Origin of the sequence: Amycolatopsis sp. NPDC051045 (assembly GCF_040682955.1) — a bacterium.
GTDB lineage: Bacteria > Actinomycetota > Actinomycetes > Mycobacteriales > Pseudonocardiaceae > Amycolatopsis.
On sequence record NZ_JBFBCC010000014.1, the window covers coordinates 110,822 to 296,456 of the forward strand.

Annotated in this window: 175 protein-coding genes, 2 tRNA genes, 2 pseudogenes and 1 riboswitch (1 of these 180 only partly in view); of the genes and pseudogenes, 108 read left to right on the forward strand and 71 right to left on the reverse strand. The window is 71.4% G+C overall.

Annotation, left to right across the window (positions count from 1 at the left end; translation table 11 throughout):
- Positions 1–484, reverse strand: partial view of a helix-turn-helix domain-containing protein gene (locus AB0M80_RS29295; RefSeq protein ID WP_364571381.1) — the 5' portion only. 50 nt of this gene lie to the left of the window's left edge; only the first 484 of its 534 coding nucleotides appear in the window; the start codon lies at positions 482–484; the stop codon falls past the left edge of the window.
- A gap of 89 nt (positions 485–573) precedes the next feature.
- Here AB0M80_RS29295 and AB0M80_RS29300 point away from each other — a divergent pair, with 89 nt between their 5' ends.
- The 3 genes from AB0M80_RS29300 to AB0M80_RS29310 all read left to right on the forward strand — a co-directional run bounded on the left by AB0M80_RS29300 (position 574) and on the right by AB0M80_RS29310 (position 1,636).
- Positions 574–1,032 (forward strand): nuclear transport factor 2 family protein, encoded by a 459-nt coding sequence (locus AB0M80_RS29300; protein WP_360280128.1) that lies wholly within the window; start codon positions 574–576, stop codon positions 1,030–1,032.
- A 217-nt stretch (positions 1,033–1,249) separates the two neighbouring features.
- Positions 1,250–1,378, forward strand: a complete 129-nt coding sequence (locus AB0M80_RS29305; protein WP_364571383.1) for a hypothetical protein — start codon at positions 1,250–1,252, stop codon at positions 1,376–1,378.
- A gap of 129 nt (positions 1,379–1,507) precedes the next feature.
- Positions 1,508–1,636: a hypothetical protein gene (locus AB0M80_RS29310; protein ID WP_364571384.1), complete on the forward strand. Its 129-nt coding sequence runs from the start codon at positions 1,508–1,510 to the stop codon at positions 1,634–1,636.
- Positions 1,637–1,648: 12 nt separating this feature from the next.
- On the opposite strand, the gene AB0M80_RS29315 is transcribed toward AB0M80_RS29310, so the two are convergent.
- Positions 1,649–2,926 carry a glycosyltransferase family 4 protein gene (locus AB0M80_RS29315; protein ID WP_364571385.1) on the reverse strand — a complete coding sequence of 426 codons (1,278 nt, stop codon included), beginning with the start codon at positions 2,924–2,926 and terminating at the stop codon, positions 1,649–1,651.
- A gap of 125 nt (positions 2,927–3,051) precedes the next feature.
- Here AB0M80_RS29315 and AB0M80_RS29320 point away from each other — a divergent pair, with 125 nt between their 5' ends.
- Complete coding sequence (locus tag AB0M80_RS29320) at positions 3,052–4,815, forward strand: sugar-binding domain-containing protein (protein WP_364571386.1); 1,764 nt, start codon at positions 3,052–3,054, stop codon at positions 4,813–4,815.
- 73 nt (positions 4,816–4,888) lie between these two features.
- Here the strand turns inward: AB0M80_RS29320 and AB0M80_RS29325 are convergent, their stop codons facing one another.
- From AB0M80_RS29325 to AB0M80_RS29340, 4 genes are all read right to left on the reverse strand, one after another.
- Complete coding sequence (locus AB0M80_RS29325; protein WP_364571387.1) at positions 4,889–5,044, reverse strand: hypothetical protein; 156 nt, start codon at positions 5,042–5,044, stop codon at positions 4,889–4,891.
- 222 nt (positions 5,045–5,266) lie between these two features.
- Positions 5,267–5,755 (reverse strand): glutathione peroxidase, encoded by a 489-nt coding sequence (locus AB0M80_RS29330; protein ID WP_364571389.1) that lies wholly within the window; start codon positions 5,753–5,755, stop codon positions 5,267–5,269.
- A gap of 14 nt (positions 5,756–5,769) precedes the next feature.
- Complete coding sequence (locus AB0M80_RS29335; protein ID WP_364571391.1) at positions 5,770–7,275, reverse strand: glycoside hydrolase family 57 protein; 1,506 nt, start codon at positions 7,273–7,275, stop codon at positions 5,770–5,772.
- The gene (locus AB0M80_RS29340) at positions 7,272–8,045 is read right to left on the reverse strand and encodes a methyltransferase domain-containing protein (protein WP_364571393.1); all 774 of its coding nucleotides are present in this window, start codon (positions 8,043–8,045) and stop codon (positions 7,272–7,274) included. The genes AB0M80_RS29335 and AB0M80_RS29340 overlap by 4 nt, the downstream gene beginning before the upstream one ends.
- Before the next feature lie 53 nt (positions 8,046–8,098).
- Here AB0M80_RS29340 and AB0M80_RS29345 point away from each other — a divergent pair, with 53 nt between their 5' ends.
- A complete protein-coding gene (locus AB0M80_RS29345; protein WP_364571395.1) occupies positions 8,099–8,524 on the forward strand; it encodes a hypothetical protein in 426 nt (141 codons plus the stop codon).
- Here the strand turns inward: AB0M80_RS29345 and AB0M80_RS29350 are convergent.
- Entirely contained in the window at positions 8,502–9,347 is an 846-nt protein-coding gene (locus AB0M80_RS29350; RefSeq protein WP_364571397.1) for a DegV family protein, read from the reverse strand. The genes AB0M80_RS29345 and AB0M80_RS29350 overlap by 23 nt on opposite strands.
- 243 nt (positions 9,348–9,590) lie before the next feature.
- Here AB0M80_RS29350 and AB0M80_RS29355 point away from each other — a divergent pair, with 243 nt between their 5' ends.
- The 4 genes from AB0M80_RS29355 (at position 9,591) to AB0M80_RS29370 (ending at position 13,188) form a co-directional block, all read left to right on the forward strand.
- A complete protein-coding gene (locus tag AB0M80_RS29355) occupies positions 9,591–10,376 on the forward strand; it encodes an electron transfer flavoprotein subunit beta/FixA family protein (RefSeq protein WP_364571399.1) in 786 nt (261 codons plus the stop codon).
- 29 nt (positions 10,377–10,405) lie between these two features.
- Positions 10,406–11,365, forward strand: a complete 960-nt coding sequence (locus AB0M80_RS29360; protein WP_364571400.1) for an electron transfer flavoprotein subunit alpha/FixB family protein — start codon at positions 10,406–10,408, stop codon at positions 11,363–11,365.
- Between the two features lie 159 nt (positions 11,366–11,524).
- Positions 11,525–12,307, forward strand: a complete 783-nt coding sequence (locus AB0M80_RS29365; RefSeq protein WP_364571402.1) for a GNAT family N-acyltransferase — start codon at positions 11,525–11,527, stop codon at positions 12,305–12,307.
- Positions 12,304–13,188 carry a lysophospholipid acyltransferase family protein gene (locus AB0M80_RS29370; RefSeq protein WP_364571404.1) on the forward strand — a complete coding sequence of 295 codons (885 nt, stop codon included), beginning with the start codon at positions 12,304–12,306 and terminating at the stop codon, positions 13,186–13,188. Before AB0M80_RS29365 ends, AB0M80_RS29370 begins: the two co-directional genes overlap by 4 nt.
- Before the next feature lie 105 nt (positions 13,189–13,293).
- Here the strand turns inward: AB0M80_RS29370 and AB0M80_RS29375 are convergent, their stop codons facing one another.
- Positions 13,294–14,196: an NADP-dependent oxidoreductase gene (locus AB0M80_RS29375; protein WP_364571406.1), complete on the reverse strand. Its 903-nt coding sequence runs from the start codon at positions 14,194–14,196 to the stop codon at positions 13,294–13,296.
- A 154-nt stretch (positions 14,197–14,350) separates the two neighbouring features.
- Here AB0M80_RS29375 and AB0M80_RS29380 point away from each other — a divergent pair, with 154 nt between their 5' ends.
- From AB0M80_RS29380 to mnmA, 4 genes are all read left to right on the forward strand, one after another.
- Positions 14,351–15,634 (forward strand): LuxR C-terminal-related transcriptional regulator, encoded by a 1,284-nt coding sequence (locus AB0M80_RS29380; RefSeq protein ID WP_364571408.1) that lies wholly within the window; start codon positions 14,351–14,353, stop codon positions 15,632–15,634.
- A 44-nt stretch (positions 15,635–15,678) separates the two neighbouring features.
- Positions 15,679–17,046 (forward strand): MFS transporter, encoded by a 1,368-nt coding sequence (locus AB0M80_RS29385; RefSeq protein WP_364571410.1) that lies wholly within the window; start codon positions 15,679–15,681, stop codon positions 17,044–17,046.
- A gap of 64 nt (positions 17,047–17,110) precedes the next feature.
- Positions 17,111–18,307, forward strand: a complete 1,197-nt coding sequence (locus tag AB0M80_RS29390) for a cysteine desulfurase family protein (protein WP_364571412.1) — start codon at positions 17,111–17,113, stop codon at positions 18,305–18,307.
- A gap of 4 nt (positions 18,308–18,311) precedes the next feature.
- Complete coding sequence (gene mnmA, locus AB0M80_RS29395; RefSeq protein WP_364571414.1) at positions 18,312–19,403, forward strand: tRNA 2-thiouridine(34) synthase MnmA; 1,092 nt, start codon at positions 18,312–18,314, stop codon at positions 19,401–19,403.
- 7 nt (positions 19,404–19,410) lie between these two features.
- On the opposite strand, the gene AB0M80_RS29400 is transcribed toward mnmA, so the two are convergent.
- The 5 genes from AB0M80_RS29400 to AB0M80_RS29420 form a co-directional block, all read right to left on the reverse strand.
- A complete protein-coding gene (locus tag AB0M80_RS29400; protein ID WP_364571416.1) occupies positions 19,411–20,682 on the reverse strand; it encodes a DUF222 domain-containing protein in 1,272 nt (423 codons plus the stop codon).
- A 217-nt stretch (positions 20,683–20,899) separates the two neighbouring features.
- A complete protein-coding gene (locus AB0M80_RS29405; protein ID WP_364571418.1) occupies positions 20,900–21,352 on the reverse strand; it encodes a GNAT family N-acetyltransferase in 453 nt (150 codons plus the stop codon).
- A 10-nt stretch (positions 21,353–21,362) separates the two neighbouring features.
- Positions 21,363–21,764: a GNAT family N-acetyltransferase gene (locus AB0M80_RS29410; protein ID WP_364571420.1), complete on the reverse strand. Its 402-nt coding sequence runs from the start codon at positions 21,762–21,764 to the stop codon at positions 21,363–21,365.
- A gap of 82 nt (positions 21,765–21,846) precedes the next feature.
- Positions 21,847–22,890: an MBL fold metallo-hydrolase gene (locus AB0M80_RS29415; RefSeq protein WP_364571422.1), complete on the reverse strand. Its 1,044-nt coding sequence runs from the start codon at positions 22,888–22,890 to the stop codon at positions 21,847–21,849.
- A gap of 104 nt (positions 22,891–22,994) precedes the next feature.
- Complete coding sequence (locus AB0M80_RS29420; protein WP_364571424.1) at positions 22,995–23,819, reverse strand: phospholipid scramblase-related protein; 825 nt, start codon at positions 23,817–23,819, stop codon at positions 22,995–22,997.
- 121 nt (positions 23,820–23,940) lie between these two features.
- On the opposite strand from AB0M80_RS29420, the gene AB0M80_RS29425 reads away from it, so the two are divergent.
- From AB0M80_RS29425 to AB0M80_RS29440, 4 genes are all read left to right on the forward strand, one after another.
- Complete coding sequence (locus AB0M80_RS29425; protein WP_364571426.1) at positions 23,941–24,978, forward strand: methionine synthase; 1,038 nt, start codon at positions 23,941–23,943, stop codon at positions 24,976–24,978.
- An 83-nt stretch (positions 24,979–25,061) separates the two neighbouring features.
- Entirely contained in the window at positions 25,062–25,766 is a 705-nt protein-coding gene (locus tag AB0M80_RS29430) for a hypothetical protein (protein ID WP_364571428.1), read from the forward strand.
- Between the two features lie 11 nt (positions 25,767–25,777).
- The gene (gene ligA / locus AB0M80_RS29435; RefSeq protein ID WP_364571430.1) at positions 25,778–27,973 is read left to right on the forward strand and encodes an NAD-dependent DNA ligase LigA; all 2,196 of its coding nucleotides are present in this window, start codon (positions 25,778–25,780) and stop codon (positions 27,971–27,973) included.
- Positions 27,966–28,460 carry a GNAT family N-acetyltransferase gene (locus tag AB0M80_RS29440; protein ID WP_364571432.1) on the forward strand — a complete coding sequence of 165 codons (495 nt, stop codon included), beginning with the start codon at positions 27,966–27,968 and terminating at the stop codon, positions 28,458–28,460. The genes ligA and AB0M80_RS29440 overlap by 8 nt, the downstream gene beginning before the upstream one ends.
- 72 nt (positions 28,461–28,532) lie before the next feature.
- On the opposite strand, the gene AB0M80_RS29445 is transcribed toward AB0M80_RS29440, so the two are convergent.
- On the reverse strand, positions 28,533–29,186 hold the full coding sequence (locus AB0M80_RS29445) for an amino acid-binding protein (RefSeq protein ID WP_364571700.1): 654 nt from the start codon (positions 29,184–29,186) through the stop codon (positions 28,533–28,535).
- 236 nt (positions 29,187–29,422) lie between these two features.
- Here AB0M80_RS29445 and gatC point away from each other — a divergent pair, with 236 nt between their 5' ends.
- The 8 genes from gatC to AB0M80_RS29485 all read left to right on the forward strand — a co-directional run bounded on the left by gatC (position 29,423) and on the right by AB0M80_RS29485 (position 37,434).
- Positions 29,423–29,722: an Asp-tRNA(Asn)/Glu-tRNA(Gln) amidotransferase subunit GatC gene (gatC, locus tag AB0M80_RS29450; RefSeq protein WP_364571434.1), complete on the forward strand. Its 300-nt coding sequence runs from the start codon at positions 29,423–29,425 to the stop codon at positions 29,720–29,722.
- The gene (gene gatA / locus AB0M80_RS29455) at positions 29,719–31,236 is read left to right on the forward strand and encodes an Asp-tRNA(Asn)/Glu-tRNA(Gln) amidotransferase subunit GatA (protein WP_364571436.1); all 1,518 of its coding nucleotides are present in this window, start codon (positions 29,719–29,721) and stop codon (positions 31,234–31,236) included. Before gatC ends, gatA begins: the two co-directional genes overlap by 4 nt.
- Entirely contained in the window at positions 31,233–32,738 is a 1,506-nt protein-coding gene (gene gatB, locus AB0M80_RS29460) for an Asp-tRNA(Asn)/Glu-tRNA(Gln) amidotransferase subunit GatB (protein ID WP_364571438.1), read from the forward strand. Before gatA ends, gatB begins: the two co-directional genes overlap by 4 nt.
- A gap of 8 nt (positions 32,739–32,746) precedes the next feature.
- Entirely contained in the window at positions 32,747–33,277 is a 531-nt protein-coding gene (locus AB0M80_RS29465; protein ID WP_364571440.1) for a hypothetical protein, read from the forward strand.
- 258 nt (positions 33,278–33,535) lie between these two features.
- Entirely contained in the window at positions 33,536–34,636 is a 1,101-nt protein-coding gene (locus AB0M80_RS29470; protein WP_364571442.1) for a Gfo/Idh/MocA family oxidoreductase, read from the forward strand.
- Positions 34,633–35,550 carry a PmoA family protein gene (locus AB0M80_RS29475; protein ID WP_364571444.1) on the forward strand — a complete coding sequence of 306 codons (918 nt, stop codon included), beginning with the start codon at positions 34,633–34,635 and terminating at the stop codon, positions 35,548–35,550. Before AB0M80_RS29470 ends, AB0M80_RS29475 begins: the two co-directional genes overlap by 4 nt.
- A gap of 10 nt (positions 35,551–35,560) precedes the next feature.
- Positions 35,561–36,292 (forward strand): cupin domain-containing protein, encoded by a 732-nt coding sequence (locus AB0M80_RS29480; protein ID WP_364571446.1) that lies wholly within the window; start codon positions 35,561–35,563, stop codon positions 36,290–36,292.
- A complete protein-coding gene (locus tag AB0M80_RS29485) occupies positions 36,292–37,434 on the forward strand; it encodes a Gfo/Idh/MocA family oxidoreductase (RefSeq protein WP_364571448.1) in 1,143 nt (380 codons plus the stop codon). The genes AB0M80_RS29480 and AB0M80_RS29485 overlap by 1 nt, the downstream gene beginning before the upstream one ends.
- Positions 37,435–37,819: 385 nt before the next feature.
- On the opposite strand, the gene AB0M80_RS29490 is transcribed toward AB0M80_RS29485, so the two are convergent.
- The gene (locus AB0M80_RS29490) at positions 37,820–39,028 is read right to left on the reverse strand and encodes a PQQ-dependent sugar dehydrogenase (RefSeq protein ID WP_364571450.1); all 1,209 of its coding nucleotides are present in this window, start codon (positions 39,026–39,028) and stop codon (positions 37,820–37,822) included.
- Positions 39,029–39,093: 65 nt separating this feature from the next.
- Here AB0M80_RS29490 and AB0M80_RS29495 point away from each other — a divergent pair, with 65 nt between their 5' ends.
- Both AB0M80_RS29495 and AB0M80_RS29500 read left to right on the forward strand, forming a co-directional pair.
- Positions 39,094–40,002, forward strand: a complete 909-nt coding sequence (locus tag AB0M80_RS29495; RefSeq protein WP_364571452.1) for a 2-hydroxyacid dehydrogenase — start codon at positions 39,094–39,096, stop codon at positions 40,000–40,002.
- Positions 40,003–40,039: 37 nt separating this feature from the next.
- Positions 40,040–40,615: a DoxX family protein gene (locus AB0M80_RS29500; protein WP_364571454.1), complete on the forward strand. Its 576-nt coding sequence runs from the start codon at positions 40,040–40,042 to the stop codon at positions 40,613–40,615.
- Between the two features lie 199 nt (positions 40,616–40,814).
- Here the strand turns inward: AB0M80_RS29500 and ilvD are convergent, their stop codons facing one another.
- On the reverse strand, positions 40,815–42,659 hold the full coding sequence (ilvD, locus tag AB0M80_RS29505; RefSeq protein ID WP_364571456.1) for a dihydroxy-acid dehydratase: 1,845 nt from the start codon (positions 42,657–42,659) through the stop codon (positions 40,815–40,817).
- Between the two features lie 124 nt (positions 42,660–42,783).
- A complete protein-coding gene (locus tag AB0M80_RS29510) occupies positions 42,784–43,224 on the reverse strand; it encodes a PH domain-containing protein (protein WP_364571457.1) in 441 nt (146 codons plus the stop codon).
- Between the two features lie 335 nt (positions 43,225–43,559).
- On the opposite strand from AB0M80_RS29510, the gene AB0M80_RS29515 reads away from it, so the two are divergent.
- The 4 genes from AB0M80_RS29515 (at position 43,560) to AB0M80_RS29530 (ending at position 47,402) form a co-directional block, all read left to right on the forward strand.
- Positions 43,560–45,452, forward strand: coding sequence for an acetolactate synthase large subunit (locus AB0M80_RS29515; protein ID WP_364571459.1), 1,893 nt, complete (start codon positions 43,560–43,562; stop codon positions 45,450–45,452).
- Between the two features lies 1 nt (position 45,453).
- On the forward strand, positions 45,454–45,960 hold the full coding sequence (gene ilvN / locus AB0M80_RS29520; RefSeq protein ID WP_003080760.1) for an acetolactate synthase small subunit: 507 nt from the start codon (positions 45,454–45,456) through the stop codon (positions 45,958–45,960).
- A gap of 36 nt (positions 45,961–45,996) precedes the next feature.
- A complete protein-coding gene (gene ilvC, locus AB0M80_RS29525) occupies positions 45,997–47,010 on the forward strand; it encodes a ketol-acid reductoisomerase (protein WP_360267039.1) in 1,014 nt (337 codons plus the stop codon).
- Positions 47,011–47,120: 110 nt separating this feature from the next.
- Positions 47,121–47,402 (forward strand): DUF397 domain-containing protein, encoded by a 282-nt coding sequence (locus tag AB0M80_RS29530; RefSeq protein WP_013223584.1) that lies wholly within the window; start codon positions 47,121–47,123, stop codon positions 47,400–47,402.
- Here AB0M80_RS29530 and AB0M80_RS29535 read toward each other — a convergent pair.
- The 4 genes from AB0M80_RS29535 to AB0M80_RS29550 all read right to left on the reverse strand — a co-directional run bounded on the left by AB0M80_RS29535 (position 47,399) and on the right by AB0M80_RS29550 (position 51,667).
- Positions 47,399–48,277, reverse strand: a complete 879-nt coding sequence (locus AB0M80_RS29535; RefSeq protein WP_364571461.1) for a nuclear transport factor 2 family protein — start codon at positions 48,275–48,277, stop codon at positions 47,399–47,401. The genes AB0M80_RS29530 and AB0M80_RS29535 overlap by 4 nt on opposite strands.
- A gap of 69 nt (positions 48,278–48,346) precedes the next feature.
- Positions 48,347–49,687 carry an ankyrin repeat domain-containing protein gene (locus AB0M80_RS29540; RefSeq protein ID WP_364571463.1) on the reverse strand — a complete coding sequence of 447 codons (1,341 nt, stop codon included), beginning with the start codon at positions 49,685–49,687 and terminating at the stop codon, positions 48,347–48,349.
- Between the two features lie 259 nt (positions 49,688–49,946).
- Positions 49,947–50,771, reverse strand: a complete 825-nt coding sequence (locus AB0M80_RS29545) for a TIGR03620 family F420-dependent LLM class oxidoreductase (RefSeq protein WP_364571465.1) — start codon at positions 50,769–50,771, stop codon at positions 49,947–49,949.
- Entirely contained in the window at positions 50,768–51,667 is a 900-nt protein-coding gene (locus AB0M80_RS29550; RefSeq protein ID WP_364571467.1) for a TIGR03620 family F420-dependent LLM class oxidoreductase, read from the reverse strand. The genes AB0M80_RS29545 and AB0M80_RS29550 overlap by 4 nt, the downstream gene beginning before the upstream one ends.
- A gap of 90 nt (positions 51,668–51,757) precedes the next feature.
- Between AB0M80_RS29550 and AB0M80_RS29555 the strand changes: the two genes are divergently transcribed.
- The 6 genes from AB0M80_RS29555 (at position 51,758) to AB0M80_RS29580 (ending at position 61,569) form a co-directional block, all read left to right on the forward strand.
- Positions 51,758–52,321, forward strand: a complete 564-nt coding sequence (locus AB0M80_RS29555; RefSeq protein ID WP_364571469.1) for a helix-turn-helix domain-containing protein — start codon at positions 51,758–51,760, stop codon at positions 52,319–52,321.
- Between the two features lie 125 nt (positions 52,322–52,446).
- Positions 52,447–54,045 carry a phosphoglycerate dehydrogenase gene (gene serA / locus AB0M80_RS29560; protein ID WP_364571471.1) on the forward strand — a complete coding sequence of 533 codons (1,599 nt, stop codon included), beginning with the start codon at positions 52,447–52,449 and terminating at the stop codon, positions 54,043–54,045.
- A gap of 230 nt (positions 54,046–54,275) precedes the next feature.
- Positions 54,276–57,644 (forward strand): S8 family serine peptidase, encoded by a 3,369-nt coding sequence (locus tag AB0M80_RS29565; RefSeq protein ID WP_364571473.1) that lies wholly within the window; start codon positions 54,276–54,278, stop codon positions 57,642–57,644.
- A 227-nt stretch (positions 57,645–57,871) separates the two neighbouring features.
- Positions 57,872–58,909 carry a 3-isopropylmalate dehydrogenase gene (locus tag AB0M80_RS29570; protein ID WP_364571474.1) on the forward strand — a complete coding sequence of 346 codons (1,038 nt, stop codon included), beginning with the start codon at positions 57,872–57,874 and terminating at the stop codon, positions 58,907–58,909.
- Between the two features lie 256 nt (positions 58,910–59,165).
- Positions 59,166–60,770, forward strand: coding sequence for a citramalate synthase (gene cimA, locus AB0M80_RS29575; RefSeq protein ID WP_364571476.1), 1,605 nt, complete (start codon positions 59,166–59,168; stop codon positions 60,768–60,770).
- 31 nt (positions 60,771–60,801) lie between these two features.
- Positions 60,802–61,569 carry a fumarylacetoacetate hydrolase family protein gene (locus tag AB0M80_RS29580; protein WP_364571478.1) on the forward strand — a complete coding sequence of 256 codons (768 nt, stop codon included), beginning with the start codon at positions 60,802–60,804 and terminating at the stop codon, positions 61,567–61,569.
- Positions 61,570–61,587: 18 nt separating this feature from the next.
- Here the strand turns inward: AB0M80_RS29580 and AB0M80_RS29585 are convergent, their stop codons facing one another.
- Positions 61,588–62,823 carry an FAD-dependent oxidoreductase gene (locus AB0M80_RS29585; RefSeq protein WP_364571480.1) on the reverse strand — a complete coding sequence of 412 codons (1,236 nt, stop codon included), beginning with the start codon at positions 62,821–62,823 and terminating at the stop codon, positions 61,588–61,590.
- Positions 62,824–63,330: 507 nt separating this feature from the next.
- Between AB0M80_RS29585 and AB0M80_RS29590 the strand changes: the two genes are divergently transcribed.
- From AB0M80_RS29590 to AB0M80_RS29600, 3 genes are all read left to right on the forward strand, one after another.
- Positions 63,331–64,065 (forward strand): HAD family hydrolase, encoded by a 735-nt coding sequence (locus AB0M80_RS29590; protein ID WP_364571701.1) that lies wholly within the window; start codon positions 63,331–63,333, stop codon positions 64,063–64,065.
- 49 nt (positions 64,066–64,114) lie between these two features.
- Positions 64,115–64,186, forward strand: a tRNA-Gln gene (locus AB0M80_RS29595).
- A gap of 102 nt (positions 64,187–64,288) precedes the next feature.
- Positions 64,289–64,364: transfer RNA gene (locus AB0M80_RS29600), tRNA-Glu, on the forward strand.
- Between the two features lie 31 nt (positions 64,365–64,395).
- On the opposite strand, the gene AB0M80_RS29605 is transcribed toward AB0M80_RS29600, so the two are convergent.
- Positions 64,396–64,593: a hypothetical protein gene (locus tag AB0M80_RS29605; protein WP_364571482.1), complete on the reverse strand. Its 198-nt coding sequence runs from the start codon at positions 64,591–64,593 to the stop codon at positions 64,396–64,398.
- 43 nt (positions 64,594–64,636) lie between these two features.
- Here AB0M80_RS29605 and AB0M80_RS29610 point away from each other — a divergent pair, with 43 nt between their 5' ends.
- On the forward strand, positions 64,637–65,032 hold the full coding sequence (locus AB0M80_RS29610; RefSeq protein WP_364571484.1) for a VOC family protein: 396 nt from the start codon (positions 64,637–64,639) through the stop codon (positions 65,030–65,032).
- Between the two features lie 472 nt (positions 65,033–65,504).
- Complete coding sequence (locus AB0M80_RS29615; protein WP_364571486.1) at positions 65,505–66,197, forward strand: hypothetical protein; 693 nt, start codon at positions 65,505–65,507, stop codon at positions 66,195–66,197.
- 48 nt (positions 66,198–66,245) lie between these two features.
- Here the strand turns inward: AB0M80_RS29615 and AB0M80_RS29620 are convergent, their stop codons facing one another.
- Both AB0M80_RS29620 and AB0M80_RS29625 read right to left on the reverse strand, forming a co-directional pair.
- Positions 66,246–66,641 carry a DUF6292 family protein gene (locus tag AB0M80_RS29620; protein WP_364571487.1) on the reverse strand — a complete coding sequence of 132 codons (396 nt, stop codon included), beginning with the start codon at positions 66,639–66,641 and terminating at the stop codon, positions 66,246–66,248.
- 106 nt (positions 66,642–66,747) lie between these two features.
- On the reverse strand, positions 66,748–68,283 hold the full coding sequence (locus AB0M80_RS29625) for an alpha-L-arabinofuranosidase B (RefSeq protein ID WP_364571489.1): 1,536 nt from the start codon (positions 68,281–68,283) through the stop codon (positions 66,748–66,750).
- A gap of 476 nt (positions 68,284–68,759) precedes the next feature.
- Here AB0M80_RS29625 and AB0M80_RS29630 point away from each other — a divergent pair, with 476 nt between their 5' ends.
- From AB0M80_RS29630 to AB0M80_RS29640, 3 genes are read left to right on the forward strand one after another with little or no spacing between them, the layout of a single operon-like run.
- Complete coding sequence (locus tag AB0M80_RS29630; RefSeq protein ID WP_364571491.1) at positions 68,760–70,223, forward strand: hypothetical protein; 1,464 nt, start codon at positions 68,760–68,762, stop codon at positions 70,221–70,223.
- Positions 70,220–71,302 carry a hypothetical protein gene (locus AB0M80_RS29635; RefSeq protein ID WP_364571493.1) on the forward strand — a complete coding sequence of 361 codons (1,083 nt, stop codon included), beginning with the start codon at positions 70,220–70,222 and terminating at the stop codon, positions 71,300–71,302. Before AB0M80_RS29630 ends, AB0M80_RS29635 begins: the two co-directional genes overlap by 4 nt.
- Positions 71,303–71,330: 28 nt before the next feature.
- Positions 71,331–71,930 (forward strand): TetR/AcrR family transcriptional regulator, encoded by a 600-nt coding sequence (locus tag AB0M80_RS29640; RefSeq protein ID WP_364571495.1) that lies wholly within the window; start codon positions 71,331–71,333, stop codon positions 71,928–71,930.
- 224 nt (positions 71,931–72,154) lie between these two features.
- Here the strand turns inward: AB0M80_RS29640 and AB0M80_RS29645 are convergent, their stop codons facing one another.
- From AB0M80_RS29645 to AB0M80_RS29655, 3 genes are all read right to left on the reverse strand, one after another.
- Positions 72,155–72,568: an Lsr2 family protein gene (locus AB0M80_RS29645; protein ID WP_364571497.1), complete on the reverse strand. Its 414-nt coding sequence runs from the start codon at positions 72,566–72,568 to the stop codon at positions 72,155–72,157.
- A 245-nt stretch (positions 72,569–72,813) separates the two neighbouring features.
- A complete protein-coding gene (locus tag AB0M80_RS29650; RefSeq protein ID WP_364571499.1) occupies positions 72,814–73,008 on the reverse strand; it encodes a hypothetical protein in 195 nt (64 codons plus the stop codon).
- Between the two features lie 890 nt (positions 73,009–73,898).
- A complete protein-coding gene (locus AB0M80_RS29655) occupies positions 73,899–74,576 on the reverse strand; it encodes an HU family DNA-binding protein (protein WP_364571501.1) in 678 nt (225 codons plus the stop codon).
- A gap of 675 nt (positions 74,577–75,251) precedes the next feature.
- On the opposite strand from AB0M80_RS29655, the gene AB0M80_RS29660 reads away from it, so the two are divergent.
- From AB0M80_RS29660 to AB0M80_RS29675, 4 genes are read left to right on the forward strand one after another with little or no spacing between them, the layout of a single operon-like run.
- Entirely contained in the window at positions 75,252–77,003 is a 1,752-nt protein-coding gene (locus AB0M80_RS29660; protein ID WP_364571503.1) for an ATP-binding protein, read from the forward strand.
- 40 nt (positions 77,004–77,043) lie between these two features.
- Entirely contained in the window at positions 77,044–78,204 is a 1,161-nt protein-coding gene (locus tag AB0M80_RS29665) for an exonuclease SbcCD subunit D (protein WP_364571505.1), read from the forward strand.
- A gap of 1 nt (position 78,205) precedes the next feature.
- Positions 78,206–81,670: an SMC family ATPase gene (locus AB0M80_RS29670; RefSeq protein WP_364571507.1), complete on the forward strand. Its 3,465-nt coding sequence runs from the start codon at positions 78,206–78,208 to the stop codon at positions 81,668–81,670.
- Positions 81,667–82,644, forward strand: coding sequence for a hypothetical protein (locus AB0M80_RS29675; protein WP_364571509.1), 978 nt, complete (start codon positions 81,667–81,669; stop codon positions 82,642–82,644). The genes AB0M80_RS29670 and AB0M80_RS29675 overlap by 4 nt, the downstream gene beginning before the upstream one ends.
- Before the next feature lie 60 nt (positions 82,645–82,704).
- Here AB0M80_RS29675 and AB0M80_RS29680 read toward each other — a convergent pair whose 3' ends face one another.
- A complete protein-coding gene (locus AB0M80_RS29680) occupies positions 82,705–83,217 on the reverse strand; it encodes a hypothetical protein (protein ID WP_364571511.1) in 513 nt (170 codons plus the stop codon).
- Positions 83,218–83,381: 164 nt separating this feature from the next.
- Here AB0M80_RS29680 and AB0M80_RS29685 point away from each other — a divergent pair, with 164 nt between their 5' ends.
- The gene (locus AB0M80_RS29685) at positions 83,382–85,436 is read left to right on the forward strand and encodes a glycoside hydrolase family 3 C-terminal domain-containing protein (RefSeq protein ID WP_364571513.1); all 2,055 of its coding nucleotides are present in this window, start codon (positions 83,382–83,384) and stop codon (positions 85,434–85,436) included.
- A gap of 7 nt (positions 85,437–85,443) precedes the next feature.
- Here AB0M80_RS29685 and AB0M80_RS29690 read toward each other — a convergent pair whose 3' ends face one another.
- The 3 genes from AB0M80_RS29690 to AB0M80_RS29700 all read right to left on the reverse strand — a co-directional run bounded on the left by AB0M80_RS29690 (position 85,444) and on the right by AB0M80_RS29700 (position 87,147).
- Positions 85,444–86,022, reverse strand: a complete 579-nt coding sequence (locus AB0M80_RS29690; RefSeq protein ID WP_364571515.1) for a hypothetical protein — start codon at positions 86,020–86,022, stop codon at positions 85,444–85,446.
- 59 nt (positions 86,023–86,081) lie between these two features.
- Positions 86,082–86,336, reverse strand: coding sequence for a hypothetical protein (locus tag AB0M80_RS29695; protein WP_364571517.1), 255 nt, complete (start codon positions 86,334–86,336; stop codon positions 86,082–86,084).
- A 109-nt stretch (positions 86,337–86,445) separates the two neighbouring features.
- A complete protein-coding gene (locus tag AB0M80_RS29700; protein ID WP_004560682.1) occupies positions 86,446–87,147 on the reverse strand; it encodes an IclR family transcriptional regulator in 702 nt (233 codons plus the stop codon).
- A gap of 141 nt (positions 87,148–87,288) precedes the next feature.
- On the opposite strand from AB0M80_RS29700, the gene leuC reads away from it, so the two are divergent.
- From leuC to AB0M80_RS29720, 4 genes are all read left to right on the forward strand, one after another.
- Positions 87,289–88,722 (forward strand): 3-isopropylmalate dehydratase large subunit, encoded by a 1,434-nt coding sequence (gene leuC, locus AB0M80_RS29705; protein WP_364571519.1) that lies wholly within the window; start codon positions 87,289–87,291, stop codon positions 88,720–88,722.
- A 21-nt stretch (positions 88,723–88,743) separates the two neighbouring features.
- On the forward strand, positions 88,744–89,346 hold the full coding sequence (gene leuD, locus AB0M80_RS29710) for a 3-isopropylmalate dehydratase small subunit (protein ID WP_364571521.1): 603 nt from the start codon (positions 88,744–88,746) through the stop codon (positions 89,344–89,346).
- 239 nt (positions 89,347–89,585) lie between these two features.
- Positions 89,586–90,278, forward strand: coding sequence for an HU family DNA-binding protein (locus AB0M80_RS29715; RefSeq protein ID WP_364571523.1), 693 nt, complete (start codon positions 89,586–89,588; stop codon positions 90,276–90,278).
- Between the two features lie 636 nt (positions 90,279–90,914).
- Entirely contained in the window at positions 90,915–93,710 is a 2,796-nt protein-coding gene (locus AB0M80_RS29720; RefSeq protein ID WP_364571525.1) for a BTAD domain-containing putative transcriptional regulator, read from the forward strand.
- A gap of 101 nt (positions 93,711–93,811) precedes the next feature.
- Here AB0M80_RS29720 and AB0M80_RS29725 read toward each other — a convergent pair.
- From AB0M80_RS29725 to cofC, 4 genes and pseudogenes are all read right to left on the reverse strand, one after another.
- A pseudogene (locus AB0M80_RS29725) lies at positions 93,812–93,946 on the reverse strand (IS30 family transposase); the annotation flags it as partial.
- A gap of 177 nt (positions 93,947–94,123) precedes the next feature.
- Positions 94,124–95,077, reverse strand: a complete 954-nt coding sequence (locus AB0M80_RS29730) for an NUDIX hydrolase (protein ID WP_364571527.1) — start codon at positions 95,075–95,077, stop codon at positions 94,124–94,126.
- Complete coding sequence (locus AB0M80_RS29735) at positions 95,074–97,479, reverse strand: RNA degradosome polyphosphate kinase (protein ID WP_364571529.1); 2,406 nt, start codon at positions 97,477–97,479, stop codon at positions 95,074–95,076. The genes AB0M80_RS29730 and AB0M80_RS29735 overlap by 4 nt, the downstream gene beginning before the upstream one ends.
- Positions 97,480–97,534: 55 nt before the next feature.
- Positions 97,535–98,167 (reverse strand): 2-phospho-L-lactate guanylyltransferase, encoded by a 633-nt coding sequence (cofC, locus tag AB0M80_RS29740; RefSeq protein ID WP_364571531.1) that lies wholly within the window; start codon positions 98,165–98,167, stop codon positions 97,535–97,537.
- 515 nt (positions 98,168–98,682) lie between these two features.
- Here cofC and AB0M80_RS29745 point away from each other — a divergent pair.
- The 3 genes from AB0M80_RS29745 (at position 98,683) to AB0M80_RS29755 (ending at position 101,098) form a co-directional block, all read left to right on the forward strand.
- Complete coding sequence (locus tag AB0M80_RS29745) at positions 98,683–99,402, forward strand: lysophospholipid acyltransferase family protein (protein WP_364571533.1); 720 nt, start codon at positions 98,683–98,685, stop codon at positions 99,400–99,402.
- Positions 99,402–100,418 carry an NAD(P)H-dependent glycerol-3-phosphate dehydrogenase gene (locus AB0M80_RS29750; RefSeq protein ID WP_364571535.1) on the forward strand — a complete coding sequence of 339 codons (1,017 nt, stop codon included), beginning with the start codon at positions 99,402–99,404 and terminating at the stop codon, positions 100,416–100,418. Before AB0M80_RS29745 ends, AB0M80_RS29750 begins: the two co-directional genes overlap by 1 nt.
- Before the next feature lie 200 nt (positions 100,419–100,618).
- Positions 100,619–101,098: a cysteine dioxygenase family protein gene (locus tag AB0M80_RS29755; protein WP_364571537.1), complete on the forward strand. Its 480-nt coding sequence runs from the start codon at positions 100,619–100,621 to the stop codon at positions 101,096–101,098.
- A gap of 8 nt (positions 101,099–101,106) precedes the next feature.
- Here the strand turns inward: AB0M80_RS29755 and AB0M80_RS29760 are convergent, their stop codons facing one another.
- From AB0M80_RS29760 to AB0M80_RS29780, 5 genes are all read right to left on the reverse strand, one after another.
- Positions 101,107–102,084 (reverse strand): asparaginase, encoded by a 978-nt coding sequence (locus AB0M80_RS29760; RefSeq protein WP_364571539.1) that lies wholly within the window; start codon positions 102,082–102,084, stop codon positions 101,107–101,109.
- 72 nt (positions 102,085–102,156) lie between these two features.
- Positions 102,157–102,537 carry a VOC family protein gene (locus tag AB0M80_RS29765; RefSeq protein ID WP_364571540.1) on the reverse strand — a complete coding sequence of 127 codons (381 nt, stop codon included), beginning with the start codon at positions 102,535–102,537 and terminating at the stop codon, positions 102,157–102,159.
- 63 nt (positions 102,538–102,600) lie between these two features.
- Positions 102,601–103,341, reverse strand: a complete 741-nt coding sequence (locus tag AB0M80_RS29770) for an FAD:protein FMN transferase (RefSeq protein ID WP_364571542.1) — start codon at positions 103,339–103,341, stop codon at positions 102,601–102,603.
- On the reverse strand, positions 103,338–103,808 hold the full coding sequence (locus AB0M80_RS29775; protein ID WP_364571544.1) for an FMN-binding protein: 471 nt from the start codon (positions 103,806–103,808) through the stop codon (positions 103,338–103,340). The genes AB0M80_RS29770 and AB0M80_RS29775 overlap by 4 nt, the downstream gene beginning before the upstream one ends.
- Positions 103,809–103,817: 9 nt before the next feature.
- Positions 103,818–105,164 (reverse strand): ferredoxin reductase family protein, encoded by a 1,347-nt coding sequence (locus AB0M80_RS29780; protein ID WP_364571703.1) that lies wholly within the window; start codon positions 105,162–105,164, stop codon positions 103,818–103,820.
- A 147-nt stretch (positions 105,165–105,311) separates the two neighbouring features.
- On the opposite strand from AB0M80_RS29780, the gene AB0M80_RS29785 reads away from it, so the two are divergent.
- Positions 105,312–106,025 carry a response regulator transcription factor gene (locus AB0M80_RS29785; RefSeq protein WP_364571546.1) on the forward strand — a complete coding sequence of 238 codons (714 nt, stop codon included), beginning with the start codon at positions 105,312–105,314 and terminating at the stop codon, positions 106,023–106,025.
- Complete coding sequence (locus tag AB0M80_RS29790) at positions 106,022–107,443, forward strand: ATP-binding protein (RefSeq protein WP_364571548.1); 1,422 nt, start codon at positions 106,022–106,024, stop codon at positions 107,441–107,443. The genes AB0M80_RS29785 and AB0M80_RS29790 overlap by 4 nt, the downstream gene beginning before the upstream one ends.
- On the opposite strand, the gene AB0M80_RS29795 is transcribed toward AB0M80_RS29790, so the two are convergent.
- On the reverse strand, positions 107,415–108,071 hold the full coding sequence (locus AB0M80_RS29795) for a pyridoxamine 5'-phosphate oxidase family protein (RefSeq protein ID WP_364571550.1): 657 nt from the start codon (positions 108,069–108,071) through the stop codon (positions 107,415–107,417). The genes AB0M80_RS29790 and AB0M80_RS29795 overlap by 29 nt on opposite strands.
- A gap of 80 nt (positions 108,072–108,151) precedes the next feature.
- Here AB0M80_RS29795 and AB0M80_RS29800 point away from each other — a divergent pair, with 80 nt between their 5' ends.
- Together AB0M80_RS29800 and AB0M80_RS29805 are read left to right on the forward strand one after the other, a co-directional pair.
- The gene (locus AB0M80_RS29800) at positions 108,152–109,525 is read left to right on the forward strand and encodes a PLP-dependent aminotransferase family protein (RefSeq protein WP_364571552.1); all 1,374 of its coding nucleotides are present in this window, start codon (positions 108,152–108,154) and stop codon (positions 109,523–109,525) included.
- Between the two features lie 275 nt (positions 109,526–109,800).
- The gene (locus AB0M80_RS29805) at positions 109,801–110,895 is read left to right on the forward strand and encodes a D-alanine--D-alanine ligase family protein (RefSeq protein WP_364571554.1); all 1,095 of its coding nucleotides are present in this window, start codon (positions 109,801–109,803) and stop codon (positions 110,893–110,895) included.
- Here AB0M80_RS29805 and AB0M80_RS29810 read toward each other — a convergent pair.
- Together AB0M80_RS29810 and AB0M80_RS29815 are read right to left on the reverse strand one after the other, a co-directional pair.
- Entirely contained in the window at positions 110,892–111,431 is a 540-nt protein-coding gene (locus tag AB0M80_RS29810) for a DUF3515 domain-containing protein (protein ID WP_364571556.1), read from the reverse strand. The genes AB0M80_RS29805 and AB0M80_RS29810 overlap by 4 nt on opposite strands.
- Positions 111,432–111,450: 19 nt before the next feature.
- The gene (locus tag AB0M80_RS29815; protein ID WP_003091994.1) at positions 111,451–111,684 is read right to left on the reverse strand and encodes an Lrp/AsnC ligand binding domain-containing protein; all 234 of its coding nucleotides are present in this window, start codon (positions 111,682–111,684) and stop codon (positions 111,451–111,453) included.
- Positions 111,685–111,821: 137 nt separating this feature from the next.
- Between AB0M80_RS29815 and AB0M80_RS29820 the strand changes: the two genes are divergently transcribed.
- The gene (locus tag AB0M80_RS29820; RefSeq protein ID WP_364571558.1) at positions 111,822–112,778 is read left to right on the forward strand and encodes a thiamine-phosphate kinase; all 957 of its coding nucleotides are present in this window, start codon (positions 111,822–111,824) and stop codon (positions 112,776–112,778) included.
- A gap of 16 nt (positions 112,779–112,794) precedes the next feature.
- Positions 112,795–113,274 (forward strand): GNAT family N-acetyltransferase, encoded by a 480-nt coding sequence (locus tag AB0M80_RS29825; protein WP_364571560.1) that lies wholly within the window; start codon positions 112,795–112,797, stop codon positions 113,272–113,274.
- On the opposite strand, the gene AB0M80_RS29830 is transcribed toward AB0M80_RS29825, so the two are convergent.
- Entirely contained in the window at positions 113,261–114,475 is a 1,215-nt protein-coding gene (locus tag AB0M80_RS29830; protein WP_364571562.1) for a glycoside hydrolase family 27 protein, read from the reverse strand. The genes AB0M80_RS29825 and AB0M80_RS29830 overlap by 14 nt on opposite strands.
- 32 nt (positions 114,476–114,507) lie before the next feature.
- On the opposite strand from AB0M80_RS29830, the gene AB0M80_RS29835 reads away from it, so the two are divergent.
- Genes AB0M80_RS29835 through AB0M80_RS29845 form a run of 3 tightly spaced genes read left to right on the forward strand, consistent with a single transcriptional unit; the run spans position 114,508 to position 116,581 of the window.
- A complete protein-coding gene (locus AB0M80_RS29835; RefSeq protein WP_364571564.1) occupies positions 114,508–115,038 on the forward strand; it encodes a gamma carbonic anhydrase family protein in 531 nt (176 codons plus the stop codon).
- 30 nt (positions 115,039–115,068) lie between these two features.
- Positions 115,069–115,746: a uracil-DNA glycosylase gene (locus AB0M80_RS29840; protein WP_364571566.1), complete on the forward strand. Its 678-nt coding sequence runs from the start codon at positions 115,069–115,071 to the stop codon at positions 115,744–115,746.
- 58 nt (positions 115,747–115,804) lie between these two features.
- Complete coding sequence (locus AB0M80_RS29845; RefSeq protein WP_364571568.1) at positions 115,805–116,581, forward strand: alpha/beta hydrolase; 777 nt, start codon at positions 115,805–115,807, stop codon at positions 116,579–116,581.
- A 47-nt stretch (positions 116,582–116,628) separates the two neighbouring features.
- Here the strand turns inward: AB0M80_RS29845 and rpmB are convergent, their stop codons facing one another.
- On the reverse strand, positions 116,629–116,820 hold the full coding sequence (gene rpmB, locus AB0M80_RS29850) for a 50S ribosomal protein L28 (RefSeq protein WP_003091970.1): 192 nt from the start codon (positions 116,818–116,820) through the stop codon (positions 116,629–116,631).
- A gap of 144 nt (positions 116,821–116,964) precedes the next feature.
- Here rpmB and AB0M80_RS29855 point away from each other — a divergent pair, with 144 nt between their 5' ends.
- From AB0M80_RS29855 to AB0M80_RS29865, 3 genes are read left to right on the forward strand one after another with little or no spacing between them, the layout of a single operon-like run.
- Positions 116,965–118,545, forward strand: coding sequence for a DAK2 domain-containing protein (locus AB0M80_RS29855; protein ID WP_364571570.1), 1,581 nt, complete (start codon positions 116,965–116,967; stop codon positions 118,543–118,545).
- A gap of 3 nt (positions 118,546–118,548) precedes the next feature.
- Positions 118,549–120,702, forward strand: coding sequence for an ATP-dependent DNA helicase RecG (recG, locus tag AB0M80_RS29860; protein WP_364571572.1), 2,154 nt, complete (start codon positions 118,549–118,551; stop codon positions 120,700–120,702).
- 53 nt (positions 120,703–120,755) lie between these two features.
- The gene (locus tag AB0M80_RS29865; RefSeq protein WP_364571574.1) at positions 120,756–121,169 is read left to right on the forward strand and encodes a GNAT family N-acetyltransferase; all 414 of its coding nucleotides are present in this window, start codon (positions 120,756–120,758) and stop codon (positions 121,167–121,169) included.
- Here the strand turns inward: AB0M80_RS29865 and AB0M80_RS29870 are convergent.
- Entirely contained in the window at positions 121,129–121,764 is a 636-nt protein-coding gene (locus AB0M80_RS29870) for a TetR/AcrR family transcriptional regulator (RefSeq protein WP_364571576.1), read from the reverse strand. The genes AB0M80_RS29865 and AB0M80_RS29870 overlap by 41 nt on opposite strands.
- 31 nt (positions 121,765–121,795) lie before the next feature.
- Here AB0M80_RS29870 and AB0M80_RS29875 point away from each other — a divergent pair, with 31 nt between their 5' ends.
- The 5 genes from AB0M80_RS29875 (at position 121,796) to AB0M80_RS29895 (ending at position 130,578) form a co-directional block, all read left to right on the forward strand.
- Positions 121,796–122,935: an erythromycin esterase family protein gene (locus tag AB0M80_RS29875; RefSeq protein WP_364571578.1), complete on the forward strand. Its 1,140-nt coding sequence runs from the start codon at positions 121,796–121,798 to the stop codon at positions 122,933–122,935.
- Between the two features lie 47 nt (positions 122,936–122,982).
- Positions 122,983–125,322, forward strand: a complete 2,340-nt coding sequence (locus AB0M80_RS29880; protein WP_364571580.1) for a caspase family protein — start codon at positions 122,983–122,985, stop codon at positions 125,320–125,322.
- A 43-nt stretch (positions 125,323–125,365) separates the two neighbouring features.
- Entirely contained in the window at positions 125,366–126,262 is an 897-nt protein-coding gene (locus AB0M80_RS29885) for a S8 family peptidase (protein WP_364571705.1), read from the forward strand.
- 133 nt (positions 126,263–126,395) lie between these two features.
- On the forward strand, positions 126,396–129,773 hold the full coding sequence (locus AB0M80_RS29890) for a pyruvate carboxylase (protein WP_364571582.1): 3,378 nt from the start codon (positions 126,396–126,398) through the stop codon (positions 129,771–129,773).
- A gap of 16 nt (positions 129,774–129,789) precedes the next feature.
- On the forward strand, positions 129,790–130,578 hold the full coding sequence (locus AB0M80_RS29895) for an arginase family protein (RefSeq protein ID WP_364571583.1): 789 nt from the start codon (positions 129,790–129,792) through the stop codon (positions 130,576–130,578).
- Positions 130,579–130,583: 5 nt separating this feature from the next.
- Here AB0M80_RS29895 and AB0M80_RS29900 read toward each other — a convergent pair whose 3' ends face one another.
- Both AB0M80_RS29900 and AB0M80_RS29905 read right to left on the reverse strand, forming a co-directional pair.
- Complete coding sequence (locus tag AB0M80_RS29900) at positions 130,584–130,964, reverse strand: GntR family transcriptional regulator (protein ID WP_364571585.1); 381 nt, start codon at positions 130,962–130,964, stop codon at positions 130,584–130,586.
- On the reverse strand, positions 130,961–131,656 hold the full coding sequence (locus tag AB0M80_RS29905) for a hypothetical protein (RefSeq protein ID WP_364571587.1): 696 nt from the start codon (positions 131,654–131,656) through the stop codon (positions 130,961–130,963). Before AB0M80_RS29905 ends, AB0M80_RS29900 begins: the two co-directional genes overlap by 4 nt.
- A 308-nt stretch (positions 131,657–131,964) precedes the next feature.
- Between AB0M80_RS29905 and AB0M80_RS29910 the strand changes: the two genes are divergently transcribed.
- Positions 131,965–133,245, forward strand: coding sequence for a helix-turn-helix domain-containing protein (locus AB0M80_RS29910; protein ID WP_364571589.1), 1,281 nt, complete (start codon positions 131,965–131,967; stop codon positions 133,243–133,245).
- Between the two features lie 4 nt (positions 133,246–133,249).
- On the opposite strand, the gene AB0M80_RS29915 is transcribed toward AB0M80_RS29910, so the two are convergent.
- The 3 genes from AB0M80_RS29915 to AB0M80_RS29925 all read right to left on the reverse strand — a co-directional run bounded on the left by AB0M80_RS29915 (position 133,250) and on the right by AB0M80_RS29925 (position 134,888).
- The gene (locus tag AB0M80_RS29915; protein WP_364571591.1) at positions 133,250–134,197 is read right to left on the reverse strand and encodes an AbfB domain-containing protein; all 948 of its coding nucleotides are present in this window, start codon (positions 134,195–134,197) and stop codon (positions 133,250–133,252) included.
- A 12-nt stretch (positions 134,198–134,209) separates the two neighbouring features.
- Positions 134,210–134,488 (reverse strand): hypothetical protein, encoded by a 279-nt coding sequence (locus tag AB0M80_RS29920; RefSeq protein WP_364571593.1) that lies wholly within the window; start codon positions 134,486–134,488, stop codon positions 134,210–134,212.
- 160 nt (positions 134,489–134,648) lie between these two features.
- Positions 134,649–134,888 (reverse strand): hypothetical protein, encoded by a 240-nt coding sequence (locus tag AB0M80_RS29925; protein WP_364571711.1) that lies wholly within the window; start codon positions 134,886–134,888, stop codon positions 134,649–134,651.
- Here AB0M80_RS29925 and AB0M80_RS29930 point away from each other — a divergent pair.
- Genes AB0M80_RS29930 through AB0M80_RS29945 form a run of 4 tightly spaced genes read left to right on the forward strand, consistent with a single transcriptional unit; the run spans position 134,790 to position 137,185 of the window.
- Positions 134,790–135,074 (forward strand): polyprenyl synthetase family protein, encoded by a 285-nt coding sequence (locus AB0M80_RS29930; RefSeq protein WP_364571707.1) that lies wholly within the window; start codon positions 134,790–134,792, stop codon positions 135,072–135,074. The genes AB0M80_RS29925 and AB0M80_RS29930 overlap by 99 nt on opposite strands.
- Positions 134,965–135,324, forward strand: coding sequence for a hypothetical protein (locus tag AB0M80_RS29935; RefSeq protein WP_364571595.1), 360 nt, complete (start codon positions 134,965–134,967; stop codon positions 135,322–135,324). Before AB0M80_RS29930 ends, AB0M80_RS29935 begins: the two co-directional genes overlap by 110 nt.
- Positions 135,321–136,286, forward strand: a complete 966-nt coding sequence (locus AB0M80_RS29940) for a hypothetical protein (protein WP_364571597.1) — start codon at positions 135,321–135,323, stop codon at positions 136,284–136,286. Before AB0M80_RS29935 ends, AB0M80_RS29940 begins: the two co-directional genes overlap by 4 nt.
- A 14-nt stretch (positions 136,287–136,300) precedes the next feature.
- The gene (locus AB0M80_RS29945) at positions 136,301–137,185 is read left to right on the forward strand and encodes a hypothetical protein (protein WP_364571599.1); all 885 of its coding nucleotides are present in this window, start codon (positions 136,301–136,303) and stop codon (positions 137,183–137,185) included.
- A 21-nt stretch (positions 137,186–137,206) separates the two neighbouring features.
- Here the strand turns inward: AB0M80_RS29945 and AB0M80_RS29950 are convergent, their stop codons facing one another.
- Positions 137,207–138,637 (reverse strand): DUF6801 domain-containing protein, encoded by a 1,431-nt coding sequence (locus AB0M80_RS29950; RefSeq protein WP_364571600.1) that lies wholly within the window; start codon positions 138,635–138,637, stop codon positions 137,207–137,209.
- An 87-nt stretch (positions 138,638–138,724) separates the two neighbouring features.
- On the reverse strand, positions 138,725–139,348 hold the full coding sequence (locus tag AB0M80_RS29955; RefSeq protein WP_364571602.1) for a DUF6801 domain-containing protein: 624 nt from the start codon (positions 139,346–139,348) through the stop codon (positions 138,725–138,727).
- A 361-nt stretch (positions 139,349–139,709) separates the two neighbouring features.
- Between AB0M80_RS29955 and AB0M80_RS29960 the strand changes: the two genes are divergently transcribed.
- On the forward strand, positions 139,710–140,657 hold the full coding sequence (locus tag AB0M80_RS29960) for a hypothetical protein (protein WP_364571604.1): 948 nt from the start codon (positions 139,710–139,712) through the stop codon (positions 140,655–140,657).
- A gap of 55 nt (positions 140,658–140,712) precedes the next feature.
- Here the strand turns inward: AB0M80_RS29960 and AB0M80_RS29965 are convergent, their stop codons facing one another.
- The 13 genes from AB0M80_RS29965 to AB0M80_RS30025 form a co-directional block, all read right to left on the reverse strand.
- Positions 140,713–141,381: a hypothetical protein gene (locus AB0M80_RS29965; protein ID WP_364571605.1), complete on the reverse strand. Its 669-nt coding sequence runs from the start codon at positions 141,379–141,381 to the stop codon at positions 140,713–140,715.
- 41 nt (positions 141,382–141,422) lie between these two features.
- On the reverse strand, positions 141,423–142,070 hold the full coding sequence (locus AB0M80_RS29970; protein ID WP_364571607.1) for a hypothetical protein: 648 nt from the start codon (positions 142,068–142,070) through the stop codon (positions 141,423–141,425).
- Positions 142,067–142,582, reverse strand: a complete 516-nt coding sequence (locus AB0M80_RS29975) for a hypothetical protein (RefSeq protein WP_364571608.1) — start codon at positions 142,580–142,582, stop codon at positions 142,067–142,069. Before AB0M80_RS29975 ends, AB0M80_RS29970 begins: the two co-directional genes overlap by 4 nt.
- A complete protein-coding gene (locus AB0M80_RS29980; RefSeq protein ID WP_364571610.1) occupies positions 142,567–143,772 on the reverse strand; it encodes an MlaD family protein in 1,206 nt (401 codons plus the stop codon). The genes AB0M80_RS29975 and AB0M80_RS29980 overlap by 16 nt, the downstream gene beginning before the upstream one ends.
- Positions 143,772–144,863, reverse strand: a complete 1,092-nt coding sequence (locus AB0M80_RS29985; protein WP_364571612.1) for an MCE family protein — start codon at positions 144,861–144,863, stop codon at positions 143,772–143,774. The genes AB0M80_RS29980 and AB0M80_RS29985 overlap by 1 nt, the downstream gene beginning before the upstream one ends.
- Positions 144,860–145,879, reverse strand: a complete 1,020-nt coding sequence (locus AB0M80_RS29990) for an MCE family protein (RefSeq protein ID WP_364571614.1) — start codon at positions 145,877–145,879, stop codon at positions 144,860–144,862. The genes AB0M80_RS29985 and AB0M80_RS29990 overlap by 4 nt, the downstream gene beginning before the upstream one ends.
- Complete coding sequence (locus AB0M80_RS29995) at positions 145,876–146,868, reverse strand: MCE family protein (RefSeq protein WP_364571616.1); 993 nt, start codon at positions 146,866–146,868, stop codon at positions 145,876–145,878. The genes AB0M80_RS29990 and AB0M80_RS29995 overlap by 4 nt, the downstream gene beginning before the upstream one ends.
- Positions 146,865–147,872, reverse strand: a complete 1,008-nt coding sequence (locus AB0M80_RS30000; protein ID WP_364571618.1) for an MCE family protein — start codon at positions 147,870–147,872, stop codon at positions 146,865–146,867. Before AB0M80_RS30000 ends, AB0M80_RS29995 begins: the two co-directional genes overlap by 4 nt.
- Positions 147,869–149,143, reverse strand: a complete 1,275-nt coding sequence (locus tag AB0M80_RS30005; RefSeq protein ID WP_364571620.1) for an MCE family protein — start codon at positions 149,141–149,143, stop codon at positions 147,869–147,871. Before AB0M80_RS30005 ends, AB0M80_RS30000 begins: the two co-directional genes overlap by 4 nt.
- Complete coding sequence (locus AB0M80_RS30010; RefSeq protein ID WP_364571622.1) at positions 149,140–149,994, reverse strand: ABC transporter permease; 855 nt, start codon at positions 149,992–149,994, stop codon at positions 149,140–149,142. The genes AB0M80_RS30005 and AB0M80_RS30010 overlap by 4 nt, the downstream gene beginning before the upstream one ends.
- A 1-nt stretch (position 149,995) precedes the next feature.
- Entirely contained in the window at positions 149,996–150,790 is a 795-nt protein-coding gene (locus AB0M80_RS30015) for an ABC transporter permease (protein ID WP_364571624.1), read from the reverse strand.
- Between the two features lie 327 nt (positions 150,791–151,117).
- The gene (locus AB0M80_RS30020) at positions 151,118–152,095 is read right to left on the reverse strand and encodes an LLM class flavin-dependent oxidoreductase (protein WP_364571626.1); all 978 of its coding nucleotides are present in this window, start codon (positions 152,093–152,095) and stop codon (positions 151,118–151,120) included.
- Positions 152,096–152,121: 26 nt separating this feature from the next.
- Positions 152,122–153,516 carry an FAD-dependent monooxygenase gene (locus AB0M80_RS30025; protein WP_364571628.1) on the reverse strand — a complete coding sequence of 465 codons (1,395 nt, stop codon included), beginning with the start codon at positions 153,514–153,516 and terminating at the stop codon, positions 152,122–152,124.
- 57 nt (positions 153,517–153,573) lie between these two features.
- Here AB0M80_RS30025 and AB0M80_RS30030 point away from each other — a divergent pair, with 57 nt between their 5' ends.
- From AB0M80_RS30030 to AB0M80_RS30040, 3 genes are all read left to right on the forward strand, one after another.
- Positions 153,574–153,777 (forward strand): hypothetical protein, encoded by a 204-nt coding sequence (locus AB0M80_RS30030; protein ID WP_364571630.1) that lies wholly within the window; start codon positions 153,574–153,576, stop codon positions 153,775–153,777.
- A gap of 7 nt (positions 153,778–153,784) precedes the next feature.
- Positions 153,785–154,255: a Clp protease N-terminal domain-containing protein gene (locus AB0M80_RS30035; RefSeq protein ID WP_364571632.1), complete on the forward strand. Its 471-nt coding sequence runs from the start codon at positions 153,785–153,787 to the stop codon at positions 154,253–154,255.
- Between the two features lie 79 nt (positions 154,256–154,334).
- Entirely contained in the window at positions 154,335–158,120 is a 3,786-nt protein-coding gene (locus tag AB0M80_RS30040; protein ID WP_364571708.1) for a hypothetical protein, read from the forward strand.
- Positions 158,121–158,348: 228 nt separating this feature from the next.
- Here AB0M80_RS30040 and AB0M80_RS30045 read toward each other — a convergent pair whose 3' ends face one another.
- Complete coding sequence (locus AB0M80_RS30045) at positions 158,349–160,463, reverse strand: ATP-binding domain-containing protein (protein WP_364571634.1); 2,115 nt, start codon at positions 160,461–160,463, stop codon at positions 158,349–158,351.
- Positions 160,464–160,587: 124 nt separating this feature from the next.
- Here AB0M80_RS30045 and rsmD point away from each other — a divergent pair, with 124 nt between their 5' ends.
- The 12 genes from rsmD to AB0M80_RS30105 all read left to right on the forward strand — a co-directional run bounded on the left by rsmD (position 160,588) and on the right by AB0M80_RS30105 (position 169,834).
- Positions 160,588–161,148 (forward strand): 16S rRNA (guanine(966)-N(2))-methyltransferase RsmD, encoded by a 561-nt coding sequence (gene rsmD / locus AB0M80_RS30050; RefSeq protein ID WP_364571636.1) that lies wholly within the window; start codon positions 160,588–160,590, stop codon positions 161,146–161,148.
- Positions 161,149–161,191: 43 nt separating this feature from the next.
- Positions 161,192–161,677 (forward strand): pantetheine-phosphate adenylyltransferase, encoded by a 486-nt coding sequence (gene coaD, locus AB0M80_RS30055; protein ID WP_364571638.1) that lies wholly within the window; start codon positions 161,192–161,194, stop codon positions 161,675–161,677.
- 133 nt (positions 161,678–161,810) lie between these two features.
- The gene (locus tag AB0M80_RS30060; protein ID WP_364571640.1) at positions 161,811–162,509 is read left to right on the forward strand and encodes a ribonuclease domain-containing protein; all 699 of its coding nucleotides are present in this window, start codon (positions 161,811–161,813) and stop codon (positions 162,507–162,509) included.
- 120 nt (positions 162,510–162,629) lie between these two features.
- Positions 162,630–163,358 carry a DivIVA domain-containing protein gene (locus AB0M80_RS30065; protein ID WP_103343880.1) on the forward strand — a complete coding sequence of 243 codons (729 nt, stop codon included), beginning with the start codon at positions 162,630–162,632 and terminating at the stop codon, positions 163,356–163,358.
- A 76-nt stretch (positions 163,359–163,434) separates the two neighbouring features.
- Positions 163,435–164,037 carry a YceD family protein gene (locus tag AB0M80_RS30070; RefSeq protein ID WP_364571642.1) on the forward strand — a complete coding sequence of 201 codons (603 nt, stop codon included), beginning with the start codon at positions 163,435–163,437 and terminating at the stop codon, positions 164,035–164,037.
- A gap of 70 nt (positions 164,038–164,107) precedes the next feature.
- Entirely contained in the window at positions 164,108–164,290 is a 183-nt protein-coding gene (gene rpmF, locus AB0M80_RS30075) for a 50S ribosomal protein L32 (RefSeq protein ID WP_013223689.1), read from the forward strand.
- Between the two features lie 13 nt (positions 164,291–164,303).
- Complete coding sequence (gene rnc, locus AB0M80_RS30080; RefSeq protein ID WP_364571644.1) at positions 164,304–165,056, forward strand: ribonuclease III; 753 nt, start codon at positions 164,304–164,306, stop codon at positions 165,054–165,056.
- 88 nt (positions 165,057–165,144) lie between these two features.
- Positions 165,145–166,500: a polysaccharide lyase 6 family protein gene (locus AB0M80_RS30085; protein WP_364571646.1), complete on the forward strand. Its 1,356-nt coding sequence runs from the start codon at positions 165,145–165,147 to the stop codon at positions 166,498–166,500.
- Positions 166,501–166,543: 43 nt separating this feature from the next.
- On the forward strand, positions 166,544–167,401 hold the full coding sequence (gene mutM, locus AB0M80_RS30090) for a bifunctional DNA-formamidopyrimidine glycosylase/DNA-(apurinic or apyrimidinic site) lyase (protein WP_364571648.1): 858 nt from the start codon (positions 166,544–166,546) through the stop codon (positions 167,399–167,401).
- Between the two features lie 58 nt (positions 167,402–167,459).
- Complete coding sequence (locus tag AB0M80_RS30095) at positions 167,460–167,894, forward strand: XRE family transcriptional regulator (protein WP_364571650.1); 435 nt, start codon at positions 167,460–167,462, stop codon at positions 167,892–167,894.
- Between the two features lie 195 nt (positions 167,895–168,089).
- Positions 168,090–168,659, forward strand: coding sequence for a hypothetical protein (locus AB0M80_RS30100; RefSeq protein ID WP_364571652.1), 570 nt, complete (start codon positions 168,090–168,092; stop codon positions 168,657–168,659).
- Complete coding sequence (locus AB0M80_RS30105; protein ID WP_364571654.1) at positions 168,656–169,834, forward strand: MAB_1171c family putative transporter; 1,179 nt, start codon at positions 168,656–168,658, stop codon at positions 169,832–169,834. Before AB0M80_RS30100 ends, AB0M80_RS30105 begins: the two co-directional genes overlap by 4 nt.
- 111 nt (positions 169,835–169,945) lie before the next feature.
- Here AB0M80_RS30105 and AB0M80_RS30110 read toward each other — a convergent pair whose 3' ends face one another.
- Positions 169,946–170,848: an SMP-30/gluconolactonase/LRE family protein gene (locus AB0M80_RS30110; protein ID WP_364571656.1), complete on the reverse strand. Its 903-nt coding sequence runs from the start codon at positions 170,846–170,848 to the stop codon at positions 169,946–169,948.
- 61 nt (positions 170,849–170,909) lie between these two features.
- On the opposite strand from AB0M80_RS30110, the gene AB0M80_RS30115 reads away from it, so the two are divergent.
- The 3 genes from AB0M80_RS30115 (at position 170,910) to AB0M80_RS30125 (ending at position 173,001) form a co-directional block, all read left to right on the forward strand.
- Complete coding sequence (locus AB0M80_RS30115; protein WP_364571658.1) at positions 170,910–171,356, forward strand: Lrp/AsnC family transcriptional regulator; 447 nt, start codon at positions 170,910–170,912, stop codon at positions 171,354–171,356.
- An 86-nt stretch (positions 171,357–171,442) separates the two neighbouring features.
- On the forward strand, positions 171,443–171,766 hold the full coding sequence (locus tag AB0M80_RS30120; protein WP_364571660.1) for a PadR family transcriptional regulator: 324 nt from the start codon (positions 171,443–171,445) through the stop codon (positions 171,764–171,766).
- Complete coding sequence (locus AB0M80_RS30125) at positions 171,763–173,001, forward strand: hypothetical protein (protein ID WP_364571662.1); 1,239 nt, start codon at positions 171,763–171,765, stop codon at positions 172,999–173,001. Before AB0M80_RS30120 ends, AB0M80_RS30125 begins: the two co-directional genes overlap by 4 nt.
- Positions 173,002–173,085: 84 nt before the next feature.
- Here AB0M80_RS30125 and AB0M80_RS30130 read toward each other — a convergent pair whose 3' ends face one another.
- Complete coding sequence (locus tag AB0M80_RS30130; protein ID WP_364571664.1) at positions 173,086–173,610, reverse strand: general stress protein; 525 nt, start codon at positions 173,608–173,610, stop codon at positions 173,086–173,088.
- Between the two features lie 228 nt (positions 173,611–173,838).
- Between AB0M80_RS30130 and AB0M80_RS30135 the strand changes: the two genes are divergently transcribed.
- Genes AB0M80_RS30135 through AB0M80_RS30150 form a run of 4 tightly spaced genes read left to right on the forward strand, consistent with a single transcriptional unit; the run spans position 173,839 to position 178,011 of the window.
- Positions 173,839–175,185 (forward strand): glutamine synthetase family protein, encoded by a 1,347-nt coding sequence (locus tag AB0M80_RS30135; RefSeq protein WP_364571709.1) that lies wholly within the window; start codon positions 173,839–173,841, stop codon positions 175,183–175,185.
- Positions 175,166–175,879, forward strand: a complete 714-nt coding sequence (locus AB0M80_RS30140; protein ID WP_364571666.1) for a gamma-glutamyl-gamma-aminobutyrate hydrolase family protein — start codon at positions 175,166–175,168, stop codon at positions 175,877–175,879. Before AB0M80_RS30135 ends, AB0M80_RS30140 begins: the two co-directional genes overlap by 20 nt.
- On the forward strand, positions 175,880–177,244 hold the full coding sequence (locus tag AB0M80_RS30145; protein WP_364571668.1) for an aldehyde dehydrogenase family protein: 1,365 nt from the start codon (positions 175,880–175,882) through the stop codon (positions 177,242–177,244).
- Positions 177,244–178,011, forward strand: coding sequence for a 3-oxoacyl-ACP reductase (locus AB0M80_RS30150; RefSeq protein ID WP_364571670.1), 768 nt, complete (start codon positions 177,244–177,246; stop codon positions 178,009–178,011). Before AB0M80_RS30145 ends, AB0M80_RS30150 begins: the two co-directional genes overlap by 1 nt.
- On the opposite strand, the gene AB0M80_RS30155 is transcribed toward AB0M80_RS30150, so the two are convergent.
- Positions 178,008–178,205: a hypothetical protein gene (locus AB0M80_RS30155; RefSeq protein ID WP_364571672.1), complete on the reverse strand. Its 198-nt coding sequence runs from the start codon at positions 178,203–178,205 to the stop codon at positions 178,008–178,010. The genes AB0M80_RS30150 and AB0M80_RS30155 overlap by 4 nt on opposite strands.
- 72 nt (positions 178,206–178,277) lie before the next feature.
- Between AB0M80_RS30155 and AB0M80_RS30160 the strand changes: the two genes are divergently transcribed.
- The 6 genes and pseudogenes from AB0M80_RS30160 to AB0M80_RS30185 form a co-directional block, all read left to right on the forward strand.
- Positions 178,278–179,585, forward strand: a complete 1,308-nt coding sequence (locus tag AB0M80_RS30160; RefSeq protein ID WP_364571674.1) for a helix-turn-helix transcriptional regulator — start codon at positions 178,278–178,280, stop codon at positions 179,583–179,585.
- A gap of 96 nt (positions 179,586–179,681) precedes the next feature.
- A riboswitch (glycine riboswitch) is annotated at positions 179,682–179,775 on the forward strand.
- Positions 179,776–179,928: 153 nt separating this feature from the next.
- Positions 179,929–182,766, forward strand: coding sequence for an aminomethyl-transferring glycine dehydrogenase (gene gcvP, locus AB0M80_RS30165; RefSeq protein WP_364571710.1), 2,838 nt, complete (start codon positions 179,929–179,931; stop codon positions 182,764–182,766).
- A 2-nt stretch (positions 182,767–182,768) separates the two neighbouring features.
- Positions 182,769–183,860, forward strand: coding sequence for a glycine cleavage system aminomethyltransferase GcvT (gene gcvT, locus AB0M80_RS30170; protein WP_364571676.1), 1,092 nt, complete (start codon positions 182,769–182,771; stop codon positions 183,858–183,860).
- Between the two features lie 14 nt (positions 183,861–183,874).
- The gene (gene gcvH / locus AB0M80_RS30175) at positions 183,875–184,252 is read left to right on the forward strand and encodes a glycine cleavage system protein GcvH (protein ID WP_364571678.1); all 378 of its coding nucleotides are present in this window, start codon (positions 183,875–183,877) and stop codon (positions 184,250–184,252) included.
- A complete protein-coding gene (glyA, locus tag AB0M80_RS30180; RefSeq protein WP_364571680.1) occupies positions 184,252–185,526 on the forward strand; it encodes a serine hydroxymethyltransferase in 1,275 nt (424 codons plus the stop codon). The genes gcvH and glyA overlap by 1 nt, the downstream gene beginning before the upstream one ends.
- A pseudogene (locus AB0M80_RS30185) lies at positions 185,523–185,635 on the forward strand (lipoyl synthase); the annotation flags it as partial. The gene glyA and the pseudogene AB0M80_RS30185, both read left to right, overlap by 4 nt.

Genomic DNA, 185,635 nt, shown 5'->3' on the forward strand with positions numbered 1-185,635 from the left:
CCTCACACGGGTCACCGGTGATCGCGGCGAGCACCGTCGCGCCCTCCACGAGCGAGAACAGCTGGTCGGCGACGCGCGGATCGGGCACGAGGCCGTGTAGGTAGGCGCGGACCTCGTCCTTGTGCTTGCGGATCGCCGCGGCGATACCCGGCGCGGGCTCGCCGAACTCGCCGAAGGAGTTGATGAAGGCGCAGCCGCGGAAGCCCGGCTCGGTGAACCAGTTCTTCAGCCAGGCGAACACGGCCAGGGGGTCGTCGCCGCGGGCGTGGACGAAATCGCGCAACGATCCGCGCCAGCGTTCGTCCCGGCGAAGCAGGTACGCCTCGACCAGGTCGTTCTTCGCCGGAAAGCACTGGTAGAGCCGCTTGAGCGAGACGCCGGAGCGTTCGCGGACGGCGTCCATCCCGACCGCTTGCACGCCGTGGGCGTAGAAGAGGTCTTCGGCGGCCTCCAGCAGCCGGTCGGTCGCCTCCACGGAATCCATGTCACCTGCCCCTGGCGCTGAGAATGAACGTTCTCTAGTCTAGCGGGAGTAGCGGAGAACGCACGTTCTCCACGTCGGAAGGAGCAGTCATGACCCCGCGTCCACCGTTCCCGCCGTTCGACGAAGACACCGCCCGCCAGAAGGTCCAGGCCGCCGAAGACGCGTGGAACACCCGCGACCCGGAGCGGGTTTCGCTGGCGTACACGGAGGATTCGGTGTGGCGCAACCGCGACCGGCACGTCGTCGGACGGGCGCGGATCGTCGAGTTCCTCACCGAGAAGTGGGCGCGCGAACTGGACTACGCGTTGCGCAAGGAACTGTGGGGCTTTCGCGGCAACCGCATCGGCGTCCGGTTCCAGTACGAGTCCCGGACCGCCGAAGGGCAGTGGTTCCGCAGCTACGGCAACGAGCTGTGGGAGTTCAGCGACGAAGGCCTGATGCGTCGTCGCGAAGCGAGCATCAACGACGTCCCGATCGCCGAAGCCGACCGCCGCATTTTCGGCCCGCGGCCACAGTCGGAGCACGGCGTCCTGCTGCCGATCTTCTAGGCAGGACCTTCACCTGGCCGGCCAGGGGTTGCGCCACGGCACCCGACTGTGACGGTCCGCCCTGAGCGGAAGGCGGCCCGGCCGGCGGCCGCAGTGGTCAGGCTCAGGACATGACGACATCTGCGTTCGGCGGCGAAGTGAGCGAGTGCTACCAGCGGTTTCGCCGCGGCTATCCGTTCGCGACGCTGACCGTCGAGGAATTGGCGTTTTTTCGGCAATGAGTCCAGAGCAGCTGCCCGGCCCGGACGCGAGACCGGCGTTCACCGAGCGCGTCCGGGAGGTGGTCGCCCCGCACGGCCCGCTGCGGGAACGTGTCCGGGTCCGGCTGCTGACCGGAACCCGTTGAACCGGACGAACCGATCACGGAAGGCGAATACGTATCGCCCCCTGCTGTTCCGCTTATTGTTTCCCCGCGAGCCGGCGCGGATGCTCGCTGCGAGGCGCCGATCGCGCCGCCGGTCCCCGAGGAGTCCCCATGACCAGCAGGTTGAAAGCTGCCGTCGCCACCCTCTTCGTCGTGTTTTCGCTCGCGTTCGCCGTCGACGAGGTCACGGCCACGCCCGCCGCACCGCGGCCGGACTGTTTCCGGCCCTGCCGGTTCTGAACGGGCGGCTACCTACAGTTCCGGGATCTCGGCCGGGACCGGTTCGAAGGCGTTGCCGGTGGCGATCTTGGGCCGCGGCAGCTCGACCGGCTCGCCGGGTTTCGCCCGCCGGTAGACCTCGGCGGTCGCTTCGGCGATACGGCCCCAGTCGAAGTCCGCGGCCAGCCGGGCCTGCGCGGCCCGCGCGCGCTCGGCCGCGGCTTCCGCGTCGGAGAGCACCGTCGTCACCGCGTCGGCCAGCGCGGCGACGTCCCCGGGGTTGAACGCCAGGCCCGTCTCGCCGTGCACCACGACTTCGCCGAGCCCGCCGGCCGTCGACGCGACCAGCGGCGCCTTCGCCGCCGCGGCCTCCAGGGCGACGATGCCGAACGGCTCGTACCGGCTGGGCAGCACCACGGCGTCGGCCGCGGCCAGCGCCGCGCGCAGGTCGCGGTCGGACAGGTGCCCGACGAAGTCGACCGCGCGCCGCACCCGCAGCTTCCGTGACTGCTCGACGAGCTCGTCGAAGTGTCGTCCTTTTCCGGCAACGACCACGCGCGTGCCCGGGTGGCGGCGCCGGATGCGGGGGAGCGCGGCCAGCAGGTCCTGCACGCCCTTCTCCCACTCCAGTCGTCCGAAATAGAGCAACAGCGGCGCACCGGCCGGGCTGTAGACCTCGCGGGCGCGGGCGATCTCGTCCGCGGGCACCTGCCAGCCGCGTTCCTCGATGCCGTTGTGGATCACCGTGACGTCGGCCGCCTCCACCTCGAAGAGGTGCGCGACCTCGCGGCGCATCGCCTGCGAGCAGGTGATCAGCCCGTCGGCGCGGTTCGCCAGCCACCACTCGACCGAGTGAATCTGCTGGTTCAACGGGTGCGACAGCCAGCCGGAATGCCGCCCCGCCTCGGTCGCGTGGATCGTGCCGACCAGCGGCACCCGCGCCGCCTCGGTGATCGCGATGGCCGGATGGGCGACGAGCCAGTCGTGCGCGTGGACGACGTCGGGCTGCCAGGTGCGCAGGAGGTCCTGCGCGGCGCGGATCATGGCGTGCCCCATGGCCAGCGTCCAGGCGACGAGGTCGCGTTCGAACGTCACGTGCATCGGGTCCTCGGCGACCCGGATGACCCGCACGCCCTCGACGACGCGGTCGGTGCGCGGGTGCGTCCCGGCGTCGGTGCCCGCGGCGTGCCGGCACAGCACCACGACCTCGTGGCCCTGGCGGGCGAGGTGGCAAGCGAGCGCGTGGACGTGCCGGGCCAGGCCCCCGATGGCCACGGGCGGGTACTCCCAGGACAGCATCAGCACACGCATGGGCAGAGGTTACTCGCGAGTCGGAAGGGCTCGGCGCCGCCCGTGCCAGCCGACCGGCCAGTGCGGTCGCCGAATGTGGTTCGACTCACTGTCGAGCCCGGCGATCTCTGTCACCATCGGCCGGGATGACTTCACCTGAAGACACCGGCTGGCGTCGGCTCGACCCGCCCCTGGCCACCCCGTGGACCGGCGAGGCCGGTCCGGACCACGCCCTGCCGGAGTACCCGCGGCCCCAGCTGACCCGCCCTCGCTGGCTCAACCTCAACGGCGTCTGGGAGTACGCGGGCCGGCCGTTGTCGCCGGACGAACCACGGCCGTCCGGCTACGCCGAGCGCATCCTGGTCCCGTTCCCGCCCGAGTCGGCGTTGTCCGGAATCGGACGCCGCGACGAGGTCCTCTGGTACCGCCGCCTGGTCGAGATCCCGGACGACTGGCGCGGGCAGCGTGTCCTCCTGCACTTCGGCGCGGTCGACCAGACGGCGAAGGTGTGGGTCAACAACCAGCTCGTCGCGACGCACGAAGGCGGTTACACGGCGTTCAGCGCCGACATCACCGACGTCCTGCGCGCCTCGGGACCGCAGGAGCTGACCGTCCGGGCCGAAGACCGCACCGACATCGAGCCCTTCCCGGTCGGCAAGCAGCGCAACGCCCCCGGCGGGATCTGCTACACGGCGTCGTCGGGAATCTGGCAAACGGTGTGGCTGGAGCCAGTCCCCGAGACCCGTGTCGAGCGCCTGGAACTGACCCCGGACTTGACCGGGGTGACGGTGTTCCCGCAGGCCATCGGCGGCGCCGAGGTCGTGGTCGTGATTTCGGCCAATGACGGCGAGGTGGCGCGGGCGTCGGGCCCGGCCGGGACGTCGGTGCGCGTGGACGTTCCCGACCCGCACCTTTGGACCCCCGACGACCCGCACCTCTACCCGCTGCACGTCCGGCTGCTCGACCGGCATGGCGCGATTTTGGACGAAGTCGGCAGCTACACCGGCCTCCGGACGATCGGCCTGCTCCCCGACTCGCAAGGACGTCCGCGCATCGCGCTCAACGACCGGATCACCTTCCTGCACGGCCCGCTCGACCAGGGCTACTGGCCGGACGGCATCTCGACGGCGCCCACTGACGACGCCCTCCGGTTCGACCTCGAGAAGACGAAGGAGCTGGGTTTCAACTTCGTCCGCAAGCACGTCAAGGTGGAGCCGGCCCGCTGGTACTTCTGGGCCGACACGCTGGGCCTGGTCGTCTGGCAGGACATGCCGTCGCTGACCGTGTCGTTCGACGGCCCGCCCGGGGTCGCGCCGGATCCGGTCCGGCGGGCGCGGGAACGGTTCGAGGCGGAACTGACCGAAATGGTGACCCAGCTGCGCGCGGTCCCGTCGATCGTCGGCTGGGTCCCGTTCAACGAGGGCTGGGGCGAGTTCGACACGGCCCGTGTCGCGGAACTGGTCAAGACCCTCGACCCGACGCGGCTGGTGATCCCGAACAGCGGCGTCAACTGCTGCTTCTCCCGCCCGGACAGCGGCGCGGGCGACGTCTACGACGATCACACGTACGTGGGGCCCGGCGATCCGTCGGTCCGCGACGGCCGCGCGATCGTCGACGGCGAGTACGGCGGCCTTGGTCTGGTTGTGGACGACCACCGCTGGCCCGGCCCGCCGAACGCGTACGAAATGACCCCGACGCCGGAGCGGCTCACCGAGCGCTACGCCGAGGTGAGCGCCGCTCTCGAGCGGGTGGTCGCGGAACGCGGCTTGTCCGGGGCCGTCTACACCCAGACGACGGATGTCGAGAACGAGGTCAACGGCCTGCTCACGTACGACCGTCAAGTGGTCAAAGTGGACCCGTTGGTGGTGGCGAAGTGCGTGCGAGCAGTGATCGCGGCGGGCTCGTCGTGATTCCGACCACGGCCGGTTGACGTCGGGCGCCAGCCGGTCGCGGCGGGTGCGCGCCGGCCGCGGTGCGGTGTGGTCAGCATTCGGCAACTGCTCTGACCAGGCCGTCGCGGCCGTGGTCGAGCGCGGGCAGCAACACGCCGCGCAGCGCGGCCGAGTCCGTAACCTCGCCGGCCTCCACCCGCACCGGCCCCGGCGCCGCCGCGCGGACCGTTCGCCGGATTTCGGTCACGAGCCAAGCCCGGCTCCCGGCCGGCCCGCCCAGCACCACCAGGTCGGGTCGACGATCGTGCAGATCGCGGTCGCGGCCCGGCCGAGCGTCGCGCCCGAAGACTACGAAGTGCACTGGGCCGGCCGCGCGACGGTCGACGACCTCAACGTCGTCGGACGCGACCAGGTCGGCCTGTGATCGGCCGCCGCGCCGGGCCGGAAGGCCGGCGCGGCAGCGGCCGGCTCACGCCGGGAGCGCCGCCTCGATGGCCTTGATGACCGCCTCGTCTTCGGGTTCGGTGCGTGGCCGGAACCGCGCCAGGACTTCGCCGTCGGCGCCGATCAGGAACTTCTCGAAGTTCCACTGGACGTCGCCCGCCGCGCCCTCGGCGTCGGCGGTTTCGGTCAGCTCGGCGTAGAGCGGGTGCCGGCCCTCGCCGTTGACATCGATCTTCTCGAACAGCGGGAACGTGACGCCGTAGGTCGTCGAGCAGAACGTCTGGATCTCTTCCGCACTGCCCGGTTCCTGCCCGGCGAACTGGTTGCACGGGAAACCGACCACGGAGAAGCCCTGGCCGCCGAAGCGTTCCTGCAGCCGCTCGAGGCCGGAGTACTGCGGGGTCAGGCCGCACTTCGACGCGACGTTGACCACGAGCAACGCCTTCCCGGCGAACTCGCCCAGGGAGCTGTCCCGCCCGTCGAGGGTCTTGAGCGGAATTTCGTGGATTCCCATCCGGAGGGTCCCTTTCAGTCGTGCTTCAGCGCGCGGGCGTCGAGGTGCCCGAACGGTCCATCGTCGGCGCGGTAGGCGGCGGCGAGCTCCGCGGCCCGGGCGCGATCGCCGCGGCGCAGCAGCCCGGCCAGCGCGTCGAAGCGCTCGGTGTGCACCTGGGCGCGGCGCCGCGCGTAGTCCGCGGCGGAATCCTTCGTGACCATGAACGCCCAATCGCTTTCCAGCGCCAGCATCGCCTCGGCCACGGCTTGGTCGGCGACGGTGTCCCGCGCCGTCCGATCCAGGCCCCCGACCAGGTCGAGCAGCCGGTCCTGCAACGCCGCGTTGGCGGCGACCATGTCCTTCACCTGCTCGCCGTCCCAGACGCGCCAGTCCTTGCCCGACCCCCACGACGACGAGGGCAGGTCGATCGGCTCGCCGACGTGGCCGGCCTCCATCGCGCCCTTCAGCGTCGTCACTCGCACGCCGGCCTCGGGCAACGCGCGCAGCACGCCTTCCAGCCAGGCGGGTCCTTCGTGCCACCAGTGCCCGAACAGCTCCGTGTCGTAAGCGGCGACCACGAGTGCCTCACGCCCATGCTGCTTCTTCAGCGAACGCAGCCGTGCCACGACGGTCTCGACGAAGTCCTTGACGTGCGAACCCAGGACGTCCGCGGCGAGCGCCGGGTCGTACGGCGCCTTGTCCGGCGGCTCGACCGTCTTGCCGGTCACCCGCGACGCCTTGAGCCCGACCTCGTGCGCCCAGGTGTGGAAGTCGCGGTAGGCGGCGTGGCCGGGGTAGCCGGCTTTCGGCGACCAGACGCGGTAGGTGACCTCGAGGTCCCGGCCGAACGCGACGACGTCGGTGTCGCCGACCGGTCGCGCGGCCCAGGTCTCACCCCGCAGCGACGGGCCGTCGACCATGAACCGCCGCACGCCCGCGGCCGCGTAGTCGTTTTCCATACCAGGCGCGTAGCCGCACTCGGGCGCCCAAATCCCCTCGGGCCGCGTCCCGAGCCGCAGCGCCGTGTCGGCGAGACCGGCGTTCAACGCGAATTGCCGCACCCGCGGGTCGAGCAGCGGCTGGAAGGGGTGGGCCAGCGGCCCGCCGAGCAGCTCGATCGTCGAATTGTCGACCAGGGAACGCAGGACGGGGGAGAACCCGTGCCGCCACCGCGTGCCGAGTTCTTCGGCCGCGCGGACCGCGGTCCGGTGCTCGGCCGCGGCGAGCTCGCGCAGCAGCGGGTCGCCGCGCCACAGGGTCGCCGCGTGCTGCGCGCGCAGCTGCCAGTGGCCGAGCCAGTCGTGGAACGCGCGGATGCTGTAGGGATCGTCGAGCTGCGCGGCGAGCACCGGTGTCACGCCCAGCGTCAGCACGTCGCGGCGGCCCTCGTCGGCGAAGCGCTCCAGGAGTTCGACCATCGGCAGGTAGGAGTGCGCCCACGCCTGGTAGAGCCATTCCTCCCCGACCGGCCAGCTCCCGTGGTGCGGCAGCCACGGCAGGTGGCTGTGCACGACGAGGCAGAAGGTGCCCTCGCTCATCGGCGCACCGCCACGGCGATCAGGTCGAGGCTCGCGTCGAGGTCGTCGCCGTGGATGTCGAATCCCGTGGCCTCGATCGCGGCGACGTCGGCGAGCAGCGCCTCCGGCCACACGGCTTGCCCCGGCAGCTTGCCCATGACCACGTCGAGCTGGGCGTCGATGATCGAACCGCCGTACCGCTCGTCGAGTGCGCGGACGGCCTCGCCGTGGTGCAGTCCGTGCAGCGCTTCGACGTCGAAGCCGGCGTCGGTGAGCAGCTCGGCCAGTTCGGACGGCGCCAGCTCGCGGGTGTGGAACGGGTTCAGCGGCGTGTCGCTGTCCGGCGTGAAGGTCAGCCGGTTCGGCGTCGTGACCAGCAGTTTGCCGTTCGGCGACAACACCCGCCGGCACTCGGCGAGGAATCCGGCCTGGTCCCACAAGTGCTCGATGACCTGGAAATTCGCCACGACGTCGACCACGGCGTCCCGCAGCGGCAGGTACGCCAGGTTCGCCCGCGCGACGGCGACCTCGGGGTAGCGGCGGGCGACGTGCTCGGTGGTCGGCACGTCGTAGTCCAGCGCGAGCACCCGGCGGGCCGTGGTGGCGAGGAGCCCGGCGCCGTAGCCCTCGCCGCAGCCGGCTTCGAGCACCGTCGCGTCCGCGCAGTGGGGGAGCAGGGCTGCGTACGCCGCTTCGTGGCGACGGAACCAGTAGTTCTCCTCGGCAATGCCGGGCACGGTCCGCTCGCCGGTCAGGTGCAGCGCCTCGGCCCGGGTGGCTGGGGTGGTCACCTCCGCGACCCTAGCGGGTGTCACGTCCGGCACCGCCCTCTCGTTCCGTGGTCATGCAACGGACCATCACCCGCGTTCTGCTCGTCGTCTTCGGCCTTGTCGAAGTGCCCGTCGGCCTCTGGCCGCTGATCTCTCCGACCGGCTTCTACCAGGACTTTCCCGGCTTCCGCTCCGGCTGGGTGTCGATGGACGGACCGTTCAACGAGCACCTCCTGCGCGACTTCGGCGGGCTCAACCTCGGGCTCGCGGCCCTGCTGATCGGGGCCGCCGTGATCGGCACCACAGCGGTGGCGCGGCTCGCGGCTGTCTCGGCGCTGCTGTTCGGCGTCCCGCACTTCCTCTACCACCTCGGCCACGTCGGACACTTCGAGCGGATCGACCAGGTGCTCATCGTCGCGACGACCGGGCTGGGCGTGCTGCTGCCGCTCGCGCTCCTGCTGGTCCCGGGGCGGCGCGTCAGCCCACCGGTGACACCGTGATGCCGAGCGCGCCGGGGCCGAGGTGCGCGCCGATGACCGTGCTCGCCTCGACGACCATGCTCTCGACCATCGCCGGCACCCGGCGTTCGATCTGCCTGCCGATTTCCAGTTCGTGGTCGCTGGCGCCGAACCGGGTCACGGCGATGTCGGCGCGGAAACCGCCGGACTTCTTCACCGCGAGGTCCACCATCTTGGCCAGGGCCCGCCGCGTGCCGGGAACCCGCGCCAGCGGCGCGACCTCGCCGTCCTTGACCGTGAGCAGCGGCTTGATCGAGAACGCGTTGCCGAACATGGCCTGCGCGGCGCCGATCCGGCCACCCCGCCGCAGGTACTCGAGCGTGTCGACGTAGATGAACTCGGTGCTGGTGGTGCAGCGGCGTTCGGCGGCTTCGATGACACGGTCGGCGTCCGCGCCGGCCGCCGCCGCCCGGGCGGCGGACACGGCGGCGAAGCCGAGGCTCATGCCGGTGGTCCGGCTGTCCAGGACGTGCACCGGTATGCGGACCTGCTGGGCGGCTTCCCGGGCCGCGCGGACGGTGTCGGACATGCGACCGGAGAGGTGGATGCTGACGATGGCCGTCGCGCCGGAGGCCACCGCTTCCTGGTAGGCCCAGAAGAACGCCCCGGGATCCGGAGGCGCTGTGGTGATCACTTGCCCGCCTCTCATCGCGTCGATCACCTCGCCGCGGTCGAAGCGGTTTTCGTCGTCGAAGTGACCACCCAGGTTCAGCTGGATCTGGACGACTCCGATGGCCCAGCGGGAGGCGACGAGGTCGGGCAGGCAGGAGCTCGAGTCGGTGATGACGGCGATGCGCGCGGGCATGGTCGGGGAGGTTAATCGTTGTCGACCTACTGGTAGTAGGCCGCGGTTGGGCCAATCGGACGAACGGCAGTTCGGGCGGGGTAACCGGTCGACTAACGGGACGATCGTCCCACTAGATTGCGCATCCAGGTGAATGGCGTCACCTCGACGGGTCCTGGCGGCGGAATGGCCCTAATCTACCGGCCAGTAGAGCACTGACCCGTGGGCGTCCGCGGGCCACAACCGGGAGGTCGAAGCAGACCCATGACCAACATCGTTGTCCTGGTCAAGCAGGTACCGGACACCTACTCGGAGCGCAAGCTCAACGGGGCCGACCACACCCTTGACCGCGAATCCGCCGACGCCGTGCTCGACGAGATCAACGAGAAGGCCGTCGAAGAGGCGTTGAAGATCAAGGAAGCCGGTGAGGGCGAGGTCACCGTGATCTCGGTGGGCCCGACCCGCGCGACCGACGCCATCCGCAAGGCGCTGTCCATGGGCGCCGACAAGGCCATCCACGTCTCCGACGAGGCCCTGCACGGCTCCGACGCGATCGCCACCGCGAAGGTGATCGCCGCCGCGATCTCCAAGGTCGAGGGCTACGACCTCGTCATCGCCGGCAACGAGTCGTCCGACGGCCGCGGTGGCGCCGTTCCGGCGATCCTCGCCGAGCTGCTCGGCCTGCCGCAGGTCACCTACGTGCGCGAGCTGACCGTCGAGGGCACGACGATCAAGGCCACCCGCGAGACCGAGGACGGCCTGACCCGCCTCGAAGCGAACCTGCCCGCGATCGTGAGCGTCGGCGAAAAGATCAACGAGCCGCGCTACCCGTCGTTCAAGGGCATCATGGCCGCGAAGAAGAAGCCGGTCGAGACGTTCACCATCGCCGACCTGGGCATCGACGCGGGCGAGGTCGGCCTCGCCAACGCGTGGTCCACGGTGACCGAGTCCTCCCCGAAGCCGCCGCGCACCGCCGGCGAGAAGGTCGAGGACGAGGGCGACGGCGGCACCAAGGTCGCCGAGTACCTGGTCGGCCAGAAGCTCATCTGACAACGGCTCTTCGAGGAGGAAGTAGAACAATGGCTGAAGTACTCGTCCTCGTCGACCACGTCGACGGTGAGGTCAAGAAGGTCACGCTCGAGCTGCTGACCGCCGCCCGCGCGCTCGGGGAGCCGTCGGCCGTCGTCGTCGGCCCGACCGGCACCGCCGCCAAGGCGAAGCAGGCGCTGGCTTCGCACGGCGCCGCCAAGGTGTATGTCGCGGAAGGCGACGACGCCGCGAACTACCTGGTCACGCCCAAGGTGGACGTGCTCGCTGCCCTCGCGCAGCAGGCGTCCCCGGCTGCCGTGCTCGTCACCGCCAGCGGTGAGGGCAAGGAGGTGGCCGCCCGCCTGGCCGTGCGCCTGGGCTCCGGCCTGATCTACGACGCCGTGGGCGTCAACGGTGACGGCGTCATCGACCAGTCGATCTTCGGTGGCGCGTTTTCGGTGAAGTCCAAGTCCGCGAAGGGTGCGCCGGTCGTCTCCATCCGCCCGGGTGCGGTCGAGGCCGAGCCCGCCGAGGGCGCGGCGGCCGAGGAGACCGTCGAGCTCCCCGCCGTCGACGCGGCGAAGTCCACCCGCATCACCGGCGTCGAGCCGGTGACCGGCGGTGACCGGCCGGAGCTGACCGAGGCCTCGATCGTGGTCTCCGGTGGCCGCGGTGTCGGTTCGGCGGAGAAGTTCGACGTCGTCGAGAAGCTGGCCGACTCGCTCGGCGCGGCCGTCGGCGCGTCGCGTGCCGCGGTCGACTCCGGCTACTACCCGGCGCAGTTCCAGGTGGGCCAGACCGGCAAGACGGTCTCGCCGCAGCTGTACATCGCGCTCGGCATCTCCGGCGCGATCCAGCACCGCGCGGGCATGCAGACGTCGAAGACGATCATCGCCGTCAACAAGGACCCGGAGGCGCCGATCTTCGAGATCGCCGACTTCGGCATCGTCGGCGACCTGTTCAACGTCGCGCCGCAGCTGACCGAGGCGGTCGACAAGCGCAAGGGCTGATTCCAGCCACGTCGAAGGGCCTTCCGGACGTCCCGGAAGGCCCTTCGCGCATTTCCGGGACCTGAGAAGAGCCTGAGAACCCGCCATTAACTGAACGTGCACTGATCGGTCATCGGATCGCACTCTCCGCGGCTTCCTCCGCGCAGGTACACCTTGACCATGACGACGTCACAGCTCCTCGTCAGCACTGATCAGGCGGGTGCCGAGCGCCCCGCAGGCGCTCCCCGGTACTCCCTTCTCGTCGCGCACGCGAACGACGAAGTGGTCGCGGCGCAGAAACTGCGTCACCGGGTTTTCGCCGAGGAAATGGGTGCGCGCCTCCACTCCCCGCGGCCCGGTCTCGACATCGACGAGTTCGACGAGTTCTGCGACCACCTCGTGGTCCGCGACGACAACACCGGCGAGATCGTCGGCTGCTACCGGATGTTGCCGCCGGAGCGCGCCGCCCAGGCCGGGAAGCTGTACGCCGACAGCGAATTCGACCTGAGCGCGATCGACGACCTGCGACCGTCGCTGGTCGAAACCGGCCGGTCGTGCGTGCACCCGGACCACCGCAGCGGCGCCGTCGTCAGCCTGGTCTGGGCCGGGATCGCCCGCTACATGCTGCTTTCCGGCCACCGCTACCTCGCCGGTTGCGCCTCCGTCCCCCTGGTGGGCGACGGCTCCTTCGCCGCCGGCGTCTGGGACCTCCTGCGCACCAAGCACTACTCCGACGAGGCCACACGCGTCACGCCGTTGATCCCCTGGGACGTCTCGGGCATCGAACGCCCGGCGCGAGCCACGCTGCCGCCGCTGATCAAGGGCTATGTCCGCCTCGGCGCCAAGGCCTACGGGCCGCCCGCGCTGGACGCCGACTTCGGCGTCGCGGACTTCTTCGTCGTGCTGGACCTGCAGAACGTCGACGAGCGGTACCTGAAGTTCTTCCTCGGGGTGCAGGTATGAGCCACGCCTGGATGCCGTCCTCGCCGTGCGGCGACGGCTGCCTCACCGCCGACGACCCCGTGGTCGGCCTTTCACGCCGGGTTCTGCGCTTCGCGGCGGCGGTCTCGGTCGTTTTCGCGGCACTGCTGTCCGCGCCTTTGCTGCTGGTGACGCCAGGCCGCGAGCGCTTGCTCCGGCTGATCTTCCGCGGCGTGCTGCGGGCGTTCGGGGTCCGGCTGGACATCCGGGGCGGTGCCGACTTCCTCAGCGCGCCCGCCGGCCGTGGCGCCCTGGTGGTCAACAACCACATCTCGTGGCTGGACATCGTCGCGATCAACGCGCTGCGGCCGATGCGCGCGCTGGCGAAGAAGGAGATCGCGGGCTGGCCGGTGCTCGGCGGCCTCGTCCGCCGCGGCGGCAGCATCTTCCTCGACCGCGAGCGGCTGACGTCGCTGCCGGCCACGATGGCGACGCTGGCCGACGCGCTGCGGACGGGCGCGCTGGTGAGCGTCACCCCGGAGGGCACGACGTGGTGCGGCCGGGCCTCGGGCCGCTTCACCACGGCGACGTTCCAGGCGGCCATCGACGGCGGCGTCCCGGTGCGCCCGATCGCGTTGAGGTACCGCCTCGTCGACGGCCGCGAGACCAGCCGTCCGGCGTTCATCGGCCCGGAGTCGCTGATCGCGTCCCTGCGCCGGGTCGCGGCCCTGCGCGGGCTGGTGCTCGAAATCCACGTCTGCCCGGAGATCGCCCCTGGCCGCGCGGAGACCCGCCGCGAACTGGCCGCCCTCGCCGAGGCTGCGGTCCATTCCGCGCTGGGCACGGTGCAGATCCCGGCCCAGCAGCGGCGCCGGACCCCGCGCCGCCAGACGGTCCCCCTGGCTTCGCCTTCCGCGAAGTGATCCGGGCCCTGTCGCCGCGATCCGGCGGCAGGCCCGGGTCGGGGACTCGCCACCGTGGTCCGGTGGCAGGTCCCGTTCAGCCCTCGGTCGGCGCCGGTCCGGTCCTCAGCCGACGGCGATCGTCAGTTTTCCGCCAGGGTGCCCGCCCTCGCTCTCGACCTGCGCCGCGGCCGCCTCGGCGAGCGGGTAGCTCTTGCCCTGCGCGATGCTGACCCCGCGATCGGTCACCCAACCGGCGATCCCGTTGAGGACCTCACGGGTCTGCTCGCCCCCGCTGGAGAACGGGATCCCCAGCTCGAACGCGGCCGCATCGGCGATGGTGACGATCCGCTCCTTGGTGCCCCGCAGCTCGACGGACCCAGGCAGCACCCCGTGCCCGGCGGCGTCGAACACGGCGTCCACCGGTCCGGGCGCGGCCTCGCGAACCCGCTCCGGCCAGCCGTCGCCGTAGAGCACCGGAACGACGCCCAGCGACTTCAGGTCCTCGAGACTCCGGCTCCCGCCTGTGCCGATGACGGTGAGGCCCCGTGCGACGGCGACCTGAGCGGCGAACCGGCCGACGGTGCCGCTCGCGCCGTGGATCAGCAGCGTCTCGCCTTCACGGACGCCGAGCAGCCCAAGGACGCGAAGCGCCGTCTCCCCGGCGACCGGCAACGCCGCCGCGGCCGCCCACGAAAGGCTCGCCGGCTTCGGTGCGACCGTCTTCGCCAGCGCGTACTCGGCGTAGGCGCCGGTTTCCGACCAGCCGAACACCTCGTCGCCCACGGCGAAGGCCGCGCCCTCGCCGACGGCGTCGACGACCCCGGCGACCTCGAGGCCGGGGATGTGCGGGAAGGGGACCTGGAAGTTCTGCTGCATGGCGCCGTTGCGGATCTTCCAGTCGATCGGGTTGACCCCGGCGGCCCGGATGGCCAGCCGCACCTGCCCCGGGCCCGGCTCCGGCACCGGAACCTCGGACAGCTGCAGGACTTCCGGCCCGCCGTAGGCGGAGAAGGTGATCGCTTGCATGGTGTGTTCGCTCCTCGGTTCGTGACCTTCGGGTTCGAATGTCCTCCCCGAGAAGTCAACTCGCCCGCCGGACCCGCCGAACCGCCCGGACGAGCAGTGTTCACTAGCCGGACGAGCAGGTCGCCGGACCGCGGACGCGCCTACCTTGGGGACCATGGATGTTTCCCGGTCGGACCCGCGGCACGTGCTCGACGTCGTCGAGCGGCTGCTGTCGGCACCGCGGCCCCAGCTGCTCGGCCGGTTCTCCGCCGAGCTGGGAAAGCTGATCCCGCACCGCGCGGCCGCGATGCAGACGGGCGACTGTCCCCGCAGCCCGCTCAAGGTCATCGGCGACGAAGCGATCACCCGGACCGTGACGAGCGTCGAGCTGCAGCGGCTGGTCGACCGCAGCGAGCCGGGCAAAGCTCTGGTGATCGACGGCGTGCTGGGTGGCGTCGAGCGCCGCCTCGTCCTGCTCGCTGCGGCGCCGGCCGTCGGCCAAGGCGCTGTGCTCGCTGTGGTGCCGGAGGCCGCGGAGCCGCCGTCTGCGGAGCTCGAGCTGGCGGTCCGGCTGTGGGACATCGTCAGCGTCGACGCCGGCCGGCGGGCGACCGATCCGGGCCCGGACGTCGTGGCCAGCAGCCTGGCCGCAGCCTCCGCCCGCGCCCAGGCGATCACCGACCTCGGCCAGACGCATGCGGCGACTCTGGTCACGCTTCTGGCGGTGCTCCGCTCCGGACGGCTCTCCGACGTCGTCGCCCGCCGCACCGCCGTCGACCTCGCCGCCGACGCGCTGCTCGAGCTCAAAGGCGTCGTCGACCGCGACCAGGTCCTGTCCGCGGAGCAGACCGACACGGCGTTCGCCGTCCTCAAGACCCAGCTCGTCGACCTCGTACGGCACACGGACGTCGACGTCGACCTGGCCGACCCCGTCGGCGACGCGTCACTCCCGCAGGACATCGCCCACACGGCACGGACCCTGACCCGTGGTCTGGTGCTCGCCGCTTTGGACCGTTCCGCGACCACGCGTCTGCGGACGTCCTGGCGCGTGGACGGCTCGGTGCTACGGATCACGGTCCGCGACGATTGCCCCGAAGTCGCCGACGCACTCCCGCATCGAGGCCTGACCGAGCGGCTCACGGCCCTCGGCGGCCACTGGGAGGTCGACGCCGTGCCGGGCTGGGGCACGACGATCACCGCCGTTCTCCCGCTCGGCGTGGCCGACCCGCCGGAGCTGCGTCCGCTCGACCGGCTCAACCCGCGCGAACTGGAGGTGCTGACGGGCATCTCCCAAGGTCTGCGCAACCGGCAGATCGCCGGGCAACTCCAGCTCAGCGAGCACACGGTGAAGTTCCACGTCCGCAACATCCTCGACAAGCTGGACGTGAGTTCCCGCGGCGAGGCGGCCGCGCTGGCCCGCGACCTGCCGCTGGAACCAGTGGCGCACCGCTCCGCCTGAACCGCCTTGACCTCCAGCGGACTGGAGGTTGCACGCTGCTGATCATGGCCTCGACGAGCGACTCCGCACCCCGTCGCCGGAGTGTGCTCTGGAGCGCGGAACACCGGCTGACCACGATCGCGCTGCTGCTCGTGGTCACCTTGGTCGCGTTCGAGAGCATGGGCGTGGCGACGGCGATGCCCACCCTCGTCGCCGACCTCCACGGGTTGTCGCTCTATGCGTGGCCGTTCACGATCTTCCTGATTTCCAGCGTCGTCGCGACGGTGCTTTCGGGCCGGATCGGCGACCGCCGCGGCCCGGCGCCGGCACTGCTGGCAGGGCCTCTGCTGTTCGCAGCGGGTCTCGTCGTCGCGGGAACGGCGAGCGGAATGCCGCTGTTCCTCCTCGGCCGCGCGCTGCAGGGCTTCGGCTCGGGGCTGCTCCTGGTCTCGGTCTCGCTCCTGATCGCGCTGACGTTCAGCGACCACGAACGTCCGGTCATCTACGCCGCGAACGCCGCCGCCTGGGTCCTGCCGGCGGTCATCGGGCCTTCGGTGGCCGGGGTCGTGACGGTCAGCGTCGGCTGGCGGTGGGTCTTCCTCGGCCTGGTCCCGCTCGTGGCCGTCGGCGTCCTCATGCTGGTGGTGGTCGTCCGGCGCTTGCCCGCGCACGGACTGGCCATGGGCGGCCGGCAGGCGAGCGTTCCCCAGGCGATGATCGCCGCGCTGGGCGTCGCAGCGCTGACGTGGGCAGCCCAGCACCAGTCGCTCCTCGCCCTCGGCTACGGCACGGTCGGGCTCATCGCCTTGGGCTACGCCCTCCGGACGCTGCTGCCGGCCGGGACACTGACTTCCCGTCCCGGCTTGCCCACGGTCATCGCCTCCCGTGCCCTGATCGCCGGCGCGTACGCGGGGATGGAGGCGTACCTCCCGCTGACGATGAGCGCGGTCCACGGCTACAGCCCCACCCTCGCCGGCCTGCCACTCACGATCACGGCTTTGGGCTGGTCCGCGGCCTCGGCAGCGCAAGGCCGGTACCTCGGCTGGTCGAGGGAGGCATCGCTGCGCACCGGATTCTGGCTGGTCGCGGCCGGACTGGTCTGCTTCGGCCTGGTTTCGCAGCCATGGTTCCCCGGCTGGGTGGCGTTCGTGGCCTGCGCGATCGGTGGCGCCGGCATGGGGATCGCGATGCCCGCCATCTCCGTCTTGCTGCTCCGCTACTCACCCGAAGGTGAACGCGGATTCAACACCTCGGCGATGCAGCTCGCGGACTGGGTGGGCTCAGCACTGCTCATCGGCTTGGGTGGCGTGCTGCTTGGCGCGGTCGGCTCGGTTCTGGACCCGTCGCCGGCGATGGCGCTGCTCACAGTGGCCTTGGTGGCCCTCGCGATGGTGGGCGCCCGGCTGACCGGGCGATGGCCATCGAAGGTGTGACAGGCCACTTCGAGAGCCAGGGTGGGCTTCGTCACGCGCTGGAGCGGACTACCCTGATGGAGCGATGACCTATCTCGACCACGCGGCGACCACTCCGATGTTGCCCGACGCCATAGCGGCGATGACCGAGGCGCTGTCCACCGTGGGCAACGCCTCGGCGCTGCACTCTTCGGGCCGCCGGGCCCGCCGGATGGTCGAGGAAGCCCGCGAAACGCTCGCCGAGGCGCTGGGCGCCCGTCCATCCGAGGTGATCTTCACCGGCGGAGGCACCGAGAGCGACAACCTCGCGATCAAGGGCATCTACTGGGCCCGCTACGACGAGCAGAAGCAGCGTCGTCGCATCTTGTGCGGTGCCGCGGAACACCACGCCGTGCTCGACACAGTCGAATGGCTGGAAGCCCACAGCGGCGCCGAGGTCACTTTGCTCGACGTGGACAGCCAGGGCCGGGTTTCGCCTGACGTGCTCCGTGCAGCCATCGCCGCGGATCCCGAAACCGTGGCGCTGGCCACCGTGATGTGGGCGAACAACGAGGTCGGCACGATCAACCCGATCACCGAGCTGGCGGCAGTGTGCGCCGAGTTCGACATCCCGTTCCACACCGACGCGGTTCAGGCTGTCGGTGCCGCTCCGGTCGACTTCGCGGCCAGCGGCGCCGCTGCGCTCACCCTGACCGGACACAAGCTCGGTGGCCCGATCGGAGTGGGAGTACTTCTGCTTGGACGCGACGTGCCTTGTGTGCCCCTGCTGCACGGCGGAGGTCAGGAGCGCAATGTCCGCTCCGGGACCCTGGACGTCCCGGCGATCGTCGGTCTCGCAGCTGCTGTCCGCACCAGCGTCGCAACCCGGGCCGAGTACGCGAAGCGCGTTGAGGAACTCCGAGACGGGCTCATTGAGGCCGTCCAGCGCGAGGTACCCGACGCCGTCCTCAACGGCGGGAATGGCGAGAGGCTGCCCAGCCATGCCCACTTCACATTCCCCGGATGTGCCGGCGACAGCCTGCTGATGCTGCTCGACGCCAAGGGCATCGAGTGCTCGACGGGATCGGCGTGCACGGCAGGCGTCGCCCAGCCGAGCCACGTACTGCTCGCCATGGGGGCCGACCCGGCGGCGGCCCGCGGCTCCCTTCGTTTTTCCCTCGGCCACACATCCACCGCCGCGGACGTCGAGGCGGTGGCTGCCGAGATCGGCGGCGTTGTCATGCGCGCCCGACAGGCCGGCCTCGCCGGAATGCGCAAGCAGACTCAGAAGCAAGAGGTGTAAGGCAATGCGGGTTTTGGCCGCGATGAGCGGAGGAGTGGACTCGGCGGTCGCCGCGGCGCGCGCGGTCGACGCCGGGCACGACGTCGTCGGTGTGCACCTGGCACTGTCGGCCAAACCGGGAACTTTGCGGACCGGTTCGCGCGGGTGTTGCACGATCGAAGACTCGCACGACGCCCGGCGGGCCGCTGACATCCTCGGTATCCCCTTTTACATCTGGGACTTCGCCGAGCGCTTCACCGAAGAGGTCGTTGAGACCTTCGTCGGCGAATACGCCGCCGGGCGCACCCCGAATCCGTGTGTCACCTGCAACGAGAAGATCAAGTTCGAAGCGCTTCTCGAAAAGGCGATGGCGCTCGGATTCGACGCGGTTGCGACGGGCCACTACGCGCGCCTCTCCGTGGTGGACGGTGTGCCCGAGCTGCGCCGTAGTGCCGACAGCGGCAAGGACCAGTCGTACGTGCTCGCCTCGCTGACACCGGACCAGCTCAGCCACGCCATGTTCCCTCTGGGCGACTCCTGGAAGACCGACGTGCGGACCGAGGCGGAGCGACGAGGCCTGTCCGTCGCCAACAAGCCGGACAGCCACGACATCTGCTTCATCCCGGACGGCGACACCAAGAAGTTCCTGGAGAACCGGCTGGGTCAGCGTCCCGGCGAGCTCGTGGACGCGGAGACGGGTGCTGTCCTCGGCAGGCACACCGGAGTGCACGGGTTCACCGTCGGCCAGCGCAAGGGCCTCGGGATCGACGCTCCGGCGCCGGATGGCCGTCCTCGGTACGTCCTGTCGCTCGAACCGGTGTCCGGCTCCGTCAAGGTCGGCTCTGTGGCCGGGCTCGGCGTCACAGTGATCGAGGCCGACCGGGCCATCTGGCCCAGCGGCCGGCCTTTGACCGAACCCACCGAATGCGTGGTCCAGGTCCGGGCCCACGGAGGCATCGTGGACGCGGTCGCCGACGTGGATTCCGACACAATGACAGTGCACTTGCGGGAGCCGCTGCGCGGGGTCGCTCCGGGCCAGGTCGTCGTTCTCTACCGCCCTGACCCCGAAGGTGGGGACGTCGTCCTCGGCAGCGCGAAGATCTCCGGCACCCGCTGATCATCGGTCACTTCCGTGGCTTCTTCCGGAGTCGGTTCGCCCGCCGGCGACCCGGGTGCATCGACGGGGGCGTTGTCGAATGCACCTGCCCGGCCGGCGTCGCGACGTTCACGGTGCCGCCCGGCGTGACTTCGTAGTCCCAGCCAGGCTGTCCCTTCAGCTTGCGGTGTCGCGAGCAGAACGTGACCAGCTGATCTGCAGCTCCTTCGGCCTCGCCCTTCGCGCGAGTCCCTTCGATTCCGCAACTCTGCGCGGGACGCGTGCATCCGGGTTGCCGGCACTCCTGGTCGCGGACCCGGATGAACTCGTTCTGCTCGAGCGGGTAGCGCGTCGGAGACAGTTCGACCGCCTGACCGGTTCGTGGGTCGGTGAGCACCCGACGCAGCGTCGTGTCAGGCCCGCCGATGATGTGGCGAGCCAACGCAGCCGCGACAGGCCCGCGACCAGCCAATGTTGCCGGAGACTGGTTGAGCCCGAGGTAGGTGGCCACGTCGATGTGCAGGAACACCTCGGTGCGTGCGCTCGGCCCTCCAGTGCCGCTGAGCAGCAGATCGATGGCTACGTCCGCTCGGAGCTGATCCAGCGTTCGCGGCTCGTCGGTTGTCTTCAACGCCCGGGCGGCCTGGTCGACGCGGGCGTAGGCGGCGGTTGCCTTCTCGGTCGGTGCGTTGTTGACCGACAGGTGGGTCACGCCGGTGTCTTGGTGGTGCAGGCTGAGTCGCCGCTCGACGAGCTTTCGCTCGGTGCGGAGCTCTGCACCCTCGGGATCGGCCTGCGCGGCCGCGTAGGCCGCTGCCCGGCGGACCTGTGTGGCGTTCCGCCCTGGAACCCGATCCTCGAGCGTCGCGTCGACGACGCGTACGTGATCTCCCGACAGCCATGCCGTCGCATCAGTGACCTTCATGGCGCGATACAGGTCGAGCCGGCCGTCGTCCATGAGGTTGAGCATGCGGGGGAGGCGGGCGATCAGCGCGTTGGCCGCGGAAACGATGGCACTGGCGCGATGTTCCGTTATGGACAAGGCCAACGCGACTTCCGACGAGGCGCTGGACGCCCGTCTCCGGCGCACGCTCAGATCCGCGATCGCTCTTAGCTGGAGTGCTTGCAACTTCGAGATCTCGGCTTCGCTATCGCGGATCACGTCGACGACCTGTTCGTCTTTCATGTGCTGCAGGGTGTTCGGGTCAGCTCGGACTGAACGCAGCACGAACGGGAGTTCGTCGTCGCTCTGGGACGCAGTGGCAGGGACGAGCTTGCGGACTGGCTGGGAAGGTGTCATGAACCCGACCGTACGACGGCTCGCGGGGAAAGTCATCGAGATTCAGGGGAATGGGTGGCAAAAGGGAGCGAACGGTCCGTTCGCGCCCTTCGCGGCTTGACGGATCGCAATTGTTTCGGGATGGTTCGCGTGCGTAGGCGCCCGCGTCACGCTCATGGGAGGGTCAATGTCCGAAATAGACAGTCGTTGCTTTGATGTGCGTAGAGGGCTTTGCCGCTCAGAGCTTGAGCTTGAAACCCGTGTGGCTCGGCACGAATCCGAGGCGCTCGTAGAAGCGGTGCGCTTCCGTCCTGGAGGTGTCCGACGTGAGCTGTACCAGGGCGCACCCGCGCCGCCGCGACTCGTCGATCGCCCAGCGCATGAGCTCGGCGCCCAGTCCGGTGCCTCGATGGTCGGCGTGGATCCGCACGGCCTCGATCTGACCCCGAAGGGCACCGCGCCTGGCGAGGCCGGGGATGATCGTGAGCTGCAAGGTGCCGACCGGCGCGTCTCCGCAGGCGACGATCACCAGAAGCTGATGGGGATCCCCGTCGATCTCGTCGAAGGCACGCAGGTACGGCTCGAGGTCGCCGGGATCGTCCCGGCCGGCGCCGAGCTGATCGTCCGCCAGCATGCGCACGATCGCACCGATGTCCTCACGCCGTGCCCTGCGGATGGTGTATTCGGCCACGCCGCCAGTATCACAGGACTCGGGTGAAACCTTGGTAGCTGTACTCGAAACCGAAGCGTGCGTAGAAGTCTCGCAGGTCGCCGCGGTTGAGGCCCGAATCGAGGTGGACGCGCGTGCAGCCACGTCGGCGGGCTTCGTCGATGCCCCAGGTCAGGAGGGCGCTGGTCACCCCACGCCGAGCGGCGCGGATGCCCTCGAGCAGGCCACGGGGCGCGCCGTCCCAGGCGAGACCTCGAAGCACTGTCAGTTGTGCGGTGCCGGCGACGCCGTTGTCGTCCTCGGCCACGACCAGCGTGACGTGCGGAGTGTTCGTGAGTTCCCGGAGCGCGGCTGCCAGCGGTTCGCCCGGTGCGCCGAACAGGCGCACGAGCGCCTCGACGTCCGTCGCCCGGGCACGTCTGATGACATCCATTTCACCCAGTATGCAGGAGGCCGGACGACGGACATAACTGCAACGAGGCGGCTACCCGCAGTGCTGACCGCGTGCGGGGCCCTCACGTCACCGTGTAACGCCGAACCCCGTCGACAGCTTGGGCGTTCAGTTTGCCTTGTGACACCAGGAGGTCGAGGTGCGCCGCGGTTTCGAGGACCGCGAGCATCCGGTTGAAGGAGTCCATTTCGGACAGGTTGCGGTTGCGGCGGGTCCAGCCGATCCGGTGCGCGGCCTCGTACGCGCTGCTGGCGCCGGCCGCGATTTGCGAGGCTATCGTCTCAAGGCGTTGCCGATGGTGCTCCAGCAGTTCGTCGACTCGGGTGTGCACGCTTTCGGACACCGGGCCGTGCGCGGGAAGCATGCGGCGGTCCGGCATGGCGCGCACCAAGCGAAGCGAGTCGATGAAGTCGTTGAGCGGCAACTCGGCCGGCACGGGCTGGAACCCGATCGAGGGCGTGATGTGTGGAAGCACGTGGTCACCGGAGAACAACAGGTCGGCTGTGTCGTCGACGAAGACGACGTGCCCCGACGTGTGTCCCGGAGTGGCGACGACTTCGAATTCGCGCCCGGGCAGGATCGGCCGCGGACCCGGTGTCAGCCATTCGTCGGGCCCTTCCCAGAGGTCGGCTTCCGTGTGCCGGCGGTCCGTGCCGAACTCCCGGGCCAGCGCTTCCACGACTTCGCCGGCTCCGGCCTGGAACAGGAGATCGACCTGTGCCTCCATCGGCAGCCGGTCGGGATTGCCGGATGCTTTGAGCGACGGCTCTTCGTCCTGGCCGAGGGCGATCTTCGAGCCGAACTCACGGCGGAGGACCACAGCTTGCGAATAGTGGTCCCGATGCACGTGGGTCACGAGGAACTCGCTGACGTCGGCGAGTTCGGCTCCGATCCCGCCGAGGGCGGCCGCGAGCTGTTGCCGGGCCACGGTCAGCGCCCAGCCGGAGTCGACCAGGACCAGCTTCTTGCCGTCGGTGACCGCGTAGACGTTGACCGCGCGCAAAGCGTCGTTGGGCAGCGGCAACGGGATCCGGTAGACACCGGCCGAGACCTCGTAGATTCCGGCCTCGGTCCAGTTCCTGTCGCTGCTTTCCGGCAACGGTTCCACGGTGACCTCCGTCCCGGCGAGACTGCGGTGTCCCGGCCCTTCTTCACCCTGAGCCGTGCCGGGCTCGCTGTCCACCTGGCGGAGATGAGACGCCGGTCACTTGCTCAGTCGGTGTCCTGCTTCAGCGCGGTGTCGATCGTCAGGGCCGCGGCGACCACCATGCTGGCGAGGGGATCCGGCAGGGGGTGCGGGATCTCCACGACGTAGTTGTCGGCCGTGGTGAAGGCGGCTTTGAGGAACCCGCCCCAGGTCTTGGTCACCCGGGCGACCTCGGTGCCGGCGTGGTCGCGAATCGAGAAGTTCCAGGCGCGCCAGTTCTCCGCGAAGATCCCGCCGACCGAGCGGCCGTCAACGACGAAGCCGAACCGGATCTTGCCGAAGACGTTCTCCTGGACGATCTCGCCGATCGGGGTCTCGTCCGCCCTGGTGACGAGGAATCGGGACTTGAACACCTTCGCGGGCCGGGTCACCTTGAGCACGGTGCTGTGGTTCGCGTCGCGGACCTCGAACTTGTGGGTCAGGAACTGGTCGTAGTTGGTCAGGAGCCGGATCGCCTTCTTCAGCGTGCTCTGGCCCACCTCGACGACCCCGCCGAGCCGGTTGCCGTGCTGGTCGAAGACGCCGAACTCGTTGGCCATCTCGATCAGCTTGGCGCGCTGGTTGACCACCAGGACCGGCTCGGTGAACAGGGTCCCGCCCCCGCTGTGCACGCCGCCTCGGCCGCGTGTCGCGCGATTGACCTGGTTCTGGATCCGGGCCGGGTCGTGGGCGCGTTCGATGTCCAGTTCGATCGGCTCGGAATCGCTCGGTGGCGGGGACTGGTAGGCCGGCCGGGTGTCGGCGGTCCAGGACTGGCCGTCCCACCACCGGTGCAGACGGGGGTCCCGCGCGTCCGGGTACCAGCCTGGCTGCGGTGGCGAACTCGTCATGGCCGGTCAGCCTATCGCCGCGGGGCCGTCCATGGTGTCGCTCAACGGAAATGCGGTGAATGTCCGCATCCTGATGCCCCGGCCGGGGCCAGTAGTCGGGGGTCGACCAGAATCGGTGGTCGTGAGTGAGCGAATCTGGCCCAGCGGGGCCGCGACGGCGATCGGATCGATGCCGGGCGACGATCCCGTCGAAGCGGCGGCGGTCGTGTTCGGTGAGCTGCCCGACTTCCCGCATCTGCCCGAGTTGCCGGCCCGCGGCGTCGGGGCGGACATGCTCGGCCGGACCGCCGCGTTGCTGGTCGACCTGGCTGTCGAGGTCGTGCCGAGCGGCTACCGCGTCGCGTCCCGGCCCGGACACGAGCACCGGCGGGCCATCGACCTGCTGCGCTGGGATCTCGACGCCGTCCAAGAGGCGCGGGAGAAGGCCGGGGTCACGCCGCCGGTCTTCAAGGTCCAGCTGGCCGGGCCGTGGACGCTCGGCGCCGGGATCGAACTGTCCCGGGGCCATCGCGTGCTCACCGATCGCGGCGCCCTTCGGGACTTCACGTCGTCTCTGTTGGACGGCCTCGTCGAACACGTCGCGGAAGTGCAGGCCAGGACGGGCGCGCCGGTGGTGGTCCAGTTCGACGAACCGTCGTTGCCGGCGGTGCTGGCCGGCGACCTGTCGACGCCCTCCGGTTACGGGAACGTCTCGGCGGTGCCGGCGCCCGAGGCCCGTCAGCTGCTGACCACCGTGATCGACGGCGCCCGGCGCATCACCGGCCAGCCGGTCATCCTGCACTGCTGTGCCGAGAAACCGCCGCTGGGCTTGCTGCGTGAGGCCGGCGCGGACGCCCTCGCCTTCGACCTGATCGCCCTCGACGGTGCCTCTGCCGCGTTCCTCGACGAGATCGGCGAAGTGTGGGACGGCGGGGCAACGCTGTTTCTGGGCGCGGTCCCGACGACCTCTCCCGCGTCTCCGCTGAGCCTGAAGGACGTCGGAGAGCCGGCGTTCCGGCTGGCCGACCGGCTCGGCTTCAACCGCAGCGTCCTCGCCGAACGAGCCGTACCGACACCCGCCTGCGGTCTCGCCGGCACAACGCCGGAATGGATGCGACGGGCCCTCTCGATGACGCGAGACCTCGGCAAAGCCTTCGTGGAGCCGCCGGAAGGCTGGTGACGCAATCGGGCGACTCGCCGACGTCCGCGGCGGCCGGCAAGTAGCGTGTCGGATAGCCGACCGAACGAGGATCACCCGTAACCATGCGTCTGTTCCGCCGCAAGAGCGCCGCCGCCGATCCGCCCGACCCGCGCACCGCGTGGCCCGAGCAGCCCGTGCCGGAGAACCCGGCGGCCGCCGCGGAGGCGTTCTGGCACGGCTGGTTCGAGCTGCTCCCGATGGTCAGCGCGGCGCTGGGCGAGGGTGAGCCGCACCGGGTCGAGCATGAGCTCTGCCAGCTCGTCGAGGCCCTGCACCCGCGGTTGCACTTCTCGCTCGAGCGTGGTCGCCAGGCGATCTACGCGCTGGTCGTGACCGGCCAGGAAGATCCCGAAGTGCGGCCATTCACCGACGCGTGGCGGGCCGTCGCGCCGCCGGACGACGCGATCTGGGAATACCACGACTCGGTCCCGCCGGTGCCCGATCCCACCGAGGTGACGGTGAACCTCGGCGAGCACCGGATCGCTCTGGCCGAGGTCCGGGTCGTCGCTCAGGTCGACGACGACGAGCACGTGGTCGACGTCGCGGTCTTCCACCCCGGCTTCGGAGACCTCGACGAAGCCGCCCGGCAGACCATGACCTTCCTGCCCCTCGACGCCACACTGGGTGAACGGCTCGCCGCCGAACGGTTACGGCGCGTCGAGACCGCAGAGGTCGAGCCGACCGGCGCCATCACCCTTCTGGAGTTCCGTGAGCTGGTCCGCGGGCTGGGCAGCGGACCGGACGAAAATGTCGGTACCGCCAGCTAGGGTTACTACCCGTGAGCAGCACCGAACTTCCCCAGGACCAGGTTGCGGCGGTCGACGCCCCGGTGGCCGCGGAGGACGTCACCGACGTCCCGGCCGACGTTCGTGAGCGGTACAGTGCCCTCGCCGAGGAACTGCGCGACCACCAGTTCCGCTACTACGTCCTGGACTCGCCGATCATCTCCGACGGGCAGTTCGACGAGCTGCTGGGCGAACTGCAGCGGCTCGAGGAGGCGCACCCGGCGCTCGTCACACCGGATTCGCCGACCCAGCGGGTCGGAGGCACGTTCTCGACCGAGTTCACTGCGCACGACCACCTCGAGCGCATGCTCAGCCTGGACAACGTGTTCGACCACGACGAGTTCCTGGCGTGGGTGGAACGCGTCGAGAAGGAGGCCGGGCGCACCGAGTTCCTCGCCGAGCTGAAGATCGACGGCCTGGCCATCAACCTCCTGTACGAAAACGGCCACCTGACCCGGGCGCTCACGCGGGGTGACGGCCGGACCGGTGAGGACGTCACGCTCAACGTCCGCACACTCGACCAGGTACCACCGACGCTGACCGGCACCGACGAGTTCCCGGTGCCCGCCCTGGTCGAGGTGCGGGGCGAGGTCTACTTCCGCGTCGAGGACTTTCTCGAGCTGAACGCGAAGATGGTCGAAGCGGGCAAGCCGCCGTATGCGAATCCGCGCAACACCGCGGCCGGCTCGCTGCGGCAGAAGGATCCCAAGATCACTCGCGAGCGTCGGCTGCGGCTGATCTGCCACGGGCTCGGCAAGCGCGAGGGCTTCGAGCCGCAGCGCCAGTCGGAGGCGTATGACGCGCTGGCGGCGTGGGGCCTGCCGGTGTCGCCGCACAGCAAGGTCCTGACTTCGGCCGACGAGCTCACCGCGCACATCGCCTATTGGGGCGAGCACCGGCACGACGCCGAACACGAAATCGACGGCGTGGTCATCAAGGTCGACCAGGTGGTGTTGCAGCGGCGGTTGGGCACGACTTCGCGTGCGCCACGGTGGGCGATCGCGTACAAGTACCCGCCGGAAGAGGCGATCACGACGCTGCTGGACATCCAGGTCGGTGTCGGGCGGACCGGGCGGGTGACCCCGTTCGCGGTCACCGAGCCGGTCACGGTCGCCGGGTCGACCGTGGCCAGGGCCACCCTCCACAACCAGGAGGAGGTCAAGCGCAAGGGTGTGCTCATCGGCGACCGGATCGTCATCCGGAAGGCCGGGGACGTCATTCCCGAGGTCCTCGGGCCGGTGGTGGACGCGCGCACGGGCGACGAACGCGAGTTCGTCATGCCCACCCACTGCCCGGAATGCGGCACGGAGCTCGCCTACCAGAAGGAAGGCGACAAGGACATCCGCTGCCCGAACACCCGGTTCTGCCCCGCGCAACTGCGGGAGCGGCTCTTCCACCTAGCCGGGCGCGGCGCGTTCGACATCGAGGTCCTCGGGTACGAGGCGGCGGTCGCGCTGCTCGACGCGCGGGTGGTCGCCGACGAGGGCGACGTCTTCGACCTGAGCGAGGAGAGTCTCGCCGAGGTCGAGCTGTTCCGCACCAAGGCGGGCGAGCTGTCGGTGAACGCGCGGAAGCTGCTCGCCAACCTCGACGCGGCGAAGGACCGACCGCTGTGGAAGGTGCTGGTCGCCCTGTCTATCCGGCACGTCGGACCGACGGCGGCGCAGGCGCTGGCCCGTGAGTTCGGTTCGATCGAACGGATCGAGCAGGCCACCGAGGAGGAGCTCTCGGCGGTCGACGGCGTCGGCCCGACCATCGCCCACGCGACGCAGGAGTGGTTCGAGGTCGCTTGGCACCGCGAGATCGTCGAAAAATGGCGACGCGCCGGCGTGCGGATGGAAGAGGAGCGCGACGCGTCGATCCCGCGTCACCTCGAGGGCCTGTCGATCGTGGTCACGGGCTCGCTCGACGGCTTCTCCCGCGACGAGGCCAAGGAGGTCATCATGGCCCGCGGCGGCAAGGCCGCCGGGTCGGTCTCGAAGAAGACCGCGTTCGTCGTCGTCGGCGACTCGCCTGGTTCGAAGTACGACAAGGCCGTTCAGCTCAAGGTGCCGGTGCTCGACGAAGCCGGCTTCCGCGTCCTGCTGGAGCAGGGCCCCGAGGCAGCGCGGGAGGTGGCGCTGCCCACCGGCGATGAGACCGCCGAAGACGAGACCGCCGAAGACGAGACGGGGGGCACGAATGGGTGATGTCGAGATCCGGCCGCCGCGGCCGGAGGAGTACGCCGCGGCGGGCGAGGTCACGGTGCGGGCGTACGAAGCAGACGGTCACCTGGCCGACGACGTCGGCTATGACGCGAAGCTGCGTGACGTCGCGCGGCGGGCCGAGGAGGCCGAGGTCCTCGTCGCCGTGGACGGGGCGGGGCTGGTGGTCGGCACTGTGACCATCGTGCATCCGGGGTCTGAATACGCCGAGATCTCGCGTCCGGGCGAGCTGGAGTTCCGGATGCTCGCCGTGGCGCCGTCGGCGCGTGGCCGTGGCATCGGCGAAGCCTTGCTCAAGGCCGTGCTCGATCGCGCTCGCGCGCGGGGACTTCGCAGAGTCGTGCTGAGCAGCGGCGACCGGATGCACAGCGCGCATCGGCTCTACGAACGTCTCGGCTTCGCGCGTCTGGTCGAGCGGGACTGGCGGCCGTTCCCGCACGTCAACCTGATCGCTTATCAGCTGGACGTTTGACCTGGGCGTTGTCGGAAAAGGGGACGAACCCGCGCGGGTTCGTCCCTTTTCGACGACGTGACTGTCTTCGCGTCAGCCGTCGAGGACGACCGCGACGATGCCGGCGAGGTGGGCGAGCCGGGCGACCTCGGCGGCGCGGAAGTTCGGGCCGCCGGGCCGGGCGACGAGCAGCGCCTTGCCCGGTTTGCCGAGCGGGGTCGCGGCCAGCTCGGTGCCGAGCTCCTTCCACGTCTCCGGGATCCAGTCCTCTTCACTGTCGAGGACCGTCGCGCGCCCGAGCGGCAGCCAAGGCAGGTCGGTGATCGGTGTCTCCGGGGCCGCGCTGGACGAGGCCAGCCGGACCGCGCCGGTCTCGGCGTGTTCGACGATCATCGCCCAGCCGGCGCGCACGATCCGGGGAACGCCCTCGGCGAGGATGTCGAGGCCGGACTTCGGCTGCGCGGCGATCTCTTCGACGAGTTCGAGCTCGCGATGCGTGTCCAGGACACCCGCATAGGGACGGACCGCGTCCACTTCGACGCCCTCGACGCTCTCCGCCGCCGTGATCAGCGCGTCGGGCAAGCGGCCCGACGGGAGCTCGACCACCAGGTCGTCGACGGCGACTCCGCTGCCGCGTTCGACGACGTCCACGCTGAGGATGTCAGCGCCTACCGTGCCGAGCGCCGTGGCGACCGCGCCGAGGGTCCCCGGGCTGTCCGGAAGGAGGACCCGGATCAGGAACGACACCACGCGCCCCTCTCACCTCTGGCGTCCCAGCCTTGCCGTGGGACGCTCGATGCCGGTCGCCGATTGTGACAGACCCACCCGGCTTGCGGGACCTGCTGTCCGCCGGACGGGATGTGAGCGTCGCCGGACGGCAGCCGGCCTGCGCCGGGCGTAACCCAGTCGAGTCCGCCCACGCCGCCACCATAGACTTGCAGCTTCCGAGACAACCCGCACAGCACAACCCGGGAGTCACCCGCGTGCCCAACATTTCCCGAGACGAGGTCGCGCACCTCGCGAAGCTGGCCAGGCTGGCCGTGACCGACGACGAACTCGATGTCTTCGCCGGCCAGCTCGACCAGATCCTGGACTCGGTGGCCAAGGTGAGCGAGGTCGCCGCCGACAACGTGCCGCCCACGTCGCACGCCGTGCCGCTGACGAACGTCTTCCGACAGGACGTCGTCGTCCCCGGGCTCTCGCAGCAGCAGGCGCTGGCCAGTGCGCCGGCCGCCGAGGACGGACGTTTCCGGGTGCCGCGGATTCTGGGGGAAGAGCAGTGACCGAGCTCATCAAGCTGACCGCCGCAGAGCTGGCGGAAAAGATCCACTCGCGCGAGGTGTCCGCGGTCGAGGTCACGCAGGCCCACCTGGACCGGATCGCCGAGGTCGACGACCACATCCACGCGTTCCTGCACGTCGACACCGAGGGTGCGCTGGCCGCGGCCAAGGCCGTCGACGAGGGCATCGCCGACGGCCAGGCGCCCGCGTCGCCGCTGGCCGGTGTGCCGCTCGCGCTCAAGGACGTGCTGACCACCGAGGGCGTGCCGACGACCTGTGGTTCGAAAACGCTCGAAGGCTGGATTCCGCCGTACGACGCGACCGTGACGCGCAAGCTGCGTGAGGCCGGTGTCGTCATCCTCGGCAAGACCAACATGGACGAGTTCGCCATGGGGTCGTCGACCGAAAACTCCGCGTACGGCCCGACGCACAACCCGTGGGACCACGCCCGCATCCCGGGCGGGTCGGGCGGTGGCTCGTCGGCGTCGATCGCGGCCTTCGAGGCGGCCATCGCCATCGGCACCGACACCGGCGGTTCGATCCGGCAGCCCGGGTCCGTGACCGGCACCGTCGGGGTCAAGCCGACCTACGGCGGGGTGTCGCGGTACGGGCTCGTCGCGTTTTCGTCGTCGCTCGACCAGGCCGGCCCCTGCGCGCGGACGGTGCTCGACGCGGCGCTGCTGCACGAGGTCATCGCCGGGTACGACCCGCGGGACTCGACCTCCATCGACGCGCCGGTGCCGCCCGTCGTCGCCGCTGCGCGCCAGGGTGCGAACGGCGACCTGAAGGGCGTCAAGGTCGGCGTCGTCAAGGAGTTCGGCGGCGACGGCTACCAGCCCGGCGTGCTGCGGTCGTTCCAGGCCGCGGTCGAGCAGCTGCGCGCGCTCGGCGCCGAAGTGGTCGAGGTCTCTTGTCCGCATTTCGTCTACGCGCTGCCCGCGTACTACCTGATCGCGCCGAGCGAGTGCTCGTCGAACCTCGCGCGGTTCGACGCCATGCGCTACGGCCTGCGCGTCGCCGACGACGGCACGCACAGCGCCGAAGAGGTCATGTCGCTGACGCGGGAAAAGGGCTTCGGCGCCGAGGTCAAGCGGCGCATCATGCTGGGCACCTACGCGTTGTCTTCCGGCTACTACGACGCCTACTACGGCTCGGCGCAGAAGGTGCGCACGCTCATCACGCGTGACTTCGACGCCGCCTTCGAACAGGTCGATGTCCTCGTTTCGCCCACGACGCCGACCACGGCGTTCAAGATCGGCGAGCGCGTCGACGACCCGATGGCGATGTACCTCGCCGACCTGTGCACGATCCCGTCGAACCTCGCCGGCAACGCCGCCATGAGCGTGCCGAGCGGGCTGTCCGACGAGGACGGGTTGCCGGTCGGCCTGCAGATCATGGCCCCGGCGCTGGCCGACGACCGGCTCTACCGGGTCGGCGCCGCCTACGAGGCCGCCCGCGACGCCGCCGCCGGTGGCTCGCTCGTCCACAAGGTCCCGGAGCTGGGAGGAACGAAGTGACTGCCGTGGCCGAGTTGATGGACTACGCCGACGTCGTCGAGCGGTTCGATCCGGTGCTCGGGCTCGAGGTGCACGTCGAGCTGAACACGAACACCAAGATGTTCTGCGGCTGCCCGAACGAGTTCGGCGGCGAGCCGAACACGAAGGTCTGCCCGACCTGCCTCGGCCTGCCCGGGGCGCTGCCGGCCGTCAACGGCAAGGCCGTGGAGGGCGCGATCCGGATCGGTCTCGCGCTGAACTGCGAGATCGCCGAGTGGTGCCGGTTCGCCCGGAAGAACTACTTCTACCCGGACATGCCGAAGAACTTCCAGACGTCGCAGTACGACGAGCCGATCGCCTTCAACGGCTACCTCGACGTCACGCTCGACGACGGTGAGGTCGTGCGCGTGGAGATCGAGCGCGCGCACATGGAGGAGGACACCGGCAAGTCGCTGCACGTCGGCGGGGCCACCGGCCGGATCCACGGCGCCGAGCACTCGCTGCTCGACTACAACCGCGCCGGCGTGCCGCTGATCGAAATCGTGACGAAGCCGATCGAGGGCACCGGCTCGCGGGCGCCCGAGGTCGCGCGCGCCTACGTGTCGGCGTTGCGTGACCTGCTTCGCGCGCTCGACGTGTCCGACGTCCGGATGGACCAGGGCTCGCTGCGGTGCGACGCGAACGTTTCGCTGATGGCGAAGGACGCGACCGAGTTCGGTACCCGCACCGAGACGAAGAACGTCAACTCGCTGCGCAGCGTCGAGCGCGCTGTCCGCTACGAGATGACCCGGCAGGCGGCGATCCTCGCCGACGGCGGCACGATCAAGCAGGAGACGCGGCACTTCCAGGAGGCCGACGGCACTACGTCGCCCGGTCGGACGAAGGAAACCGCCGAGGACTACCGGTACTTCCCGGAGCCTGACCTGGTTCCGATCGCGCCGTCGCGCGAGTGGGTCGAGGAGCTGCGCGGCACGCTGCCGGAGATGCCGTCCGAGCGGCGGAAGCGGATCCAGCAGGAATGGTCGCTTTCCGACGAAGCCCTGCGTGACCTGCTGAACGTCGGTGCCGTCGACCTCGTCGCGGCCACGGTCGAAGCCGGCGCGTCGCCGGACGAGGCGCGCGGCTGGTGGGTCAACACCCTGGCTCAGGAGGCGAACGCCCGCGAGGTCGAGTTGGCCGATCTGGCGATCACGCCGAAGCAGGTGGCCGAGGTCATCGGGCTGGTTTCGTCCGGCGAACTGACGAACAAACTGGCCAAGGAGGTCGTCCAGGGTGTGCTCGCCGGTGAGGGCGAGCCGCGCGATGTCGTCGAGAAGCGCGGGCTGAAGGTCGTCTCGGACGACTCGGCTCTGCTCGCGGCGATCGACGAAGCCCTGGCGGCGCAGCCGGACGTCGCGGACAAGATCCGTGGCGGGAAGGTCGCCGCGGCGGGCGCGATCGTCGGCGCGGTCATGAAGGCGACCAAGGGGCAGGCCGATGCCAAGCGAGTCCGCGAGCTGATCATCGAGCGCGTCGGTTCCTGACCGTTTTCATGACACAGCCGTTCTCCGTCAAAAGCGTCACCTGGCGCGAGTGGCTCGGCCTGGCGGCCGGGCTGCTCGCGCTGGGTTCGACGTTCCTGCCGTGGACCACGCTGACCACGAGCAAACCGGACATCGAAGACATCCTTTCGCAGCTGCCGCACGGTGACGTCGTCCGCGACGCGTGGCACTCGAGCTTCTTCGCCTGGTGTCCGCCGCTGCCGTTGTTGCTGGCCGGGTTGGTCGTGGTCGTTTTCGGGCGAATCCAGAACCTGCGGGTCAGCGGCCTGCCGCACCTGTGGCTGGTGGTCGCCGCGGCGTCGGTGCTGCTGATGGCGCTGGGCTGGCTCACCCTGGACTGGGAGTTCGACGCCGATCAGCGCGGCATCTTCGAGGCGGCCGGAGTCGCCATCGGACCCGGTGTCGGCCGGTTCCTCGGACTGTTCGCCGCCCTGGTGTCCGGCGTTGCCGCTTTCCTGGACGCGCGGGCGATGCGCGCCGAAAGCCGGCAGCCGCGGAAGACTCGCAGCAAGAGCCGCTGATCTTCGCCGGCATCTTCCCCCGGCCCCTTCGGTAGGAGTCCTGCCGCTGGAGAATTTCCGACCGGGTGGCCGAGTCGTCCGACCGGTTGATCGCGCCCGTTGACAACGTTGACATTCTCGGTGCCCGTTGCGTGAGAAAGCGCTTTCTGGAACGGTCGGAGAGGCGTAGCTCAGCCGCGGAGATCGCCGCCCCTCTCGGGGAGGACGGGCGGCGCGGACCGGTGCTGCAGGGGCGCCGGAACGAGAGGGGAGGCCCGGTTGACCCAGGGAAAGCGCTTACGGGTCGCCGTCGTCGGAACCGGGGGCATTGCGGACAGCCACCGGGCCGCCTACCTGGCCCACCGTGACGACGTCGACATCGTGGCCGCCGCCGACGTCGACGAGGCCAGGGTCGCCGCGTTCTGCGCCCGGACCGACCACGCCCAGCCCTACCACGACCTCGACACCCTGCTCGCCGAGCAAGAGCCCGACCTCGTCTCGATCTGCACGCCGCCGAGCCTGCACGTCGAGCAGACCAAGCAGGCGCTCGAGAGCGGTGCCTGGGTCTGGTGTGAGAAGCCGCCGTGCCGGTCGCTCGCCGAATACGACGAGATGACCGTCGCCGAACGGGACGGTGGTCCCTACGTGTCCTTCGTCTACCAGCAGCGGTCCGGCTCGGCCGCCGCGCACTTCCGGGCCCTGCTCGCCGGCGGGGAACTCGGCCGTCCGCTCGTCGCGCACTGCCAGACCACCTGGTACCGCGATGCCGCCTATTACGCCGTGCCGTGGCGTGGGCGTTGGGAGACCGAGGGCGGCGGACCGGCCATGGGCCACGGCATCCACCAGATGGATCTGCTGCTCCACCTGCTCGGCGAGTGGGCCGAGGTGCGCGCGATGACCGCGCGGCTGGTGCACGACGTCGAGACCGAAGACGTCTCCACCGCGCTCGTCCGGTTCGAGTCGGGGGCGCTCGCGACCGTCGTCAACAGCGTCCTCTCGCCGGACGAGGTGAGCCGGATCCGGATCGACTGCGAGCACGCCACCGCGGAGCTCACCCACCTCTACGGGTACGGCGTCGAGAACTGGCACTACACCCCGGCCCCGGGCGTCGCCGGGGATGCCGCGGAGCGCTGGCGCACGCCGCCCGCCGACGTCGGCAGCTCGCACGCCGCCGCGTTCACGCCGGTCCTCGCCGCGTACCGGGCCGGACGGAGGCCACCGTGCAGCGGGGACGACGGACGGCAGGTGCTCGAGTTCGTCGCGGCGCTGTACAAGTCCGCGTCCACCGGGCTCGGCGTGCGCCGCGGGGAGATCGTGCCGGGTGACGCCTTCTACCGCTCCATGGCCGGCACCGGCACCCGGACCGGAGCACGCGGATGAGCGCGGCGATCACGGTGACCCACCGGCACGGCGAGCACGTCTCCGTCGAGGCCGGCGGGGTCCAGCTGATGTCCTATGTGTACAAACCGGACCCCGTGGCCTTCGAGTCGCGCAAGCCGTACGCCCACCCGCTGCGCACTCTCGGCGGCCGGCACGTCAGCGGATACCGGCCCGCCGACCACCGGTGGCACAAGGGCCTGCAGATGACGTCGAGCCACCTGTCCGGGCAAAACTTCTGGGGCGGCCACACCTACGTCCCCGGCCAGTGGTACCAGGACCTGCCCGACCGCATCGGCTCCATGCGGCACGACGAATTCGCCGGCTTCACCGTCGAACGTGCTCGGCTCAGCCTCACCGAACACCTCACCTGGGTCGCCAACGGCGGTGACGAGTGGGCGCGGGAGCGGCGCGACATCGTCGTCCACTCGGTCGAGCCGGCCGAAGGGGCCTGGGCGCTCGACTGGGGGATCGAGCTGACCAACATCCGCGACACCCCGCTCGTGTTCGGCAGCCCGACCACGGCCGGCCGCGAACTGGCCGGCTACACCGGCCTGCACTGGCGGGGGCCCCGGGACTTCGGCGGGGGCCGTGTCCTCGGGCCCGGCGACCTCGAGGGCGAGGCGATGATGGGCGTGCAGGCCCCGTGGCTCGCGTTCGTCGGCGAACACGACGACGTCGATGCGCATTCGACGCTCGTCTTCGCGCACTCGCCGGAAAACGACAAGGCGATCCACGAGTCGCACTGGTTCGTCCGTTCGCAGGAGACGCCCATGGTCGCCTTCTCGTGGGCGTTTTTCGAGGAATTCGCCCTGCCGCCGGGCGAGAGCTTCACCTACCGCTATCGGATCGTCGTCGCCGACGGGGCCTGGGACCGCGACCGGGTGACGCGGTACCTCGAGAGCCACGGATTCTGAGGGACACGACATGCACGAGTTCCCGCTACCGGGTGGCATCGGCGTCTCGCACCTGCGCGCCTACGACTGGGCGGCCGAGGACGGCGTCTGCGGTGGCAGCCCGCACCTCCACCTCGCCTGCACCGAGGCCTACGTCGTCACCGGCGGACGAGGCGCCGTCCAGACGCTGAGCATCGACGGCTACGTGGAGACGCCCCTGGAAGCCGGGGTGATCGCGTGGTTCGCGCCCGGCACCGTGCACCGGATGGTGCAGGACGACGGCCTGCGCGTCACGGTGCTCATGCAGAACAGCGGGCTGCCGGAGGCGGGGGACGCCGTGTTCACTTTCCCGCCCGACGTGCTCGCCGACGCGGCGGCCTACGCCCAGGCCGCGGCGTTGCCGAAAACCGACGACGCCGCGCGGCGCCGCCGTGACCTGGCCGTTCGCGGCTATCTGCCGCTGCGTGACGCCTTGCGGGACGGCGATCCCGGACCGCTCCGCGCGTTCCACCGTGCGGCCGTCGCGCTCGTCGCGCCGAAGGTCGCAGAGTGGGTACCGCGCTGGCGGGCCGGGGCCCTGCGGGCCGCCGAACTGACCGGCGCGCATCTCCAGGCGCTCGCCGACGGCGACGGGAGCCACCTCGACCGGTCCGGCCTCCGGGTCGCGACGCCGTCGAACCCGGACGGCTACGGCATGTGCGGACGCCGTGCCGAATACGACATCCCGTGGGACGGATCCCTCGACCAGGAAGGCTTGCAGTGATGAACCAGTCCAGCATCGGAGTGCTGCTCAACGGGGTGACCGGCCGGATGGGCTACCGGCAGCACCTGCTCCGGTCGGTCCTGGCCATCCGCGAACAGGGTGGCGTCACCCTGCCGGACGGCCGCCGCGTGCAGCTCGAACCGATCCTCGCCGGGCGCAACGCCGCGAAACTCAAGGACCTCGCCGATCGGCACGGCCTGACGGCGTGGACCACCGACGCCGACTCGGCGCTGTCCGACGTCCAGATCTACTTCGACGCGCAGCTGACGTCGGCGCGCGAGCCGTCGGTGCGGGCGGCGATCGCCGCGGGCAAGCACGTCTACGCCGAGAAGCCCCTTGCCGAATCGCTGCCGGCGGCGCTGGAGCTGGCCGGGCTCGCGCGGGACGCCGGGATCTGCCACGGCGTCGTGCACGACAAGCTGTTCCTGCCCGGGCTGCGGAAGCTGCGCCGGCTGGTCGACGGCGGGTTCTTCGGGCGGATCCTGTCGGTGCGGGGCGAGTTCGGCTACTGGGTGTTCGAGGGCGACTGGCAGGAGGCGCAGCGCCCGAGCTGGAACTACCGCGCCGAAGACGGCGGCGGGATCGTGCTCGACATGTTCTGCCACTGGAACTACGTGCTGGAGAACCTCTTCGGCCGCGTTTCGGCGGTGACGGCCAAGGCGGTGACGCACATCCCGCGCCGTTGGGACGAGCAGGGCGAGGCGTACGCGGCGACAGCGGACGACGCCGCGTACGGCATCTTCGAGCTGGAGTCGGGGGCGATCGCGCAGATCAACTCGTCGTGGTCCACGCGGGTGTTCCGCGACGAGCTGGTCGAGTTCCAGGTCGACGGCACCGAGGGCAGCGCGGTCGCCGGGCTGCGGCGCTGCCGCGTCCAGCACCGCTCGGCGACGCCGAAGCCCGTCTGGAACCCGGACCTGCCCGCGACCGAGCAGTTCCGCGACCAGTGGCAGGAAGTGCCGGACAACGCCGAGTTCGACAACGGCTTCAAGGCGCAGTGGGAGGAGTTCGTGCGGGACGTGGTCGCCGGGCGGCAACACCGGTACGACTTCTTCTCGGCCGCCCGGGGGTTGCAGCTCGCGGAGGCCGGGCTGGCCTCGTCGGCGGAGGGGCGCCGGGTGGAACTGAAGCCGCTGAGCTGACCCGGCCGCCGGACGAGGTGGGCGGCACCGGCCGTGCCCGGTGGGGGGTTGGGCACGGTCGGGTCGCGGACCGCCTACGGCAGCTACCGCGCGGCTGGCCGGACCGCGGTGGTTCCGGCGGGCGGCCGGGCTTGACCGTGCGGGCAGGGGCGGGTGGGGACGTGTCGTCGCGGCGACCAGGCTTGACTGTGCGCGCCGCACCGGAGTCGGGATGTGCTGCCGCGGTGGCCAGACTCGACCGTGCGGGTCGCGGCGGGGACGTGCCGCCGCCGAGGTCGCGGCTCAGCTGCGTGGGCCGCCGCGGGTTCCGAATCGGCACGCGACGGCTGACGAACTCGCCCGGATCACGGCCTGGTCGATAATCGGCGAGCGGCGAAACCCCAGCTCAGTCCTTGCCGTTGCCGCCGCCGGAGGTGGCTGGGGTGATCAGCACCACCCGGTCGTCGCTCGACACCGGGGTGCCGCCGTCCTTGTTGACCGTGCCCGCCACCGCCAGCTGCGGGTTGATCATGCTCATGCCCGCGAGCCGCCCGTATGTCACCGGTGGCTTGCCGGTCTTTCCGTCGAGGGTGACCGTCGGCTTGCCGCTGATCGCGCCCTCCGGGGTCACCGGCAGGCTCTGCAGGTTGCCGGCCAGGGACGTGCCGACCGAGAGCGAGCCGTTCGCGTCGACGAAGTCGGCGCAGCCCGCGACGCCCGGCTTCTCCGGCCACGTCCACGCCGGTGTCGTCAGCGGCCGGCCGGCCTGGACCCGGTAGAGGACGTCCTTGTCGGCGAGCCGGTCGGTGATCCAGACGCGACCACCGTCGGCGGATGCGCACACCCCGCCCGGGGCGTGCAGGCCGGTCGCCACCACCAGCGAGCCGTTCGGGTTGCCCGCCGCGGCCTTGCCCGACGTGTCGATGCGCAGCAGCTTCCCCGCGAGGGAGTTCGCGTCGGCCGCGGCGTTCGGGTTGCCCGCGTCGCCGGTCGCGACCAGCAGTGCGCCCCGGTTGTCGGTGCCGATCGTGCCGCGGTTGCCGGACGCGCCCTTCGGGATGCCGGTGAGCACCGGCTTCGGCGCCTGGCCCTTCGCGAACCGCACGACGCGGTTGTCGGTCGCCGTCGTGAGGTAGGCGAACACCAGCTGGTCCTCGACGTACGACGGCGAGAGCGCGAGCCCCGTCAGGCCGCCGTCGCCGGCCGCCTGGACGTCGAGCTTCGCGAAGTCCGTCGCGTCCTTGCCGCCGGTCACCAGCAGGACGCGGCCGCTCTTGCGCTCGCCGGCCAGCGCGCTCGGCGTGGAGCCGTCACCCGGCAGGCCGGCCACCGCGGCGACGGTGTCCAGGCACGTCGCGATCACCGACGGGTCGAAGTCCTTGCAGCCCTGCGGCGGCGGCACCGGCGTGACCGACTGGCCTGGCCGGGCCTGCTTGCCGTCGCTCCCGGAATCCGCGCCGGGGCCCTGGACCTCGGGCGGCGACTCGGGGCTCGGCACGGGGGCGGGGCTGAACGTCTGGCCCGCCGCGGTGTCGTCGAACCGCGCGCACCCGGCGGGCAGCAGGACGCCGCAGGCCAAGATCGCCAGCAGGGCCGAGCGGTACCGGGTGCGCATGATCCCCCAGCCTAGGGGCCGGTGCGTGAACCATGGGTGAGTACTCCTCGATTACGTTGGGGATCATGACGCTGACCGTGCTGGTGCCCGACGACGAGGGCATGACCGTGCTCGCCGAGGTCCCGCGGGTCCTGCCCGTGCGCTACCAGTGGGGCGAGCCGGTGCCGCCCGAGGCCGCGAAGGCCCAGGTCCTCATCCCCGGCAAGCACCCGCCGGGCGAGCAGCTGTGGCGCACGCTGCCGAACCTGAAGCTGATCCAGCTGCTGTCCGCCGGCGCCGAGGACTGGGTCGGCAAGGTGCCCGACGGCGTCCTGCTGTCCACCTGCCGCGGCGCGCACGGCGGGAGCACCGCCGAATGGGTGGTCGCCGCGCTGCTGTCGATTTACCGGAAATTGGACGTCTTCGCCACGGCGCAGCGCGCGGGGCGGTGGGAGCGGCAGACGGCCGACACACTGCAGGGCAAGCGGGTGCTCGTCGTCGGCGCCGGCGACCTCGGACAGCACCTGCAGCGCCGGCTCGAGCCGTTCGACGCGCGCTGCACGATGGTCGGGATGACCGCGCGGGAGGGCGTGCACGGCGTGCGCGAACTGCCCGGGCTGCTCGACCTGCACGACGCCGTGGTGCTGATGGTGCCGCTGACCTCCCGCACGCGGGGGATGGTCGACGCGGAGTTCCTGGCCCGGATGCGCGACGGCGCGGTGCTGGTCAACGTCTCCCGCGGCGCCGTCGTGGACACCGACGCCCTGGTCGCCGAATTGACCACGGGCCGGCTGCGGGCCGCCCTCGACGTCACCGACCCCGAGCCGCCGCCCGCCGGGCACCCGTTGTGGACGGTGCCGGGCCTGCTGCTGACCCCGCACGTCGGCGGGGCCGTGCGCGGGGTCCGTGGCCGTTCGTACGCCGTCGCGGCGGCGGAGATCGCCCGGTACGCCGGCGGGGAGCTGCCGGACAACCTCGTGCACGGGGAGTACTGAGCTCGCCAGGCTCGCGCCGATCCCCTAACCTTCGCGCGTGAGCAGTGGAGACGACGTTTCGCAGCAGCCCACCAGCCTCCTCTCGGGTGTGGAGGACAACGGGGCCGACGACGTCCCACGCCAGGGCGGGCTCGGTCTCGGCCTGCTCATCCTGCGGCTGGTGCTCGGCGTGACCATGGGCGCGCACGGCCTGCAGCACCTGTTCGGCCTGTTCGGCGGGCCGGGCATCGGCGGGTTCGCGCGGGTGCTGGAGACGTTCGGCTACCACAAGCAGACGACGCTGCTGTCGTGGATCACCGGCGTCACCGAGGTCGCCGGCGGCGTGCTGGTGATCGTCGGGCTGTTCACGCCGCTGGCGGCGGCGGGCCTGCTCGGGGTCGCCGCCAACGCCGTGTACGCGAAGTTCCACGGCGGGTTCTTCGAGGGCCAGGGGCAGGGTTTCGAGTTCGAGCTGCTGCTCGCGGCGGCGGCGCTGAGCCTGCTGTTCACCGGGGCCGGGCCGATCTCGCTGGAGCGGAACACCCCCTGGCGGAAGCGGCCGCTGCCGTTGGGGCTGGTGGCGCTGCTGCTGGCCGCGGCGGCCACGGTCGTGGTCATCGTTTTGACGCGCTGACGGCCGGGCCGCGGTTGTCCTGGCTGGGGACAACTCGGTGCGGGGCGGCCGGCCTGGGGACAACTCCGGTTCGCGGATCCGGAATTGTCGGTGGCTGCCGGTAACGTTGAAATCGGGGGTCCCCCTGGCGGCGGGGCTGCTTTGGGCACCGAAAAGGCCGCCCCGGGAGTGGGACGGCCTTCTCGGACTTCAGCCGGGTTTACTTGTTCACGTCGCGGACCGCGCCCGTGTCGGCCGAGGTGGCCATCCGGGCGTACGCGCGCAACGCCGCCGTCACCGGGCGCTGGCGGTCCTTCGGCTGCCACGGGCGCTCGGACGCCTCCATCTTCGCCCGCCGCTCGGCCAGCACCGCCTCGTCGACCAGCAGTTCCAGGCGCCGCTCGTGGATGTCCAGCAGGATGCGGTCGCCGTTCTCGACCAGGCCGATCAGGCCGCCCGCCGCCGCCTCCGGGGAGATGTGGCCGACCGAAATGCCCGACGAACCGCCCGAGAACCGGCCGTCCGTGATCAGGGCGCACTTCTTGCCCAGGCCCGAGCCCTTGAGGAACGCCGTGGGGTGCAGCATTTCCTGCATGCCGGGGCCACCTGCCGGGCCCTCGTAGCGGATCACCAGCACCTCGCCCGGCTGGATCTCCTTCTTGAGGATCGCCGACACGGCCTCCTCCTGGCTCTCCAGCACCCGCGCCGGGCCCTCGAAGTGCCACAGGTCCTCGTCGATGCCCGCGGCCTTGATCACCGCGCCGTTCTCCGCCAGGTTGCCGCGGAGGATCGCCAGGCCGCCGTCCTTCGTGTACGCGTGCTCGACGTCGCGGATGCAGCCGCCCGCCGCGTCGGTGTCCAGCGACGACCACCGGTTCGACGTCGAGAACGCCTGCGTCGTGCGGACTCCGCCCGGCGCCGCGTGGAACAGCTCCAAAGCCGTGTCGGACGGCGAAGCGGCCCGGATGTCCCAGGCGGACAGCCAAGAGTCGAGGTCGGGGGAGTGCACGGACCAGACGTCGGTGTTGAGCAGCCCGCCGCGGTACAGCTCGCCGAGGATCGCCGGGATGCCGCCGGCCCGGTGGACGTCCTCCATGTGGTAGTCGGAGTTCGGCGCCACCTTCGACAGGCACGGCACGCGGCGGCCGATCGCGTCGATGTCGGCGATCGTGAAGTCGACCTCGCCCTCCTGCGCGGCGGCGAGGACGTGCAGCACCGTGTTCGTCGAGCCGCCCATCGCCATGTCGAGCGCCATCGCGTTCTCGAACGCGGCCTTCGACGCGATCGAGCGCGGCAGAGCCGAAGCGTCGTCCTCCTCGTACCAGCGGCGGCACAGCTCGACGACGGTCCGCCCGGCTTCCTCGAACAGCGCGCGGCGCGCGGCGTGCGTCGCCAGCGTCGAGCCGTTGCCCGGCAGGGAGAGCCCCAGCGCCTCGGTGAGGCAGTTCATCGAGTTCGCGGTGAACATGCCGGAGCAGGAACCGCAGGTCGGGCAGGCCGAGCGCTCGACGATGTCCAGCCCGTCCTCGTCGACCTCGCTGCTGGCCGACGCGGCGATCGCCGTGATGAGGTCGGTCGGGGCCTGCGCGACACCGCCCACGACGACGGCCTTGCCGGCCTCCATCGGGCCGCCGGAGACGAACACGACCGGGATGTTCAGCCGCATCGCGGCGTTGAGCATGCCCGGGGTGATCTTGTCGCAGTTGGAGATGCACACCAGCGCGTCGGCCTGGTGCGCGTTGACCATGTACTCGACCGAGTCGGCGATGATCTCGCGCGAAGGCAGCGAGTACAGCATCCCGGAGTGGCCCATGGCGATGCCGTCGTCGACGGCGATGGTGTGGAATTCGCGCGCGACGCCGCCGGCTTCCTTGATCGCCTCGGCGACGATCTCGCCGAGGTCCTTGAGGTGCACGTGGCCGGGCACGAACTGGGTGTAGGAGTTGGCGATCGCCACGATCGGCTTGCCGAAGTCACTGTCGGTCATGCCGGTGGCGCGCCAGAGCGAGCGCGCGCCCGCCGCGTTGCGGCCGTGGGTGGTGGTCCGGGAACGGAGAGGCGGCACGAGAACTCCCAGGTCAAAGGGTGGCCGGCAAAACTGGTCCTACCAATTTACGCTGTCCGGCACAGCCAGTCCGTTGAGGGTGGGGACCGGGTCGCGCTGTCCAGCGCGCCTGGCCCGTCCGGGGTCACTCGCTGGGCGAAGTCCCCGGCTTGATGTCCTCGGCTTCGAGCACCCCGCTCGGGTCCGCGACGAGACCCTCGCTGACCAGCGACAGCACCGGCAGGTGCCGGGTCCGCACGGTCGGCAGCGACACCTTCGTGTCGTCCTTCAGCACCGCCTGCACGCGCGCCTTCTTGGTGATCGCGAGCCCCTTCAACGCCGACCACGGCACGTCCCGCTTGCCGAACATCGTGCGGATGGCGAGCCCTTCGCGGGTGGCGACGGTGCGGGTGCGGACCACGAACACCGCCAGTGCGATCGGGAAGAGGTAGAGCCACTGCAGGTACGGGATTTCCCCGAGCGCGATCGGTGTCACGCAGATCGTCAGGAGGGCGATCGCCATGAACGACGTGCGCGGGATGCGGAAGACGGCCTTCCGGCCTTCGTCCTGCTGTTTTTCGGCCACCGGGAAATGGTGCACCGCGGCGCGGACCGGCCCGGACCCGGGTCGCGCCGGCGTGACGCGCGCCGCTCACGAGTCCAGCATGCGGACACCTCATCCCGCAGAGTTGACACCCACGCGGCGTTCGGTCTAGCGTCATCGCCGTGACACCGCTGACCGGCCTCGTACTTCCCAAGCGCGTCGACGCTTAGGGAAGACTTTCCGCTGCGTCGACGCGCGAACCCTCGTGCGACCTTACGGTCGGCGAGGGTTTTTTGTTGCCCAAGGGAAGAGATTCCTGGCCCCACCGCACAAAACCGACCCGAACGAGTGACACCGAGACCCACGAGGCAGAACCGATGACCAGTGCTACGTCGCGCAGCGACGCGAAACCCGGGCCGACGCCCGGAACGCCCGGAGCACGTCCGAAGCCGGCGCCACCGGCGGGAACGCCGGTGCGCGTCACCGGCGCGCAGTCGCTCGTGCGCTCGCTCGAAGCGGTCGGCGCCGAGGTGGTCTTCGGAATTCCGGGCGGCACCATCCTGCCCGCCTACGACCCCCTGCTCGACTCGACGAAGGTCCGCCACATCCTGGTCCGCCACGAACAGGGCGCCGGCCACGCGGCCACCGGCTACGCGCAGGCCACCGGCAAGGTCGGCGTCTGCATGGCCACCTCGGGCCCGGGCGCGACCAACCTGGTCACCCCGCTCGCCGACGCGAACATGGACTCGGTCCCGGTCGTGGCCATCACCGGCCAGCAGTCCCGCGCGCTGATCGGCACCGACGCGTTCCAGGAAGCCGACATCTGCGGCATCACCATGCCGATCACCAAGCACAACTTCCTCGTCACGGACCCGGCGGACATCCCGCGGACCATCGCCGAGGCGTTCCACCTGGCGTCCACGGGCCGGCCCGGCCCGGTCCTGGTGGACATCCCCAAGGACGTGCTGCAGGAGATGACCTCGTTCTCCTGGCCGACCGAGCTGCGGCTGCCGGGCTACCGCCCCACGCTGCGCCCGCACGGCAAGCAGGTCCGCGAAGCCGCGAAGCTCATCGCCAAGTCGCGCCGGCCGGTGCTGTACGTCGGCGGCGGCGTGATCAAGGCCGAGGCGCACGAGCAGCTGAAGCAGCTCGCCGAGCTGACGAACATCCCCGTCGTCACCACGCTGATGGCGCGCGGCGCGTTCCCCGACTCGCACCCGCAGCACCTCGGCATGCCGGGTATGCACGGCACGGTCGCCGCGGTCGCCGCGATGCAGCGCGCCGACCTGCTGATCGCCCTCGGCGCCCGGTTCGACGACCGGGTCACCGGCCAGCTTTCGTCGTTCGCGCCGGACGCCGCGATCGTGCACGCCGACATCGACCCGGCCGAGATCTCCAAGAACCGCAAGGCCGACGTCCCGATCGTGGGCGACTGCAAGGAGATCCTCGGCGAGCTGATCACCGCCGTGAAGGTGGAGTTCGAGCACGGTGGCCAGCCCGACCTGACCGACTGGTGGACCCAGGCCGACGACTGGCGCAAGAACTACCCGGCCGGCTACGAGTGGCCGGACGACGGTTCGCTGTCGCCGCAGTACGTCATCGAGCGGATCGGGCAGCTCGTCGGCCCGGACGCGGTGTACGCCGCCGGCGTCGGGCAGCACCAGATGTGGGCCGCGCAGTTCGTCAAGTACGAGAACCCGCGCACCTGGATCAACTCCGGCGGCCTCGGCACCATGGGCTACGCGGTGCCCGCCGCGATGGGCGCGAAGTTCGGCGTCCCGGACAAGCAGGTGTGGGCGATCGACGGCGACGGCTGCTTCCAGATGACCAACCAGGAACTGGCCACCTGCGCCATCGAAGGCGCGCCGATCAAGGTCGCCGTCATCAACAACGGCAACCTGGGCATGGTCCGGCAGTGGCAGAACCTCTTCTACTCGGAGCGGTACTCCAACACCGACCTCGGGACGCACAAGCACCGCATCCCGGACTTCGTGCTGCTGGCCGAGGCGCTGGGGTGCGCCGGCCTGCGGTGCGAAACCCGCGAGGACGTCGACGCCACCATCCGCCGCGCGATGGAAATCAACGACCGCCCCGTCGTGATCGACTTCGTCGTGGGGAAGGATGCCCAGGTGTGGCCGATGGTCGCGGCCGGCACCGGCAACGACGAGATCATGGCGGTCCGGGGCATCCGGCCGCTGTTCGACGACGACGAGGTTTCGGTCGAGACGACCGAGGCCGCCGCGGAAGCCGCTGGGGAAGGTGAGCGCTGAGATGAGCGTCCACACGCTGAGTGTCCTGGTCGAGAACAAGCCGGGTGTGCTCGCGCGCGTCTCGGGCCTGTTCTCCCGGCGCGGTTTCAACATCGAGTCCCTCGCCGTCGGGCCCACGGAGAACCCCGAGGTGTCCCGCATGACGATCGTGGTCGCTGTCGAAGAGCTACCGCTCGAACAGGTGACCAAACAGCTCAACAAGCTGGTCAACGTGATCAAGATCGTCGAGCTGGAACAGTCGACCGCCGTGCAGCGCGAACTGCTGCTGGTCAAGGTCCGCGCCGACAACACGGTGCGCAGCCAGGTCCTCGAAACCGTCCAGCTCTTCCGTGCGAAGGTGGTGGACGTGTCCCCGGAGGCGCTCACCGTCGAGGCGACCGGGACGTCGGACAAGATCGGCGCGCTGCTGCGGATGCTGGAGCCCTATGGCATCCGCGAGCTGGTCCAGTCCGGCATGGTCGCGGTGGGTCGCGGCGCCCGTTCGATCACCGCCACCTCACCGCGTTAGAAACTTTGTAAGTCAGGAAAGGAAGCAGTAACCCCCATGGCAGTGGAAATCTTCTACGACGACGACGCCGACCTCTCGATCATCCAGGGGCGCAAGGTCGCTGTCATCGGCTACGGCAGCCAGGGCCACGCCCACTCGCTGAGCCTGCGCGACTCCGGCGTCGACGTCCGCATCGGCCTGCCCGAGGGGTCCAAGTCGCGGGCGAAGGCCGAGGAGCAGGGCCTGCGCGTGCTCACCCCGGCCGAGGCGTCGGCCGAGGCCGACCTGATCATGATCCTGGCGCCGGACACCAAGCAGCGCCACATCTACGAGCAGGACATCGCGCCGAACCTCAAGGACGGCGACGCCCTCTTCTTCGGGCACGGCTTCAACATCCGCTACGACCTGATCAAGCCGCCGTCCAACGTGGACGTCGCCATGGTCGCCCCCAAGGGCCCGGGCCACCTGGTCCGCCGCCAGTTCGTCGACGGCAAGGGCGTCCCGGCGCTCATCGCGGTCGAGCAGGACGCTTCCGGCAACGCCCAGGCGCTCGCCCTCTCCTACGCGGCGGCCATCGGCGGCGCGCGTGCGGGCGTCATCAAGACGACGTTCACCGAGGAGACCGAGACCGACCTCTTCGGCGAGCAGGCCGTGCTCTGCGGTGGCGCGTCCGCGCTGGTGCAGACCGGGTTCGAGGTGCTCACCGAGGCCGGCTACGCCCCGGAGATCGCCTACTTCGAGGTGCTGCACGAGCTGAAGCTGATCGTCGACCTCATGTACGAGGGCGGCATCGCGCGCCAGCGCTACTCGATCTCCGACACCGCCGAGTACGGCGACCTGACCCGCGGCCCGCGCGTCATCTCGCCGGCGGTCAAGGAAGAGATGAAGAAGATCCTCGGCGAGATCCAGGACGGCACGTTCGCCCGCGAATGGGTCGCCGAGGACGAGGCCGGCCGGCCGAACTTCACCAAGCTCGAGGAGCAGGGCAACCAGCACCCGATCGAGGCGACCGGCAAGAAGCTGCGCGACCTGATGTCGTGGGTGGACCGGCCGATCACCGAGACCGCCTGACCGTTTTCCGGCAACACAGTTCGGCAACACAGGTCCAGGACGCTGAAGGGGACGCCCGCGCCGGGCGTCCCCTTCAGTGCGTTCGGTGCCCGGGTCGTTACGCTGGTGACATGAGTGATCAGCCGGTCGACGACAAGGCGCACATCCGGCACCACCTGGACTTCACCAAAGCCGAGTGGATCCGGGCCGAGCCCGAAGGCGTCACCCTCGACGACTGCGTCGAGTACGCCTTCATCGAGCACACCGACGGCGTCACCTACACGGCGATGCGGCAGTCGGCGAAGCCGGACGGCGTGATCCTCGTCTTCACCCCGGGGGAGTGGGACGCGTTCGTCAAGGGCGTCCGGGACGGCGAGTTCGACCTGCCCGAGGACCTCGCCGCGGAGGCTTAGAGCTTCGCGGCCAGCTCGGGGATCTTGCCGAGTTCGCCGGCGATGCCGAGGTGGTCGCCGTAGTCGCGGGATTCGACGATCAGGCCGTCGCGGATCCGCATCGCGAAGATGGCCGCGATCCGGACCGGCCGCCCGCCGTAGCTGCCCTGGTAGGCGAACTCGGCGATCAGGACCTCGGGATCGGTGCCCTCGTGGGTGACCAGGTCGGTCGCTTCGAAGTCGACGCCCGTGGCGGCCATCCGGAAGTGCTCGCGCAGCTCCTCGCGCGTGCGGACGACGCTCGAACCCGGCAGGAACGGGTGCGTGACGTGCGTTTCTTCGGCGTACAGCTCGGCCAGTTCCTCCCCGCGCTTGTCGGACACGCCGTAGACGAGCCGCTCGAACACCCCGCGGCGGCTCGTCGGCTCGCTCGACGTCCGCTCCCGGACCGGCGAAAGCTCGCGTGGCGGCGCCTGTTCGTACGCCTTGACGAGCTGGTCGACACCGTCGCGGATCACGGCGAGCCGTAGGTAGTCGTGGTAGTCGCGGGAACTGACGATGAGGCCGTCGCGGATCCGCAGCACCTGGATGTTGGCCGTCGCGATGGTCCGGCCGGTGCTCACCGACTCGGCGTCGTAGTCGTACTCGGCGACGATCACCTCCGGGTCCGTGGTCTCGTGCACGATGACGTTCTTGCGCTTGAGCCGCAGCGACCCGGCGAGGGCGCCGGTGAACCGTTCGTGGACCGCCGCGCGGCCGGTGAGGCGCGTCGGTCGCGGCACGGCCTGCGGGTGTTCGACGACGGTGTCCTCGGCGTAGAGCGCGGAAAGCTCGTCGAACCGTCCTTCGCTGATGCCGTCGGACAGGGCGGCGAACACGTCGCGGGGTTTCGTCATGGATCCTCCCAGGGGGCAAAACGGAGTCTGTAGTCCGTCTTGAAGATACGGACTACAGACTCCGGTTGTCTACCGGGTTGCGCGCAGGAGGTCCCGCGCGGCCGGTTGCCCGCACACCTCCGCCCAGCGTTCCGGGGTGCTGTGGAAGATCTCGTCCCGGGCGTCGAGGTCGGCGCCGTTCTCCAGCAGAACCCGGACCGCGTCGAGGTGCCCGGACTGTGCGGCCAGGTGCAGGGCCGTGACGCCTTCGCCGTGGTTCGGGCCGCCGAACGTGCCCACGCGGTTCACGTCGGCGCCGAGGTCGAGCAGCGTCCGGATCGCGGCGACCCGCCCGGTCGCCGCCGCCCAGGCCAGGGCGGTACCGCGGTAGACGTCGGCGTCGAGGTCGGCGCCGCGCGCGACGAGCGTTTTCAGTGCCTCGACGCGGTTGTTGCGGGCCGCCCAGGCCAGGGCTTCGTTCTTGACTTCGGCGGGGTCGTCGCTCGGCTGCCAGGCCGGGAAGCCGCTGTGCGGGCGGTAGAACCCGCGGTGGCGCCCGGCGGCGGGGGCGAGGGTGCCCCCGGGGTCCAGGAGTTCGTCGAGCAGGCCCGCGTCGCCGAGACCGGCCGCGACGCGGAGGTTGCGGGGCGCCCGGCTGTGGGTGGCCAGCTTGTCCGCGGCTTCGCGGTGCCCCCAGAACAGCGTGACGACCAGGGGAGTGCCGCCGTCACCCCGCGCGGGGACGTCCACCGGCGCGCCGGCGTCGAGCAGCTGGTCGAGCAGGAGCGGCAGATTCTTGTACGCGGCTTGGTGCAGCGGCGTCCAGCCGTGGACGTTGCCGCGTGACGGATCCGCGCCGTGGTCGAGGAGGAGCCGGCTGAGCCGCTCGTCGCAGGTCGCGGTGGCCATGCCGAGCAGGTCGTTGCCGTTGGTGCCGCGGGCCGTGACGAGTCCGGGGAACTCCGTGAGGAGTGTTTCCAGCGTCCCGGGATCCCGGGCTTCGATCGCCCGGTACGCTCGCGCGAACGGCTCTCCACTGTCCACAAGAGACTCGACGTGCTCGCGGAGTGCTTTCCAGGATCCGAAACCGTGCTCGCGGGCGACGACCGCGCGGGCGCCGTCGCGGGTGAGCGGCTGTCCCCGGCGCTCGAACGGCTCGCGCGCACCGGGCGTCTCGTCTTCCGCGGAAGCGAGCAGGCCGAGCGCGCGTTCGGCGTAGTAGTGGACGTCCTGGTGGTAGGGGTGCTGCAGGGTTTCGCCGTGCTCGGTGACGCGCCGGACGTAGGCCTGCAGCTTCGGCCAGCTCGGGAACCCGTGGTCCCGCGCGATGCGGAACTGCGCTTCGGACAGCTTCACGGCTTCGGCGCGCGCGAGGTCCTTCGCGCGCTTGCGCAGCTGGTCCAGGCTGGGTTTCGCGGGCAGCCTACCCATGGTGCCTCCTTCCCTCGTCGCCCGTGGTCCGCCGGCACCGGGCAGGAAAGAAGGTGCGGAGCTGGTGGTGCGGTGCTGCAGGGGTGGGCTCGGCCCTTTCCGCGGACGGGGCGCGGCCCGCACCGCGCCCCGCCACCCTACCGCCGAACCCCGTGCTCGCGTGATTCCCGACGGAACTCGCGTGATTGAAGGCGGAACTCGCGAGTTCCGGCCCTGATCACGCGAAATACGGCCCTGATCACGCGAGTTACGGGTTACGTCACGGGAGGAGGTCCGCCAAGCGGCGGTAGGACTTCGCGGTGCGAGCCAGGACCTGGACGCAGACGTGGTCGGCGCCCGCGTCGAGGTGGGCCTGGATCCGGGCCGCGGCCGCCTGCTCGCCGGTCGCGACGAGGGCGTCGACCAGCCGGTCGCTGCCGCCGTCGGCCAGGTCGGCGTCGGTGAAGCCGAGGCGGCGCAGGTTCGCCTGGTGGTGCGGCGCCTGCCGGACGTACAGGTCCACGTGCTCCCGCGCCGCTTCGCGGGCGGCCTCCGGCGAAGCGTCCAGGATCACCGCTTGCTCGACGGCCAGGTACTTGCCCGGGCCGAGCCGCTCCCGGGCCACCGCCGTGTGCTCCGGCGGGACGAAGTACGGGTGCGCGCCGTCCGCTCGTTCGGCCGCCAGGGCGAGCGCCCGGGGACCGAGCGCCGCGATCAGCCGCCGGGGCCGCGGCGACGGCGGTGGCAGGGCGGGCAGCTCGGCCTCGTCCATCCCGGCCAGGTACTCGCGCATCGCCGGGATCGGCCGCGCGCCCGGGAAGTGACCGCCGAGGCCGGCGACGAACCGGCCCGGGTAGGCCTCGCCGAGCGCCCGGGTCGCCGCTTCCGCCGTGATCGGCGCCCGGCGGTCGAACCGCGCGATCCCGGTGGCCACGGTGAGCCGGGACGTCGCCGCCAGGATCAGCGCCGCCTGCGTGAACGCGTCCCGGCCGGCGTACTCGCCGAACCAGAGCGCGTCGAAGCCGAGTTCCTCCACCTCGGCGGCCGTCTCGCGGACCGCGCCGATCGGGGCGCCGTCGAAGAACCGCCAGATCCCGACGCTCATCGGACCACCGCCGGAGCCAGCTCGGCCAGGATGTCCACAGTGGATTCGAAGGAGGTCGCGGACGGCGTCAGCAGCACGTGGTCCGCGCCCGCGTCGAGCAGCTCGTCCAGGCGTTTCGCGATGGTCCCGGCGTCGCCCCACAGGACGAGGTCGTCGACGAACCGGTCGCTCGGGCCGTCGATGTCGGCCTCGGTGTAGCCGAGGCGTTTCCAGCCCGCGAGGTACGCCTTCACGTGGTGGGCCCGGGACAGCGCCACGCTGCGCCGGACACTCGCCCGGGCGTCCTCGCGGCTGCCGAGCAGCACGGTCTGCTGGGGGATCAGCAGCTTGTCCGGCCCGAGGATTTCGCGGGCGTAGGGCGTGTGCGAGACCGGCTGGGCGAACGGGTGCGCGCCGTCGGCGTGGTCGCGGGACAGTTCCAGCATCTTCGGCCCGACCGCGGCCAGCACGCGCGGAAACGCGACCGGGGCGGGGCTTTCCGCCGCGGCGGCGTCCATTTCCGCCAGGTAGGCGCGCATCCGGTCCACCGGCCGGTAGTCCTCGCCGTACTTCGCCGCCTGGAAGGCGTGCCCGATGCCGACGCCGAGCACGAACCGGCCGGGGTGGGCGTGGGCGAGGGTCGCCCCGCCCTTTTCGGCGGTCCGTCCCGGCCGCGACCAGACGTTCGCGATGCCGGTGCCGAGCACGACGTCCGGCACCGTGGCCAGCAGGTCGCCGAAGGCCGCGAACACCTCGCGGCCGCCCGGGCCTTCGCCGCTCCAGACCGAGCGGTAGCCGAGTCCGGCGAGCCGCCGGGTGGCCGCGCGCTCGACGTCCGGTGGTGGTTGCAGGGGCGCGCTCGGCAGCCAGGCGCCGATCGCGCCGAGCCGGGCCCGGGTGTCTGTCAACAGGGTCATCCTGAAAATTCCCTCCAGTAAGCTGAGGCTGCCTCCGCTTAATATACGGAGGCAGCCTCCGATTGGCTAGCGGGTAAGCTCGGCGGTGCGATGACCGACGTGAAACCGATGCGCGCGGACGCCCGCCGCAACTACGAGCGCCTCCTCGAAGAGGCTCAACGCGCGTTCGCCGAGCACGGCGTCGAGGCGTCCCTGGAGGACATCGCTCGCCGCGCCGGGGTCGGCATCGGCACGCTGTACCGGCACTTCCCGACCCGGGACGCGCTGCTCGAGACGCTCCTGCGCGCCCGGTTCGACGCCCAGGCCGAGCGGGCCCGCGAACTGCTCACCCATCCCGAGCCGCTGACCGCCCTGCAGTCCTGGCTCGCCGGGCTCGGGGACGCCACCGGCACCTTCCGCGGCCTGGTCGAGCTCACCGCCGACGCGCTGAACGACGAATCATCCCGGTTGTACGAGTCCTGCCACACGATGCGGGAGGCCGGTTCCCAGCTGGTGGAACGGGCCAAGCGCGAGGGCGAACTGCGCCAGGACGTCACGACGCAGGAACTGCTTCTGTTGCTGCACGCGGCATCCTGGGCGGGCGGGCACCTGCCGGGCGGGGGTGGCATGCCGCGGCTGCTGGCTCTTGTTTTCGAGGGATTGCGGGCGAGTTAACACCAGGAGACGCCACAGGTCAGGCCCGCGCGTTAAACTCCGGCTCGACCGGGGCACAACGACGTGCTGAGACCGTTTGTCGACACAGAGCGTCCTGGAAATGACCAGATAGTGGGAGCCGCATCGTGAGCAAGCCCAACAAGCCCGTCGTCCTCATCGCGGAGAAACTCGCCCCCTCCGTGCTGAGTGTTTTCGGTGACGAGGTGGAGGTCCGGCACGTCGACGGCACGGACCGGTCCGCGCTGCTCGAGGCGGTGAAGAGCGCCGACGCGCTCCTGGTCCGCTCCGCCACCCAGGTGAACGCCGAGGTCTTCGCGGCCACCACGCAGCTCAAGGTCGTCGCCCGCGCCGGTGTCGGCCTGGACAACGTCGAGGTGCCCGCGGCCACCGAGCGCGGCGTCCTGGTCGTCAACGCGCCGACGTCGAACATCGTCTCCGCCGCCGAGCACGCCGTCGCCCTGCTGCTGGCGGTCGCGCGCCGCGTCCCGGCCGCTGACCAGAGCCTCCGCGGCGGCGAGTGGAAGCGCAGCTCGTTCTCCGGCGTCGAGCTCCAGGGCAAGACCATCGGTGTCGTCGGCCTCGGCAAGATCGGCCAGCTGTTCGCGCAGCGCCTCGCCGCGTTCGACACCCACATCATCGCCTACGACCCCTACGTCTCCGCCGCGCGCGCCGCGCAGCTCGGGATCGAGCTCGTCACCCTCGACGAACTGCTCAGCCGCGCCGACGCGATCTCCATCCACCTGCCGAAGACGCCGGAGACCAAGGGCCTCATCGACGCCGAGGCGCTGAAGAAGACCAAGCCGGGCGTCATCATCGTCAACGCCGCCCGCGGCGGGCTCATCGTCGAGGAGGACCTGGCCGACGCGCTGCGCTCGGGCCACGTCGGCGGCGCCGGCGTCGACGTCTTCGTCACCGAGCCGACCACGTCCAGCCCGCTGTTCGAGCTGGAGAACGTCGTCGTGACGCCGCACCTGGGCGCCTCGACGGCCGAGGCCCAGGACCGTGCGGGCACCGACGTCGCGAAGTCGGTGCTGCTGGCCCTGCGCGGCGACTTCGTGCCGGACGCGGTGAACGTCTCCGGCGGCGGCGCGGTCGGCGAGCACGTCCGCCCGTACCTGTCGCTGACCCAGAAGCTCGGCCAGCTGCTCACCGCGCTGAACCCGACGGCGCCGGCGTCGGTGACCGTGCAGGTCAAGGGTGAGCTGACCAGCGAGGACACCAGCGTGCTGCAGCTGGCGGCGCTGCGTGGCGTGTTCACCGGCGTGGTCGAGGACCAGGTCACGTTCGTCAACGCGCCGCAGCTGGCGGAGAAGCTGGGCGTGCAGGTCGAGCTGGAGACCGAGCCGGAAAGCCCCAAGTTCCGCAGCCTGGTCACCGTGCGCGCGGTGCACGCCGACGGCGCGGTGCTGAGCGTGTCGGGTTCGGTCACCGGCAAGGACGAGGCCGAGAAGCTGGTCGAGGTCAACGGCCGCGGGTTCGACCTGCGCGCCGAGGGCACCGTGCTGCTGGTCGAGTACCCGGACCGCCCGGGCGTGATGGGCCGCGTCGGGACGCTGCTGGGCGAGGCGGGCATCAACATCGAGGCCGCGCAGATCAGCCAGACCACCGACGGCTCCGACGCGGTGATGCTGCTGCGCGTCGACCGCCACATCGACGCGCACCTGCTGGAGCCGATCGGGGCCTCGGTCGGCGCGCACACGATCCGTGCCGTCGATTTCAACTGACGTAACACTTTCGAGGGCCCCCTGTCACTCGGCAGGGGGCCTTCGTGCGCAATCACATTCACGTAACGGAGTACTTTGCCTACGGAAGTAGGTGTTTTGGGGCATTAGGTTCTCCCCGCGAGGTCGAACCACGCGCCGTCGAGGGCATGGTGCGGTGCCGCGCTTCACCGTCGGGGGTGTCAGGAGCGGCAGGCAGGTTCGGGTCCAGACCTCGAGTAAGGGGACGACCCATGAACAGATCCCGCCTACCCGCGCGCGCCACGACGGCGGCCTGCGCCGTCGTGCTGGCGGCCGCGCTCGGGGCGCCGGTCGCGAGCGCAGCCACGGTGCCCACTCAAGACGGGCCGCTCGCCGACGGCGTCGCACCGGCCAAGGTCGACGACGCGAAGCTGCAAGGCAAGCTGTCGCCGCGCCTGGGGGCCGCGCAGGGCCGGGTCACCGCGTTCGTCGAATTGGCCAAGAAGCCGGCTGTCGACGCGTTCACCGCCGCCCAGCCGCAAGGCAAGGACCAGGCCAAGCGGGCCGCCCGCGCCGCCAAGGCGGACACCGCCGCCGCGGTGGACTCCGTCCTCGGCCAGCTGCGCGCGGCCGACGCCAAGCCGCAGGCCGTCACCCAGACCGCCAACGCCGTTCCCGGCTTGGTCGTCACCGCCGACGCCGCGAAGCTGCGTGAGGTCGCGAAGCGGGCGGACGTCGTCGCGGTGCGCACGGTCGTGCCGAAGACCCGCACCAACGCCAGCGCCGAGCAGCTGACCAACACCCTCGCCGCGTGGCAGCAGACCGGCAAGTTCGGCGACGGCATCCGCGTCGGCGTCATCGACGACGGCATCGACTACACCCACGCCGACTTCGGCGGCCCCGGGACGCAGGCCGCCTACAAGAGCGTCGACAGCACGAAACCGACTCCGCTCTTCCCGAGCGCCAAGGTCGTCGGCGGCACCGACCTCGTCGGCGACGACTACGACGCCGCGACGGCCGGCAAGACCACCCCGAAGCCGGACCCCAACCCCCTCGCCTGCGGTGAGCACGGCACGCACGTGGCCGGCACCATCGGCGGCTTCGGCGTCACCGCCGACGGCAAGACCTTCACGGGCGACTACCGGAAGCTCGACGCCAAGAAGGTCGACGCGATGCAGATCGGCCCGGGCACGGCGCCGAAGTCGCTGCTGTACGCGATCAAGGTGTTCGGCTGCACGGGCTCGACGAACGTCACCTCGCAGGCGCTGGACTGGGCGCTCGACCCGGACGGCGACGGCGACTTCACCGACCACCTCGACATCGTCAACCTCTCGCTCGGTTCCGACTTCGGCGCGCCGGACGACCCGGACTCGCTGTTCGTGCGCAAGCTCGCCGCGAACAACGTGCTGCCGGTGATCTCCGCGGGCAACGGCGGCGACATCAACGACATCGCCGGGTCCCCCGGCAACACCCCCGAGGCGCTCACCGTCGCCAGCACGCGTGACGCGGGCATCCTGCGTGACGCCGCCGAGGTCAAGGCGCCTGCCGGCGTCGCGGGCAAGAAGACCGGGCAGTACAGCCAGAACTACACCGGCTACGACACCCTGGACGTGACTGCGCCGGTCGTGGCCCTCTCGCCGGCGAACGCAGCCGGCTGCGCGCCGTACTCCGCCGAGGACAAGGCGAAGGCGGCGGGCAAGTTCGTCTTCCTGGAGTGGGACGACAACGACTCGACCCGCGCCTGCGGTTCGGCCGCCCGCGCCGGCAACGCGCAGGCCGCCGGGGCGAAGGGTGCGCTCCTTTCGTCCACTTTGGAGCACTTCAGCGCGGGCATCGCGGGCAACGCGGCGATCCCGATGTTCCAGTTCACCGGGTCCGCGACGAAGACGCTGCGCGCGGCGCTGACCGCGGGCACGCTGCAGGTCCGGCTCTTCGGCGCCGGCCGTGCCTCGATCCAGACCTACGACAAGACGATCGTCGACACCCCGAGCTCGTTCACCTCGCGGGGCACCCGCGGCCCGGCGCTGAAGCCGGACGTCGCCGCGCCCGGTGACACGATCACCTCGGCGTTCCGCGGCAGCGGCAACGGCCGGACCGTGCTCTCCGGCACGTCGATGGCCGCCCCGCACACCGCGGGCATCACCGCACTGGTCCGCCAGTCCCACCCCGACTGGTCGGTCGAGGAGGTCAAGGCGTCGGTCATCGACACCGCCGGCCACGACGTCTCCGACGGCGCGGGCCACACCTACGCGCCGCAGCGCGTCGGCAGCGGCCGGATCGACGCGAAGGCGGCGCTGGACAACCAGGTGCTCGCCTACGTCGTCGACGACCCGGGCGCGGTGAGCGTCAGCTTCGGCACGGTCGAGGCTGCCGGGCCGGTGACGCTGTCGAAGACGATCAAGCTGGTCAACAAGGGCGTCACCCCCGCCGAGTACACCGTGGCCTACCAGGCGGTCAACGCGCTGCCGGGTGTCGAGTACACAGTGGACAAGCAGTCGGTGAAGCTGACCCCGCGTGGTTCCGCCAAGGTCAAGGTGACGCTGAAGATCACCGACCCGAAGGCGCTGCGCAAGGTCATGGACCCGACCATGCAGGCCACCCAGGCCGGTCTGGCCCGGCAGTTCGTCGCCGATGCCTCCGGCCGCGTCGCCTTCACGCCCGTCAGTGGAGCCAAGGTGCCGCTGCGGGTTTCGGTCTACTCCGCGCCCAAGCCGGTCTCGAGCATCTCGACGCCCGCGTCGGTGAAGTTCGGGCCGGACGCCGGCCAGGCCGTGCTGAACCTGGGCGGCAAGGGCGTCGACCAGGGGGCCGGCGCACAGCGGTACCGCTCGTTGATCAGCGTGCTCGAACTGCAGGCGGAGTCCCCGCAGCTGCCCGAGTGCGACGCGGACGTGGTCACCGACTGCACGCTGAACCGGACGGCCAAGGGCGGCGACCTCCGCTACATCGGCGCGGCTTCGACCGCCCCGCTGGCGAAGGCGCAGGGTGAGCCGGAGAACGCGATCCTCGCGTTCGGCCTGTCCACCTGGAGCGACTGGGCGAACATCGGCAGCAACACCTCCCCGTTCGTCGACATCGACACCACCGGGGACGGGCAGCCGGACTTCGAGACCTACGTGACCAAGGCGACGTCCACCGACGTGCTCCTGGCCAACACGGTCGCGCTGACCCCGGGCTTCCCGACCGTCGACGTCCAGGCGGTCAACGGCCAGCTCGGCGACGTCGACACGAACGTGTTCGACACGAACGTGATCACGTTGCCGGTTTCGCTGGCCGCGCTGGGCATCGATGCGAACGCCGACAGCCACCGCATCTCCTACACGGTGGGGGTCAGCGGGTTCTACGTCGCGCCGGGCACCACGAACGGGCTGATCGACTACGTCGGCACGCCGCTTTCGTTCGACGCGCTCGCGCCGGGCTACTTCGTCCAGGGTGGCGGCGACGCCGCGCTGGGCTACGTCGCCAAGCCGGGCACGGCGCTGGTCGTCACCCGCAACGCGGCGTCGGCCGCGGCCGACAACGCCCTCGGGCTGTTCGCCATCGAACACCACAACGCCGCGGGCCACCGGGCGAACGTGGTCAAGGTGGAGGACGCCCGGCCGGGGAACGACCGTCAGCCGATCGGGGCCGGTCGCCGATAACGGGCAAGAAGATCGATCACTGCAGGACCAGGGGCGTTCCCGGCGGATTTCCGCCGGGAACGCCCCTACTTGATTCACCCGATTGGGTGTCTCACCCTGCGGGAGGATGCGGCATAAGGGTGGTGCGGCTACGGCGGATTGTCTACGGCCGGTAACCTTCCGGCTGCTGGCGTTTTGTTGCGGTGGGCCATCGGTGCGCCGGTGGTCCGGTCGACGGAGGTGTGTGGATGCGGCTCGCGGTGATCCCAGGAGACGGGATCGGGCCCGAGGTGGTCTCCGAGGCGCTGAAGGTGCTCGGCGAAGTAGCACCGACGGCGGAGATCACGAACTACGACCTCGGCGCGGCCCGATGGCACTCGACCGGCGAGCTGCTGCCGGAGTCGGTCCTCGGCGAGCTTCGCCAGCACGACGCGATCCTGCTGGGCGCGGTCGGCGACCCGTCGGTGCCGAGCGGAATCCTGGAGCGCGGCCTGCTGCTGCGCCTGCGGTTCGAAATGGACCACCACGTCAACCTGCGCCCGGCGCGGCTCTACCCGGGCGTCCGGGGACCGCTGGCCGACGCGGGGGACGTCGACATGGTGGTCGTGCGCGAAGGCACCGAAGGCCCGTACGCGGGCACCGGCGGCCTGATCCGCAAGGACACCGAACACGAGATCGCGACCGAGGTCAGCATCAACACGGCGTTCGGCGTCCGGCGCGTGGTCTCGGACGCGTTCGACCGCGCCGAGGCCCGGCCGCGCAAGCACCTGACGCTGGTGCACAAGACCAACGTGCTCTCGTTCGCCGGGTCGCTGTGGTCGCGGATCGTCGAAGAGGTTTCGCTGGAGCACCCGGACGTGACGGTCGCGTACTCCCATGTGGACGCGGCGACCATCCACCTGGTCACCGACCCGTCGCGGTTCGACGTGATCGTCACGGACAACCTGTTCGGCGACATCATCACCGACCTCGCGGCCGCGGTGACGGGCGGCATCGGCCTGGCGGCCAGCGGCAACCTGGACATGACCCGCCGCAACCCGAGCATGTTCGAGCCGGTGCACGGTTCGGCGCCGGACATCGCGGGGCAGGGCCTCGCGGACCCGACGGCCGCGGTGCTTTCGGTGGCGCTGCTGCTCGATCACCTGGGCCAGAAGGAACCGGCGCGGCGGATCGAGGCGTCGGTGGCGTTCGACCTGGCCACCCGCGACCAGTCGTCGCCGGGGGCCACGCAGGCCATCGGGGACCGGCTCGCGGCGCTGGTCTCGTCGAACGTGCGTACGGGCTGACTTTCCGGGAGAGCCCCGCACCCCGGCTTGGGGTGCGGGGCTTTTTCGTGATGGGGGGCTTCCCGGATGGTGGGAGCTTCGCCCAGCTTCTGGACGGAGCCGCGAACGCTGTGGCATGATGCGACCGTGACCAGCTTCGCGATCATTATCGCCGAGCGCGCCGGACGATAGCTCTTCCCAGAGCTCCCGGCGCGCAACCTCTCGCACCCTGCGGGAGGTTTTTTTGTTGCCCCGAAACGTTCCCGAGGAGACGCCCGTGACCCGCAAGGAGCCCGCCGATACCCCGCTCGGCGATGCCTTCCACCTCTACGACACCACCCTGCGCGACGGTGCGCAGCGCGAGGGCGTCTCCTACTCCGTGCCGGACAAGCTCGCCGTCGCGCGGCTGCTGGACGAGCTCGGCGTCGGGTTCATCGAGGGTGGCTGGCCCGGGGCGCTCCCCAAGGACACGGAGTTCTTCGCCCGGGCCGCGAAAGGCGAGCTGCGGCTGAAGCACGCGGCTCTCGTCGCCTTCGGGGCCACCCGCAAGGCCGGCACCACCGCCGACACCGATCCGCAGGTCCGGGCCCTGCTCGACAGCGAAGCGCCGGTCATCACGCTCGTGGCGAAGTCCGACCTCCGCCACATCGAACGCGCCTTGCGCGTCGACGTCGACGAGGCCTGCGCCATGGTCCGGGACACCGTCGCGTTCCTCACGAACGAAGGCCGCCGGGTCTTCCTCGACGCGGAACACTTCTTCGACGGCTACGCGCATTCCCCCGAGACGTCGCTCAAGATCCTGGACGCGGCCGCCCACGCCGGCGCCGACGTCCTCGTGCTCTGCGACACCAACGGTGGCCAGCTGCCGCTCGACCTCGCGGAGACCGTCCGCGAGGTGAAGGCGAAAACGGGATTCCGGCTCGGGATCCACTGTCAGGACGACACTTCCTGCGCCGTGGCGAACTCCGTCGCCGCGGTGCAGGCCGGCGTGACGCACGTCCAGTGCACCGCCAACGGTTACGGGGAGCGGGCCGGCAACGCCGACCTCTTCGCCGTGACGGGAAACCTGGTGACCAAGCTCGGCCTCGACGTCCTCCCGACCGGAGGCGCCGCCGAGCTCACCCGGGTCTCCCATGCCCTTGCCGAAATCGCGAACATCGCCCCCTACACCCACCAGGCCTACGTAGGGGCGTCGGCTTTCGCCCACAAGGCGGGACTGCACGCGAGCGCGATCAAGGTGGATCCGTTGTTGTACAACCACATCGATCCGGCTTCCGTCGGCAACGACATGCGGGTACTGGTCACCGAGATGGCCGGCAGGGCCAGCCTCGAGCTCAAGGGACGTGAGCTCGGGGTCGACCTTGCCGGCCGGCCCGAAGCGCTGACGAGCGCGATCACGAAGGTCAAGCGGCTCGAAGCGGAAGGCTGGTCCTTCGAGGCCGCCGACGCCTCCCTGGAGCTCCTGCTGCGCCAGGAGGCCGACGTCCCCGCGGAGGCGCCGTTCCGGCTCGAGTCCTACCGGGTGGTCCTCGACCACCGCCCGGACGGCGAGGTCATGGCCGAAGCCACGGTCAAGGTGCACGTCGGCGGCCGGCGCGTCATCGCCACCGCCGAGGGCATCGGGCCGGTGCACGCCCTCGACGCCGCCCTGCGGAAGGCCCTGTTGCCGCACCTGTCCTGGTTGGACAGTGTGGAGCTGGCCGACTACAAGGTGCGCATCCTCCAGGGGCACCCGGGCACCGACGCCGTGACGCGCGTGCTGGTCGAGAGCACCGACGGGGAGCGCGAGTGGACCACCGTCGGCGTGCACGGCAACATCGTCGAGGCCAGCTGGCTGGCGCTGTGCGACGCGCTCGTCCACAAGAGCACGACCGTGGCCTGAGCGGTGGGTGGGGCGCACGTAGACTGACGGCGTGCGCCTAGCCCGTATTGCTCATCCCGGTGGTGTCGCGTTCGCCTCGATCGAAGGCGACGGCGATGACGCCCAGGTCCTCGAAATCGCCGAGCACCCCTTCGGCCAGCCGAACTTCACCGGCAAGCGGTGGCCGCTGGCCGACGTCCGGCTGCTCGCGCCGATCCTGCCGTCCAAGGTGATCGCCGTCGGCCGCAACTACGCCAAGCACGCGGCCGAGTTCGGCAACGAGGTGCCCAGCGCCCCCATGCTGTTCATCAAGCCGTCGACGACGGTCATCGGCCCCCACGCGGCCATCCGCCGCCCGGACGTCGGCCGCGTCGACTTCGAGGGCGAGCTGGCGATCGTCATCGGCCAGCCGGTGAAGAACGTGCCCGCCGCCCGCGCCGCGAGCGTGATCCTCGGGTACACGATCGCCAACGACGTCAGCGCCCGCGACCTCCAGAAGTCCGACGGCCAGTGGGGCCGCGCGAAGGGCTTCGACACCTTTTGCCCGATCGGCCCGTGGATCGAGACCGCGATCGACCCGTCCGACCTCGCGCTGCGGGCCGAGGTCGACGGCGAGCTCAAGCAGGACGGCCGTACCGGCGACCTCGTCCACAAGATCCCCGAACTGGTCGAGTTCGTCTCCGGCGTCATGACGCTCCTGCCCGGCGACATCATCCTCACCGGCACGCCCGAGGGCGTCGGCCCGATCGAGGGCGGCCAGAGCGTCTCGATCACCATCGAGGGCATCGGCACCCTGACCAACCCGGTCGAGAACCTCTGACCCCGGGCCGGAGCCGGTTCAGCGCTGCACCGGCTCCATCGCCCGCCGCGCGAAGGCCGGGGCGTGCTCGGGGCGCAGGCCCAGGCCCAGCAGCCGCGCCGGGACGTACGACAGCCGCGGGAACCGGGCGAACGCCTTGATCAGCGGCGCCGGCGGGCCGTTGCGCTTGCCGTTCATCACCCCGCGCACCACGGTCCGGTGCAGCAGGCGCTGCAGCCCCTGCACCATCAGCGTCGGCGCGAGCCGCCGCGAGCGCACCTTCGCCAGGTCGGCCTCCGTCGGACGGCCCCGGCGCAGCGGCTCGGCCAGCAGCGTCGCCGCCGCGACCGCGTCCTGCACCGCCAGGTTGATGCCCACCCCGCCGATCGGCGACATCGCGTGCGCCGCGTCGCCGAGGCACAACAGCCCGTCGACGTGCCACCGGCGCAGCAGGTTGAGCCGCACGTCGAGGAACTTGACGTCGTCCATCGTCGCCAGCTCGTGCACCCGGTCGGTGAACTCGGGGCAGATCTGCGCGACGTTCTCCCGGAACGCCTCGATGCCCTGCTTCCGCAGGTCGTCGCCCTTCGGCGCCAGGTAGGCGACCTGGTAGAAGTCCGGCCGGGGGAGCGGTACCGCGAAGCGCCGGTCCCGCATCTTCGGCATCAGCATGTTGCCTGCCTCGGCGTCGCCGCGCGAGAGCCGGAACCACCAGACGTCGAACGGGCAGTCGTACTCCCGCGGCACCAAGCCGGCCTCACGGCGGGCCAGTGACCAGCGGCCGTCGGCGGCTATCACCAGGTCGGCGCGGATTTCGCCGGTCTCCCCGCTGGTGCGGTAGGTGACGCCGGCGACCCGGCCCTGCTCGCGGACCAGGCCGGTGCACTCGGTCTCCATCCGCTGGACGAACGTCGGCTCCTTGCGCGCGCTTTCGGCGAGCAGGTCGAGGAAGTCCCACTGCGGGACCATCGCGATGTACGGGTGCGCCACCTTCAGCCGGGTGAAGTCGGCCAGCTTCATCATTTCGCCGTTTTCCTGCGGGAACCCGGCCGAGTGCAGCTCGCTGTGCGGCAGCGCGTGGAACTTTTCGCCGAGGCCCAGCTCGTCGAGCAGCGTCAGCGTCGACGGGTGCACCGTGTCCCCGCGGAAGTCGCGCAGGAAGTCGGCGTGCTTCTCCAGCACCGTCACCTCGACGCCGGCCCGGGCCAGCAGCAGCCCCGTGACCATCCCGGCCGGCCCGCCACCGATGACGACGCAGCTCGTGCGCTCGGTCATCTCGACCATCTCCCTTATTCATCGCTTGTTGAATAACCCGAGGATGCACCCGGCGAGCGCCGGCGTCAAGGGGTGTGAGCGGAGATACGCTGATCGGGCTAGGGTCGGACGGCGCCGCCTCGGTGTCGGAAACCGTCCAAACGCGACAGTTCGTCGACCGTGTTCCACCGTTGTGCGGCATCGGCCGCGGTGTGCTGAAGCGCCCTTGTGGACGGATCGGATCACCAAGCCGCACAACGGTTTGCGCGCCGATCGGCGGTCGCACCGGAGCAGCCGGCACCTCCGGTGCGCGGTGCCGGTAACCGAATGGGGACGGTTCGCCAACTGGGAGTAGAGCCGGTGCGCCGGAACAGGGCAGCGGCAATCACCTCTTTGGCAGCGTCGCGAACGCGGCGGTTGCCCTAGCCTCACTGGGTGGATTTCGCCCTGGCACCCCCGACCCATTCGCGAACCGCCCCGCCCGCCGCGGCGGCGTCCGAGCCCTGGGCACCGCCCGAGCTCCGGTTGGTGTGCCTGGACATCGACGACACCCTCATCGACTGCACCGCCGCGATCCGCCGGAGCCTCCACATCCTCACCGGCCGGGGTGACCTGTGGCCGTTGTGGGACCTCATCACCGAGGAGCACGTCGCGCTCGTCGTCGCGGGCGAACTGGACTACGCGACGATGCACCAGCGGCGCACCGACTGCTTCCTCGCCGAAATCGGCATCCTCGCCGACGCCGAGCAGGTGAGCTCCTTCGAGCGCCGCCGAAGAGAATTGCTCGACCACTCCTGGCAGCTGTTCGACGACGTCTTGGACTGCCTGGAATGGCTGCGCGCCGCCGGCCTGATGCTGGCCGCGGTGACGAACGCCTCGGGCGTCCACCAGCGGAAGAAAATCGCCGACCTGGGCCTGACGCCGTTCTTCGACCACGTCGCGATCGCCGGCGAGCTGGGGGTGGCGAAGCCCGACCCGGTGATGTTCCACACGGTCTGCCTCGGCCTGGGCTGCGCACCGGCCCAGGCGGTCCACGTGGGCGACAAATTGGACACGGACGCGATCGGCGCCCACGACGCGGGCCTCGGCGCGGTCTGGCTCGACCGCGACGGCATCGGCGAGCGCGCGCCCGAGGGCGTCCACACGGTGGCGGGCCTCGCCGAGCTGCCTGAGCTGCTGGTTTCGGAGTACGCCACGATCGGGGTCCCGGCCCAGCGTCGCAGTGACACCCCCGCGTTCACCGTCCGGAACGGCGTGCTCTAGTATTTCTCCTCGTGCGGTGCTGAACCGGCGAGCCGGGGTGGTACCTCACTGGGGTATGGTGTAATTGGCAGCACGACTGGTTCTGGTCCAGTTAGTCTAGGTTCGAGTCCTGGTACCCCAGCTGCGGAGAGTGACCCACCTGCGGAGCGTCAAATCGCCTCTGGTAGGTTCTCTCCAGCAAGAAAAACAGAAAAGCCCCTGGGAGACCAGGGAAAGATCCTAAGCCCCCGTCGTCTAGCGGCCTAGGACGCCGGCCTCTCACGCCGGTAGCGTGGGTTCGAATCCCATCGGGGGTACCAGCAGTTACCACCCAAGCTCGGCTGACCCAGGTCAGTCGAGCTTTTTGCTTTGGGTAGCAGACATGGTGTCGATCCTTGCTGCGGCTTGCGCCGTCTTCGGCAGATGGTCCATCGGCAGCTCGCGTGGCGCCTTCGCCAGGTTTACCGCGAGGTAGGGGAGCGCGTCGCCGAAGCCGGACAGCAACGCGACCGGACCGGCGGCGGTGGCACCGACGAGCACGATGGGCAACGCGAGAGCGGCTGCGCGAAGCGGGGCCGGTTAAGGTCGGGGTGTGCTCGGTCACCTGGGAATCAACGTGCCGGACCTCGGCGCGGCCAAGCGGTATTACGACGACCTGATGCCGCTGGTCGGATTCGAGCCGTTCCTGAGCTCCGACGACCAGATCGCGTATCGGCCCGCGGGCGGCAAGCCGGGCACCTACGTGTTCTTCTACCCGGCGGCAGACGGCGGTGCCTACAGCGGCGAACGGACCGGGCTGCAGCACCTGGCGTTCATGGTCAAGACCCGCGCGGCGGTCCACGCTGTCCACGACCACGTGCGTTCAACCGGGGACACAGTGCTGCACGAACCGCAGGACTTCCCGCAATACCCACCGCCGTATTTTGCGCTGTTCTGGCTCGACCCGTTCGGCATCAAGCTGGAAGCTGTCTGCCACTACGACCGCTAGCGAACGGCCGTGGGCTGAGCGGCCCGGGGAGTGCCCGCGGTCGGCGAGCCTGCGATGGCCGCTGATCACTCGGGCGGAAACCGCGTTGGACGACTTCAAGCGCTACGCGCATGATCGGCCGCCGGCGCCGTTTCCGGTCGGTAACGGGGAAACGTGGTCGAAGCGCATCGACAATGTTCGACCGGAACGACTCCCGAGGGAAATCCGCGGTGACGAGCCGATTCGACGGAATCGACCAAAGCCCGCTGTGGTCGAATTTCTCGAATGCATCGCGGTGCCGGCGACCACACTCGCCGCCCTACCAGCGGTGGGTGTGGGTAAATCACCGAACACGTCTTGACCTGCGCACACTGCTCCTGCGATAGTCGATCGCACCCCGTTCAGCGCGGGATTCCCGTCGGAACTTCGTCGAATCGATTCGAAACCGGGTCGCTTTTTCCTCGTCGGCCCGGCCACCGGAAGGGATGGAACGATGCACAAAGTCGTGCGTTCACTGCTGGTTTCGCTGACCGCCGTGGCGGCGGTGGCGACCACCGCGGGGGTGGCCGAAGCGGCCACCTGGTCGTCCTCGGACAAATGGGGGTCGTGGTCCAACGGTGGGTACACCGTCCGCAACGACGTGTGGGGCAGCGGGGCCGGCGCTCAGACGATCTGGGCGAACTCCTACAGCAACTGGGGAGTGTGGGCCGACCACCCGAACACCGGCGGGATCAAGTCGTACCCGCACTCGGCGAAGAACGTCGGCCGGACGCTCAGCTCGCTGCGGCAGGTTTCCAGCAGCTTCAACGTGAGCCGCCCGGGCAGCGGTGCCTACGAGACGGCCTACGACATCTGGGCGAACAACAACGCCTACGAGATCATGCTGTGGGTGAACAAGCAGGGCGCGGTCGGCCCGCTGGGCAGCAAGCAGACGACGGTGAGCGTCGGCGGGCACACCTGGGACGTCTACAAGGGATCGAACGGCTCGAACGCGGTGTTCTCGTTCCTGCGCACCTCGAACACCAACGCCGGCACCGTCGACGTCCTCGCGATCATGAACTGGATCAAGGCCCGCGGCTGGTTCGGTGACGTGACGCTGGGCGAGGTGCAGTTCGGCTTCGAGATCACGTCGTCCTCGGGCGGCCTGAACTTCACCTCCAACAGCTACTCCGTGTCCGCTTCCTGAGCGAAGGGCACCGTCACGGCGCGGCCGTGACGGTGCCTTTCCGCCCGGCTACGCCGGCGACTGGTTCATTTCGCCGCGCTGGAGGGTGTCCGGTCCCGGCTCGTCCGACCGGCGCACCAGGCGTTCCCCGCGCTCGGTCAGGGCGGTGAGGACGAAGTCGGCCACCGCTTCGGGCGCCCCCGGCCGTGCGCCCGGCAGCTCGGCGACCACCCGCATCGCCCCGGACGGGCCGGTGTCCGCGGTGAGCTCCCAGCCTTCGCCGGGCGTCCAGCGGAGCAGGTAGTCACTCGGTTCACGCTCGCCGGCGACACCCGCGAAGCGGATCTGACCGCCTGCGAAGTCCCCGGTGTGCGAGCGCGTGTCCTCCGGCTGCAGCCCGAGTTCCGCGGCCACGGCCCACATGTGCGCGGCCGTGGACGGTTCGTTCGCTTCGGCGTCGGTCATGGCGCCCTCCCTGTCGCAGCGGGTGACTACCCGTGCGGGCGGGGCGGGAAACGCCGGACCCGCGGAACCGCACGGGGGAACGGTTCCGCGGGAGCCCGGCAGCGACCTACGGCGTCCAGGGCGCGTTGACGGCCCAGCTGACGTCGTCGGCCCACGAGGCCGGCGCGTCGAAGGCGTTGGGACCGCCGTTGCTCGCGATGTACACCGTGTTGTCGTAGTGGCGGAGGAACCGGTCGGGGTAGTTGTACGACGCGAAGGACGTGCCTTGGCCGTTCTTCCCCGCCTGCGGGCAGAACGTCGCGTCGGCGCGGAAGACGGCGCTGCCGTCCATCGGCCGGCGCAGCAGCTGGTAGTTGTAGTGCCGCAGGAAGTCACCCGGGTAGTTGCGGGACTCGAACGACACGCACGACGGGTTCGCCAGGCCGCGGCGCACGATCCAGGACGCGTCGTTCTTGTCCAGCGCGGAGCTGCCGGAGCTCACCACCGACGTGACCGCGTTGTCCTGCTGGTGCCGGATGTACCGCGTGGTGCAGCACGCGGTCGTGGCGCGCAGCGAGATCGTCGAGCCGGGGGTGAGCGTGCCGCCGGCCACCGGGCTGGGGCCGCCGTAGCCGACCGAGACGACGTTGGCCTGCACGGCGTTGTCGGCCGCGTCGGTCGGCAGCCCGCTGGTCATCACGCCTTCGAAGAACGATCCGATCGAGCCGTTGCTGTTGTCGCCGCCGGTGCCGAGGACGATCGAGCCTTCCTGCTGCATCGGCGAGTACCCCGGCTGGGTGGGTTCCGGCCCGGAGTAGCGCGTGGCGAGGCCGCCGGACTGGGCGTTGCCGTCCTTCGTGGCGAAGAAGTTCTGCCCGTTGTTCTTCAGCAGCGCGGTCACGAACGGCGCGTTGTTGCCCGTGTAGGAGCTGTCCTTGCTCGGCCCGGCGTCGGACTGGAACAGGCCGTTCTCCAGGTCGGCCTGCACCCACGGGCCCTGGCCGGCGCACGGCGAGAACCAGCACTCGGTGCCGAAGTTGATCGCGTCCATGTGGCCGTTGCCGGTATCGGCGATCGACACCTCGGCGTTGCCGTAGTCGAAGCAGCAGCGGTTGTTCACGTGGGTCCCGGACGTCACCATGTACATGCCTTCGGCCTGGCCGCGCACGGCGACGCCCGCGGCCGAGGTGTGCCGGTAGCCCATGCGGCCGGAGAACGACGCCCCGTACACCGCGTGGCCGCCCGCGGTCACGGGCAGCGCGTCCGCGGGCACGCCGGAGTTCGCGGGCCCCGCCGCACCGGCGGGTTCGATGAACAGGTCGTTGTGCCGCGGCGACTGGTCGTGGATGACGGTGATGACGCACGTCGTGTCGGCGCAGAAGGAGTCCTGCGTGCTCGCGTTGGCGTACCCGCCGGCGGCCAGCAGGCCGACGTCGGTGACGGCGCCGTCGGACGCCCGCTTCAGCTGGTACAGCGGACCGTTGTAGGACGCGTACAAGGCGCGGGTGGTGCTGTGCGCGGCGACGCAGGGGGTCCCCGCGGCGCCGTAGATGTCACACGGCAGGGACGTGGCCGCCTCGGCGGCTTGACCGGCGTTCAAGAACGTGGTGGCGAGGACCACCGCGGCGCCGAGGACGAGTGGTGCCGTTTTCCGGGACGACATGGGAGTTCTCCGTTTCGAGGGTGGAGGCCTGAAAAGCGCAGGGCAAAACCATTCCAGCGGCGCCGGGACGAAGAATTGTCCGGGCACCGGGAATCCGGGGAAGATCACGGGTGAGTCGGCCCGTTCCAGCTCGCGTCGAGTGAATGTCGGGCGAACGGCGGGCGCTTGAGCAGGAGCGCAGCCAGCGCTCAGGGTGAACCGGCGACGACGGGCATCGGCAAAACCTCCCTGCGGCAGTGCAAGGTGTTAGCGCTAACATTTGTGCTGGAGAGAGCTTAGATGGTGCGTATCGCGGTTGGCAACAGACGTCGTCGAATCGATCGACTGCCCGCCGGAGTTTTCACGAGCGGGATTTCGGAAATCCGCGGCGAATCGGACAGCTGTGTCCACTGTGGACGTCGGTGGGGGCTTGACACCGGTCGGTGGTCATTCATACATTCAGTGTCTCTTTGTATGAATGACGGGAGTTGATCCGCATGCGGCTCGGCAAGACCGCCGTCGTCCTGGGTGGCAGTGCCGCCGGTCTGTGCGCCGCCGGCGCACTCGCCCCGCACTTCGACCGCGTACTGGTGCTGGAACGCGACGAGCTCCCCGCCGAGGCCGAGCACCGCCGCGGCGTGCCGCAGAGCAAGCACCCGCACTTCCTGCTGAACTCGGGGCGGCGCGCGATCGGGGCGCTGTTCCCCGGTTTCGAAGACGACCTCATCGCCGCCGGCGGGCTGCTGCTGATGCCGTCCATGGACGCCGCCTACCTCGACGGGCCGGGCTGGTCGGCCCGCAAACGCAGCGCCATGACGATGATCTACGGCTCGCGGATCCTCATCGAGCGGGTGCTGCGGGACAAGGTGCGCGAGCTGGCGAACGTCGCTGTCCGCGAGGGCGCCGCGGTGCGCGGCCTGACGACCCGGGACGGGGAGATCACCGGGGTCGGCTTCAGCACGCCGGACGGCGACGAGCACGTCGACGCCGACTTCGTGGTGGACGCGATGGGCCGCGGTTCCCCGGTCGGCGGCTGGCTGGCGGCGGCCGGCTGGTCCGAGCCCGAGGTGCAGACGCTCGACGCCAAGGTCACCTACACCTCGCGCTGGTACGACCTGCCCGCCGAACGTCCCGCGTCCTGGTGGTGGCGGCACCTGGTGATCATGCCGACGCCGGACACGGGCGAGCACCCCGCCGAGCACGAGTTCCTGGTCAACTTCTTCCCGATCGAGGGCAACCGCGCCATCGCCTGCATGGGGTCCTGGGGACTCGAGATGCCCAGCACCACCGACGCGTTCGTCGAGACGGCGCGCCGGGTGCGGACGCCGTTGTTCGCCGCCGCCATGGAGCGGTGCGCCCCCGCGTCGCCGGTCCACCTCACCCGGTCGACCGGCAACAAGTGGCGGCGCTACGACCGCCTGCCCACCCCGCCGCGGCGGCTGGTGTGGGTCGGCGACTCGATCTGCGCGTTCAACCCCTTCTACGCCCAGGGCATCAGTTCCGCCTCGGGTTCGGCCCTGCTGCTGCGCGAGCACCTGTCCCGCGCCGAGCAGCTCGACGCGCAGTTCACCTCGCGCTTCCTCGCCGCGCAGCGCACGCTGCTGCGCGTGCCGTGGAGCCTGGCGATGGCCAGGGACCAGGGCTACGCGTGTGCGGTGGGCACCGAGCAGCTGCCCGAGTGGCGGCGGCGCATCGTCGCGGCCTTGTCGGCCCCGGCGTTCAGCCTCATCGTCGGCGCCGCCCGGGAAGACGACGTCGTCGACGAGCACTTCGCGAAGGTGTTCAACCTCGACGAGTCGCTGGGGGAGATGCTGCGCAACCCGCGGGTGCTCGCGGGACTGGTGCGCTACCGCGTCCGCGCCGCGCTGGGCCGGCACCGGGTGCCCTTCGGGTTCGATCCCCAGGCCGAACCGCCGGCCACGGACTATTCACCGGCCGCGGCCCCGGTGGCCTCACGATGAGTGCGGCGTGCGGATCGGAAGCCGAAGCCCTCACCCGCGGCCTCGGCTTCGACTGCCACGACGTCTCGCCGGTGGTATCGCTGCGCGCCCCTTGGACGCTGGCCCACTGGACGATGCCGGTGCTCGAGGTGCTCATCGTCGCCGGTGCGGTGTTCGCTTTGGTACACGCGCTGCGCCGTCGCCGCGAAGGCGATCCGGTCAACCTGGCGCTGTGGTGCGCTTCGCTGGTCTACCTCTTCGTGACCGAGCCGCCGCTGTACTTCCCGGAGTGGTTCGGTCTCGACCGGCTGTACGGCTTCATCTTCGCCCACAACCGGTTCACCGTGCAGTTCATGGCGGACCGGCTGCCGCTCTACATCGTGGCGTTCTACCCGGTGATCAGCCAGCTCGCCTACGAGGTCGTGCGCTCGCTCGGGATCTTCCGGCGGGGAGCGCTGACCGGTTCGGTGGCCGTGGCCTTCGTCTGCCAGGTGTTCTACGAAGTCTTCGACCACCTCGGCCCGCAGCTGAAGTGGTGGGCCTGGAACCCGGGCAACGAAGTCGTGAACCACCCGGCGCTCGCGTCGGTGCCGCTGAACAGCATGCTGCTGTTCGCGTCCGTCTCGATGGCCGCCATGACCTACCTCGTCGTGCGCTTGACGGGGGGCCGGCCCCGGCGCGGGTGGCCGCCGGCGCTGCGCACGCTGGTCGCCGGCGTCCTCACCCCGCCGACCATGGCGATCGCCGGCATCCCGTCGAGCTTCGCCGGTGAGAACACCACCGCCCGGGCGTGGATCCTCGGCGTCGAACTGGCGCTGCTGTGGCTGGCCGGGGCCTGGATCGTCGTGGCGCACCTGCGATCCGGCGAGCCGGGCGAGCCCTTGTCGGCCTTCGCGCGGTTCTACCCCGCCGTCTACCTGGGCGGGATGGCGGTGTTCTGGATCGCAGCCCTCCCGGGCTACCTCACCGCCGACGACGGGGTCACCGCGGACGGCACCCCGATCGGCAGCGGGCTGTACGCGCTCGCCTGCTTCGCCGCGGCCGGGCTGCTGCTGATCGCGCTGTTCCGGAAGAACGTCGAGGCACCTGCCACCGGTTGAGCCCGCCGGCTCGGGGAAGATGGGCCGCATGGGGCACCACGGATGGCAGGGCAACCCGCCCGGCACCGAAGACGAGGCACGCCGCCGGATCGTCGAAGCCGCGACGGCGTGCCTCGACCGGGCCGGCCTGGCCAAGACGAGCCTTTCCGACGTCGCCGCCGAGGCGGGCGTCACCCGGCAGACCGTCTACCGCTACTTCCCGGGCCTCAAGGACATCCTCCGCGCCGTCGCGCTGGCCGGGGTCGAGGAGTTCGCCGGGCGGATGGAACGCCACCTGGCCGCGTTCGGCAGCGCCGCCGAAGCCGCCGTGGAGTCCGTGGTGTTCGCCGTCCGGACGATCCCCGGGGAACCCCACATGGGTCTGCTCCTGCAGGCGGGCGAAGCCGACTTCTTCACCGACGGCGTCATTTCCCCGCTGGCCTTCTCCTACGGCGCGCGGATCCTCCGCAACGTGCCGGTCGACTGGGCGGCCGCCGGTCTCACCACCGACGACGACCTGCAGGGCCTCGCCGAAATCCTGATGCGGCTGTTCCTGTCTTTCCTGCAGTACCCCTCGACGCCGCCGCTCACCGACGACGAGCTGCGGGCCCTGGTCCGCCGCTGGATCGGGCCGGCTTTGCGCGGATGACGGCGGCCGGTTTCTCGCTGTCGGTGTCCGCGCGATCGCGCTGTGGTTCGTCAGGCTGGGGTTTCCGGAATCGAGGGCACGGAAACCGATGACAATTCCTGACAACGCGGAACTTGTGATGCTGCCCACGGCGGCCGGGAATGCCGGGCGCGGGCGGCGAGGAGGGTTAGTCCTCGCCGCCGACGCTGCCGTGGTCTTTCCCCAGTGCTCTTCCGGCCACCGCGTTACTTCTTGGCGGCGGCGACCTTCTTGCGCGGCGCGCGCTTGCGCGGAGCCGCTTCGGGGGCCGCGGCTTCTTCCGCCTGGGCGGCTTCGTAGGCGGCGATCACCTCGGAGGACAGCCGTCCCCGCTCGGAGACCTCGTAGCCGTTCGAGTTGGCCCAGGCGCGGATCTGCTGGTTGCGCTCGCGGTCGGTCGTGCTGGTCGTGGTCGACTGCCCGGTGGCGACGCGGACCTTGCGGCCGCCGATGCGCCGGCCGGCCGCGATGAAGCGGGCCAGTTCGTCGCGCAGGGCGGAGGCGTTCTCGTCCGAAAGGTCGATTTCGTAGGTGACGCCGTCGAGGCCGAACTGAACGGTCTGGGCGGCGGTGCTGCCGTCGATGTCGTCCAGGATCTCGACGAGGACTTTCTGGGCCACGTGAATGCTCCTCAGCTGGATGTGCGTCCGGGGAACGCGACGTGTGACAAGTTGCACAATGGTCGGCGTTCTTCGGTGGAGTGTATCCACCCGAGGAGAGGTACGGCAATTTCCTCCCGGTTGCGCGGAACGGGCGGCGGGCCGGGTCGTCCTGATAGGACTGGCTCGCCGCCGCGTTCCGGCCGGGTCGGGGCCTTTGGCCGGAGGGGCGCCGGACGGGCAATACCGGCGCAAATGGCGGGAATCTAGTTACCCGACGGCGTGGTGCCCTGCTCGCCGTGGTGGTAGGGCGGATCGGTGGCCAGCGCCTCGTCGGCGGCGCCCTCGGCGGGATCGGCCAGCTCGGCCTTCTCGGCGGCTTCTTTGGCCTCTTTGATGAGCTGCCGGCTCCGGTCGAGGTCCGCTTCGGGATCGCCGGGCCGGTTTTCGTTCCCCGTCATCGCCACTCCTTGCCGAGGTAGTCGGACAGCTTTTCCGTGTCGGACGGCTACCCGCGAAGCAGGGAAGGCAACCGTTGGTGCGGGAAACGCCGCGGCGGGCGTTCACCCCAACGAGTGGCGGAGGTGCGGTGGCGGTGAATTCTTCCGCGGCTGACCAGGGATCGGGTGAGGGGGTGACCGGGACCGGTTCCGGAGTGCCCGGGGAGCAGTCGGTGGGAAACGGTGGGCGGCCGGCGGGGTGCGGTTCCCGAGGGACGAAGTTTCGGCTGTGTGATGTTTGTGTGGTGGTGCCGGTGCTTGCCGGGTGGGAAGCGGTGTTGGAGTTGGCGGGGTGGTTTCCGCCCGGCGAAGGTCCGGCCAGGCGATGTCCGTGTGGCGGCGTCGGTGCTTGCCGGGTGGGAAGCGGTGTTGGAGTTGGCGGGGTGGTTTCCGCCCGGCGAAGGTCCGGCCAGGCGATGTCCGTGTGGCGGCGTCGGTGCTTGCCGGGTGGGAAGCGGTGTTGGAGTTGGCGGGGTGGTTTCCGGCCCGGCGAACGTCCGGCCAGGCGAAGTCCGTGTGGCGATGTCGGTCCTGGCGGGCCGGGAATGGCGGCGGGAAAAGGGCAGGCGGAGTGTGTTCTCCCCAGCCGAAGGCCCACCCGGACGATGTCCGCGCGGTGGCGTCGCCGCGCGTCGGGCAGGAACCGGCAGCCGGAAACGGCGTTCAAGCGGCCGGAGAGCCCTCGCTCCCGATCGGCGGTCCCGCCCAGCCGGTGCCCGCGCCGCAAGCCGTGAGCGGCGACGTCAGCCCGTTCCCCGCGCGCCCCGCCCTGCCGCCCCACCCGGCCCCTGAACGCCGGAAGGGCCCCGCACCTGGTCGGTGCGGGGCCCTTCCGGTCGTCGCCAGGGGTGTTACTTCTTCTTGGCGGCGGAGGTGCGCTTGGCCGGGGCCTTGGCGGCAGCCGGCTTCTTGGCCGCGGCGGTCTTGGTCGCGGCCGGCTTGGCGGCCGCGGTCTTGGCCCGCGTGGTGGTCGCCTTCGCCGTGGTGGCCTTGGCCGCGGTCGTCTTCGACGCCGTGGTCTTCGGGGCCGCCTTGGTGGCGGTGGTGGCCTTGGCGGCCGGCTTCGCCGCGGTGGCGCGGGTCCGCGTGGTGGTCGAGCGCGTGGTGGCCGGCTTGGCCGCCGCCGCACGGGTGGTGCGGGTCGTCGTCGCCTTGGCCGGCGCGGTGGTGGCGGCGGCCTTGGTGGCGGTCGCCCGCGTGCTGGTGGTGGCGGCGCTGGCGCGCTTGACCGGGGTGGCCTTGGGCAGCTTCTTGGTGCCGGAGATGACGTCCTTGAACGTGGTGCCGGCGCGGAAGGCGGGCACGTTGGTCTTCTTGACCTTCACGGCCTCACCGGTGCGCGGGTTGCGGGCGGTGCGAGCGGCGCGGGCGCGCTTCTCGAACACCCCGAAGCCGGTGATGTTGACCTTTTCGCCCTTGTTGACCGTCCGGATGATGATGTCCACCAGACCGTCAACGGCCTGCGAAGCCACCTTCTTGTCGCCCAGGCGCTCCGACAGCGCCTCGATCAGCTGGGCCTTGTTCGTCATTCCAGTCCTCCATAGTGGAACTACTAGTCACGGCCCATCTCGGCCGACACTGCATACGGTATTACCAATACCGCACAAAATCCAACCGGGGGTCGAAATATTTCCTTGTGTCGGGGCGGGTTCCGCCCCCGGAAGGCCCTCCTCCGGAGGTCGGCAGGCACGCGGCCCGGACCTCCGCCACGCCTCTGAACAGGCAAAACCCGGTCCCGGTGCCGTCCACAGTGGTCGTCCATATAGGACCCGAGGCCCTTCCGGAGAACTTTTCCCGCGACACGCCGAAGCGGGCGTCCCGGCGTGTGGCTGAGGCCACCCGGACCCGATCCCGCGCAGCGATCGGGGATCGCGCCCCGCCCGGAGACCGCTCCGGAGACCCTCCGGGGCCCCTCTCGGCGCCGCTTCGCCGTGGAGCCAGGCGGAAGCGGCGCCCGTAACGCCGCACCCGCCCGGCGCGACCCCCGGGCACGGCGTTGCGGCGCAACCGGTACGCCCGGCGCGGGCATCGCCGGAATGCCTGTGGCGGGGACGAAAGCTCCTCCCCGGAGGGTGAGCTCACTCGTTCGGCGCAGTCGTGGCCTGCGGTGACGCCCGTGCGGCAACGCCGTGTTGGGCGCGGGACTGTCGTCCCGGCGGGCTAGTCTGCCGCGGGAGGAACCGCCGGGCGCGACAGGGAGAACCGTGGACCAGGAGACGCTCACCACCGTGGTCGGACGGGTGGCAGGCACCGAGGACTCGACACCGCTGCAGTTCCACGTGGCCATCGATCCGGACGCCTATCTGCAGCTCGACGACGTCGTCGTGACCCGGCGGGATCTGCCGGGACTCGGGAAAGTCACCTCCTACGGCGTCGTGACGCAGGTGAGCGCGCGGCACGAGGGCGCCAGCTTCGGCAGCGACGTCTTCCTGATCTCGGACGGGGTCCTGCCCGCCCAGGTGCAGGAGATCGCCGAGATCGCCACCACCCGCGTGGAGCCGGAGTGCTACGTGCCGCCGCGGCCGGGTGCCGTCGTCTCCCGTGCCGTGGGGGAGGATCGCGCGCAGGCGCTGTACTTCGACAACATGACCCGCCAGGTGGCGGTCGGCCTGGGCCGGGACGGCGAACCCGTCTACCTCAACATGGACTTCCTCGACGGCACCCGCGGCGCGCACGTCAGCATCAGCGGGGTCTCCGGCGTCGCCACCAAGACGTCGTTCGCGTTGTTCCTGCTGCACTCGATCTTCCGCGGCGGTGCCCTGCCCAACGCCCACAACGCCAAGGCCCTCGTCTTCTCGGTCAAGGGCGAGGACCTGCTGTTCCTCGACACCCCGAACGTCCACCTCGACGAAAAGCTCAAGGCCGGGTACGCCAAGCTGGGCCTGCCCGCGGAGCCCTTCGCGTCCGTCGGCTTCTACGCGCCGCCGACGCCGTCGGACACCACGGGGAAGCCTTACGTGACCGGGCGGACCTCGGGCGTCGGCGCCTTCTGGTGGACCATCGCGGAGTTCTGCGCCAAGGACCTGCTGCCCTACGTCTTCGCCGACGCCGAGGACGAGCGCAACCAGTACACGATGGTCATCCACCAGGTCGCGAACCGCCTGCGCCTGGACAGCACCCCGGCGGGCAAGGACGGCGCCGCCAACGTCGACGGGGTCCTGTGCCGCACCTACGCCGAACTCGTCGACGTCATCTGCGAGCGCGTCACCGACGAGGAAACCCGGGCGAGCTGGGCGGGGGCGGTCACCGGCGCGGGCACGGTCAACGCCTTCATCCGCCGCCTGCGCTCCAGCCAGCGCGCGCTGTCCGGTCTCATCCGCGGCGACCTCGCCGACCACCGGGCCCGCCAGTTGTCCACGGAGAACCAGCAGGTGACCGTGGTGGACATCCACAACCTCGTCGAGCGCGCGCAGCGGTTCGTCGTCGGCGTGACCCTCGCCGCGGAGACCGCGCGCAAGGAAGCCGCGGGCCCGGGCGGGCTGCTGTTCACCATGCTGGACGAGCTGAACAAGTACGCGCCGCGGGAAGGCAGCAGCCCGATCAAGGAGGTGCTGCTGGACATCGCCGAGCGCGGCCGCTCCCTCGGCGTGATCCTGATCGGCGCGCAGCAGACCGCCAGCGAGGTCGAGCGCCGGATCGTCAGCAACAGCTCGGTCCGCATCGTCGGCCGCCTCGACGCGGCGGAGGCTTCGCGCCCCGAGTACGGCTTCCTCCCGGCCAGCCAGCGGGTCCGCGCCACGCTCGCCACGCCCGGCACGATGTTCGTGAGCCAGCCGGAGATCCCGGTGCCGATCGCCGTCGGCTTCCCGTTCCCCGCCTGGGCCACGCGGCTTTCCGAGGCCGGGCAGGTGCCCACCAAGACGGCGGGGCTGTCCACGTCGAGAAAGGCCGATCCCTTCGCCGGCCTGCCCTCGCGCGGCAGCGACCCCTTCGGTGACGACCCGCCTCCGTTCTGACCGGTGGCATCGGCCCGCTACCCGAACGGAAGGAAGCCGCGTGAAGTTCCTGCACACCTCCGACTGGCACATCGGCAAGACGCTCAAGGGCCGCAACCGCCTCGACGAGCAGCGGGCGGTGCTGGGCGAGATCGTCCGGATCGCGCGGGACGGGCAGTTCGACGCGATCCTCGTCGCGGGTGACCTGTACGAGACGTCGGCGCCGTCGGCGGCCGCGCAGGAACTCGTGGTGCGGGCGCTGATGGCGCTGCGCGAAACCGGGGCCGAGGTCATCGCCATCGCCGGGAACCACGACCACGCCGCGACGTTCGAGGCGTACCGGCCGCTGCTCAAGGCCGCGGGCATCCAGCTCACCGGCGATCCCCGCCCGGTCCACGACGGCGGCGTCGTCTCGTTCGACGCGCGTTCGACCGGCGAGCGCGTCAACGTCGCGGTGCTGCCGTTCCTTTCGCAGCGCTACGCGGTCCGCGCCGCGGAGCTGCTCGCCGGGACGCCGGCGGACAACGTCGGCCAGTACGACCAGCGCGTGCGCGACATCCTGGACCACCTCAAGTCCGGGTTCACCGACGGCGCGGTGAACCTCGTCATGGCGCACCTGACGGTGACCGGCGGCGCCATGGGCGGCGGGGAGCGCGCGGCCCAGTCCATCTTCGAATACCACGTGCCCGCGACGGCGTTCGGCCTCGAACCGCACTACGTCGCCCTCGGCCACCTGCACCGGCGCCAGTCGCTGCCCGCCGCGTGCCCGGTGCACTACAGCGGATCGCCGTTCGCCGTCGACTTCGGCGAGCAGGACAACACCAGCGTCGTGCTGTCCGTGGAGGTGAGTCCCACCACGCCGGCGAAGATCACCGACCTCCCGCTGACGGCGGGGCGGAAGCTGCGGACGGTCCACGGCACGGTGGCGGAACTGACCGGCCGCGCCGAGGAGTTCGGGGACGACTACCTCCGCGTCTACCTCCGCGAAGCCACCAGGGCCGGGCTGCGGGAGGAGATCCAGGAAGCCCTGCCGAACGCCCTGGAAATCCGCATCGACCCGGAGTTCGCCGCGCCGGTGACGACGTCGGGCGGCGACCGCGCGGTCGCGGACCGTTCCCCGGGGGAGCTGTTCGCGGCCTACTGCGAAGAACGCACGGTCGAGGACAAGCGCGTGCAGGCGCTCTTCGCGCGGCTGCACGACGAAGAGACGAGCGGGGTGTGACATGCGGCCTGTGCTGCTGGAGATGACCGGCTTCGCGTCCTTCCGTGAGAAGACCGAAGTCAGCTTCGAGGACACGGACTACTTCGCGCTCGTCGGGCCGACCGGCGCCGGCAAGAGCACGGTGATCGACGCGCTCACCTTCGCGCTGTACGGGTCCGTCGCCCGGTGGGACCACGAAGGCCTCGTCGCGCCCGCGCTCGCCCCGACGGTGAACCGCGCCACCGTGCGGCTGGTCTTCGACGCCGGTGGCGCGCGCTACCACGTCGTGCGGGAAGTCCGGCGCAGTGGCGGGAAGAAACCCACGGTCAGCGTCAAGAACGTCCGCCTGGAACGGCTCGCCGACCCCGCCGCCCTCGGCGGGCCGGAGGACGAAGCCGACGCCGTCGCCGCGGACTCCGAGGTCACCCCGGCGGTCGAACGCCTGCTCGGGTTGACGTTCAAGCACTTCTGCACCTGCGTGGCGCTGCCCCAGGGCGACTTCGCGGAGTTCCTGCACGCCAAGGCCGCCGACCGGCAGAAGATCCTCATCAAGCTGCTGGGCCTGGAGGTCTACGAGCGGATCGGCCGCCGGGCCGGCGTGACGGCGGAGCAGCAGAAGCAACGCGCCGCCGTCCTCACCGAACAGCTGGGCAGCTACGCCGACGCCACCGAGGAAGCCGTCGAGGAGCTGGCCGCGCGGATGACGGCGGTCGCGGAGCTGGACGCGCGGGTGACCGAGGCGCTGCCGGGGTTGAACGACGTCACCCGCGCGCACGACGAAGCCCGGCAACGCGTCGCCACGCTGACGAAGGAACTGAGCGTCCTCGACGCCGTGGAACGCCCGGCCGGTGTCGAAGACCTCGAAACCCGGCGCCGCGCGGCAGCCGACGCGGCCACGACCGCCCGGGCCGGGCTGGAGACCGCGGAAACGGCGGACGAAACCGCCCGTGCCGCGCTCGCCGCGGCTCCCGGCCGAAGCGAGCTGGAACGGATCCGCGCCGACCGCGTCGAGCTCGAGGAGACGGAGAAGGCCCTCCCGCGGCTCGAAGAAGCGGCGAAAGCGGCGTCGGAAGCGAAAGCCGCCGCCGCGACGGCGGTGATCGAAGCGGTGTCCGCCGTCGACGCGGCCCGCAAGACAAGGGACACGACCGCGCGGGCGGCCGAGAACGCGGCCGACGAAGCGGCGCGCGCCCGCGCGGACCGCGACCGGCTGGCCGGGCTGCGGCCGCCGGCCGATCTCGGGGACCTCTCCAACGCGGCGGCGCGGGCGGCGAAGCGCGTGGCGGGCGCCGACACGCGCCTGCGTGCCGCGGAGGCGGCCGACGCCGAAGCCCGTGCGGCGCTGGCCGCGCAGCCGGACGTCGCCCCGCTCGCCGCCGCCCGCTCCGACGCCCGCACGCTCTACGCGGTGTGCGAAGCGCAGCGGAAGGCTGCACCCGAGCAGGCCGTGCGCGGGACGGAGCTCGAAGCGGCGCGGGCCGGCTTCGCCCGTGCCGACGCCGAAGTCACCGCGGCGAAGACGGCGGTGACCGAAGCCGAGCGGGCCGGGCAGGCGCTGAGCCTGCGGGCCGGGCTCGCCGTCGGGCACCCGTGCCCGGTGTGCGAGCAGGAAGTCACGACGCTGCCCGATGCCGTCGGGCACGCCCACCTGGCCGAGGCGCGGGACCGCCTCGAGCGGGCCGAAACCGGCCGCGCCGCCGCCGAGTCCGCGCTGCGCAAGCTGGAGCGGGCCGTGGATCGCGACGCCGACTCGGCCGCGTCGGCGGCCACGCAGGCGGAAGAACTGCGGGCCGTCCTCGCCGGGGTCGACGGCCCGCCGGAGTCGGCGGTGCTGCGCCGCCCGGTGGAGGCGGCTTTTTCCGAGCAGGACTACGCCGATCTCGTCGCGGCCGTGCGGGCGTGCGGCGAGTGGCTGTCCGCGACGATCGACGGCCGCGCCCGCGTCGCCGAGGCCGCGACGGCCGCGGACGCCGAACTGGCGGCCGCCCGCGCCGATCGCGCGGCGGCGCAGCACGAGGCCGATGCCGTGGAGAAGTCCTTCGCGGCGGCCCGGGAAGCACTGCGGGCGGCGCGCGACCCCCTGGTGGAGCTGGGCGCGCCCGCGGTCGACGGCGACGACGTCCCGGCGGGCTGGCAACGGCTCACCGCGTGGGCGGCGACCGCGCTCGAGGAACGGCGGACGGCGCTGGCCGCACTCGAAGCAGCCGCCGAAGCCGCCGGCAAGGAAGCCGTCGTCGCGGCGGAGGACCTCAAGACCGCCGAGCGGAGCGCCGAGCAACGGCGCAAGCGGGCGGAAGAAGCGGCGCTGGCCGAGCAGTCGGCGAGCACCGCGCTGACGACCACCCGCCGCCGGCACGGCGAACTCGCCGGGATCCTGGCCGGAGCTCCGCCCGCCGGGGTGGTCGCCGAGCAGCTCGCGAAGGTTGCCGAACTCGAACAAGCCGCGAAGGCGGCGGACGCGGCCTTGCGAACCGCGCGCGCCGCCGCGAAGCAAGCCGGGGAAGCGCAGGCGAGCATCGCCGCCCAGGTCGAAGCCGAGCGGCAGAACCTGTCCCGGGCGCGCGACCCGCTGGTCGGCCTCGGCGCCCCGCCGATCGACGGCTTTTCGGGGGTCCGGGTGGCGGAGCCCCCGGCCCGGGGCGAAGCCCCCGTTGTCACAGACGGCGACAGCCTCCTCGGCGCCTGGACCGCGCTCACGGATTGGGCGGCCGGGCAGGCGACCGCCCACCGCGACCGCCTGGCCGCCGCCTCGGCCGCCGAGGACGAAGCCGCCGAAGCGTTGCGGGCGGCCGAACGCGCGGTCGCCGACGACGTCACCGCACTCGGGATCACCCTGCCCGACGGCCCGGTGCGGGATCGCGTGCCGGTCGCCGTCGCGGCCGCCCGGGCGCGCGCCGAAGCCGACCACACCGACCTGAAGCGGCGCGTGGCCCGGGTGGCGGGGCTGCACGAAGACATCGCGGCCGCGGAGTCCGACGCCCAGGTGGCGCGGCTGCTCGCGGATCTGCTGCGCTCCGACAAGTTCCCGCGCTGGCTCATCGCCGGGGCGCTCGACACGCTGGTCGCCGAGGCCTCGGCGTCGCTGCTGGAACTGTCCGGCGGCCAGTTCGAGCTCACCCACGACAAGGGCGACTTCCTGGTGGTGGACCACAACGAGGCCGACGCCCGGCGCCCGGTCAAGACGCTCTCCGGCGGGGAGACGTTCCAGGCGTCGCTCGCACTGGCCCTCGCGCTGTCTTCGCAGCTGGGCGCCATGAACTCGGAGGGCGCGACGCGGCTGGAGTCGATCTTCCTCGACGAAGGCTTCGGGACGCTGGACGAGGCCACCCTCGACGTCGTGGCGTCCACTTTGGAGAACCTCGCCGCGTCCGGTTCCCGGATGGTCGGGGTGATCACGCACGTGCCGGCGCTCGCCGAGCGCGTCCCGGTGCGGTTCCTGGTCACCCGGGACGGCACCGGCTCGCACATCGCCAGGGAGGGCGCATGACCGCGGTGGCCGGGATGAACTTCAGCATCGACGCCTGGGACCCGGGCTACGGCAGCTCGATGGAGGCCGAGGAGCTCGGCCGCTCCCAGGCCGAGGTCGAACTCGACGTCGAGGTCCCCGAGGCGGAGTGGGCGCCGATCGACCCGTCGCCGGTGTCACCGCCCGAGGCCGTGCTGTTCGTCGACGGCGTCCGGCGGATCGACGCGCGCGTCTGGATCGACGACCCGGCCGGAACGAACTCCGCGTCCATCGGGGTCTGCGCGTCCTACGCGGCCGGGGTGGTGTGCTGCTGCGACGGCCGCGCGCACGTCGTCGGCACCGACGTCCGGCGCGGGCTGTTCACGGTGGCCCCGCAGGCGGACGACATCGCGACCCCCGCCGGGGTCTACACGGCGCACCGCGCGGCGGCCAAGGAGGACAAGCCGCTGCCGGTGGTGCTGTCGTCGGCGTTGCAGGAACAGCTGGCCGAAACCGAGCTGGAGACGGCGATCAAGGCGCGCACGGCGATCGCCGGCCACGTGCGCGGTGACCTGCTCGTCGTGGACGGCCCGCTGCGCGGCCGGGCGCACCTGGAGCGGGCCGTCGGGTTCATCAAGAGCCACCAGACGACGTACCTGCCCGGCGAGCTCAACGCGATGGTCGGCCGGCTCGGCCCGCACCAGCGCACGCCGGTGTTCCTGATGGGCACGACGTGGGTCCGGCACTCCTGGTACCTGCGCCTGCCGTCGGTGGGCGGCCCGCCGTGGTCGGGGGTCGTGCGGGTGGAGGCGGCGCCGCACCTCGGCCGCGCCGAGGTCGCCGGGCTGGCGAACGTCACGCAGTCGGTGCTGGGGCGGTTCGCGTCCGTCGCCTACAAGGATTCGCGGGCGCCGCAGAACCTCTACCCGATCGCCGGGCTGGAGCGCGACCTGCGGCACCGGCTCGGCGACCAGCAGTTCGTCTACCGGGCGCTGCGGCTGGCCGCGGCCCGCTGAGCCGGGCCCCGGAGCGGTGACCTGGGGATACCACCGCCCCGGGGTGTCTATTGTGGAGGGTCAGCTCAGCGACCCGTCCCCGGTCTGCGGCGCACCCGCCGGCTTGACCGCGACCTGCGGCTTCGCGGGTTTCGGCGCCTTCGACGACGTCGTCGGCTTCGGCTGGGACTTCGACGTCGTGGGCGGCTTCGGCTCGGTCGGCGTGGTGGGCGGCGGGGTGCCCAGGATGGTGAAGGCCTGGGTTGCCGTCCGGCCGTCCGTGCAGGGGAACGACGCGGTGTACTTGCCCGGCCTCTTGATCGCCGTCGTGTACCCGGCATGCTTGCCCCAGTTGCCACCCTCGCTCCAGTTCAGCGGTGCGGCGAAGCCCGTGGAGGTGACCGGTCCGGTCGGCGTGCAGCCATTGCCCATTCCGGAGTACACCTGCGCGTACACCTGCGCGTAGATCTGCCCGCCCGGCTGCACTTCGGTGGTCATGCCCCACGTGACTTCGTCCGCCGCGTGCGCCGGGGCGGCCAGTGCGAGTGTCACCGCGCTCGCCGCCATTAGGCCGATCAGGGTTTTCTTGACCATGGTTCGTCCCCTCTCCTTCGTCTGTACTCCACGCTTGAGCCGGGGAAATGGTTGAGTCCAATCGCTCATTCAAGGACGTGAACATGCGTCAGGTCTATGTTTCCGAGTCACATACGGGTTAGCTTGTCCGCCGTTGGTCCCGTCCGCCTGCCGTGGGAGACTCGATGCGCAACGGCCCGCTGGTTCTCGTCGTGGTCCTGGGGTTGTCGCTGGCGGCGCCGGCGGCCGCGCAGGCGCAACCCTGGCGCGACACCCGCCGGTCACCCGATCGTCGTGCCGCGGAACTCATCGCGGCGATGACCCTCGACGAGAAGATCTCCCAGCTGCACCTGCAGCCCGACGCCGAGCACCAGCGGTTCGTGCCGCCGATCCCGCGCCTGGGCGTGCCCGGGTTCCGGATCGCCAACGGCCCGGCGGGCATGGGCCCGGCCGACGACAAACCGCAGAAACCGGCGACCGCGCTGCCGGCCACCATGGCGCTGGCGTCGACGTTCGACACTGCCCTCGCGCGCCGGTACGGCCGGCTGATCGGCAGCGAAACCCGCGCGCTCGCGCACAACGTGTCCGAGGCGCCCGACATCAACATCGCCCGCGTCCCGCGCAACGGCCGGACGTTCGAAGGCATGGGGGAGGACCCGGTCCTCGCCGGCGCGCTGGCCGCCGCCGACATCCGCGGCATCCAGGAGAACGGCACCATCGCCGAGGTCAAGCACTACGCCGCCAACAACCAGGAGACGCAGCGCTTCACCATCGACGAGCACATCGACGAGCGCACGCTCAACGAGATCTACCTGCCGCACTTCGAGCAGTCGGTCACCGAGGGCCGCGCGGGCTCGGTGATGTGCGCCTTCCCCAAGATCAACGGCGTCTTCGTGTGCGAGAACCCGGAGCTGCTGCAGGGCAAGCTGCGCGACGACTGGGGGTTCAAGGGGTTCATCCAGTCGGACTGGGGCGCCGCGCACAGCACCGTCGGATCGGCGAACGCGGGCATGAACCTCGAGATGATCGACGGCACCTGGTACGGCGAGAAGATGAAGCAGGCCGTGCTGGCCGGGCAGGTGACCGAACAGCGCGTCGACGAGCTGCTGCGGCCGCGGTTCCGCACGATGTTCGCCTTCGGGCAGTTCGACCACCCGCCGGTCGCCTCGCCGCTGCCGACCGCCCGGCACGACGCCGCCGCGAAGGACTTCGCCGAACGCGGCATGGTGCTGCTGCGCAACGAAGGCGCCCAGCTCCCGCTCGATCCCTCCGTGCGGTCGATCGCGCTGATCGGGCCGTTCGCCACCAAGGCCAAGACCGGCGGCGGGGGCAGCTCGGCCGTCATCCCGACGTCCACAGTGGACCCGATGGCGGGGCTGCGGCAGCGCGTCCCGGGCGCCGTGGTGACCCTGGACGACGGCAGTGACCCGGCACGCGCGGCCGCGCTGGCCCGCACCGCCGACGTCAGCGTGGTGATGGTCGGGGACAACGAGACCGAGGGCAAGGACCGGCCGAGCCTGGCCCTGGAGGGCAACCAGGACGCCTTGGTGGCCGCCGTCGCCGAGGCGAACCCGCACACCGTGGTCGTGGTGAAGAGCGGCGGCCCGGTGCTCATGCCGTGGGCCGCGCGCGTGCCCGCGATCCTCCAGGCCTGGTACCCCGGCCAGCAGGACGGCGCGGCGGTGGCGGGCGTGCTCTTCGGCGACGTCAACCCGTCGGCGAAGCTGCCGATCACGTTCCCGGCGGCGGAGGCCGACACCCCGGCGAACACCCCGGCGCAGTTCCCGGGGATCAACGGCGTGGCCACGTACTCGGAGGGCCTGCAGGTCGGCTACCGGTGGTTCGACGCGCAGCAGCGCACACCGCTGTTCCCGTTCGGCCACGGCCTGTCGTACACGACGTTCGCCTACTCGGGGCTGTCCGTGCGGAACACCGGCGACGGCGCCACGGCGACGTTCACGGTGCGGAACACCGGACACCGGGCGGGGGCCGAGGTCGCCCAGCTCTACGTGGGCTTCCCGGCCGCCGCCGGCGAGCCGCCGCGTCAGCTCAAGGGGTTCGAGCGGGTGGAGCTGGCGCCGGGCCAGGCCCGGCGCGTGACGATCCGGCTGGACGTGCGCGACTTCTCCGTCTGGGACACGGGCAGCCACGCGTGGCAGCCGGCGCGGGGCGCGTTCACCGTGTCCGTGGGCGGCTCGTCGCGCTCCCTGCCACTGCAGGCCCCGCTCGTGCGGAGATGAGCGCGGCTCAGGCTTTGCAGCCCGGTGCGGTCGCGGCGGCGAGCATCAGCTCCGGGGACGCCGTCACCGCGCCGACCGGGTCGTAGGTCCCGTCGACGTCCTGCTGCGCCTGATCGAGGGCCTTGGCCGCCGGGCTCTGGGAAGCTTCGTTACCCGGCTTCGCCCGGTCGAGGGCGGTCTTCGCCTCCGCGGCGCGGTCGTGCGCCTTGGTGTACTTCGTGACGAACGCCTTCCGCACGGTCTCGGCGAGCGGAACCGGCCCGGGCGGCAACGCGGTCAGCTTGCCGACCACCTCGCCGGTGCGAACGGCGATCCCGTCCAGCTCCGCGCTGAGCGCCTTCTGCGCCTCGGCGACCGTACTCGGCGTCGGCTTGGCGGGGTCGGCCTCCCGGTTGGTGCGCTCCCGGTAGCCGTGGACCGCGGCGCAGAAGCCGTCCATCCAGCGCACCGCCGCCGGATCGGCGGCGGGCGAGCTCGGGATGCTCTCGGCAGGGCTCGGGCTCGCCGACGGCGGGCCGGCGGCCGGCGTACCCGAACACGCGGTCAGTACCAGACAGGCGCCGAGCAGCGCCGGAACGATCTTCATGGGTCCCCCTCGCGGTAATCCCTCCCCGCGTACACGCGCGAGCAACCCGGAAGGTTGCTTCAGGCGGCGGCGAGGGTATCGCCCAGCGCGCGGCGCCCATCGGCGGTGAGCTCGGCCCGGGTCCACTGCCCGAGGGCCACGACCCGGGCCGCCCGGATCAGGCCCGCCCGCGCCAGCTGGTGCGCGGTCGCCTGGTCGCAGCACGGCAGGCCGTCGACCCGAAGGTCCGGTTCACAGCTGCAGGTGAGCTCGGCGCGCCCAGCGCCGACGGCCCGCAACATCGCCATCGCCCGGCGATTCAGTTCGGTGCTCATGGTCGTCCCCCTCTTGTAGTACCGACTACAAGGAGACGTGGCCGAGCTCACCGAATACGCGACTTCGGGCCGGGTCACCCGAACAGGCGCACCCGCCCACTCCGGAGCCTCAGAGCCGTTCCTGCAGCGCGTCCGCCGCCGCGAGGAGGTCCGCCGCCCACCGAGCCCCCGGCTTGCGGCCGATCCGCTCGATCGGGCCCGACACCGACACCGCCGCCACGACCGTCCCGGCGGAGTCCCGCACCGGCGCCGAGATGCTCGCCACGCCGGGCTCTCGCTCCGCCACGCTCTGCGCCCAGCCCCGCCGCCGCACTTCCAGCAGCGTCCGCTCGCCGAAGACCGCGTCGGCCAGGATCGTGCGCTGCGTGTGCGGGTCCGCCCAGGCCGCGAGCACCTTCGCGCCCGAACCGGCCGTCATCGGCAGGCGCGAACCCACCGGCACCGTGTCGCGCAACCCGCTCGGCGGCTCCGCCGTCGAGACGCACACGCGCTGGACGCCGTCGCGCCGGTACAGCTGGACGCTTTCCCCCGTGACGTCGCGCAGCTTCGGCAGCACCACGCCCGCCGCGTCGAGCAGCGGGTCGGTCGAACCGCCCGCCAGTTCGGCCAGCGCCGTACCGGGGCGCCAGCGCCCGTCCGGACCGCGGCGCAGCAGCCGGTGCACCTCCAAGCCGACCGCGAGCCGGTGCGCGGTGGCCCGGGGAAGGCCGGTCCGCGTGCACAGTTCCGCGAGGCCGCAGGGGTCGTCCGCGACCGCCTGCAGGACGGCCACTGCTTTGTCCAGTACTCCGATACCGCTATGCTGTCCCACGACCCGATACTAGCGTCCCGCACTTTGGGAAGTCCAGCATCTGGGAAACCCTGAACTCGAGCTGCGCCCTTCCTTCGCGGCTCGCATCCGTTCCGTAGGTGCGCGCCCGAGTTCGACGACGAACCGTGGAAGGAGCCGGAGATGACCAGCCCGACCGGCAAGGCCCGCACGCTGGCGGAGAAGGTGTGGGAAAGCCACCTCGTGCGCCGAGGCGAAGGCGCCGAACCGGACCTGCTCTACATCGACCTCCACCTGCTGCACGAAGTCACCAGCCCGCAGGCCTTCGACGGCCTCCGCCTGGCCGGGCGGCCGGTGCGCCGCCCCGACCTGACCATCGCGACCGAGGACCACAACGTCCCGACCATCGACATCGAGCTGCCCATCGCCGATCCGGTCTCGCGCACCCAGGTCGACACCCTTCGCCGCAACTGCAAGGAGTTCGGTGTCCGGCTGCACCCGATGGGTGACGCCGAGCAGGGCATCGTGCACGTCATCGGCCCCCAGCTCGGCCTGACCCAGCCCGGCATGACCGTGGTCTGCGGCGACAGCCACACCTCGACGCACGGCGCGTTCGGCGCCATCGCCTTCGGCATCGGCACGTCCGAGGTCGAGCACGTGCTGGCCACCCAGACGCTGCCGCTGCGTCCGTTCAAGACGATGGCGATCACCGTCGACGGCGAGCTGCGCCCCGGCGTCACGGCGAAGGACGTCATCCTCGCCGTGATCGCCAAGATCGGCACCGGCGGCGGGCAGGGCTACGTCCTGGAGTACCGCGGCAAGGCCATCGAGGCCCTCTCGATGGAGGCCAGGATGACCATCTGCAACATGTCGATCGAGGCCGGTGCCCGCGCCGGGCTGATCGCCCCGGACGAGACGACGTTCGCGTACCTGAAGGGCCGCCCGCACGCGCCGCAGGGCGCGGACTGGGACGCGGCGCTCGAGAACTGGCGGCAGCTGCGCACCGACGACGGCGCGGAGTTCGACGCCGAGGTGCACCTGGACGCGTCCGCGCTGACGCCGTTCGTCACCTGGGGCACCAACCCCGGCCAGGGCCTGCCGCTGAGCGCCGAGGTGCCCGACCCGGAGCGGATCCCGGACGAGAACGACCGCATCGCCGCTGAGAAAGCCCTGTCCTACATGGACTTGAAGCCCGGCACGCCGCTGCGGGAGATCGCGGTCGACACCGTCTTCCTCGGCTCCTGCACCAACGGCCGGATCGAGGACCTGCGGGCCGCCGCCGACGTGCTGCGTGGTCGGAAAGTGGCGGACTCCGTCCGGATGCTGGTGGTTCCCGGCTCCATGCGGGTCCGCAAGGCCGCCGAGGCCGAGGGCCTCGACCAGGTCTTCACCGAGGCGGGTGCCGAGTGGCGCCAGGCCGGCTGCTCGATGTGCCTCGGCATGAACCCGGACCAGCTGAAGCCGGGGGAGCGCAGCGCGTCGACGTCGAACCGCAACTTCGAGGGCCGGCAGGGCAAGGGCGGCCGGACGCACCTGGTCTCGCCGCTCGTGGCCGCCGCCACGGCCGTCCGGGGCACGCTGTCGTCGCCGGAAGACCTGCTGACCGCCGCCCGCTGACCCACCCGAGGAGCTACAGCCATGGAACCGTTCACCCAGCACACCGGCGTCGGCGTCCCGCTGCGCCGGTCCAACGTGGACACCGACCAGATCATCCCGGCGGTCTACCTCAAGCGGGTGACCCGGACGGGGTTCGAGGACGGCCTGTTCGCCGCCTGGCGCGGCGACGAGGACTTCATCCTCAACCAGGAGCCGTTCAACCGGGGCACCGTGCTCGTCGCGGGGCCGGACTTCGGAACCGGTTCCTCCCGCGAGCACGCCGTCTGGGCGCTGATGGACTACGGCTTCAAGGTCGTCATCTCCGCCCGGTTCGCCGACATCTTCCGCGGCAACTCCGGCAAGGGCGGCCTGGTGGCCGCGCAGTGCGAGCAGCACGACGTCGAACTGCTCTGGAAGCTGCTGGAGAACGAGCCCGGCACCGAGGTCACGGTCGACCTCGAGACCAAGACGGTGCGGGCCAAGGACTTCACCGCGCCCTTCCAGATCGACGACTACGTCCGCTGGCGGCTGCTGGAAGGCCTCGACGACATCGCTCTCACGTTGCGCCATGCCGGTGAGATCGACACCTTCGAGTCGAGCCGCCCGTCCTGGAAGCCGACGACCACACCGGTCGCCGCCGGCTAGCCCGGTCCCGGGGCGGGATCGGTTGCCCGGCAAGCGATCCCGCCCCGCACGCCGGCTTCGACACCACACCGAACGGCCCTCCGAGAGCTCCTTTTACCGGGGCTCTTCGCGAGGCGGAACCCCTCCCGGGACAAGGGAAAGTTCCGCGTGCCGTTTGGAATTTGTGCTGCCTTGGTAATACCGTGTCGCTAGTCGGCCGTCGCGGCCGTGGACGAGTAGTTCCTTCTTGGAGGACTGGAATGGCCAACAAGGCCCAGCTGATCGAGGCGCTGACGGAGCGCCTGGGCGACAAGAAGGCCGCTTCCGAGGCGGTCGACGGTCTGGTCGACATCATCATCCGGACGGTCAACAAGGGTGAAAAGGTCAACATCACCGGTTTCGGGGTGTTCGAGAAGCGCGCCCGCGCCGCGCGGACGGCCCGGAACCCGCGCACCGGTGAGGCCGTGAAGGTCAAGAAGACCAACGTGCCCGCCTTCCGCGCCGGGACCACCTTCAAGGACGTCATTTCCGGCGCGAAGAAGCTGCCGAAGGCCACCCCGGCCAAGCGCGCGACCGCGACCACCGGCACGCGGGCGACCGCCACCCCGTCCCGCACGGCCGCGGCCAAGCCCGCGACCACGCGGTCGACGACCACGCGGACCCGCGCAACCGCGGCAAAGCCGGCGGCCACGCGGACGACGGCGGCCAAGGCGACGGCCGCGAAGGCGACGACGGCGAAGGCTGCGACGGCGAAGCCGGCGACCACGCGGGCGAAGGCCGCACCCAAGGCGACGGCGGCGAAGTCGACCACGGCGAAGACCACGGCGGCCAAGACGACGGCCGCGAAGGCGACGACGGCCGCGAAGCCCGCTGCGGCGAAGACGACCACGGCCCGCAAGACCACCGCCAAGGCGCCGGCGAGGCGGACCTCGGCCGCGGCGAAGAAGGCCTGACTCGCCCGAAACTGTCGGACCCCTGCGGTAACGTGAAATCCGGGGGACCCCCCGCTAGGCGAGCTGATTTTCCGGCAGGGCCCCGCGCGACGTGCGCGGGGCCCTGCCGCATGTCCGGGCCGGTGCGGCAGAAGCGATCCGGGCATCAGGCGGGCGGCTCGCGGCCGAGCGGAGGCCGGGCGAACCGACTGTCTCCGCAGGTAAACCGAGTCCCAGCCCCGCGAACCGACCGCCCGGACAAGTGATCCGACCGTCGGGCACGTGAACCGACCGTCCGGACGATTGATCCGTCTGTCTGGGTAGGTGGACCGGCCCTTGGGGTGCGCGATCCGTCTGTCTGGGTACGTGAGCGGACCCTCGGGGTGCGCGAACCGACTGTCCGGGTACGTGGGCCGACCCTCGGGGGTGCGCGAACCCGACTGTCCGGCCCCTCCAACCCTCCAGCCACGCGAAGCCGTGGAAGCGAAAAAGTCACCCACCGCCAGCACTGCTTCCCGAACGGACACCGCACACCACCCGCTCGGCCCAACCCCGCCCCCCGGGACCGGTTCCGCCCAATTTCGCAAAGTTGCTTGAGCGCCCGGCCGAGTGATGCCACGCTGCGTTCCTCGGGGCCCGCGTCCGGCGGGGCCGGCGGTGCGCGAGGCGAACCTGGGGGCGACCACCATCGACATCCGGCTGCTCGGCCCGTTCCAGGTGCTCGTCGACGGTTCGCCGGTCGTGCTGACCAGTTCCCGGCAGCGCGCGCTGCTCGCCACGCTCGCGCTGGCCGCCGGCCGCCTGGTGTCGATCGATGCCCTCGCCCGCGGCGTGTGGGGGGAAACTCCGCCCGCGCACATCCGCGGCAGCCTGCAAACCTACGTCATGCGCCTGCGCCGGCTCTGCGGCGAAGAAACCGTCGTCACCGAACCGGACGGTTACCGGCTGGTCGTCGACCCGTCCCGGGTGGACGCCCTGCGCTTCCTCCAGATCCTCGACCAGGCCGCCGCCGCGACGGAACCCGCGCGTCGTAGAGAACTGCTCACCGCCGCGCTCGACGGCTGGGGCGGTGTCCCCCTCGAAGGCGTCGGCTCTCCCTCGCTGACCGCCGAATGGGGCCCGCTCCTGACCGAGCGCTACCTCTTCGCCGTGGAACAGCGCATCGACCTCGACGCCGGGCTCGTCCCCGACGCGCGGCTCGTCGCCGAACTGACCGACCTCGTCGCCCAGCACCCGCTGCGGGAGTCGTTGTGGGAACGGCTGGTGCGCGCCCTCGCCCGCTCCGGGCGCCGCGCCGAAGCGCTGGCGCGCTACGCCGGGCTGCGTGCGTTGCTGGCCGACGAACTGGGCGTCGAACCGGGCGAAGATCTCCGCCGCCTGCACGCGGAACTGCTCGCCGCCGACGCGGAACCGGCCGTGCACACCGTTCCCCGTCAGCTGCCCTTCGACGTCGCCGGCTTCACCGGCCGCGGCCCCGAACTCGCCGAACTCGACCGGCTGCCGCCCGGCGGCGCCTCCGGCATCGTCGTCATCGAAGGCACCGCGGGTGTCGGGAAGACATCGCTGGCGGTGCACTGGTCCCACCGCGTCCGCGAGCGCTTCCCCGGTGGCCAGCTGTTCCTCGACCTGCGCGGCCACTCCGCGGACACCCCGGTCACGCCCGGCGCCGCGCTGGCCGGCTTCCTCCGCGCCCTCGGTGTCCCGCCCGAGACCCTGCCTTCCACAGTGGAGGAACGCTCGGCGCTGCTGCGCAGCAGGCTGGCCGGCAGCCGCACCCTCATGCTGCTCGACAACGCGCGCGACGCCGACCAGGTCCGTCCGCTCCTGCCCGGCTCCGGCAACCTCGTCGTGGTGACCAGCCGCAACCAGCTTCGCGGCCTCGTCGCCCGCGACGGCGCCCGCCGCATCGCCTTGCGCACCTTCGACGACCGCGACGCGACCGCGCTGCTCGCCGGCAGCGTCGGGTCACAGCGCCTCGCCGCCGAGCCCGGCGCCGTCGCCGAACTCGTCCAGCTCTGCGGCCGCCTGCCGCTGGCACTGGCCCTCGCCGGGGAACGCACTTCCCGGTTTTCCGGCGTCTCGCTCGCCGGAATCGTCGAGGAGCTCCGCGACCAGCGGCTGCGGCTCGACACCCTCCGCGACCCCCAGGACGCCGGCACCGACCTCCGCGCCGCGTTCTCCTGGTCGTACAAGGCACTGCGCCCGGCCGCGGCGCGCTTCTTCCGGCTGCTCGGCCTCCACCCCGGCCACGGTTTCAGCCTGGCCTCGGCCGCCGCGCTCGCGGGCGCCGACCTGCGCGAAGCCCGTGAACTCGCCGACCAGCTCGCCGCCGCCCACCTGCTCAACCAGCCCGGCACCGACCGCTACCAGTTCCACGACCTCCTGCGCGTCTACGCCGGCGAGCTCGTCGAAACCGAAACGACGGCGGCCGAGCGCGCGGCCGCGCTGCGCCGGCTCGTCGACTGGTACCTCGCCAGCGTCGCCGAAGCGAACAAACTGGTCCGCCCCGACCTGCTCACCGAGGACATCACGCTCGACCCCGCACCGCTGCCCGCCGTCCGCTTCGCACAGCACGAGCAGACGATCGCCTGGTACACCACCGAACGCCAGGCTTTGACCGCGCTCGTCGGCATCGCCGCCGGTCACGGCTGGACCGCGCACGCCTGGAAACTCGCGTGGCTTCTGCGCGGGTTCTTCGCCGAACGCCACGACCGCGACGACTGGATCACCACCGCGCGCACGGCCGTCGAGGCCACCCGCGACGCCGGCGACAGCACCGGTCTCCAGTACAGCGCCAACAACCTCGGCTCGGCCTACCTGCGCACCCTCCAGCCCGACAAAGCGATCGAAGCGCTGGAGGAAGCGCGCGCCGCGTCCCAGACCGTCGAGGGCAGCACGCTGACCGTGGCGATCCTGTCCAATCTCGCGGGCGCGTACTACGTCCGGGCCGACTACGCCGAGGTCGAACGCCACGCGTTGCTGGCGGTCGACCTCGCCCGCGACCACGGCCAGCGCACGTTCGTGCCGCACGCGCTGCTCAACGTCAGCGCGAGCCGCATCGGCCTCCGCGACTACGACCGCGCGGCCGAAGCCGCCCAGGCGGCCCGCGAAGCGTTCGCCGAACTCGGCGACCGCTACCACGCGGCACTCGCCCTCGGAAACGTCGCGGAGGCCCTCGAAGGAGCCGGCAGGCACGACGAAGCGGAGAAGGCCGGCCTCGACGCCCTCGCCGAACTGAAGGAACTGAACGCCGACTACGGCACCATCGACGTCCAGATCACCCTGGGCCGCCTCAAGAACCGCACCGGCCGGGCGCAGGAGGCGAGCGATCACTGGGCCGAGGCGCTGACCGTCAGCCAGCGCCTCGGCGACCCCCGCGTCGCGGAGATCCAAGCCCTGCTGGCCGCGGTGCCGACAGAAAGGCACCCGGCCCGGGATGCGCCGTACCCCTAGCCCGGCGCAGCCCAGCGGGACCCTGGACAAGTACACCAAGATCGACTGTCACGGCGCTGTCGTGGGCTCGGGCAGGGTGGCGATCTTCGCGCTGAGGGCAGCACGTAGCGGGTGCTCCGCTCGACCAGAGTGCCGATCGCGGACCGGTTGTGGGCGCCCATGATCGGGTCGCCTTCCCAGTGCCCCGGCACCGCCCGGTTCGCTGCTTCGGCGGGCCGGGCGCTGATCATCACCATCTCGGTGGCCATCCGGTGTCGTCGCTGATCCGGGCGGGTGTGGGGGCGGCGAGCAGCCCCCGCCCTCTCCGGGGGGCGTCCCCAGGTCCAGTCTATCGGCGGGTGCCGTCAAAACCGGGCGATCGGCGATCGTGGGCCGCAGCTGTCCACATCACGGCCGGGGTGTGGACAACCGGCTCAGGAGTGGCTGGGGGAGGGGGCCGGGAGCGCGCTCGGGTGGTAGTCCGCCGACAGCAGCAGCGGGCCCTCCTCGGCCGTCGGCGGGCGGAACGACAGGACCCAGAACGAGCCCTTCTTGCTCGGCACCACTCCGCCGCGCGCCGCCGGGAGCTCCACGCCGTCGCGGTCCGCCAGGGTGCTCAGCAGGTCCGGGATCACGCCGCCCTGGCTGCACACCACCGGCGTCCCGCCGTCGCCGGCCACGGCCAGGAGCCGCGCCGCGCCCAGCACCGGATCCGGCCAGTAGCCCTCTTCCGAGAACAACGGTTCGTGCCGCACTTCGGCCGCGACGTCCTCCGCGACGCCGTGCACCGTCTGCACGCATCGCAGCCGCGGCGCCGACAACACCCGGTCCGGCCTGAACAACGCCAGTACCCGTCGCAGCGCCGCCGCCTGCCGCAGTCCCGCTTCGGACAACGGCCGGAGATCGTCGTCGCCGGACCACTCGTCCCGCTTGCCCGCTTTCGCGTGCCGCACCAGCAACACCGTCGTCAGGCCCACCGGCAGCTCGCAGAACGCCCGCAGCACCCGCACGTCCTCCGGCCGCGTCAGGACCTTCTCCGCCGCCGCCGGGTCCAGCCAGCGCAGCTCGTCGACCTCGTCGTTCGCCGCGAACTCCCCGGACACCGCTTCCGCGGCGAAGTAGTCGACCGTCTTCGGCACCGTCCCGGAGCCGTTCCGCGACGGCACCGGGTACGCCGTGCGCACCAGGTAGCGGCCCAGGACCGCGGCGAACCCGGTCTCCTCGCGCACTTCTCGTACCGCGGCCTCGGCGATCGTCTCGCCCGGATCCAACTTCCCCTTCGGCAACGACCAGTCGTCGTACCGCGGGCGGTGCACCAGGGCGACCTCCGTCACCCGCCCGGCGAGGCGCCACAGCACCGCGCCGGCCGCCCGTACTGCTTCGGTCATCCGGCGGCCCCGTGCAGCTTCGCCAGCTCCAGCTGGTGGTCCCGCACCCGCGAGCCGTCCGCCGGGAACGGCGACCACTCGCCGCTCGCCGTCAGCACCCAGCACCGCGTCGCCGGATCCAGCGCCGAGTCGAACATGTCGTCGAGCTGCACGGTCAGCTTCGGGTCCTTCACCCGCACCAGCGCCTCGATCCGCCGGTCCAGGTTCCGGTGCATCATGTCCGCGCTGCCGAGCCAGTGCGTGCCGCCGGCGCGGAAGTGGAAGACGCGCGAATGCTCCAGGAACCGCCCCAGGATCGATCGGACGTGGATGTTTTCCGACAATCCCTCGACACCCGGCTTCAGCGCGCAGATCCCGCGGACGACGACGTCGACCGGCACCCCCGCCTGCGACGCGTGGTACAGCGCGTCGATCACCTGCTCGTCGACCAGCGAGTTGCACTTGATCCGGATCCCGGCCTGCTGCCCGGCCCGCGCGAGCTCGATCTCCTCGCCGATCGCCCGGACGATGCCGCGGCGGATGCCGTGCGGCGACGTCAGGATCGTCCGGTAGGTGTCCTGCCGCGAATAGCCGGTCAGCACGTTGAACAGGTCGGTGACGTCGGCGCCGATGCTCGGGTCGGCCGTCAGCAGCCCGAGGTCCTCGTAGAGCCGCGCGGTCTTCGGGTTGTAGTTGCCGGTGCCGATGTGGCAGTAGCGCCGGATCGTCGAGCCCTCCTGGCGCACCACCATCGACACCTTGCAGTGCGTCTTCAGCCCGACCAGGCCGTACACGACGTGCACGCCCGCGCGCTCCAGCGTCCGCGCCCAGGTGATGTTCGCCTGCTCGTCGAACCGCGCCTTGATCTCCACCAGCGCGACGACCTGCTTGCCCGCTTCCGCGGCGTCGATCAGCGCGTCGACGATCGGGGAGTCACCCGACGTCCGGTACAGCGTCTGCTTGATCGCGAGAACCTTGGAGTCGGCCGCCGCCTGCTCGATGAACCGCTGCACGCTGGTCGAGAACGAGTCGTACGGGTGGTGCACCAGCACGTCGCCCTCGCGCAGCGTCGCGAAGACGCTCTTCGGCGTTTCCCGCTCGCCGAACGCCGGGTGCGTCGCCGGGACGAACGGCCGGTCCTTGAGCTCCTTGCGGTCCACAGCGGACAGCTGGTGCAGGCAGGTCAGGTCGAGCAGCCCGGGCACCTCGACGACGTCGGCCGGGTCGACGTCCAGCTCGCGCAGCAGCAGTTCGAGCATGTGCTCGCTCATGTCCTGCGCGACCTCGAGGCGCACCGGCGGGCCGAACCGGCGCTGCGCCAGTTCGCGCTCCAGCGCCTGCAGCAGGTCCTCGTCCCGATCTTCGTCGACCTCGAAGTCGGCGTTGCGGGTGACCCGGAAGACGTGGTGCTCCGTGACGTCCATGCCGGTGAACAACTCACCCAAGTGGGCGGAGATGAGCTCTTCGAGCGGCAGGAACGTCGCCGTGCGGCTGGTCCGCTCGGTCTCGACGCGCATCAGCCGCGGCACGTTGCTCGGCACCTTCACCCTGGCGAAGCGCTCGGTGCCGCCCTCCGGGTCGCGCACCGTCACCGCGAGGTTGAGCGAAAGGCCGGAAATGTAGGGGAACGGGTGCGCCGGGTCGACGGCCAGCGGCGTCAGCACCGGGAAGATCTGCTCGGAGAAGTAGCTCGACAGCCGCAGCTGGTCGGCACCGGCCAGGTCGGCCCAGCCGACGATCCGGATGTCGTGCTCGGCCAGCTGCGGGCGCAGGTGCTTCTCGAAGGCGCCGGTCTGCCGTTCGACCAGGTCCTGGTTGCGCTTGGCGATGTAGCCCAGCTGCTCGCGCGGGGTGAGCCCGTCCGCGCTGCGCACCAGCAGGCCGGTCTCGTCGCGGCGCTTCAGGCCGGCGACGCGGACCATGTAGAACTCGTCCAGATTGGACGCGAAGATGGCCAGGAACTTCGCCCGCTCCAGCAGCGGCTGCGACTCGTCCTCGGCCAGCGCGAGCACGCGGGAGTTGAAGTCCTGCCACGACAGCTCGCGGTTGAAGTACCGGTCGTCCGGCAGCGTCTCGACGGCGGTCGGCGAGGTGGTGACCGCGGGTGGCGCCGACGGCACGGCGCGGAACTCCTCGGGACCGCGCGGGTTGCCCTGCGGGGAGCTGCGGCGCCGCGTCGTCGCGGGGGTGGCCGCCGCGGCGGTGGCCTTGCGGGTCCTCGCCTTGCCGGCGGTGGCACGGGCGGCGGTGTCGCGCGCGGTGGACTTCGACGGCACCTTCTTGGGGGTGGCCGGCTTGACCGCGGCCGGTTTCGGCGTGCTCGCCCGGGACGCCTTCTTCGCCGGGTCCGAAGGTTCGTTCGCCGGGTTCCGTCGCCTCCGCGGTGCGGGCGTGCCGCCGTCGTCTGTGCTCACGGCCCCCATTCTTCACTACGTGCCGCGGAATCGCGCAGGCCTCGGTGAAGGTCGGATGAACAGCTCAGCGCGGTATCGCACACGGTGCGCCGAGGTGGGCGGCGGTGTGTTTCCCGACACCCATGGCCCGCGCGTGGGCAAGATCATCCGGGGTGTCGACGTCGCTGCGCAGGCTCGGCAAAGCGTGGGACAGGGGGATCGCCCCGGACTCGGCGTGCTTCCGCGCCGAGCCGGGCCCGAAGCGGGGATCGAGGGGCTCGCCGGGGGCGGCCAGCAGCAGGGTGGTGCCGGTGCCCTGGCGATCGGCGACGAAGGCCCTCCTCCCGGCTGCCTCGGTGAGGGCGGCCGCGAGATCGCCGGCGCGCAGGGCCGGGAGGTCGGCTTGGAGCGCGCCCACGACAGCGGCCGGATCGTCGGCTTTCACCAGGGCCTCGCCGTGGCGGAAGGCGGCGTTGAGGGTCTTTTCGGCGGGTTCGGCGACGATCTCGACACCGAGTTCGGCCAGCTCGGCGACGGCCCCGGGATCGGCGGCGACGAGCAGCACCCGCCTGACGTGCGCGCTCGAGATCACGGCGGCGAGCGTGTCGGCGGCCAGCGCCAGGACCAGCCCGGGGTGGCGGTCCGCCTCGACGGCACCACGCAGCCGCGACTTGCCGTCGCGGGGGTGTTTCATCGGCACGACCAGATCCACGTCCACGTGTCCATCTTTACCCGAAAGCCGCGGCGGCCGTCGGCCGCCCGGGTGGGTTGTCCACAGGCGACGGGTGTTGTGGACAACTTGGGGTTGGTGGGGTTCGGGGGCGGGGTTTTGTCGGGTGGGGTCGGTAGGTTCGGTTTCGGGGGTGCCCCTGGTGGGGGATGGCGGCCCCCTGGGAGGGCGGGCTGTGTGTGGGGTGGGCTGTGTGTGGGGCGGGCTGTGTGTGGGGCGGGCTGTGTGTGGTGTTTGATCACCTGTCCGGCGAGACCACGCGAGATTCCGGTCCAGCTCGGCAGCTTATGAGAGCTAGGCGCCAGCCAAGTCGGGCACGCCGGGTCGAGCAGCGGGGCGGCGCCCAGGCACCGCGCAAGCGGCCGACTGCCCGCAAAGCGACCAAGCCGAGCAGGCCGCAAAACCCCTCAGTCCAGGTCATGCCCCTCACCGACTCCCGCCGAACCGACCCTCCCTGGACTGCTCCGAACCCGGCGCGGCAGGATCAAGGCCGGACGTGACACGTGGAGGAGGAGATCGTGGCCCGGCGTGAGAAGGGCGGCTTCTGGGTGGGGCTCGCCGCCGCACTGTTCTACCCGCTCACCGCCATCGGGCGGCGGGTCTACGTCGGGGCCGAGAAGATCCCGCGGCAGGGTCCGGCTCTCCTCGTCATGAACCACATCTCGCACTTCGACCCCGCCGTTGATGCCGTCTTCGTGCACCGGCAGAAGCGGGTTCCGCGGTTCCTCTTCAAGGAGAGCCTGACGCGCGCGCCGATCCTCGGCCCGATCGTCTCCGGGTCCGGGCAGATCCCCGTCTCCCGCGGGTCCGCCGCCGCCGGGGACAGTCTCAAGGCCGCGCACGATGCTCTCGCCCAGGGCAAAGTCGTCGTCATCTATCCCGAGGGCACCATCACCAGGGACCCGGCCGGCTGGCCGAAGGAGTCCTTCACCGGCGCCGCGCGGCTCGCGCTGCAGAACGACGTTCCCGTCATCCCCATCGCGCGCTGGGGTACCAACCAGATCTTCGACGGCTACACGAAGAAGTTCACCCCGCTCCCGCGCAAGACGATCACCCACTTCGTCGGCGACCCGCTCGACCTGTCCGCCTACCGCGACGGCAACAACCGCAGCGCGTCGAAGCTGCGCGAAGTCACCAAGGTCATGATGGACGAGGTGACCCGGCTCCTCGCCGAAATCCGGCACGAGGAACCGCCGTCGGCGAAGCCGGGGGATCCCACCTGATGCGCGCCGACGTGCAGCGGGTCACCGTCCTCGGGGCCGGTTCGTGGGGCACCGCCTTCGCCAAGGTGCTCGGCGACGCCGGCCGCGAGGTCACCGTGTGGGCGCGCCGCGAGCAGGTCGCCGAGGACATCCGGGAACGGCACACCAACAGTGCCTACCTGCCCGGCGTGTCCCTGCCGGGAACCATCACCGCCACCAGCGATCCGGCGAAGGCCCTGCACGACGCCGAAGCCGTGGTCCTCGCCGTGCCCAGCCAGAGCCTGCGGGCCAACCTGACGGCGTGGCGCGGCCTGCTGCCGCCCGAGGCGATCCTGGTCAGCCTGGCCAAGGGCGTCGAACTCGGCACGCTCAAGCGGATGAGCGAGGTGATCGCCGAGATCGTCGGGATCGCCGCCGCCGACGTCGTCGTGGTCACCGGGCCGAACCTGGCCAAGGAGATCGCCGCCGGCCAGCCGTCCGCTTCCGTGCTGGCCTGCGCCGACCACGAGCGCGCGGTCGCGATCCAGCGCGCCTGCGCCAACTCCTACTTCCGCCCGTACACGAACACCGACGTCGTCGGCTGCGAGCTCGGCGGCGCGTGCAAGAACGTGATCGCGCTCAGCACCGGGATGGCCGCGGGCCTCGGCCTCGGCACCAACACGATGGCGACGCTCATCACCCGCGGCCTGGCCGAGATGGCCCGGCTCGGCGCGAAGCTCGGTGCCGACCCGCTCACGTTCGCCGGGCTCGCCGGCGTCGGCGACCTGGTGGCGACGTGCTCGTCGCCGCTTTCGCGCAACCGCACCTTCGGGGAGCGCCTGGGCCGCGGCGAGACCCTCGAGCAGGCGCAGGCGGCCGCGGGCGGACAGGTCGCCGAGGGCGTCATGTCGTGCTCCTCGATCCGGGCGCTGGCCCAGAGCGTCGGTGTCGACATGCCGATCACCGACGCCATGCACCGCGTCTGCCACGAGGGCGTCGACCCGCGGCAGGCCGGAGCCGAGCTGCTGGGGCGGTCGCAGAAGCACGAGTGGTCCTGAAAGGGTGACCTACCGCCCGGATGGTGGGAGCGGCTTGACCGGGCGGGGAGCGGCTGGAACTCTGGTCGCCATGTTCGCGCACGCCATGTCCGAGTCGCGAGGCCTCCGCGGCCTCCACTCCGCCGTGCGCGCGTGTCGCTGTTGTCGGTGAACCCCGCCCCGGCCCAGCTCGACACCCTTTTCTTCCCGTGAGGACCCTCATGTTCGCCGTTCCGGACAACACCCTGCTGCGTCCCGAAAACCCCGCCCTGCGCCACCCGGTGCGCGTTGCGCTCGAGGTCGCCGCCGACCGCGACCGCTGGCGCCACCTGCTGCGCTACGACCCCGAAGAGCGCTTCGCGGCGCTGGTGTCGAAGGACGAGCAGCAGGAGGTGTGGCTGATGAGCTGGCTGCCCGGCCAGCGCACCGACCTGCACGACCACGCGTTCGCCAGCGGCGCGTTCACCGTGGTCAGCGGCCACCTGACGGAAGCCGTGGCGCGTCGCGCGCCGGACGGCCGCGCGGTCACCGAACTGCACGCCCTGGCGGCGGGGCAGTCGCGGGTGTTCGGGCCGGGGTACGTGCACGAGGTCCGCAACGACGGCCCGGACCCGGCGGTCTCGGTCCACGTCTACCGCGACGCGGGCCGCGCGATGCGCCCGTACCACCTGGACCCGCTTGGCGGCCCGGTCCTCGGCTGACGCCCCCTTCAGTCCAGGTCGCCGCGCAGGCGGAACCCGCGTTCGATCTCCTCGCGGTCCGCGCCGGACGCCAGCAGCGCGTGCAGCAGGATCCGGGACTTCCGCGCGTCCAGCCAGCCCGCCATCGTCGCGCCCATCGCGATCAGGTCGGCCTCCGAGCCGGGGAAACCGTACGTCGAGCGCAGCGTCGGGCCCGCGCCCGTCCGGGACGCGACCACGACCGGCAACCGCGGGAGGAGCCGTTCGATCACGTCGGCCGTGCCGGCGGAAACGTGCCCCGCGCCCGTCGCGGCGACCACCACCCCGCGCACCCCCGACTGGGAAGCCGCGTGCTCCAGCACCGCCCCCGAGTCGTCGAGACCCGCTTCGACCACCGGGACCAGGCCGCCGAAGTCGCGACCGGCCGGCGACGGCAGCCTCGGCGGCGACGGGTGGAAGTAGTGCACCGCGTTTTCCACGACCATGCCGAGCGGCCCGGCGGGTGCCGACGAGAACGCCTCCAGGTGGCTCGAATGCGCCTTCCGCACCCAGCGCGCCGCGTGGACGTCGTCGTTGAGCGTCACCAGCGCACCCCGGCCGCGGCTGCGCGGATCGGCCGCCACGGTCAGCGCGTTGCGCAGGTTCGCCGGGCCGTCCGCGCTGAGCAGGCCAGCGTTGCGCATCGCGCCGGTGACCACCACCGGGATCTCCGACGGCCAGCACAGATCCAGGAAGTACGCCGTCTCTTCGAAGGTGTCGGTGCCCTGCACGACCACGAAACCGTCGGCGTCCTGCTGCAACCCCCACTCGCGGCACCGCAGCAGCGTCGCGAAGTCCAGCGACGCGCTGCCGATCCCGGCCAAGGTCTCCGCCAGGACGTCCATCGGCAGGTCGCCGAGCCCGCCGAGCAGCTCGGCCGCGCCGAACCGGGGCACCGCGCCGCCTTCGCCGCGGACCGGGGCCATCGAGATGGTGCCGCCCAGGGTGGCGACCGCGATCAAGGGCATGCGGTCCACCTTAGGCAGCCGGCTCGACCGCCTGGAGGGGGTGGCTCGCCGCCGGCCGCGACGGCGTGTCCGTCACGAAGTCGCGGCCCGCTCGGCCGCGCTGCGCAGCACGCAGAACTCGTTGCCCTCCGGGTCGCCCAGCACGGCCCAGCCGGTGCCGTCGGGGTTGCGGCGGTCGTCGACGAGCGTCGCGCCCAGGCCCAGCAGCCGCTCGACCTCCTCGTCGCGCGGGATGTCCGGCTGCAGGCACAGGTGGAGGCGGTTCTTCACCGTCTTCGGCTCCGGCACGCGCAGGAAGAGCAGGCTCGTCCCGTCGTTGAGCTCGAAGCCCACCTCGTCGTCGCCCGGCTGGTCTTCGTCGGGGATCGGCTTACCGGTGACCTGGCTCCAGAACTGCAACAGCGAGTACGGGTCGGCGCAGTCGACGGAAACGTTGAGGACGGACGACGGCATGGCACTCCTCGAGGTCGGGTGCTGCCGAGTCTGGCCGAGCCCCGGCCGGGGAGCGAACCGATTTCAGGACGCCAGCGCGAGCCCCGCCGTCCGGTGCACGCGACGGCTGTCGTCGACGATGAGGATCTCGCAGTCCGGCCGGTCGGCCGCCCAGGTGATGCCCTCCGTGCCCATCGCGAACGCCGCGGTGGCCAGCGCGTCCGCGGTCACCAGGTCGCCGGCCACGACGGTGACGCTCATCAGCCCGGTCGCCGGGGTGCCGGAGCGGCCGTCGAGGATGTGCGAGCCGCGCTCGTACGCCGCCGACGTCGCGATCGCGCCGTTGCGCGACTCCAGCACCGCGCACACCGCGAGGGGCTGCTCCGGGTGGCGCACGCCGACCCGCCATGGACGTCCCGGCTCCGGCTCGCCCGCGGTGACGACGTCGCCGCCGGCGTTGAGGCAGAACGTCGTCGCGCCCTCGGCCTTCAGCAGGTCGGCGGCGCGCTGCACCGCCCAGCCCTTGACGACCGCGCACGGATCGAGGCCGCGGCCGGGCAGCCGCGCGCGGAAGGCGCCGCCGGAGAGCTGCTCGTAGTACGCGCAGAGCTCCAGGACCTCCAGGAGGTCATCGCTCAGCTCGGCGGCCGGCAGCTCGCCGCGGTCGTACCGGCTGACCTCGCTGTCCTCTTTGAACGGGCTGAACCGGGCGTCGACGTCGCGGAACCACGCGAAGACCTCGTCGACGACCTCGGCGAAGTCGCCTTCGTCACGCAGGTCCAGCGAGATCGGCAGGCCCATCACCTGTTCGACGCGGGTGGTCATCGTTTGCCCCTCGCGTCGATCGCGGCCTGCAGCGACGTCTTGTACGACTCGCTCGTCTCGGTCGCGCCGGTCACCGTGTCGATGTTCGCGCTCTGCGCCTGCATCGCCTCTTCCTGCAGCCGCGGCAACGCGGTGAGCGCCCGCCCGTGGTCCGGGGCCTGCAGCAGCGTGATCGCGGTGAGGCGGCTGCCGGAGAACGTCACCTGGACCTGCACGATCCCGAACACGCTGGACTCCGCCGTGCCCTGCGCGGTCACCGTCGCCCCCGAATTGTCCGATGTGGACGGTGCGGGGGACTTGGTGTCCGAAATGGACGGTTTGGTCGGCGGCGCGGCCGAGGGGGACGGTGCCGCGATGCTAGGCGGCGGCTGGGCGATGGCGGTGCTGCGCGCCGGTTCCGGCTCGAACCGCCAGACCGCGATGAACCCGGCGATCGACAGCGCGACGACGAAGATGGTCTTCTTCACAACGTTCCCCTAGGCCGCGAGGCTGAAGCGTTCGGCGTGGACCTGCGCGTTCGGCACGCGCAGCTCGCGCAGGCTGCGCAGCACGGCCGAGGTCATCCCCGGCGGGCCGCAGACGAACACGTCCCGCTCGTGCACGTCCGGCACCATCATGTGCAGGTTCGCCGGTCCGAGCATCACGCCGCGCGGACCCACCGCCTGGTCCGGCCCGGTGAGCACGTTGACGACGGCGCCGCGGGCCTTGGCCAGCTCGTTCAGTTCCGGCAGCAGCACCGCGTCGGCCTGGTTGCGGACCCGGTACAACACCACGACGTGGCCGTCGATGTCTTCCAGCAGCGCGCGGATCGGCGTGATCCCGACGCCGCCCGCCACGAGCAGCGCGTTGGGCCGCTGCTGGTGGATTGTCGTGAAGGCGCCGTACGGGCCTTCGGCGAACACGCGCGTCCCGATGCGCAGGTTGCGCAGGCCCGCGCTGGAGCCGCCGAGGGCTTTCGCGGTCAGCCGCAGGGTACGGCCGTCGGGCGCGGCCGACAGCGAGAACGGATTGGCCTGCCACCAGCGGTCCTTGGTGAGGAACCGCCACAGGAAGAACTGCCCGGCCTTGGCCGGCATCTTGTCCAGGTGCTTGCCGGTCATGTACACCGAAACGACGTCCGGGGACTCGGAGACCACCGCCGTGACGCGCAGCTGGTGGCGCAGGTTCCGCCACAGCGGCAGCACGACGCGCCCGGCGAGCACGGCGGCGCCGGCGCCGAGCCAGAGCGTCCACCAGTACGCTTTCGCCTGCTCCGAGCCGGTGAACGACTGGCCCTGCGCGATCTGGTGGCTGAAGGCCAGCAGCACCGCGGCGTAGGTGTAGAGGTGGATGAAGTGCCACGTCTCGTAGGCCAGCCGCTTGCGCGCGAACCGGGCCGACACCACGCCCACCACCAGGATCAGCGCGAACGCGACCAGCGCGCGCAGGATCCCCTCCAGCTTGTTCGCCATGTCGACCAGCTCGTCGACGACGCCGTTGCGCTCGACCTCCGCGTAGCCCAGGGTGATGAACACCAGGTGCGCCAGCAGGGTCCACAGGAGCGTGAAGCCGGTCCAGCGGTGCCAGGTGGTCAGCCGGTCCATCCCGAGCCGGCGGTCCAGCCAGGGCAGCCGGGCCACCAGCAGCAGCTGGAACGCCATCGCCAGCGCGCCGTACAGCCCGGCGAGCCTGCCGATGGTGATCAGCAGGTTCTGCGAGACCCCGGCCTGTGCGAACAGGAGGGTGACGGCGGCCACGTTGGCGCCGAGGAAGAGGAAGAGGCCGGATTTCGCGGCGATCCGGGGGCGGATCGCCGGGCGCGCGGCCTCGGCGGTCTGCGTCATGCTGCTCACACGGATTCCCCTTCGATTCGGTTCACGAAGGCCAGCCTCGTCACGCAGCCTGTGGCGAGGCTGGGTGCCCGCTGTCGGATTCCTGTCGGCCCGTCCCACGGGTCGCCCGGCGGGCCCGCGGCGGGAGAAGATGCGGGGGTGCAGACCCCTGACCCCGTGCGCCTGCTCGTCGTCGACGACGAGCCGCACATCGCCGACCTCGTCGCCACCGTCGCCCGGTACGAGGGCTGGCAGGCGGTCACGGCCGGGACCGGCCAGGCCGCGCTGAGCCGGGCCGCGGAGTTCGCGCCGGACATCGTCGTGCTCGACCTGATGCTGCCCGACCTGGACGGCTTCACCGTGCTCGACCGCCTGCGGGAGAACGGCAGCGCGGTGCCCGTGGTGTTCCTCACGGCCAAGGACGCGACGGCCGACCGGATCGCCGGGCTCACCCGTGGGGGTGACGACTACCTCGTGAAACCGTTTTCGGTCGAGGAGCTGATGGCGCGGCTGCGGGCGGTGCTGCGGCGCAGCGCCGGCGTCGCGCACCAGCCCGAGCCGCGCGGTGCCGTGCTGCAGGTCGGCGACCTGACCCTCGACGAGGACACCCGCGAGGTCCGCCGCGGCGACCGCCTGGCCGAGCTGACCCCGACCGAGTACGAGCTGCTGCGCTACCTCATGCGCCGGTCGCCGTCGGTGCTGACCAAGGCGCAGATCCTCGACCACGTCTGGGAGTACGACTTCGGGGGCCGGTCCAACGTGGTCGAACTGGTCATTTCGCACCTGCGGCGCAAGCTCGACGCGGGGGACGGCGAGCCGCTGATCCACACCGTGCGCGGCGTCGGCTACGTCGTGCGGCAGGCCCACCGGTGACGGGTGCGATCCGCCGGTGGTACGGGGCCTGGCAGCGCACCAGGCTGGGCACCCGGATCACCCTCGGCCTCGGCGCGCTCGCGCTGGTGGTGTTCGCGGCCGTCGGCGTCACGACGGTCGGCATCATGCACGGCTACCTCGACCGGCGGCTCGACGAGCAGTTGTCCAAGAGCCAGACCACACAGCTGCCGCTGCTGCGCGAGACGCACGGCTCGCCGCAGTCGGTGTACTCCTGGTATTCGGCGCTGTACAAGGTCCACGACGGCGTCGCGGTCTCCGAGCCGGGCGGCCGGCTGCCGGGTGATGCCCAGCAGCTGGCGAAGATCGCCGTCGAAGCCGTGCACGGCGACGTCACCCGCACCGTCTACCTGCGCGACGACGGCCCGTACCGGGTGCGCGCGTGCCCGGTCGACACCGACTCGGTGCTGCTGTCCGCCGCGCCGCAGAAGGACCTCGACGGCACGGTCCGGCAGCTGATCTGGGTGGAGGTCGGCGCGTTCGCGCTCGCCCTGGCCGTGCTGGTGGTCGTGGGACGGCTGGTGCTGCGCCGCGGCCTGCGTCCGCTGGCCGACATGGCCGGCACCGCGCACGACATCGCCTCCCAGGACCTCACCGCGAACCCCGACCTGCCGGTGCGTGCGGCGGGCACCGGCGGCGGCGCCGAAGTCGACGAGCTGCGGACGGCGTTCAACGTGATGCTGGCGCACATCGACACGTCACTGGCCGCGAAGACCGAGGCCAACGAGCGGCTGCGCCGGTTCGTCGCGGACGCGTCGCACGAGCTGCGGACGCCACTGACGTCGATCCGCGGTTACGCCGATCTCTTCCGCTACGCCGCGGCGAACGAGCCGGCGGAGCGGGAGGCGCACCTGGCGAAGATCCGCGAGGAGACGGCGCGGATGACCGTGCTCGTCGACGACCTCCTGCTGCTGGCCCGGCTCGACGCCCGGGCCGCCGAGACGCCGTTGCGGCCCGAGCGCGTCGACCTGGCCGAGCTGGCCGGGGACGCGGCGGACGCGTTCGCCGCCGGGCGCCCGGACCACCCCTTGACGTCGTCCTCGGCGACGGCGGTGGTGGACGCCGACCCGGTCCGGCTGCGGCAGGTGCTGGACAACCTGCTGGCCAACGCCGCCGTGCACACCCCGCCCGGGACGGCGGTGCACGTCGCCGTGACGGTCGAGGGCGCCGAAGCCGTCGTCCGGGTCACCGACACCGGGCCCGGCATCGCGCCGTCCGATCAGGAGCGGATCTTCGACCGGTTCTTCCGCGTCGACGACTCCCGCACCCGCGGCAACGGCGGCACGGGGCTCGGGCTGTCGGTGGCCCACTCCCTGGTCACGGCGCAGAACGGCACGTTGTCGGTGTCATCGGAGCCGGGGCGCACGGTCTTCACCGTGCGGTTGCCGCTCGCGCGGTGACGTGCGGCGGAACCGGCCGGCCGGGGGCGAGGTCGGCCGACGGTTCGGGCGCGCCGTAGACCGTCCGCACCGGCAGCACCCCGGCCCAGGCGGTGTCCGCTTCGACGTCTTCCGGCTCGTCGTCCGGCCCTTCGGCGCGCATCTTCACCGACGCCTCGGCGAGGTCCAGCGCGAGCACGGACACCGCGGCGAACTCCTTGGCGTCGACCTCGCGCGCGTGCTCCCACGAACCGGGCGCGAGGTGGTCGGTGAGCACCTTCAGGCCGTGCATCTTGGCCTCGGCGTCGAGGACCGGTTTCGCCTGGCCGAGAACGACCGCGCTGCGGTAGTTCATCGAGTGGTTGTTCACCGAGCGCGAGTAGACGATGCCGTCGAGGAGCGTCACCGTCACGCAGACGTCGACGCCGTTCGCCGCGGTGCGGAGACTCGCCGCGCCGGTCGAACCGTGCAGGTAGAGCGTGTCGCCGTCGCGGCCGTAGCCGGTCGGCAGCACCAGCGGCACGCCGTCGCGGACGATTCCGAGGTGGCAGATCAGGCCCTCGTCCAGGACCTCGTACAGCGCCGAGCGGTCGGTGACGGCGCGGTGCTTCTTGCGGCCGAGCGTGGTGCGGGGCGTGGTCGACAACATGCGATCAGCGTCTCCCGGAACAGTGGCCTCGGAAAACGGCCACTTCTCGTACGCTTGGGAAGTCCACTCGAGGAGGTCCCGTGTCCCACACCGACACCGCGCTCCCGGTCAGCCTCGACCGGTCGGCGATGACGCCGCTGGCGGTGCAACTGGCCGACGCGCTGCGCGAAGCGGCGGCGAGCGGGCACCTGCGCGGCGGCGACCGGCTGCCCTCGACGCGGGCGCTGGCCGGCCGGCTCGGCGTCAGCCGCACGGTGACCTCGGCGGCCTACGAGCAGCTGCACGCCGAGGGCTGGATCGCGGGGCGGCACGGCTCCGGCACCTACGTGACGACCCCGCCTTCGTTCTCGGCTTCCGAGGTCCCGGCGCCCGGTCCGGTGCCGGGTGCGGAAGTGGAGGTGTCACCGCTCCTGGACCTCGGGCCCGGCACGCCGTGGGCGGCGGGGCTGGACCGCGCGGCGTGGCGGCGCGCCTGGCGGGCGGCGGCGGACCCGGAGCCGCTGGTCCGCGCCCACCGCGCCGGGCTGCCGGAGTACCGCGCGGCGGTGTCGGAGCACCTGCTGCGCCACCGCGGGCTGGCCGCGGGTTCGGTCCTGGCCACCGGCGGGACGACGGCCGCGGTGGTGGAACTGGCCGCGGCGGTGCTCGGCCGCGGCGACGTCGTCGCCGTCGAAGAGCCCGGCTACCAGCGGGCGGTGCAGGCGTTCCGCCGGGCGGGGATGCAGGTCGTGGGCGTGCCGGTGGACGAGGAAGGGCTGCGGCCGGAGGAGATCCCGGCGGGCGCGCGGGCGGTGTACTGCTCGCCGGCGCACCAGTACCCGATGGGCAGCAGGCTGAGCGCGGCGCGGCGGGTTTCGCTAATCGAGCGGGCGCGGGCGTCGGCCATGCTGGTCATCGAGGACGACTACGACGGCGAGCTCCGGTTCGACGTCGCGCCGCTGCCGATGCTGGCCGCGCTGGCGCCGGACGTGGTGGCGCACCTCGGGACGACTTCGAAGATCCTCACGCCGACGCTGGGCGCGGGGTGGATGGTGGCGCCGGAGGCGATCACGTCGGCGGTGCTGGCCTACCGGGACTCGACGGGCACGCGGCCGTCCCCGGCCGGGCAGCGGGTGCTGTACGAGTTCGCCCGCAACGGGGATCTGGGGCGTCACCTGCGGAAGCTGCGCCGCGAGATGGCGGAGCGCCGGACGCTGCTGGCGGGGGCGCTGGCGGCCGCGGGCATCCCGGTCCGCGGCGACGACGCGGGAGCGCACCTGGTGGTGCCGTTCTCGTCGGCTTCGGTGGAGGTGTCGGTGATCGCGGCGGCCGAGCGGCGCGGGATCCGGCTGGACGGGCTGGCGCGGCACTTCGCGGGAACGCCCTCGGCGCACGGGGTGGCGATCGGGTACGCGGGGTGTTCGCGGGAGGCTTTGGTGGCGGCGCTGCCGGTGCTGGTGGCGTTGCTGCGCTGAAGTTCCGCTGTTGTCCCGGCTGTTGTCCACAGCCCGGCCGTGTTGTGGACAAGGGAGCCCGGCCGGCGGCTTTTCCCGGAGCCGGGTCGGTGCGCACCGATACGCTCAGTGTGGCGGTGGCCCCCCAAGGGAGGGCGGGTCCTGCCCGGGCCCACCGGTCCCTCGACCCACCGGACGTGCCAAGCCGCTCACGGGTTGCGTTCGTCGCCGCGGGGCTCGCGCTCGCCGCACGGGGCTGGGCTGTTCGCCGAGGTCACCGGGTACGGTGGCTCACCATGAGCGAGAAGATCCGGGTGGCGGTCGTGTTCGGCGGGCGCAGCAGCGAGCACACCATCTCGTGCCTGTCCGCCGGCAGCGTCCTGGGACACCTCGACCCGGAGCGGTTCGAGGCGGTTCCCGTCGGGATCACGCGCGCGGGCCGCTGGGTGCTCGGCAGCGGCGACTCCGCCCAGCTCGCCATCCGCGGCCGCGAACTCCCGTCCGTCGACGACGGCAAGGGGCTCGTCCTCGCCGGTGACCCCTCCAGCCAGGGGCTCGTGGCCGTCGAACCGGGACGGGAAAGCGAAATGCTGTCCCGCGTCGACGTCGTCTTCCCGGTGCTGCACGGCGCCTTCGGCGAGGACGGCACCATCCAGGGCCTCCTCGAGCTCGCCGGCATCCCGTACGTCGGGCCCGGCGTCCTGGCCAGCGCCGCCGCCATGGACAAGGAAACCGCCAAGAAACTCCTGGCCGCCGAAGGACTTCCGGTCGGCACCTACACGGCCCTCCGCCGCGGTCAGTCCACTTTGGACCAGGCGGAGCGGGAAAAGCTCGGCCTGCCGGTGTTCGTCAAGCCCTCGCGCGCCGGCTCCTCCGTCGGCATCACCCGCGTCGCCGACTGGGCCGCCCTGGACGCCGCCATCGAGCTCGCCCGTGCGACCGATCCCAAGGTCCTCGTGGAGGCCGCCGTCGTCGGGCGGGAAGTCGAGTGCGGTGTCCTCGAGTTCCCGGACGGCCACGTCGAAGCCTCGCTCCCGGCCGAGATCCGCGTCCTTTCCGAGGACGAAAACGCTTGGTACGACTTCGAAACGAAGTACCTCGGCGACGACGCCGAGCTCGACATCCCGGCCAAGCTCGACGACGCGCTCACCGAGAAGCTCCGCGCGATGGCCGTCGAAGCGTTCCACGCCCTCGACTGCCAGGGCCTGGCGCGCGTCGACTTCTTCGTCGGCGAGGGCGGCGAGCTGACGATCAACGAGGTCAACACCATGCCCGGCTTCACGACGAAGTCCGCCTACCCGAAGATGTGGGAGGTCACCGGCATGGACTACCCGACGCTGCTGACCACGCTCATCGAGACGGCGATCGCGCGTGGGACCGGCCTCCGCTAGGAAAAGCGCAACGGCCGCGCGGGCAGCTTCGCGGCCACTGTGTCCGAGATCTCCTGCAGCGGCCCGGTTCCGGCGCTGTCCGGGACCGTCAGCGCCGCGTAGACCTCGCGGTCCACGACGTACCACGTCGACGCGCCCTCGCCCGGGACCTGCAGCCACTGCACGCCGTTCACCAGGCGCAGCTGGGCCGACGGCGTCAGCTCCGGCGGGCGGTCCAGGCCGCAGCGCAGCACCAGCGGATCCGTCGATCCCCAGGCCACCGTGGCGGGCGGCGCCGGCGAAGCCAGTTCGCGCACCTTCAGGGAAGCGCCGTTGGACGTCAGTTCCGTGGGCACGGCGCCGAGCAGCGTCCCGCAGGCCGGCGTACCGGCCGCGGGAGCGGGCACGGGGACCAGCGGCAGCGGGCCGGAATCGGCGGAGTCCGCCGACCCCTTGGTCAGGGCGAACACGGCGACGGCGACCGCCAGGGCCACGGCGAGCGCGGCCGCGGTGACGAGCACCACCTTGGGCGGCGCACCGGTGTCGGAGTCAGGCACCGGACCACTACACCACTGCTCAGAGGTGGACGACCGGGCAGGTCAGCGTCCGCGTGATGCCTTCCACGTTCTGCACCTTCGCGACCACGAGCTGGCCCAGCTGGTCGACGTTGTCGGCGGCCGCGCGGACGATGACGTCGTACGGTCCGGTGACATCCTCCGAGCTGGTCACACCCGGGATGCTGGAGATCTCGGCAGCCACCGCGGCCGCCTTGCCGACCTCGGTCTGGATGAGGATGTATGCGTGGACCACGGCGCGCCCTTTCGTCGGGATCTTGTCGCTCAAGGTAGGAACGTCATCAGCAACGTATCGCCAGCTCACGGAAAAACATAGGGCATCCGACTATCGGTGATCGATCTTTGTCCCGGTAGAGAAAGCAGAGGTGACCGGTGTCACCGAACGACGGAACGGTCGCCGAGACCGGCGAGTTCGCGCTCATCCGCGCCGTCACCGAAGGACGGCGCCAGCCGCCGGGCACGCTGCTCGGTCCGGGCGACGACGCCGCCGTCGTCGCCGCCCCGGACGGGCGCGTGGTCGCCAGCACCGACGTGCTCGTGCAGGGCGTGCACTTCCGGCTCGACTGGTCCTCGCCCGAGCACGTCGGGCGCAAGGCCGTCGCGGTCAACCTGGCCGACATCGCCGCCATGGGCGCCACCCCGACCACCGTCCTGGTCGGCCTCGCCTGCCCGTCCGACACCCCGCGGGCGGTCGTCACCGGCCTCGCCGACGGCATGTGGGCCGAAGCCGAACGCGCCGGCGTGGGCGTCTCCGGCGGCGACATGGTCCGCGCCGATCAGCTCGTGATCAGTGTCACGGCCCTCGGCGACCTCGGCGACCGCGAGCCGGTGACGCGCTCGGGTGCCCGGCCCGGTGACGTCGTCGCCGTCTGCGGACGGCTCGGCTGGGCCGCCGCCGGCCTGGCCGTGCTCGGCCGCGGGTTCCGGTCCCCGGTCGGTGTCGTCAACGCCCAGCGTTGCCCGGAACCACCCTACGAAGCCGGCCCGCGCGCCGCCCTCGCCGGAGCGACGTCGATGATCGACGTCTCCGACGGCCTGCTCGCCGATCTCGGCCACATCGGCGAGGCCTCCCGGGTCGGCGTCGACGTCCGCACCGCCGACCTCGACATCCCCGCCCGGCTCACCGAGGTCGGCGCCGCGCTCGGCGCGGACCCCCTGGACTGGGTGCTCACCGGCGGCGAAGACCACGCCCTCGCGGCCACGTTCCCGCCGTTCACCGAGCTGCCCGACGGCTGGCGCGTGATCGGCGTCGTCACCATGGCCGACTCCGGGATCACCGTCGACGGCAAGCCGTTCACCCGAAACGGGGGATGGACGCACTGGCGCTGATCTAAAGTCGGTGGACGTGAGAATCGTTCCGGTCCCCTACGACCATCCCGACGCGGTCAAGCTCATGGCCGCGGTGCAGCAGGTGTACGTCGAGCGCTACGGCAGCGAGGACGCCACCCCGATGAGCCCGGCGGACTTCGAGCCGCCGCAGGGCCTGTTCCTCGTCGGCTACCAGGGCGAGGAAGCGGTCGCCTGCGGGGCGTGGCGCGCCCACGACGGCCCCGAGCCGGACTTCCAGCCGGGCGACGCCGAATTCAAGCGGATGTACGTCTCCGATTCGGCGCGCGGCCGCGGCTTCGCGCGGATGATCCTGTTCGAACTGGAACGCACGGCGGCGCTGTCGGGGTGCAAGCGTGCCGTCCTGGAGACCGGGACGAAGCAACCGGAGGCGATCGCGCTCTACACGTCGTCCGGCTACGTCGAGATCCCGAACTTCGGTATCTACAAGAACGAGCCGGAAAGCCGCTGCTTCGGCAAGGACCTCACCGAGGGGTGAGCTTCAGCAGGGCCGCGGCATGGGGTCGCAGGGACGCCGAAACGCCGGTTCCGACGTTTTGGTGCGCCCACAGGTCCCGGACGTTCCACGCGCCCGGGAGGTCCGCGGAGACGGTCGCGGCGGTGCTGCCGGTGTTGAGCAGCACCACCGCGAAACCGCCGCCGGTCAACGGTTTCCCCCAAACCTGGTAGCCGGGGCCCGCGTCGAGCTGCCGCCCCTGGCTGCCCGCGAAGTCCTGGTCGACGGCGATCGCTTCGGCGTTGCCCAGCGTCGCGAGGTCGGTTTCGCTCAGCTTCGCCGGGTCGGTGCCGGCGAACAGCGGCGCGTTCAGCACGGCCCAGACGCTGAAGTGCGCGCGGGCCTCGTCGGCGGTGAGCGTGCCGTTGCCGACCTGCAGCATGTCCGGGTCGTTCCAGCCGCCGGGGGAGCCGCTGTGGACCGCGACCACGGCCTGCTGATCGATCGTCGCGAGCACGGAATCCCAGGTCGGGACCAGGTCGTAGGTGGTGCGCCACAGGTTCGCCACCGGCCGCGCCCAGGTCCACGGGCTGGAGACGCCGTACTCGGAGATCGCGTAGACGATCGGGCGGGGCAGCGCGGCCAGTTCGTCGCGCATCTTCTCGAACGCGGCCTTCCGGTCGAGGCCGTCGACGGTGTCGGCGTTGCACCAGTCGTACTTCAGGTAGTCGACGCCCCAGCGGTCGAACGTCTCGGCGTCCTGGCGCTCGTGGCCGAGCGAGCCGATGCCGGACGCCGGGTAGGCGTCGTTCGCCATGGCGCAGGTCCGGCTGCCGGGCACGGCGTAGATGCCGAACAGCAGGCCGCGCGAGTGCACGTAGTCGGCGAGGTCGGCGATGCCGTGCGGGAACCGCTTCGGATCCGCCTGCAGTGCGCCGTCGGCGGCCCGGGTGGGGGCCTGCCAGCAGTCGTCGACGACGACGTACTTGTAACCCGCGTCACGCAGGCCGGTGTCGGCGAGGGCGTCGGCCGCTTGCTTGACGACGTCCTCGGTCAGGTCGTGGCAGCGGACCTGGTTCCAGCTGTTCCAGCCCATCGGCGGCGTCCCGGCCAGGCCGTTCGCGAGTGCCGGTGACACGACCGGCAGGCTGAGGAACCAGGTCAGCACGACGAGGAGGAGCACGAGCGCTGTGCTGCTCGGACGGGTCTTCGGGTTCGCGGCGATGCCGTGATCCAATCGCACGGGAAGTGAAACCGCGGTCACCTGGAGGCGGCATGCCGATCTACGCTCTCGGCTCCCTCGAGCCGACGATCCACCCCGACGCCTACGTCCACCCGGACGCGACGGTGATCGGCGACGTCCGGATCGGTGCTTTCGCGTCGGTGTGGCCGCAGACGGTCCTGCGCGGCGACCACGGGTACATCGAGATCGGCGAGCGCTCGAACGTCCAGGACGGCTGCGTCCTGCACTGCACCCGCCGGCACCCGACGATCCTCGGGCCGTCGTCGGCGATCGGGCACGCGGTGCACGTCGAGGGCGCGACGATCGGCACCGGCTGCCTGATCGCGTCCGGTTCGGTGGTGCTGAACGGCTCGGTGATCGAGGACGGCGGCATGGTCGGCGCGGGTGCGGTGCTGTCGTACGGCTCCCTCGTGAAGACCGGCGAAATCGCGCTGGGCGTGCCGGGGAAGGCGCGGGAGAACAAGTCGTTCAGCGCGGAGAACATCGCCCTCGTCGTCGATTCGTACGTCGAGCGGGCCCAGCGGTTCCGGACCGAACTGCGGCGGCTCGACCCGCTCGGGTGACGCCGGCCACGCCCGGTAAGCTCGCGGGCCGTGACCGCACGACCGCTGCAGGACATCGTCGAGGCAGGCTGGGCGAAAGCCCTCGAACCGGTGGCGCCGCAGGTCGCCGCCATGGGGGAGTTCCTCCGCGCGGAGATCGCCGCGGGCCGGACGTACCTGCCGGCGGGTGAACACGTGCTGCGGGCGTTCAAGCAGCCGTTCCACGACGTCCGGGTGCTGATCGTCGGGCAGGACCCGTACCCGACGCCGGGGCACGCGGTGGGCTTGAGCTTTTCGGTGGCGCCGGACGTCCGGCCGATCCCGAAGAGCCTGGTCAACATCTACAAGGAGTACACCGAGGACCTCGGCCACCCGCTGCCGTCCAACGGCGACCTGACGCCGTGGGCCGAGCAGGGCGTGCTGCTGCTCAACAGGGCGCTGACCGTGCAGCCCGGGAAGTCGAACTCCCACCAGGGCAAGGGCTGGGAAGAGGTCACCGAGCAGGCGATCAAGGCGCTCGCCGCGCGCGCGGAGCCGATGGTGGCGATCCTCTGGGGCCGCAACGCGCGCAACCTGCGCCCGATGCTGGGCGACGTCCCGTGCCTCGAGTCGGCGCACCCGAGCCCGCTGTCGGCGCACAACGGCTTCTTCGGGTCGCGGCCGTTCAGCCGGGCCAACCAGCTGCTCGTCGAGCAGGGCGCGCAGCCGGTCGACTGGAAACTTCCCTGAGGTTCCGTGTCCGGATCGGCGTGACGGCTCCGACCGCGGGTAAACCTTTGGAGGAAGCATGAACGTCACTTCGGCCGACGGCACGTCGATCCACTTCGAACAGCGCGGCGACGGCCCGCCGGTGATCCTGGTCGGCGGCGCGTTCAACGACCGGACGACCGTGGCCGGCCTGGCCGACGTGCTGGCCGAGGACTTCACGACGATCGCCTACGACCGGCGGGGCCGCGGTGACTCCGGCGACTCGGCCGAGTACGCCATCGAGCGTGAGATCGAGGACATCGCGGCCTTGATCGCGCACGTGGGTGGGACGGCGTCGGTGTTCGGGCACTCGTCGGGGGCGGTCCTGGCCCTGGAAGCGGCCGCGGTGGGCCTGGCGATCGACAAGGTGGTGGCGTACGAGCCGCCGTACGCGACCGACGAACACCCGCGGGCCGACGTGCTGGACGAGGTGCGCTCGCAGCTGGCGGCAGGCGACCGCGACGGCGCGGTGGCGACGTTCCTGCAGGTCGCGGGCACGCCGGCGGAGATGATCGAGGGGATGAAGCAGGCCCCGGTGTGGGGCTGGTTCACGGCGCTGGCGCCCACGCTGCCGTACGACCTGACGATCTGCGGCCCGGGAGCCCGCATCCGCGCGGAGCACTTGGCGCGCGTCTCGGTCCCGACCTTGGTGATCGGCGGCGGCGCGAGCGACGAGGCACTCCAGTCAGGCGCCCGCGCGGCGGCCGCGGCGGTCCCGGGCGCGCGTCACGAGACGCTGGCAGGCCAGGACCACGGGGTGCTGCAGTTCCCGGAGACGCTCAAGCCGTTGCTGACCGGCTTCCTCAAGCGGACATGAAAATGGCGGGTGCTCCGGAGAGCGCCCGCCATTCCAAACTTCTCGCCTCAGCCGCGAACGACCTTGCCCGCCTTGATGCACGAGGTGCACACGTTCAGGCGCTTGCGCTGGGACACGCCCACCTTGGCGTGGACGGTCTGGATGTTCGGGTTCCACCGGCGGTTGGTACGGCGGTGGGAGTGCGAGACCGACTTACCGAAGCCGGGTCCCTTGCCACAGACGTCGCACACGGCAGCCACGTCGAACTCCTTTGGATCTGGGTCATAGCTGAGACATAAAAACGAGCCCGGATGCACTGGGCAACTCGACCATAGTAACCAGTGCGTTCCCGGGGTTCGGCACCGGGTCGATACGCTGCCGGAGGACCGGTCAGGAGGTTACGGGTGCGGGTGCTGGACGCGGCGGCGGTGTCGGCGTGGGCGGCGGGCTGTGTACACAGTCTCGCGAGCCTTCGGCCGGCCATCGACGAGATCAACGTCTACCCCGTCGCCGACTCCGACACCGGCTCCAACATGCTCTTCACGATGACCGGCGCGGCCCGGGAACTCGGGAAATCCGCGCCCGGAACCGCCGCCGGCGCGCTGAAGATCCTCGCGCGCGGCGCCGTCGCGTCGGCCAAGGGCAACTCCGGGGTGATCCTCTCCCAGGTCGTGCGCGGGCTGGCCGACGCCGCCGACACCGAACAGCTCGACGGTCCGTGGCTGGCCAAGGCGCTGGGCCGAGCCGACGAGGCCGCCACCGGCGCCGTCAGCCGCCCGGTCGCCGGGACCATCCTGACCGTCCTGCACGCCGTTGCCCTCGCCGTCCGCGGCGAAACACGAACGCTCGGCGAGGTCGCCCAGGCAGCCGCGAAGGAAGCCGCGTACGCGCTCGAGAAGACGCCCGAGCAGCTGCCCGCGCTGGCCAGGGCCGGGGTCGTCGACGCGGGCGCGCGCGGCCTGGTCGCGGTGCTCGACGCGCTGGTCGGCGTGCTCACCGGCGCCCCCATCGAGCAGGAACACGCCCTCGAAGCCCACGCGGTCGCCCAAACCGACGCCTACGCCTGGGAGGTCATGTACCTCCTCGACGGCGTCGACGAAACGAGCCTGCCCACCCTGCGCAAGGAGCTGAGCGGCCTCGGCGACAGCGTCACGGTGGCTGGCGACGGCTCGGGCAGCCACGCCGTGCACGTCCACTGCGCCGACATCGGCGCCGCCATCGAGGCCGGGCTCGCGCTGGGCCGCCCGCGCCGGATCCGGGTCGAGCCGCTGCTCACGCCGACGCCGATCGAACCTGGCGGCGGGATCGACCGCACGGTCGTCGCCGTCGTCCACGGCGGGGCGCTGGCCGAGCTGCTGCGCGCCGAAAGCATCCCGGTGCTGGCCGTGCCCGAAGGCGGGACGCCGAGCGTCGAGGACATGATCGGCCTGCTCAACGAGGCCGCCGGGCGGCACGTCACGGTCCTGCCCGGCAGCGTCGGGCTCACCGCGGCGGCCGACACCGCCGCCGGGCACGCGATGGCCGCCGACCGGGACGTCGTGGTCATCCCGTGCGCGTCGCCGGTGCAGGTGCTGGCCGCCCTCGCGGTGCACGACGCCGGGCGCCGCACCAACGACGACGTCGTCGCGATGGCCGAAGCGGCCGCCGCGACCAGGCGTGGCGAACTGCGGATCGCGCAGGAGGAGTCGCTAACCTGGGTGGGCCGGGCCCAGTCCGGCGACGTGGTCGGCCTGGTCGACGACGAGGTGGTGCTGATCGAGCCGGCCCCCGCGTCCGAGACGAACCTGGTGGCGGCCGCGATGAAGGTGCTGAACCGGATGCTGGCGCTCGGCGGGGAGCTGGTGACCGTGCTGAGCGGGGCGGCGGCCCCGCCCGGGGTCGCCGAGAAGCTCGCGGAGCAGCTGCGGGTGGAGCACCCGGAGGTGGAGCTGACCAGCTACGCCAGCGGCCAGGCGGACGCCGTGCTGCTGATGGGAGTCGAATAGCGGATGGCCGGACTGCGCGACAAGCTGCCGTTGCTGCTGGGCGCCAAGACGGCGAAGGCGCTCGCCACGGCGTTGGACATCGAGACGGTCAGCGACCTGCTGCGCCACTACCCGCGCCGCTACGCCGAGCGCGGGGAGCTCACCGACATCGCCGGCCTCGAGCTGGGCGAGCACGCCACCGTGCTGGCGCGCATCGAAAAGGTGAGCAAGCGGCGGATGAAGGCCCGCAACGGCACCATCCTCGACATGGTGATCACCGACGGGAAACGTCGGCTCACCTGTGCCTTCTTCAACCAGGCCTGGCGCGAAAAGGACCTGGTCCCCGGCAAGACCGGCCTGTTCGCCGGCAAGGTGTCCGCCTTCCGCGACACCCTGCAGCTGACCAACCCCGAGTACGAGCTGTTCGACGCCGAGAACGAAGCCGAGGCGATGGACAACTTCCTCGCCGCGATCATCCCGGTGTACCCGGCGGCGCAGGGCATGCCCACGTGGTCGATCGCCAAGTGCGTGCGCCAGGTCCTCGACGTCCTCGAAGTCGACGACGACCCGATGCCCGCGGAGCTGCGGCGGCTGCACCGATTGGCCGACCTCGACAACGCGCTGCGCGGCATCCACCGCCCGGAGAACTGGGCGCACCTGGAGGCGTCGAAGAAGCGGCTCAAGTGGGACGAAGCCATGGCCGTCCAGCTGATCTTCGCGCAGCGGCGCTACTCGGCCGTCTCGCGCCCGGCGAAGGCCAACCCGCACGTCAGCGGCGGCCTGATGGACGCCTTCGACAAGCGGCTGCCCTTCGACCTCACCGCGGGCCAGCGCGGGATCGGCGACGAGATCGCCGCGGACCTGGCCACCGACCACCCGATGAACCGGTTGCTGCAAGGCGAGGTCGGCTCCGGCAAGACGGTCGTCGCGCTGCGGGCGATGCTGCAGGTCGTCGACAACGGGCGGCAGGCCGCGATGCTCGCGCCGACCGAGGTCCTCGCGGCGCAGCACGCGCGGTCGTTGCGGGAGATGCTCGGCGACCTCGGCCAGGGGGGCGAGCTGGGCGCCGCGGAGAACGCCACCCGCGTCACGCTGCTCACCGGGTCGATGGGTGCCAAGGAGCGCAAGAAGGCGCTGCTGGAGATCGTCAGCGGGGAAGCGGGCATCGTCGTCGGCACGCACGCGCTGATCCAGGACCACGTCGAGTTCGCCGACCTCGGCCTCGCCGTCGTCGACGAGCAGCACCGGTTCGGCGTCGAGCAGCGGGACGCGCTGCGCACCCGCGGCGCCGGCGACACCAGCCCGCACGTGCTGGTGATGACCGCGACGCCGATCCCGCGCACGGTCGCGATGACCGTGTACGGCGACCTGGAGGTGTCCGCGCTGCGCGAGATGCCGGTCGGTCGGTCGCCGATCTCGACCACGGTCGTGCCGGTGGCCGAGAAACCGGCCTGGTTCGACCGGATCTGGCAGCGCGTCCGCGAGGAGGTCGGCAAGGGGCACCAGGCCTACGTCGTCTGCCCGCGGATCGGCGACGAGCCGCCGTCGGACAAGAGCGACAAGCGGCCGCCGCTCGCGGTCCTCGACGTCGCCCCCGAGCTGGAGAACGGTCCGCTCCAGGGCCTGAAGATCGGCGTGCTGCACGGCCGGATGCCGCCCGACGACAAGGACGCCGTGATGCGGGCGTTCTCGGCGGGCAAGCTGGACGTCCTGGTGGCCACCACGGTCATCGAGGTCGGCGTGAACGTGCCGAACGCGACCGCGATGGTGATCATGGACGCCGACCGGTTCGGCGTCAGCCAGCTGCACCAGCTGCGCGGCCGCGTCGGCCGGGGCAGCGTGCCGGGACTGTGCCTGCTGGTCACCGAGGCCCTCGACGGCACGGCGACGCGCGAGCGGCTGGCGGCGGTCGAGTCGACCACCGACGGCTTCGAGCTGTCGCGGCTGGACCTGGAACTGCGCCGGGAAGGTGACATCCTCGGCGCTGCGCAGTCCGGGAAGCGGTCCACGCTCAAGCTGCTGTCGCTGCTGCGGGACGAAGACGTCATCGCCGAGTCGCGGGCCCGCGCGCAGGAGATCGTCCAGCAGGACCCGGACCTGCAGGAGTACCGCGGCCTGGCGCAGCTGGTCGCCGATGTCGTCGACGTCGACCGCGCGGAGTACCTGGAGAAGAGCTGACCTCGGTCCGCGCCGCCACGGTCGCCGACGCCCCGGCGATCGGCGAGGTGCACGTGGCGTCGTGGCGCGCGGCGTACGCGGGCCTGCTGCCGGAGGGCTTCCTCGCGCGCCTTTCGGCCGAAGAGCGGGCATCTTCGTGGGAGCAGCGCATCGCCGAGGGCGCCGGGCAGGTGCTGGTGCTCGAGGAGGGCGGCGTCGTCGCGGGCTTCGCCGCCTTCGGGCCTTCGCAGCTGTACGCGCTGTACCTGCTGCCGGAGTTGTGGGGCCTCGGTCTGGGCCGGGCCCTGCACGACCGGGTCGTCGAAGGGATGTCCGGCGACAGCGCCGTCCTGTGGGTGCTCGCGGCCAACGAGCGGGCGAAGGCCTTCTACCTGAGGCAGGGTTGGCGGCCCGACGGTGAAACCGGGACCGAGATGCTCGACGACGTCACGCTGGAAGTGGTGCGGTTCCGTCGTTCGCTGCCGTGAACACCCCGGCTTTGGCTGCCGCGGCGGCCGCTGCCGCGGCGACTCCGGCGTCCTGCGGCGTCACGCCTTCCCGGGAGACGAACAGGCGGTAGAAGACCGGACCGCAGGCCACGCGCACCGGCTCCACGGGATCGGTGCCGGGTGGGACTTCGCCGCGCTCGATCGCCCGGGTCACGGCGGCCGCCGAACGGGCGTGGCGGTCGACGTAGAACTCGCGCAGGGCGTCGGCCGCACGCGGGGAGAGGAAGGCCGCCGAGATCGACGCCGTCGGCAGCTCGCGCTCGCCCGGGGTGGTGAAGTAGCGCACCAGCTCCAGGTTGATGGCGCGCAGGTCGCCTTCGAGGGAACCGGTGTCCGGTACGGCCCACTCCTGCTCGGCGCCCATCAGCAGGGCGGCCGCGACCAGGCCTTCGGCGGATTCCCAGCGGCGGTACAACGTCGTCTTGTGGACGCCGGAGCGTTCGGCGACGGCCTCGACGGTCAGCTCCGCGTACCCGCGTTCGCCGAGCAGCTCCAGCGTGGCGTTGAGCGCGGCGAGGCGGGTCCGCTCGGTGCGGCCGCCCGGGCGCTTCGTCCCGGAAATCTCGGTTGCCAACTGCTACTCCTGTTGCGTTAGTGTGCTCAGTATGTCAGATCCCATCGCCATAGCTGCCATCGCCGAGCTGATCGGCGACGCCGAGGTCGTCGCGATCGGCGAGAACAACCATCACATCCGCGAGTTCGGCGTGCTGCGCGACCGCCTCCTCCGGCACCTGGTCTCCGAGCGGGGGTTCACCGTCCTCGGCTTCGAAGGCGGTTTTCCCGAAGGGCACCTGGTCGACACGTGGCTGCAGGGTGGTCCTGGCGAGGTCGCCGACATCGCCAGGGACAGCTTCACCTTCGGCCTCGGCGACTCGGCCGAGGTGCACGAGATGCTGACGTGGCTGCGCGGCCGGGGTGTCCGGTTCTTCGGGCTCGACGTGCCGAGCTCGGCGGGTTCGCCGGTGCCCGCGCTGCAGGCATTGCGTGAACACGTCCTGCGGGTGGACCCGGCCAACGTGTCCCTTGTGGACAATGCCATCTCCGCGTGCGAGCCGTACGCGTCGGTGAGCAGCGCGGTCGCGCCGGGTCGTTACGGGGCGATGAGTCCTGAAGCACGGGATGCGGCGACGACGGCGTTGACCGTCCTGAAAGGACACGTGGAGTCCCTCGGTTACGGTGCCGTCCCCGCGCACCACGCGGACGGTGCCCTGCGCGTCGACCTGTACCTGCGGGAGCTCGACGCACTGATGGCGGGACGCGCGCCCGAGCCGCAGAGTTCGTCGCGGGACACGTACATGGCGGCCACCGTGCGGCTGCTGCGACGGCAGTTCCCCGGCGAGAAGATCGTCCTGATGATCCACAACGGACACCTCCAGCGCGTCCCGTTCTCGCCGATGCCGGGCATGACGGCGCCGTCGGCGGGCACGCTCCTGGCCGCCGAACTGGGGGAGAAGTACTTCGCCCTCGCGCTGACCGCTGTCTCCGGAACGACGACCGGCCTGGTGCCCGACGAGGCTGCGCCGCTCGGCTTCCGGATGTTCGAGCAGGCTCTCGGGGAACCGGCGGAAGGCAGCGTCGAGGCGGTCCTCGCCGAGCAGGCGCCTTGCCTGGTCTCGCATCCGGCGGCGTCGAGCATCCGGCACGCGCACATGACGCCGTCGGTGGACGTCGCGGCCGCGTGGGACGCCGTCGTCTGCCTGGAGAAGCAGGAAACGATTTTCGGGGCCGGCGCCGGACAGGTGTGACCGTTCGGCTGATTGCCGCAGCGGGGACATGGGCGTTGGCTACCGGTATGGCCGGGCGCAGGCGCGCGTTGATCGTCGCCAACGGCGAGTACGACAACGCGGGGCTGCAGCGGCTGGGCTCGCCCGCGGCGGACGCCGACGCCCTGGCCGGGGTGCTCGCCGACCGGGCGATCAGCGACTTCGACGTGCAGGTGGTCCGCAACGAGACCGCGCACGTCGTGCAGGCGGAGATCGAGGACCTCTGCGCCGAGGGCCGGCCCGACGACGTCCTGCTGCTGCACTTTTCGTGCCACGGCCTGAAGGACGACTCCGGCGGGCTGTACTTCGCCGCCCGCAACACCCGGCCCGACCGGCTCCGGTCCACGGCCGTGCCCGCGCAGTTCGTGCAGCAGTGCATCCGGCAGAGCCGCTCGCGCAGCATCGTGCTGCTGCTGGACTGCTGCTACGGCGGGGCGTTCGGGCAAGGGGTGGCGGTCCGGGCCACGGGCGACGCGAACGTGCTCGACAGCTTCCGCGGCGGCCGCGGCCGGGCGGTCATCACGGCGTCGAACTCGATCGAGTACGCCTTCGAGGGCGCGCGGCTGGCGGAAGGCCAGCCCGCGCAGCCGTCGGTGTTCACCTCGGCGCTGGTCGAGGGGCTGCGCACCGGCGAGGCCGACCGCGACGAGGACGGCTGGATCGCCCTCGGCGAGCTGTACGAGTACCTGTTCGACCGGGTCCGCGAGCGCAACCCGAAGCAGACACCGAGCCGCGACATCGAGATGCAGGGCGAGCTGTACCTGGCGAAGAGCCGGCGGCGCCGGATCAAGCCGTCCCCCGTGCCGGCCGACCTCTCGGCGGCGATCGGGGCGGAGAACCCGTTCACCAGGCTGGGTGCGGTGGCGGAGCTGCGGCGCCGGCTGTCGAGCGACAACCTGCCGGTGGCGTTGGGGGCGTTCGAGTCCCTGAAGACGATGGCGGCCACGGACATCGAGCACGTGGCCGCGGCGGCTTCGGACGCGCTGGGGTCCGCGGTGGTCCGGGTCGACGTGCCGGTGGTGCGCTTGTCGGCGGTGCCGGGCGCGGTGGCGTCCGCGACGGTCCGGGCGGTCGGGCCGCCGGTGGCGCGGGAGGTGCGGTTCGAGGCTTCGCACCCGTGGATCGGGGTGGCCGAGGTGGCCGGCGGGGCGGAGCTGACGGTCACGGCCGGGGAGGCGGGGGTACGGCGCGGCAAGGTCGTGGTGAGCGGGCCGACCGGGGACGTGGTGGTCGCGGTGGAGATCGAGGCACTGCCGCTCCCGGAGCCGGTCCGGGAGCCGGAGCCGGTGGTCGCGCCCGAACTGGTGGCTGCCGAGCCGCAGCCGGAGCCGGTGGCGGCTGCCGAGCCGGAGCCGGAGCCGGTGGTCGCGCCCGAGCCGGTGGCGGCTGCCGAGCCGGAGCCACAGGTCGCGCCCGAGCCGGCGGTCCCGGAGCCGGAGCCGATGGTCGCACCCGAACAAGGGGCAACGGCGCCTGAGCCAACGGGACCAGCGGAGCCGGGGACCGAGCCAGTCGCCGCGGCATCCCGGCCCGTGGCCGCCGAGCCGGAGGCCGCCGGCCCGGCCGGCGCCGTCGATCCCGTCGGTGGGTTCGCCGGCGTCCTCGCGATCGCCGGCACCGTCTTCGCGGTCACCGGCCTCCCCCTGAGCTACCGCTACGACAGCTACTTCCTCAGCGACTACCGGCCCGGCATGACGACCTACGTCCTCGTCGTCGCCGCCTGCGCGCTGCTCGCCGGGATCCTCGCCCTCGTCCCGCGGACGCGCTCGCGGACCGGGCCCGCGCTGCTGTTCGGTGCCGGGCTGGCCGCCCTCTTCGGGCTCCTGCGCTTCCTCGGCGAGGCAGTCACCCTCGCCGACGGCTCGGGCACCGGACTGAGTGCCGGTTACACCTTCCAGCTGCTCGCGCACCTCGCGTGGGTGGTCGCCGGGGCCGGCGCCCTCGCGGCGCTGCGCCGGAACCCGGCGGTCGCCTTGCACGTCCAGCGGGTGCGGGACTGGCCCGCGTGGGTGGCGATCCTGCTCGGCGTGACGGCCGCGGGCGCCTGGATCGTCCAGCTCGGCGAGCTGAGCGCCTACGACCTCAGCGACGGTGGCCGCGCCGCCGCCTATTTCCTGCTCGGTGCGCTGCTGGCCGTCGCTGTTCCGCTCGTCGCCGTCCTGCTGTACCCGCGGCCGGTCGGCTGTGCCGTGCTGGCCACCGGGACCGCCGGGCTGTTCGGCGTGCTGGCGCCGACCTTCGCCGCCGTCCTCGAGCACTCTTCCCTGACGCTGGCGGGGCAGTCGATCGCCGTGGTGGCCCTCGTCCTGCTGGCGATCGACACCGTGGTCCTCGCCCGGCGGAATCAACCGAACGGGCGACAGCCCTGAGTTGTCGTGCCGGCACCGCCGGGGTACCACGACGATCATGAAGATGCTTCTCGCGGCTGTGGCGCTCGTGCTCGCCGGCCCGGCCCCGGCCGCCGCCGAGGGTGGGGTGCAGCCGGATCCGCCCGGCTGGGGGCTGGACCGGATCGACCAGCGGAGCGGGCTCGACCACACCTACCACTACGCGAGCGACGCCTCGGGCGTCACGATCTACGTGATCGACAGCGGCGTCGACGCGAAGCACCCCGACTTCCAGGGCCGGGTCGCGCCCGGGCGCGACTTCCTGAACGGCGGCGCCGACACCGCCGACCCCAACGGCCACGGCACCCGCCTCGCCGGCATCGCCGCGGGCAAGGACTACGGCGTCGCGAAGGGTGCGCAGATCGTGCCCGTGCGCGTGCTCGACAAGGATGGCGGCGGCGCCATCGACCAGATCATCGCGGGGATCGACTGGGTCGCGCAGAACGCCCAGCAGCCCGCGGTCGCCGTCCTCGGCATCGGCGGCGCACCGAACAACCGGCTCGACGCCGCGGTGAAGCGGCTGGCCGAGGTGGTGCCGATCGCCGTGCCCGCCGGCAGCGAGACGGCCGACGCGAGCGGCTTCTCGCCGGGCCGGGTGCCCGAGGCGCTGACCGTCGCGGCCTCCGACGCCCAGGACCGGCCGGACAAGACGTCGAACTCCGGCCAGGACGTCGACCTGTACGCCCCGGGCGCCGACATCCCGGGCCCCGTCGCGGGCGGCACGGGCGCGGGCCCGGAGTCCGGCACGTCGATGGCGGCGGCGTTCGCGGCCGGCGTGGCGGCGCTGTACCGCGCGCAACACCCCGAAGCCACCCCTGACCAGGTGGACCAAGCGCTTGTTCAGGCGGCGACCCCGGACGTGCTCACCGGCGTTCCGGGCGGCACGGCCAACCGGCTGCTTTACGCGCCGCCGGGATCCTGAGAAGCTGCCCGGACTCCTTCCCGGCGAATCTTTCCACGCGCATGATGTCCATCACCTGGTACGGAACTCCCGCAGAGCGGGAAGAACCGGGTAACGTGCGTTGACTTACCGATCCAAGAGGGAAGGACCGGGCATGTTCCGCAAGGTTCTGGTGGCCAACCGCGGGGAGATCGCGATCCGGGCGTTCCGCGCCGGCTACGAACTCGGTGCCGGGACGGTCGCCGTGTTTCCGCACGAAGACCGCAACTCGCTGCACCGGCTGAAGGCCGACGAGGCGTACGAGATCGGCGAACCCGGTCACCCCGTGCGCGCCTACCTCTCGGTCGACGAGATCGTCGCCGCGGCGAAGAAGGCCGGGGCCGACGCCGTCTACCCCGGTTACGGCTTCCTCTCGGAGAACCCTGACCTCGCGCGCGCGTGCGAAGAAGCGGGGATCACCTTCGTCGGGCCGAGCGCCGACATCCTCGAGCTCACCGGGAACAAGGCCCGTGCGGTCAAGGCCGCGCGCGAGGCCGGCGTGCCGGTGCTCGGCTCGTCCGAGCCGTCCAGCGACGTCGACACGCTGGTCGCGGCCGCGGAAGAGCTGGGCTTCCCCATCTTCGTGAAGGCCGTCGCGGGTGGTGGCGGGCGCGGGATGCGCCGCGTCGAGGACCCCGCCCTGCTGCGCGAGTCCATCGAGGCCGCCGCGCGCGAGGCCGAGTCCGCCTTCGGCGACCCGACCGTCTTCCTCGAGAAGGCCGTCGTCGAGCCGCGGCACATCGAGGTGCAGATCCTCGCCGACGGCGCGGGCAACGTCATCCACCTCTACGAGCGCGACTGCTCGGTGCAGCGGCGCCACCAGAAGGTCGTCGAGCTCGCCCCGGCGCCGAACCTCGACCCCGGCCTGCGCGACCGGATCTGCGCCGACGCGGTCAAGTTCGCCCGGCAGATCGGCTACCGCAACGCCGGCACCGTCGAGTTCCTGCTCGACAAGCAGGGCAAGCACGTCTTCATCGAGATGAACCCGCGCATCCAGGTCGAGCACACGGTCACCGAAGAGGTCACCGACGTCGACCTCGTGCAGTCCCAGCTGCGGATCGCGGCCGGCGAGACCCTCGACGACCTCGGCCTGAGCCAGGACAAGATCTACCTGCGCGGCGCCGCGCTGCAGTGCCGCATCACCACCGAAGACCCGGCCAACGGCTTCCGCCCGGACACCGGGATGATCTCCGCCTACCGCTCGCCGGGCGGCTCGGGCATCCGGCTCGACGGCGGCACCGCCTTCTCCGGCACCGAGATCAGCGCGCACTTCGACTCGCTGCTGGTGAAGCTGACCTGCCGTGGCCGCGACTTCAAGACCGCCGTCGGCCGCGCGCGCCGCGCCGTCGCCGAGTTCCGGATCCGCGGCGTCGCCACGAACATCCCGTTCCTGCAGGCCGTGCTCGACGACCCGGACTTCCGCGCCGGCCGCGTCACGACGTCGTTCATCGAACAGCGCCCGCACCTGCTCACCGCCCGGCACTCCGCCGACCGCGGCACGCGGCTGCTGACCTACCTCGCCGACCAGACGGTCAACAAGCCGCACGGCGAGCGCCCGAAGACCCCGGACGCCACCCTCAAGCTGCCGAAACTGCCGAAGGACGCCCAGCCGGCGCCGGGCTCGAAGCAGAAGCTCGCCGAGCTGGGCCCGGCCGGGTTCGCGCAGTGGCTGCGGAAGTCGCCGCACATCGGCGTCACCGACACGACGTTCCGCGACGCGCACCAGTCGCTCCTCGCCACCCGTGTCCGCACGAAGGATCTCCTGGCCGCGGCGCCGGTCGTCGCGAACACCCTCCCCGCATTGCTGTCGCTGGAGTGCTGGGGCGGCGCGACCTACGACGTCGCGCTGCGGTTCCTCGCCGAGGACCCGTGGGAGCGGCTGGCCGCGCTGCGTGAGGCCGTGCCGAACATCTGCCTGCAGATGCTGCTGCGCGGGCGCAACACCGTCGGGTACACGCCGTACCCGACCGAGGTGACGAACGCCTTCGTCGAAGAAGCCACGAAGACCGGCATCGATATCTTCCGGATCTTCGACGCGCTCAACGACGTCGAGCAGATGCGCCCGGCCATCGAAGCGGTGCGCGAGACCGGCTCCGCGGTCGCCGAGGTGGCGCTCTGCTACACCTCGGACCTGTCGGACCCGGGCGAAAAGCTCTACACGCTCGACTACTACCTCAAGCTGGCCGAGCAGATCGTCGGCGCCGGGGCGCACGTCCTGGCGATCAAGGACATGGCCGGGCTGCTGCGCGCGCCCGCGGCGACCAAGCTGGTCACCGCGCTGCGCAAGGAGTTCGACCTGCCGGTGCACATCCACACCCACGACACCGCGGGCGGCCAGCTGGCCACCTACCTCGCGGCGATCAACGCGGGCGCGGACGCCGTCGACGGCGCGGTGTCGTCGATGGCGGGCACGACGTCGCAGCCGTCGCTGTCGTCGATCGTGGCGGCCACCGACCACTCCGAGCGCACGACCGGGCTGGACCTGGGCGCGATCGGGGACCTGGAGCCGTACTGGGAGAGCGTGCGCAAGATCTACGCGCCGTTCGAGGCCGGGCTCGCCTCGCCGACCGGGCGCGTCTACCACCACGAAATCCCCGGCGGGCAGCTGTCGAACCTGCGTACCCAGGCCATCGCGCTGGGCCTGGGCGACCGGTTCGAGGACATCGAGGCGATGTACGCCGCGGCCGACAAGATCCTCGGCCACCTGGTCAAGGTGACGCCGTCGTCGAAGGTCGTCGGCGACCTCGCGCTGCACCTGGTCGGCGCGGGCGTGTCCCCGGCGGACTTCGAGGCGGAGCCGAACAAGTTCGACATCCCCGACTCGGTGATCGGCTTCCTGCGCGGCGAGCTCGGCGACCCGCCCGGCGGCTGGCCGGAGCCGTTCCGCACCAAGGCCCTGGAGGGCCGCGCGGCCGCGAAGCCGGTCGTCGAACTGTCCGAAGAGGACCGCTCCGCGCTCGCCGCGGAACCCCGCCGGACGCTCAACCGGCTGCTGTTCCCCGGGCCGACCAAGGAGTTCGAGGCGCACCGCGAGGCCTACGGCGACACGTCGGTGCTGCCCAGCAAGGACTTCTTCTACGGGCTGCGGCCGGGGGAGGAGTACCAGGTCGACCTCGAACCGGGGGTGCGGCTGATCATCGAGCTGGAGGCGATCGGCGAGGCCGACGAGCGCGGCATGCGCACGGTGATGTCGACCCTCAACGGCCAGCTGCGGCCGATCCAGATCCGCGACCGGTCGATCGCGTCGGACATCCCGGCGACCGAGAAGGCGGAGAAGGGCAACCCGAAGCAGATCGCGGCGCCGTTCGCCGGGGTGGTGACGCTGCAGGTCGCCGAGGGCGCCACGGTCGAAGCCGGGGCGACGGTCGCGACGATCGAGGCGATGAAGATGGAGGCGTCGATCACCGCGTCGACCGGCGGCAAGGTGGGCCGGCTGGCGATCACTTCGGTGCAGCAGGTCGAGGGCGGTGACCTTCTGCTGGTCCTCGAATGACCGCTAGCATCGCCGGATGCTGATCAACGCGGTACCGCAACGGCAGGGCGCGGTGGGACCGCGCGCCGCGGAGCTCCCGGACGGTTGCGTGGCGCTCGCGGAGCTGGCCGGGCACGTGCTCGGCCGGCCCGTCCACCACGTCCGGCAGACGCGTTCGGTGTCCGGAGTGGAGGGTGGCGTGGCTTCCCGGGCCGAGCTGACCGGGGCGAACCGCGCGGCGCAGCTGGCGGCGCTGGAGGCACCGGGTGGACCGGTCCTGACGATCGGCGGCGACTGCGGTGTCGAGCTGGTGCCGATCGGCGTGGCCCGGTTCCGGCACGGGCCCGGGCTGGGCGTCGCGTGGTTCGACGCCCACCCGGACCTGAACACGGCCGAGACGTCCCCGTCGGGCGCGTTCCACGGGATGGTGCTGCGGTCGCTGTTCGGCGAGGGCGACCCGGAGTTCGCGGCTGCTCCGGCGTTGTCACCCGGGAAGGTGGCGTTGGCCGGGACGCGGGTGTTCGACCCGGAGGAGCGGGCGGCGGTTTCCCGTGGTCTGGTGGTGGAGTCGTTCGACGCGTTGACGGGCGTGGAGAAGCTGTACGTCCACGTGGACCTGGACGTGCTGGATCCGGGGGAGTTCGCGGGGGTGAACTACCCGGAGCCCGGCGGCTGGACGATCCCCGGGCTGGTGACGGCCCTCGACGCGTTGTCCGGCTTCGACGTCGTGGGCGCGGGGATCACGGAGTGCGTGGGCACGCCTCGCGAAGTCGAGGTCCTGGAACCGGTCCTGGCCGCCGTCGGCCGCCTGCTCGACTCCCGCTGAGCACCTCACCCCACCCGGGTGGGCCCTTCGCCGTAGGCGGCGCGGACGGCGTCCAGGGTGGTGTTCAGGTCCGCGCCGAGGTCGCGGGCGTGGGCGGCGAACTCCGCGGCCGCCGCGTTGAGCAGGGCCGTGCGGTCCGGGCGATCCGACGGCACCGTCACCACCGTCCCGCGGGCCCGGGCCGTCGCCACCCAGCCCGCCGCCTCCAGCTCGCGGTACGCCCGCGCCACCGTTCCCGAGGCCAGGCCCAGGTCGCGCGCCAGCTGGCGGATCGGCGGCAGCCGGGTTCCCTCGGGCAGGGCGCCCGTCGTGACCGCCCGGATCACCTGGTCGTGCACCTGCCGCCAGGGCGCCAGGCCGTTGTCGGTGTCGACGACGATCTTCACGCGGGTGCCGGGAGCCGTTTCACCGGCGCCGTGACCGCCAGGAACGCCGCCAGGCCGGCCGCGACCGCCAGGAACGAGACGAGGTTCCCGGTCGGCCAGCCGATCACCGTGCAGGCGCCGATGCCCAGCCCGATCGCCACGCGCGCGCTGCGGCAGCGCAGCGCCAGGTCGGCGCGCGGGTCGCCGACCGCCGGACGGCGCACCGCGAGCAGCGTGATCGCCGCGCTGACCAGCACCGTGGCCACGGCCACCGCGAGCAGCCGCCACTGCGCCGTCAGCCCCAGGTGCACCATCGACCCGGCCGCCGCCAGCCCGCCGAGCACCAGCACCCACACCGGCACGATCCCCAGCAGCGTCCGCGGGGCCAGCACGGCTTCCCGGCGCGGGCCGCGGGCCGGGCGCTGGGCCAGCAGTTCGGCGACCAGGCCGCCCAGCAGCAGGGTCGGGAAGAGCGTGCCCGCCGCGGTGTCGTCGAGCACCGGCGGGATCGCCAGGAACAGCCACGGGTACCAGAGGCGGCGCCGCTTCAGGTACCGGACGGCCAGCGCGACCTCCGCGTCGTCCGGATCGGGCACGCCCCACCGCTTCAGCAAGCGCTTACCGTGCTTGGCACCCGGCCAAAGCACGATCAGGATCGCCAGGCCGAACAGACCCATGATCAAGGCGACTCCGAGCACGTTGTCCCACGGCATGCCGTACCTCCTCGCTTGTATCAAGCACACGGTACAAGAACCCGAAGGTAACCGCAGCGTCGGGCGCTCGTTGACGGTTCGCCCGTTCGTACGCACGTTTTTGAGCAGTCGGCGGGGCGCTTGTCACGCACTGGCAGCCAAGCCTGGTGAACTTGTCACCGTGATGACAAGAAATCGGTTTTCCTTCACGGGTGTGACACGTTTGGCGTTAGTTTTTCGATGTGTCCGTTGTCACCCCGCAACAGGCGCGGGGTGTCCGGCCGCGGGTGCCCCCGGCCGGAATCACGGGGCGGAGCGAAGGAGCTGCAATGTCGGTGGAGCGCGGATTCGATCACGCTGCCCCGCCACCGGCCGCACTGCCCCGCAAGCTGGCCGACATCCTGCGGCCCGAGCTGGCCAGCCTCGCGGCCGAAATCGTCGACGAGATCCGCGCGACCATCCCCGCCTACGCCCGCCCCCTCGACGGGCCCTACGGCAAGTCGATCCGGGCCGGCGTCGAATACGCGATCACGCTGTTCGTCGCGCAGATCGCCGATCCCACGGTGTCGAAGGAACAGTCCCACGAGGTGCACCACCGGCTGGGGCAGAACGAAATGCGCGAAGGCCGCAGCCTCGACACGCTCCAGTCGGCCTACCGGGTCGGCGCGCGGGTCTCGTGGCGGCGGATCATGCGCGTCGGACGGCGAAGCGGCCTTTCGTCGGCGGTGATGTCCCAGCTGGCCGACGCGATGCTGGCGTTCATGGACGAGCTCGCGTCCGTCGCGCTCGACGGCTACCTGGAGGCGAAGGCGCGCACGGCGGGAGCGCTGGACACCTGGCGCCGCAAGCTGCTCCACCTGATCCTCGAGACGCCGCCCGCGTCGCCCAAGGCGATCGCCGAGCTGGCGCAGCTGATCGGCTGGCCGGTGCCGTCCGACGCCACCCCGGTGGCGATCTGCCCGGCCGACGGCGTCGCCCCGGCCCGCCGCCACGCCGGCCTGGACGCGGACGTCCTCGCCGAGCTCGACACCCCCGACCCGAAACTGGTCGTCCCCGGTGAACTGAGCGGTCCCCGGCTGGCGGCCCTGCAGGTGGCGCTGCCGGACTGCCGCCTGGCGATCGGCCCGTGCGTCCCGATGGCCTCGGTCGCGGATTCCCTGCGCTGGGCCCGGAACGCGCTGCAGCTGGCCGAGCGCGGCGTGCTGGCGCCCCGCCCGGTGCTGCGCGCCGAGGAGCACCTGGCGACGCTGCTGGTCAACTCCGACACCGGCCTCGTCGGCACGCTGCGGCACCGCCTGTTCGCCCCGCTGGCGGACATGACGGGCAAGCAGCAGGAGCGGCTGCTGGAGACGCTGCGGGCGTGGCTGGACAGCCAGGGCAACGTGGTGGAGATCGCGGAGCGCCTCGGCGTCCACCCGCAGACGGTCCGCTACCGCATGCGCCAGCTGCAGGCGACGTTCGGCGAAAGCCTGCGCGACCCGGCCGCCCGCTTCGAGATGGAGCTGGCGCTGCGCGCGGGCGCGGCTCCGCTGCCGCTGCGGTACCCGGTCAGCGAGCTGCTCCCGTCGCCGCGGTCGGGTGGCTCACGTCCACAGTGGACGCCGCAGTAGCCGGTCACGGCACGTCCACCTGCCAGGACGCGCCCGCCGCGTAGCCGTTCGGCGTGTCATACGGGTGCTGGCCGCTGGAGTCGGCCGCCCACACCTGGGTGGTGTACTGACGCAGGAACTTGCTCCGCGTGCTGAACGACTCCAGCGTGACGCCGGTGCCGGAGAGCCCGGCCTTCGAGCACCAGGTCGCGTCGGCGCGGAACCGGTCGGTTCCGTCGGACGCGGCGAGCACCACGCGCAGCTCCTGCCGGCGCAGGTAGTACTCGGGGTGCGCCACCGATTCGAAGGAGTGGCACGTCGAGTCGGCCTTGCCGGGCACGATTCGCCACGCCGTGTCCGCGCCGGTTCCCGCGCCGACGACGGCGTCGGTCAGGCCGCGCAGGTACCAGCCGGAAGCGCCGGGGCTCTGCGAGCGGACGGACTGGACCAGCGCCGCGTCCTCGTACTGGCCGAGCCGCAGGAAGCGGTCGACGTCGTCGTCCGTGCCCGCCATGGCGGTGTTCGCCCCGGCGACCAGGGCGGGGTGCACGCGGCTTTGCTCGGCGCGCGTCCGCAGCTCGAACAGCAGCCGCCGGTCCGCCTCGCCCTTCTTCCGGATCCAGGTGAACCAGTCCTGCAGGTTCGCGCTGTGGATCCCGGTGCCGATGTACGCCTTCAGCTGCGCCTCGTCCATCGTCCGCAGGGCGCGCTCGGCCGCCGCCCGCACCTCGGTGCCGGTCGCCCGTTGCCACAGCGCGAACACGAAGTTCCGGTCGGTGAGGATCAGGAGATCGGGACCCGCGACGATGCCGATCTCCTGCGCCGCGCGGACCTTGTCCTCCTGGGTCGCGGACCGGGGCGCGTCGGCCGTGACCGCGGCGGCGGCCGGGGGAGCCGCCACCGGGGCCACGGTCCGGAGCAGGGCGAGAGCCGCGGCGCCCGCCGCGAGCGCCGGCCGGGTTCTGCCTGTCATCGTCGGGCTCCTTCAGCTCGCCGGGTACACGGTCGCCACGCCGGTGGCGGTGTCGTAGTCGATGCGGCCGCGCTCGAACGTGCTGCGGCGGCCGCCGGGGATGGCGACCTCGTCGGAGGTCGGGTAGCCGAGCGTGGACTTCTCCCCGCCGAGGGAGAGCCACTTGGTGCGGATCGCGCCGAGCACGGCGTGCGCGCCGGCGCGGTCGATCGAATAGATCGAGCCGCCACCCGCGAAATTCCTGAACCGGCCTGCCTTGTCGGAGGTGCAGGCCTCGTCGGTGACCGGCACGCCCAAGCACCGGGTGCCCGCCGAGGCGCAGGTAGACGGCCAGGATTTCGGGGGACGCGCAAGCTGAGCCCCGCCCGGTCGTCAGCGGGTGGACCGCGCCACCGCGGCTCCAGTAGCTGCGGAAGGCGACCTGCCCGGGCGGTCTCGAAGTCGACGAGACCTATCGGTTCTCCTCGCGGTGACCGCGGCCGCGGACCCCGTCCGGTACCACCTCGCCCGGCTCGTCGGCGGGCTTTCCGCGCCGCTGCGTGACGCCGTCAGCGGGCTCGTCGACCGGCCCGGCAAGCTCCTGCGGTCCCGGCTGCTCACCGCCTGCGCCGGGTTCGGGCGGCCCGACGCCGGGCGGGTGGCACGGCTCGGCGCGGTCGTCGAGCTGGTGCACCTGGCCTCGCTGGTGCACGACGACGTGATCGACCGGGCGGCGATCCGGCGGGGCGGGCCCGCCGCCCACCGGACGGCCGGGCCGGAAACTGGCCGTGCTCGCCGGGCTCGCCTGTCTGTCGGCAGCCGGGACCGAGGCTGCGGACCTCGGCGAAGGTGTCGCCACCGCGGTGAGCCGGACCGTGGCCGAGCTCGCCCACGGTGAGCTGCTCGACGTCGGACGGGGCTTCGACACCGGGCTGTCCCTGCCGGACTACGTGGACCTCGTGCGGCGCAAGACCGGTGTGCTGTTCCGGCTGCGGGAGCTGGTCACCGCGCACGGCGGGCTGCGGGCTGCGGGCCGCGCGCACGCTTGCCGGTGTCCACTTCGGACACGCGCTGGGTGCGCGGGTCGTACGCCGGACGGTCACGCGCGCCGGGCGCTGGCCGGGATGCTCGAAGCGAGCCGCTCTTGAGCCACGTCGTCGTGGTCGGCGCCGGACCGGCCGGTGCGGTGGCCGCCGCCGTGCTGGCCCGCGGCGGAATGCCCGTCGTGCCGGTCGGGCGCGAAGACCGGGAGCCGCGGTACGACGTCCTGCTCAGCGGACCGGCGCGGGAGATCCTGCGCTCGATCGGCGTGGCCGTCGATGACTGGCCGGTGCTGCCGGTGACGATCGCGTTCGACGCCGCCACTTCCCACGCCGTGCCCGAAGCCGGGTACGCCGTTGTGGACAGTTCCGAGTTCGGCGACGCCCTGCGGGAGCACGCCATCCGGTGCGGTGCCGACTACCGGGCGACGGTGCCGGAGGCCCCGCACGTGGTGCTGGCCGGCGGCGCGGGGCACCTCGGCGATCCGCCGGACGGCATCGCGGTGAGCTGCGCGCGGAGGTTCGCCGGGCCCGTCCCGGGGGACCGGGTCGTGCTCAGGTTGCTCGCCCCGCCCGCGGACGACCCGCGAGGGCGGCCTCGCTGTGCCTGGCTCGCTCCGGTGCCGGGCGGGTGCACGATCGGCGCGTCGGCCTTGGGTGCTGTGCTCGCCGGGGACCTGATGGCCGAGGCGGTGGCGGCTTTGGCCGAGCTCGATCCTCGCGTGCGGGAGTGCGTCCCGGACGGCCCGGTGGCTGCCGGTCCGTTGTCGTGCGCGTTCAGCCCCGGCTCGGCGGCCGGGCCGGGCGGGCTGCGGGTCGGGGACGCGGCGGGCCTGGCCAACCCGTTCACCGGCGAGGGACTGAGCGGGGCCGTCCCATCGGGACGCTGGCCGCGCGAGCCATCCTGTCCACGCCGGACGATCCGGCCGCCGCGCGCCGGGAATACGAGCGGCTGCTGGCGGCCGCGTTCGTCGGCTACTTCGAGACCGCGCGGCACGCGGCCCGCCGGTACCACCTGGCCTGGCGCGTGCTCGCGGCCGGCGCGGGCAGTGAGCACCCCTTCTACGTGAAGGGACGCCGGGCCGTGGTGTTGCCGGAAGGCGCATCTGCGCTCGCCGGAGCCGAACCCCTGGACCTGCCGCTTGCCACCCGGGTCCGGTTGCTGCCGTTCCTCGCTGCCTGTGACGAAGTGTGCCTGTCGCTCGTCCGGGGCGATTGGCCGTTCCTGGCTCGGATGTTCACGGCCGACCGGGAAGAGAAGCTGCTGCTGCGGCCCGCGATCGGGTTCTTCGCGGCCCTCGTGGCGGGCGGGGACGCCCCGGCGCGCGGAGACGCGACCGTTGCCGCGGCCATCGAACTCGCCACGCTCGGCGCGCTGGCCTTCCTGGGCCCCTCGGTCACGCCACGGGACGTGCGGGGGGTGGATGGGGAGTCCGCGACGACCGTACTCGCCGGGGACTACCTGCTGGGCCAGGCGTCCCGGCTGATCGCCGAGGCCGCGCCCGAGCTGTCCTGGTCCTTCTCGGACTGGCTGGGCGAGCTGGCCTCGCTGCGGGCGGCGGTCGTGACGACCGGCACGGGCGCGGAAGCCGTCTTCGCGTCAGTGTTCGAGTTCCCGCTGCGTATCGGCGCGGCCCTCGGCGGCGCGGACGCCGAGACGTTCCGGTCCTGCGGCGCGGCCCTGGGCAGGCTGTTCCTCCGCGTCGAGGACGTCTTGGCCCTGCGGGGCGACCGGACCCGGCTCGACACCACGCTCACCGACCTGCTCGACGGCCGGATCTCGGCCCTGCCCGAGCTGCTCGCCGTGCCGGTCCTGGAGCCCAGGCCCTTCCACCGCACGCTCTCCGGGTGGCTGTGGCGGCCGCGAAGGAGGCTTTCGCCGAGTTCGCGCACCGGTGCGACCAGCTCACGGACTCGTTCGCCCGTAGCCTGCTGGGCGCCGTCGGGGCTTGGGCGGCCGCTCCGGTGAAGGCTCCGTGACCCGGACAGCTCAGCGGCCCTTGCGGAAAACCTCCGCCGGGATCGGCGCGACCGGCGGGCAGTTGCGGTGGTCGGCTTCCTGGCACAGCGGGATGATCGTCAGCCGCGCCGAGGCCTGGTTGCCGGGGCCCGCGTTCTGGCCGGTGAACAGGGAACTCAGCTTCTCCGCCGCACCGCAGTTCTTGAACGGGGGCAGGGTGAAGCCCCGGAACTTCGGATCGGGGTTCGCCGGGTCGGTGGCGATCAGACCGCCGGTGAACGGGTCGTATTCGCCGATCATGTCGATCGCCATCGGCGTCTCCGACACGCAGTCCGGACCGGCGTCCAGCGGGACACCGTTCACCTTGACGTCGCTCAGCCGGGAGACCACGTCCAGGTGGTTGCGCAGGAGCCCGTCGAACAATGTGCCGAACGAGTGAATCATCGTGCTGCGCCGGTAGTCGACCGGCAGGAACTCCACGGTCGCGCTGATCGGCAGGAACCCGTAGCCGAGGTAGGACACCGTGACCGGGGCGAAGGCCAGCTCACCGGTGACCTCGCTGCGGAGAGGGAACCCCGCGGAGTCGACGATGCGGAACCAGACGGCGTTGGCCAGCACGGCCGGCTTGCTGCGGATCACGGCGCCGGTCTTGGCGATCGTGGACGTGTTGTCGACCTGGTTCGGCTGCAGCGGCAGCACCTGCGTGGTGGTGTCGTCCGGCGGCGGCTCCTCGTCCAGCAGGGAGTGCTTCTGCGGACCGGTGGTCCGCGGACCGGGCGTGGATTTCTTCTCCGGTGCGGGCTTGCCCGCGGGCGAGGTGGCGGCCGCGAGCACCGGGACAGCGCCGAAGGAGAGGTCCTGGCCGCCGTCGGTGGTGCAGGTCACCTGCTCGGCGGGCTGGTCCGGTGGCGCGCCCGTGGGGCCGAGGGCGAGTTTCGGCGCGGTCACCCGGATCCGCAGCACCCCGGCGGTGGACGGGGAGAAGGCGGGGAGTTTCCCGGTGGCGACCAGCGAGAGATCACCTTCCGCGGGCAAGCCGGTGGCCGCGATGGTCATCGGGACGGTGAGAGTGTCCTTGACCTTCCCCTGCTCCAGCAGCAACTGGAAGGTCAGTCCGCCTTCGAGGGTGCCGGCGGTGCCGAGCAGCTGCTGCGCGGCGGCGCGCGGCAGGGAAAACGTCACGACCGGCTCGTCGATGGTCACCGGTTGCCCCACGGTCATCGAGGCGGGCAGCGACGCAGTCGTCTTCACGGCGAGTTCGAGCGGCCCGACGGGATCGGCGAACGGGCACGTCGTGGCCAGCGTTTTGGTCAGTTCGTGCCGTCCGGACGCCGCGGCGCCGTCCGGTTCGCCGGGCGCGGCCGATCCGGTACCGGTGAACGCGCCGGTGGTGACCGACACCGCACACGCCAGCGCGATCGCGCCGTGGGTCGCCGTCCGCCGGGTCAGCCGTGAGGCCATGCCGTGCTCCTGTCCGTGCCGCTGGGGAACGAACCGTAGGGATGGCCGGGGCCCCGGCCATCCCTACGGTCCTGCTTCACCCGGTGATCAGGGGGTGATGACGAAGTCGGGCGAGAACGCCCGGTTCTGCGCCGGGCTGGTGGTCTTCACCGTGCAGGTCATGTTCCAGTTCGCCCAGGTGTTGTTGGACGACTTGTGGAACTGCAGCGCCGCGGTGATCGGCGTGCCGAGCGACAGCGTGTCGGCCCCGTCCGTCGCCGGGGCGGTGTAGGTCGGGACCGTCGAGCTGGCGTCCTGGGCGATGTTGACCGTGATCGAACCACCGGCTGGGTAGATCGTCTCCGGGATGTTGAGGTTGGTGGCCGGGCCGGAAACCGTTCCGCGGGCCGCGGTCACCGGGACGGTCGCCCGGCCGCGGATGCCGTCGTAGCCGACGGCGGTCAGCAGCGAGTGGACCGCGGCGGAGATCGTCGCGGTGCCGCCGACGTTGGTCGGCACGGCGGTGCCGTTGACCGGGATCGAGTCCGGGCCCGTCAGGAACGCGGTGATCGCCACGTCCTGCTGCGGGATGCCGGGGAACGTGCACCGGTGAAGGGCCGCGGCGTTGTACGTCGTGTCGGCCGACGCCACACCCGCGGTCAGCATGCCGAGCGTGCTGACGATGGCTGCGGTGGTGACTGCCTTGAGGGACAAGTTCTTGAGTCGGGTCATGACTGTCAATCTCCTTTGATCATCCAGTTGACGTCTCGGTGGGCGCTGCCCACGCGCCCCGCGGACCGAGCGGTACCGCGAATTCCCCCGGTGATTTCCCTGGCCCAGCCCTGACCCTCGCGAGGTGGCTGTGAGAAATAATGTTACTCGCCAGTCGGTTGCGCAACAAGCGTGTGCCGTACCGGCTTGGGTCGTGGTCCTTGCGGGTGCGATTTTTGTCAACGACGGAGTATTCGTGGCGGACACTTGGTTGGCGCTTGACAAAGAACTCGACGACTGTCGTCCGGCGATTGTCCGGGTTAGTATCTGGGTGCGTGCGTGCACCGTAACTGCAGGAATCGATTCAGCGAAAGAAGATACCGTGGCCGAAGTCTTCCGTTTCCGGAGCGCATCCCGCCGGGCCGCCGTGCTGGCCGCCGCGGCACTGGCCGCCGCCCCGTTCGTGCCGGCCGCGTCCGCTTCGGCCCAGGACACCGGCGGTGTCCAGGAATGGGGTTTCTCGAACTACATCTGGGAGCCGTCGCCGGACGCTCTCGACGGCGTGACCGCCGTGTCCATGGGCGGCATGGACGCGATGGCCCTGAAGGAGGGGCGGGCCGTGGTCTGGGGCGACAACAACTTCGGCCAGACGGAAGTACCGGAGGCGGCAGCCTCGGGTGTCAGCGCGATCTCCGCCGGCTGGGCACACGAGCTCGCGCTCAAGAACGGTGGCGTCCTGGCCTGGGGAAACGATTGGTACGGCCAGGCGGACGTGCCCGCCGACGCGAAGTCGGGCGTCGTCGCCATCTCGACCAGCGCCATGCACAACCTCGCGCTCAAGGCGGGCGGGCGCGTGATCAGCTGGGGGCTGCGGACGGACGTCCCGGCCGCGGCGATGTCCGGGGTCACCGCCGTTTCCGCCGGTGGCGACCACAGCCTGGCTCTCAAGGACGGCGGGGTCATCGCCTGGGGCAGCAACAGCCACGGCCAGTCCGACGTCCCGGCCGACGCCCGGTCCGGTGTCACCGCCATTTCGGCGGGTCATCAGCACAGCCTCGCGCTCAAGGACGGCCGGGTGATCGCGTGGGGCCGCAACGACAACCATCAGGCCGAGGTTCCGGACACCGTCCAGTCCGACGTCGTCGCGATCGACGCGGGCTGGACGTTCAACCTCGCGCTCAAGAGCAGTGGCGAGATCGTCGGCTGGGGTTCGAACGACGTGCTGGAAAGCGACCCGCTGAGCAACGGCATCTGCGGTCCGCTGCTGGCCGCCTCGGCAGGCGACCGGTTCAGCGTCGTGCTCAAGGCGGACCTGTCCGCACCCTGCTGACCAGGCGCGGAAAGAGGGGCTTCCCGGCTGGGAAGCCCCTCTTTCGCACCAGGGGTCAGCCTTGGTTCTTGGTGGCCAGGTCCAGGGAAATCGTGTTGCCCGGCCCGGAGATCAGAGCGCCCAGCGCCAGGTCGGCGATGAAGCAGTTCTTGAAGTCCGGGATGGTGTAGGTGCCGGTGACGGTGATCTTCGGGCCGAAGATGTCGACGTCCTTGGCGCTCAGGTCGAGGTCGAGCGGCTTGCTCGCCTTGCAGCTGCCCGGCACCGTCGGCAGCGGGATCACCGGGACCAGCAGGCCGGCCCAGATGTCGTAGATCTCCATGTTCGCCTGGGCGTGCGTGGTCAGCGTGCCGTCGGCGAGGGTGCCGGTGGCCGGGCCGGTCGGGGTGATCTTGACCTTCGCCTTGATCTTGAAGAGGCCGGACACCAGCGAGATGTTCGCCTGCGACGGCGGCAGCGACAGGTTCGCGCGCAAGCCCACCGAGCCGGTCACGTCGTCGATGACCAGGTTGCCGTCGAGGTTGCCCGGCCCCAGGTTCATCGCACTGCCGGTCTTCTTCACCACGGTGCTGCCGGTGACCGTGTAACCGACCGGGATCTCGATCACGTCGGCCGAGGCGGGAACGGCGGCGACGACGCTCATCGCGACGCCCGCGGCCGCCGTGACCGCGGCCGCGCGGGCCCATTTCCGGCCGTTCTTACGAGTGCGCAACAAAGAGGGCATGCCAACTCTCCTTCGAATTGTGCAGCGTGCTGAAAACTGGGTCAGCGGGGCGTGAGGCCGGTAATCTTCCAGGTATTGCCGTCACGTTCCGCCGTCACCGAAAGCTGGGCAGCGGCGGAACTGCTGGAATTGTTGTCCGCGCGGGTGGCGAACTGGTCGAGGAACACGAGGAGCCGGGCGTGGCCGTCGCGGATTTCCTGGACCGCGGAGGACGTCACCCGCGTCGTCAGCACCAGTTTCTGGGCCGGTGCCTTCTCCTTCACCTGGGCGAACAGCCGGTCGTAGGTGGTGCGGGCGTCACCGCGCAGGACGTCCTGGGCGGCCTGTCCGGTGACGTCGGTCTTGTCGTAGGAGTAGGAGAAGATCCGGTTCAGCGCCAGCGTCACCGCCGAGGTCACGTCGGCGGTGGCCCCGACGTCGGTCAGGGCGTGGTTGGCCGCGGCCGGGTCGCCGGCCGCCGACCGTGCCGCCACCGTGAACACCACGCCCGCCGCGGCCAGCAGCACGGAGACGGCGATCAGTAGCGGCACCAGCAGCGGGCGGCGCCGCGGCTGCCCGGCGTCCTCCGGGATCTCCGGAGCGGCGTCGGTGCCGTCGGAAGCGGAATCCGAAGCGGTATCGGGATCGGGCTCGGAAGCGGTCACTTCGGGCTCTTCTTCGGTGGCGGCCGGTGCGTCGGTGGTGCTCATCGCGCCCCCACCGGCAGCTCGTCGAGCGCGCTGAGCTTCCAGCCGCCGTCGGTCCGCGTCAGCGCCGCGGCGAACCGGTTGCGCTTGGTCGCCGGCGCGACGCCTTCCTTCTGCGCGGTGATCTCCACCGAAGCCAGCAGCTTCGCGGTGCCGGCGTGTTCGTCGAGTTCGCTCAGTGCGGCGTCCAGCACCTTGCCGGTGGACACCGTCGCGTCCTGGGTGAGGGTCTTCTTCGTGGCCTCGTCGGTGTGGGCCAGCCGGTCGTGCAGCGGGCCGGTCGACGCGTCGAGCCACTGCGCGAGCCCCTGGTCCAGCCGGTGGTAGTCCAGGGTGCACAGCCGCGCGACCAGATCCCGGCCCGCGGCCACCGCCTCGTCGCGGGCGGTGCCGTAGGTCAGCTCTTCGCTGTGCGCGGTGCGGTACCAGGAGAACCCCGACCAGCCCGCGAAGGCGGCGGTGACGACCACCGCGAGCACGGCGGCCCGCAGCGGCCGCTTCACTTTCCCAGCCACAGCATCTCCTCGATGGTCGGGGACACCGCCAGGCCGGGCGCCGCGGGCAGCGGAGCGCCGGAGCCGGGCACCGCGGGGGCGGCCACCGGTCGGTGCGGCACGTTCTGCGAGCCCCGCACCGACGTCGGGTCGCCCTTCTCGAGCGTGCACGCCGCGCCGGTGTTGAACGGCAGTGGCGAAGTGTCCGTGCTGGGCCGGTACTGCGTGCTCTCGTACCCGGCGCGGCAGGGGAGGGGGTCGTAGAACGTCAGTGCCATGGCGAGGTTGCCGTCGCCCCCGGCGAAGGCCGTCGATGTCGCCGCGACCACCTTCGGCGTCGCGACCAGCAGCTGTTCCAGCTCGCCGGTGCGGGCTTGGAAGACCTGCGCCGTGGTGAGCAGGTTGGCCAGCAGGATCGGCAGCCCGGGGTCGGTCTCCTTCAGCAGGGCGCCCAGCTCGGTCGCGGCCGGTGGCGCGGTGGCGATCAGCCGCCGCAGGTCACCGTCCGAATCGGACAGCTGCGCGGCGAACAGCTTGGCGTTGCTCGTGAACGAGCGCCACTCGGCGGACGAGTCGAGCTGGGTGCGCAGCACGGTCGAGCCGTCGTCGATCAGCTTCGCCGTCTGGGGCAGGTTGTCCGACGCGTCCTTCGTGAACGACGTCGCGGTGTCCAGCAGCACCTGCAGGTCGGGCCCGGTGCCGCGCAGCGCGTCGTCGAGCTCGTCGACGACCGTGCGCAGGTCGCCGGTGGGCACGGACGCGGTCAGTGAGTCGAGGTCGCCGAGCAGGTTCTGCACCGGCATCGGCAGCGTCGTCTTCTCCCGCGGGATGACCGAGCCGCCGGTCAGGAACGGGCCGTCCGACGTGCGGGGCTGGAGGTCGACGTACTGTTCGCCGACCGCGGACCGGTTGGCCACCACGGCTTGGGCGTTCGCCGGGATCGGCGGGGCCGAGCGGTCGATGATCAGGTCCGCCTCCGTCCCCAACGGCGTCAGCCGCAGGTCCCCGATCCGCCCGACGGCGACCCCGCGGTAGGTGACTTCGCCGTTGGTGAAGATGCCGCCGCCCTCGGCGAGCTCCAGCTTCACGGTGTACCCGCCGTTGCCGAGGAGCCGGCCGATCCCGGCGTAGTTGGCGCCGACGAACGCGACGGTGACGAGCGAGATCACCACGAACGCGATGACCTGCACCCGGACCCTGGTGGTCAGCATCAGCGCCCTCCCGGTGCCGTGGCCTGGCCGGCGGCCGCGAGCGGAAGCGGAGGCAGCGTCGGCAGACCGGGCGGGACGCCTTCGCCGTAGTTCGGCAGCGGCACGCCCGGGGCCGGGATGACCGACAGGTAGACGTTGAGGTAGTCGCCCTTGATCGCCGGGAGCACCGCGTCGGTGTACGGGAAGGACGGCAGGATCTCCAGCGACTTCGGCAGGGACGCCCCCGCTTCGGCGAGCCGCTGCAGGATCGGCGCGAGCGCGCGCAGGTCGGCGACCAGATCGGCCTGGCTCTTGTGGATGACGTCGGTGGCGACGCCGGAGAGGTCGTCGAGCGACTGGAGCATCGCCACGAGCTGGGTGCGCTGGTCGGTCAGCGTGCGCAGGCCCGGCGTCAGGTCGGTGAGCGCCCCGGACACCTGCTTGTCGCGGTCGGCGAGCGTCGTCGCCAGCCGGTTGACGCCTTCGAGCGCGGCGGTGATGTCCTGGCGGTGCGCGTCCAGGTCGGTGGTCAGCGTCTTGACGCCGGACAGGAACGAGCGGATCTGCGACTCGTTGCCGGTCATCACCTTGCTCAGTTCACGGTTGATCGTCTGCAGCTGCCCGATGCCGCCGCCGTTGAGCAGCAGCGAAAGCGCGCCGAAGACCTCCTCGACCTCCGGGTTGCGGTTGGTGCGGGACACCGGGATCACCGCGTTGTCGGCCAGCCGGGCGGTCTGCTGGGTTTCCCCCTCGGGGGCGGCGAGTTCGACGAACTTTTCGCCCAGCAGGCTGGACTGCCGCAGCCGGGCGACGGCGTCGGGGGGCAGCACGACGTCGCCGTTGACCTCGACGACGGCTTCGGCGGTCCAGCCGTCCGCGCCGAGGCGGATGGTCTCCACGCGTCCGACGGGCACGTCGCCGACCTTCACCGCGGCCTGCGGCACCAGGTCGAGGACGTCGGCGAACTGGACGGTGACGTGGTACGGGTGGTCGCCGGCGTCGGCGCCGCCGGGCAGGGGCAGGTCGTAGACGCCCTTGAACTCACCCGAGCAGGCGGTCAGCACCAGGCAGCAGCTCGCGGCCAGGGCCGTGACGCGTCGCGATCTTCTCATCTTCCGCCCGCCTCGTTCGTGTAGACCGACCCGGTCACCGGCAGCGGCAGGTAGTCGATCAGGTCGGTGCGGGTCTGCAGGGCCCCGGTGGCGGGGTCGACCGTCTGGATGAGGTTGGTCGCGGCCAGCGGCGCGGTTTCGAGCAGTTCGGCCAGCGACGCGCGCTGGTCGACCAGCGTCTGCGTGGTCACCGCCAGCTTGTCCACATTGGACTTGATCAGCGCCCGGTTGTCCTTGATGAAGCCCTGGATGTCGCCGAGCGCGGCCCCGAGCGAGCGCAGGGCCGACGCCAGCTCGTCGCGGTTGGCCGAAAGCGTGCCGGACACCGCCGCGAGCTGCTGGTTGACCTGCGTCACCTGGTTGTCGTTGGCGGCCAGCATGCTGGTGAACCGCTGCAGCTCCCGGACGGTGGCGAACAGGTCGCCGGAGTTGCCGGACAGGGTCCTGGCCAGCTCCGCGAGCTGCCGGACGGTGTCGTTGAACGCCGTCCCGTTGCCCCGCAGGTTGTTCGCGCCGGTGGTGAGCAGGTCCGAGAGCGCGCCGTTCTTGTTCGCGCCGTCCGGGCCCAGTGCCTTGGTGAGCGAGTCGAGGCTGGCGTACAGCTCGTCCAGCTCGACCGGGGTCGCGCTGCGGTCCACGCCGATGGTGGCGTGGTTCACCAGCCGCGGCCCGCCGCGCGCCGGCTTGGAGAACTGGACGTACCGGTCGGCGACGACGCTGGGCGCGATGACGACCACGTCGGTGTCGGCCGCGATCGGCGCGGAGCCGTCGTAGGTCAGCGTCACCTCGACCTGCTCGCCGCGCGGGGTCACCGACTCCACCTGGCCGATCCGGACGCCGAGCAGCCGGACGTCGGAGCCGCTGTAGACGCCGACCGCCCGGGAGAAGAGCACGGTGGCGCGGTCGAGGCCGGTGCCGGAGAAGATCCACCACAGGGCGAGCACGACGACGAGCGCCAGCACGACGGCGCCGGCGACGAACCGGCTGAGCCGGTCCTGGGTTCGGGTGGCGTTCACTTCGGGGCTCCCGTCCGCTTCGGCGGCACACAGGGGTCGCGGTTCTCGGGCAGCAGGCCGCAGAGGTAGGAGTCGAGCCACCGGCCGTTGCCCAGCGCGTTGTTGGCCAGCCGGAAGTACGGCCCGGCGGCGGCCAGGCTCTGCGCCAGGTTGTCGTTCTGCCGGGTCAGCAGGTCGGTCACGGTGTTCAGCTGGCTCAACGCCGGCTTGAGCGTGCCGGCGTTGTCGGCCACCAGGCCGGAGAGCTGCGCGGCCAGCGCCTGCGCGCCGGTCAGCAGGTCGTGGATGGCCTGGCGGCGCCGGTCGAGCTCGCCCAGCAGCAGGTTGCCGTCGGAGAGCAGTTGCTCGAAGTCCTGGTTCGAGTTCGCCAGCGTCGCCGTGATCCGCTTCGCGTTGGCCAGCAGATCGGCGAGCTGGTCGTCGCGGGAGGACACGGTCTTCGACAACGCCGACAGCCCGTCGAGCGCGGTGCGCACGTGGGCCGGGGCGTTGCGGAAGGTGTCGCTGATCGCGGTGAAGCTGTCGGCGAGCTGCCGGGTGTCGATCGAACCCGCGGTGTTCGCGAGGCCGTTGAACGCCTCGGTGACGTCGTACGGGGTGACCGTGCGGGTGCGCGGGATCGCCTGGTCCGGGTCCTGCACGGCGTCGCCGGTCGGCTTGAGCGCGAGGAACTTGCGGCCCAGCAGCGTCTTGATCCGGATCTCCGCCGACGTCCGGTCGCCGACCCAGGCGTTCTTCACGCGGAAGGTGACGAGCACGTGGTCGTCGGCCAGTTCGACGTCGCGGACCTCGCCGACCTTGATGCCGGCGACGCGGACCTCGTCGTCCGGCTGCAGCCCGGCCGCCTCCGAGAACTCGGCGCGGTAGCTGGTGCCGCCGCCGACGACCGGCAGGTTCTCGTAGTTGAACGTCACGGTCAGCAGCGCGGCGAGGACGACGCTCCCGGCGACGCCGAGGGTGAGCGGATTGCGTTCCTTGAAGGACTTCACGAGCCGCACCTCTCCGCGGTGATCGGCGTCCCGCGCGGCGGCAGGGTCTGGAGGACGGCGGTGCAGACGTAAAAGTTCATCCACGAGCCGTAGGAGCTGATCCGGCCCAGGTCGTTCAGCTTCTCCGGCAACGTGCTCAGCGTCTGCTCGAGGCCGGGCCGGGTCTGCTCGTCCGCGAGGTTCTTCGTGACGCCGTCGAGGCCGGTGATGCTGTCCTTCAGCGGGGTCCGCACGTCGCCGAGCAGACCCGCGGTGGCCGTGGAGAGGTCACCGAGGCCGCCGATCGCGTCGCCGATCACGGCGCGGTCCGCGGCCAGGCCGGACACGAGCTCACGCAGCGTCGAAATCAACGTCGTCAGTGCGGTTCCCTTGCTGTTCACCGTGCCGAGCACGTGGTTGAGGTTGCTGATCACCTCGCCGATCAGCCGGTCGCGGTTCGCGAGCGTCGAGGTCAGCGAGCCGGTGTGCGCGAGCAGCTCCTCGACCGTGCCGCCCTCGCCCTGCAGCACCTGCACGATCTCGCCGGAGAGCTGGTTGACGTCGGTGGGCGAAAGCGCCTGGAACAGCGGCTTGAAGCCGTTGAACAGGTCGGTCAGGTCCAGCGCGGGCGTGGTGCGGTTGAGCGGGATCTCCCCGCCGACGGGGAGGGTGCCCCGGCCGCCGGCGCCGCGTTCCAGCGCGACGTAGCGCTGCCCGACCATGTTGCGGTACTTGATGACCGCGCCGACGTCGGCGGGCAGCTGCCGTCCGGCGTCGAGGGAGAAGCGGACGTGCGCGAGGCTGCGGTCGGCGATCTCGAGTTCCTCGACCTGCCCGACGCGCACGCCGGAGATCCGCACGTCGTCGCCGACGTTCAGCGACGTCGCGTCGGTGAAGGTGGCGCCGTAGAGGTCGGTGCGGCCGACGCCGGTGTTGGCGATGGACACTGCCAGCAGCACGGTCGCGGCCGTGGTGACCAGGATGAAGATCAGGCTCTTGAGCAGCGGGGCGGCGAAGTTCCTCACTTCAGCGTCACCTCCGTGCCGCGGTAGAGCGCGCCGACCAGCACGCTGCTCCAGTCCGCGACCTGCCCGGTCGGCACGCCCAGCTGCGGTGCGAGCACCGTGGCCAGGAGTTCCCGTTCCTGCGGGGAGTTCGCGACGCCGAGGTCGTCCTGCGTGCCGGTCAGCAGCGGGTGCCGGGGCGTGCCGGGCGGGACCGCGGCGGTGCCGGTCGTCGGGGCGACACCGCTGGGGTAGCAGCGCGGGCCGCCGTCCGCGGTGTACACCGGGTCGTCCTTGCCGGGCAGGTACTTGCCGCGCGACTGGGTGACGGTGACGGCGGCGTGCATGCCGGGTTGGCCGGTGCCCTTGCCGAGTGCCTCGTCGACCGGCTTGCGCAGCGCGTCCATCGCCTTGAGGGTGCAGGGGAAGCTGGGGGAGTACTTCGCCGCGACCTCCAGCGCCGAGCGGCTGTCGGCCGCCAGGGCGATGAGGTTGTTCTTGTTGCGGTCGAGGAACTGCCGGACCTCGCCCGCCGAACTGCTCACCTGCTGGTAGACCGCGGCGAGCTCGGGTGCCTTGTCGTGCACCGTGTTCAGCGTGACGGCCGAGTCGGTGAGCGCGTCCAGCAGGTCGGGGGCGATGTCGCCGTACAGCCGGGAAACCGACGCGAGGTCCTGGAGGTCCTTGGTGAGCTGCGGCAGCTGCGGGTTGAAGGCGGCCAGGTAGTCGGCGGCGGTGGACAGCGTCTTCCCGAGCTGCTCGCCGCGCCCCTGAAGGGCCGTCGAAACCGCGGTCAGCGTCGTAGCGAGCTTCTGCGGCTGGACGGCCTTGAGCACCGGCAGCAGGTTGTCGAAGACCCGTTCCAGCTCGACCGCGTTCGCCGAGCGGTCCTGCTCGATGACGTCGCCGGCGACCAGGTGCGGTCCCCGCCCGCCGTCCGGGATGGACAGCTGCACGTACCGCTCGCCGAACAGCGTCTTCGGCACGAGCAGCGCGGAGACGTTGCGCGGCAGCATGTCCACCTTGCCCGGCTCGAGAGCAAGCGCTATCTCGGCGCCCTGCGGCGTCGCCCGGACGCCGCGGATCTCCCCGACGAGCACGCCGCGGGCCTTGACCTGGCCGCCGGCTTGGAGCTGGTTGCCGATGCGGCTCGCCTTGAGGGTCACCGGGACCGTGCTGACGAAGTCCTTGTCGTACACCTTGATCGAGAGCGTCACCAGCACGCCCAGCACCACGAGGAACAGCACCCCCGCGGTGCGGACCCCGGCCTTGCGGCGGGTTTCCCGTCTCATCCGGCCACCTGCACGGTCGTCGTCGCGCCCCAGATCGCCAGGGACAGGAAGAAGTCGAGCACGCTGATCGCGACGATCGCGGTGCGCACCGCGCGGCCCACCGCGACGCCGACGCCGGCCGGGCCGCCGCTCGCGCGGAAGCCGTAGTAGCAGTGGGCCAGTACCACGACGACGCTGAACACCAGGACCTTCCCGAACGACCACAGGACGTCGCCCGGGGGGAGGAACAGCAGGAAGTAGTGGTCGTAGGTGCCCGCGGACTGGCCGAAGAACCACACGGTGATCTGGCGCGAGGCGAGGTAGCTCGACAGCAGCCCGATCGCGTAGAGCGGGATGACGGCGAGGAAGCCGGCGATCACCCGGGTCGTCACCAGGTACGGGACGCTGGGGATGCCCATCACCTCGAGTGCGTCGATCTCCTCGGAGATCCGCATGGCGCCGAGCTGCGCGGTGAACCCGCAGCCGACGGTGGCGGACAGGGCGAGCCCGCTCACCAGGGGCGCGATCTCGCGGGTGTTGAAGTAGGCGGAGACGAACCCGGCGAACGCCGAGGTCCCGACCTGGTTCAGCGCGGAATAGCCCTGGAGGCCGACGACCGTGCCGGTGGCCACGGTCATCCCGATCATCACCCCGATCGTGCCGCCGATGACGGCCAGCGCGCCGCTGCCGAAGCTGACCTCGGCCAGCAGGCGGATGACCTCGCGCAGGTAGTGGCGCAGGGCCCGCGGCGTCCAGGCGATCGCGCGGAGGAAGAAGAGGATCTGGTCGCCGAGGGTGTCGAGGAAGCCGAACCGGCGGTCGACGGCCTCGCGCACGCGGGTGCCGCGGGTGGGCACTTCCGTCGTCGTCACTTCAGCTCCCCTTGGGCGGCACGAGTTGGAGGTAGACGGTGGTGAGGACCAGGTTCAGCACGAACAGCAGCAGGAACGTGATGACCACGGACTGGTTGACCGCGTCGCCGACGCCCTTCGGCCCGCCCTTGGGGTTGAGCCCGCGGTAGGAGGCGACGACGCCGGCGACGAAACCGAAGATGAGGGCCTTGATCTCGCTGATCCACAGGTCGGGCAGCTGGGCCAGGGCCGAGAAGCTGGCCAGGTAGGCGCCCGGGGTGCCGTGCTGCATGATCACGTTGAAGAAGTAGCCGCCGAGCACGCCGACGACGCTCACCATGCCGTTGAGGAAGACCGCGACGCCCATCGCGGCGAGCACCCGCGGCACGATCAGCCGCTGGACCGGCGAGACGCCGAGCACTTCCATCGCGTCGATCTCTTCGCGGATGGTGCGGGCACCGAGGTCGGCGCACATGGCGCTGCCGCCGGCGCCGGCGATGAGCAGCGCCGTGACGATCGGGCTGGCCTGCTGGATGATCGCGAGCACGCTCGCCGCGCCGGTGAACGACTGTGCGCCGATCTGCGTGGTCAGCGACCCGATGTGCAGCGCGATCACCGCGCCGAACGGGATCGACACCAGCGCCGTCGGCAGGATCGACACGTTCGCGATGAACCAGAACTGCTGGATCAGCTCGCGCGCCTGGAACGGGCGGCGGAAGGTCAGCCGGACGACGTCGAGGCCCAGTCCGTAGAGCCGTCCGGTCTGCCGCAGCGCGGCGGCCCCGGGGAACGACGTCGTCGTCGTCCGTTCGGCCATTCGTGTGCCTCCAGCGGTTTCGGCGGCACGCCGAATACACCCGAGTCGCCTAAGGGGAAATGGTCCGAACGGGGTAACAATTGTCGGCCATTCACGGTCTCGGGGGTACCGTGCCGTTTCCTACTGGTCGGTACGCTAACGACGGCCTTGCTGGGAGACAAGAACTTGAGCAGGATCACGGGGTCACGGGCTGGTAACCGCACATTTATTGTCCAATGCTGACAAACGGACCGGATCTTGTTGTCAGCAGAAGCAAAGAAAATGACTGAAGGGCACCTTCTTCACATCAGATGAGATGAAGGCGCCCTTCAGGGGATCCGGTCGCGGTCAGGACTTGAGGCCGGCGATCAGCTCGTAGGAGCGGACCCGGTCCGCGTGGCCGTGGACCATCGTCGTGATCATCAGCTCGTCCGCGCCGGTGTCGGCCAGGAGCTGCTCGAGTCCCTTGTGGACGGTCTCCGGCGAGCCGACGATGCTCGAGCCGAAGCGCTCGGCCAGGAACGCGCGGTCCATCTCGGTGTACGGGTACTCCGCGGCCTCCTCCGGCGTCGGCAACGCGATCGGGCGGCCGCGGCGGAGGCTGAGGAACGTCAGCCCGCTGGGGCCGGCCAGGAACCGGGCGCGCTCGTCGGTCTCGGCGGCGACCACGGACACGCCGAGCATCACGTGCGGCTCTTCGAGCACCGCGGACGGCCGGAAGTTCTCCCGGTACAGCTGCACGGCCGGGATGGTGTTCTCGGCGGCGAAGTGGTGCGCGAAGGAGAACGGCAGCCCGAGCCGCCCGGCGAGCTGGGCGCTGAAGCCGCTCGAGCCGAGCAGCCACACCGGCGGCTGGTGCCCCTCGGCCACCACGGCGTTGACGCCGCGAGCCTCCGAATGGGTGAAATAGCCGATCAGCTCCTGCAGCTGCTCCGGGAAGTTCTCCGCGGACAGCCCGCCCGGGCCGCGCAGGGCGAGCGCGGTGCGCTGGTCGGTGCCGGGCGCGCGGCCGATGCCGAGGTCGATCCGGCCCGGGTGGAACGCCTCCAGGGTGCCGAACTGCTCGGCGACGACCAGCGGCGCGTGGTTGGGCAGCATGACCCCGCCCGAGCCGACGCGGATCCGCTCGGTCGCGTCGGCGACGTGCCCGATCAGCACGGCCGTGGCCGAGCTGGCGATGCCGGGCATGTTGTGGTGCTCGGCCAGCCAGTAGCGGTGGTAGCCCAGCCGTTCCGCGGCGCGGGCGAGGTCCAGGGTGTTGCGCAGCGTCTCGCCGACGGTGTTCCCCTCCGACACGGGGGACAGGTCGAGTACGGACAGCGGCACGTCAGGCAGTGAGCTCACAACCGGGGTCAACGCCCCGGTGCCGTCATTGCTTCCCGCAGGGCGGCCGGATCGTCTCCGCTGAACGCCACGACGCCGTCCGGGCGCACGAAAAGCGCGTCGGCCGGGGCGTCCGGGCACCGCGCCGTGACGATCTTCACGTCCGGGCCGGCGGCTTCCCGCAGGTCGGCGCGATCGGCGAAGTCGAACAGCACGGGCCGCGCGGCGCGCATGATCTCGGCCACCCGGGTGGCCCGGCCGCCGACGGTCAGCGGCAGGTCCGGGACGTACGGCAGTTCGTCGGCGTCCCGCAGCAGCCCGGCCAGGTGCCACGTCGGTTCTTCGAACGCCGCCAGCTCGCCGAAGAGCGTCCTCAGTGCGTCGCCGTCCTCGCCGGTCAGGCGATCGAGCAAGGCCTGGACGCGGGTCTGCGTCAACGTGCGCGCGGCCACCGGGTGCCGTTCGTCGTGGTAGCTGTCGAGCAGCGAGTCGGGCGCCTGCCCGCGGACGACGGCGGCGAGCTTCCAGCCGAGGTTGACCGCGTCCAGCAGCCCGACGTTGAGCGAAGAGCCACCGGCGGGGAACAGGTGCGCGGCGTCGCCGGCGAGCAGCACCCGCCCGGCCCGGTACCGCTCGGCGAGCCGGGCCGAACTCACCGTCCGCGACAGCCACAGTGGTTCGCCGAGTGGCAGGTCGGTGCCCAGGACCCGCCGGACGGCGTCGCGGAACTCCTCCAGCGTCGGTTCGCCGGGCGGCTCCGGCGTGACCTCGCGGACGCCGGCGATCACGACGCCCGGCGTCAGCGACGTCACCAGCACGCGGCCGGCGGGCCGGCGGTTCCACCCCTGGGCCAGACCCGGCACCGTCGTGAAGAGGCCGGCGTCCCCGCGGAAGTGCCCGAGGCGCATCAGCTCGTCGTCGGTGGTGCCGGGAAAACCGATGCCGGCGAGGTCGCGGACGCGGCTGTGCGCGCCGTCGCAGCCGACGACGTACCGGGCCCTCATGGGGTATTCGCCGTCCGGGCCGCGGACGGTCAGCGTGCCGTCGTCCAGGGCCAGCAGCTCGTGCCCGCGCCGCACCTCGGCGCCGAGTCCGGTGGCGCGTTCGGCCAGGAGCGCCTCCATCCGCGGCTGCTGCAGCATGAGCCCGCGCAGCGGCGAGCTGTCCATCGCCGTGAAGTCCAGGGCCACCGGCCCGAACGGGAATCGCGGGAGCGGCCCGGCGAACGCGGCTTCGGCCCGGAACCGCTCGAGCAGTCCCCGGTGGTCCAGCTGCTCGACGATCCGGCCGCCGAGCCCGTTCGCCCGCGGCCGCGTGTCCGGGGCGGTCCGCCGGTCCAGCACCACCGCCGTGGCTCCGCCGAGCCGCAGCTCCGCCGCCAGCATCAGGCCCACCGGGCCCGCCCCGATCACCGCGACATCCATGCCGTCCTCCTCTTGTCAGTTCAAACTGACATCAGCGTCAGGCTAGACTGACACACCGTGGAAGCGGAAGAGCTTTCGGGGCGCGTTTCGGAGACCGACCCCGCGGTGGCGCTGCGGGCCGTCGGTGCCCTCCACCGGCTCGCCGAGCAGGTCGAGGCGGCCGCCGTCACGCACGCCAGGGAACGCGGCTGGTCGTGGGAGCAGATCGGGGACGCCCTCGGCGTCGCCCGGCAGTCCGTGCACGCGAAGTACGGGAAGTGAGGCCGTCGTGCTCGACCGGCTGATCGCCAAGAGCCCCTTCGCCACGGCGGTGACCGCCGCGCTCGAGGAGTCCCGCCGCCGCGGCGACCGGCGGCTCGGCACCGAGCACCTGCTGCTCGGACTGCTCCACGACCCCGGCGGCGCACCCGCGCGGGCGCTCGGCGTCGACCTCGGCACCGCGCGTGCGGCCCTCGACCGGCTGGACCGGGCGGCGCTGGCCGCGCTCGGCATCGAGGTCGAAGGCCTCCGGCCGGCGGTGGTCCCGCCGCGGCGCGCCCGGGTGACGCCGGGGGCGTTGACGTCGAACGCCCGCGCGGTGGTCAACGAGGCGATCCGCGGGGTGCCGCGGCCGCGCGATCCGGTCGCCCTGCTGCGCGTGCTGCTGACGGTGACGCCGCCCGATCCGGCCGCCGATCTGCTCGCCGAACTCGGCGTGGACCGGGAAGCGGTCCGGCGTCGGCTGGAACCGCCCACCTGACCACGCGCGATTGGCTACGGTGGGCGAACCGGAAGGAGAACCGGAAAAAGGGGGACGGGTGCCGCGTCCGGAGCGACCTTTGGATCCCGGCGACGATCTGCTGACCGAATTCGCCGCCGATCTCCGGCGTTTGCGCGAGAGCGCCGGGAATCCGACGTACCGCGAGCTCGGGCGGCGCGCGCACTACTCGGCCGGGACGCTCTCCGAAGCCGCCGGCGGGCGGAAACTCCCCAGCTTGGCGGTCACCCTGGCCTACGTCCGGGCCTGCGGCGGGGTGCCGGGGGAATGGGAGGAACGCTGGCACGCCGTCGCCGACGAGTCCCGCCGGGACGGTGCCGGTTCACCGCCTGAACCGGAATCCGGGGAAATTCCGCCGTACGTCGGGCTGGCCGCTTTCACCCCCGCCGACGCGGGACGATTCTTCGGGCGGGAACGGCTCGTCGAAAAACTCGTCGAACGGCTGGGGAGACAACGATTTCTCGCTGTCCTCGGCGCGTCCGGCTCGGGGAAGTCGTCCCTGCTGCGGGCCGGGCTGCTGCCCTCGGTGAAGGGTCCGGCCGTGCTGCTCACCCCGGGTGCCCGCCCGCTGCAGGAGTGCGCGGTCAAGTTCGCCGCCGCGCTCGGTGTCGCGCCCGGCGCCCTGCTCGACGACTTCGCCGCGCACCCGCGCAACCTCGGGCTCGCCGCCCGGCAGCTGGCCGACAGCGGTGTCGAAGATGTCGTCGTGGTCGTCGACCAGCTCGAGGAGGTCTTCACCCTCTGCCAGGACGAGAAGGAGCAGGCGCGGTTCCTCGACGCGCTCGTCACCGCGACCACCGAACCGGGCAGCCGGACCCGGGTGGTGCTCGGCATCCGCACCGACTTCTACACCCACTGCGCCCGGCACGCGGAGCTCGCCGAGGCCATGCAGGACGCCCAGGTCCTGGTCGGCCCGATGACGACCGAGGAGCTCCGGCAGGCGATCTCGCGGCCCGCCGTCGACACCGGGTACCGCGTCGAAAACGCGCTGGTTTCCCGGCTCGTCGCGGACGCCACCGGCCAGCCCGGCGTGCTGCCGCTGCTTTCGCACGCGCTGCTGGAGACGTGGCGGCGGCGCCGCGGCACCACGCTGACCCTGGCCGGCTACGAGTCGACCGGCGGCATCGAGCGGGCCATCGCGCAGACGTCCGAAGGCACCTTCGCGAAGCTGTCCCCGCGTCAGCAGCGGCTGGCGCGGCAGATCTTCCTGCGGATGACCGCGCTCGGCGAAGGCACCGAAGACACCAAGCGCCGCATCGGCCGCGCCGAGCTCGACACCGACGACGCCGACGACACCGACACCGACACCGCCGTAGTTCTCGCCGAGCTGGCCGCGGCCCGGCTGGTCACCCTCGACGACACCGGCATCGAGATCGCCCACGAAGCCCTCATCCGCGGCTGGCCGCGGCTGCGCGAGTGGCTCACCGAAGACCGCGAAGGCCTGCGCGTCCACCGGCAGCTCACCGAGGCGACCGACGCCTGGGAGTCCGTCGACGAGGACCCCGGCTGGCTCTACCGCGGCACCCGGCTGGCCATCGCCCGGGAGTGGGCCGCGCGCCAGGACTCGGCGTTGTCCCGGCGGGAACGGCGGTTCCTCGACGCGAGCCTCGCCGTCGAGCACGCCGAATCGTCACGCGCCGCTGCACAGGCCAGGAAACTGCGGCAGCTGGTCGCCCTGCTCGCGGTCCTGCTGGTCGTCGCCGTGGCCGCCACCGTCTACGCCGTGCGCGCCGAGACCACGGCCACCGACCAGCGCAACAGCGCGCTCGCCCAGAAGGTCGCCGGCCAGGCGCTGGCCATGCGCGTGACGAACCCCGCGCTGGCCGCGCAGCTCGCGCTCGCCGCGTACCGCCTGGATCCCGGGGCCGAGGAGCGCAGCGGCCTGCTCGGCATGTTCGGGTCGCCGTATTCGACGCGGCTCACCGGGCACACCGGCCGGGTCAACACCGCCGCCCTCCGCCCGGACGGGCGGGTCCTCGCCACGGCCAGCTGGGACGGCACGGCACGGCTCTGGGACATCCACGACCCGCGCCACCCCGTGCCGCTGGGCGTGCTCGCCGGGCACACCGGCAACGTGAACAACGTCGCCTTCGCCGCCGACGGCCGGACGATCGCCACCGCGGGCTTCGACGGCACCGTCCGCGTCTGGGACGTCGCCGACCCGGCCCGGCCGGGGCCCGGCGCGACGATCGAACAGCACCCGGGCAAGTCCTACGCCGTCGCGTTCAGCCCGGCCGCGCCGCTGCTGGCGACCGCCGACGTCAAGGGCACGATCCGGCTGTACGACACCACCGACCCCGCCCACCCGCGACCGTCGGGGGAGCTGAGCGGGCACACCTCGTACGTCAACAACCTCGCCTTCAGCGCCGACGGCCGGCTGCTCGCCTCCGCGTCGGCCGACAAGACCGCGCGCGTCTGGGACGTCGCTTCGCGGCGTCAGCTCGGCGTCGCGGCCGGGCACACCGACGTCGTGCACGCGGTCGCGTTCAGCCCCGGCGGGCAGACGCTCGCCACGGCGAGCCAGGACGAAACCGCACGGCTGTGGGACGTCACCGACCCGGCCCGCCCGGCGCAGCTGGCGTCGCTCACCGCGCACAAGGCGATCGTGCGCGCGGTGGCGTTCACCGCCGACGGGCGCACGCTCGCCACCACCGGCTTCGACCGCACGGCCCGGCTGTGGGACGTCGCCGACCCGCGGCAGCCGCGCGAGCTGCCGTCGCTGCCCGGGCACACCGGCGCGGTCGTCTCCGCGGTGTTCACCCGCGACGGCCGCACCCTCGCCACGGCCAGCGACGACCAGACCGCCCGGCTCTGGGACCTGCCCGGGCCCGGCATCCCCGCGCACACGGGCCGGGCGTGCCACGTCGCCTTCGGCGGGGTCGGCGAGCTGCTGGCCACCGGCGGCTACGACGAGGCCGTGCGGCTGCACGACCTCACCGATCCGCGCGCGCCCCGGACGACGGCCACGATCGGCGGATTCGGCGACGCGGTCTGCGGCGTCGCCGTCAGCCCGGACGGCCGGACCCTGGCCACCGGCAGCTGGGACCACACGATGACGCTGCGGGACATCACCGATCCGGTCCACCCGGGGCCGCCGGTGGTGTTCAACCGGTTCCACGACGACCTCGACGCGGTGGTCTTCAGCCCGGACGGCCGGCTGCTCGCCACCGCGGGCGACGGCCACACGGCGCGCCTGTGGGACCTCGCCGACCGCACCCGGCCGGTCGAGATCGCCAAGCTCGAGGGCCACGACGACGACGTCCACACCCTCGCGTTCAGCCCCGACAGCCGGACGCTCGCCACGGCGAGCTGGGACCACACCGCGCGGCTCTGGGACGTCTCGGCGCCCCGGGCCCCGCGGCCGCTCGCGAAACTGGAGGGGCACACCGACACGGTCTTCTCGATCGCCTACAGCGCCGACGGCAAGCACGTCGCCACGGCGAGCGCCGACCGGACGGTGCGCCTCTGGAACGTCGCGGACCCGGCGCACGTGCCGCCCGTGGTGGTGCTGGACGGGCACACGGACACCGTCATGTCGGTGTCGTTCAGCGGCGACGGCCGGCGGCTGGCGTCCGGCAGCTACGACCGGACGATCCGGCTGTGGGACGTCGCCACCGCGACGCCGTACGCGGTCCTGCCCGAGCAGCGCGACCGCGTCTACGCCGTGCAGTACGCCCCGGACGGCCACACACTGGCCGGAGCGGGTGCGGACGGCACCGTACGGTTGTGGGAGACCGATCCTGACCGGGCGGCCGAACGAATCTGCGCGGCGGTGTCACCCCGCATCACCGAAGCCGAGTGGGCCGAGAGCCTGCCGGACCTCGACTACACCCCGCCTTGCCCCTGACCGGCGAACCGGGTTGTTCGGCATTGTTGTTCGGTGGCTGCGCGCGGACACCGAACAACCCGGATCGGATAGACATGCCCTCGGACGGAAAACGTCCCCACGACGTTCATCTCACCGGGGGTCTGAAGGGCTCCTTCAAGGGCACGGGAACCCGCCTCCCGCCCCTCGAAGGAGCCCTTCAGCGTCTCCCGCGCTCCAATCGCGCGAGTCGACCCTCCAGGCTCGGGATCAGACCGCCGGGAGCCAGTCCGGGTTCGAGGCCAGCACGATCAGCTGCTGCGTCGCCCGCGTCAGGGCCACGTACAGCACCCGGCGGCCCGTCGTCGACTCGGTGATCAGGTCGACCGGCTCCACCAGCACCACCGCGTCGTACTCCAGGCCCTTGGAATCCAGGCTGCCCACGACCTTGAGCCGCTCGTCGGCCTGACCCGACAGCCAGCCCGCTACCTCGGGCACCCGGTCCATCGCCGTGATGACGCCGACCGTGCCCTCCACCGCGCCCAGCAGTTCCTTCACCGCCGCCTGCGTCGCCGAGGCCAGGCCGGCCGCCTCCACCGGGCGGACCTCCGGCTCGACCCCGGTGCGGCGGACCGCCACCGGCAGTTCGCCGGACTCCGCGTGCCCGGCCACCACCTTCGCCGCCAGGTCGAAGATCTCCGCCGAGTTCCGGTAGTTCGTGCGCAGCGTGAACCGGCGCCGCGCGGTCTTGACGCCGAACGCCTGGTCCCGCGCCGCAGCCGCCTCCGCCGGGTCCGGCCACGAGCTCTGCACCGGGTCCCCGACCACCGTCCAGCTCGCGTACTTCCCGCGCCGGCCGACCATCCGCCACTGCATCGGCGAAAGGTCCTGTGACTCGTCGACGACCACGTGCGAGTACTCGTCGTAGTGCTCCGGCCGCGTCGGCGCCCCGCCCGAGCGCTCCGGCTCGACCTCGATCACCTGGCGCCGCTTGCGCTTCGGCGGCGGCCCGATCAGCACGCGCAGCTCGTCCAGCAGCGCCACGTCCGCGATGGACCAGCCCCGCGACCGGTCCGCGAAGTCCGCGGCCAGCATCGAGATCTCGCGCCGGTTCAGGATGCCCTTCGCCACCGAAGCCAGCCGCTTCTCTTCGCCCAGCCACTTGAGGATCTGCGCCGGGTACAGCACCGGCCACCACACGACCAGGAAGCGGTGGAAGTCGATCCGCTCGCCCAGGTCGGTGATCAGCTCGGCGCGGTCGAGCTGCCTGCCGTCGTCCTTCGCGTGCTCCTCGGCCTTCGCCGCCAGCGCGTCCAGCAGCATCTCCGCCGCCCGGATCCGCGACCGGTTCGGCGGCGCGCCCTGCGTGTGGGCCTTGCGGCGGATCTTCTCCAGCTCGCGCGCGTTCAGCTTGAGGACCTCGCCGCGGTAGACGATCCGCATCTCCTCCGGCGCTTCCGGCGGCGTGTCGCGCAGCGCCCGCAGCAGCACCTTCCGCATCCGCAGCGACCCCTTGACGGCGGCGAGCGGCGCCGCGTCCTGCCGCGTCGCCTCCAGGCCGTCGAGGACCTCGCCGAGCGCGCGCAGTTCGACGTTCGTCTCGCCCATCGAGGGGAGGACCCGCGAGATGTAGCTGGTGAAGACCCCGGACGGCCCGATCACGAGCACCCCGGCGCCGCCGAGCTGACGCCGGTAGCGGTACAGCAGGTAGGCGGCGCGGTGCAGCGCGACCGCGGTCTTGCCGGTGCCCGGCCCGCCGGTGATCTCGGTGACGCCGCGCCACGGCGCCCGGATGACCTCGTCCTGTTCCTTCTGGATGGTCGCGACGATGTCGCGCATCTTCTCGCCGCGCGAGCGCCCGAGGGCGGCCATCAACGCGCCTTCGCCGACGATCTGCATGTCCTCGGGCACGGCGTCGGCCATCAGGACGTCGTCGTCGACGTCGAGGACGTTCTGGCCCGAGCAGCGGATCACGCGCCGCCGCACGACGTCCATCGGTTCCTCGGCCGTGGCCTGGTAGAACGCCGCCGCGGCCGGGGCGCGCCAGTCCGTGACGAGGTTGTCGAACTCGGCGTCGCGGATGCCGAGCCTGCCGACGTAGGTGCGTTCTCCCTCGCGGTCGTCCAGCCGGCCGAAGACGAGCCCCTCGTACTCGGCGTCGAGGCTCTGCAGCGTCTGGTTGGCGTGGTAGACCATCATGTCGCGCTCGAACAGCATCGACGCCTGCTCGAAGATCGCTTCGCGCTGCGCTCCCTGGCCGATTTCGTAGCCCTTCGTGCGCATCGCCTCGGCTTGGGCCCGCAGTTCGTCCAGACGCGTGTACACGCGATCGACGTGGGCTTGTTCGATGGCGATCTCGGCCCGTCTGACCCGAGGTTCCGACACGCATGGCTCCTTGACAGCTTTGGGATCGCCTCCGAGGGCGAAGAACGACTCTACGCGGTGGCCCGGGCGGGGACACCCGTGTCCCGGTCATCCGCGCCGCGCGCCGTCCCCTCACAATCGGGGGGTGACCAGGATCGTGGCCGGGACGGCGGGCGGACGGCGGCTGAAGGTGCCGCCGAAGGGCACCCGGCCGACGTCGGAACGCGTGCGGGAAGCCCTGTTCAACGCCCTCGAGACGGCGGGCGAGCTGGACGGCGCCCACGTCCTGGACCTCTACGCCGGGTCCGGCGCGCTCGGCCTCGAAGCCCTTTCGCGCGGCGCGGCGGACGCGGTGTTCGTGGAATCCGACCGGCGTGCCGTGGACGTCCTGCGCGGCAACGTCGCGGCGCTGGGCCTGGGCGGCACGGTCCGGGCGGGGCAGGTCGAAGCGGTGGTCGCCGCCCCCGCGCCCCGATCGTTCGACCTGGTGCTGGCCGACCCGCCGTACGCCGTGGACTCGGCCGCGCTCGGCAAGGTGCTGGCCTCGCTGGCGGCGGGCGGCTGGCTGGGGGAGAGCGCTCTCGTGGTGGTCGAACGCGCGGCCCGTGACGGCGAGCCGGACTGGCCCGCGGGCTTCGAGCCTTCGCGCGCGAAGAAGTACGGCGACACCGCCGTCTTCTGGGCGGAGTACGCGGCTGTGGCGTGAGCCACACGGCGGAGACCCGGTGCGGCACGGTAGCGTCCGCGCCATGCGGCGTGCGGTCTGTCCCGGTTCCTACGATCCGGCCACCAACGGGCACTTCGACATCATCGAACGGGCCAGCCGGCTGTTCGACGAGGTCGTCGTCGCGGTGGGGGTGAACAAGAGCAAGAAGGGCCTCTTCGAGATCGAGGAGCGCCTGGAGATGCTGCGCGAGATCACCGCGAAGCTGCCGAACGTGCGGGTCGACGCCTGGGAGGGCCTGCTGGTCGACTACTGCCGCGACCACGACATCGCGGCGATCGCCAAGGGCCTGCGCTCGGTCAGCGACTTCGACTACGAACTGCAGATGGCGCAGATGAACCGCGAGCTCACCGGCGTCGAGACGCTGCTGATGGCGAACAACCCGGCGTACGGCTTCGTGTCGAGCTCGCTGGTCAAGGAAGTCGCCGCGCTCGGCGGGGACATCGAGCACCTCGTACCGCCGATCGTCTACGAGCGGCTCTCGGGGAAGTTCCCGAAGCTCGGGCGCTGATCCTCCACAAGGGACACCGGCGTGTCCGGTTCCCGTCGTTCGGCCCCCTCCGTTCGTCGGGACTTGGGTGCGGTGGTGGCGGAGTTCACGTCGTCGTCTTCTGACGATCATCCGATCGGGTTACGGTCCGAAAATGACCAACTACCGATCACGCCTGGTCGCGGTCCTCTTCGCGCTCCTCGCCACGCTGTTCGCCGGGGTCACCGCCGCCGAAGCGGTGCCGAACTCACCGGCCGTCGCCGAGCAGAACTCCTGCGGGAACCTCGCCGGGTTCTCCCACACGACGCTCCCGGCGCTCCCGGCCGAAGCGACGACCACCTACAACCTGATCCGGAAGGGCGGCCCCTTCCCCTACCCGCAGAACGACGGCGTCGTCTTCGACAACCGGGAAGGCGTCCTCCCGGCCTGCGCGTCGGGCTACTACCACGAGTACACGGTGCCCACGCCGGGTTCGAGCACCCGCGGCACGCGCCGCATCGTGACCGGCAGCGGCGGCGAGTACTTCTACACCGGCGACCACTACGCCACCTTCAAGGTCATCGACGTCGGCGGCGGCACCACGCACGCGTGCGGCGACCTGTCGGGCCTGGCGAAGATCGGCTACTCCCAGCTGTCCTCGGCGGCGAAGGCCGTCGTGGACGACGTCCGCGGCGGCGCGGCCACCGGCACGACCTACGAGAACCGGGAAGGCGTGCTCCCGGCCTGCGCGTCCGGCTACTACCGGCTGTTCGCGGTGGGCACGAACGACCGCGTGATCTCCGGCAAGGCGGGCGAGCTCGCCTACACACCCGACCGCTACGTCACCTTCAAGCGGATCGACCCGGCTTCCTGAGCTTCGCGACGGCCACCGGGCGGGTCCGCCGAAGAGGACACGCCCGGTGCCGTGCGCCTTCACCGCTTCGGCGCCCGATGCGGGCAGACTGGAACACAGCGACAGGGGATTGGAGTTGCCGTGTACCGGGTTTTCGAGGCGCTCGACGAGCTCGTCACCATCGTCGAGGAGGCGCGCGGCGTCCCGATGACGGCCAGCTGCGTCGTACCCCGGGGAGACGTGCTCGAACTCCTCGACGACGTCCGCGACGCGCTGCCCGCGGAGATCGACGACGCCCAGGACGTCCTCGACAAGCGGGACGACCTGATCCACGCCGCCCGCAAGGAAGCGGGTGAGACGGTCGCCGGCGCGAACGCCGAGGCCGAGCGCGCGATCGCCGACGCGACCGACGAAGCCGAGCGCATCCTCGCCGACGCGCGCGCCCGCGCCGAGCAGATGCTCGCCGACGCGCACGACCAGGCCGACCGCACGGTGGCGGCGGGCCAGGCCGAGTACCAGAACCTCACCGACCGCTCGCGCGCCGAGTCGGAGCGCATGGTCCAGGCCGGCCGCGACGCCTACGACCGCGCGATCGAGGACGGCCGCGCCGAGCAGGCCCGCCTCGTCGCGCAGACCGAGGTCGTCCAGGCCGCGCACGCCGAGTCGGCCCGCATCGTCGACGAGGCCCACGCCGAGGCCGACCGCCAGCGCGCGGACTGCGACGCCTACGTCGACGGCAAGCTGGCGGAGTTCTCGGAGCTGCTGGCGACGACGCTGCGCACGGTCGACTCGGGCCGCAACCACCTGCGCTCCCCGGCGAACCTGCCGAGCTCGGGCGGCCGCCCGACGCTCTACGACTACCAGGTGTGACACGCATCTCGGCCGGTGGGCCCCGCACGCCGTCCCTGCTCAAAAGCGGTGGCACACCCTGCGTACTCTGGACAAGATGTCCGAGAACAAGACCCCCCAGATCGACGACCGCAGCCCGTGGGTGATCGACACCCGTGAGCTCGGCCGTCACGCCGGCCTCAGCCGCGCCGTCCGGCGCAGCGTGCCGGTGGAGACGCCGCTCGGCGTCCCCGATGTGATCACCATCGACGCCGGCTCCGAGCTCCGGCTCGACCTGATGCTCGAGTCCGTCGTCGAAGGGGTGCTGGTCAGCGGCACCGCGAAGGCGACCGCCCACGGCGTGTGCGCCCGCTGCCTCGACCCGCTGATCGAGGAGGTCGAGGTCGAGGTCCAGGAGCTGTTCGCCTACCCGGGGTCGGCCACGGAGGAGACCACCGACGAGGACGAGATCCCGCGGCTGGTCGACGACCGGATCGACCTCGAGCCCACCGTCCGCGACGCCGTCGTGCTGGCCCTGCCGCTGGCGCCGCTGTGCACCGAGGACTGTGCCGGGCTGTGCATCGAATGCGGCGTCAAGTGGGCCGATCTCGAGCCCGGACACGGGCATGAGAAGATAGACCCTCGGTGGGCCGCACTGGTCGAGCGCTTCGACGAGAATGCGGGCGAAAAGCCTGCGCCGGGTCCCGCTGAGCAAGCCTGACGAGCGACCCAGCTCGTTCCGGAGGAAGTTCGCTCGCACCGCGAGCAGACCGTCATAAGGAGATCTACTCGTGGCCGTCCCGAAGCGGAAGATGTCGCGATCCAACACGCGCTCCCGCCGCAGCCAGTGGAAGGCGGCTCCGGTGCAGCTGGTGCCCTGCTCCAACCGCGCCTGCAAGCAGCCGAAGCTCCAGCACATCGCGTGCCCGTCGTGCGGCCAGCACAACGGCCGCCAGGTCGTCGAGCCCGCCTGATCGGGTAGCCGACATGGGGGGCAAGACGCCCGGGGGACCACCGGCCGATCCGGCGCCGTTGCTCGAAGCGCTCGGGGTCACACTCGACCCCGAGCTGCTCCGGCTTTCGCTGACCCACCGTTCGTACGCGTACGAAAACGGGGGGCTGCCGCCGAACGAGCGGCTGGAGTTCCTCGGTGACGCCGTGCTCGGCCTCGTCGTCACCGATCACCTGTACAACACGCACCCTGACCTGCCCGAAGGTCAGCTCGCGAAGCTCCGCGCCAGCGTGGTCAACATGCACGCACTGGCGCGGGTGGCACGCGGGCTCGGCGAGGGCGGGCTCGGGGCGCACCTGCTGCTCGGCAAGGGCGAAGAGCTCACCGGCGGCCGGGACAAGGCGAGCATCCTCGCCGACGGGCTGGAGGCGGTGATCGGCGCCGTGTACCTCGAACACGGCATCGAGATCGCGCGCAAGCTCGTGCACCACCTCTTCGACGGCCTGCTCGCCGAAGCGCCGCTGCGCGGGGCCGGGCTCGACTGGAAGACGAGCCTGCAGGAGCTGACCGCGTCGGCCGGCCTCGGCGTGCCCGAGTACAAGGTCGAAGACACCGGGCCGGATCACCGCAAGGAGTTCACGGCCACGGTGCTCGTCGCCGGCCGTCCCCTCGGCGACGGTGCCGGGTCGACGAAGAAGGAAGCCGAGCAGAAGGCCGCCGAGACGGCGTGGCGTTCGCTGTCCGCCGAACTCGAGGCGCAGAAGAAGGCCGCCGAACCGGAGTCCTGATCAGCGGGAACCCCCGTTGACGATGCCGCCTGCCGCTCAGTAGCGTGATGATCATCCGCCGCGCTGGTCCCACTGAGAGGTTTGGCGGATGCGTCTGTTCTTCGTTCCCCTGATCGCGGCGGCCCTCGTCGTCGTACCCGGCCCTTCGGCATCGGCCGCGCAGATCCGCGTCACGTCGCTGGCGGCCCTGCAGTCCGCCATGGACAAGGCGAATCCCGGCGACACCATCGCGCTCGCCGACGGGAGCTACTCCGCGGGCTCGACGCTGTCGATCAAGCGGTCCGGCACCGGCTCGGCGCCCGTGACGATCGCCGCCGAGCACACCGGCCAGGCCACCATCACCGGCTCGAAGACGTTCGCCTTCGCGAGCGGTGTCTCGAACGTCGTGCTGCGGGGCTTCAAGTTCAGGGGCGGCGCTGCGCTGAGCGTCCCCGCGGGCGCGTCCCGCAACCGCCTGACCCGCAACGACTTCCAGCTCACGAGCGACGGCAATTGGGTGACCGTCAGCGGTGACGACACCGTGGTCGACCGCAACGTCTTCCAGAACCGCACCAGCCAGGGCGTGTTCCTGCAGATCCTCGGGCCGTCCGGTGCCATGGCGAAGCGCGTTCACGTGCACCACAACTACTTCTTCAACCACCAGTTCTCCGGTTCGAACGGCGGCGAGTCCCTCCGGCTCGGGCTGAGCGACCGCCAGTCGTACACCGCGAACGCGCTGATCGAGAACAACCTGTTCGAAAAGGCCGACGGCGACAGCGAGGCGATCTCCGTCAAGTCGTCCGACAACGTGGTGCGGGACAACACGATCCGCGACAGCAGGGGCTACCTCGTGCTGCGCCACGGCAACCGCAGCGTCGTGGAGGGCAATCTGCTGTTCGGCTCCGGCATCCGGTTCCACGGCAACGACCACAAGATCGTCGGCAACTACGTCGCGAATTCCGGCGACCGCGCGATCGTCTTCGGCTCCGGCAACGAGGCCGACAGCGGCCCGGCGAGCAAGCTCCACGACCGGCCGGACCGCGTGACGGTCGCGTACAACACGGTGCTGGGTTCGAACAGCGTCATCGACGGCGACGGCGGCGACTTCAAGCCGAAGGACTGCGTGGTCGCGGACAACATCGTCAAGGGGACCTCGGGCACGCTCGTCACGCTGCCCAGCGGGTCGACGGTGAAGTACGAGGGCAACATCACCTTCGGCGGGACGGCGGGGATCCCGTCGCGCGCTGTCGACCCTAAGCTGGTCAAGGACGCCGCCGGGCTCTACCGGCTGGCTTCCGGCAGTCCGGCGATCAACGCGGGTGCCGGGTCGTACCCGTACGCCGCGAAGGATTTCGACTCCCAAGCCCGCACGGGCGCGTTCGACGTCGGCGCCGACGAGTACTTCGCCTCCGGGACGACCCGGGTCCCGCTGACCAAGGCGGACGTCGGCCCCACCGCTCCGTAGGTGCTTTTCGAAAACTGTCGTACCTGCCGGGCACAATGGCCGTATGCCCGAACTTCCCGAGGTCGAAGTGGTCCGCCTGGGTCTGCAGGCGCACGTCGCGGGGCGGACCATCCGCGAGGCGGAGGTCCTGCACCCCCGCGCCATCCGCCGGCACGCCCTCGGCGCGGAGGACTTCACGCAGCGGCTTGCCGGCACCCGCGTGGAGGCGGCGCGGCGCCGGGGCAAGTACCTGTGGCTGGAGCTGTCCGACAAGGAGGCGCTGCTGGCCCACCTCGGCATGAGCGGGCAGATGCTCGTCCAGCCCGAGGGCGCGCCGGACGAGAAGCACCTGCGGGTGCGGCTGCGCTTCGACGACGACGGGCCGGAGCTGCGCTTCGTCGACCAGCGGACGTTCGGCGGCCTGGCGCTCGACGACCTCAACGCCGTGCTGCTCCCGGACACGATCGCGCACATCGCGCGTGACCCGATGGACCCGGAGTTCGACCTCGACGCCGCCGTGCGTGCGTTGCGATCGCGGCGCACCGAGGTCAAACGGGCGCTGCTCGATCAGACGCTGGTGTCGGGGATCGGCAACATCTACGCGGACGAGGCGCTGTGGCGCGCTCGGCTGCACTGGTCCCGGCCGACCGGAAAGCTGACCATGGCGAAGGGCCGCGAGCTGCTGTCGGCGGCGTCGGACGTGATGAACGCGGCGCTGGGCGCGGGCGGCACGTCGTTCGACGCGCTGTACGTGAACGTCAACGGGCAGTCGGGGTACTTCGACCGGTCGCTCGACGCGTACGGCCAGGAGGGGATGCCGTGCCACCGGTGCGGCACGGCGATCCGGCGGGAGCCGTTCATGAACCGGTCGTCGTTTTCCTGCCCGCGGTGCCAGCCCCGGCCGAGGGCGAACTCGGGTTGATAAATGGGGTTCGCCTTTCAGCTAGGATGAATACGCCTGGTAGCTGAGGGAGTGCATCGTGGTCAACGAGCCCGGAAAGTCGACGCTGGCCGACAAGATCGACCGGCTGTTCCACGTGGTCCGCAGGCCCGATCGGGAGCCGTACAGCAACGAAGAGGCCGCCAAGGCCTGCCGTGAGGCCACGGGCGAGAGCTTTTCGACGACGTACTTGTGGCAGCTGCGCACCGGCCGCCGCGACAACCCGACCAAGCGGCACCTCGAAGCACTCGCGCAGTTCTTCGGAGTGCCGCCGGCGTACTTCTTCGACGACGAACAGAGCCGGAAGATCGCCGAAGAGCTGGCCCTGCTGGGTGCCCTGCGCGACGCTGGGGTCCGGGACCTGGCGTTGCGCGCGGTGACGTTGTCGTCGGACGGCCTCGACACGATCAGCGACATGATCGACGCGATCGCCCGAAGGGAGGCCGGTCGCGGCGGTTCGAAGAAGGAGAGCTGAGGATGGCGGTTGCCGCAGGCCGGGCCGCGGTCTCACGGGGCTCGCCGCGAATCGCCCGGTCCGGCCGGGATCCACCTGCGGGGAACCACCTCCGGCGTCCGCGCGTCGGATTTGCCTCCGGCCGCAACCACGGGAGCTCTGCCGCGTTGATCCGGCTGGAAGGGTTCGGCTGTGGCGGGGTGAGGGAGGGCTGAAGTGGCGAGACCACCGTGGCGGGGGCGACCGGCCCGCTCACTCTGGCGGCGGGCTCGCGAAGTCGCCGACACCGTCAGCCTGCCCGAACCGTTCGATGCCGAGGGCTTCGTCGCGGGCCTGGCCGCCGAGCGCGGCCGCCCCATCGAACTGATGCCGGTCAGTGCTCCCGAAGGCGCGCCGTGCGGGTTGCTGATGAGCACCGAGCGCGCCGACTACATCCTCTACCCGACCAACACGACCGCGCTGCACCGGCGGCACATCCTGCTGCACGAGGTCGGCCACCTGCTGTGCGGCCACGTCGGCTCCGACGCGGGCGCCGACGGCGTGGCCATCGACGCCGCGGCCGGGCGGCAGCTGATGCCGAACCTTTCCCCCGAGCTGGTCCGGCGCGTGCTCGGACGCACCACCTACTCGGAGGTCGAGGAGCGCGAAGCCGAGCTCGTCGCGAGCCTGCTCGCGCAGCGCGTCGTCCGGCCCGCCCAGGCGCGCGAACCCGCGCCCGGCGTCCCGGAGGGCGTGCGGCGCTTCGATTCGCTGTTCGGTGGGCGGTCCCGCCGCCGCACGCCGTGATCGAAACCCTCGCCTACTACCTCTGCGTGGTGGGCTTCGCCGGATTCGGGTACAAGCTGATCGAGGCGCGCCGCAGCCAGCCGGTGCGCACGATGTGGTTCCTCGCCGGTTTCGGCATCTGCATCGCCACCGGCATTGTGGTGCTGACCCCGGCGATGGAGGCCCTGATCGGTCCGGGCCCGGTGTTCGAGTGGGTCGTGACCCTGGCCGGTGACGAGCTGAAGCTGGGCGCGATCGGCTTCGCGGTCGCTTTCACGCAGGCGGTGTGGCGGGGCGAAGGCGCGCGGCCGGCCCCGCACGCGCTGGTCACCGGGGCGACGATGGTGCTGCTCGGGGTGTGTTTCGCGCTGTCCGAGCCGGAGCGCGTCGGCGACGAGACGGTGTTTTCTCCCGGCACGCTGCCGTTCGCCTTGGGCGACAAGGTCCTGTTCTTGTTCTACAGCCTGGTCAGCTTCGGCCTGCTGTTCGCGGTGTTCGTCCGCAGCGCGTGGCACGCGGAGCCGGGACCGTTGCGCGCCGGGCTGTGGCTGCTGGTCGTCGGCGTGGGCGCGGCGACCGCGTGGACGTTCTGGGACGTCGGCGACGTCGTGGAGCTCGCGCGGACGGCGCGGATCGGTGCCCGCGAGGACCTGCCGTCGTCGGTGCTCGCCGCGGCGACGATCGGCTTCGTCACAGCGGGGGCGACGCTCAGCGCGTGGTCGCCGGCGGTGTCGTCGGTGATCGGCCGGGTCCGCGCGTACCGCGCCTACCGCCGCATCGAGCCGTTGTGGACGGCGTTGCGCACGGCGGTCCCGGGCATCGCGCTCGACCCGGGCCGCGAACTGGCGGGCGGCGCCGAGTTCGCCCTGTACCGCCGGGTCATCGAAATCCGCGACGGCCACCTGGCCCTGCGAGCCCACTTCGACCCGGACCTCCCGGCCCGCGCGGAGGCGGCGGCGCGCCGCGCGGGAGTCCGCGAAGCCGAGGTGGCGGCCACGGTGGAAGCGGTGACCCTGGCGGCGGCGATCGAGGCGGGCCGCGCGGGAAAGCGCTTCGCCCGCGAACCCGACCATCCGGCGGAACCGGACACGGAAGCGGACGTGGCGACCGAGGCGGCCTGGCTGGTCCAGGTGAGCCGAGCCTGGCGCCGGCACGACGCGGTGGTGGAGCGGGTGAAGGCGGGTGCGTCCGGTTAGCGCCGGCCCGGCGGTGGTGGGGTGGGTGAGGCGGGCGCATCTGGCTAGCCCCCCGCCCGCGGTGGTGGAGCGGGTCCGCGCGGGTGCGTCCAGTTAGCCCCCACCCCGCGATCAGCGCGGATACCGAGCCCCGTTCACCGTCACCCGCAACGTGTACAGCGAGCTCGAAGCCGTGATGAACAGCTCGTTCCCCCGTGCTCCGCCGAAGGTGAAGTTCGAACACACCTCCGGGATCCGCAGCTTCCCGATCCTCGTTCCGTCCGAAGCAAAACAGTGCAGGCCGTCGTGCGCCGCCGCCCACACCTGGCCTTCGCTGTCCACCCTCACTCCGTCGAAACCGCCACTGTCGCTCGTCGCGAAGATCTCGCCGCCCGTCAGCTTTCCGTTCTCGCCGACCGCGAACACCCGGAGGTGGCTCGGCTTCTGGCGCGTGTCCGCGATGTACAACCGCGACTCGTCCGCCGAAAACGCCAGCCCGTTCGGCCGCGAGAAGTCGTCCGCGACGATCGTCACCGAGCCGTCCGGGGCTGCCCGGTACACGTGGCAGGCGCCGATCTCGCTCTCGGCTCGGTACCCCTCGTAGTCGCTGTCGATGCCGTAACTCGGGTCGGTGAACCAGATTGACCCGTCCGAGTGCTCGACGACGTCGTTCGGGCTGTTCAGGCGCTTCCCCCGGTACTCCGACGCCAGCACCGTGATCGAGCCGTCGTGTTCGGTGCGCGTCACGCGGCGGGGACCCTGCTCGCAGCTGATCAGCCGGCCCCGACGGTCCACCGTGTGGCCGTTCGCGTACCCGGACGGCTGACGGAACACGCCGACCCGGCCCGTCGTCTCGTCCCAGCGCAGCGTGCGGTCGTTCGGGATGTCGCTGAACACCAGGTAGCGGCCGGCCGGGAAGTACGCCGGCCCCTCCGTCCAGCGGCAGCCCGTGTGCAGGCGCTGCGTCCACTCGTCGCCGTTGACGCGCGCAAACCGCTCATCCAGCAGCTGGAAGTCCGTCTTGATCAGGTCCATCACTCACTCCTCATGAAATTCTGTCAAAAGCATGGATGACCGAACCTGATATGGTCAAGTTGTGGATGAAGTAGATCGCATACTGCTCAACGAGCTCCAGCGCGACGCCACGCAGGCGTACACCGCCCTCGGCAAGGCCGTCGGGCTCTCCGCGGGCGCCGCCCACGAGCGCGTGCGCAAGCTCCGGGACCAGAACGTCATCCGGCGGACCACCGTGGACGTCGACCCGGCCGCCGTCGGCCGCGGGGTCGCGGCCTTCGTGCTCGTCGAAGCGAACGCCTGGATGGGTGACCACCCGGTGCGCGAAGCCCTCGAAGCGCTGCCGGAAGTTGTGGAGGCCCACGTCATCGCGGGCCCGGCGTCGCTGCTGGTCAAGGTGCGCACGGCGACGACCGAGGACCTCCAGGCGTCGCTGCGCCGGCTCTTCGCGATCGACGGCGTCACCGGCACGCAGACGATCGTGGTCCTCGAATCCTTCTTCGAGCGGCCGGTCGACACCCGGGCCTGAGCGGACCGCCACGCGTGCCGGCCCTCCGCCGTGCGCACTACTGTGCATTGCGTGGTACCTTTCCAAGCGCAAGACTGGAGGGTGCAGTGGAGATCAGTCAGCTGCTCAAGGGCGTGCTCGATCTCGCCGTTCTCGCGGTGCTCCGCGCGGAAGACGGCTACGGGTACGACGTCCTGCGAAGACTCCGGGCCGCCGGCCTGGACGAGGTGGGGGATGCGTCGGTGTACGGGACGTTGCGCCGGCTGTACAAGGCCGGCCTGCTGACCTCGTACGTGGTGCCCAGCGAAGAGGGGCCCCACCGCAAGTACTACAGCCTGAACGAGCCGGGCCGGGCCCGGCTGGCGGAGTCGGGCAAGACCTGGCAGAGCTTCGCATCGACGATGAACGTGCTTTTGGGAGAGGCAGCATGAGCGACAAGCCGACCGCCGTGCGGGTGTACCTGGCGCGGGTCCGCACCGCGCTCGCCGACCTGCCCGCGAGCGAGATCGAAGAGATCCTCGAGGACGTCCGCCCGCACCTGGCGGAACTGGAGGGCGAGCTCGGTGAAGGCGCCCGCGTCGAGGCCCTGATCGAACGACTCGGCTCCCCCGAGAGCTACGCCGCCGAACTGCGCGCGTCCGGTGGATACCCGGCGCCGGGGGAAGGCGCCACGCAGGTGCTCACGACGACAGCCGCGCCCAGCCTGGTGAAGCCGCGCGTCGCGTTCTGGGGCCTGGTGCTCTGCGCGCTGGCCATCGCGCTGCTCGCGTTCGGCGCCGCCGTCGCCGTCGACCCCGACGTGCTCATCGGCCTGCTGCTGTTCGCGCCGGTGTTCCTCGTCAGCCTGGTGCTGCTCCTGCGCGGCGGGGTCGAACCGGTGCTGGCGCTGCCGGAGGTGCAGTGGCTGCGCACCGCGATGGCCAAGGGGCGCGAGCAGGAGGACACCGGCAAGTTCCTGCGCTACCTCGGTTCGCTCAAGCCGGCGTGGTGGGTGCTGTGCGCCGTCGCGCTCGTCGCGTTCGGGCTGTTGTTCATGCTGCGGGACCGGGATGCGGTGCTGCTGCTGCCGTTCCTGATCCTCGCCGCCGCCGGGGCCTTGTGGGCGGGTCCGCGGGTGCGCGCCGACCGGCGGCTGCTGTGGGTGGCCGTGCCGATCTCGGCCTTCGTCATCGGCGGCGCACTGGGCGGCTTCGGCGCCGTGCTCGACCTCTTCGCCCGCGGGAACTCCTACTCGGGCCCGTCGTCGTACTACCCGTCTTCGTCCGACCACTACGGCAACGACCAGCTGAGCTACGGCGGCCGCGACGTCGAGAACGTCTACGCCTTCGACGCCGAGGGCAAGCCGCTGACCGAGGTCTACCTCTACGACGAAGAGGGCAGGCCGATCACGCTGACCCGCTACGGCTGCGAGCGCGCGAGCGGCAGCAGGCAGAAGATCGGCGAGGACAACCGGTTCCCGCGGCCGAAGATCGAGCAGGGCGTCACCGACGACCAGGGCAACTACAACGGCTACAACGGGTACCGCGGGGCCTGCCGCGAGATCGCGGGCGTGCCGTTCAGCGCCGCGATCCCGAAGGTGACGGTCCCGGCCACCCCGTCGGTCGCGCCGGTGCCGCCGCCCACGACCACCACGCCGCCGCCGGCCTCGGCGACACCGACCAGGTAGGGGGACAGGAGCGGTCGGGGCCGCTCCTGACGCGGCGAAGGCCGCCTCCGGGTTTCCCGGGGGCGGCCTTCGATCTTCGGTGGGTCAGTGGCCGAACGCGCTGCGCGCCGCCAGGTCCGCCAGCAGCGCGCGGCCCTTCTCGGCGTTGCGGGGCTGGGACAGGACGTCGTAGCGGCGGGCCACCAGTTGGCTCTGCGAGATGAACCCGCGCTTGTTCCGGTTCACCGCGTAGCCCAGTGCGCCGAAGAGCAGGTTGAACCCGAGCCCGGCGACCAGGCCGATCACGATCGGGACCAGGCCCGCACCCGGGTTGAGCAAGCTGAGCATCAGACCGAGGAACAGGCCGAACAGCGCGCCGGACGTCGCCGCGCTGCCGAGGACCTTGCCCCACGACATCTTGCCCGCGACCCGCTCGACGAGCAGCGGCTCCACGCCCACGATCGTGACGTCGGTGACGGGGAAGTCGGTGCCCGCGAGGTGGTCGACCGCGCGCTGTGCCTGCTCGTAGGACTCGTACGAACCGATCGGCCAGCCGGTGGGCAGGGTCGGCAGCTGGGGCCGGGCCTGCTGCTGTCCGATCGTGCTCTGCTGCGTGAATGCTGTGGTCATCGATCTCACCTCTCTTGCCCTGTCCAACGTGTGAGCGCCGCGGTTTCCTCCCGCGCGAGCGAATTCACAGACTCTTCTCAGCCGGGCAACCCGGACAATCCGACCGCCGACCCAATGGTTCAAGAAAATACCTTTTCTCGGGTTGACCCCGATCTGGTCACCGGGTAGGAAGGACCGGCAAAGGATTCATACTAAACCTTTGGGGCGACGATGGCACGCAGGCGAGGCATGCTCACGCTCGACGAACTCCGGGCGCGCGTGGACGCGGGCACGATCGACACCGTGCTCGTCGCCCTCACCGACATGCAGGGCAGGCTGCAGGGCAAGCGCTGCTCGGCCGAGTACTTCCTGGACGAGGTCGTCGGCCACGCCACCGAGGCCTGCAACTACCTGCTGGCCGTGGACGTCGACATGAACACCGTCGGCGGGTACGCCCTCTCCTCCTGGGACAGCGGGTACGGCGACTTCGTGCTGCGCCCCGACCTCGAAACCCTGCGCGAGGTCCCGTGGCAGGAGGGCACCGCGCTGGTGCTGGCCGACGTCGAGCGCGTGCAGGGCGGGCCGGTGTCGGTGTCGCCGCGCCAGATCCTGCGCCGCCAGCTCGACCGGCTCACCGAGCGGGGACTGGCCGCCTACGTCGGCACCGAGCTCGAGTTCATCGTCTTCGACGACACCTACGAGGCGGCCTGGGACAGGCGCTACCACGGCCTCAAGCCCGCCAACCAGTACAACGTGGACTACTCGATGCTCGGCACCGCGCGGCTGGAGCCGCTGCTGCGCCGGATCCGCAACGACATGGCCGGCGCCGGGCTCTACCCGGAGTCCGCCAAGGGCGAGTGCAACCCCGGCCAGCAGGAGATCGCCTTCCGCTACACCGATGCCCTGAGCACGTGCGACAACCACAGCGTGTACAAGAACGGCGCCAAGGAGATCGCCGCGCAGGAGGGCAAGAGCCTCACCTTCATGGCGAAGTACAACGAGCGCGAGGGCAACTCCTGCCACATCCACATCAGCCTGCGCTCGACCGAGGGCCGCGCCGTCCTGGCGGGGGAGAGCGAGCACGGCTTCTCCAAGCTGATGGAGCACTTCCTGGCCGGCCAGCTCGCCGGGCTGCACGAGCTGACGTACTTCCTCGCGCCGAACGTCAACTCCTACAAGCGGTTCGTCCCCGGCAGCTTCGCGCCGACCGCCATCGCCTGGGGTACCGACAACCGCACCTGCGCGCTGCGCGTCGTCGGCCACGGCGAGTCGCTGCGCGTGGAGAACCGGGTGCCGGGCGGCGACGTCAACCCGTACCTCGCCGTCGCCGCGCTCGTCGCCGCCGGGCTCCACGGCATCGAGAACGAGCTGGAGCTGGAAGAGCCGTTCACCGGCAACGCCTACAGCTCCGGCCGGGACACCGTGCCGACCACCCTGCCCGAGGCCGCCGCGGCCCTGGCGGGCAGCCGCCTGGCGCGTTCGGCCTTCGGCGACGACGTCGTCGACCACTACCTGAACGCGGCGAAGATCGAAATCGACGCCTACAACGCCGCCGTCACCGACTGGGAGCTGATCCGTGGCTTCGAGCGCCTCTGACCACCGGCCCGTCATCGGCCTCACCAGCTACCTGGAACCCGCGAAGTTCCTGGTGTGGGAGGCCGAAGCCGTGCTGCTGCACCGGTTCTACGTCGACTGCGTCGTCGCGGCGGGTGGCATCCCGGTGGTGCTCCCGCCGGTGTCCGACGCGTACGACCGGCTGGTGTCCACTGTGGACGGGCTGGTCCTCACCGGCGGCGCCGACGTCGAGCCCGCGCGCTACGGCCACGAGCCGCACCCGGCCACCTACGTCCGGCCGGAGCGCGACGCCTTCGAGTTCGGCCTGTTCGAAGCCGCGCGCAAGGCGGGCAAACCGGTGCTCGGCGTGTGCCGCGGCCTGCAGGTGATGAGCGTCGCCCTCGGCGGCACCCTGGCCCAGCACCTGCCGGAAAGCGCGGGCACCACCGAGCACCAGCCCGCGCCGGCGACGTTCGGCCGGGGCACCGTCACGCTGGCCGAGGGGAGCCGGGCCGCCGCCATCCTGGGGCCCGAGACCAAGACCCTGTGCTACCACCACCAGGCCATCGACCGGCTCGGCACCGGCCTGGAGGCCGTCGGGTGGTCCGCCGACGGCACGATCGAGGCCGCGGAAGTGCCCGGCGAGTTCACGCTGGGCGTCCAGTGGCACCCCGAGCAGGACAGCGACGACGTCCGGCTGTTCCAGGCTCTCGTCGACGCGAGCAAGGAGAAGTAGATGACCACGTTCGACGTCCTGAACCCCGCCACCGAGGAGGTGGTGCGGACGGTCGCGCTGACGAGCGCCGAGGAGACCGACGCGGCGATCGCCCGCGCGCAGGCGGCGTTCCCGGCGTGGCGCGACGTCACCCCCGGCGACCGCGCGCGGCTGCTGCGCCGCTTCGCCGACGCCGTCGAGGCCGACATCGAGAACCTCGCGCGGCTGGAGGTCGAGAACTCCGGGCACACCATCGGCAACGCCCGCTGGGAGGCGGGCAACGTCCGCGACGTGCTCAACTACTACTCCGCGGCCCCGGAACGCCTGATCGGCAAGCAGATTCCCGTCCCGGGCGGCGTCAACGTCACGTTCCAGGAGCCCCTGGGCGTGGTCGGCGTGATCGTGCCGTGGAACTTCCCGATGCCGATCGCCGGCTGGGGGTTCGCGCCCGCGCTCGCCGCCGGGAACACCGTCGTCCTGAAGCCCGCCGAGCTGACGCCGTTGACCGCGCTGCGGCTCGCCGAGTTGGCGCGCGAGGCCGGTATCCCGGAGGACGTCTTCCAGGTGCTGCCCGGCAAGGGGTCCGTGGTCGGGCAGCGGTTCGTCGAGCACCCATCCGTGCGCAAGGTCGTCTTCACCGGCTCGACCGAGGTCGGCAAGCAGATCATGGCGGGCTGCGCGGCGCAGGTGAAGCGCGTGACGCTGGAGCTGGGCGGCAAGAACGCCAACATCGTCTTCGCCGACTCCGACCTGGAGAAGGCCGCGGCGACCGCGCCCTACGGCGTCTTCGACAACGCCGGCCAGGACTGCTGCGCACGGTCGCTGATCCTGGTGCAGGCCGGCGTTTACGACCGCTTCATGGAGCTGCTCGAGCCCGCGGTGCACGGCGTCGTCGTCGGCGACCCCGCCGACGAGAAGACCGAGATGGGCCCGCTGATCTCGGCCGCGCACCGGGAGAAGGTGGCTTCTTACGTGCCGGACGACGCGCCCGTCGCGATCCGCGGCCACGCGCCGGATGGCCGCGGCTTCTGGTTCCCGCCGACCGTCCTCACCCCGCCGGACCTGCGCCACCCGGCCGCGGCGGACGAGGTCTTCGGCCCGGTCGTCGCCGTCGTGCCGTTCACGGAAGAGGCCGACGCGATCCGGATGGCCAACGCGACCGAGTACGGCCTGTCCGGGTCGATCTGGACCCGCGACGCCGGCCGCGCGTTCCGGGTGGCGCGCGGCGTCGAAGCCGGCAACCTGTCGGTGAACTCGCACTCGTCGGTGCGCTACTGGACGCCGTTCGGCGGCTTCAAGCAGTCCGGCCTGGGCCGCGAGCTGGGCCCGGACGCCGCGGCGGCGTTCACCGAAACCAAGAACGTATTTCTGAGCACGGAGGAGTAATGGTCCAGCGTTTCGAAGGCCGCGTCGCGGTGATCACCGGGGGCGCAAGCGGCATCGGGCTCGCCTCGGCCCGCCGCCTGGCGAGCGAAGGCGCGAAGGTCGTCATCGCGGACCTCACGCCGGCCGAGGGCAAGGCGGCCGCCGACGAGATCGGCGGCGCGTTCATCCAGACCGACGTCACCGACGCCGAGCAGGTCGAGAACCTGTTCCACAGCACGGTGGAGCAGTTCGGCTCGGTCGACGTCGCCTTCAACAACGCCGGCATCTCGCCGCCGGAGGACGACTCCATCCTCACCACCGGCATCGAGGCGTGGGAGCGCGTCCAGCGCGTCAACCTGACGTCGGTCTACCACTGCTGCAAGGCCGTCCTGCCGCACATGCAGCGCCAGGGCAAGGGCTCGATCATCAACACGGCCTCGTTCGTGGCGGTGATGGGCGCGGCGACGTCGCAGATCTCCTACACCGCGTCCAAGGGCGGCGTGCTCGCGATGAGCCGCGAACTCGGCGTGCAGTTCGCGCGGGAGAACATCCGCGTCAACGCGCTGTGCCCGGGACCGGTGAACACCCCGCTGCTCAAGGAGCTGTTCGCGAAGGACCCGGAACGCGCGGCGCGGCGCCTGGTGCACGTCCCGGTCGGCCGGTTCGCCGAACCGTCGGAGATCGCGGCCGCGGTCGCGTTCCTGGCCAGCGACGACGCCAGCTTCATCACGGCGTCGCAGTTCCTCGTCGACGGCGGCATCTCCGGCGCGTACGTCACCCCGCTCTAACGCTTGGTCGGTTTCTTGACGCCGTACACCTCCCGCAGGTAGCTCCAGGCGGCGTTGAGCTTCTTGCGCTCTTCGGAGACGAGCCGTTCGCGACGGCGCAGGACGCGGGTGGCGATTTCGGAGGCGAGGAAGGCGCCGGCGGCGAAGGTCAGCACGCCGACGATCAGGGTGAGGGCGATGATGGTGGTCGTCATGCCGTTCAGCGTCGGGCGCGCGTGGGCGTTTCGTCCCTGCGCAAAGCTAGCGGGTTTCGTTAGCTTTGTGAGGTGACGCACTGGCGCGCCGACGAGTGGGCGGAAGCGGTCCGGACCGGCATCCGCTCCCGGGGCCTCTCCCTGGACGAGGCCGCGCGGCGCATCGGCGTCCCGACGTCGACGCTGCGCAGCTGGATCGAGCACCGGCACGCGCCGAAGGTGACCGTCTTCGACCACTGGGCGCAGCTCGCCGAGGTCACCGGCCTCGGCGAGGCCGAGCTCTTGCGCGTTGCCGGGGTACTGCCCGACAGCCTCGCCGGCCCGGTGCACGTCGCTCAGGCGGCGAAGGCGCTGCGGGAGGGCATCGACCGGGCCGGCCAATTCCTCCGCCAGGCCACCGCGCTGGTGTACTCCTCGCCCGGCACCCAGGTGGCCAACGCCATCGCGGCGTCGCCGATCGACTGGGAGATGCGGATCCGCTCCGCCACCCGCGGCGACGAGGTCCGCGTCACCTACCACCACTACGTCGGGATCGTGCCGCCGCGGGACTTCCCCCACGACGACGCCGAGGTGCGCCGCATCATCGAGCAGGAGATCCTCGGCGAGCTGTGGCGGCCGCTGGGCCTCTACTGGCGGGTCGCCGAGGTGCACGACTGGCACGAGCCGCCCCGGCTGGTGATCCAGGTGCCCGAGCAGGAGGCGACGCGGCCGCCCGCGCCGTCGCCGGTCGTCGCCGCGCCGCCGGTGGTCGTGCTGTCGCCGATCTGGGGGTACGGCGAGCTGCTGGCGTCGCTGGTCGCCGACGGGCTCGGGTTCGGCAACGTCGACTTCCGCTACTTCGGCCTCCCCGAGACGATGGCCGACCGGGTCCGGATCACCGCCCGCGAGCTGGCCGAGCCCGCGCCGCGGCTGGTGCACTCGGTGCCGCCGATCATGCTGCTGCACGGGCTGGCCGTGCCCGACCTGACCGGACGGCTCCCGGTCGTGGTCCGCTACGGCCCCCGCATGCGCGAGCGGGCAGCGCGTATTTACCGCGAGCCGCTGCTCGAAGCCGGGTTCGCGGACCCCGCGGAAGGCGCCCGCGCGATCGAGGCGGCCGTCGGGGCCGGGGTCCCGCCGGGCTGCGCGTACTTCGAGGTGACGCTGGCCGACGAGGACGTCTTCGACGGCGACCGCCCCTCCCTCGACCGGCTCAACGACTCGGTGGCGTGGTTCGCCGAACAGATCGTCGAGCAGGTGCTCCTGGGCGCGGGGCTGCCCCCGGTGCCGCTCGGCGGCCCGCTCAAGCGCCTGGTCCTCCCGTCGGGCCGGGTCCGGCGGCCGCCGGCGCTGGCCGGCCAGGTGGTCCGCCGGGTCGCCGGTGAACCCGGATCCGCTTGAGGTGGGGTCGAAGACCGATGTGGCGTTGCCCGGGTGAAGTAGACGGACGTCGAACCCGGCGGGTACCGTAACCGCCACAACTGCAGATCGGGCCGTAGAGCCGAGGCGGGAGAGCCCTCACGAAGTCGGTGGGGCACCGAAGGAGCAAACTCCCCGGAATCTCTCAGGTACCTGCTACCGCTTCGCGCGAGGCCACTCTGGAAAGCAGGCGCACCCGCGCCTCACCCAAGGTGAAAGCCGCGCTGTGTTTTCCGAAGCAGCGCGGTGAAACTCTCAGGTGCCATGACAGAGGGGGAGTTCCCAGCGCACCGTTCTGTCCGGTGCCCGGCCCGAGGAGCTCCCCATCACTTCAACGCAGTTCGACGCCCGCCACATCGGCCCGTCCGAGGCCGAACGCGCGAAGATGCTGGCCGAGTGCGGCTACGGCAGCCTGGACGCCCTGGTCGGTGCGGCCGTGCCGAGCGCCATCCGGGCCACCCGCGACCTCGTGCTCCCGCCCGCCGCGTCCGAAGAGGACGCCACCGCGGAGCTGCGCGCGCTCGCCGCGCGCAACCGGCCGATGACGCAGATGATCGGCCTCGGCTACTCCGACACCGTCACCCCCGGCGTCATCCGCCGCAACGTGCTGGAGAACCCGGCCTGGTACACCGCGTACACGCCGTACCAGCCGGAGATCTCGCAGGGCCGCCTCGAAGCCCTCCTCAACTTCCAGACCATGGTCGCCGACCTGACCGGCCTGGCCACCGCGAACGCGTCGCTGCTGGACGAGTCGACCGCCGTCGCCGAAGCCGTCACGCTGATGCGCCGCGCGTCCAAGGCGAAGTCGAACAAGGTCGTGCTGGACGCCGAGTGCCTGCCGCAGACGATCGCCGTCGTGCGCACCCGCGTCGAGGCCCTGGGCATCGAGGTCGAGGTCCGCGACCTGCTCACCGGCCTGCCGGACGAGTTCTTCGGCGTCGTCGTCCAGTACCCGGGCGCGTCCGGCGTGCTGCGCGGCCGCGGCTTCTACCACGCCATTTCCGAGTCGGCGAAGGCCGCGGGCGCACTGTTCACCGTCGCCGCCGACCTGCTCGCCCTCACCCTGATCACCGCGCCGGGCGAGTTCGGCGCCGACGTCGCCGCGGGCTCGACGCAGCGCTTCGGCGTCCCGCTCGGCTACGGCGGCCCGCACGCCGGGTACCTGTCCGTTCGCGCCGGGCTCGAGCGCTCGCTGCCCGGGCGCCTGGTCGGCGTCTCGGTCGACGCCGACGGCAACTCGGCCTACCGCCTCGCGCTGCAGACGCGTGAGCAGCACATCCGCCGCGAGAAGGCGACGTCGAACATCTGCACCGCGCAGGTCCTCCCGGCGGTGCTGGCCGCGATGTACGCGGTCTACCACGGCCCCGACGGCCTGAAGAAGATCGCCCGGCGCGTCCACGGCCTCGCCGCGGGCTTCGCCGACGCCCTGCGTCAAGGCGGTGTCGAGGTGGTGCACGAGTCCTTCTTCGACACCGTCGTCGCGCGCGTGCCCGGCAAGGCCGCCGAGGTCCACGCGGCCGCGCGGGAGAAGGGCATCAACCTCGGCCACGTCGACGCCGACCACGTCCGTGTCGCGTTCGACGAGGTCAGCACCCCCGCGATCACCGCGAACGTCCTCAACGCCTTCGGGGTGGACGGCGAGCTCCAAGACGGCGTCGCGCTGCCGAACGGCCTGGCCCGCGAGAGCGGCTTCATGGGCCACGAGGTCTTCGGCACCCACCGCTCCGAGACGGCGATGCTGCGCTACCTGCGCCGCCTGTCCGACCAGGACTACGCGCTCGACCGCGGCATGATCCCGCTCGGCTCCTGCACGATGAAGCTCAACGCCACCACCGAGATGGAGCCGATCAGCTGGCGCGAGTTCGCCGGCATCCACCCGTTCGCCCCGGCCGAGGACGCCGAGGGCTACCACGTCCTGGTCTCCCAGCTCGCGGAGTGGCTGGCCGAAGTCACCGGCTACGACAAGGTGTCGCTGCAGCCCAACGCGGGCAGCCAGGGCGAGCTCGCCGGCCTTCTCGCGATCCGCGCGTATCACCTCGCGCGCGGCGCCGAAGGCCAGGGTCGGGACGTCTGCCTGATCCCGTCGTCCGCGCACGGCACCAACGCCGCGTCCGCGGTGCTCGCCGGGATGCGCGTGGTCGTCGTGAAGTGCACCGACGAGGGCAACGTCGACCTCGCCGACCTGCGGGCCAAGGTGGACGCCCACCGCGACACCCTCGCCGCGATCATGGTCACCTACCCGTCCACGCACGGCGTGTACGAGCACGGCATCGACGAGCTGGCCGGGATCGTCCACGACGGCGGCGGCCAGGTGTACGTCGACGGCGCGAACCTCAACGCCCTGCTGGGCCTGGCCAAGCCGGGAGAGTTCGGCGGCGACGTCTCGCACCTGAACCTGCACAAGACGTTCTGCATCCCGCACGGCGGCGGTGGCCCGGGCGTCGGCCCGGTCGCGGTGCGCGCGCACCTGGCGCCGTACCTGCCGAACCACCCGCTGCTGGACATCGCCGGCCCGGCGACCGGCGTCGGCCCGATCAGCGGCGCGCCGTACGGCTCGGCGTCGATCCTGCCGATCTCCTGGGCCTACGTCCGGATGATGGGTGCGCCCGGCCTGACCGCGGCCACGAAGGTCGCCGTGCTGGCCGCGAACTACGTCGCTTCGCGGCTCGCGCCGCACTACCCGGTGCTCTACACCGGGCAGGACGGCCTGGTCGCGCACGAGTGCATCCTCGACCTGCGGCAGATCACCAAGGAGACCGGTGTGACGGTCGACGACGTCGCGAAGCGGCTCATCGACTACGGCTTCCACGCGCCGACGATGTCGTTCCCGGTCGCGGGCACGTTGATGGTCGAGCCGACCGAGTCCGAGGACCTGGGCGAGATCGACCGGTTCTGCGACGCGATGATCGCCATCCGCGCCGAGATCGACGAGGTGGCCAACGGCAAGTGGAGTGCCGAGGAGTCGCCGCTGCGGGGCGCCCCGCACACCGCGGAGACGCTGGTCGGCGAGTGGGACAAGCGCTACGACCGCGAGCTGGCCGTGTACCCGTCAGGTGTTTCGCGCAAGAACAAGTACTGGCCCCCGGTGCGCCGGATCGACGGCGCCCGCGGCGACCGCAACCTCGTGTGCTCCTGCCCGCCCCTCAACGCTTACGAAGGCTGACAGTGTCGAAGGAAACCTCCCTGCACGGAGTCCACAAGGGACTCGGTGCGCTGTTCACCGACTTCGCCGGCTGGTCGATGCCGGTCCGCTACGCCAGCGAGCTGGCCGAGCACAAGGCCGTCCGCGAGGCGGCCGGGCTGTTCGACCTCTCGCACATGGCCGAGATCCACGTCACCGGCCAGGAGGCCGCGGACGTCCTCGACTTCGCGCTGGTCGGCAACCTGACCGGGGTGAAGCCGGGCCGCGCCCGGTACACGATGATCTGCAACCCCGAGGGCGGCGTGCTGGACGACCTCGTCGTGTACCGGCTCGCCGACGAGCACTACCTGGTCGTCGCGAACGCGGGCAACGCGCAGATCGTCGCGGACGCCCTGGAAGAGCGGGTCGCGGGCTTCGACGCCGTGGTGGACGACCGCAGCGAGACGACTGCGCTGATCGCCGTTCAGGGCCCGAACGCCGCGGCGATCATCGGGGCCGTCACCGACGCCGATCTGGGCGCACTCAAGTACTACGCCAGCGTCCCCGCGGTCGTGAAGGGCCACGACGTCCTGCTCGCCCGCACCGGCTACACCGGCGAGGACGGCTTCGAACTGTTCGTCAACGCGGACGAGGCTCCGGCGCTGTGGCGTCTCCTCATGGACGCCGGCGAGCCGCACGGGCTGGTCCCAGCCGGTCTCGCCTGCCGCGACACGCTGCGGCTCGAAGCCGGGATGCCGCTGTACGGCAACGAACTCTCCGTCGAGCAGAGCCCGTTCGAAGCGGGGCTGGGCCGGGTCGTCAAGTTCGAGAAGCCGGGCGACTTCGTCGGCCGCGCGGCCCTGGAGGAGCGGTCCAAGGCCGACGTCCCGCGCGTGCGAGTCGGCCTGAAAGGCACCGGCCGTCGTGCTCCGCGGCACGGCTACCGGGTCCTTTCCGGAGACACCGGGATCGGCGAGGTCACCAGCGGCGCCCTGTCGCCGACCCTGGGTTACCCGATCGCCATGGCGTACGTCGATCGGGCGTACGCCGAGCCCGGCACCGAGCTGTCCGTCGACATCCGGGGCAGGATCGAGCCCGTCGAGGTCGTCGCCCTGCCCTTCTACTCCCGCGCGTAAGGACTTACTGAACCGTGAGCATTCCCGAGAACCTGAAGTACACCAAGGAACACGAGTGGCTGAGCCTGGACGGCGACGTCGCCACCGTCGGCATCACCGCCTTCGCCGCCGAGTCGCTCGGTGACATCGTGTTCGTCCAGCTGCCCGACGCCGGCTCGACCGTGACCGCGGGCGAGGTGTTCGGCGAGGTCGAGTCGACCAAGTCGGTGAGCGAGCTGTACGCGCCGGTGTCCGGCGAGGTCGTCGAGGTGAACGAGGCCACATCGGACCGCCCCGAGGTCATCAACTCCGACCCGTACACGGAAGGCTGGCTGCTGAAGGTGCGTCTGACCGGGGACGTGCCCGAACTGCTCGACGCCGCCGCGTACGCCGCGCTCACCCAGGAGAACTGATGACGACCTTCGACGCGCACCTGTCCGAAGTCGACCCCGAGGTCGCCGCGGCCGTGGCCGACGAGCTCACCCGCCAGCAGTCGACCCTGGAAATGATCGCCTCCGAGAACTTCGCCCCGGTGGGCGTGCTCGAGGCGCAGGGCTCGGTGCTGACCAACAAGTACGCCGAGGGCTACCCGGGCCGCCGCTACTACGGCGGTTGCGAGCACGTCGATGTCGTCGAGCAGCTCGCCATCGACCGCGCGAAGGCGCTGTTCGGCGCCGAACACGCCAACGTGCAGCCGCACTCGGGCGCGCAGGCCAACGCGGCCGCGATGTTCGCCGTCCTGAAGCCCGGCGACACGATCCTCGGCCTCGACCTGGCGCACGGTGGTCACCTGACGCACGGGATGAAGATCAACTTCTCGGGCAAGCTGTACAACGTCGTCGCCTACCACGTCGACAAAGAGACCGGGATCGTCGACCTCGCCGAGATCGAGCGCCTCGCCGTCGAGCACAAGCCGAAGCTGATCATCGCCGGCTGGTCGGCCTACCCGCGTCAGCTGGACTTCGCCGAGTTCCGCCGGATCGCCGACCTCGTCGAGGCTCGCCTGATGGTGGACATGGCGCACTTCGCCGGGCTGGTCGCGGCCGGGCTGCACCCCTCGCCGGTGCCGCACGCCGACATCGTCACCACGACCACCCACAAGACGCTCGGCGGCCCGCGCGGCGGCCTCATCCTCTGCCGCGAGGAGCTGGCGAAGAAGATCAACTCCGCGGTGTTCCCGGGCCAGCAGGGTGGGCCCCTCGAACACGTCATCGCGGCCAAGGCCGTCGCGCTGAAGATCGCCGCGAGCGACGAGTTCAAGGAGCGCCAGCAGCGGACGCTGGAGGGTTCGCGGATCCTCGCCGAGCGCCTGTCCCAGGCGGACTGCGCTGCGGCGGGCGTGCGCGTGCTGACCGGTGGCACCGACGTCCACCTGGTGCTCGTCGACCTGGTCCAGTCCACTCTGGACGGTCAGCAGGCCGAAGACCGGCTGCACGAGGTCGGCATCACGGTCAACCGCAACGCCGTCCCGTTCGACCCGCGCCCGCCGATGATCACCTCCGGCCTGCGGATCGGCACGCCGGCGCTGGCCACCCGCGGCTTCCGGGCGGACGACTTCACCGAGGTCGCCGACGTCATCGCCGAGGCGCTCAAGCCGGACTTCGACGACGCCCTGCGTTCGAAGCTGCGCGACCGCGTCGAAACCCTGGCCAAGAAGCACCCGTTGTACGCGGGTCTGTCCCGGTGAGCGCGCTGCCCGAGGGCCGGAAGCTGTTGCGTCTCGAGGTTCGCAATAGTGAGACGCCGATCGAGAAGAAGCCGTCGTGGATCAAGACGCGGGTGCGGATGGGGCCGGA

Bases quoted from the DNA above. Each gene is read 5' to 3' on its own strand.
- AB0M80_RS29315 (WP_364571385.1), bottom strand. From the start codon at position 2,926: ATGCGTGTGCTGATGCTGTCCTGGGAGTACCCGCCCGTGGCCATCGGG.
- AB0M80_RS29980 (WP_364571610.1), bottom strand. From the start codon at position 143,772: ATGCTGACCACCAGGGTCCGGGTGCAGGTCATCGCGTTCGTGGTGATC.
- coaD (WP_364571638.1), top strand. From the start codon at position 161,192: ATGCGGCGTGCGGTCTGTCCCGGTTCCTACGATCCGGCCACCAACGGG.
- AB0M80_RS29680 (WP_364571511.1), bottom strand. From the start codon at position 83,217: ATGGTCAAGAAAACCCTGATCGGCCTAATGGCGGCGAGCGCGGTGACA.
- AB0M80_RS30130 (WP_364571664.1), bottom strand. From the start codon at position 173,610: ATGACCACAGCATTCACGCAGCAGAGCACGATCGGACAGCAGCAGGCC.
- AB0M80_RS29565 (WP_364571473.1), top strand. From the start codon at position 54,276: ATGAACAGATCCCGCCTACCCGCGCGCGCCACGACGGCGGCCTGCGCC.
- AB0M80_RS29350 (WP_364571397.1), bottom strand. From the start codon at position 9,347: ATGCCCGCGCGCATCGCCGTCATCACCGACTCGAGCTCCTGCCTGCCC.
- rnc (WP_364571644.1), top strand. From the start codon at position 164,304: ATGGGGGGCAAGACGCCCGGGGGACCACCGGCCGATCCGGCGCCGTTG.
- AB0M80_RS29335 (WP_364571391.1), bottom strand. From the start codon at position 7,275: ATGAGCGAGGGCACCTTCTGCCTCGTCGTGCACAGCCACCTGCCGTGG.
- AB0M80_RS29895 (WP_364571583.1), top strand. From the start codon at position 129,790: ATGCTGATCAACGCGGTACCGCAACGGCAGGGCGCGGTGGGACCGCGC.
- AB0M80_RS30070 (WP_364571642.1), top strand. From the start codon at position 163,435: ATGTCCGAGAACAAGACCCCCCAGATCGACGACCGCAGCCCGTGGGTG.
- AB0M80_RS29970 (WP_364571607.1), bottom strand. From the start codon at position 142,070: ATGAGCACCACCGACGCACCGGCCGCCACCGAAGAAGAGCCCGAAGTG.
- AB0M80_RS29320 (WP_364571386.1), top strand. From the start codon at position 3,052: ATGACTTCACCTGAAGACACCGGCTGGCGTCGGCTCGACCCGCCCCTG.
- AB0M80_RS29770 (WP_364571542.1), bottom strand. From the start codon at position 103,341: ATGACCACCCGCGTCGAACAGGTGATGGGCCTGCCGATCTCGCTGGAC.
- AB0M80_RS29430 (WP_364571428.1), top strand. From the start codon at position 25,062: ATGCGTCTGTTCCGCCGCAAGAGCGCCGCCGCCGATCCGCCCGACCCG.
- AB0M80_RS29390 (WP_364571412.1), top strand. From the start codon at position 17,111: ATGACCTATCTCGACCACGCGGCGACCACTCCGATGTTGCCCGACGCC.
- AB0M80_RS29530 (WP_013223584.1), top strand. From the start codon at position 47,121: ATGAGTGATCAGCCGGTCGACGACAAGGCGCACATCCGGCACCACCTG.
- AB0M80_RS29730 (WP_364571527.1), bottom strand. From the start codon at position 95,077: ATGACCGAAGCAGTACGGGCGGCCGGCGCGGTGCTGTGGCGCCTCGCC.
- AB0M80_RS30145 (WP_364571668.1), top strand. From the start codon at position 175,880: ATGACCACGTTCGACGTCCTGAACCCCGCCACCGAGGAGGTGGTGCGG.
- AB0M80_RS29805 (WP_364571554.1), top strand. From the start codon at position 109,801: ATGAGCGAGAAGATCCGGGTGGCGGTCGTGTTCGGCGGGCGCAGCAGC.
- AB0M80_RS29515 (WP_364571459.1), top strand. From the start codon at position 43,560: ATGACCAGTGCTACGTCGCGCAGCGACGCGAAACCCGGGCCGACGCCC.
- AB0M80_RS29440 (WP_364571432.1), top strand. From the start codon at position 27,966: ATGGGTGATGTCGAGATCCGGCCGCCGCGGCCGGAGGAGTACGCCGCG.
- AB0M80_RS30005 (WP_364571620.1), bottom strand. From the start codon at position 149,143: ATGAGACGGGAAACCCGCCGCAAGGCCGGGGTCCGCACCGCGGGGGTG.
- AB0M80_RS29950 (WP_364571600.1), bottom strand. From the start codon at position 138,637: ATGGCCTCACGGCTGACCCGGCGGACGGCGACCCACGGCGCGATCGCG.
- AB0M80_RS29550 (WP_364571467.1), bottom strand. From the start codon at position 51,667: ATGACCCTGTTGACAGACACCCGGGCCCGGCTCGGCGCGATCGGCGCC.
- AB0M80_RS29735 (WP_364571529.1), bottom strand. From the start codon at position 97,479: ATGGGGGCCGTGAGCACAGACGACGGCGGCACGCCCGCACCGCGGAGG.
- leuC (WP_364571519.1), top strand. From the start codon at position 87,289: ATGACCAGCCCGACCGGCAAGGCCCGCACGCTGGCGGAGAAGGTGTGG.
- AB0M80_RS29420 (WP_364571424.1), bottom strand. From the start codon at position 23,819: ATGACGAGTTCGCCACCGCAGCCAGGCTGGTACCCGGACGCGCGGGAC.
- AB0M80_RS29795 (WP_364571550.1), bottom strand. From the start codon at position 108,071: ATGTTGTCGACCACGCCCCGCACCACGCTCGGCCGCAAGAAGCACCGC.
- AB0M80_RS29465 (WP_364571440.1), top strand. From the start codon at position 32,747: ATGACACAGCCGTTCTCCGTCAAAAGCGTCACCTGGCGCGAGTGGCTC.
- AB0M80_RS29640 (WP_364571495.1), top strand. From the start codon at position 71,331: ATGGGGCACCACGGATGGCAGGGCAACCCGCCCGGCACCGAAGACGAG.
- AB0M80_RS29585 (WP_364571480.1), bottom strand. From the start codon at position 62,823: ATGACCGAGCGCACGAGCTGCGTCGTCATCGGTGGCGGGCCGGCCGGG.
- AB0M80_RS30135 (WP_364571709.1), top strand. From the start codon at position 173,839: ATGCTCACGCTCGACGAACTCCGGGCGCGCGTGGACGCGGGCACGATC.
- recG (WP_364571572.1), top strand. From the start codon at position 118,549: ATGGCCGGACTGCGCGACAAGCTGCCGTTGCTGCTGGGCGCCAAGACG.
- AB0M80_RS30110 (WP_364571656.1), bottom strand. From the start codon at position 170,848: ATGGACCTGATCAAGACGGACTTCCAGCTGCTGGATGAGCGGTTTGCG.
- AB0M80_RS29410 (WP_364571420.1), bottom strand. From the start codon at position 21,764: ATGGATGTCATCAGACGTGCCCGGGCGACGGACGTCGAGGCGCTCGTG.
- AB0M80_RS29300 (WP_360280128.1), top strand. From the start codon at position 574: ATGACCCCGCGTCCACCGTTCCCGCCGTTCGACGAAGACACCGCCCGC.
- AB0M80_RS30125 (WP_364571662.1), top strand. From the start codon at position 171,763: ATGAGCGACAAGCCGACCGCCGTGCGGGTGTACCTGGCGCGGGTCCGC.
- AB0M80_RS29485 (WP_364571448.1), top strand. From the start codon at position 36,292: ATGAACCAGTCCAGCATCGGAGTGCTGCTCAACGGGGTGACCGGCCGG.
- AB0M80_RS29880 (WP_364571580.1), top strand. From the start codon at position 122,983: ATGGCCGGGCGCAGGCGCGCGTTGATCGTCGCCAACGGCGAGTACGAC.
- ilvC (WP_360267039.1), top strand. From the start codon at position 45,997: ATGGCAGTGGAAATCTTCTACGACGACGACGCCGACCTCTCGATCATC.
- AB0M80_RS30085 (WP_364571646.1), top strand. From the start codon at position 165,145: ATGCGTCTGTTCTTCGTTCCCCTGATCGCGGCGGCCCTCGTCGTCGTA.
- AB0M80_RS30060 (WP_364571640.1), top strand. From the start codon at position 161,811: ATGACCAACTACCGATCACGCCTGGTCGCGGTCCTCTTCGCGCTCCTC.
- AB0M80_RS29305 (WP_364571383.1), top strand. From the start codon at position 1,250: ATGAGTCCAGAGCAGCTGCCCGGCCCGGACGCGAGACCGGCGTTCACC.
- AB0M80_RS29685 (WP_364571513.1), top strand. From the start codon at position 83,382: ATGCGCAACGGCCCGCTGGTTCTCGTCGTGGTCCTGGGGTTGTCGCTG.
- AB0M80_RS29375 (WP_364571406.1), bottom strand. From the start codon at position 14,196: ATGCAAGCGATCACCTTCTCCGCCTACGGCGGGCCGGAAGTCCTGCAG.
- AB0M80_RS30150 (WP_364571670.1), top strand. From the start codon at position 177,244: ATGGTCCAGCGTTTCGAAGGCCGCGTCGCGGTGATCACCGGGGGCGCA.
- AB0M80_RS29915 (WP_364571591.1), bottom strand. From the start codon at position 134,197: ATGACAGGCAGAACCCGGCCGGCGCTCGCGGCGGGCGCCGCGGCTCTC.
- AB0M80_RS29355 (WP_364571399.1), top strand. From the start codon at position 9,591: ATGACCAACATCGTTGTCCTGGTCAAGCAGGTACCGGACACCTACTCG.
- AB0M80_RS29765 (WP_364571540.1), bottom strand. From the start codon at position 102,537: ATGCCGTCGTCCGTCCTCAACGTTTCCGTCGACTGCGCCGACCCGTAC.
- AB0M80_RS29475 (WP_364571444.1), top strand. From the start codon at position 34,633: ATGAGCGCGGCGATCACGGTGACCCACCGGCACGGCGAGCACGTCTCC.
- AB0M80_RS29670 (WP_364571507.1), top strand. From the start codon at position 78,206: ATGCGGCCTGTGCTGCTGGAGATGACCGGCTTCGCGTCCTTCCGTGAG.
- AB0M80_RS29985 (WP_364571612.1), bottom strand. From the start codon at position 144,863: ATGAGAAGATCGCGACGCGTCACGGCCCTGGCCGCGAGCTGCTGCCTG.
- AB0M80_RS29330 (WP_364571389.1), bottom strand. From the start codon at position 5,755: ATGGGAATCCACGAAATTCCGCTCAAGACCCTCGACGGGCGGGACAGC.
- AB0M80_RS29715 (WP_364571523.1), top strand. From the start codon at position 89,586: ATGGCCAACAAGGCCCAGCTGATCGAGGCGCTGACGGAGCGCCTGGGC.
- AB0M80_RS29755 (WP_364571537.1), top strand. From the start codon at position 100,619: ATGTTCGCCGTTCCGGACAACACCCTGCTGCGTCCCGAAAACCCCGCC.
- AB0M80_RS29655 (WP_364571501.1), bottom strand. From the start codon at position 74,576: ATGACGAACAAGGCCCAGCTGATCGAGGCGCTGTCGGAGCGCCTGGGC.
- AB0M80_RS29385 (WP_364571410.1), top strand. From the start codon at position 15,679: ATGGCCTCGACGAGCGACTCCGCACCCCGTCGCCGGAGTGTGCTCTGG.
- AB0M80_RS29360 (WP_364571400.1), top strand. From the start codon at position 10,406: ATGGCTGAAGTACTCGTCCTCGTCGACCACGTCGACGGTGAGGTCAAG.
- AB0M80_RS29760 (WP_364571539.1), bottom strand. From the start codon at position 102,084: ATGCCCTTGATCGCGGTCGCCACCCTGGGCGGCACCATCTCGATGGCC.
- AB0M80_RS29555 (WP_364571469.1), top strand. From the start codon at position 51,758: ATGACCGACGTGAAACCGATGCGCGCGGACGCCCGCCGCAACTACGAG.
- AB0M80_RS29310 (WP_364571384.1), top strand. From the start codon at position 1,508: ATGACCAGCAGGTTGAAAGCTGCCGTCGCCACCCTCTTCGTCGTGTTT.
- AB0M80_RS29380 (WP_364571408.1), top strand. From the start codon at position 14,351: ATGGATGTTTCCCGGTCGGACCCGCGGCACGTGCTCGACGTCGTCGAG.
- AB0M80_RS29370 (WP_364571404.1), top strand. From the start codon at position 12,304: ATGAGCCACGCCTGGATGCCGTCCTCGCCGTGCGGCGACGGCTGCCTC.
- AB0M80_RS29750 (WP_364571535.1), top strand. From the start codon at position 99,402: ATGCGCGCCGACGTGCAGCGGGTCACCGTCCTCGGGGCCGGTTCGTGG.
- AB0M80_RS29835 (WP_364571564.1), top strand. From the start codon at position 114,508: ATGCCGATCTACGCTCTCGGCTCCCTCGAGCCGACGATCCACCCCGAC.
- AB0M80_RS30015 (WP_364571624.1), bottom strand. From the start codon at position 150,790: ATGGCCGAACGGACGACGACGACGTCGTTCCCCGGGGCCGCCGCGCTG.
- AB0M80_RS29570 (WP_364571474.1), top strand. From the start codon at position 57,872: ATGCGGCTCGCGGTGATCCCAGGAGACGGGATCGGGCCCGAGGTGGTC.
- AB0M80_RS29875 (WP_364571578.1), top strand. From the start codon at position 121,796: ATGTCAGATCCCATCGCCATAGCTGCCATCGCCGAGCTGATCGGCGAC.
- AB0M80_RS29635 (WP_364571493.1), top strand. From the start codon at position 70,220: ATGAGTGCGGCGTGCGGATCGGAAGCCGAAGCCCTCACCCGCGGCCTC.
- AB0M80_RS29480 (WP_364571446.1), top strand. From the start codon at position 35,561: ATGCACGAGTTCCCGCTACCGGGTGGCATCGGCGTCTCGCACCTGCGC.
- AB0M80_RS29365 (WP_364571402.1), top strand. From the start codon at position 11,525: ATGACGACGTCACAGCTCCTCGTCAGCACTGATCAGGCGGGTGCCGAG.
- AB0M80_RS29955 (WP_364571602.1), bottom strand. From the start codon at position 139,348: ATGACCCGACTCAAGAACTTGTCCCTCAAGGCAGTCACCACCGCAGCC.
- AB0M80_RS29615 (WP_364571486.1), top strand. From the start codon at position 65,505: ATGCACAAAGTCGTGCGTTCACTGCTGGTTTCGCTGACCGCCGTGGCG.
- AB0M80_RS29695 (WP_364571517.1), bottom strand. From the start codon at position 86,336: ATGAGCACCGAACTGAATCGCCGGGCGATGGCGATGTTGCGGGCCGTC.
- AB0M80_RS29625 (WP_364571489.1), bottom strand. From the start codon at position 68,283: ATGTCGTCCCGGAAAACGGCACCACTCGTCCTCGGCGCCGCGGTGGTC.
- AB0M80_RS29780 (WP_364571703.1), bottom strand. From the start codon at position 105,164: ATGACGCAGACCGCCGAGGCCGCGCGCCCGGCGATCCGCCCCCGGATC.
- AB0M80_RS29495 (WP_364571452.1), top strand. From the start codon at position 39,094: ATGACGCTGACCGTGCTGGTGCCCGACGACGAGGGCATGACCGTGCTC.
- AB0M80_RS29535 (WP_364571461.1), bottom strand. From the start codon at position 48,277: ATGACGAAACCCCGCGACGTGTTCGCCGCCCTGTCCGACGGCATCAGC.
- leuD (WP_364571521.1), top strand. From the start codon at position 88,744: ATGGAACCGTTCACCCAGCACACCGGCGTCGGCGTCCCGCTGCGCCGG.
- AB0M80_RS30155 (WP_364571672.1), bottom strand. From the start codon at position 178,205: ATGACGACCACCATCATCGCCCTCACCCTGATCGTCGGCGTGCTGACC.
- ilvN (WP_003080760.1), top strand. From the start codon at position 45,454: ATGAGCGTCCACACGCTGAGTGTCCTGGTCGAGAACAAGCCGGGTGTG.
- AB0M80_RS29345 (WP_364571395.1), top strand. From the start codon at position 8,099: ATGCAACGGACCATCACCCGCGTTCTGCTCGTCGTCTTCGGCCTTGTC.
- AB0M80_RS29630 (WP_364571491.1), top strand. From the start codon at position 68,760: ATGCGGCTCGGCAAGACCGCCGTCGTCCTGGGTGGCAGTGCCGCCGGT.
- AB0M80_RS29890 (WP_364571582.1), top strand. From the start codon at position 126,396: ATGTTCCGCAAGGTTCTGGTGGCCAACCGCGGGGAGATCGCGATCCGG.
- mnmA (WP_364571414.1), top strand. From the start codon at position 18,312: ATGCGGGTTTTGGCCGCGATGAGCGGAGGAGTGGACTCGGCGGTCGCC.
- glyA (WP_364571680.1), top strand. From the start codon at position 184,252: ATGACGACCTTCGACGCGCACCTGTCCGAAGTCGACCCCGAGGTCGCC.
- AB0M80_RS29845 (WP_364571568.1), top strand. From the start codon at position 115,805: ATGAACGTCACTTCGGCCGACGGCACGTCGATCCACTTCGAACAGCGC.
- AB0M80_RS29490 (WP_364571450.1), bottom strand. From the start codon at position 39,028: ATGCGCACCCGGTACCGCTCGGCCCTGCTGGCGATCTTGGCCTGCGGC.
- AB0M80_RS29650 (WP_364571499.1), bottom strand. From the start codon at position 73,008: ATGACGGGGAACGAAAACCGGCCCGGCGATCCCGAAGCGGACCTCGAC.
- AB0M80_RS29620 (WP_364571487.1), bottom strand. From the start codon at position 66,641: ATGACCGACGCCGAAGCGAACGAACCGTCCACGGCCGCGCACATGTGG.
- AB0M80_RS29400 (WP_364571416.1), bottom strand. From the start codon at position 20,682: ATGACACCTTCCCAGCCAGTCCGCAAGCTCGTCCCTGCCACTGCGTCC.
- AB0M80_RS29885 (WP_364571705.1), top strand. From the start codon at position 125,366: ATGCTTCTCGCGGCTGTGGCGCTCGTGCTCGCCGGCCCGGCCCCGGCC.
- AB0M80_RS29690 (WP_364571515.1), bottom strand. From the start codon at position 86,022: ATGAAGATCGTTCCGGCGCTGCTCGGCGCCTGTCTGGTACTGACCGCG.
- AB0M80_RS29905 (WP_364571587.1), bottom strand. From the start codon at position 131,656: ATGCCGTGGGACAACGTGCTCGGAGTCGCCTTGATCATGGGTCTGTTC.
- AB0M80_RS29965 (WP_364571605.1), bottom strand. From the start codon at position 141,381: ATGCCCTCTTTGTTGCGCACTCGTAAGAACGGCCGGAAATGGGCCCGC.
- AB0M80_RS29540 (WP_364571463.1), bottom strand. From the start codon at position 49,687: ATGGGTAGGCTGCCCGCGAAACCCAGCCTGGACCAGCTGCGCAAGCGC.
- mutM (WP_364571648.1), top strand. From the start codon at position 166,544: ATGCCCGAACTTCCCGAGGTCGAAGTGGTCCGCCTGGGTCTGCAGGCG.
- AB0M80_RS29910 (WP_364571589.1), top strand. From the start codon at position 131,965: ATGTCGGTGGAGCGCGGATTCGATCACGCTGCCCCGCCACCGGCCGCA.
- AB0M80_RS29545 (WP_364571465.1), bottom strand. From the start codon at position 50,771: ATGAGCGTCGGGATCTGGCGGTTCTTCGACGGCGCCCCGATCGGCGCG.
- AB0M80_RS30025 (WP_364571628.1), bottom strand. From the start codon at position 153,516: ATGGATGTCGCGGTGATCGGGGCGGGCCCGGTGGGCCTGATGCTGGCG.
- AB0M80_RS29675 (WP_364571509.1), top strand. From the start codon at position 81,667: ATGACCGCGGTGGCCGGGATGAACTTCAGCATCGACGCCTGGGACCCG.